This is a genomic window from Paraburkholderia caffeinilytica (assembly GCF_051027425.1).
GTDB lineage: Bacteria > Pseudomonadota > Gammaproteobacteria > Burkholderiales > Burkholderiaceae > Paraburkholderia > Paraburkholderia caffeinilytica_A.
Genome location: NZ_CP186553.1, coordinates 3,494,476 through 3,705,942, shown reverse-complemented (window position 1 = coordinate 3,705,942; position 211,467 = coordinate 3,494,476). Strand labels below are relative to the sequence as shown.

Annotated in this window: 174 protein-coding genes; 115 read left to right on the top strand and 59 right to left on the bottom strand. The window is 61.9% G+C overall.

Going from position 1 to position 211,467, the window contains the following annotated elements:
* The first annotated feature begins 1,957 nt into the window (after window positions 1–1,957).
* Window positions 1,958–3,163 (top strand): DNA-binding protein, encoded by a 1,206-nt coding sequence (locus ACOSV0_RS36900; protein WP_434113034.1) that lies wholly within the window; start codon window positions 1,958–1,960, stop codon window positions 3,161–3,163.
* A gap of 88 nt (window positions 3,164–3,251) precedes the next feature.
* Here ACOSV0_RS36900 and ACOSV0_RS36895 read toward each other — a convergent pair whose 3' ends face one another.
* From ACOSV0_RS36895 to ACOSV0_RS36885, 3 genes are all read right to left on the bottom strand, one after another.
* Window positions 3,252–4,319, bottom strand: coding sequence for a tyrosine-type recombinase/integrase (locus tag ACOSV0_RS36895; protein ID WP_434113032.1), 1,068 nt, complete (start codon window positions 4,317–4,319; stop codon window positions 3,252–3,254).
* Between the two features lie 63 nt (window positions 4,320–4,382).
* On the bottom strand, window positions 4,383–4,781 hold the full coding sequence (locus tag ACOSV0_RS36890) for a DUF2471 family protein (RefSeq protein ID WP_434113030.1): 399 nt from the start codon (window positions 4,779–4,781) through the stop codon (window positions 4,383–4,385).
* A gap of 105 nt (window positions 4,782–4,886) precedes the next feature.
* Window positions 4,887–5,513, bottom strand: coding sequence for a helix-turn-helix domain-containing protein (locus ACOSV0_RS36885; RefSeq protein WP_434113028.1), 627 nt, complete (start codon window positions 5,511–5,513; stop codon window positions 4,887–4,889).
* 169 nt (window positions 5,514–5,682) lie between these two features.
* Here ACOSV0_RS36885 and ACOSV0_RS36880 point away from each other — a divergent pair, with 169 nt between their 5' ends.
* Together ACOSV0_RS36880 and tdh are read left to right on the top strand one after the other, a co-directional pair.
* Window positions 5,683–6,882, top strand: coding sequence for a glycine C-acetyltransferase (locus tag ACOSV0_RS36880; protein WP_434113026.1), 1,200 nt, complete (start codon window positions 5,683–5,685; stop codon window positions 6,880–6,882).
* Window positions 6,883–6,895: 13 nt separating this feature from the next.
* Window positions 6,896–7,927 (top strand): L-threonine 3-dehydrogenase, encoded by a 1,032-nt coding sequence (gene tdh, locus ACOSV0_RS36875; protein ID WP_434113025.1) that lies wholly within the window; start codon window positions 6,896–6,898, stop codon window positions 7,925–7,927.
* A gap of 67 nt (window positions 7,928–7,994) precedes the next feature.
* On the opposite strand, the gene ACOSV0_RS36870 is transcribed toward tdh, so the two are convergent.
* Complete coding sequence (locus tag ACOSV0_RS36870; RefSeq protein ID WP_434113023.1) at window positions 7,995–8,645, bottom strand: YceI family protein; 651 nt, start codon at window positions 8,643–8,645, stop codon at window positions 7,995–7,997.
* Between the two features lie 109 nt (window positions 8,646–8,754).
* Here ACOSV0_RS36870 and ACOSV0_RS36865 point away from each other — a divergent pair, with 109 nt between their 5' ends.
* From ACOSV0_RS36865 to ACOSV0_RS36855, 3 genes are all read left to right on the top strand, one after another.
* Window positions 8,755–9,444, top strand: coding sequence for a TetR/AcrR family transcriptional regulator (locus ACOSV0_RS36865; RefSeq protein WP_434113021.1), 690 nt, complete (start codon window positions 8,755–8,757; stop codon window positions 9,442–9,444).
* Window positions 9,445–9,457: 13 nt separating this feature from the next.
* Entirely contained in the window at window positions 9,458–9,937 is a 480-nt protein-coding gene (locus tag ACOSV0_RS36860) for a DUF1348 family protein (RefSeq protein ID WP_434113019.1), read from the top strand.
* A gap of 222 nt (window positions 9,938–10,159) precedes the next feature.
* Window positions 10,160–10,678, top strand: coding sequence for a hypothetical protein (locus ACOSV0_RS36855; RefSeq protein ID WP_434113017.1), 519 nt, complete (start codon window positions 10,160–10,162; stop codon window positions 10,676–10,678).
* 189 nt (window positions 10,679–10,867) lie between these two features.
* On the opposite strand, the gene ACOSV0_RS36850 is transcribed toward ACOSV0_RS36855, so the two are convergent.
* Window positions 10,868–11,836 (bottom strand): LacI family DNA-binding transcriptional regulator, encoded by a 969-nt coding sequence (locus tag ACOSV0_RS36850; RefSeq protein WP_434116035.1) that lies wholly within the window; start codon window positions 11,834–11,836, stop codon window positions 10,868–10,870.
* 250 nt (window positions 11,837–12,086) lie between these two features.
* On the opposite strand from ACOSV0_RS36850, the gene ACOSV0_RS36845 reads away from it, so the two are divergent.
* From ACOSV0_RS36845 to ACOSV0_RS36830, 4 genes are all read left to right on the top strand, one after another.
* A complete protein-coding gene (locus ACOSV0_RS36845; protein ID WP_434113016.1) occupies window positions 12,087–13,634 on the top strand; it encodes a UxaA family hydrolase in 1,548 nt (515 codons plus the stop codon).
* A 99-nt stretch (window positions 13,635–13,733) separates the two neighbouring features.
* Entirely contained in the window at window positions 13,734–15,023 is a 1,290-nt protein-coding gene (locus tag ACOSV0_RS36840) for an MFS transporter (RefSeq protein ID WP_434116033.1), read from the top strand.
* Complete coding sequence (hpaI, locus tag ACOSV0_RS36835) at window positions 14,995–15,777, top strand: 4-hydroxy-2-oxoheptanedioate aldolase (protein WP_434113015.1); 783 nt, start codon at window positions 14,995–14,997, stop codon at window positions 15,775–15,777. Before ACOSV0_RS36840 ends, hpaI begins: the two co-directional genes overlap by 29 nt.
* Window positions 15,778–16,512: 735 nt before the next feature.
* Window positions 16,513–16,692: a hypothetical protein gene (locus ACOSV0_RS36830; RefSeq protein WP_434113013.1), complete on the top strand. Its 180-nt coding sequence runs from the start codon at window positions 16,513–16,515 to the stop codon at window positions 16,690–16,692.
* Window positions 16,693–16,760: 68 nt separating this feature from the next.
* On the opposite strand, the gene ACOSV0_RS36825 is transcribed toward ACOSV0_RS36830, so the two are convergent.
* Together ACOSV0_RS36825 and ACOSV0_RS36820 are read right to left on the bottom strand one after the other, a co-directional pair.
* The gene (locus ACOSV0_RS36825; RefSeq protein WP_434113011.1) at window positions 16,761–18,008 is read right to left on the bottom strand and encodes an ATP-binding protein; all 1,248 of its coding nucleotides are present in this window, start codon (window positions 18,006–18,008) and stop codon (window positions 16,761–16,763) included.
* Window positions 17,992–18,732, bottom strand: coding sequence for a response regulator (locus ACOSV0_RS36820; protein WP_434113009.1), 741 nt, complete (start codon window positions 18,730–18,732; stop codon window positions 17,992–17,994). Before ACOSV0_RS36820 ends, ACOSV0_RS36825 begins: the two co-directional genes overlap by 17 nt.
* A 365-nt stretch (window positions 18,733–19,097) precedes the next feature.
* Here ACOSV0_RS36820 and ACOSV0_RS36815 point away from each other — a divergent pair, with 365 nt between their 5' ends.
* From ACOSV0_RS36815 to ACOSV0_RS36765, 11 genes are all read left to right on the top strand, one after another.
* On the top strand, window positions 19,098–20,318 hold the full coding sequence (locus ACOSV0_RS36815) for an efflux RND transporter periplasmic adaptor subunit (protein WP_434113007.1): 1,221 nt from the start codon (window positions 19,098–19,100) through the stop codon (window positions 20,316–20,318).
* 12 nt (window positions 20,319–20,330) lie between these two features.
* Entirely contained in the window at window positions 20,331–23,525 is a 3,195-nt protein-coding gene (locus ACOSV0_RS36810) for an efflux RND transporter permease subunit (protein ID WP_434113005.1), read from the top strand.
* A complete protein-coding gene (locus ACOSV0_RS36805; RefSeq protein ID WP_434113003.1) occupies window positions 23,522–25,045 on the top strand; it encodes an efflux transporter outer membrane subunit in 1,524 nt (507 codons plus the stop codon). Before ACOSV0_RS36810 ends, ACOSV0_RS36805 begins: the two co-directional genes overlap by 4 nt.
* Before the next feature lie 285 nt (window positions 25,046–25,330).
* Complete coding sequence (locus ACOSV0_RS36800) at window positions 25,331–26,026, top strand: DNA alkylation repair protein (protein ID WP_434113001.1); 696 nt, start codon at window positions 25,331–25,333, stop codon at window positions 26,024–26,026.
* A gap of 328 nt (window positions 26,027–26,354) precedes the next feature.
* On the top strand, window positions 26,355–28,745 hold the full coding sequence (locus ACOSV0_RS36795) for a HAMP domain-containing protein (RefSeq protein ID WP_434113000.1): 2,391 nt from the start codon (window positions 26,355–26,357) through the stop codon (window positions 28,743–28,745).
* A gap of 55 nt (window positions 28,746–28,800) precedes the next feature.
* On the top strand, window positions 28,801–29,535 hold the full coding sequence (locus ACOSV0_RS36790) for a methyl-accepting chemotaxis protein (protein WP_434112998.1): 735 nt from the start codon (window positions 28,801–28,803) through the stop codon (window positions 29,533–29,535).
* Window positions 29,532–30,071, top strand: coding sequence for a hypothetical protein (locus tag ACOSV0_RS36785; protein WP_434112997.1), 540 nt, complete (start codon window positions 29,532–29,534; stop codon window positions 30,069–30,071). The genes ACOSV0_RS36790 and ACOSV0_RS36785 overlap by 4 nt, the downstream gene beginning before the upstream one ends.
* Before the next feature lie 44 nt (window positions 30,072–30,115).
* Window positions 30,116–31,087 (top strand): chemotaxis protein CheX, encoded by a 972-nt coding sequence (locus ACOSV0_RS36780; RefSeq protein WP_434112995.1) that lies wholly within the window; start codon window positions 30,116–30,118, stop codon window positions 31,085–31,087.
* A gap of 20 nt (window positions 31,088–31,107) precedes the next feature.
* Window positions 31,108–31,473 carry a response regulator gene (locus ACOSV0_RS36775; protein ID WP_028196001.1) on the top strand — a complete coding sequence of 122 codons (366 nt, stop codon included), beginning with the start codon at window positions 31,108–31,110 and terminating at the stop codon, window positions 31,471–31,473.
* A gap of 246 nt (window positions 31,474–31,719) precedes the next feature.
* Window positions 31,720–32,580, top strand: a complete 861-nt coding sequence (locus tag ACOSV0_RS36770; protein ID WP_434116031.1) for a class II glutamine amidotransferase — start codon at window positions 31,720–31,722, stop codon at window positions 32,578–32,580.
* 147 nt (window positions 32,581–32,727) lie between these two features.
* Window positions 32,728–33,894 (top strand): porin, encoded by a 1,167-nt coding sequence (locus tag ACOSV0_RS36765; protein WP_434112993.1) that lies wholly within the window; start codon window positions 32,728–32,730, stop codon window positions 33,892–33,894.
* 121 nt (window positions 33,895–34,015) lie between these two features.
* Here the strand turns inward: ACOSV0_RS36765 and ACOSV0_RS36760 are convergent, their stop codons facing one another.
* Window positions 34,016–34,981, bottom strand: a complete 966-nt coding sequence (locus ACOSV0_RS36760) for a LysR family transcriptional regulator (protein WP_434112991.1) — start codon at window positions 34,979–34,981, stop codon at window positions 34,016–34,018.
* A 237-nt stretch (window positions 34,982–35,218) separates the two neighbouring features.
* Between ACOSV0_RS36760 and ACOSV0_RS36755 the strand changes: the two genes are divergently transcribed.
* The 6 genes from ACOSV0_RS36755 to ACOSV0_RS36730 all read left to right on the top strand — a co-directional run bounded on the left by ACOSV0_RS36755 (window position 35,219) and on the right by ACOSV0_RS36730 (window position 42,652).
* Window positions 35,219–36,556, top strand: coding sequence for an MFS transporter (locus tag ACOSV0_RS36755; protein WP_434112989.1), 1,338 nt, complete (start codon window positions 35,219–35,221; stop codon window positions 36,554–36,556).
* 10 nt (window positions 36,557–36,566) lie between these two features.
* The gene (locus tag ACOSV0_RS36750; protein ID WP_434112987.1) at window positions 36,567–37,346 is read left to right on the top strand and encodes an SDR family NAD(P)-dependent oxidoreductase; all 780 of its coding nucleotides are present in this window, start codon (window positions 36,567–36,569) and stop codon (window positions 37,344–37,346) included.
* Between the two features lie 58 nt (window positions 37,347–37,404).
* On the top strand, window positions 37,405–39,132 hold the full coding sequence (gene ilvD, locus ACOSV0_RS36745; protein WP_434112985.1) for a dihydroxy-acid dehydratase: 1,728 nt from the start codon (window positions 37,405–37,407) through the stop codon (window positions 39,130–39,132).
* Complete coding sequence (locus ACOSV0_RS36740; protein WP_434112982.1) at window positions 39,129–40,058, top strand: NAD(P)-dependent oxidoreductase; 930 nt, start codon at window positions 39,129–39,131, stop codon at window positions 40,056–40,058. The genes ilvD and ACOSV0_RS36740 overlap by 4 nt, the downstream gene beginning before the upstream one ends.
* Before the next feature lie 13 nt (window positions 40,059–40,071).
* A complete protein-coding gene (locus ACOSV0_RS36735; protein WP_434112979.1) occupies window positions 40,072–41,385 on the top strand; it encodes an MFS transporter in 1,314 nt (437 codons plus the stop codon).
* Window positions 41,386–41,905: 520 nt separating this feature from the next.
* Window positions 41,906–42,652, top strand: coding sequence for a winged helix-turn-helix domain-containing protein (locus tag ACOSV0_RS36730; protein WP_434112977.1), 747 nt, complete (start codon window positions 41,906–41,908; stop codon window positions 42,650–42,652).
* A gap of 54 nt (window positions 42,653–42,706) precedes the next feature.
* Here ACOSV0_RS36730 and ACOSV0_RS36725 read toward each other — a convergent pair whose 3' ends face one another.
* Both ACOSV0_RS36725 and ACOSV0_RS36720 read right to left on the bottom strand, forming a co-directional pair.
* The gene (locus tag ACOSV0_RS36725; RefSeq protein WP_434112975.1) at window positions 42,707–43,465 is read right to left on the bottom strand and encodes an SDR family oxidoreductase; all 759 of its coding nucleotides are present in this window, start codon (window positions 43,463–43,465) and stop codon (window positions 42,707–42,709) included.
* Window positions 43,466–43,644: 179 nt separating this feature from the next.
* Window positions 43,645–44,607 carry a GlxA family transcriptional regulator gene (locus tag ACOSV0_RS36720; protein ID WP_434112973.1) on the bottom strand — a complete coding sequence of 321 codons (963 nt, stop codon included), beginning with the start codon at window positions 44,605–44,607 and terminating at the stop codon, window positions 43,645–43,647.
* Between the two features lie 240 nt (window positions 44,608–44,847).
* Here ACOSV0_RS36720 and ACOSV0_RS36715 point away from each other — a divergent pair, with 240 nt between their 5' ends.
* Both ACOSV0_RS36715 and ACOSV0_RS36710 read left to right on the top strand, forming a co-directional pair.
* Window positions 44,848–45,486 (top strand): HD domain-containing protein, encoded by a 639-nt coding sequence (locus tag ACOSV0_RS36715; protein WP_434112971.1) that lies wholly within the window; start codon window positions 44,848–44,850, stop codon window positions 45,484–45,486.
* Window positions 45,487–45,748: 262 nt separating this feature from the next.
* Window positions 45,749–46,042: a hypothetical protein gene (locus tag ACOSV0_RS36710; RefSeq protein WP_434112970.1), complete on the top strand. Its 294-nt coding sequence runs from the start codon at window positions 45,749–45,751 to the stop codon at window positions 46,040–46,042.
* A 53-nt stretch (window positions 46,043–46,095) separates the two neighbouring features.
* Here ACOSV0_RS36710 and ACOSV0_RS36705 read toward each other — a convergent pair whose 3' ends face one another.
* Complete coding sequence (locus tag ACOSV0_RS36705; protein WP_434112969.1) at window positions 46,096–47,682, bottom strand: Na+/H+ antiporter; 1,587 nt, start codon at window positions 47,680–47,682, stop codon at window positions 46,096–46,098.
* 484 nt (window positions 47,683–48,166) lie between these two features.
* On the opposite strand from ACOSV0_RS36705, the gene ACOSV0_RS36700 reads away from it, so the two are divergent.
* The 6 genes from ACOSV0_RS36700 (at window position 48,167) to ACOSV0_RS36675 (ending at window position 55,231) form a co-directional block, all read left to right on the top strand.
* Complete coding sequence (locus tag ACOSV0_RS36700; RefSeq protein WP_434112967.1) at window positions 48,167–48,682, top strand: hypothetical protein; 516 nt, start codon at window positions 48,167–48,169, stop codon at window positions 48,680–48,682.
* A 744-nt stretch (window positions 48,683–49,426) separates the two neighbouring features.
* Window positions 49,427–52,192: a type VI secretion system Vgr family protein gene (locus ACOSV0_RS36695; protein WP_434112965.1), complete on the top strand. Its 2,766-nt coding sequence runs from the start codon at window positions 49,427–49,429 to the stop codon at window positions 52,190–52,192.
* Window positions 52,193–52,232: 40 nt separating this feature from the next.
* On the top strand, window positions 52,233–53,636 hold the full coding sequence (locus tag ACOSV0_RS36690; RefSeq protein ID WP_434112963.1) for an N-acetylmuramidase family protein: 1,404 nt from the start codon (window positions 52,233–52,235) through the stop codon (window positions 53,634–53,636).
* Window positions 53,620–54,312: a hypothetical protein gene (locus ACOSV0_RS36685; RefSeq protein WP_434112961.1), complete on the top strand. Its 693-nt coding sequence runs from the start codon at window positions 53,620–53,622 to the stop codon at window positions 54,310–54,312. Before ACOSV0_RS36690 ends, ACOSV0_RS36685 begins: the two co-directional genes overlap by 17 nt.
* Before the next feature lie 14 nt (window positions 54,313–54,326).
* Window positions 54,327–54,578: a PAAR domain-containing protein gene (locus ACOSV0_RS36680; protein WP_434112959.1), complete on the top strand. Its 252-nt coding sequence runs from the start codon at window positions 54,327–54,329 to the stop codon at window positions 54,576–54,578.
* Complete coding sequence (locus tag ACOSV0_RS36675; RefSeq protein ID WP_434112958.1) at window positions 54,578–55,231, top strand: hypothetical protein; 654 nt, start codon at window positions 54,578–54,580, stop codon at window positions 55,229–55,231. The genes ACOSV0_RS36680 and ACOSV0_RS36675 overlap by 1 nt, the downstream gene beginning before the upstream one ends.
* A 239-nt stretch (window positions 55,232–55,470) precedes the next feature.
* On the opposite strand, the gene ACOSV0_RS36670 is transcribed toward ACOSV0_RS36675, so the two are convergent.
* The gene (locus tag ACOSV0_RS36670) at window positions 55,471–56,196 is read right to left on the bottom strand and encodes a GntR family transcriptional regulator (protein ID WP_434112956.1); all 726 of its coding nucleotides are present in this window, start codon (window positions 56,194–56,196) and stop codon (window positions 55,471–55,473) included.
* A 162-nt stretch (window positions 56,197–56,358) separates the two neighbouring features.
* Between ACOSV0_RS36670 and ACOSV0_RS36665 the strand changes: the two genes are divergently transcribed.
* The 4 genes from ACOSV0_RS36665 to ACOSV0_RS36650 all read left to right on the top strand — a co-directional run bounded on the left by ACOSV0_RS36665 (window position 56,359) and on the right by ACOSV0_RS36650 (window position 63,070).
* Complete coding sequence (locus ACOSV0_RS36665; protein WP_434112955.1) at window positions 56,359–57,579, top strand: pyridoxal-phosphate-dependent aminotransferase family protein; 1,221 nt, start codon at window positions 56,359–56,361, stop codon at window positions 57,577–57,579.
* 313 nt (window positions 57,580–57,892) lie between these two features.
* Window positions 57,893–59,179, top strand: a complete 1,287-nt coding sequence (locus ACOSV0_RS36660; protein WP_434112953.1) for an MFS transporter — start codon at window positions 57,893–57,895, stop codon at window positions 59,177–59,179.
* 96 nt (window positions 59,180–59,275) lie between these two features.
* Window positions 59,276–60,025 (top strand): 2-keto-4-pentenoate hydratase, encoded by a 750-nt coding sequence (locus ACOSV0_RS36655; protein ID WP_434112951.1) that lies wholly within the window; start codon window positions 59,276–59,278, stop codon window positions 60,023–60,025.
* Window positions 60,026–60,049: 24 nt separating this feature from the next.
* On the top strand, window positions 60,050–63,070 hold the full coding sequence (locus ACOSV0_RS36650) for an FAD-binding and (Fe-S)-binding domain-containing protein (RefSeq protein WP_434112949.1): 3,021 nt from the start codon (window positions 60,050–60,052) through the stop codon (window positions 63,068–63,070).
* 131 nt (window positions 63,071–63,201) lie between these two features.
* On the opposite strand, the gene ACOSV0_RS36645 is transcribed toward ACOSV0_RS36650, so the two are convergent.
* On the bottom strand, window positions 63,202–64,140 hold the full coding sequence (locus ACOSV0_RS36645) for a helix-turn-helix domain-containing protein (RefSeq protein ID WP_434112947.1): 939 nt from the start codon (window positions 64,138–64,140) through the stop codon (window positions 63,202–63,204).
* Between the two features lie 142 nt (window positions 64,141–64,282).
* Between ACOSV0_RS36645 and ACOSV0_RS36640 the strand changes: the two genes are divergently transcribed.
* Window positions 64,283–65,182 carry a DMT family transporter gene (locus ACOSV0_RS36640; RefSeq protein ID WP_434112945.1) on the top strand — a complete coding sequence of 300 codons (900 nt, stop codon included), beginning with the start codon at window positions 64,283–64,285 and terminating at the stop codon, window positions 65,180–65,182.
* A 577-nt stretch (window positions 65,183–65,759) separates the two neighbouring features.
* Here ACOSV0_RS36640 and ACOSV0_RS36635 read toward each other — a convergent pair.
* Window positions 65,760–67,190 carry an MFS transporter gene (locus ACOSV0_RS36635; protein ID WP_434112942.1) on the bottom strand — a complete coding sequence of 477 codons (1,431 nt, stop codon included), beginning with the start codon at window positions 67,188–67,190 and terminating at the stop codon, window positions 65,760–65,762.
* 128 nt (window positions 67,191–67,318) lie between these two features.
* Between ACOSV0_RS36635 and ACOSV0_RS36630 the strand changes: the two genes are divergently transcribed.
* The gene (locus tag ACOSV0_RS36630; protein WP_434116029.1) at window positions 67,319–68,188 is read left to right on the top strand and encodes a LysR family transcriptional regulator; all 870 of its coding nucleotides are present in this window, start codon (window positions 67,319–67,321) and stop codon (window positions 68,186–68,188) included.
* Window positions 68,189–68,231: 43 nt separating this feature from the next.
* Here ACOSV0_RS36630 and ACOSV0_RS36625 read toward each other — a convergent pair whose 3' ends face one another.
* Window positions 68,232–69,224 (bottom strand): LysR family transcriptional regulator, encoded by a 993-nt coding sequence (locus ACOSV0_RS36625; protein ID WP_434112940.1) that lies wholly within the window; start codon window positions 69,222–69,224, stop codon window positions 68,232–68,234.
* A complete protein-coding gene (locus tag ACOSV0_RS36620; protein ID WP_434112938.1) occupies window positions 69,221–70,648 on the bottom strand; it encodes an MFS transporter in 1,428 nt (475 codons plus the stop codon). The genes ACOSV0_RS36625 and ACOSV0_RS36620 overlap by 4 nt, the downstream gene beginning before the upstream one ends.
* Window positions 70,649–70,734: 86 nt before the next feature.
* Between ACOSV0_RS36620 and ACOSV0_RS36615 the strand changes: the two genes are divergently transcribed.
* The 3 genes from ACOSV0_RS36615 to ACOSV0_RS36605 all read left to right on the top strand — a co-directional run bounded on the left by ACOSV0_RS36615 (window position 70,735) and on the right by ACOSV0_RS36605 (window position 72,565).
* On the top strand, window positions 70,735–71,400 hold the full coding sequence (locus ACOSV0_RS36615) for a helix-turn-helix transcriptional regulator (RefSeq protein WP_434112936.1): 666 nt from the start codon (window positions 70,735–70,737) through the stop codon (window positions 71,398–71,400).
* 192 nt (window positions 71,401–71,592) lie between these two features.
* Complete coding sequence (locus ACOSV0_RS36610) at window positions 71,593–71,850, top strand: hypothetical protein (RefSeq protein ID WP_434112934.1); 258 nt, start codon at window positions 71,593–71,595, stop codon at window positions 71,848–71,850.
* A gap of 115 nt (window positions 71,851–71,965) precedes the next feature.
* The gene (locus ACOSV0_RS36605; protein ID WP_434112933.1) at window positions 71,966–72,565 is read left to right on the top strand and encodes a LysE family translocator; all 600 of its coding nucleotides are present in this window, start codon (window positions 71,966–71,968) and stop codon (window positions 72,563–72,565) included.
* 89 nt (window positions 72,566–72,654) lie between these two features.
* Here the strand turns inward: ACOSV0_RS36605 and ACOSV0_RS36600 are convergent, their stop codons facing one another.
* The 6 genes from ACOSV0_RS36600 to ACOSV0_RS36575 all read right to left on the bottom strand — a co-directional run bounded on the left by ACOSV0_RS36600 (window position 72,655) and on the right by ACOSV0_RS36575 (window position 80,320).
* On the bottom strand, window positions 72,655–73,878 hold the full coding sequence (locus ACOSV0_RS36600) for a winged helix-turn-helix domain-containing protein (RefSeq protein ID WP_434116028.1): 1,224 nt from the start codon (window positions 73,876–73,878) through the stop codon (window positions 72,655–72,657).
* Between the two features lie 348 nt (window positions 73,879–74,226).
* The gene (locus ACOSV0_RS36595) at window positions 74,227–74,505 is read right to left on the bottom strand and encodes a hypothetical protein (RefSeq protein WP_434112930.1); all 279 of its coding nucleotides are present in this window, start codon (window positions 74,503–74,505) and stop codon (window positions 74,227–74,229) included.
* A 366-nt stretch (window positions 74,506–74,871) separates the two neighbouring features.
* Window positions 74,872–76,584: an FAD-dependent oxidoreductase gene (locus ACOSV0_RS36590; protein ID WP_434112926.1), complete on the bottom strand. Its 1,713-nt coding sequence runs from the start codon at window positions 76,582–76,584 to the stop codon at window positions 74,872–74,874.
* Between the two features lie 93 nt (window positions 76,585–76,677).
* Window positions 76,678–77,670 (bottom strand): DedA family protein/thiosulfate sulfurtransferase GlpE, encoded by a 993-nt coding sequence (locus ACOSV0_RS36585; RefSeq protein WP_434112924.1) that lies wholly within the window; start codon window positions 77,668–77,670, stop codon window positions 76,678–76,680.
* 338 nt (window positions 77,671–78,008) lie between these two features.
* Window positions 78,009–78,260 (bottom strand): hypothetical protein, encoded by a 252-nt coding sequence (locus tag ACOSV0_RS36580; protein WP_007178686.1) that lies wholly within the window; start codon window positions 78,258–78,260, stop codon window positions 78,009–78,011.
* A 362-nt stretch (window positions 78,261–78,622) separates the two neighbouring features.
* The gene (locus tag ACOSV0_RS36575) at window positions 78,623–80,320 is read right to left on the bottom strand and encodes a methyl-accepting chemotaxis protein (RefSeq protein ID WP_434112922.1); all 1,698 of its coding nucleotides are present in this window, start codon (window positions 80,318–80,320) and stop codon (window positions 78,623–78,625) included.
* Between the two features lie 297 nt (window positions 80,321–80,617).
* Here ACOSV0_RS36575 and ACOSV0_RS36570 point away from each other — a divergent pair, with 297 nt between their 5' ends.
* Window positions 80,618–84,166 carry an ATP-binding protein gene (locus tag ACOSV0_RS36570; RefSeq protein WP_434112920.1) on the top strand — a complete coding sequence of 1,183 codons (3,549 nt, stop codon included), beginning with the start codon at window positions 80,618–80,620 and terminating at the stop codon, window positions 84,164–84,166.
* A 58-nt stretch (window positions 84,167–84,224) separates the two neighbouring features.
* Here the strand turns inward: ACOSV0_RS36570 and ACOSV0_RS36565 are convergent, their stop codons facing one another.
* Together ACOSV0_RS36565 and ACOSV0_RS36560 are read right to left on the bottom strand one after the other, a co-directional pair.
* On the bottom strand, window positions 84,225–84,626 hold the full coding sequence (locus ACOSV0_RS36565) for a RidA family protein (protein ID WP_434112918.1): 402 nt from the start codon (window positions 84,624–84,626) through the stop codon (window positions 84,225–84,227).
* Between the two features lie 212 nt (window positions 84,627–84,838).
* Complete coding sequence (locus ACOSV0_RS36560; protein ID WP_434112916.1) at window positions 84,839–86,239, bottom strand: GntP family permease; 1,401 nt, start codon at window positions 86,237–86,239, stop codon at window positions 84,839–84,841.
* A 313-nt stretch (window positions 86,240–86,552) separates the two neighbouring features.
* Between ACOSV0_RS36560 and ACOSV0_RS36555 the strand changes: the two genes are divergently transcribed.
* The 10 genes from ACOSV0_RS36555 (at window position 86,553) to ACOSV0_RS36510 (ending at window position 98,034) form a co-directional block, all read left to right on the top strand.
* Window positions 86,553–88,025, top strand: a complete 1,473-nt coding sequence (locus ACOSV0_RS36555) for a sigma-54 interaction domain-containing protein (protein WP_434112915.1) — start codon at window positions 86,553–86,555, stop codon at window positions 88,023–88,025.
* Window positions 88,026–88,112: 87 nt separating this feature from the next.
* Window positions 88,113–88,373 (top strand): hypothetical protein, encoded by a 261-nt coding sequence (locus ACOSV0_RS36550; protein ID WP_434112913.1) that lies wholly within the window; start codon window positions 88,113–88,115, stop codon window positions 88,371–88,373.
* Window positions 88,374–88,871: 498 nt separating this feature from the next.
* On the top strand, window positions 88,872–89,075 hold the full coding sequence (locus tag ACOSV0_RS36545; RefSeq protein ID WP_434112912.1) for a hypothetical protein: 204 nt from the start codon (window positions 88,872–88,874) through the stop codon (window positions 89,073–89,075).
* A 95-nt stretch (window positions 89,076–89,170) separates the two neighbouring features.
* Window positions 89,171–90,370 (top strand): serine hydrolase domain-containing protein, encoded by a 1,200-nt coding sequence (locus ACOSV0_RS36540; protein WP_434112911.1) that lies wholly within the window; start codon window positions 89,171–89,173, stop codon window positions 90,368–90,370.
* Between the two features lie 224 nt (window positions 90,371–90,594).
* Window positions 90,595–90,885 (top strand): H-NS family nucleoid-associated regulatory protein, encoded by a 291-nt coding sequence (locus tag ACOSV0_RS36535; protein ID WP_434112910.1) that lies wholly within the window; start codon window positions 90,595–90,597, stop codon window positions 90,883–90,885.
* A 633-nt stretch (window positions 90,886–91,518) separates the two neighbouring features.
* On the top strand, window positions 91,519–92,043 hold the full coding sequence (gene fae / locus ACOSV0_RS36530) for a formaldehyde-activating enzyme (RefSeq protein WP_027779978.1): 525 nt from the start codon (window positions 91,519–91,521) through the stop codon (window positions 92,041–92,043).
* Window positions 92,044–92,125: 82 nt separating this feature from the next.
* Window positions 92,126–93,163 (top strand): aldo/keto reductase, encoded by a 1,038-nt coding sequence (locus tag ACOSV0_RS36525; RefSeq protein ID WP_434112908.1) that lies wholly within the window; start codon window positions 92,126–92,128, stop codon window positions 93,161–93,163.
* A complete protein-coding gene (locus ACOSV0_RS36520) occupies window positions 93,160–94,599 on the top strand; it encodes an NAD-dependent succinate-semialdehyde dehydrogenase (protein ID WP_434112906.1) in 1,440 nt (479 codons plus the stop codon). The genes ACOSV0_RS36525 and ACOSV0_RS36520 overlap by 4 nt, the downstream gene beginning before the upstream one ends.
* A 152-nt stretch (window positions 94,600–94,751) precedes the next feature.
* On the top strand, window positions 94,752–96,137 hold the full coding sequence (locus ACOSV0_RS36515) for an MFS transporter (RefSeq protein ID WP_434112905.1): 1,386 nt from the start codon (window positions 94,752–94,754) through the stop codon (window positions 96,135–96,137).
* 295 nt (window positions 96,138–96,432) lie between these two features.
* Window positions 96,433–98,034 (top strand): peptide chain release factor 3, encoded by a 1,602-nt coding sequence (locus ACOSV0_RS36510; RefSeq protein WP_434112903.1) that lies wholly within the window; start codon window positions 96,433–96,435, stop codon window positions 98,032–98,034.
* Window positions 98,035–98,181: 147 nt separating this feature from the next.
* Here ACOSV0_RS36510 and ACOSV0_RS36505 read toward each other — a convergent pair whose 3' ends face one another.
* Both ACOSV0_RS36505 and ACOSV0_RS36500 read right to left on the bottom strand, forming a co-directional pair.
* Complete coding sequence (locus tag ACOSV0_RS36505) at window positions 98,182–99,051, bottom strand: LysR family transcriptional regulator (RefSeq protein WP_434112900.1); 870 nt, start codon at window positions 99,049–99,051, stop codon at window positions 98,182–98,184.
* A 3-nt stretch (window positions 99,052–99,054) separates the two neighbouring features.
* Entirely contained in the window at window positions 99,055–99,285 is a 231-nt protein-coding gene (locus ACOSV0_RS36500; RefSeq protein WP_434112898.1) for a hypothetical protein, read from the bottom strand.
* Between the two features lie 126 nt (window positions 99,286–99,411).
* Between ACOSV0_RS36500 and ACOSV0_RS36495 the strand changes: the two genes are divergently transcribed.
* Window positions 99,412–101,796 carry a GNAT family N-acetyltransferase gene (locus ACOSV0_RS36495; protein WP_434112896.1) on the top strand — a complete coding sequence of 795 codons (2,385 nt, stop codon included), beginning with the start codon at window positions 99,412–99,414 and terminating at the stop codon, window positions 101,794–101,796.
* Window positions 101,797–101,896: 100 nt separating this feature from the next.
* Here the strand turns inward: ACOSV0_RS36495 and ACOSV0_RS36490 are convergent, their stop codons facing one another.
* Both ACOSV0_RS36490 and ACOSV0_RS36485 read right to left on the bottom strand, forming a co-directional pair.
* Window positions 101,897–102,442: a hypothetical protein gene (locus ACOSV0_RS36490; RefSeq protein WP_169488020.1), complete on the bottom strand. Its 546-nt coding sequence runs from the start codon at window positions 102,440–102,442 to the stop codon at window positions 101,897–101,899.
* 76 nt (window positions 102,443–102,518) lie between these two features.
* Window positions 102,519–103,307, bottom strand: a complete 789-nt coding sequence (locus ACOSV0_RS36485; RefSeq protein WP_434112894.1) for an IclR family transcriptional regulator — start codon at window positions 103,305–103,307, stop codon at window positions 102,519–102,521.
* 263 nt (window positions 103,308–103,570) lie between these two features.
* Here ACOSV0_RS36485 and ACOSV0_RS36480 point away from each other — a divergent pair, with 263 nt between their 5' ends.
* The 9 genes from ACOSV0_RS36480 to ACOSV0_RS36440 all read left to right on the top strand — a co-directional run bounded on the left by ACOSV0_RS36480 (window position 103,571) and on the right by ACOSV0_RS36440 (window position 112,785).
* Window positions 103,571–104,620, top strand: a complete 1,050-nt coding sequence (locus tag ACOSV0_RS36480; RefSeq protein WP_434112893.1) for a sugar ABC transporter substrate-binding protein — start codon at window positions 103,571–103,573, stop codon at window positions 104,618–104,620.
* Window positions 104,617–106,137, top strand: a complete 1,521-nt coding sequence (locus tag ACOSV0_RS36475; RefSeq protein WP_434112892.1) for a sugar ABC transporter ATP-binding protein — start codon at window positions 104,617–104,619, stop codon at window positions 106,135–106,137. Before ACOSV0_RS36480 ends, ACOSV0_RS36475 begins: the two co-directional genes overlap by 4 nt.
* Window positions 106,127–107,185: an ABC transporter permease gene (locus ACOSV0_RS36470; RefSeq protein WP_434112890.1), complete on the top strand. Its 1,059-nt coding sequence runs from the start codon at window positions 106,127–106,129 to the stop codon at window positions 107,183–107,185. The genes ACOSV0_RS36475 and ACOSV0_RS36470 overlap by 11 nt, the downstream gene beginning before the upstream one ends.
* A gap of 25 nt (window positions 107,186–107,210) precedes the next feature.
* On the top strand, window positions 107,211–107,546 hold the full coding sequence (locus tag ACOSV0_RS36465) for a UxaA family hydrolase (RefSeq protein WP_434112888.1): 336 nt from the start codon (window positions 107,211–107,213) through the stop codon (window positions 107,544–107,546).
* Window positions 107,547–107,588: 42 nt separating this feature from the next.
* Complete coding sequence (locus ACOSV0_RS36460; protein ID WP_434112886.1) at window positions 107,589–108,902, top strand: UxaA family hydrolase; 1,314 nt, start codon at window positions 107,589–107,591, stop codon at window positions 108,900–108,902.
* Window positions 108,903–109,187: 285 nt separating this feature from the next.
* Window positions 109,188–110,228, top strand: coding sequence for an aldo/keto reductase (locus ACOSV0_RS36455; RefSeq protein ID WP_434112884.1), 1,041 nt, complete (start codon window positions 109,188–109,190; stop codon window positions 110,226–110,228).
* Between the two features lie 7 nt (window positions 110,229–110,235).
* Window positions 110,236–111,066, top strand: coding sequence for an amidohydrolase family protein (locus ACOSV0_RS36450; RefSeq protein WP_434112882.1), 831 nt, complete (start codon window positions 110,236–110,238; stop codon window positions 111,064–111,066).
* Window positions 111,067–111,120: 54 nt separating this feature from the next.
* Entirely contained in the window at window positions 111,121–111,864 is a 744-nt protein-coding gene (locus ACOSV0_RS36445; RefSeq protein ID WP_434112880.1) for an SDR family oxidoreductase, read from the top strand.
* 72 nt (window positions 111,865–111,936) lie between these two features.
* Complete coding sequence (locus ACOSV0_RS36440) at window positions 111,937–112,785, top strand: ureidoglycolate lyase (protein WP_434112879.1); 849 nt, start codon at window positions 111,937–111,939, stop codon at window positions 112,783–112,785.
* Between the two features lie 159 nt (window positions 112,786–112,944).
* Here ACOSV0_RS36440 and ACOSV0_RS36435 read toward each other — a convergent pair whose 3' ends face one another.
* Window positions 112,945–113,379 carry a PaaI family thioesterase gene (locus ACOSV0_RS36435; RefSeq protein WP_325043782.1) on the bottom strand — a complete coding sequence of 145 codons (435 nt, stop codon included), beginning with the start codon at window positions 113,377–113,379 and terminating at the stop codon, window positions 112,945–112,947.
* Between the two features lie 268 nt (window positions 113,380–113,647).
* Between ACOSV0_RS36435 and ACOSV0_RS36430 the strand changes: the two genes are divergently transcribed.
* Window positions 113,648–115,270: a methyl-accepting chemotaxis protein gene (locus ACOSV0_RS36430; RefSeq protein ID WP_434112876.1), complete on the top strand. Its 1,623-nt coding sequence runs from the start codon at window positions 113,648–113,650 to the stop codon at window positions 115,268–115,270.
* 112 nt (window positions 115,271–115,382) lie between these two features.
* On the opposite strand, the gene ACOSV0_RS36425 is transcribed toward ACOSV0_RS36430, so the two are convergent.
* Window positions 115,383–115,586, bottom strand: a complete 204-nt coding sequence (locus tag ACOSV0_RS36425) for a cold-shock protein (protein WP_007178724.1) — start codon at window positions 115,584–115,586, stop codon at window positions 115,383–115,385.
* Window positions 115,587–115,804: 218 nt separating this feature from the next.
* Between ACOSV0_RS36425 and ACOSV0_RS36420 the strand changes: the two genes are divergently transcribed.
* Window positions 115,805–116,080, top strand: coding sequence for a hypothetical protein (locus ACOSV0_RS36420; protein WP_434112873.1), 276 nt, complete (start codon window positions 115,805–115,807; stop codon window positions 116,078–116,080).
* Between the two features lie 53 nt (window positions 116,081–116,133).
* Here ACOSV0_RS36420 and ACOSV0_RS36415 read toward each other — a convergent pair whose 3' ends face one another.
* Window positions 116,134–117,243, bottom strand: coding sequence for an AGE family epimerase/isomerase (locus tag ACOSV0_RS36415; protein WP_434112872.1), 1,110 nt, complete (start codon window positions 117,241–117,243; stop codon window positions 116,134–116,136).
* A gap of 257 nt (window positions 117,244–117,500) precedes the next feature.
* Between ACOSV0_RS36415 and ACOSV0_RS36410 the strand changes: the two genes are divergently transcribed.
* From ACOSV0_RS36410 to ACOSV0_RS36395, 4 genes are all read left to right on the top strand, one after another.
* Window positions 117,501–118,187 carry an MgtC/SapB family protein gene (locus tag ACOSV0_RS36410; protein WP_434112871.1) on the top strand — a complete coding sequence of 229 codons (687 nt, stop codon included), beginning with the start codon at window positions 117,501–117,503 and terminating at the stop codon, window positions 118,185–118,187.
* 132 nt (window positions 118,188–118,319) lie between these two features.
* Window positions 118,320–119,699 carry a hypothetical protein gene (locus tag ACOSV0_RS36405; protein WP_434112869.1) on the top strand — a complete coding sequence of 460 codons (1,380 nt, stop codon included), beginning with the start codon at window positions 118,320–118,322 and terminating at the stop codon, window positions 119,697–119,699.
* A gap of 239 nt (window positions 119,700–119,938) precedes the next feature.
* Window positions 119,939–120,247: a hypothetical protein gene (locus tag ACOSV0_RS36400; protein WP_434112868.1), complete on the top strand. Its 309-nt coding sequence runs from the start codon at window positions 119,939–119,941 to the stop codon at window positions 120,245–120,247.
* Between the two features lie 191 nt (window positions 120,248–120,438).
* Window positions 120,439–120,597 (top strand): hypothetical protein, encoded by a 159-nt coding sequence (locus ACOSV0_RS36395; RefSeq protein ID WP_434112866.1) that lies wholly within the window; start codon window positions 120,439–120,441, stop codon window positions 120,595–120,597.
* On the opposite strand, the gene ACOSV0_RS36390 is transcribed toward ACOSV0_RS36395, so the two are convergent.
* Window positions 120,594–120,875, bottom strand: coding sequence for a hypothetical protein (locus ACOSV0_RS36390; protein WP_434112864.1), 282 nt, complete (start codon window positions 120,873–120,875; stop codon window positions 120,594–120,596). The two genes, ACOSV0_RS36395 and ACOSV0_RS36390, sit on opposite strands and share 4 nt — an antisense overlap.
* A 170-nt stretch (window positions 120,876–121,045) precedes the next feature.
* Between ACOSV0_RS36390 and ACOSV0_RS36385 the strand changes: the two genes are divergently transcribed.
* From ACOSV0_RS36385 to ACOSV0_RS36370, 4 genes are all read left to right on the top strand, one after another.
* Complete coding sequence (locus ACOSV0_RS36385) at window positions 121,046–121,348, top strand: hypothetical protein (protein WP_434112863.1); 303 nt, start codon at window positions 121,046–121,048, stop codon at window positions 121,346–121,348.
* A gap of 187 nt (window positions 121,349–121,535) precedes the next feature.
* Complete coding sequence (locus tag ACOSV0_RS36380; protein WP_434116026.1) at window positions 121,536–122,411, top strand: 3-hydroxyacyl-CoA dehydrogenase family protein; 876 nt, start codon at window positions 121,536–121,538, stop codon at window positions 122,409–122,411.
* Between the two features lie 148 nt (window positions 122,412–122,559).
* Window positions 122,560–123,171, top strand: coding sequence for a flavin reductase family protein (locus ACOSV0_RS36375; RefSeq protein WP_434112861.1), 612 nt, complete (start codon window positions 122,560–122,562; stop codon window positions 123,169–123,171).
* A 177-nt stretch (window positions 123,172–123,348) separates the two neighbouring features.
* Window positions 123,349–123,783, top strand: a complete 435-nt coding sequence (locus ACOSV0_RS36370; RefSeq protein WP_434112859.1) for a cupin domain-containing protein — start codon at window positions 123,349–123,351, stop codon at window positions 123,781–123,783.
* A 54-nt stretch (window positions 123,784–123,837) separates the two neighbouring features.
* Here ACOSV0_RS36370 and ACOSV0_RS36365 read toward each other — a convergent pair whose 3' ends face one another.
* Complete coding sequence (locus ACOSV0_RS36365) at window positions 123,838–125,286, bottom strand: polyhydroxyalkanoate depolymerase (RefSeq protein WP_434112856.1); 1,449 nt, start codon at window positions 125,284–125,286, stop codon at window positions 123,838–123,840.
* A gap of 219 nt (window positions 125,287–125,505) precedes the next feature.
* Between ACOSV0_RS36365 and ACOSV0_RS36360 the strand changes: the two genes are divergently transcribed.
* On the top strand, window positions 125,506–126,159 hold the full coding sequence (locus ACOSV0_RS36360; protein WP_434112855.1) for a glutathione S-transferase family protein: 654 nt from the start codon (window positions 125,506–125,508) through the stop codon (window positions 126,157–126,159).
* Between the two features lie 82 nt (window positions 126,160–126,241).
* On the opposite strand, the gene ACOSV0_RS36355 is transcribed toward ACOSV0_RS36360, so the two are convergent.
* From ACOSV0_RS36355 to ACOSV0_RS36345, 3 genes are all read right to left on the bottom strand, one after another.
* Complete coding sequence (locus ACOSV0_RS36355) at window positions 126,242–128,215, bottom strand: methyl-accepting chemotaxis protein (RefSeq protein ID WP_434112852.1); 1,974 nt, start codon at window positions 128,213–128,215, stop codon at window positions 126,242–126,244.
* Window positions 128,216–128,380: 165 nt separating this feature from the next.
* Window positions 128,381–130,675 (bottom strand): heavy metal translocating P-type ATPase, encoded by a 2,295-nt coding sequence (locus ACOSV0_RS36350; RefSeq protein WP_434112851.1) that lies wholly within the window; start codon window positions 130,673–130,675, stop codon window positions 128,381–128,383.
* 116 nt (window positions 130,676–130,791) lie between these two features.
* Window positions 130,792–131,457 (bottom strand): FMN-binding negative transcriptional regulator, encoded by a 666-nt coding sequence (locus tag ACOSV0_RS36345; RefSeq protein WP_434112849.1) that lies wholly within the window; start codon window positions 131,455–131,457, stop codon window positions 130,792–130,794.
* Between the two features lie 306 nt (window positions 131,458–131,763).
* Between ACOSV0_RS36345 and ACOSV0_RS36340 the strand changes: the two genes are divergently transcribed.
* Together ACOSV0_RS36340 and ACOSV0_RS36335 are read left to right on the top strand one after the other, a co-directional pair.
* On the top strand, window positions 131,764–133,185 hold the full coding sequence (locus ACOSV0_RS36340; RefSeq protein ID WP_434112847.1) for a DUF1254 domain-containing protein: 1,422 nt from the start codon (window positions 131,764–131,766) through the stop codon (window positions 133,183–133,185).
* Between the two features lie 257 nt (window positions 133,186–133,442).
* Window positions 133,443–137,252, top strand: coding sequence for a DUF748 domain-containing protein (locus tag ACOSV0_RS36335; RefSeq protein WP_434112845.1), 3,810 nt, complete (start codon window positions 133,443–133,445; stop codon window positions 137,250–137,252).
* Between the two features lie 51 nt (window positions 137,253–137,303).
* Here the strand turns inward: ACOSV0_RS36335 and ACOSV0_RS36330 are convergent, their stop codons facing one another.
* Entirely contained in the window at window positions 137,304–138,854 is a 1,551-nt protein-coding gene (locus ACOSV0_RS36330) for a PLP-dependent aminotransferase family protein (RefSeq protein WP_434112843.1), read from the bottom strand.
* 129 nt (window positions 138,855–138,983) lie between these two features.
* Between ACOSV0_RS36330 and ACOSV0_RS36325 the strand changes: the two genes are divergently transcribed.
* The 5 genes from ACOSV0_RS36325 (at window position 138,984) to ACOSV0_RS36305 (ending at window position 144,041) form a co-directional block, all read left to right on the top strand.
* Window positions 138,984–140,081, top strand: a complete 1,098-nt coding sequence (locus ACOSV0_RS36325) for an ABC transporter ATP-binding protein (RefSeq protein ID WP_434112842.1) — start codon at window positions 138,984–138,986, stop codon at window positions 140,079–140,081.
* Between the two features lie 123 nt (window positions 140,082–140,204).
* Window positions 140,205–141,254: an ABC transporter substrate-binding protein gene (locus tag ACOSV0_RS36320; protein ID WP_434112840.1), complete on the top strand. Its 1,050-nt coding sequence runs from the start codon at window positions 140,205–140,207 to the stop codon at window positions 141,252–141,254.
* A gap of 205 nt (window positions 141,255–141,459) precedes the next feature.
* Window positions 141,460–142,737, top strand: a complete 1,278-nt coding sequence (locus ACOSV0_RS36315; RefSeq protein ID WP_434112838.1) for an ABC transporter permease — start codon at window positions 141,460–141,462, stop codon at window positions 142,735–142,737.
* 24 nt (window positions 142,738–142,761) lie between these two features.
* Window positions 142,762–143,601, top strand: a complete 840-nt coding sequence (locus tag ACOSV0_RS36310; RefSeq protein WP_434112836.1) for an ABC transporter permease — start codon at window positions 142,762–142,764, stop codon at window positions 143,599–143,601.
* Between the two features lie 149 nt (window positions 143,602–143,750).
* Window positions 143,751–144,041: a LuxR C-terminal-related transcriptional regulator gene (locus ACOSV0_RS36305; protein ID WP_434112834.1), complete on the top strand. Its 291-nt coding sequence runs from the start codon at window positions 143,751–143,753 to the stop codon at window positions 144,039–144,041.
* Window positions 144,042–144,114: 73 nt separating this feature from the next.
* On the opposite strand, the gene ACOSV0_RS36300 is transcribed toward ACOSV0_RS36305, so the two are convergent.
* Window positions 144,115–144,243: a hypothetical protein gene (locus ACOSV0_RS36300; RefSeq protein WP_434112832.1), complete on the bottom strand. Its 129-nt coding sequence runs from the start codon at window positions 144,241–144,243 to the stop codon at window positions 144,115–144,117.
* Between the two features lie 430 nt (window positions 144,244–144,673).
* Here ACOSV0_RS36300 and ACOSV0_RS36295 point away from each other — a divergent pair, with 430 nt between their 5' ends.
* On the top strand, window positions 144,674–145,774 hold the full coding sequence (locus ACOSV0_RS36295) for a sensor histidine kinase (RefSeq protein ID WP_434112830.1): 1,101 nt from the start codon (window positions 144,674–144,676) through the stop codon (window positions 145,772–145,774).
* Window positions 145,771–146,802, top strand: coding sequence for a hypothetical protein (locus ACOSV0_RS36290; protein WP_434112828.1), 1,032 nt, complete (start codon window positions 145,771–145,773; stop codon window positions 146,800–146,802). Before ACOSV0_RS36295 ends, ACOSV0_RS36290 begins: the two co-directional genes overlap by 4 nt.
* Window positions 146,803–146,905: 103 nt before the next feature.
* Here ACOSV0_RS36290 and acnA read toward each other — a convergent pair whose 3' ends face one another.
* From acnA to ACOSV0_RS36260, 6 genes are all read right to left on the bottom strand, one after another.
* Window positions 146,906–149,623, bottom strand: a complete 2,718-nt coding sequence (gene acnA / locus ACOSV0_RS36285) for an aconitate hydratase AcnA (protein ID WP_434112826.1) — start codon at window positions 149,621–149,623, stop codon at window positions 146,906–146,908.
* A 45-nt stretch (window positions 149,624–149,668) separates the two neighbouring features.
* Entirely contained in the window at window positions 149,669–151,120 is a 1,452-nt protein-coding gene (locus tag ACOSV0_RS36280; protein ID WP_434112824.1) for a bifunctional 2-methylcitrate dehydratase/aconitate hydratase, read from the bottom strand.
* Window positions 151,121–151,145: 25 nt separating this feature from the next.
* A complete protein-coding gene (locus ACOSV0_RS36275; protein WP_434112822.1) occupies window positions 151,146–151,652 on the bottom strand; it encodes a hypothetical protein in 507 nt (168 codons plus the stop codon).
* A 105-nt stretch (window positions 151,653–151,757) separates the two neighbouring features.
* A complete protein-coding gene (prpC, locus tag ACOSV0_RS36270) occupies window positions 151,758–152,945 on the bottom strand; it encodes a bifunctional 2-methylcitrate synthase/citrate synthase (RefSeq protein WP_434112820.1) in 1,188 nt (395 codons plus the stop codon).
* Window positions 152,946–153,105: 160 nt separating this feature from the next.
* Window positions 153,106–154,122 carry an HpcH/HpaI aldolase/citrate lyase family protein gene (locus ACOSV0_RS36265; RefSeq protein WP_434112819.1) on the bottom strand — a complete coding sequence of 339 codons (1,017 nt, stop codon included), beginning with the start codon at window positions 154,120–154,122 and terminating at the stop codon, window positions 153,106–153,108.
* Between the two features lie 228 nt (window positions 154,123–154,350).
* Window positions 154,351–155,334 carry a malate dehydrogenase gene (locus ACOSV0_RS36260; RefSeq protein ID WP_074289036.1) on the bottom strand — a complete coding sequence of 328 codons (984 nt, stop codon included), beginning with the start codon at window positions 155,332–155,334 and terminating at the stop codon, window positions 154,351–154,353.
* A gap of 506 nt (window positions 155,335–155,840) precedes the next feature.
* Here ACOSV0_RS36260 and ACOSV0_RS36255 point away from each other — a divergent pair.
* The 7 genes from ACOSV0_RS36255 (at window position 155,841) to gltA (ending at window position 161,839) form a co-directional block, all read left to right on the top strand.
* Window positions 155,841–156,641 (top strand): GntR family transcriptional regulator, encoded by an 801-nt coding sequence (locus ACOSV0_RS36255; protein WP_434112818.1) that lies wholly within the window; start codon window positions 155,841–155,843, stop codon window positions 156,639–156,641.
* Between the two features lie 156 nt (window positions 156,642–156,797).
* Window positions 156,798–157,214, top strand: a complete 417-nt coding sequence (gene sdhC, locus ACOSV0_RS36250; protein WP_054034790.1) for a succinate dehydrogenase, cytochrome b556 subunit — start codon at window positions 156,798–156,800, stop codon at window positions 157,212–157,214.
* 4 nt (window positions 157,215–157,218) lie between these two features.
* Entirely contained in the window at window positions 157,219–157,587 is a 369-nt protein-coding gene (gene sdhD / locus ACOSV0_RS36245) for a succinate dehydrogenase, hydrophobic membrane anchor protein (protein ID WP_054034791.1), read from the top strand.
* Between the two features lie 4 nt (window positions 157,588–157,591).
* Window positions 157,592–159,367 carry a succinate dehydrogenase flavoprotein subunit gene (gene sdhA / locus ACOSV0_RS36240; protein ID WP_434112816.1) on the top strand — a complete coding sequence of 592 codons (1,776 nt, stop codon included), beginning with the start codon at window positions 157,592–157,594 and terminating at the stop codon, window positions 159,365–159,367.
* 24 nt (window positions 159,368–159,391) lie between these two features.
* Window positions 159,392–160,096 (top strand): succinate dehydrogenase iron-sulfur subunit, encoded by a 705-nt coding sequence (locus ACOSV0_RS36235; RefSeq protein ID WP_054034792.1) that lies wholly within the window; start codon window positions 159,392–159,394, stop codon window positions 160,094–160,096.
* An 84-nt stretch (window positions 160,097–160,180) separates the two neighbouring features.
* Window positions 160,181–160,453: a succinate dehydrogenase assembly factor 2 gene (locus ACOSV0_RS36230; protein ID WP_410837352.1), complete on the top strand. Its 273-nt coding sequence runs from the start codon at window positions 160,181–160,183 to the stop codon at window positions 160,451–160,453.
* An 84-nt stretch (window positions 160,454–160,537) separates the two neighbouring features.
* A complete protein-coding gene (gene gltA / locus ACOSV0_RS36225) occupies window positions 160,538–161,839 on the top strand; it encodes a citrate synthase (protein WP_434112813.1) in 1,302 nt (433 codons plus the stop codon).
* Window positions 161,840–162,002: 163 nt separating this feature from the next.
* On the opposite strand, the gene ACOSV0_RS36220 is transcribed toward gltA, so the two are convergent.
* From ACOSV0_RS36220 to ACOSV0_RS36205, 4 genes are all read right to left on the bottom strand, one after another.
* A complete protein-coding gene (locus tag ACOSV0_RS36220) occupies window positions 162,003–162,410 on the bottom strand; it encodes a type II secretion system protein (protein ID WP_434112811.1) in 408 nt (135 codons plus the stop codon).
* 56 nt (window positions 162,411–162,466) lie between these two features.
* Window positions 162,467–162,850 (bottom strand): type II secretion system protein, encoded by a 384-nt coding sequence (locus ACOSV0_RS36215; protein WP_434112809.1) that lies wholly within the window; start codon window positions 162,848–162,850, stop codon window positions 162,467–162,469.
* A gap of 7 nt (window positions 162,851–162,857) precedes the next feature.
* Window positions 162,858–163,340 carry a type II secretion system protein gene (locus tag ACOSV0_RS36210; RefSeq protein WP_434112807.1) on the bottom strand — a complete coding sequence of 161 codons (483 nt, stop codon included), beginning with the start codon at window positions 163,338–163,340 and terminating at the stop codon, window positions 162,858–162,860.
* Between the two features lie 135 nt (window positions 163,341–163,475).
* A complete protein-coding gene (locus ACOSV0_RS36205; RefSeq protein WP_434116195.1) occupies window positions 163,476–163,715 on the bottom strand; it encodes a hypothetical protein in 240 nt (79 codons plus the stop codon).
* A 37-nt stretch (window positions 163,716–163,752) separates the two neighbouring features.
* On the opposite strand from ACOSV0_RS36205, the gene ACOSV0_RS36200 reads away from it, so the two are divergent.
* Together ACOSV0_RS36200 and ACOSV0_RS36195 are read left to right on the top strand one after the other, a co-directional pair.
* Window positions 163,753–164,727, top strand: a complete 975-nt coding sequence (locus ACOSV0_RS36200; protein ID WP_434112804.1) for an RHS repeat-associated core domain-containing protein — start codon at window positions 163,753–163,755, stop codon at window positions 164,725–164,727.
* A gap of 8 nt (window positions 164,728–164,735) precedes the next feature.
* On the top strand, window positions 164,736–164,999 hold the full coding sequence (locus tag ACOSV0_RS36195) for a hypothetical protein (RefSeq protein ID WP_434112802.1): 264 nt from the start codon (window positions 164,736–164,738) through the stop codon (window positions 164,997–164,999).
* Between the two features lie 264 nt (window positions 165,000–165,263).
* Here ACOSV0_RS36195 and ACOSV0_RS36190 read toward each other — a convergent pair whose 3' ends face one another.
* Complete coding sequence (locus tag ACOSV0_RS36190) at window positions 165,264–166,247, bottom strand: helix-turn-helix domain-containing protein (RefSeq protein WP_434112800.1); 984 nt, start codon at window positions 166,245–166,247, stop codon at window positions 165,264–165,266.
* 147 nt (window positions 166,248–166,394) lie between these two features.
* On the opposite strand from ACOSV0_RS36190, the gene ACOSV0_RS36185 reads away from it, so the two are divergent.
* The 18 genes from ACOSV0_RS36185 (at window position 166,395) to ACOSV0_RS36100 (ending at window position 187,203) form a co-directional block, all read left to right on the top strand.
* Complete coding sequence (locus ACOSV0_RS36185; protein ID WP_434112798.1) at window positions 166,395–167,639, top strand: DUF1479 domain-containing protein; 1,245 nt, start codon at window positions 166,395–166,397, stop codon at window positions 167,637–167,639.
* A gap of 258 nt (window positions 167,640–167,897) precedes the next feature.
* Window positions 167,898–169,307 (top strand): 3-isopropylmalate dehydratase large subunit, encoded by a 1,410-nt coding sequence (leuC, locus tag ACOSV0_RS36180; protein WP_434112796.1) that lies wholly within the window; start codon window positions 167,898–167,900, stop codon window positions 169,305–169,307.
* A gap of 4 nt (window positions 169,308–169,311) precedes the next feature.
* Window positions 169,312–169,470: an entericidin A/B family lipoprotein gene (locus ACOSV0_RS36175; protein WP_028196115.1), complete on the top strand. Its 159-nt coding sequence runs from the start codon at window positions 169,312–169,314 to the stop codon at window positions 169,468–169,470.
* Between the two features lie 86 nt (window positions 169,471–169,556).
* Window positions 169,557–170,210, top strand: a complete 654-nt coding sequence (gene leuD / locus ACOSV0_RS36170; protein WP_434112792.1) for a 3-isopropylmalate dehydratase small subunit — start codon at window positions 169,557–169,559, stop codon at window positions 170,208–170,210.
* A gap of 55 nt (window positions 170,211–170,265) precedes the next feature.
* A complete protein-coding gene (leuB, locus tag ACOSV0_RS36165) occupies window positions 170,266–171,333 on the top strand; it encodes a 3-isopropylmalate dehydrogenase (protein WP_097394841.1) in 1,068 nt (355 codons plus the stop codon).
* A 360-nt stretch (window positions 171,334–171,693) separates the two neighbouring features.
* Window positions 171,694–172,815, top strand: a complete 1,122-nt coding sequence (asd, locus tag ACOSV0_RS36160) for an aspartate-semialdehyde dehydrogenase (protein WP_434112790.1) — start codon at window positions 171,694–171,696, stop codon at window positions 172,813–172,815.
* Between the two features lie 139 nt (window positions 172,816–172,954).
* Complete coding sequence (locus ACOSV0_RS36155; protein ID WP_434112788.1) at window positions 172,955–175,618, top strand: FimV/HubP family polar landmark protein; 2,664 nt, start codon at window positions 172,955–172,957, stop codon at window positions 175,616–175,618.
* Window positions 175,615–176,427, top strand: coding sequence for a tRNA pseudouridine(38-40) synthase TruA (gene truA / locus ACOSV0_RS36150; protein ID WP_434112786.1), 813 nt, complete (start codon window positions 175,615–175,617; stop codon window positions 176,425–176,427). The genes ACOSV0_RS36155 and truA overlap by 4 nt, the downstream gene beginning before the upstream one ends.
* Window positions 176,424–177,137 (top strand): phosphoribosylanthranilate isomerase, encoded by a 714-nt coding sequence (locus tag ACOSV0_RS36145; RefSeq protein ID WP_434112784.1) that lies wholly within the window; start codon window positions 176,424–176,426, stop codon window positions 177,135–177,137. The genes truA and ACOSV0_RS36145 overlap by 4 nt, the downstream gene beginning before the upstream one ends.
* A 60-nt stretch (window positions 177,138–177,197) precedes the next feature.
* On the top strand, window positions 177,198–178,391 hold the full coding sequence (gene trpB, locus ACOSV0_RS36140; RefSeq protein WP_434112782.1) for a tryptophan synthase subunit beta: 1,194 nt from the start codon (window positions 177,198–177,200) through the stop codon (window positions 178,389–178,391).
* A gap of 11 nt (window positions 178,392–178,402) precedes the next feature.
* Window positions 178,403–179,320, top strand: a complete 918-nt coding sequence (locus ACOSV0_RS36135; RefSeq protein ID WP_434112781.1) for a DNA-methyltransferase — start codon at window positions 178,403–178,405, stop codon at window positions 179,318–179,320.
* A 33-nt stretch (window positions 179,321–179,353) separates the two neighbouring features.
* A complete protein-coding gene (gene trpA, locus ACOSV0_RS36130) occupies window positions 179,354–180,166 on the top strand; it encodes a tryptophan synthase subunit alpha (protein WP_434112778.1) in 813 nt (270 codons plus the stop codon).
* Window positions 180,167–180,247: 81 nt separating this feature from the next.
* Window positions 180,248–181,120 (top strand): acetyl-CoA carboxylase, carboxyltransferase subunit beta, encoded by an 873-nt coding sequence (accD, locus tag ACOSV0_RS36125; RefSeq protein WP_063498420.1) that lies wholly within the window; start codon window positions 180,248–180,250, stop codon window positions 181,118–181,120.
* 155 nt (window positions 181,121–181,275) lie between these two features.
* Window positions 181,276–182,586, top strand: coding sequence for a bifunctional tetrahydrofolate synthase/dihydrofolate synthase (gene folC, locus ACOSV0_RS36120; protein WP_434112776.1), 1,311 nt, complete (start codon window positions 181,276–181,278; stop codon window positions 182,584–182,586).
* Between the two features lie 29 nt (window positions 182,587–182,615).
* The gene (locus tag ACOSV0_RS36115) at window positions 182,616–183,524 is read left to right on the top strand and encodes an SPOR domain-containing protein (protein ID WP_434112774.1); all 909 of its coding nucleotides are present in this window, start codon (window positions 182,616–182,618) and stop codon (window positions 183,522–183,524) included.
* A gap of 7 nt (window positions 183,525–183,531) precedes the next feature.
* Window positions 183,532–184,026 (top strand): CvpA family protein, encoded by a 495-nt coding sequence (locus ACOSV0_RS36110; RefSeq protein ID WP_434112772.1) that lies wholly within the window; start codon window positions 183,532–183,534, stop codon window positions 184,024–184,026.
* Window positions 184,027–184,159: 133 nt separating this feature from the next.
* On the top strand, window positions 184,160–185,707 hold the full coding sequence (purF, locus tag ACOSV0_RS36105; protein WP_175049736.1) for an amidophosphoribosyltransferase: 1,548 nt from the start codon (window positions 184,160–184,162) through the stop codon (window positions 185,705–185,707).
* 305 nt (window positions 185,708–186,012) lie between these two features.
* Complete coding sequence (locus ACOSV0_RS36100; RefSeq protein WP_434112770.1) at window positions 186,013–187,203, top strand: O-succinylhomoserine sulfhydrylase; 1,191 nt, start codon at window positions 186,013–186,015, stop codon at window positions 187,201–187,203.
* A 73-nt stretch (window positions 187,204–187,276) separates the two neighbouring features.
* Here the strand turns inward: ACOSV0_RS36100 and ACOSV0_RS36095 are convergent, their stop codons facing one another.
* Together ACOSV0_RS36095 and ACOSV0_RS36090 are read right to left on the bottom strand one after the other, a co-directional pair.
* On the bottom strand, window positions 187,277–188,056 hold the full coding sequence (locus tag ACOSV0_RS36095) for a helix-turn-helix domain-containing protein (protein ID WP_434112768.1): 780 nt from the start codon (window positions 188,054–188,056) through the stop codon (window positions 187,277–187,279).
* 33 nt (window positions 188,057–188,089) lie between these two features.
* Complete coding sequence (locus tag ACOSV0_RS36090; RefSeq protein WP_074770998.1) at window positions 188,090–188,431, bottom strand: FKBP-type peptidyl-prolyl cis-trans isomerase; 342 nt, start codon at window positions 188,429–188,431, stop codon at window positions 188,090–188,092.
* A gap of 189 nt (window positions 188,432–188,620) precedes the next feature.
* On the opposite strand from ACOSV0_RS36090, the gene ACOSV0_RS36085 reads away from it, so the two are divergent.
* The 3 genes from ACOSV0_RS36085 to ACOSV0_RS36075 all read left to right on the top strand — a co-directional run bounded on the left by ACOSV0_RS36085 (window position 188,621) and on the right by ACOSV0_RS36075 (window position 191,665).
* A complete protein-coding gene (locus ACOSV0_RS36085) occupies window positions 188,621–189,427 on the top strand; it encodes a sensor histidine kinase (RefSeq protein ID WP_434112766.1) in 807 nt (268 codons plus the stop codon).
* Window positions 189,428–189,518: 91 nt separating this feature from the next.
* Window positions 189,519–190,862, top strand: coding sequence for a hemolysin family protein (locus tag ACOSV0_RS36080; protein ID WP_434112765.1), 1,344 nt, complete (start codon window positions 189,519–189,521; stop codon window positions 190,860–190,862).
* An 80-nt stretch (window positions 190,863–190,942) separates the two neighbouring features.
* The gene (locus ACOSV0_RS36075; RefSeq protein ID WP_434112763.1) at window positions 190,943–191,665 is read left to right on the top strand and encodes a sulfite exporter TauE/SafE family protein; all 723 of its coding nucleotides are present in this window, start codon (window positions 190,943–190,945) and stop codon (window positions 191,663–191,665) included.
* A 16-nt stretch (window positions 191,666–191,681) separates the two neighbouring features.
* On the opposite strand, the gene treY is transcribed toward ACOSV0_RS36075, so the two are convergent.
* The 8 genes from treY to ACOSV0_RS36035 all read right to left on the bottom strand — a co-directional run bounded on the left by treY (window position 191,682) and on the right by ACOSV0_RS36035 (window position 211,261).
* Window positions 191,682–194,543, bottom strand: a complete 2,862-nt coding sequence (treY, locus tag ACOSV0_RS36070; protein WP_434112762.1) for a malto-oligosyltrehalose synthase — start codon at window positions 194,541–194,543, stop codon at window positions 191,682–191,684.
* Window positions 194,540–196,744: a 4-alpha-glucanotransferase gene (gene malQ / locus ACOSV0_RS36065; RefSeq protein WP_434112760.1), complete on the bottom strand. Its 2,205-nt coding sequence runs from the start codon at window positions 196,742–196,744 to the stop codon at window positions 194,540–194,542. Before malQ ends, treY begins: the two co-directional genes overlap by 4 nt.
* On the bottom strand, window positions 196,741–198,660 hold the full coding sequence (treZ, locus tag ACOSV0_RS36060; protein ID WP_434112758.1) for a malto-oligosyltrehalose trehalohydrolase: 1,920 nt from the start codon (window positions 198,658–198,660) through the stop codon (window positions 196,741–196,743). Before treZ ends, malQ begins: the two co-directional genes overlap by 4 nt.
* 30 nt (window positions 198,661–198,690) lie before the next feature.
* Window positions 198,691–200,910, bottom strand: a complete 2,220-nt coding sequence (glgX, locus tag ACOSV0_RS36055; protein ID WP_434112757.1) for a glycogen debranching protein GlgX — start codon at window positions 200,908–200,910, stop codon at window positions 198,691–198,693.
* 98 nt (window positions 200,911–201,008) lie between these two features.
* Window positions 201,009–203,219 (bottom strand): 1,4-alpha-glucan branching protein GlgB, encoded by a 2,211-nt coding sequence (gene glgB / locus ACOSV0_RS36050; RefSeq protein ID WP_434112756.1) that lies wholly within the window; start codon window positions 203,217–203,219, stop codon window positions 201,009–201,011.
* The gene (gene treS, locus ACOSV0_RS36045; protein WP_434112754.1) at window positions 203,212–206,676 is read right to left on the bottom strand and encodes a maltose alpha-D-glucosyltransferase; all 3,465 of its coding nucleotides are present in this window, start codon (window positions 206,674–206,676) and stop codon (window positions 203,212–203,214) included. Before treS ends, glgB begins: the two co-directional genes overlap by 8 nt.
* Window positions 206,673–210,134, bottom strand: coding sequence for a maltotransferase domain-containing protein (locus tag ACOSV0_RS36040; RefSeq protein ID WP_434112752.1), 3,462 nt, complete (start codon window positions 210,132–210,134; stop codon window positions 206,673–206,675). The genes treS and ACOSV0_RS36040 overlap by 4 nt, the downstream gene beginning before the upstream one ends.
* Window positions 210,135–210,598: 464 nt before the next feature.
* A complete protein-coding gene (locus ACOSV0_RS36035; RefSeq protein WP_434112751.1) occupies window positions 210,599–211,261 on the bottom strand; it encodes a DUF1345 domain-containing protein in 663 nt (220 codons plus the stop codon).
* Window positions 211,262–211,467: the final 206 nt, after the last annotated feature.

Sequence of the window (211,467 nt, the reverse complement as noted above, 5' to 3'; positions counted from 1 at the left end):
GCGTCTGGTCGAGGAGGGATTTGGCGTGAGCATACCGGCTGTGGTGATACACGTCTATAGCACGGGGCTCACCATTCCCGGTGAAGTGAGTTTACGAAGCATAACTCACCTCGAGCAACTCCCGAAAACCCTCACCTCACCCGTTTCACGCCAGGTTCAGGGCATCCTTACAGGTCGCGGCCTTCCGAAATATCGACCGATTTCTGACCTGCGCGAACGGGAGCAATCTGATCCCGAATCTCCTCACCTTAAAAAATTCTCATGAGTTTTTGCCGTGCGCGCGTTACGAGCAGCTCGCGCTCGCACTGGATCGGCAGCACGATGCGCTTCGCCTCAACTCGGCGGATAGGGTAGGGGAACCGGGAGAAAACGCGCGGCTGCTGCAATCGTCTTCATACGCCGTGCAGAAAGCGCATGCCGGACCGGGCGGGCGCCACGACAAACCTCGCTCGAATGGCACACCGTCATATGGTCTTTGTCGCGTGTATCTGCGCGGCATAGGCCACATGTTCCCCGGAGCAAAGCGTACTCACTCCGGCAGGCAGACACCTCGTTCACGCCAACACGAGATCCGAGTCGCGACAAACTCCCCCGAAAAAGCTCACCTTAATGTCAGCCGAGCGCTTGGAATGACGCGGCCTCCAGACCTGGGGGCATGAAAATACGCCGATAAATACTCCCGAAAAGCCTCACCAATGAGCTCGAAAGGGGCGTGGACAAGCCATAGAAAAACGCCCCCGGAAAACCTCACCTTTGCGCGCCGCACAAAAATTGTCCAATGGTTTCATTGGGTTAGAGAATCCCCGCGAGGCGGGTCATGAGTACGATCCCCCGTATATCCTCACCTTAAACAGCTTCCCAGTGAAATTCGACGTTTCTGGCCATAACCCGAAGGCCCCCGAAAAACCTCACCTTAGCAATTCAGCAGACTCAAAATCGGAACGACTCTGACAGCGTCCGTAGGGCCTTTCCGGCCCATCCCGGCGATTTTGGTCCTGTATTCCCTCACCTTAGCGATCACAAGCGCGCGAAAAGGCTCCCGCAAAATCTCACCTTTGGCCCAAAACAGGCAATTTGCCGAGCCGGCGCTCGCCTCGATTCACGTCTCCCGAATTCGCTCACCTTTCATCAAGGACAACCTCAGACTCCACCAGTGATTTCGGTTGAAATCCAACCCAGCTCCCGCAAACACTCACCTTAAGCACCCGAATGCCCATAATTGAGGCAAAAATGACACCTCGCCCCCGGAAAATCTCACCTTCGGTTCGCGTTTTCTCCTGTCTTGACTCACCAATGGGGTTAACGAGGCCAAAATAAGGTCAAAAATTGGGGTCCACGGTGGTCCCGAAAGCGCTCACCTTCAGGCCTTCAGTGCTCGGAACCTATTTTTGAGCGCTGCCGGGCGATCCCGGACGCTCAGGTCCCGCAAAATCTCACCTTTAGCCAAACCGCGTTTTTGGGGTGGCTCCTGAACCCGCTCACGTTCTGTCCCGGAGCCACTCACCGAGGCCCCCGAACCTCATCACTCAACGCTCCTGCAAGACCTCACCACCATTCCCGTAAAGCTTCACCTTACCGGGCCAGAACCCCCACCTGGTAAGGGATTGCCGTGGCGTTAACGTTTTTAACATGGGTTCAAAGGTGTTTACTTTTACTACTCTCTAGAATTTCCCCGCGTGTCCTTCGGACAAGACCTTTCCACCACCACGACATTCATCACATGCTCGTGAAACAGTGAGCGATCAGAAAGAAACCGATGAAATCTCTTTATTTACAATAGCTTATTGGCTAATCTTAGTTTTGTTTCACGGAAAAACATGCCCTGCTCCGATCTCATGACCTGTCGGTACCTCTAAAACGCACCAACCTGTGAAACAACACCCGCTCCAAACAAATACGTAGCAAATAATACGTAAATTGTTATGATTCATCCAATTCGAGCGACATCGAGGTATACATGAATCTGGATCAGGAACGGCAAGCCATCCGTAACGAGCTTGAATCCTTGAGGGCTAGCGGAGCACGCCGGCAAGAATTGTCACTGCATGCCTGCAAGCGACTTTTTTTCGATTTGGGGATTCGGCCGTCCATGGCAACTGTTCGCGACCTGACCCAAACGGGCAGCGCGAGCGACATCCCAAAGGACATCGACCACTTCTGGGAGCGGATCAGAACGGTATCGCGCGTAAAAATCGGTGCCGGCGCTATCCCAAAAGCATTGGAAGATCGTGCTGGAGAACTGTTGGGGGCCCTTTTTGAGGAAGCCGTTGTCCATGCTCGCTCGACACTCGACAGCGAACGCGAGGAAATTCAGGCCCTGGCCAGCACTGCCGACCAGCGCGTACGAGAAGCGGAAATTCGTCGCGACGCGTCGGAAGAAGCGATCAAGCGCAGTGAACTAAGAGCGGAAACCGCATGGGACCGCGTTCGCGCACTCGAGACTGAGCTATCCAGCGCCACAACACATGGGACGGCTCACCAGGAAGGCTTGCAGGCAACGGTTCGCCGACTCGACGGCGAAAACGAAACGCTGCGTCAACGCCTCGATACAGAACAGGCAACCAACGCAGCGCTCCGCGACCGGATCGATGCGCTCCATGTCGAATTACGCCAAAGCACCGAGCACTATGCGCAACAGATCAAGGACGCTATCGCCGAAGCCGAGCGGCGTGTAAAGCCGATGCTGGTCGAACTCGATTCGCTACGCAACATGGCGGCCACCTATCAGTCGGGGGTGCGTGACGCAAGCCGCAAGGAATTCGAGTTTATCCAGCAAATCGCCGCCGCCAAGGCGCGTGGCGACCGGCTCGACGCGCAACTGCGCGAGCAATCGGACGAAGTGGATGTTTTGACAAAAGAAGTCGCCGCATTGCGTGGCCAGCAGGGTATCGATCCCGCGATCGCGCGTCTGTTGTGTTCGCTGGTCGAAGCAGGCAGGCTTACGGCCGACGAGCTGACAGCGATCGGCACTGCGGCGGACGGCCATGTCACGTTGCCGCTGCGCTGCCCAAAATGTGAGGAAGGTGAGCCCGAGCTATCGCAAGTGGATCACCGCTTCGAGCTGCAGTGTCCGGAATGCGATCACTCGTCAGGCCCCGGTGAATCAAGGCTGGAGGCGGTTAGCCGGTTTTTATCGAGCGGCTCGATGGCGGCGTCGGCGTGATCGGCCGACGCTAACGCCATAGCGGATAAATCGCTAAAGGTGAGGAAATTCGGGACCTCGAGGGTGAGCTTTTTCAGGGCTCTCCGGATCACCCTTTCCTCGTTAAACGCCCGTCCTGTCTAGGCGCGGGCAATGGCGGGGCGGCTGGATCCGGTTCATTAACGATCGGTGAATCCTGCTGGTCCATCCATCTTTGCCAGGCCCGATACAAACGGTTGGCGGACACGGCCTGTACAAACCCCAGCCATTGCCCGACCAGTTCTGCCTCAACCCCGCTCTCGAACAGATCTGCCGCAAAGGTATTGCGCAGGGTTTGCGGACTGGCCCGTGAGGCGCGCGATGCGGCGATTCCGGCCGCATCGATCAACGCGTCGACTGCGCGCAGCATCGTCGCCTTGTGCATGGGGCGTCCGGAAGGCGAAGCGGGAAAGACCAGATTGCCGGCCAGTTCGGAAAGGCGCCGTTCGGCGAGCCAGGCGTCGAGAATGGCGGCCGCGAAGGGCGCGAGCCGGGTACGCCGCGTCAGCATCGGATTCGCGGATTCGATCGTGATCCAGGGCGAACCAATATTCACGCAACTAACCGTAAGCGTGGCTGCCTCGCCCGTCTTGAGTCCGCCGCCAAGAAACACCGCAATCAATGCACGGTCGCGCCGCTCTCTCCAACGCTGCGCCACGGATAAGACCGGCAAGGGCGAAAACAGATGTGCAATGAGCGCGGCGCGTTCGGCATGGCTGAGAAAACCGGTTGGCTCGTTATCGCGTGCATCCCGCCATGCTGCTTCGCCATCCTGAGCAATGAAGCGTGCCGGATTGGTCGACGCGGATTCGATTTCGCGCACATGGTCCAGCACCCGCTCAATAAGCCGCAAATACCGGACGCGTTGCGGCTTTCGAATCGCCAGCCCACCCACGAATTCAGCGATGGCGTGCGTATCCACCGTGACCAGGCTCTTTTGGCGAATGGCAAGCCAGTCGAGGAAAAGCCCCCATTGCGCTTGATAGACTTCAGCGGACGAGCGCCTGAAATGCTGCCTGGCAAGCCATGCGTCGAAAGCGATTTGAGGATCGCGGCGCCAGTCTTCACGCTCCTGATCGAAGAGATCGGTTGACGGTGCTGGGCGTGTGACGGGGTCGGTCAGATGAGGAGGTGACATACGCTATCTTTCCGTTAGTTGCGCATATTGTAGGTGGCAACCGATGAAAGTACAGCGTCTAAATCAGTCGCCCCACGCCCGTGCGTGCTTTAGCGGAATGCTTTCAGACGCAGGTTGCGCGGCGCGGCGTGCCGCTTCTTCATAGGCCGAGACGGCAAACGCAAACACCGCCGGCAACGCGGTAGATGTGCCGAAGTCCACCGCCTCGTCCGTTTCCGGATAAGGCAATTCGGATGGCCGTTGGAACAGGCCGAGCATGATCGCGTCGTGGCGGCTTGCAAACCCGAGATCCGCCAATGCTTCGGCTTCGATTGCATGTAGCAGGCGCCACGAGAGCGGCACCTGCTGGACGATGTAGCGCGCGGCGATGTTGCGCACGATGTGTTCAAGATCGCGCGCCGCGGTTTGATAGCGCAACGCGGCCAGAGCATGCTCGGCTTGTTGGGTCGTCAGGTCGTTCATTATCGGCTCCAGTCGATACCCTGTACTGTACAAATATACAGTGTCTCGCGCAACCTCATCCGAACGAACAATTCAGTCAAAAACCAGCAACGGTGCGCCCGCACCTCAGCCGTGAATCACCACCAGCAGCGCTTTAGCTTCACCCTTCCCTGCGTTGCGGATCGCGTGCGGCTCGTCGGCGACATAGCGCGCGGTGTCCGCAGCCTTGAGCCGCTTCGTCGCGCCGGCCGCCTCGATTTCGATCGAACCCTGCAATACAGTCAGATGTTCACGCGTGCCGGGTTCGTGCGCGTTCGACACCAACGCCCCGCCCGGCTGCAGCGTCAACTCGTACCACTCGAACTTGCCGGCCAACTCGATCGGTCCCCAGACCCGCAACTGATACTTGGCCTCGTGGCCGCTCAACGTCGGGATGTCGTGCGGACCGGAGACGGCAATCGCCTCCGGCGCCTTTTGCGGCGTGAACAGCGAATCGAGACTGACGCCGAGCGCGTTCGTCAGACGCCAGGCGACCGCGATCGTCGGATTGGCCTTGTCGCGCTCGATTTCCGAGAGCATCGATTTCGACACGCCTGCCGCGCGCGACAGATCGTCGAGCGTCATGCGCCGCTCGGCGCGCAGGCGCTGAATCTGCTCGCCGACGCGAGGCGGCGCCGCGATCGCCGGGACCGTGTTCGCGCCTGAAATGGGTGCCGCGTTGGCTGCTGCGCGGCGGATTCCCGAACTTGCCATTTACTGACCTATCGTTTAGAGTTGTTCGACATACCGGATTTTAGTTCGGAAAAACGAAAATATCCGATAAAACTGACAGCCGACTATAACAGGCCGTCTGGTCGTCGACCATGCTGCAAGTGCCGAATATGCCGCCTGCGGGCGCACTACCCTTTCAGGAGTCTGGTTCATGCGTGACCTTTACCTCGCCCATCTGCGCGGCACCCTCGAGCAGATTCGCGCTGACGGTTTTTACAAGAACGAGCGCGTGATCGCCAGCCCGCAGTCGGCTGATGTGCGCCTCGCGAACGGCACGGAAGTGCTGAATTTCTGCGCGAACAACTATCTCGGTCTGGCCAACGACGAACGGCTGATCGAAGCCGCGAAGCAGGGTCTCGATAACGACGGCTTCGGCATGGCGTCGGTGCGCTTCATTTGCGGTACGCAAACCGTGCACAAAGACCTCGAAAAAGCGCTGGCCGCATTTCTGCAAACCGACGACTGCATTCTCTACTCCAGCTGTTTCGATGCGAACGGCGGTCTGTTCGAAACCCTGCTCGACGACAACGACGCCATCATCAGCGACGAGTTGAACCATGCGAGCATCATCGACGGTGTGCGGCTTTCGAAGGCGAAGCGCTTTCGCTACAAGAATAACGATCTCGCCGATCTCGAAGCCAGGCTGAAAGAAGCCGATGCCGCCGGCGCGCGCTTCAAGCTGATCGCGACCGACGGCGTGTTTTCAATGGACGGCATCATCGCCAACCTCGCGGGCATTTGCGATCTGGCCGACCGTTACGGCGCACTGGTGATGGTCGACGATTCGCACGCGGTCGGTTTCGTCGGCGAACATGGGCGCGGCACACCGGAGCATTGCGGCGTGCTGTCGCGCGTCGACATCATTACCGGCACGCTTGGCAAAGCACTGGGCGGCGCCTCGGGCGGCTACGTTGCAGCGCGCCAGGAAGTGATCGATCTGCTGCGTCAACGTTCGCGTCCGTATCTATTCTCGAACACGCTGACGCCGAGCATCGCCGCCGCTTCGCTGAAGGTGCTCGAATTGCTCGCCAGCGACGAAGGTGCGCAACTGCGCGCACGCGTGCGTGAAAACGGCGCACATTTCCGTCGTGCAATGAGCGCGCTCGGCTTCACGCTCGTGCCCGGCGAACACCCGATCATTCCGGTCATGCTTGGCGACGCGCAACTCGCATCGAAGATGGCCGACGCGTTGTTGAAGGAAGGCGTGTACGTGATCGGCTTCTCGTTCCCCGTGGTGCCCAAAGGCCGCGCGCGCATCCGCACGCAAATGAGCGCCGCGCACACGCCGGAACAAATCGATCGAGCCGTCGACGCATTTGCGCGCGTCGGCCGTCAACTCGGCATCATCTGAAGCGGAGGCGCATATGAAAGCATTGGCAAAACTCGAACGCGCACCGGGCCTCACGCTGACGGATGTGAAGAAACCTGAAGTCGGTCACAACGACGTGATGATCCGCATCACGCGCACCGCGATTTGCGGCACCGATATCCACATCTGGAAATGGGACGACTGGGCGCAAAAAACGATTCCGGTACCGATGCATGTCGGTCACGAATACGTTGGTGAAATCGTCGAAATGGGTCAGGAAGTGCGCGGCTTTGCGATCGGCGATCGCGTGTCGGGTGAAGGGCACATCACTTGCGGTTTCTGTCGTAACTGTCGTGCAGGACGCCGGCACTTGTGCCGCAATACAGTGGGCGTCGGCGTGAATCGTGAAGGCGCATTCGCCGAATACCTCGTGATTCCCGCATTCAACGCATTCAAGATCCCGCCTGAAATCTCCGACGATCTCGCCGCGATCTTCGATCCGTTCGGCAACGCCACGCATACGGCGCTGTCGTTCAACCTGGTCGGCGAAGACGTGCTGATCACCGGCGCCGGACCGATCGGCATCATGGCGGTGGCGATTGCGAAACACGTCGGCGCACGCAATGTCGTGATTACCGACGTCAACGACTATCGCCTAGAACTCGCGCGCAAGATGGGCGCAACGCGTGCGGTGAACGTTTCGCGTGAATCGTTGCGCGACGTGATGGCCGATTTGCACATGACCGAAGGTTTCGACGTCGGACTGGAAATGTCAGGTGTACCGAGCGCTTTCACCAGCATGCTCGAAGCGATGAACCACGGCGGTAAGATTGCGCTGCTCGGCATTCCGCCTGCGCAGACCGCGATCGACTGGACTCAGGTGATATTCAAAGGTCTCGAAATCAAGGGCATTTATGGCCGCGAGATGTTCGAGACCTGGTACAAGATGGTCGCGATGTTGCAAAGCGGTTTGGACCTGTCGCCGATTCTCACGCACCACTTCAAGGTCGGCGATTATCAGGAAGCGTTTGCCACCATGCTCTCAGGCGAGAGCGGCAAGGTGATTCTCGACTGGACTGCTGCGTGAGCTAGAAAACTGCACATTCAGCTGCAGTTGCAACCGCAGCCGCTCACACAAAACGCCCGCACCGCGCTCACCCGCCTGCGGGCGTTTTAACGAACTCAGCCTGAATGCGTACATGAATGTCGTCGCCGACAGCCGGATACCACGTCGCCAAACCGAACTTCGCACGGCTGAAATGACCGTCCGCGGAAAAACCGAGCGTGTCTTTTTTCGTGAGCGGATCGGGTGCAAAACCGTTGAAGGTCACGTCGAGCGTCACGGGTTGTGTGACGCCGTGAATCGTCAGATCGCCGGTCAACGTGCCGCGCGATTCCCCGGTGCGCTCAAAGCGAGTACTGGCGAAGCGTATCTCCGGATAACGCGATACGTCGAGCATGCTTGCGCTTTTCACCATCTTGTCGAGTAGCGGCACATTCGTATCGATGCTCGCGGCGTCGATCGTGACGGTCGCGCTACTCTTGTCCAGCCCCCCTTCGTTCCAGTCGAGCTGCCCCTGCTTGCGGTCGAAGCGTATGGTAAAGCGCGAATACTTGAAGTGATCGATGTCGAAGGTAATGCTGCTATGGTCGGGATCGATCTCGTAGCGTCCGACCGGCACACGGGCTTCATTCTGGCTGACCGTATGCGTGAGCACTTGCAGAGGCGTACAGGCCATTGCCGTCAGCAGCGTGGCGCTGAGAAGCGTACGTACAAAGACTGCGCGGACAGTAGAGCGATTCATGAAGTTCGTTCCGGTTGCTCGATTGCCACCACGATATCAGCAAGCGCCCCCAACCTGCCAAAGCGCACAAAAACTTGACGAAGGAGAATGATCGTTCTACCCTTCGCCTATGGCTACTCAAAATCCGGCTGAACTGGTTGCGTCCGGCAGCGCGCGTGAAAGGCTGCTCGACGCCGCGGAAGCGTTGATCTACGCGGGCGGCATTCATGCAACCGGTGTCGACGCGATCGTCAAGCAGTCCGGCACCGCGCGTAAAAGCTTCTACACGCATTTCGGATCGAAAGACGCGCTGGTCGCCGCCGCGCTGGAGCGGCGCGACGAACGCTGGATGAACTGGTTTATCGCGGGCACGCTGCGGCACGGCAAGACTGCGCGCACCCACCTGCTCGGTATGTTCGACGTGCTGCGCGAATGGTTTGCATCGGCGGATTTCCATGGTTGCGCGTTTCTGAATGCCGCCGGCGAAATCGCCTCCGCGGATGATCCGATCCGGATCGTCGCGCGTGAACACAAGGAGCGCCTGCTCGCCTTCGTGCGAACTCAGTGCGATGAATACGCGGCCGAATCGGGCATGGATGCCCGTCGCGCTGTGCGCCTGTCGCGCCAATGGCTGATTCTGCTCGACGGCGCTATCGCCGTGGCGCTGGTGAGCGGCGAGGCTGATGCCGCGCTCGACGCGCGAGCCGCCGCGGAAGCCCTGCTCGATACCGGGTTCGCAGGCGAATCGAAGCAACTCGCAGGTCATTCGACAAGCAGATCTCCACGCAAACGAGCGCCTGCCCGGCGCACCGCAACCTGACTGAGGAGCCACCATGGCCGACCCAATCGAAACCCGCCCGCCTCTCCCGCCGTTCACACGCGAAACCGCCATCCAGAAAGTGCGCGCCGCGGAAGATGGCTGGAATACCCGTGACCCCGAACGCGTGTCGCTCGCGTACACGCCGGATAGCGTCTGGCGCAACCGTGCCGAGTTCACGCATGGACGCGCGGAGATCGTGGGACTGTTGCGCCGCAAATGGGCAAAGGAACTCGACTACCGCCTGATCAAGGAGTTGTGGGCGTTCACGGACAATCGCATCGCCGTGCGCTTTGCCTACGAATGGCACGACGACTCGAACAACTGGTTCCGTTCCTACGGCAACGAGAATTGGGAGTTCGACGAGCACGGGTTGATGGCGCGCCGTCATGCCAGCATCAACGATCTGCCGATTAGCGAGGCCGACCGTCTCTATCATTGGCCGCTCGGCCGACGTCCCGACGATCATCCCGGCCTATCCGACCTCGGCCTTTAGACTTTTTTTGACGTTGAAGGTGGACACCGGCCAGGTGTTCACCGCTCTGCCATCGGTTCTCCGTTATCGTTGCGTCTGCGACGTGGGGCACGTCCCGTGCCCGCGCGCCCGAGTGTGTCCTCCACATCGCCCGTGCGGGTTGAGGTACAGTGCGCGACGGACGACAAGCAAGAATACCTAGAACATAGATGACACCGGCGTTCGATCGGTGGCGGAGAATACATGCATTTTCGTCAGACAAGAAAGCAGGTGCGGCACGCGGTCGTGGCGCTCGTCGCGGGCCTGGCCGCAGCGTCCACGGCGCAGGCGGCCAATTGGTGCGACGGCGGCGTATGGGTCGATGCAATGCTTGGCTCGTATCACATCAATCCGGACCCGAACACGCATTTTGAACAGTTCAATCCGGGCCTTGGCGTCGAATGCTGGCTCAACAATCAATGGGCCTTGACTGCCGGCGGCTTTCGCAATTCGCTGCGGCGGCCTTCGTACTATGGTGGCGGCGTCTGGGCGCCGGAATTCGCGCACTGGGGCATCGTGCGGATCGCTGCGATGGGCGGGATCATCTCCGGCTATAACTATGGCAACTGGGGCCTGGGCCGTAACCACACGATCGGGCCAGTGGTCGCGCCGATCGTGATGGTCGACTACAAACGCGTCGGGGCCAACTTCATTGTGATTCCACCGATCCCCTCGGACAATCTTCCGTTCACGATCGGGTTTCAGGTGAAGGTGAAGTTCTAAGCAGGTGTAGCGGGACAATCATGTTCAGACCGGTTTCAGCGCGAGAGGCTTTGCGCCAGGACTGGCGAAGGTGAGGTTTTTCGGGAGCGCCATTGCCGAAGATTCGAAGCGCGCGATCGATCCAGGTTTCAGCTCCTGGAACTCCTCACCATCCTGGAAACGCTCACCTTGACGCGCGATTCGACGACACTAGGTGCTTTCACGCTCGATCAGACTGAACCCGACATCGATAATGTGATCGCTACCGGCACGGTTTTCAATACGGTCGACAAGCATGGTCGCCGCAAGCGTTCCGATTCTCGTGCCGTCGACTCTCATGGTCGACAACGACGGTGTGGTGTCCTTCGCAAAATTCTGATCACCGTAGCCGATCACGCGCAGTTGTTCCGGCACGGCGATATCCCGGTACTCAGCTTCCATCAACACGCCTAGCGCCAGAATATCCGCGCCGCAAAACACGGCGTCGATATCGGCATGCGTGTCGAGCAGGCCTTTCAACGCTCGCCGCCCGTCACCCAGATTCGCGGGTGACTCGACCGTCACCACGGGGATTGTTTTTCCCTTTCCGAACGCTTCGAGAAATGCTTTGGTACGGGCCTGTGCACGCCGGTCGCTGGGGGTAACGACAGCGGGCCGCCGCACGCCACGCGTCTTCAGGAAGTTCGCCGCTGCTTTGCCAACTTTCTCGTGAGAGAACCCGACCAGCATGTCGATTGGCTCGTGGGTCAGGTCCCAGGTCTCGACCACAGGAATGCCGCACGCGCGCAGCTTCTGCCTCGCGCTCTGCGAATGAGCGACGCCGGTCAGCACGATGCCGGCGGGCCGGCGGCCGATCACAGCATCAAGTAAGGCGTCTTCGCGCGATTCGTCGTATCCGCTTTGCCCAATCAGCAATTGATAGCCCGATGCCGCAAGCTCGGTTGTCAGGGCCCCGACGGTTTCCTGAAACACGCTCCCGGCCATTGCAGGGATCAAGGCGACGATGAGATGGCTGCGAGTCGACGCCAGCGATCCGGCGATGAGGTCGGGTGTATACCCGGTTTGCCGGACGGCCTCCTGGACGCGCTCCAACGTCTCGACCGACACCAGTTCCGGCGTGTTTAGCGCGCGTGAGACGGTCACTTTCGTCACGCCGACGAGCGCCGCGAGATCGCTCAGGGTCACGCGGCCGGAATTCTTGCGGGCGCGCCGGGTGGCATTTCGTTCGACAGGGGCAAGCAGGGAAGTAGGCGTTTTGCTCACGAAGTTGATCACTCAGACCCGAAAAAAGTTGCTGGCGATTATCGCAAAACCATACTACCATGTGCCGTATGTTACCGGTTACATGAACCGGTAACATCGACCAGAAGAAAGACGATCGGCGCGAACCGAGTGCACGCGCCCGGGACTTGAGAGACAGGAGAGCAGCATGTCGCAGGCTGATACGGCGTTGAGCGGGCCGCTGATCCGGCTCAACGCCGCTGACAATGTGCTGATCGCACGAGAATCGCTGTCGATTGGACAGCAACTATGCGTCGGCGAGGCGCCGATCCGTATCCGTGCGCAGGTCACCGCGGGGCACAAAGTCGCTGCCTGCCGCATCCCGCGTGGCGCGCCGATCCGTAAATACGACACGGTCATTGGCCGGGCGGCTCGTGACATCGAGGCGGGCGATCACGTTCACACTCACAACGTCGAACTGATCGATTTCGAGCGCGATCCGGGTTTCTGTCTCGACGTTCGTCTGGTCGAATACGTGGCAGAAGCTAACCGGGCAACCTTTAACGGCATCGTGCGGCCCGACGGGCGAGTCGCGACGCGCAACTTCATTGGGATCCTGGCGTCGGTCAACTGTTCGTCGACTGTGATCAAGAATATCGCCGCCTGGTTTACGCCCGAGCGGCTTGCGCCGTATCCCAATGTCGATGGCGTGGTCGCGTTCGCGCAGACCAGTGGCTGCGGGATGTCTTCACCCAGCGAGCACTTCGACGTCCTGCGCCGGACGCTCGCCGGCTACGCACGTCACCCCAATCTCGGGGGGGTGCTGATCGTCGGGCTGGGCTGCGAGCGCAATCAGGTGGGCGACCTGCTCGATTCACAGGGGCTCCACGCCGGTGCTTCGGTCCACGCGTTGGTGATGCAGGACGAAGGCGGCACCCGGGCAACGATCGAAGCGGGTATCGCCGCCATACAGCGGATACTGCCGTCGGCTAACGACATCGTGCGCCGTCCGGTGCCGGCGAGCCACCTCAAAATCGGTCTGGAATGCGGCGGCTCCGACGGCTTTTCGGGCATCACGGCCAATCCAGCCTTGGGCGCCGCCATGGACCTGCTGGTGCGTCATGGGGGCACCGCCATTCTGTCCGAAACCCCCGAAATTCACGGCGTCGAATACATGTTGACGCGCCGCGCAGTGACGCCGGAAGTCGGCCAGAAACTGCTCGACCGGCTCGCGTGGTGGGAGCGCTATACGCACGGCCACAACGGTCAGTTCAACGGTGTCGTCGGGCCGGGTAATCAGAAGGGTGGCCTCGCCAACATCTTCGAAAAATCGCTCGGATCGGCGATGAAAGGCGGCACGACGCCGCTGCAGGCGGTCTATGAATACGCCGAACCTATTGACCGGGCCGGCTTCGTCTTCATGGATTCGCCCGGCTACGATCCCGTTGCGGTGACCGGGCAGATTGCAAGCGGCGCAAACCTGATCTGCTTCACGACCGGCCGCGGTTCCATGTTCGGCTCGAAGCCCGCGCCCACTCTCAAGCTTGCGACCAACACGCCGATGTTCAAGCGGTTGCGCGACGACATGGACATCAATTGCGGACTTGTCCTGGATGGTGAGCGATCGGTCGAGGAGATGGGGCAGGATATCTTCGAGCACATCCTGCGGGCCGCGTCCGGTGAGCGCACCCGCAGTGAATTGCTCGGGCTGGGCGACCACGAATTTGTGCCCTGGCATATGGGCATCGTGAGCTGAAACGCCACCTCATTCCTACAAAAAAACCGGAGACAAAGATTGAACCAAGCCTCGCAGCAGGAGCCGCGCAGCAAAGTGCGCTGGCTGGTGGCCGGTCTGATGTGGTCGGCCATCGCCATCAACTATATCGACCGCACGGTGCTGTCCGCCGCGGCCCCGCATCTTCAGGCGGAGTTCCATCTTGGCGCAATGGAGATGGGCATCGTGATGTCGGCGTTCTTCTGGTCGTATGCGCTGCTGCAACTGCCTGCAGGCATGCTCGCCGATCGCTTCGGACAGAAGATCGTGCTGGGCCTGTCCGTGTTCTGGTGGTCGCTCGCGACGGCCGTTACCGGACTCGCCACCGGCTTCAAGTCGCTCGTGGCGCTGCGGGTCATGTTGGGCATTGGCGAAGCGGGCGCCTATCCCAGTAACGCGGGCATCGCCTCGCGATGGTTTCCGAAACAGGAACGCGCGACGGTGGCGGGCATCTTCGATAGCGGATCGAAGCTTGGGGGCGCGGTGGCGCTGCCGCTGATCGCCTGGCTGCTCGCAACGTTCGACTGGAAGGTCACCTTCGCGATCACCGGCGCGCTGGGTCTCATCTGGTGCGTCGTGTGGGTGGTGGCGTTCAAGGACTCGCCGGCCGATCACCGGCGCGTGAATGCGGCCGAGCTTGCCCATATCCGCGATGGCGAAGCGGTGTCGCGCTCCAAGGGCGCGAGCGAGGCCGCCGCTGTGCCCTGGCATAGGTTGTTCGCGCACCGGAACATCTGGGCGATGTGCATCGGCTTCTTCATGATCAACTACAACTCGTACTTCTTCATCACCTGGCTGCCGACGTATCTCGTCAAGGAACGCGGCATGAGCCTGATGGAGATGGGCTTCATGGCTTCGCTGCCGCTCGTTCTTTCGATGATCGTCGAGGTCTTCGCGGGCTGGGCATCCGATCGTGTGTACGCCTCTGGAAAACTCTCGCTCACCGCGACCCGCAAACTGTTTCTCGTCATCGGTCTGGTGATGGCGTCAAGCATCGGGCTCGCGGCGTTCGCCACTTCTCCGCTCGTGGCTGTCGCGTTGCTCTGTGTGGCGAAGTCGGGCACGACCGTCGCCGCATCCCAGGTCTGGGCGCTGCCGGGCGATGTTGCGCCGGCGAATATGGTGTCGCGGGTCGCGGGCATCCAGAACACCGTTTCCAACATGGGTGGCGTGGTCGGTCCGATCGTCACCGGCGCGATTGTCGGTGCAACCGGCTCTTTCGTTTTTGCGCTGCTGTTCTCGTCGGCGCTGATTGTGATCGCGATCCTCAATTACCTGTTCCTGCTCGGAAGAGTGGAGCCCATTCAATTCAATCAAGTCCCCACGGAGGCTAGAAATCGTGATGAACGCAACGTCGACGTCAGCGCTTAACCCATTCAAGGCAGCGCTTGCAAACGGTCAACGACAGATCGGCTTCTGGCTTTCGATGGCCGATGCCTACCTGGCCGAAGTCAGCGCGACCGCCGGTTTCGAATGGCTATTGATCGACGGCGAACATGCCCCGAACGACGTGCGCAGCATTCTTGCGCAATTGCAGGCGGTTGCGCCGTATTCCGCCGAAGCCGTGGTGCGACCCGTGAACGACGATCCGGCGCTGCTCAAGCGCTTGCTCGATATTGGCGCACGCAACCTCCTCGTTCCGATGATCGATACCGCGGATCAGGCTCGCGCGTGCGTGGCCGCCGTACGCTATCCACCGCATGGAATTCGCGGCGTGGGCAGTGCGGTGGGACGTGCGTCGCGCTGGAGTTCGCGCACCGATTATCTGGATATCGCGGACAGTGAGATCTGTCTGCTCGTGCAGGCTGAAACGGTCACAGCGCTCGACAATCTCGAGGCGATATGCGCGGTTGACGGCGTGGATGGCGTCTTCATCGGCCCTGCGGATCTGGCTGCTTCGATGGGCCATCGCGGCAAGCCTGGCCATCCGGAAGTGCAGAACGCGATCGAGACAGCGATGCGCACCATCATCGCTTCCGGCAAGGCAGCCGGCACGTTGACCTCGGACCCGGTGCTCGCGCGTCGCTATCTCGAGCTTGGATGCACATTCGTCGCGACCGGCGTGGACATCCTCATGTTTGCGAACGCGGCACGCAAGCTCGCCCGGGAGTTCATCGAGCAGTGAAGCATGGTGAGGAATTCCAGGAGACGGCGCTATCTCGGCCAAAGGTGAGGAATTCCAGGAGACGGCGCTATCTCGGCCAAAGGTGAGGAATTCCAGGAGATGGCGTTATCTCGGCCAATGGTGAGGAATTCCAGGAGATGGCGCTATCCCGGACAAAGGTGAGGAATTCCAGGAGATGGCGTTATCTCTGCCAATGGTGAGGAATTCCAGGAGACGACATCATCTCCGTCAGAGGTGAGTCATTCCAGGGGCCGAACAGCACCTTCGGAGCACGCAATGACACGTTAAGGTGAGGCGTTCCAGGAGAAGACCTGCAAAGGTGAGCGATTCCAGGAGGTGAGAAATTGCCTTGCTAAGCGCGCACCTCAAATAAGGTGAGGATTTCCAGGGAGTCCTCGTCGCGGTCAGTGACGGTGATACCACGAGCGCTCCAAACTTCACCCTGATACGGCCTGGCGCAAGATCGATATCGCCAATCTCCTTACATCCTCTTTCATATACAAACAAAGCGTATGCGCAACGTATTGCGCAACCTGACACCACAAAAGCCGCGTTACCTGCGCCGCACGGCGACGCACACCTCAGCGTTGGCGCGGCATGAACGACTCCACCCCACCATCTTGTAACGATCTCGTAAAACATGATCGCTCGCTGATTGATAAGTTGCGGATAACGCGCGTCGTCGCCACACGAGCAACGACTTTGCGTGACCGTAGATCAATCGAAGGAGAAAGTATGAAGAAGCTATTGGCGATCGCGGCGGCAGCCGCATTGAGTGCAACCTTGAGCGGTTGCTGGTGGGGGCCGCCTCCGGGTTGGGGTGGCGGTGGCCCGGGAGGCGGTGGTGGTGGTGGCGGTCCCGGCGGCGGACCGCACAGCGCGATCGTCGTTCCTGGCAACACAGCTCAGGGTTAAGCCGTAAATCAGGCCGATAACGCGGCTGGAAACGAAACGGGAAACCGGGCCGATAACCCGGCCGCTAGCTAAGCGGGAAACGTAAGCCTCACCACGAACCCGCCATCGGCGGCGTTGTCGGCATGAAAAGCGCCGCCGTTATATCGCACGAGGCGCCGCACGATCGCGAGTCCTAAGCCGCAGTGAGCGTCGCCGCTGCGTGCTTCATCGAGCCGGACGAACGGCTGCAGCGCGCGATCCAGTTGAGTGCTGGGAATACCGCTACCATGATCGCGCACCTCGAGCACGTACTGGCCGTCGCGGCGTGACGTCGAGATTTCCACGGGCGGCTCGCCGTAGGTGAGTGCGTTCTCGATCAGATTGGTCAGGATTCGGTCGAGGTCGACAAGCGGCAAGCCAAATCCATCGCCGGCCTGCAGATCGAGGCGCACGAGCGCTTCGTCCGCGAGACTGTCGCCGTAATGCCGGCGGCAGTGAGCGTCGACGCTCGTGCTTGGCGAGGTATCCGCCGTCTCGCGCGCGAAATCGAGAAACTGCGTGACGATGCGCGACAGCGATTCGGAGTCCCGCAAAAAGCCGCGGCGATTCGCTTCGTCGGGCAGCAAATCCGCGCGCACCTGCATGCGTGTGATCGGCGCACGCAGATCGTGCGCCACGCCGGCCAGCATCACCGCGCGCTCCTGCTCGGCCTGCGCCAGTTCCTGCACCATCTGATTGAAGTCGCCGATCAGTTCCCTCAGTTCGCGCGGGCCGCTCGCCTGCACAACCGGCGCGCGATGGCCGGTGCGGAACTCGCGCGCCGCGAGTGCAAGCCGGTGCAAGGGGCGCTGCAATTGCCATGCGCCGACCAACGCGATGATCACCGCCACCACCAGCATTGTCAGCGATGCACCCCAGAAGCGGCGCGCCGGCAGCGTCGAGTTTTGCAGGGCGAGCCAACCTGGATTGTCCGCGTAATGGACCCAGATCGTGCCGTCCTCGCCGCCGGCTACAACCTGGCTGCCTGCCGGCAACTTCTCGCGCAAGTCGTGTTCGAACGGACCCGAGGTGTTCTCACAAGGCGCGGGACAGCCATAGCGGATCGCGTCTTGCGCATTCACATAAGACACACCGAGCGTTGCCGCGACGCGCGAAGCGCTGAGCGCACCTTCCTGCCTGGCCTGTACCGCGAGAAGCACAGCGCGCTGCGCATGGCCGGCGTCGATCTGGCCGCGGTCACGGTCCACCAGCACGATGCCGATGATGTGCACCAGCACGATCAAGCTCACCGTCATCAACGAGAGCCGGCCGAACAGCGTATTAAAGGGATTTTTCATCGTCGTTGCCGCCGGGCACGAACATGTAGCCGATGCCGCGTATGGTCTGGATCCGGCGCGGGTTGGCCGGGTCGTCTTCGAGCAGACGGCGCAGGCGCCATACCGGCACGTCGATACCGCGTTCGGTCACTTCCGAGTACGGCCCATGCAACAGGTCGACGAGCTTCGAGCGCGACAGCGTCTCCATCGGATGCTCGGCGAGCACTTCGAGCAGCGCGTATTCGCCGCCGGTCAGCTTGAGCGGTTCGTCGTCGCGAAACAGCGTGCGGGTCGCGAAGTCGAGCCGGAAGCGGCCGAAGCGCAGCGCTTCACGCTTCTCGACCGCCGCGGCCGTGGCCACCGAGGGATGCGCGTGTCTGCGCAACACCGCATGAATTCGCGCGAGCAGTTCCTGCGGCATGAACGGCTTGCCGAGGTAGTCGTCGGCGCCGAGCTCCAGACCGATCACGCGGTCCACGCCATCTGCGCGCGCTGTCAGCATGATCACCGGAATCGTGTCGCCGTTCGCGCGCAGTTGCCTGAGCGCGCTGAGTCCGTCGACACCCGGCATCATCAGATCGAGCACGATGATCGAGGGGCGCTCGCGTTCCAGCCGGCGCGCCAGTTGGTTCGCGTCGTGCAACACGGATATCTCGATGCCGCGTTGTTGAAAGAAGGTTCTGAGCAGGTCACGAAGGTCGGCGTCGTCGTCGACCAGTAAAACCTGGATGGGCGTGTCTGACATGGCTGAGCCCTGATCGATGAGGACAATGGACGGACAGCGCGGCCGCGCGCTTGCCGCAGGTCGCAATATAGCGAATCGCGCAAAGGCAGCGGTTTCGGGTTCTTATGCGCGCTTACAGTTTATTACGGAGACTGCCTCCGGTTCTATCCGCCTGCATGAAGCAATCAAGGCCATTCGGCATTACACGGCCCGATTCAGCGCAACACCACGCGTCACGTTACAACTCGTAATCCTTCCCTAAGCCACCGTAAGACGCCGCTCCCTATGCTGGGCCATCCCTTGCCGCTGGCGCGGCGTTGCGCGGTTTCCCCGGAGACGCATGCCAGACGGTCCTTTGTCGAATTGAGTCGAAGGATGCCCAACGCATGCCGAATACCCCTATCGTGCCCGGACTTTCCCGGCGCGCACCGAGATTCACGCATCTTGCCGCTGCCGTCGCCGCCGCCACGTTTTTGCTGGCGGGTTGTGGCGAGCAGGCACCCCATGGACCACCGCAGTCGGTTCCTGAAGTAGGCGTCCAAACGATCACGCCGCACACCGTCGTGTCGAGTACCGAATTGTCCGGGCGGTTGTCGGCGATCCGTGTCGCCGAGGTCAGGCCGCAGGTCGAAGGCATCATCAGGACGCGTCTTTTCACCGAAGGTTCGCAGGTCGCAGCCGGCGCGGTGCTCTATCAGATCGACGCGTCCAGTTACCAGGCGGCCTACGACCAGGCTGTCGGCACGCTCGCCAAAGCCGAAGCGACAGCGAGCGCCGCGCAGACCAAGGCCAGCCGCTACACCGAACTGTCGAAGATCGAAGGCGTGAGCAAGCAGGACTACGACGACGCTATGGCCGCGTGGGTAGAAGCGAAGGCCGACGTGGTCGCCGACCGCGCCGCATTGAAGACCGCCGCAATCAACCTTGGCTACACGAAGGTCGTTGCGCCCATCGCCGGACGGATCGGCAAATCGAGCGTGACCGAAGGCGCGCTCGTCACCGCGGAGCAGACCACCGCGCTCGCGACGGTCCAGGCGACGTCCGAGATGTATCTCGACGTTACGCGTTCTTCCGCCGACTGGCTGCGGCTGCAGAAAGAATTCGCCAGCGGCCAGTTGCAGCAGGCGGGGCCGAACGGCGCGGTCGTTCATCTCGTGCTGGAAGACGGCAGCACGTACGCGCAAGCCGGCAAGTTGCTGTTCTCCGATATCACCGTCGACGCCACCACCGGCTCGGTGACCTTGCGTTGCGTGTTCCCGAATCCGAACGGCGTGCTGTTGCCGGGCATGTTCGTGCGCGCGCGGCTCGAAGAAGGAGTGAACCAGCAGGCGATCACGGTGCCGCAACTTGCGGTCTCGCGTGCATCCGACGGTTCGGCGAGTGTGCTTACGGTCGGCCCCGACAACAAAGTCACGCAGACACCCGTTACGGCCGACACCGCTTCAGGCGCCGACTGGCTCGTGACGAGCGGCCTCAAGGCGGGCGATCGCGTGATCGTTGCCGGATCGCAGAAAGCGCGCGCGGGCGGCGTGGTGAAGCCGGTTGAATCGCCCGTCACATCGGGTGCGCCCGCCACCGCGGACAACACGTCGGCCGCACACAGCTAAAGCGAGACATTCATGGCAGGTTTCTTTATCAACCGACCGATCCTCGCGTGGGTCATCGCTATCGTCATCATGATGATCGGCGGTGCCTCCATCGGGACGCTTCCGGTCGAACAGTATCCGAGTGTGGCGCCGGTTTCCGTGCAGATCACGGCAACCTATCCGGGCGCCTCGGCCGAAACCGTGGCGACCACCGTCACGCAGGTGATCGAGCAGAAACTGAGCGGCATCGACCATCTGCTCTATATGTCGTCCACCAGCAGCTCGGCCGGTGAGGCGCGTATCACGCTGACGTTCCAGCAGGGCACCAATGCCGACATCGCCCAGGTGCAGGTGCAGAACAAAGTGGAGCAGGCCAGTTCGTCGCTGCCGCAAACCGTTCAGGACCAGGGCGTGCAGGTCGCGAAAGCAGCCAATGCGTTTCTGATGATCGTGTCGCTGTCGTCGACTGACGGGAGCATGAATTCCATCGATCTGGGCAATATCATCGCGACGCAGATCGAGGACCCGCTCACGCAGATCGACGGTGTCGGCGACGTGACGCTGTTCGGCGCGCAGCACGCCATGCGCATCTGGCTTGATCCGGTGAAGCTGCAGGCGGTTGGTTTGACGACCAGCGACGTCACCACGGCGATCACGAATCAGAACGTGCAACTTTCGGTCGGCCAGATCGGCGGCTCGCCCTCCACGAAGACGCAGGCGCTCAACGCGACCATTTCGGCGTCGAGCCTGCTCACCACGCCCGCGCAGTTCGGCGCGATCCTGCTGCGCGTGAATAGCGACGGCTCGAAGGTCATGCTCAAGGACGTTGCACGCGTCGAGGTAGGCGGCGACGATTACAGCACGGACTCGCGTCTGAACGGCAAGCCGGCGGCCTCGCTCGCGGTCAAACTGGCGAGCGGCGCAAACGCGATGAGTGTAGCCAAAGCGGTCCGCGCCAAGCTCGATGAACTGAGCGGACAATTGCCGCACAACGTGGTGGTCGACTATCCGTACGACACCACGCCGTTCGTGCGCATCTCGATCGAAGAAGTGGTGAAGACGCTGATCGAAGCGGTGATGCTGGTCTTCGTCGTGATGTACGTGTTCCTGCAAAACCTGCGCGCGACACTGATCCCGACCATCGTCGTGCCGGTCGCCTTGCTCGGCACGTTTGCGGTGATGTCGGTGGTGGGCTTTTCGATCAATGTGCTCTCGATGTTCGGGCTCGTGCTCGCCATCGGGTTGCTGGTGGACGACGCGATCGTGGTGGTGGAGAACGTCGAGCGGCTGATCGCGGAAGAGGGGCTGTCGCCCGTCGAAGCCACGCGCAAGGCGATGAAGCAGATCACCGGCGCGCTGGTCGGCATTACGACTGTGCTGATTGCCGTGTTCATTCCGATGGCGTTTTTCTCGGGCTCCACGGGCGCGATCTACCGGCAGTTCTCGATCACGATCGTCGCGGCCATGCTGCTTTCCGTGTTCCTCGCATTGACGCTGACGCCGGCGTTGTGCGCGACCCTGCTCAGGCGCGCGGACGTCGAGCACCACACGAAGCGTGGCATTCTCGGCTGGTTCAATCGCGTGCTCACGCGTGGCACCGATCGCTACGATTCGACGGTCGCGCGCGTGATCCGCAAGCCGATGCGCTATATGGTGATCTACGTGCTGATTGCGGGCGTCGTGGCGCTGCTCTTCATGAAGCTGCCGTCGTCCTACCTGCCGGACGAGGATCAGGGGATCATCATCACGTCGATTTCCGCACCCGTCGGCACGCCCGCCGCGCAGACGCTGGAAGTCGTGAAAAAGGTCGAGGCGTACTACCTCGGTCAGCCGCAGGTGGACAAGATCATCGCGTTGACGGGCTTCAGCTTCAACGGCTCGGGGCAGAACAACGGCCTCGCCTTCGTCAAGCTCAAGGACTGGAGCACGCGTCGCGGCAGCGAGGGCTCGGCGGCGGCGATCATCCAGCGCGCCAACATGCACTTCGCCGCCATGCACGACGCGCAGATTTTCGCGCTCAATCCACCGGCCATTCAGGAACTCGGCACGCAGAGCGGCCTCGACTTCGAACTGGAAGACCGTGCGGGCCAGGGTCATGACAAGCTGATGGCCGCGCGCCAGCAATTGATGGCGCTCGCCGCGCAGGATAGCGCGCTGTCCGGCATGCGTCCCGGCGGCCTCGACGATACGCCGCAGTTCCATGTCGATATCGATCGCGAAAAGGCGAGTGCGCTCGGACTGTCAATCGCCGACGTGAACGACACCTTGCAGACCGCGTTCGGCTCGAGCTACGTGAACAACTACGTCGACACGGGACGCATTCAGAAGGTCTATGTGCAGGCCGATGCGCCTTACCGGATGATGCCGTCGGACATTGGACGGTGGTACGTGAAGTCCAGTACGACGAGCAGCACGAGCACGTCGAGCAGCAGTTCAACTACCAGCACGAGCACCAGCACTACGACCGGCTACGACGGCCAGATGGTTCCGTTCTCCGCGTTCGCCACCGGTAAATGGACCTTTGGGCCGCCGCAGATCGAGCGCTTCAACCGCACGCTGGCGATGGAAATTACCGCGCAAACCGGCGCGAACGCCAGCACGGGTCAGGCAATGGCTGCCGTCGACGCGCTCGTGAAGAAGCTGCCTGCCGGCTTCGGCATCGACTGGACCGGGCAATCGTACCAGGAGCGCATTGCCGGATCGCAGGCGATCTACCTGTACGCGATTTCGGTGGTGGTGGTGTTCCTCTGTCTGGCGGGGCTGTACGAAAGCTGGTCCATTCCGATCGCGGTGATTCTGGTCGTGCCGCTCGGCGTGCTCGGCGCGGTGCTGGGTGCGCATATCCGCGGGCTGTCCGACGACATCTACTTCAAGGTGGGCCTGCTCGCGACCATCGGACTGTCCACCAAGAACGCGATCCTGATCGTCGAGTTCGCCAAGGACTTGCAGGCGCAGGGCCGCAGCTTGATCGACGCCACGCTGGAAGCCGCGCGGCTGCGTCTGCGGCCGATTCTGATGACGTCGCTTGCCTTTGTGTTCGGCGTACTGCCGCTTGTCATCAGCACAGGCGCGGGCTCGGCGAGCCGGCATGCGATCGGCACTGGCGTGATGGGCGGCATGATCGCCGCGACGCTGCTAGCCATCTTTTTCGTGCCGGTGTTCTTTGTTGTCGTGCGCCGTCTGTTCGGTGAGCACGGCGATGTCAAGCAACAGGAAGGTGTTGAATGATGAGACTCAAATTGGGCGCATGCATGGTGGCGTTTGCCGTTGCCGTGCTGACGGGCTGCACGCTGGACCCGCACTACGAACGGCCCGCGGCCCCGGTTGCGGTGGCTTATCCAAAAGGCGATGCGTACGAAAGCACGAGCGAGGCTGCAGCGGCCGCCGCGGCTTCGGCAACGGCAACGGCTTCGACTTCGGGAGCGACAGCGGCAACGGCTTCGACTTCGGGAACGGCCTCGGGAACGACTTCGGCCACGGCCGGCACGACGACGACCTCACCGCCGCTCGGCGCCGATATGGCCTGGCGCAGCTTCTTTCGCGACGAGCGCCTGCAACGGCTGATCGAAATCGCGCTCGCCAACAACCGCGACCTGCGTGTAGCCGCATTGAACGTGGCCGAATACGAGGCGCAATACCGCGTTACGCGTGCCGCACTCGCACCGTCGATCAGCGCGAGCGGCAGTCTGACCCGCGAGCGTGTTACGGGCGTGACGAGCAGCTCCACCGGCGTGAGCGTCGGCACGACTTCATGGGAGATCGACTTCTTCGGACGCTTGCGCAGCCTCAAGCGCCAGGCGCTGGAAAACTATCTCGCGACGGACGCCTCGCGGCAGAGCACGCAGATCAGCCTGATCGCGACGGTGGCGACCGACTACCTGACCTTGCTGTCCGACGAACGTCTCCTGCAAATAACCGAAGACACGGTCAAGGCGGATCAGTCGACGTACGACGTGACAAAGCGCATTCAGGCGTTGGGTAATTCGTCGATGCTCGACGTGCAGCAGGCGTTAAACACGCTGGCGAGCGCGAAGGCAAGTCTCGCGTCTTACCGGCGCGCCGTGGCGCAGGACCGCAACAACCTGGTCGCCGTGCTGGGCGCACCAATTCCGGACGACCTTCCACCCGCCCGCGAATTCGACGACGAATCGACGCTGGCCGACATCGGTGCGGGCGTGCCGTCACTGCTGCTCACCCGCCGTCCCGACATCGTGCAGGCGGAACATGCGCTGAAGGCGGCGAACGCGAACATCGGCGCCGCGCGCGCTGCATTCTTCCCGAAGATCGAGCTGACGGCTTCAGCCGGCACATCGAGTTCGACATTGTCGAGTTTGTTCAAGGCGGGTACGGGTGCCTGGGCGTTTGCACCAACTGTGTCGATGCCGATCTTCGATTACGGCAGCAACAAGGCGTCGCTCGACGTCGCCAAAATCGAAAAGCAGATCGAGGTGGCCGATTACGAGAGCACGATCCAGACCGCCTTCAAGGAGGTCGCGAATGCGCTGACGGCGCGTGCGACTTACGTCGATCAGGTGGCGGCGGATCGCGACTATGTGGCGTCGTCGCAGCGGTATTACACGCTTGCTCAGGCGCGCTACAAGGCGGGCACGGACAGCTTCCTCACGTTCCTCGACGCGCAGCGCACGCTCTACACCGCGCAGCAGCAACTCACGACAGATAGTCTGTCGCGGCAGTCCAATCTCGTGACCTTGTACAAGGTGTTGGGTGGCGGTTGGGAGGGAAGCTGAAAACCGATAGGTGAGAAGATTCGGGAGCCGGTGTGGTGAAAATAGTGCTACCTGTCTGCGCACTTCAGGTTCAAAGGTGAGGATATTCGGGAGCGTTCGATAAGGTGTTCACACACGAGCGCTTTATCGCATGACGAACCGAATAACAAGCCGAATAACGAACCGAATAACAAACCCTTTGGGAGCACTTGCCTCGCACGATCAAATCGGCGATTGTTAACGTGATGGAAGACCCGGCCGGCATCCACCGGATGCGCGCGGTCTCAATCGAGCGAACATCACGCAATGACACCCACCGCTTTCCGCAACGAAATCAAGGCCGCGCTCGCTCCGCATGCCGAAGCAGAGCGCGCGGTCGCAATGCGCGCCTACATGCGGGACAACTTCGACTTCATCGGTGTGCCGACACCGTTGCGGCGGCAAGCGGTATTGCCGGTGTTCAAGCGCTTGCCGGTGGAAAATGCCGAGCACCTGTTTGCGTGTGCCAACGTCCTTTGGTCCATGAAGCAGCGCGAATATCACTACGTGGCCACAGACCTGTTAGCACGCAAATGGAAGGTGCTGGCGGTTGCGGACATCGCGCATCTGCTCGTGCTGGCCCAGCGCAACGCCTGGTGGGATTCGATCGATCCGCTGGCCGGCGTGGTAGGCGATGTATTGAAAGCCGCGCGAGCACAGACGCCGCAAGCGCAGGCTTCGATGGATGCGGCGCTTCAGCATGAATCGCTATGGGTTCGGCGCATCGCGATGATTCACCAGCTCGGCTGGCGCGATCAGACCGACGAAACGCGTTTGTTCGGTTATGCGTGTTCGCTTGCCGGGGAAAGCGACTTCTTCATTCGCAAAGCGATCGGCTGGGCATTGCGCGACTACGCATGGCACGCGCCTCAGGCGGTGAGCCGCTTTCTATCCGGATCACGAGACATTCTGTCGCCGCTCACCTTGCGTGAGGCGTCGAAGCATCTGCCGCCGCTCGGCTGACACGCCGAGCATTCATCGTCCGCGAATCAGTCCACGCCGTGCGCCCGCAATCGGGCAGCGTTCCGTCTGGACGCGCAGTGCGTTGGTATGGCGACAGCACACAAAATTAATGGGCATTAATTAACGGCGTTAAAACCAAAAACTTTAGCAATATATTTAACGTCTTTTCGCGCGATTCAAATTGTGTAGTCATCGCTTAGTAATATGACTCAGCAATACTCAGCAAAGCTGCAAGCACGACCAGGCTGCAGGCGATATCCAACACTTTGCAAAAAACGCGCTGCCCCGATCGAGGGCCGACGCAAAAGGCCACCCGCGGGGGTTTCACATGACTATCCGTCATCGCATTACGCTATTGGTTGTCTTGATGTTCGTCGCTTTGCTGGCGATCGGCGGCTACGCCGTCTATCAAACGCGCGGCAGCGCAGCCGAAGTTCGCAAAGTGACCGAGGGCGTTGTCCCTAGCGCGCTCGCTTCGGCCGACCTCGTCTCGCAGGTCAAGGACGTGCAACTCGCCACCATGACCCTCGTTTACGCGCCGGACGCCAATATGGTCGCCCAGGCCCAGGACGAACTGAAGAAGAAAAAGGCTTCGTTGCAGCAGGCCCTCGCGCTGCAGGCTAAAGACGCCGCGAGTCACGCGCAGCAAGGTCTCGTTTCCCAGGCCAACGACAGCCTCGAGAACTACTTCTCCGCCATCGCCGAGACGGCGAAAATGAAGGCCGACGGCAAGAACGAACTCGCGCAAGCGTATCTGTTCGCCAACGTGGCACAGTATCGCGACGAACTCGAAGGCATTGTCGAAACCCTCCGCGTCGAGAAGAACCGCCAGAAAGACGAGGCGATCACCACGCTGAACGCCACACTCGCCACCATCACGACGGCCATCGCCGTTGTTACCGGCATCGCGATCATTCTGCTGACTTCGATCGGCTCGCTGCTTTACCGTCAGATCACTCGCCCGCTCAGCCGCATGCAAGCCATGATGAGCGAAATCGCGTCGAGCCAGGATTTCACGCGCCGCGTGCCGGTGGGCCGGCTGGACGAAATCGGCCATTCGATCGTCGCCTTCAACGGCATGATCGAGAAGATTCAGGAAAGCTCGGCGCAACTCAAGCAGAAGACCGCCGACATTCAGGCGATGTTGCAGAACATGCAGCAAGGTATCTTGACGGTGGTCGACGGCGCCGTGATCCACTCGGAGTACTCGGCATATCTGGAAGACATCTTCGAAACGAAAGATATCGCCGGCCGCGGTCTGATGGATCTGGTGTTCTCGGATACCGATCTTGGCTCGGACGTGCTCTCGCAAGTCGATGCGGCGGCGCACGCGTGCCTCGGTGAAGACTGCATCAACTTCGCGTTCAACCAGCATTTGCTGGTCGGCGAAATTTCGAAGCGCATGGCCGATGGCCGCGTGAAGATTCTCGACCTCAGCTGGTCGGCGATCACCGACGAAAACGACGTCATTGTGCGGTTGATGCTGTGCGTGCGCGACGTTACCGAACTGCGCAAGCTCGCGGCGGAAGCCAGCGAACAGCGCCGCCGTCTCGACATGATCGGCGAGATTCTCGCGGTGAGCGAAGAGAAGTTCCATCACTTCATTGAAAGCTCCGCGGGCTTTGTCAGCGAGAACGAGCGCATCATCCGCAAGCATTCGGAAGCGGACCATGCGGCGATCGCCGAACTGTTCCGCAACATGCACACCATCAAGGGCAATGCGCGCACCTATAACCTGGCGCATCTGACCAATGTCGTCCATGAAACCGAGCAGAGCTACCACGAGTTGCGCCAACCGGATGCGGACCGTTCGTGGGATCAGGAACATCTGATGCAGGAACTGACGCGCGTGCGCGAGGCGATCGAGAGCTACGCGAAGATCAACGAACATAGTCTTGGCCGCAAGGGCAAGGCCGGAGCGAATAGCGCCGGCAATGCTAACCGCTACGTGATGGTCGAGAAGGACCAGATTCAGCAGACGCTGAGCCTGCTGGACAAGACGAACGCCGGCGAACTCCACGAATTGCAGTCGATGCGCGATGCGATGCGCCGAACCTTGCGCGCTTTCGGCAGCGAAAGCGTGCGCGACGCGCTGTCCGGCGTGCTGGATTCGCTGCCTTCGCTCGCGCAGGAACTGGGCAAGCCGGCGCCGACCGTGCGTATCGACGACAACGGCTATCGTCTGCGCGGCCAGGCAGGCGGCACGCTGAACAACGTGTTCATGCATCTGCTGCGCAATTCGATGGATCACGGCATCGAAACGGCCGAGGCGCGCAGCGCGCACGGCAAGACGCCGGCCGGCACGATCGATATCGAAGTGGGCGTGGACAAGCGGGCACTGCAGATCACGCTCAGCGACGACGGTCGCGGCCTCGCGCTCGAACGGATCCGCGGCATTGCCGTCGAGCGTGGCTGGATCGGCAGCGACGAACAACTGAGCGACGAAGCCATCGCCGAATTCATTTTCCGGCCGGGTTTCTCGACCGCGGCGACGGTCACGGAAGTGTCGGGCCGCGGCGTCGGCATGGACGCCGTGCGCGACTTCCTCAAGCGCGAAAACGGCCACATCGAACTGCGCTTTACCGACGATCGCAAGGGCGCCTCGTTCCGTCAGTTCCAGACGATCGTCTGCCTGCCGGATAGCGTCGCCGTCGACATGCTCGGTGTCGAAGCGCGTGGCGATGCCGGCGAACTGCAACTTGATGCGATGGCGGATTGAACGTTGGTCGAACGCTGATTGACGCGCTTCGCGACGGACTTCGGAAGGATAGGTTGTGATTCAACAGTATGTATTGGCGGCAATGGCAGGCAGCGCGGTGACCGCGCTGCTGGCGTTTGTCGTGCACAAGTTGCAAAACACGAGGCTGACGGCACGCCTGCGTGCCGAAGCGGACGCCCGGATCAAAGCGTTGTCGGCGGAATACGCGGACCACGGTGAAGCGATCCGCGAACACGAACAGGCCGCGCAGGAGATGGAAGCATTGGCCGCGCAGTTGCGCGACGAGTTGATGCAGCAGTCGGCCAGCATCGAAGAACTGCGTGCAACGCTGAAAGCAGCGACCGACGACAAGGACCAGTGGGCGCAGCAGGCGCAACAGATCGTCGGCGAGGCCGCGCGTCTGAAGAGCCTCGGCGCAACATTCGAGCGCTGGCACGAGCAGATGATTTCGCTGATGACGCAGAACCACGACATGCACGCGAAGAATCAGGAGCTGTCGTCGATTGTCCGGCATGTGGTGATCGTTTCGCTGAACGCGTCGATTGAAGCCGCGCGCGCGGGTCCGGCCGGACGCGGTTTCGCGGTGGTGGCCAGCGAAGTGCGGGCGCTCGCGGCACGTTCCGAGGAGTTGTCGAAGAGTTATCGCGACAGCTTGCATCGCAACGACCTGACCACGACCTCCACGTTCCAGGACATTCAGGCGGGCGGCAAGATGATCGCGGCGTCGCTCTCCAGCGTCGAGTCGCTCGCCAATCAGTTCCACGCGAAGCTGCACCAGGTGTCGATGTGATCACGAGCAACGCGAAGGACAGCTTCGACCGCATTTTTCGCAAGGCGGCGCAGGCGCGTTTGCCGCAGGACGCCGGCGATACGTGCGAGATCGTGTCGCTCGCGGAGGCCGGTACCGGTGCGACGAAGGACACTCAGGTGGTCGTACTGACCATCTCGTCGATCGTGTTCAGACTGCTGCTGATCCTGCACTTCGACGAAAACGACAGCACCCGCGACTACTACCTGAATGAGGGCGATGAGCGGCCGTTTCAGGAAGCTTTTCTGGAAATCTGCAATCTGTGCTGCGGCGCGATGAATCAGGAGTTGCTGCACTATTTTCCGGACCTCGGCATGTCGACGCCTTATGTATTGAGTGCGCGCTGTCTGGGGCATCTGTCCGAACTGAAGCCGGGTTTTCTGTCGTCGTATTCGATCACGCTTAACGGTTCCGTGCAGCTTGCCGCCACGGTATGCGTGTGCGCGCATGCACCGATCGACTTCGTGGCGGATATGGCCGCAATCGAAGAAACCAGCGGCGAGCTGGAGCTGTTTTGAGCTTTGACCATGACGCCGACATTTGCTGTGATCAGGAACGCGAAATGAACATGAACAAACCGGTCTGCAAGGTGTTGGTGCTGGACGACAACCCGCTGCATAAAGAAGCGTTGAAACGCTTCTGCGACGAGAACAATCTGGTCGGCGTGAAAGTCGGCAAGAGCCGCTTGCAGTCGGTGCTGCGCTCGAACATCGATCTGGGTGCGGTTCTGTTCGGTGAAGGTTACGGCGGCTCGGCCGAAGCGAGCGCCGAAATCGCGATCAGGATCAACGCGCTGCGCCCCGAGTTGCCGATCATCATGCGGCGGGATGACGATCCGGGCGTAGAAGGTTTGCCGGAGAGCTTGCGCCGCGTGGTCTGCGCCGCTTATGTCGCGCACGATATGGCGCCGTTGCGCAAGGTGATCGACGAATACCTCTTCAGCCTGGATTACCCGAATGCGCTAGTGCGCGGCATCGCCGACATGACGCAGGCGATTCTCGGCGACGTGTTCAAGGACATGGCCATCACGTGCGACACGCCGTATATCGTGCGCGACCGGATCATCTTCGGCGAGGTGTTCAGCCTGATCCCGCTGGAAAGCGCGTGGTGCCGCGGCTACATGATGATGCAGGCGGAGGAGACGCCGATTCTCGAATTGCTCGACCGCTATCGGATGAGCGACAACGCAGAAGACGGCGAAGCAAACTTCCGCGATCTGAACAGCGTGCTCGGCGAAGTGACGAATCTGATCTGGGGTTCGTTCAAGAACCGTTATGTCGGCGATGCGGACGCCTGGCGGCGCAGCCAGGTGCAGGTGCCGCTGCTGGTGAACCACAAGCATAAGTACATCTCGTTCGGCAGCGGCAATCCGCAGCTGTGTTTCGTGTACTCGCTGACGGACCCGCAGTCGGGCCGGTCGGTCAAGTTGCATCAACGTTTTGTGTTCAGCCTGAGCTGGTCGCCGGAGGACTTCAAGGAAGTCACGGACGACGTCGGCGCAATGGTCGAAGCGGGCGAACTGGATCTGTTCTGAATGTTGTCATAGGAAAAAACATGTCGAAAATTCTGGTGGTGGATGATTCGAGCACGGTGCGCGACGAAGTGGCCGGCTTTCTCAAGAAGAACGGTCTGGACGTCGACACGGCGGTGGACGGCAAGGACGGCCTCGCCAAACTGAAGGCCAGCCCCGGCATCAAGCTGGTAATCAGCGACGTCAACATGCCGAATATGGACGGTCTGACGATGGTCGAGAAGATTCGCGGCGAACTCGCGAACACGACCGTCAACGTCATCATGCTGACGACCGAGAGCAGCCCGGCGATGAAGGAGCGCGGCAAGGCGGCAGGCGTGAAAGGCTGGATCGTCAAGCCGTTCAAGGGCGACGCAGTGCTGGAAACGTTCCGCAAGCTGGCGAGCTAGACGCAGCACGCGCGGCGGGCCGGGCCGGTCAAAGGTGAGGGTTTTCGGGAGCCCGCGCGCCGGTGATTTGCAAAGCATGATTCGCTATAACGGCGGCGGTTGAAACACGCTAGTCTCCCAGTGAATGTGAACGACTGGGATGACACGGGATGGCCGCGAAAACCTCAAAAAACACCGGCGCCGCAACCGCGGATGCCGTCACGTTCACACATGTTCCGGCGCAATGGGCATAGGGCGGCCGCGGATATGTGCCAATTGCTCGCCCTCAGCTGCGCCGAACCCACCGACGTCAGTTTCTCGCTGACAGGCTTTGCCGCACGCGGCGGCCTCACCGACCATCACGTTGACGGCTGGGGCGTGGCGTTCTACGAAGATCGCGCGTGCCGCGTGTTCGTCGACGAAAAGCCGGCGTGTCAGTCGCCGGTAGCGGAGTTTCTGAAGAGCTATCCGATCAAGTCGCGCAATGTCGTCGCGCATATTCGCAAGGCGACTCAAGGCGGCGCGCGAGTGGAAAACTGCCACCCGTTCATGCGTACCTTGCGTGGCCGGCAATGGGTGTTCGCGCATAACGGTGACCTGCAACCGCTCGGTGAACCGGAGCAAGGTCCGTATGCACCGGTCGGCACGACCGATAGCGAGGCGGCGTTCTGCTTCATCATGAATCGCCTTTCCGCGCATTTCGCCACGCATGCGGATACGGATGCGGGCGCGGACGACATCGACGCCGTGTTCGACATTATCGAGCAGGCAACGTACACACTGAACCCGTATGGCATTTTCAACTTCGTGCTTTCGAACGGCACGGCGCAATTCGCGTATTGCTCGACGCGTCTGTCGTATGTGATACGTCACTGGCCATTTTCGAGCGCACGTCTCGTCGACGGCGATCTGACGGTGGATTTCGCCGAGCGTGGCACGCTGGCCGATCGCACCGCGGTGATCGCCACCACACCGCTTACCGATGAAGTATGGACCGCCTGCCAACCAGGCGATCTGCTGATGTTCCGCAGCGGCGCGCTGGTGCGGCGCGCACATGTACCCGTTCCCGCCGAGGTCCTCGCGACCTCGAAATACGCGCCTTCCGAATTGTCCGCCGTTCCGGCGTGATATCGCGCCAATACGCGGCCTTAGAAGCGATCGCGCGACTGTCGCTTTTATATCCATCGAAGAATTAGTTCGTTTGCCGACGCAAATTCCTCTCGTATCGTTTCGCCAGATTTAAACAAATAGAACATTGATACGGGAACTCAAAAAATGAAACGTCTTTCTCTCCTCGCATTGCCTGCTGGTCTTCTGTTTGCTGCCGGCGCTCAGGCGCAAAGCAGCGTCACGCTGTATGGCATCGTCGATGCCGGTATCGCTTATGTGCATAACGCACAAGGCACGAACGGCCAGAATCAGTCGTCGCTCGTGAAGTTCAGCAGCGGCAATCTATCCGGCAGCCGCTGGGGCCTCAAGGGCACCGAAGACCTGGGCGGCGGTCTCGCCGCCGTGTTCCAACTCGAGAACGGCTTCAACGTTGGTACGGGCGCGCTTGGCCAGGGCGGCCGCGAATTCGGCCGCAAGGCGGTGGTCGGGTTGTCGAGCGGTACGTGGGGTACGGTCACGGCGGGACGTCAATACGATCCGGTCGTGGACCTGGTTCAAGGCCTCACGGAAGACAACTACTTCGGCGGTGTATTCGGCACGCCTGGTGACCTGGACAACTACGACAACAGTCTGCGTGTGAGCAACTCGGTCAAGTATGTGAGCCCGCTGTTTGCCGGCTTCCAGGTCGAGGCGCTGTATGGCGTGGGCGGTGTGGCAGGTGCGACCGGCAGCGGCCAGACGTATAGCTTCGGCGCGGCTTATGCGAACGGGCCGTTGTCGCTCGGCGCAGGCTACTTCTACGCCAATGGCGGCAACACCACGACAGCGAATGTGCGGACGTGGACCAGCAGTTCCGATTCGCTGTTTAACACCGTCATCAACGCGGGCTTTGCGAGCGCGAAGTCGATTCAGATCGTGCGTGTCGGCGGACAGTATGTGATCGGCGCGGCAACGTTCGGTGCCGCTTACTCGAACACGCAGTACGCGAGCGACGCGTTCTCCGCGTTCCGCAACACTGCCAAGTTTAACAACGGCTCGGTGTTCTTCAACTATCAGATCACGCCGGCTTTGCGCACGGGCGTGGGCTATAACTACACGTCGTTGACGGGCCCGAGTTCGGCGCATTACAACCAGGTCAACCTCGGTGCGGACTACGCGCTGTCGAAGCGCACCGAACTATACGCACTGGCCGGCTACCAGAAGGCGAGCGGCAACACGCTGAACGCGAGCGGCAAAGTGGTGAGCGCCCAGGCGTCGATTGGCGATTACGGCGTGAATTCAGGGACCAACAGTCAGGAAGTGGCGATCGTGGGTATTCGCCACAAGTTCTGATTGCGTAGCTGAACGGACCGGCCGCCTTGACGGCGGCCGGTTCTCTGAATCTCTGCAGGAAGCGCAAAGGTGAGAATATTCGGGAGCCGCAGGCAATCGGCGACACGTGAGCCCACCGGCGTCATTCCGCCTCACCATCCATCAATTCCGACGACGACTCCCGCAAGCACTCGCTGAACAGATCCGCCGCCGGCGCGGACGTATCCGCGCGCCACACCAGCACCACTTCACCCAACGGTTCGAGCGGCGCGAGCGGCAGTACGCGCATGCGTCCACGGCTTACGTGATGCCGCGCGATCGAGAGCGGCAGGATCGACACGAAGTCTCCCCCAATCAGCAACGACAGATTCAATGTCAGCGAACTCGATTCGACCGCGCCGCGATCGAGCGGGATGCCTTGTCCGGCGAGCGTCTCGGCCAGTGTCGCGAAAGCGGGTGAACCCCGCAGCGGCGTAATCCAGCGCGCCGAGCGCAGATCGTTCCAGCTCACCGGCATATCCACCTTGCCGAGCGGATGGCTCGCGCCCACGACGAACACGAACGGCTCGCGATGCAACGTCTGCTGGCGCAGCATGCCCTGATTGCCGGCGAGCCGGTTACGGCCTAAGGCGAGATCGAGCTCGCCTTCGTCGAGCATCTTGATCAGCTTGTCGAGTGTCGCTTCCACGAACGAGAGCGTTGCCGACGGCGCGCGCCGCATGAACAGTTCGACCGCATGCGCGATCAGCGGCTGCGGAATCGTCACGACTGCGCCGAAGCGCACGTGACCCGCCGTACCGGTGGTCAGCGCGCTGACGTCGCGGCGCGCCAGTTCGATGTGTCGCAGGACTTCCCGGCCACGTGCGGCCATCACCTTGCCGATGCTGGTCAACTCGACCGCGTTGCCGACTCGTCGGGCGACCGGTACGCCGAGCGCTTCCTCGATTTCACCAATCTGTTTCGAAATGGCCGGCTGTGTGACGTGGAAGGCGGCCGCAACCCGCGTCACCTGACCGAGCTCCGCGAGACTCGCGAGTATGCGCAGATGCGGCAGCTTCAGGCCGCTGCGGAAGAAGCGGTCGATTGCGTCGTTTTCGGTGGTTGCCATCTGTGTTTACCGGGTAGATATAACTGAATGGTAATGACTTTTGCCAAAACAGTGATTTGCGGTTTGGCGATCAACCCGGCTAATCTCCAATATCGGCAGGACGGTAGAGCGTGAAGCGGGTGGGTCGAGCATAGCAGCCTGGCCTTGATCGCATGACTCCGGGTATAACCGGAGTCGCTTCATGCGCCGCAGCGCCGCGACCACAGCGCGCATTCAAGCGCGCGGAAGGAGACAAGCATGAGCACCCCTCTATACGGCGGCGTTGAGCGGCCCGCTGTGCCTAATAAACCCGCGGAACCCACGGAATCCGCGGAACGCATGGCGCTGTATCGCAAGCTCGCCTGGCGCATCGTGCCGTTTCTGTTTCTCGCGTTCATCGTCGCGTATATCGATCGTGTGAACGTGAGCTTCGCCAAGTTGCAGATGCTCACCGATCTCTCGTTGAGCGAGACCGTGTACGGCGCGGGCGCCGGTATCTTCTTTCTCGGCTATTTCATCTTCGAGGTGCCGAGCAACCTCATCCTGCATCGCGTCGGCGCACGTGTCTGGATCGCGCGGATCATGGTCACGTGGTCGATCGTCTCGTGTCTGACGATGTTCGCGAGCGGCGCGACCTCGTTCTACGTATTGCGCTTTCTGCTTGGCGTCGCCGAAGCGGGCTTTTTCCCCGGCATCGTGCTGTATCTGTCGACGTGGTTTCCGTCGACCCGGCGCTCGCAGATCATCGCGCTGTTCATGGCGGCGATTCCGGTGTCGGGTGCGATCGGCGGTCCGGTGTCGGGCTGGATCATGCAGCAACTGGCCGGCGTGCAGGGGCTCGCCGGCTGGAAGTGGCTGTTCCTGATCGAGGGGATCGCTTCGCTGGTGGTCGGCATCGCTGCATTTTTCGTCCTGCACGACCGTATCGAATCGGTGAGCTGGCTGAACAAGGAGGAAAAGGCGCTGCTTGCGCGCGACCTCGAAGCCGATGCGCAAACACGTGCCCATCAAACGGTGCGCGGCGCGTTCACCAATCCGAAAGTGTGGCTGCTTGGGCTGCTGTACTTCTGCATCGCCATGGGCAACTACGGACTCGTCTTCTGGCTGCCGACCATGATCCGCGCGAGCGGTGTGGTGAGCGTGGCGAATATCGGTTTGCTGTCGGCGGTGCCGTCGCTGATCAGCGCGGTCGCGATGATCCTGATCGCGCGTCACGCCGACAAGCACGACGAGCGGCGCAAGCACGTGGCCGTGTGCGCGGTGCTGGGTGCCGCCGGCATGCTGGCTTCGGTGCTGCTCGGCCAACACGTGTGGCTCTCGATGGCGGCGCTGGTGGTCGCGGCGATCGGCATCAATTCGATTGCACCGGTGTTCTGGGGCATTCCGACCGCGCTGATGGGGGGCGTGGGCGCGGCGGCGGCCATCGCGGTGATTAATTGCACCGGCAATCTGGCGGGCTTCGTGAGCCCGTACGTAATCGGTTTTCTGAAGGACACGACCGGCACCTTGCTGCCCGGCATGATCGTGCTTGCCTGCGCGCTGGTGCTGGCCGCCGTGATCGTGCTGGCGATGCCGGCCGCACGCAAAGCATCATGAGGAGAGAGGAATGACGCAGCAGGTCTGTATGGTCACCGGCGCGGCTACCGGCATTGGCGCGGCCACGGCGTTGCGCTTTGCCGGCGCCGGTTGGGCGGTGGCGATCGGTAACTTCGACGACAGCACGCGCGAAGCGGCGTTGGCCGTCGAAGCGCAATGCAAACAACTCGGCGCCGAGACGATGGTATTCGACGTCGATGTCGGTTCCGACGCCGCGTGCGTGAAAGCGGTCAACGCGGTGGCCTCGAAGTGGCAGCGCATCGACGCGCTGATCAACTGCGCCGGCACGACGCGCTTCATCCCGCACGGCGATCTGGCCGCTGTCGACGACATGGAGTTCGAGCGCGTGTATCGCGTGAACCTGATCGGCATGTTTCAGATGACGCGCGCCGCCGTGCCCGTGTTGCGCGATTCGTCGACCGCTTCGCATAGCACGGCGGTGATCAATATCTCGTCGCTGGCCGCGTTGAACGGCACGGGCTCTTCCATTGCCTATGCCGCTTCGAAGGGCGCGGTCAATACGCTGACCTTCTCGCTTGCCCGCAGTCTCGCGCCGCATATCCGCGTGAACGCGCTGGCGCCCGGCATGGTGGACGACGGCTTGCCGCGTCGCGTGCTGGGCGAGGAGGCGTACGCGAAGATCGTCGACAGCATGACGAATGTCGCGCCGCTCAAGCGTGTGTCGCAGCCCGGCGAGATCGCCGACCTTGCGTGGTTCATTGTTGCGCATGCGCCTTCGATGACCGGCCAGGTGATCGCCGCCGAGAACGGCATGCTGCTGAACGGCTGAACGGCTGAACGGCTGAACGGCTGAACGCACCGCACACGGACATGTACAGGAAAAAACCATGAGCAATCTTCACAAACACCGCTCGCGCACCGTCACCGAAGGCATCACGCGCACGCCGCATCGCGCATTCCTGCGGGCGACCGGCATGGACGACGCGGCGATCGACAAGCCCTTCGTTGCGATTGTCGATACGTTCGGCGAAAACACGCCATGCTCGATGTCGCTTGCCGCCGTTTCCGACAACGTGCGTCTCGGCGTCGCGGCGGGCGGCGGTGTGCCGATTCGCGGCTCGGCGATCTCGGTGTCGGACGGCACCTCGATGAATCATTCGGGCATGCGTTTCAGTCTCGTGTCGCGCGAGATCATCGCGGACAGCGTCGAAGTGTTCGTGCGCGCGCATTGCTATGACGCGTTCGTCGGCGTGGCCGGTTGCGACAAAACGCTGCCCGGCATTCTGATGGGCATGGTGCGGGTGAACGTGCCGGGCGTGTTTCTGTTCGGTGGCGCGATGTTGCCGGGCATCGCGCCGGACGGCACGCAAGCCACCATCCTCACCGCGATCGAAGCGGTGGGGGCGGCGCAACGCGGCGACATGTCGCTCGAAACCTTGCGCGGTATCGAGAAGCGTTGCACGCCGGGTGCGGGATCTTGCCCCGGACAATTCACCGCGAACACGATGGCGATGGTCGCCGAAACGCTCGGTCTCGCGCCGCTCGGCTCGGCAATGGTGCCCGCGGTATACAGCGAGCGCATTGCAATCGCACGCCGTGCGGGCGAAACGGTCATGAACACGCTGAAAAACGGTGGACCGTTGCCGCGTGATCTGGTCACGCGCAAGAGCCTGGAAAATGCGTGCGCCGCAGTGGCTGCCACCGGCGGCTCGACCAACGCGGCGCTGCACATTCCCGCGATCGCGCACGAGGCGGGCATCCGCTTTACGTTGGACGATGTATCGGAGGTGCTGGCCCGCACACCGTTGATCGGCGATCTGCAGCCGGGCGGCAAGTATCTCGCATTGGATCTGTATCACGTTGGCGGCGTGCCCGCGGTACTGAATGCGCTGCTCGCGGGCGGCTTCCTGCATGGCGATACGTTGACGCAAACCGGCGAAACGCTCGAAACCGCGTTGAAGGCGTTCGCGGGTCCGGATGGCCGCGTCGTCCGTCCGCATAACGAACCGTTGAGCGAGAACGCCGGGTTGGTGGTGTTGCGCGGCAATCTCGCACCGGACGGCGCGTGTCTGAAAACCGCGGGCCTGAAATCGCTGGTTTTCAGCGGCACTGCGCGCGTGTTCGAAACTGAAGAGGCGTGCATGTCGGTCGTGTCGAAGCGCACCTATCAGGAAGGCGACGTGCTCGTGATCCGCAACGAAGGACCGAAAGGCGGCCCCGGCATGCGCGAAATGCTCAGCGTGACGGCGGCGATCTACGGCCAGGGCATGGGAGAAAAAGTCGCGTTACTGACGGACGGACGCTTCTCCGGCGCGACGCGCGGTATGTGCATCGGCTACGTCGGACCGGAAGCGGCAGCGGGTGGCCCGATTCGTTTGCTCAGAGACGGTGACCGGATTCACATCGACGCACACAAAGGCACGCTCGACGTCGAATTGAGCGACGCGGAACTCGCGCGGCGCAGCAAGGAGCTTGTGCCGTTCACGAGAGGTCGCCTGGGTGGCGTACTGGAGAAATACGAAGCGCTGGTGCGGCCGGCGAATCTCGGCGCGGTGACGCACTCGGGCGCCGTGGAGTGGCCGTATGAGGCGTCGATCGGCGAGGATGAGGCATGAGCGCCGCCATCGTGCCGGATGCGCCGCGCGTCGGTTTTTGCGGCATCGGCAAGATGGGCGAGCCGATGGCCTGGCGCTTGCTCGCGGCTGGGCATGCGCTGCGGGTGTGGAATCGATCGTCGGCGAAACTGGCGGCGCTGGCAGCAGAGGGCGGTGTTGTCAGCGATTCGCCCAGGCAACTGGCCGAGACGAGCGATGTCGTGATGCTGTGTCTCGGCGATGGCCACGCCGTCGAAGAAGTCGTTTTCGGTGAACGGGGGCTTGCGCATGCGGCCACCGCTCCGCGCTTTCTGGTCGACCATTCGACGATTGCCCCCGCTGAAACCCAGCGCCTCGCCCGGCGTTGGCATGAACTGACCGGCGGCGCGTGGATCGATGCACCCGTGTCCGGCGGCACGGCAGGCGCCGTGACGGGCACGCTTGCGATCATGTGCGGCGGTCACGCGAACGACATCGCTGCAGTCGAACCGCTGCTGCGCGCCTATGCTGCGCGTGTCACCCGCATGGGCGCCACTGGCGCGGGACAGGCGACCAAGCTCGCGAATCAGGCGATTGTCGTGACGACCATCGCGGGTATCGCAGAGGCCTGCGTGCTGGCGCAGCGCGCAGGCATCGAGGCCGCAGCGATACCGGCCGCCTTGCGAGGCGGCTGGGCCGATTCGGTGCTGCTGCAAACCTTGATGCCGCGAATGCTGACGCCGCCGGCCAGTCCATCGGGCACGATCCGGACGATGCTGAAGGACCTCGACGCGGTGGCGGAATTGGCGCGCGAGGCTAACGCACCGCTGCGCGCCGTCGGCGAGGTGCGCAAACTTTTGCGCGAAGCTGTCGAACAGGGACTCGGCGATGAAGACATCTCGCAGATCGTCCAGGTCCTGCTCGATCAGCGCATGGCGCATCAGCCGGAAATCAACAACGAGCATTAAGCAGGAGACCACCATGTCCAGTCTTGAATCCGCCAGCCTCGCGCAAGAAGCTCCGGCGCGGCTCACGCGCTCGCAGTGGCGCATGATCATTCTCGCGAGTCTTGGCGGCGCGCTCGAGTTTTACGATTTCGTCGTCTACGGCATCTTCGCGCAGTTTATTGGCCGGGCGTTTTTTCCGATGCGCGATCCGATTGTCGGCTTGATGTTGTCGTTTGCCGTGTTCGCGGTCGGCTATCTCGCGCGTCCGGTTGGCGGCATCGTGCTCAGCTATTTCGGCGACAGGTACGGACGTAGGCGCGTGTTCATCGTGTCGGTGATCGTCGTCTCGATGTGTACGATCGGGATGGGTATCGTGCCGACTTACGCGACGTGGGGCATCAGCGCCACGCTGCTGATGATCCTGCTGCGTCTCATGCAAGGCTTCTGTCTTGGCGGGGAGTTGCCCGGCTCGATTACCTACGTGGTCGAATCGGTGCCGCGGCGCGCGGGGCTCGTGTGCGGCATCGTGTTCTTCTGCGTGAACTCCGGTGTGCTGCTAGCAGCGGCCGTCAATCTCTCGGTGCACAGCGTTCTGAGCGGCGACGATGTCGCGGCGTACGGCTGGCGCATTGCGTTTCTGTTCGGCGGTGCAATCGGCCTGTTGAGTTTCTGGCTGCGCCGCAAGCTCGAAGAAACGCCTGCTTTCGCAGAGATGAAGCATCTCGCCGCGAAGCATCCGCTGGCAGAACTGTTGCGCGAGCACTGGCGTCCCGTGTTGCTCGGCATCGGCACGACAGCGGTAGTCGCGGCATTCAACGGCTTGCTGTTCGCGCACATGCCGGCTTATCTCGACCGTGTGCTGCACTACGACCCGCGCCGCGTGGCGATCGGGCAGAACGTCGGTCTCGCGGTGGTGTCGGTGGGCATTCTGCTGTCCGGCTGGCTCGGCGACAAACTGCCGAGGCGCTTTGTGTTGCGCTTCGGCTCGCTGCTCCTGATGGTGCTGAGCTATCCGTTCTACCTGGCCGCAAGCCGCCATACGACCGATGTCGTGCTGCTGCTCGCACTGGCCGGTGTGGCCGCGTGCCTCGCCAACGGCACGTTCGCCTGCATCATCGCCGACATGTTTCCGACGCGTGTGCGTTTCAGTGGCGTCGCGTTGACGTTCAATGTCAGCTTCACCGTATTTAGCGGCACAGCGCCGTTGATCGCCACGTGGCTGATTTCGTCGACGGGTAATGTCGCCGCGCCTGCGTATTTCATGGCGGCGTGCGCGGCGCTTTCGCTGGTCGCGAGCTTTGGATTGAAAGCGGTGAGCGGCAAGATCGATTCACGCGCTGCAGGCTGATGCCGCTCAACGGATGGTGCCGTTGTTCGGCACCATTGTCTTTGCGCCGAGTTGGGCAATCCCGAAAGCACATCGCTTACCGGCGCTCGCACCGCCTCTTACCTGGGTATGCAGATTACTTGACCCGCTCCAAAGGTGAGGGTTTGCGGGAGTAGCCTGTTTCCGGACACTGGTGCCCCGCCCAGCATGCCTTTGCGGCCTGCCCCCACACTCTTGAGGTGAGCTTTTTCGGGAACAGCCCGACGGGCACTTCGCGCCGAACCCCAATCGCTCCGTGCCAAAGGTGAGACTTTTCGGGAGCTGATCCGCGCAACGCGCCGTGACGTCACGAGCCGTCCCATATCACGTTCTGTGTTGAAAGAGTTGGGAAGAAATTGCCAACCTTGGGGGCTGTTCCCCGTTTTGAGAACACCTGCATACAGGGAAGATGGCGACGCGGACGACAAGCGGTCAGCGGATTAGCTATTCCCGCAAGCCATCGCCTGTCTCTGAAAACCGATCGTCTCCTGGAATCAGTTGGATGAGTCAGCACATTCTCTTTGTGGGCGCCGACGCCGGCTTAACGGCCGTTGTGGGCGAATCTTTACGCGGGCAGGGCTGCGGTGTATCCGCACGTCCGCATTGCGCCGGACTGAAGCACGTGGTCGAGACGGAACGGCCGGCGTTGCTGGTGCTCGACATCTCAGCGCCACACGGCGACGGCCTTGCGATATTGCGCGACTTGCGCATGAGCGGCAATGACGTACCGGTGATTTTGCTGTCGGCGAGCAACAAGGCGATCGATCGTGTGATTGGTCTCGAGCTCGGCGCCGACGATTTCATGAGCAAGCCCGCCGATCCAGCCGAACTGCTCGCCCGCATTCGCGTGTTGCTGCGCCGGCGCGGTGCGCTTGCGCCAGGCGCGCCGGAAACGCGGCCGCCGTATCGCTTCGGGCGTTGCGAGCTGAACTTCTCAGCGCGCGAATTGCGCCGCGATAACGAGCACTTCGCGCTGCGCAGTTCCGAGTTCGCGTTGCTGAAAATCTTCGTCAATCACGCAATGACCGTGCTCACGCGTGTGCAACTCAACGAGCAATTACGCGGCAATAGCGTGCTGCATCAAGGGCGCAGCCTCGACGTTTCGATCTGGCGGCTGCGACGTCTGATCGAGATCGACCCTTCCGAGCCACGTTACGTTCAGACGGTGTGGGGACGCGGCTATGTGTTCGTGCCGCACGGCGAGATTGGGGCGGCCGAGCGCGGCGCAATGGTCGCGTCCGGCGTGTGAGTCTCGGCGGATCAGCCGAAAGGTGAGGTTTTACGGGAGCAGGGCGCCCGCGAGTCAGGCCTGTTTTGCGATCTCGCGAATATCGGCTACCGGCGTTTGCCCGAATGCATCGCTGAACGCGTAATCGAGCAACTGGGTCGCGCATTGTTCGGGCGTCGACAGCTGGCCGTTGCGTTTGAGGTCTTCGAATTTTTCGCGCATTGGGAACTGCTCGGTGCCGCTGCCGCGAATTTCCGCCTGCATATTCGTATCGATGACGCCAGGCGCCAGGCTGCAAATACGCAGCGCGCGATTCGCGTCGAGGGCAACGGCGCGTGCGTGATGATCGAGCGCGGCCTTGGTCGCGCAGTAGATGCTCCAGCCGGGATACGCGTTGCGCGCCGCGCCGCTCGAGATATGCACGATGCGCCGGTCGGTCGCGTCGACGCTGGCTGCGGCGAGTGCGCTTGCCAGCATCAGCGGCGTGGCCACGTTCAGACTGACGGCGGTCGCGATGTCCGTGGCGTTCTGGCCTTCGATCGGTCCGATTGGCTGAACCATGCCCGCGTTGTTGATCAGCAGTACGCTTTGCGCGCCGCTGACGAAGCGGCGCAGTGCATCGGTTGCGACCCATTGGGCGACGCGCGAGGGATCGGCAAGTTCGAGCTCGATTTCTTCGAGCAGCGCCGGGAAGCGCGCTTTAAGCGTGGCGTGACGCGAGCGGGACAAACCCAGTACCGCGACGCCGCGCGCCAGCAGTTGTTCAGCAAGAGATGCGCCGAGGCCGCGAGTGTGGCCGGTCACGATCGCGCGGATCGGAGAAGAAGTGGACATGTCGTTCCTTGTGATCGTTGCGTGAGAAGACCGTCATTTTCTCACGCTATATTCGATGCTTGCAGCGGTGCGGTGCTTCAGGCTGCGTTTCGGCGGTGTTCTGGCTGCGCTCATGCTGCGTGCTTATCCTGTTGCCGCTGTCTTCCTATCCTCTTCTTCGTGTCGCCTTCATGCGGCCGTCAGGTAGAGCGAAAGCGCTCGCGATATTGCATCGGCGTGACGCCGATCCGTTTCGTGAAGACAATGCGCATCCGGTCGGCCGTGCCGAAACCGCAGTCGTAGGCAATCGTCTTAAGCGCCGCGCCGCTGCTCTCCAGCAACTTGCGCGCCGCATCCACGCGTGCACGTTCGACGAATTCGTGCGGCGTCACCCTGGTTTCCTGCACGAACACGCGAGCGAAATTCCGGGCGCTCATTCCCGCGACATCCGCCAGCTGTTTGACTGTGAAGCTTTCGCGAATCCGCTCCATCACGTGTGCCTGCACTTTGGCGACCGGCGAAGTTTCGTCGGCCGATGCGGTCAGGTAGGGGCTGAACTGCGATTGGCCGCCTTGCCGCTGTGCAAAGACCACTAATCGCTTGGCCACCGCAAGCGCCGTTTGCGGCCCATGATCTTCGGCGACCAGCGCAAGCGACAGATCGATACCCGCCGTCACGCCCGCGGACGTAACCAGGTTGCCGTCGCGCAGATAGATCCGGTCGAAATCGACACGTGCTTGCGGAAATTGCTCGGCGAGTTGCGCCGCGTGCTGCCAGTGCGTGGTGACATTGCGCGCATCGAGCAGCCCGGCATGGCCGAGCGCGAACGCGCCGGTGCAGATCGAGCCATAACGTTCGCATTGCGTGGCGACTTGCGACAACCATTCCAGCAAACGTGGGTCGGGCGCGGCATCGTTGGGCAGTGCGGGGCCGCCCGCCATCAGCGCAAGGTCGAACGGGCGGCGCGCTTTTTCGAAAGTGGTGTCGGCGGTCAGCGTCATGCCGTTGGACGCACGCAGCGACCCCGGTTCCGCGCTGAGCAGCGTGACCTCATAGCGATCCTGCGGCGTGATGAACCGATTGGCTTCGGAGAACACATCGACCGGACCGGCGACGTCGAGCGCCTGCACACCAGGAAAAATCGCGATCGCGACGGTAGGCATCGAATGATTTCCTTTGACGATGGATGGAATCCGCAGGCCGCGGCAGTCAACGTAGTGCGTTTGGCAGTGTTCGACGGTGCACGGCGATTGCCCGGGACAGTGCGCTGACCAATACTGAACCTCATCGGATGCGTGGCCTGAAAGCTCGGAAAACGCATCGCGGACCAGCATACCAAACGCGCTATCGACTCACAAAGACCGCGCGTCCGGTTCATTCAAGTCTTTCACGGAGCACTTAACATGACCACGATTGCAGGCATCCAGATTCCCGACAGCATGATGGCGCGCGAAGCGACGCAACTCGTGCGCGATACCGAAACCGAACTGTTGTATCACCATTCGCGCCGGGTGTTCCTGTTCGGTTCTCTGGCCGGCGCACGCAAGCAACTCAAATACGATGCGGAACTGCTGTACATCGGCGCGATGTTTCACGACATGGGACTCGTTGCGCCGTATAGCAGCGAGCATGATCGATTCGAAGTGGATGGCGCGAACGCGGCGCGGGATTTTCTGCGGCGCCACGGCATCGGCGAAGACGATATCGAGCAGGTGTGGAATTCGATCGCGCTGCATACGACGCCTGGCATTCCGCAGTATATGAAGCCGGTGGTCGCTCTGGTCACGGCGGGCGTCGAAATGGACGTGCTCGGCCTCGCTTACGATGAGTTCAGCGAACAGCAACGGCATGAGGTCACGCATGCGCATCCGCGCGGCGCGCATTTCAAGGAAGGCATCATCGATGCATTCGCACACGGCACGATTCATAAACCGGAGACGACGTTCGGCAATGTAAAAGCGGACGTGCTGGCGCTGAAAGACCCGCATTACCATCGTGAGAATTTTTGCACGATGATTCTGGGCTCGGCGTGGCGGGATTAGTCGGCGCGTCGCGGCGAAAGTGACAGCCGCATAGAAGAAAAATCACCGGCAAAAATCTTATCCAAGGTGTCATTTCCAGTAATTGCTAGCGACTAAACCCCTGAAACACCTGGACGATCGTGCATGGCGGCCCGCCCCAGGTGTTGCATCCTCGGACCTGGTATATGCAATGGATCGACCGCTGCAAGCCAGTCTGAGTACCTGAACGTCGCTTATGTAGCTCTTCCTGAAACCGGGCTACTCACGTAAGACTGGAGATGACATGAAATCGATCCGAGCCGTACTGATGTGCGGACTGCTGCCGCTCGCGCTTGCGGCGGGTTCCGTACAAGCACAGGGAATAGGGCGTGCGGGCACCTATCTGATGCCGCCCGAGTACAGCATGATGATGGACAAGCTGACACCTGAACAGCGTACGCAGGCCATCGCCATCCAGCAAAAAATGATGCAGATGGACATGGAGTATCAGGACACGATGGCGCAGATGGAGATGAAGCACGCGCACGAAATGATGCAAATGCAAAATCAACTGCTTGATATTTTCAAAGGCCACTGAATCTCGCCGTGGTTCGACCGGTCGCGTCTCGACTAGCATCAGACGCGACCGGGTCATCCCCTCCCATGTAACGCGGCGATTTCCTGCAAATCGAGATCCCGCTCCAGCTCGGTCAGCAGTTCATCATGAATCAAGCCTGACCGGTGCATTCGCAACAACTCGCTGCGACCGGCCGCTATGGCGGCGAGCACAACGTCGTAATGCGCGGTGCGAACATCGGTGGGATATTCCGTCAGGTCCTGGTAGGTTTCGGTCATCCGCGCCCGATAGCTGTATTGCTCCAGCAGGCGCGGATGGATCACCTGGCCCTGTGCGTCGTGCACGAGCGGTTGGATCGCGGCGAACTGCGCCGCTTCGACCCTCGCCCACGCCTGAGGCTCAGTCAGATGCCGCTCGTTATGCTCCTTCACGCTATCTAGTTTGACCCAGCGAATCAACGCGCCAATCGTGGTTCCCTGGCCGAGCACGGTCACGAGAATTACCGCGAACGACGCGACCAGAATCAGATCGCGCCCCGGCATCGCCTCGGGTAACGAGAGCGCGATCGCCAGCGTCACCACGCCACGCATGCCGGCCCAGCTCGTCACCGTCGACGAGCGCCAGTCGAGCGCAACGTTTGTGCGCCGCATGACCTTGCACACCAGTCCCTTCAACCATTCGACGGCGAACACCCACACGAAGCGCGACAGCACGACGACTGCGATCACTGCGCCGACGGCGGGTGCAAACGCGTTCAGCGTGTCGCCGACGCCGCCCAGCCGCACGATCACGCCGCGCAGCGACAGGCCGATCAGAATGAACACCAGCGCTTCCATCAGGAAGATCAGGACCTGCCAGAAAGCCGTGCCACGCATGCGCACCGCGGCTGAGAAGACTTCATGCTGATGCCAGCCGAGCACCATCCCGCAACTGACAGTCGCGATGACGCCCGAGACGTCCAGCACATCACCTGCGATGTAGCTGATCCACGGGGAGAGTGCGGATGCGGTGATGATGAGATAGGTGTTGTCGAGGCTGCGCAGCAGTTTGACGACCACGAAACCAATCGCGATGCCCACTGCCACACCGCCCAGGCCGAGCATCGCAAACTGCCCGAGCGCGTGTTGAGCGCTGAACGTGCCGGTCAGCGCGGCGGCGACGGCGAAGCGAACCAGGACGATGCCGGCGGCGTCGTTAAGCAGGCTTTCGCCTTCGAGGAGCACCATCAACCGACGCGGCAGCGCGACGCGTTCGAGCACGGCTTTTGCTGCGATGGCGTCAGGCGGCGAGACGATCGCGCCCAGCGCGAAGCACGCGCTCCACGGTAAGGCCGGCACGACGCAATGGACGACCACGCCGACCGCAAAGGTGGTAAAGGCCACGGCGCCGATCGCGAGCAGCAGTATGCCGCCGATGTTGCGCTTGAATTCGTCCCACACGGAGAAGTACGCGCCGTCCATCAGGAGTGGCGGCAGGAAGACGATCAGGACCAGTTCGGGATCGAGATTGACGGGCGGCAGTCCAGGCACGAAGGCCATCGCTGCTCCGCCTACCAGGAGCGCTGCGGCCGGTGGGAGTTGCAGCCGCTTGGCGAGCAGTTGGAGACCTATCATCGCGGCGAGCGATAGCAGGACAAGTTTGAAGGCCATGACGGAGGACATGCTGGAGCCTCGATGGGTGGCAAAGAGTGGAGGGTTTCCTTTTATCACACGAAGGTGTTTCTGCCTGCGGCTGAGCGGGTGGGGGATACCCGCTTCCTGTTATCGCTGACTGCAAGCGGTGATGCCTGATAGGTGCCTGTGTGATCTCCTACAGGTTGTTGTGAATGCCGCTGAAAGCATCTCTTGTGCGAATCCAAGGTATTCGTAATTTTAAGAGTTGTCGGATAGCCGGTGTGGAAAGCTCCTTATAGGGTGCTTGGGCTGCAAACAAGTACAACCAATAAGGATGACTATGAAAAACAAGGGAGTTACTGGGAGTTCAGCGAGCGTGGCGGCTCGTCTGCTGGGTGCATTCATGCTGCTTCCGGTCACCGGGTGCAAGGGGTAGAAAGCCGTCCGACCTAGTTACACGTTACTTTGGATATCGAAGCCGGCACTTGCATAAGGAATCAGACTTGCATCTGCGCGGTAAGCTTAAAAAATCATGGATATGATTGACTTTATACACAAGCAGCGCGAATTCATGCCGCTTTGGGAGCGTGCGACCGAGGGTGTCCGGATGCTTCGCGACAGGCCGTCAACGGAGCTGCTTTATTTCGACACTATCGATCTTCAGACTCAAAAGTTCTTCGAACTTGTTCAAGAACTGCTCTCCCTTAAGGGTACGACTGATTTCGCCACTCTGGTCTTGAAGCCTGACCCATTCGACTATTTTAATTTCCATTTTGGCAAATATCCGGGCTTCCTACATCGGGCAGAAAATACAGATGACGAATTCTTTGAATTTCTGTTGGAGGACCCAGGCGGCAGTCTTGCCGATTCCTTGGGAACCAATTCTGAACACTATGTTGTGATGCCTGTGCCGGGTGAGTGGATCGCCTTTGGTGATCGGTCGTGGGGCACCGGGGTGCTGTACGGGCCGCCGGATATCATGGAATGCGCAAGAAGTTTCTACCCATTCTTCATCGTACCTCCGAAAGGCTTCCGGATTGAACCGTAGTCAATGACTTCAGGTTTTCTGACTAGATATAGCTGAAGCAGGTTTCCGTCTACTCGACGAACGCGCTATTCCCGTTCGCGAACCCGTTGGGACCAGTGTCATGGGCTGCAATCGGCGTAGTTGAATCACGCCGATTGTATTGCGGACGACGATGCAGCACGCACGAATTTATTTACATCAATAGCTTGGCGCAGTTGTGGGGCTGTTATCCACAGGCTTGCCAACAAATTCTGTGGAGAACTTTAGAGGATCGGGCCGGAGCGCATAGGCGAGGCAGTGAGTGATTTATGAGGAGCGTCAGGGACGCCAGAGATGGTTTGAGGTATTCCACGACGATGATCCTGCGCCACACCTCTCGCACTATCATCTGGGACGATGGCACTTCGTTATGCCACGCGTCTCTCTTTTTGGGAGCTGCGACGGCCGTCTCTTTTTTCAGTACTCCCGCCTGTTTTTAATTTTCTCGTTTTAGGACACGTCCTATTGAGCGAATGCTGTATCTCTCAGCATCCTTGTCGAACCGTGATCTGTCACGATTTGCAACAGGGAGACTCAACAATGAAAAACCAGAATACGGACGATATGTACCGTCCCGGCGACATCGCAGATCACTGCGTCAAAGTGATCCAGACCACGGTAGACGCTGCCCGTCTGGGTATCCAGACCACTCCTGAGGGACTTCCGGTCGGGTGCTCGAAGTGCGGTACCACGCCGATACGCGACTAGCCACGGAGTTTCATACTCATGTTCAAAGCAGTCCAGTCTCGCACGTTGGCCATATCCAGTTCGGCTCTACCGGTTTGGGGAGGCCAACCGATTCTTACCGCCCAGCGCCTGTCTGGTTTCGACAAACTCGGCAAGCTGTTCAAATACACGGTCGACGTGATGACCGTGGATGAACCGACACTTGGTCTGGGGCAAGCGAAAGAACTTGTTTCCGCAGGTAAATTAGTCGGCACGGTATTGGATATATCGATCGAGTTCGAAGGTAAAGGCACTTTCGTACCCGGAGCGCGAGGCGCGGCTGGTGACGTCAATGTAGGTGCAGACAGGCGTGCGATTATTGGGTTGATAACGAAGGTGCGCTGTACGGGCGCGGATGACCGGCGTGCGTACTACCGCTTTACAGTACGTCCGTGGTTGTGGCTTGCCACACTGAACTGCGAGAACCGGATTTTCCAGAACCAGAACGTCGCGGAAATTACGGATTCGGTCCTGAAGGAAAAACGCTACGGCTATCCGTTTGAGTTGCGACTGGCGGGACCAGCCTTCGACGGCGTGTACCCGAAGCGTGACTATGTCCGGCAGATGTGGGAGAGCGACTTTGAATTCCTTCGCAGGCTGTGGTGCGAATGGGGGCTGTACTTTTTCATGGAAGGTTCGACCCTGGTGCTGTGCGATTCGCCTGGGGCGCATAAACGTCACGGTGAAGCATACGAAACCATCCGCTATTACGCGCCGGACGGCAAACAGATTGACGAGGAGCATATTTTCAGGCTTGACGTCTCGCGCGAACTGACGGCAGGTGCAGTGAGCCTGATCGATTACGACTATACCCGGTCGCGTGCGAACCTAGGTGTGGTGGAGCGCGATGAGGGTGACGCGTCGTTGGCGAACGCCGAGCACTATGGCTGGGGTGACTATTCGCAGCCGCTGGCCGGAGCGTCGGGGCTTTCCGGCGAGCCCAACATCTATGCGCAGGAGGCTCGGGATCTAGCGCGGGTGCGCGTCGATGCGCTGCGCTGCCGCAGGCTGCGGGCCCGAGGCACGGGGAATCTGCGGGGGCTGACGACGGGTCGGACCTTCCACCTTGAGGGTTACCCATTGGAAAAGGCCAATACCGAGTACCTGGTGGCTTCGACCACGATTGACATCCGTAATGTCGATGAGACGAGCCGGCTATCTGGTAGCAAAGTGCAATACCAGTGCGTGACGAAATTTGTGCTGCAGCCGGCCAATACGTTTTTCAAGAACCGCCCAAAGACAAAGAAGCCGCGCTGTGGAGCGGAGACCGCGGTTGTCGTAGGACCACAGGACAGACCCATATGGGTCGACGGCTACGCACGCGTCAAGGTTCAGTTCGTATGGGATCGGAGAGGTAAGCGGGACCTGAGTTCCAGCTGCTGGGTGCGGGTTTCTTCACCCTGGCAGGGTAACGGATTCGGATTTGTGGCATTGCCGAGAGTTGGGCAGGAGGTCACCGTCAGTTACCACGAAGGCGACCCGGACAAGCCTTATATCTCCGGCCGGATGGTGAACCAGCTCAACCAGCCGCCATGGGATCTGCCTAAGAACGAGGCCCTCACGGGGCTCCTCAGCCGTGATCTGGACGGCGGCAAGTCCAATAGCTTGGTGGCTGACGATACACCGGGGAAACTTCAGGTACAGGTGACAAGCGATCATGCGCAGTCGCGGCTGGTGCTGGGATACAACACGCGCATCGTGAGTGGTGCTGGTCGCCAGGAAGCGCGCGGTGAGGGGGCTGAACTCGCCACGGATGCATGGGCGGTATTCCGCGCAAACCGGGGCATGCTGGTCACGACCGAGACGCGCGCAGGTGCAGCACAGCCCGTGAAGGACATGGGCGAGACGGTGCAGCGGCTCACGCAGGCGGGCGACCAGCACGAAGCGCTGGCGCGGCTCGCCCAGCAGCACAAGGCGCAAGGGGCGGAGGCAAGCCAGCAGGACGCAACGCAAACTATCAGGATGCAGAACGATGCAGTCAGGGGCGGTGCGAAAACTACCGACAACCCGTCGCCGGAAATGACACGGCCGGATGTAGTGCTCGCGAGCGCGGCGGGCATCGCAACGACTGCGACCAACAGCACGCACATGGCGAGTGTGGACGATCACGCAATCACGGCGGGCCGCGACTACAGCGTGTCGGCGGGGCGTTCGTGTCACGTGTCGGTGCGCGGCGCGATATCGCTGTTTGCGTACCGGCAGGGGATGACGTTCATGGCGGCGAAGGGCCGTGTGGACATCCAGGCGCAGAGCGATCAGATGGCGCTGGCCGCACTGAAAGACCTCACCATCAGCAGCACGGACGGCCGGGTGGTGATTACTGCGGCAAGGGAAGTTTGGATCGGCGCTGGCGGTTCATATATCCAGATCAACGGCAGCGGGATCGTCAACGGCTCGCCGGGACCGATTCTGGAAAAGACGCCGTCGTGGGACGTGCCTGCTGCGTCGTCCCAACGAGTTCCTTTGCCCGTGATGCCGGTTACGCCATTGGCACAGAACCCGGAAGAGTTGTACGCACAGACATTTGACGTCAGCACAGTCGTCGCTAACCAGGGGGATGGGTTGGCGCTTTTTAACCAGCCATATCGGATCTGTCTCCCGGATGGCACGCTCAAGCAGCAGGGCATGTTGAGCGATGGTGCGACGTTGATTGTCAACACGTTGGAGCCAGTGAAGGCGAGGTGCGAAATCGGAGCCGGAGTTTGGGGGGTGATCGAAGACGCTTACGACCAACATCAGCTTGATGACGATTCCGAGCAAGTTTGATATCGACCATCCCTCTAAAGTGACTCGTCAAGGTTAATAGATGCCACGTCCGCTTCACACAACCCGTCAGGCGCGTTCCAAAGCTCCGCCAGCTCCTTATGTGGAAGTAACAGTCGTATTCAGGGATGTCCTGCAAAAGCCTATTGAAGGGCTATCGGTGCAGGTCAAGGCTGGCACGGGTGCGCCGCCAGCACCCGAGTGGAAGCTTGGAGAGGATAGCGACGATCCCGCAAACACGGCGCGCTCTTCGGCACCCGGGGCAGCGTCGACTCCCAGTGCGCTGTCGCAAATGGTCGACAACAAGGCAGAAGCCACGACGGACGCGAATGGATACGCCGTAACTATCCGGAACGCCGTACGTAACCAGCCGATTGATATTCTGGTAAAGAACCAGCGCGGAGAATACAAGTGGAAGGCGACTGTGACGCCGAGCAAGGACATCAGTGCATTTACGATTGTCAGTCCCGAATATCACCTTGAAGCGACGACGAAACTGACGCCGAAGGAAGAGCTGGAACAGAACGTCGATCTACCCGTCGTGCGCGACGGCGAGATTATGACCATAGAGCGTCTCGTGAACGAGTTCGGACCTTATATCGGTTGGTCACAGAAGGTCACCGAGCAGGGCAAGGTCAAAAAAGATACACCGACGCGCAAGAAGGAAGTGACGGAAGATGAACAAACCCATAAGAAGAAGACAAAAATCACTATCGAACACCAATACAAGGTGGTTGATGATGGGAAACCACGTACGGTTGTCTTGAATGTGCTTGGTTCCCGTCTGAATTACCCGTCGCCCAGTACATTTTCTGAGGAACAGTACAAGGCCATGGCAATGCAACTGAATGTTGAGGTTGCTGCTATCAAGGCAATTGTTATGCAAGAATGTTCTGGAATTCCATTTGAAATAAATGGGCTGCCAAAAATTAGGTATGAGCGCCATCGTTTTTATAAGTTGCTGCAATTAAGGTATGAAAGCCAGGCGGCAGCGGCAGTGCAGGCGGCCCATAAGAAGGGAGTGAAGAAGAAAATTGAGCCATTTAAAAATCCCTACCCGCAGTTTCCTGATCTGTGTTTCTTGACATCTGGGGGTTATGGTCCAGAGGGCTTGCACCAATATGAAAAGCTTGCGCAGGCGGCAGAGCTTGATTTTGATTTGGCTATACAAGCTTGTTCTTGGGGAGGGTTCCAGATCCTCGCCCACGAGTATGCAGCTTGCGGATGTGTGACGTCATTCGAATTTGCAAACAAATTCATGTCCGGATCGAACGGACAGATGAATATCTTTGCTCTCTTTATGAAGAACGTGAAGCCTCACGGTATCGAGGCTCTCCGATCCCACGATTGGAAGGGAGTAGCTTCAGCATATAACGGCGGTAACTGGGAAGATAATAATCCTGACTACGCTAAAAATCTGAGAAATTTTTATGAAAAATTTAAATAAGGTTGTCGCGTTGGTCTTGTGTTTGTTTTTCGCGCAATTTGCATGGGGTTCGGAGGGAATTATTTTTGATAATCAGGCGCTTGTCGTAGTAAATGCTAATGGTGTGCTAACGGGGTACTATGATGCTGAGGATGATAAGAGGTCGTGCTCTTTTCTGTTTGTGCAAGTCGGAAATGAAGTTAAACAGCATGCACAATCTCCCTATTCGGAAGTAAGAATACTTACCTTTGTTTCAAGGGTAAGTGATTTTACGTTTGCCGGTCGTGATAGGTCATTCGATATCGACGGGGTTTTGTATAAAAGGGATGCGACGTGGCTCATTCGCACTGACGTAGGGCAGGCGGGGTGCGAGAACGCACTGGGTGCGTTTGTGTCTTATCCGCGCGATAAGGTCGGGGGGGAGATATTTGCCGTGCAGAAGAGAATCCCTGCAACAGGTATTCGTCTTGCCAATCGCAAGTCTTTTTTCTACGACCTTCGGGCCGGCGAATTTGTTGCGAGAAAAGGGTATCTGAGCAAGCGGGACGGAGTCATCGTGCTTCAGACTCGCGATCAGTTCTCCTATGTACGCTTCGCAGACCCGCGGGTGAATGTCGCGAATCCAGGCCGAGTCACAACCGGCTGGGTCCGCACTGCTGATCTTGTAAACCCGTTCCCGCCACCCAACACGCACTAGCCAAGGAGCAATCCATGATCGACCTCATCCGTCTGGGTGACACCACGGACCATGGCGGCGAAGTCATCACCGCTTCCGAAGCCATGCGTTACGGCGGGCGGCGCGTGGCCCGCAAGGGCGACCTCGTAAGGTGCCAAAAGCATCCCGATGTGCAACCCAACGTGATCCTCGAAGGCGATAGCAAGATCACGGATCACGGTGTGCCTGTCGCGCGGAAGAGCCATCAGGCTGCCTGCGGTTGTCACTTGATTTCGAGTCTTCTTTAATGTGGGGAATGATGCAGCCCGATCCCGTTTCGCGTTCCTGCTTCACGTGTCCTGAAGTCTATGTGCTAGTCAACGAGAAAGCTGTGGCAGAGCCAAGACTTTTTCACTGGCTGATCACAGACGAGTTCGGCGACGAGAATGCGGTCCGCTGCTTCCTGTCGTACGCCGATGCGGCACTTGCTGCCGGTATCGCGCGTGCAACCCAAGGTCTGGTGGTTGCTCCTGCGAAGGCGGCGCAATTTGGTATCGAAGCCTTCCGCGTGGGTGACGAATACTTCGCTTCGCTGCATATGGGCTGGGGTGCACACCAGGGCCGGTTGCTCGTCAGCGAGGATGGAGTGTTTGTGACCTTTGGCATGCCGCTGCGCCAGCCTGTCAGCAGCCCTGCACCGAGCTTCGAGGTCGATGATCGGGCACTTGCAATGGTAGGTGGGCTATACGAGAGTGCAGGGATGTTCGCGTGGCGTGAGATGTTCACGAAGATGGAGTGGAATGGAGCAGGGATTCGACATGCTCTGAGCGGGATTGAAATCGAGCAATGGGGCGTGGTGAAGCAGGACCAGTATGCATTCTTCAATTCCGAGTCCGGTGAGTGGCATTTCCTGCCGCTTGACGGTCCCGAGTACGAAACGCCGGAACTGCCCGCTAACTAAAAATTGCGCCATGTGATTTTCACGTCGCGTCGGGCAGCATCAGCCCGCATGTCTAACATGGAGGTCAGCTCTTCTGTTTGGGGACGCCAGCTCTTCTGCGCTGCAACGCTTGGGGAAACGCGGGGGACAGAATTTTTCCCGCGACGTCACCGTTCTTTGTGCCTACAAAGTAGAAAAACAGAAGCAACCCAACACCGCAAGCACACATCCCATCCCACCACCCAAAGCAAACCCCCCGCTCAAACCTTCAACACCGCCCCCGCCACCTCCTCCCTCGATTGCACCTGCAAAACCGCATCGCGCTTATCCAGCAGATGCTGTCGAAGAATCGCGCTCAGCTTCTTTCCATCGCGCGCCTCGAGCGCCTTCAACATTTCATCGTGATCATGAATCGCGCTATCCCACTTGGGGATCTGAAAATTCGACCGGAACCGCAACGCCTGCAGGCGTCGATTAACAGCGACATAAGTCTGCCGCAGCGCTGAATTCCTCGCGGCCTCATTGATCTTGTCGTGAATCGACTGATTGCGACTGTAGTACCCGGCCAGGTCATTCTGCGTCCGGCAAGCAAGCATCGCGTAGTGCAGCGCCTTGATCTCCGCAAGCTCGGCAGCCGTCATCCGCTCCGCCGCCAGTTCGCCAGAGAAAGCTTCAAGACCGCTCATCAATTCGAAGGTCTCGCGCAACTCCGCTTCGGACATCTTCGACACCGACGCGCCACGGTTCGGCGAAATCTCGATCAGCCCTTCGGCGGCCAATACCTTCAGCGCTTCCCGCAACGGCGTGCGCGAAATCCCGAGCGTCTCGCATAACTCGCGCTCGTTCAGTTTCTTGCCCGGCTCGAGCACCCCCTCGACGATAAAGCGGCGAATGTGCTCTACCACCGTGTCGTGCAAGCGCTGACGCTCAACCTTCGGCATCAGCGGAGTAGCGGCCACACCCGCATCGAAATCCGAATTTTGCATACAAAAGCCCTCAACATCACGTTAGTTCGGATTTTATCGGAAGCTCACAGATTAGTTAAGGGCGCGGGTAAACACCGGTCTCGACGAACAATTTTCGTCTTGGGGACGTCACAGTTCCTCTGATATAGTTTTTTGAATGCAAAATTCAATCGGAGGAGCCCAATGCTCAAGCTAGACTTTCACCCCGCTGGCCGTCACTTCCTGCAGATCCCGGGTCCGAGCCCGGTGCCCGATCGCATTCTCCGTGCGATGAGCTACCCGACCATCGACCACCGCGGCCCGGAGTTCGGCGAACTCGGTCTGAAGGTGCTCGAAGGCATCAAGAAAATCTTCAAGACGCAGCAACCGGTGGTGATCTATCCGGCCTCCGGCACCGGCGCATGGGAAGCGGCGCTGTCGAACACGCTGAGCCCCGGCGACAACGTGCTGATGTTCGAAACCGGCCACTTCGCGACGCTGTGGAAAAAGATGGCGGAAAGCCTTGGGCTGAAGCCGGAGTTTCTCGGCCTGCCTGGCATCGAGGGCTGGCGGTGCGGGGTTCAACCGCACATGATCGAGGAGCGCCTGCGCGCCGACACGCAGCACGCGATCAAGGCGGTATGCGTTGTGCACAACGAAACCTCCACGGGCGTGACTTCGGATATCGCCGCCGTGCGCCGCGCGATCGACGCCGCCGGCCACCCGGCGCTGCTGCTGGTCGACACGATCTCGGGCCTCGCCTGCGCTGACTATCGTCACGACGAATGGGGCGTCGACGTCACCGTGTCGGGCTCGCAAAAAGGGTTGATGCTGCCGCCGGGTATCAGCTTCAACGCAATCTCGCCGAAGGCGTTCGCCGCCAGCAAGCAGGCCAAACTGCCGCGCAGCTTCTGGGACTGGACCGACATCGTCGAGATGAACAAGACCGGCTACTGGCCGTACACGCCGAACACGAACCTGCTGTACGGGCTCAATGAGGCGCTTGAGATGATTCTCGGCGAAGGGCTCGACAACGTGTTCGCCCGTCACGAGCGTCTTGCCGAAGCCACCCGCCGTGCAGTTCGCGCGTGGGGTCTGGAAATCCAGTGCGCGGATCCCGCTGTGTATAGCCCGGTGCTGACCGGCGTGATGATGCCCGAGGGTATCGACGCCGACGCGGTGCGCAAGCTCATCTACGAACGCTTCGACATGTCGCTCGGCACCGGCCTCGGCAAGATGAAAGGCCGCATGTTCCGCATCGGCCACCTCGGCGACTGCAACGACCTGATGTTGCTGGCGACGCTCGCCGGTTGCGAAATGGGGCTGCGTCTTGCGGGCGTGCCGCTCAAGGAAAGTGGCTTGCCTGCCGCTATGGAGTGGTTGAGTCAACCGACGCAAGCCTCAGGGATGAAAGCGGCGGCCTGAGCGCTTCGGTGTGTGGCGCGTTAGCGCGTACCGGCAACCGCAACCGCCGACGCTATGACGTACACCGGTACCCCACACATCTGTACGTCAGCGCATCCACGCAACGACGCGCACCGAAGCGCAACGACGTGCAATGACGCGCAACAGCGCATCTCGCAGCAAGGGAAGGCGGGGAGCACTTCCCTCACGAAGCCGAGCATAGAACGCGGCTCATGAACAACATGCGATGGACCCACAGCGCATGCCGCTGACGGGCGACGACGCAGCACGCCATTCCAGGCGCGCCGTCGATAGACTGCAATGGAGAGAGACGATGAAGCGGTTTCGTGTGAGCAGTGCGACCAGTATCGTTCTAGTGATGCTATGCATCATGTACTTCATCACTTACCTCGACCGCGTCAATGTCAGTACCGCGGCCGCCGGATTCGGCAAGGAATTCGGACTCTCGCATACGGAAGTAGGGCTGGTGTTTTCCGCCTTCGCCTATCCGTATCTGATTTTTCAGATCATCGGCGGCTGGGTCAGCGATCGCTTCGGCGCGAAACGCACGCTGATCTTCTGCGGCGCGATCTGGGGCGCGGCGACGTTGCTGACCGGTCTCGCCGGTGGGCTGGTTTCGTTGCTGGCGGCGCGCGTGTTGCTCGGTTTCGGCGAAGGCGCCACGTTTCCCGCCGCCACATCCGCGATGGCGCGCTGGGTCGCGAAAGAAAAGCGCGGCTTCGCGCAGGGCATTACGCACGCGGCATCGCGTATCGGTAATGCGGTGGCGCCTGGTTTGATCGTGCTCGTGATGGCGACCTGGGGCTGGCGCGAATCGTTCTATATCTGCGGCGTGTTCAGCTTGCTGTGGGTAGCGGTGTGGGCGTTCACGTTCACCGAACATCCGAAAGATCACCCGCGCATCACAACCGAAGAACTCGAAGTCTTGCCCACGCCGAAGCCGAAAGTAGCCGGTGTGCCGTGGGGAAAACTGTTTCGCCGCATGTGGCCGGTCACGATCGTGTACTTCTGCTACGGCTGGACGTTGTGGCTGTTCCTCAGCTGGATTCCGCAGTACTTCCTGCACAGCTATCACCTGCAATTGCAGAAGTCGGCGATCTTCGCATCAGTCGTGTTCTTTGCCGGTGTGATCGGCGACACGCTCGGCGGAATCGTCACCGACTGGATCTTCACGCGTACCCGCAGCCTGAAGCGTGCGCGCAGCTGGATGGTGTCGGTATGCATGCTGTTCTGCCTGCTCTCGCTCATCCCGCTCATGTTCACGCATAGCCTGTATCTGTCGATGGCATGTCTCGCGTCAGGCTTCTTCTTCGCCGAAATGACGATCGGCCCGATGTGGGCGATCCCGATGGATATCGCGCCGGAATACTCGGGCACGGCCAGCGGCATGATGAATACCGGCTCGGCATTGGCGGCGATCATCTCGCCGGTGGTCGGCGGATTTCTGATCGACTACTTCGGCAGCTGGGAGTTGCCGTTCGTCGGCAGCATGCTGTTGATGGCGATCGGCGTGGTGCTCGCGTTCCGCATGCAGCCGGAGAGCAAGTTCGCGCTCAACGCAGCCGATGAAGCGCACGCCACGACCGGCGTGGGCGCGTAAACGGATTACATCGTCGCGGAATACAACGTCCGGAATGCGCTGTTTCCGGACACACCGTTTCGGAATGCACGGTTTCCTCTCTTCGCCTTTAAAGCAATGACAACATCACTGAGTCAGCGTCTCGCCGACGCGCGCCGCAATCATCTGACGCTCGAGGCGTTGCCGCCTGAGCAAACGCCCGCCGACAGCACCGCCGCCTACGCGATCCAGCACGAGATCCTGCGTATCCTGGAGGCGCCGCTCGGCGGCTGGAAGATCGGTGCGAAGTCTGAGAGCGGCCCGATCCAGGGCGCACCGTTGCCGGCAAACGATCTGCATGCCGACGGCGCACGCTTGCCGCGTCAAGCCTTCGCGCCGCTCGGCCTCGAACTGGAGATCGCATTCCGTTTCGGCCGTCGCTTCGAACCGTCGACCACGCCCTATAGCGAAGCCGACGTGCACGCTGGCATCGGCTCGATGGGTGCGACCATCGAAATCGTGGCGAGCCGTTATGCAGAGTGGCCCACGGTCGACAAGCTTGCACAACTCGCGGATTTGCAGAATCACGGTGCGCTGATCGTCGGCGAATTTACGCCGTATCGCGAGGATTTTCCGTTCGTGGCGCCATCCTTGCAATTCAGTTTCGAGGGGCAGGACGTGGTCAAGGCAACGCCCGCTAATCCGGCCGGCGATCCGCGGCGTCTGCTGACATGGCTCGTCAATCACGCCACGTCGCGTGGCATTGCGGTCACGCCGGAGATGGTCGTCACCACCGGCTCGTACACCGGAATGTTTTTTCCGCAGAGCGTGGGCACGGCGAGTGGGCGCATCGAAGGTCTCGCACCGATCAGTCTGACGCTGTACTAGCCCGTTTTCTTATAGGCCGGCGATATGTCGAACTCCACTTCCGCTTTACTCGTCAAGCCGATCCATCTGGTGCCTTCGGCCGCGCGTCTTACGACACCGCTCGCGCAGCACCTGCGCAAGTCATTGCGTGGCGACGTGCTGTTCGATGCGGCGAGCCGCGGCCGCTATGCAACCGATGCGTCGATCTATCAGATCACGCCGATCGGCGTGGTGGTGCCGCGCGATCAGGACGATCTGCGCATCGCATTGGAAATTGCCCGCAGCGAAAAGGTGCCGTTGCTCGCGCGCGGCGCGGGCACGAGCCAATGCGGCCAGACCGTCGGCGAGGCACTGGTGATCGACACCAGCAAGTGGCTGAACAACATCGTCGCGTTCGATGCCGACGCGCGTACGGTAACGGTCGAGCCGGGCGTCGTGCTGGACCATCTGAATGCATGGTTGAAGCCGCATGGCCTGTGGTTTCCGGTCGATGTCTCGACGGCGGCGCAGTGTACGATCGGCGGAATGGCCGGCAACAACTCGTGTGGCTCGCGCTCGATCGAATACGGCAACATGGTGCACAACGTCGACGCGATCGACGCCATTCTTGCCGACGGCAGCGAAGCAAGATTCGCCTCATTGCGCGAGGCGCCGCAAGGCGCGCGCTTGCAGCAGATCGTCGAAGGCGTGAAGCAGATTGCCCAACGTGAACGCGATGAAATCGTGGCGCGCGTGCCGAAAGTCTTGCGTCGTGTCGCGGGCTACAACATCGACATGTTCGATTGCCAGAACCCGCGCGCCTACACCGACGACGGTATCGCGAATCTCGCGCATCTGCTGGTCGGTTCGGAAGGCACGCTGGCGTTCAGCCGCCAACTGACATTGAAGCTCGCACCGCTGCCCACGCATAAAACGCTTGGCGTGGTCAACTTCCCGACTTTCTGGCAGTCGATGGATCTCACGCAGCACATCGTCAAGCTGAAGCCGGTCGCCGTGGAACTGGTCGACCGCACCATGATCGATCTGGCGATGAGCAATCCGGCGTTCCGGCCGGTGATCGAGAAGGCGCTCGTCGGCGAGCCGCAAGCGATCCTGCTGGTGGAATTCGCGGGCGATGACCGTGACGAGCAACTCGCTTCGCTCAAACAGCTCACAGAGTTGATGGCCGATCTGGGTTTGCCCGATTCGGTCGTCGAGATGCCGGCCGCGAACGAACAGAAGGCGCTGTGGGAGGTCCGCAAAGCCGGGCTGAACATCATGATGAGCATGAAGGGCGACGGCAAGCCGGTGTCCTTCATCGAAGATTGCGCGGTGCCGCTCGAACATCTGGCGGAATACACGAGCCGTTTGACCGAAGTGTTTCATCGCCATGGCACTGAAGGCACCTGGTATGCGCATGCGAGTGTCGGCACGCTGCACGTGCGGCCGATTCTGGATATGCGGCGCGACGGCGCGATGAAAATGCGCGCCATCGCCGAAGAAGCGGCGGCCTTGGTGCGCGAATACAAGGGCGCGTATTCCGGCGAACACGGCGACGGTTTGTGCCGGGGCGAATGGGTCGCGTGGCAATACGGGCCGCGTCTGAATCAGGCGTTCGCGGAGATCAAGACGTTGTTCGATCCGGACAACCGCTTCAATCCCGACAAGATCGTGCGTCCGCCGAAAATGGACGACGCGCGCAATTTTCGTTTTGCGCCGGGCTACGAAGCGCGTCGGATCGAGACCGCGCTCGACTGGTCCGCGTGGAATGTCGAACGCGATCCGCTGACGGGGCAGGAGACGCAACCGGGCAGCGGCAACGATCTGTCGGGCGGTCTCGCGAAGGCCGTCGAAATGTGCAACAACAACGGCCATTGCCGCAAGTTCGACGCGGGCACCATGTGCCCGAGCTATCGCGTGACGAAGGATGAGCAACACGTGACGCGAGGACGCGCGAACACGTTGCGCCTGGCCGTCTCCGGGCAACTCGGCGAAGCAGGACTCGCGAGCGACGACGTCAAGGACACACTCGACCTGTGCGTCTCGTGCAAGGGTTGCAAGCGCGATTGCCCGACGGGCGTCGACATGGCGAAGTTCAAGATCGAGGCGCGGGCGGCGCGCGTCAAACGGCACGGACTGCGTCTGCGGGACAGGTTGGTGGCGTTCATGCCGCGCTATGCGGCAACGGCGAGCCGTGTGCCGGGTTTGATTGCATTGGCGGACAACGTGCCGCTGTTGTCGGCGTGGTTCAAGCGGTCGATGGGTTTCGCACCCGAACGCGCGTTGCCGCGCTTCAAGAAATCGTTTCTGTCTAACGCGGTGACCGCCAGGCCAGCCCAAGGTGGCGCGCTGAAAGAAGTGCTGTTATTCGTCGATACGTTCAACAACAACCTGGAGCCTGAAAACGCGCGCGCCGCGCAACGGGTGCTGGAGGCTGCCGGTTACACGGTGCACTTCAATACGCGTCAGGGCGAGCGCCCGGTGTGTTGTGGCCGCACCTTCCTCGCGGCCGGATTGGTCGATGAAGCGAAGCAGGAAGCGCGGCGCATGCTCGATCTGTTCAAGCCGTTTGTGGAGCGTGGCGTGCCGATCGTCGGGTTGGAGCCGTCGTGTTTGCTGTCGTTGCGCGACGAGTTTTTGCACTACGGTTTCGGCGAGGAAGCGCAGCGGCTTTCAAAGCAGGCATTTCTATTCGAAGAATTCCTGGTGCGCGAGGAAAAGGCCGGGCGTTTGCAGCTTGCGTTGAAGCCGTTGGCAAAGGAGCAGGCGCTCGTTCATGGCCACTGCCATCAAAAAGCCTTCGACGCGTTCACGCCGGTGCAAACCGTGTTGAACTGGATTCCTGAACTGAAGGTGTCGACGGTGGAATCGTCGTGCTGTGGGATGGCGGGCAGCTTTGGTTACGAAGCTGAGCATTACGCTACATCGCAGGCCATGGCGGAACTGTCGCTGCTGCCGGCAGTACGCAAGATCGACGGCAACACGGTGATGGTCGCGGATGGCACGAGTTGCCGGCATCAGATCTATGACGGCGCGGGTGTCGACGCAATCCATGTGGCGCGTGTGCTGGCGATGGCGTTGCAGTGAGAGCGGTCGGGTTGAGCCCGGGCAGGTCAGCTTGAGGTAGGGCCGCCCGGCTTAAGGCTAGCGATGAAGTCCAGAGTTGGACCTGACCAGGTCAGCCCGATTCAGTGCGCTCAACCCGCCACTATTTGCCACTACGCAGCGCTGACCACTTGCCGATACGCCGTAGGCGTCACCCCGACGCTTTCACGGAAGCGATGGCTGAAATGGCTGGCGTTCGCGTAGCCGCATTGTTCGGCGACTTGCGCGAGCGGCAGTGTCGTGGTGCGCAGCAGCGTGCGTGCGCGTTCGAGCCGTTGTTGCGCGATCCAAGCAGCGGGCGGTAGTCCGAACGACGTGCGGAACATGCGCGCCAGATGAAATTCCGACAACGCCGCTACACCGGCAAGCTCGCCGAGCGTGAGCGTTTGCGCCAGATGGCTCTCGATATAGTCGCGCAAGCGCCGCCGCGTTGCGACCGACAATCCGCCCTTGAGCGACGCATCCGTGCGGCGCACGCCTTGTGCGCGCAGCAGCAGACTCAACACCTCGTGCGCGGTTTCGTTGGTGCGCAGCACGCCATCGGGGTCTTGCCAGTCTTCATTCGCGAGCGACTGACACAGGCTCGCGATGCGGGCGTCTTCGAAATAGGTGCGATCGGCCAGCGTCAATTCGCGCGGTTCGCGATCGAGTTCCTGCACGGCGCGTTGCGTGAAATGTTCGGGCAGGAAGTAAAGATGCATGAAATGCATGTGGCCGCGCACCCACCAGCGCGACTCATGCTCGCCGGGCAGCGCACAGAGCCGCGACGGTGCGCCGTAGCGCCCGGGCATCTTCTGACGCTCGGTGCGATAGCCGCCATCCAGATAGCACGACAGCGTGTGATGGCCGGGCCGATCATAGACGGTCTCGGCCTCCTCGGTGTCGCGGGTCCAGACGGCGATGGCGAGCCGGTCGCCGAGCCACGCGAACCGTTCGAGACTCGCGTTGGCGCTCTGCAACGTGTGACAGACCGACTGAAGGCCGAACGGCGTTTCGGTGGATTCGATCACGGGGGCGGGCGGTCTGGCGTTCACGGAACGAGCGGGATGCATCCGATGGCAGGGTGAGCCCCAGTATACGGCGAGTGATCGCCGACGGCGCGCCGGTCCGAAAAAGTGCGCAATCCTGGACAAGTGCGGCCGCCGCCGCGGCAGCATAGTTGAGTTTCCGCTTTTTGCTGCTACAGGCTTCGTCATGAATCTTTCGCTCTATGCCGCCACCGTCCTGATCTGGGGCACCACGTGGATCGCGATCAAATGGCAATTGGGTGCGGTGCCGCCGCCCGTATCGATTGCGTGGCGCTTCTGGATTGCGGCGCTGATCCTGTTCGCGCTGCTGCGCATCATGCGCCGGCCGATCTGGCCGCCGCGCGCCGCATGGCGCTTCCTGGCCGCACAGGGCTTCGCGCTCTTTTGTCTTAACTTTCTATGCTTCTACTACGCTGAACAGGTGGTGCCGAGCGGTCTCGTGGCGGTGGTATTTTCCACCGCGCCGCTGTTGAATTCGATCAACGGCCGGCTCTTCATGGGGCGTCCGTTGCAACCGTCGGCGATTGCCGGTGCGGCGTTGGGGCTCGTCGGCATCGTGTGCCTGTTCGTCCAGCAGATGGCGGGACACCTGGGCGATCACGCGGTGTGGCTGGGACTCGCGATCGCGTTCCTGGGCACCTTATGTTTTTCCGCTGGCAATCTGCTATCGAGCCGAATGCAATCGATGGGTTTGCACCCGTTCGCCACCAATAGCTGGGCGATGCTGATCGGCGCCGGCATCTTGACGGCGGGCAGCGCGCTGGCCGGCTTTTCGTTTTCCATCGAGCCTGACGCACGTTATCTTGGCGCGCTCGCTTACCTGGCCGTATTCGGCTCGGTAATCGGTTTTACCGCGTACCTGATGCTGGTCGGGCGCATCGGACCGGAGCGGGCCGCGTATTGCACCGTGCTGTTTCCGATTGTGGCGCTGGCGGTGTCGACGGTATTCGAAGGCTACCGATGGTCCGCATTGGCCGTGGTCGGGCTCCTGCTGGTGGTGGCCGGTAATCTGGTGGCGTTCGACGTCACGCGGCGTATCTTTGTGCGGCGGATGAAAACTTCCTGAGGACGCGGCAGTGCATTAGTCAGCTACCGCCTACTCCGGCCGCTTTTCTAGGCTATAGAACAGATCAGGAAACAGCGATACCCGACACGACTACGCCAGCACCGTTGACACTAAAGGTGAGCCTTTCCGGGAGAAAAGAAGTGAACCGAATACCCCACTGGTGAGCTTTTCCGGGACTGAGAAAAGCGCAAAGCCAGCAACTACGGGGGGCACCGAACACCTGCCGCGCAAAGAAGCAGCCCTATGGTTCAGGAACAACGCGTCGGCGCGCGCAGCGCCGCCGGAAGAATGACGGCCTTGTCACCAGGGCTGAATGTGCGGGAACACAGATTCCAGATGGACCGCTACCGTGACTGTGCGGGGGACCCGCTTAAGAGTTAGCGGTGTGAGCTGCTTTCTTTTGCCTACTTTTCTTTGCAGCAGGCAAAGAAAAGTAGGTGCCTGCCCCGCACAGGGGCGACACTAATAAACCAATAACAAAACAAGGAAAGGCCAACACCGTAGGCACCCAGCCAAGCGCCGCGCAGGCAAAACAAATCAAAAAACCACCGTAAGCAAACAACCAACAAGCCCCCGGCTAAGCAACACCCTGCCCCCCACCCCACACCGGCGCAAAAGCCGCAACCACAGCCAGCACAGCCGCGCCGGCATACATCACCAACCCCATCCCAGCAACAAACCACAACGCCGTCGACACATGCGGCGCCAGAATCGTCGCCGCCCCCGCCATCGCGACACCAACGAGACCACCCGCCTGCCGCAGCGCATTCAACAATCCTGAGGCCACGCCAGCCAACTCACCGGGCACCTGTTCCAGCACGGTCGAAATCATCGGCGGCACCGACAACGCCGTACCACCGCCGAACATCACCATCGCCGCATACGTGACGACCCACGGCGCGCGCCACTCCAGACTCATTGCCATAGCCGGTACCGCAATGGCGGCCAGCACGAGTCCCGTTGTCATGAACTGCGTCGCCGTGAACCGCCCGTGCAACTTCCCAGCCAGCACGTTGCCGAGCGACAGACTACCGGCGAGCGGCAACAGCGTAAGACCGATCTGCCGCGCGTCGAAACCGAACTCGCCGTGCAGATACAGGCTCAACTCAAACAACAATCCGAAGTAACCGACGTAGACGAGCGTGCCCATCGCATTCATCGTCACGAACATGCGGTTGCTGAACCACTCGACCGGCACCATCGGATGATGCGCGCGCCGTTCGACGGCGACGAGCGTGAGCGTCGCCAGGACGGCGAGCAGTGCTGCGCCCCACACCTCGCGGGCAGCGATCCCGCGCGACGGCAATTCGATTGCCGCATAGCAGAGCGCTCCGAGCGCGACAATGCTCGCCAGTTGCCCGCTCCAGTCGAAACGGCGGCCGACGCTGCGCGTGGAATGACGCACGACGACCCACGCGCCGGCGAACGCAAGCAGCCCGGTCGGCACGTTGATCAGAAACGCGCTGCGCCAGCCGAACCCCTGCACGAGGAGGCCGCCCAGCACCGGCCCGATTGCCGCCGCGACCGAGGCAATCCCGGCCCATGCCGCGATGGCGCGGCCGCGCTCGACAGGGTCGTCGAACGTGCTGCGCACGATGGCAAGCGACGCCGGCAGGAACAGCGCCGCGCCGCTGCCTTGCACGAAACGCGCGACCACCAGCGCGCCGACATTCGGCGCCAGCCCGCAAGCCGCGGAGGCGGCGACGAACAACGCGAGTCCCCACAGGTACACCGCCTTCGCGCCGAACCGGTCGGACGCAACGCCGCCCGCGAGGATCAGTGCGGCGAAGCTCAGCGTGTATGCATCGACGATCCACGCGAGACCGCCCACGGACGCGCCCAGGCTGGTGTGCATCGCCGGCAGCGCGACGTTGACGATGGTGGTGTCGAGCACGGCCATGAACATGCCGCTCGCCACCAGCGCCAACGTCAGGCGCGGACGTTTAGCTTGCCGCGCCGTGTCGGCAAGCGCGGCAGGCAGCGGTTGTTCAGCGGTGCATTCGGTCATCGCACGTTCCTTGGACTAACTTTGCAATTGGGTCGATCGACGAAGTCTAGTCACATGTGCAAATGCAATAAAGCAGTGAATGTGCATGTGTATCATGCAAAAGTGCATCACGGACAACGCAGCCAATGATCAACTGGGACAACGCACGATTTTTTCTCGCCGTGGCGCGCACGGGGACGCTGCGCGGCGCGGCGGCGCAACTCAATGTCGATCAGGCGACGGTCGGCCGGCGGATCTCCGCGCTCGAAGAAACGCTTTCTACGACGCTGTTTCTGCGCACCCCCGCCTTGTTCGTGCTGACGCCAGCCGGCGAAGCGTTGCTCGGGGCGGCCGAGACGATGGAGCAGGCAGCCCTGTCGATCGAACGGCGGATTGCCGGGCTCGACGATCAACTGGCCGGCACGATTCGCGTCGCCACTACCGATTCGCTCGGCAAGCGTTTCGTGATGCCGGCCATTGCCAAAGTACGGCGCGCGCATCCGGGCATCGAGATCGTCTGCGTGACGTCCGCGCAGATCACCAATCTGACGCGGCGCGAAGCCGACGTGGCGATCCGCACGCTGCGGCCCGATGCGCCGGACCTGATCGCGCGCAGGCTCGGGCAACTGGAGGTCGGTATTTACGCGTCGCGCGAATACATTGCAGCACGCGGCGAGCCGCGCGAAGGCGAGGCGTTCGAGGGTCACGATCTGGTGATGTATCAACAGCCGGCCTCGCCATCAATGTGGGCGCCGTTATGTGGCGAACCGACTTCGCGCGGGCGCCTCGTGTTCCAGACGCAATCCACGGCGATGCTGTTCGAGGCGGCTCTTGCCGGCTTCGGTCTCGCCGAGTTACCGTGTTTTCGCGCCGATTACGAACCGGAACTGGTGCGTGTCATGCCGCATCTTGGAGAGCCATTCGATGTCTGGGTGGTCGCGCATGCCGATCTGTACAAGACCGCGCGGATTCAGGTGCTGATTGCGGCGGTGGCAGAGGAGTTCGCTCAGGCGCGTTGAGAGGTGCTAATGCATCTCCGTGCGTGTTGGCACGTCGATGCACTTAGTGCGCTGTCGTATCGCCTTCGTGAATCCGCTGCGCGTCGAGCACCGGCCACGGCGGTGGATCGGCCAGCGGCGACACAGCCTTAACCATTCCTGGTGCGTTGTCGAATACTTCGGCGAGCCAGTCGACAAAGGCACGCACGCGCGGCGAAATCTGCCGGCTTTTCACATACGTCACGGAGAGGGCGATCGGTGTCGGCTTGCACTTCGGCAGGATTTCGACCAACTGTCCCGATGCAAGATACGGTGCAGCGGCGGCGCGCCCAGGCTGAATCATCCCCAGCCCTTCGAGCCCGCACGCGAGGTACGTGTGTTCGTCGTTCACCTGAATGAAGCCGTCCACTTTTACCTTGCTCGCCCGCGCCGCCACGTTGAAGTCGAAGTCCACGCGCCGGCCGGTTTGCGTTGACAGCCAGTTCACCGCGACGTGATCCGAGAGATCGTCCAGGTGACGCGGCTCACCGAATCGCGCGAGATACGTGGGGCTCGCGCAGGTGACGCGTTCGAGCAACCCGAGGCGGCGTACGAGCAGCCGGGAGTCGGGTAGCTCGCCCAACTCGATGCTGCAATCCACGCTCTCGCCGGCCAGATCGAGCGTGCGATGACTCACGCCGAACGCGAGCTCGACATGCGGATGCAGCGCGCGAAACGAGGCCAGGGCGGGCACCACGATCGACGCGGCGATCATGCCCGGCATCGCCACACGCAAGCGGCCGCGCAGATTCTCCGGGCTGTTGAACAGGCCCGACTCGACTTCGTCGATTGCGGCGAGAATCTGCGCGCAGCGCTCGTAGTAGGCGGCGCCTTCCGCGGTTAGCGTGACCTTGCGTGTCGTGCGCACCAGCAATTGCACGCCGAGCAGGGATTCGAGCGACTGCACGGTGGTCGTCGCGGTGGCGCGAGGAATCTCGAGCGACTCGGCGGCGCGCGTGAAACTGCTGGCATCGACGATCTTCACGAAGATCCGCATAGCCTGCACTCGATCTATCACGATGCTTCTCCGGTAAGGCGCGCCGGGTGGCGGATCAGCCACGCAGCGAGCAGGGGCGCGAGCGCGAACGTCGCGAACAGCCAGAGCGCGGTGTGTTGCGCGCCCGGCAGCGGCGCGAGCGCCGTAAGACCGGCGCCGTTTGCGACGAGCCCCGCGAGCGCCGAGCCGAACGCCATCGCGAACAATTGAATGGTGGTGATCGACAGCGAGGCGAGGTTTTCTTCGCCCGGCTGCGCGGCGGTGAAGACGCGCGTGAGCAGATGCGGCCAGCCGATCCCGACACCCAGTCCAACGCTTGCGAGCGCCGTGCACAATGCGACCGCGCCAGGCCAGCCGTCGAACAAACCGGCTATCGGCATCAGCCATGCGAGTACTGCGAGTCCGAGTGCCGCGACCACCGGCCCGGCCCGGCTCAAGCGCTGCGCGGCGGTGGCGGAACGGCCGGCGCTGAACATCGAGCCGGCCGACCAGCCGGCCGCCATCAAGGCGGTCAGATAACCGGCGGCCAGCGGCGAACGTCCGTGAATTGTCTGCAGGAAATACGGCACGAAGATTTCGCTGGTCACGCCGATACCGAGCAGGCTCATGCAGGCGTAGAGGCTGCCGATCCGCGTGCGAATCGAGAACGATCCGCTTGGTAACAGGCGCGTGTGAGTGTTGCTGCGTTCGAGTCTTGCGAGCAGCCATACGAAGCCGAGACCGGCGATGACACCGAGCGCGTTCCAGCGCATGTCTTCGGTTAATGCGGCGAGCGAGATCACCAGTACCGAGGCGCCGAGCAGGCTGACCTTGAGCAAGGGGATCGGCTGAGCCGCTTCGCCGTGGGCGCGCTTGCCGTCGACCTCGCGATTTATGATCACGGCGAGCAGCAGCACGACCGGCAGCAGCACCCAGAACGCCAGCCGCCAATCGCCGAGCTGCGCGAAGATGCCGCCGACCGCGGGCCCGCATAACGTCGCCACGCCCCACATGCCCGACACCAGCCCCATCGCACGAGGCCACAGGCGTTCTTCGAACACCACGCGAATCAGCGCGTAACTAAGGGCGAGCAGAATGCCACCGCCGAGCCCTTGCAGGGTGCGGCCGGCGAGCATCCATAGCATCGACGGCGCGCTCGCGCACACCACGGTGCCCAGTGCGAACACCGCCAGCGCGCCGAAGTAGGCGGAACGCGCGCCGAGCATCGCGAGCAGGCGCACCGACAACACCGAGCCGAGAATCGACGCGACGACGAACAGCGTGGTGTTCCACGCGTACAGTTCGAGCCCGCCAATGTCATGCACCACCGATGGCAGGATCGTCGTTGCCACATACACGTTGGTGGCATGCAGTGCGACGCCGCCCGCGAGGCCCAACGCCCGCCAGCCGTTGCTGCCGCTGAGCAGATCGCTCCAGGCCGGGACATCCGATTGCAGATTTTTCATGTCGTGGACAGCCGTGCGAGGCTGGCTTATTATGCAAGTATTGGCTTGGATAATAATGTGCTCCGATGAGATATGCAAATGAAAGCTTGGAAAATTCACCGGTGCTCGCGCAGGCCGCGTCGGCTGCTGCGCCGGTGGATCGCATCCTGAATCTGTTGAAGACTCAGGGGCTTTTGTCGACGGCGTCGATTGCGGGCGAACTCGGCATTACGGTCGAAGCCGCGCGGCAGCAGATCCAGAAGCTGCTGACAGGCGGCTTGATCGAAGGGCGCCAGGCGTCGCAGGCCGGGCCGGGGCGGCCGAGTCAAAGCTGGGGTTTGACGGAAGCAGGTAACGCACGCTTTCCGGACACGCATCCGCAATTGACCGTGCAATTGCTCGGCTCGATCCGCCATCTATTCGGCGAAGAGGGGCTCGACAAATTGATCGACCAGCGTGCGATGGAAACGCGCGCGAACTATCTCGCGGTGCTCAAGCCGATCAAGGGGCTCAAGGCGCGGCTGGCCAGACTCGTGGAGCTGCGTAGCGCGGAAGGTTATATGGCCGAGTTGCAGAAAGACGGGCGCGACTGGCTGCTGCTTGAGAACCACTGTCCGATCTGCGCGGCGGCGCGCACCTGCCAGGGCTTTTGCCGCACGGAGTTGCAGTTGTTCGCGGAGATCGTCGGCGAGGACGGCTCGATTGAGCGGGAGGAGCACGTGCTCGCCGGGGCGCGGCGGTGTGCTTATCGTGTGAGGCTTAAGAGCAAATAGTGGCGCATTGCCGCGTATGTTTATGTGCTTCGACGTGCGCGCGGCAATTCTGATGTATCGATGGACGCTTTAAGGTAGATCATGTGGATCGCGCTGAGTCCGATCACGAATAGACGCCAGCGCACGATCGGTATATAACAACGTGAAAGGATGGCCTCGTTCACTGATGCATCAATTGAGAGACGTTTCATCATGACGCAAGACGTAACGCCTAAGCCGCCCACGGGCGACCGGCCCGACCTGGAACACCTCGATGCCGCGCTCAGTCACGTGGATCAGCAGGTTTCGTCCGGCAGCATTGCTTCGGGTGCCGCAAAGGGCATTCTGTATAGCCTGATCGAAACCCTCGGCGCGTTCGTCGGCGATCCCGATCTGCCTGAGCACGCGCGTTCGGGTTACGAGGGTTTGCTGGAAGCCGCTCGCGAATTGCGCGCGAAGCTCGACCGCTAAAGGCGGTGGCGCGCCGCCTGCGGGCGGTGTGGCTCGCATCGCAATCGCCGCCGTATTTCGGCGGCGCGGTGCTCTGTGATAAAAAGGCGCATTGTTTCCACCCATGCGCCTTTTTATGCTTTCCTCGTCTGCGCTCGCGTTGCTGGCTGTCGGCATCATCGTGGTGCTGATCACGCCAGGTCCGACCAACACGCTGCTTGCGGCCGCGGGTTTGCGTCAGGGCGTGCGGCTTTCCCTGCCGCTGATCGCCGCCGAACTGGCCGGCTATCTCGTGTCGATTTCAGTGTGGGGACATTTTCTCGCGCAGGCCGCGCACGCGTTGCCGTGGTTGCCTTCGCTATTGCGCGTGGCGGCTGGCGTGTACATCGCATATCTCGCCGTCGATATGTGGCGCGCGGCGGTGGCCTTGCCCGACTCGACGCAGCGGGTGAGCGGCATGCGTACGCTATTCGTCGCGACGCTGCTCAATCCGAAAGGCTTGTTGTTCGCCGGTACGATCTTTCCTGCCATCGCGTTCACACATATGCCCGCATACGCGATGGCGATGCTGATATTCGCCTGCCTGCTGGTGCCGATCGCGCTTGCGTGGATCGCGTTCGGCGCGGCGCTCGGCAGCGGCAAACTCACCTGGCTGAATCCGGTGAAGATGCAGCGCGGCGCGTCGATTGTGCTGGGCGTGTTTTCCCTGTCGCTCGCATGGGCGGCGCTGCATTAAGAACGCATGTCGTGCCGAGTAGCGCTTACGCTTCCAGATTGTTGTCCACGCTCAGCGCCTCAAGCCATGCATGTCGTGCCGAGTAGCGCTCACGCTTCCAGACTGTTGTCCACACTCAATGCCTCAAGCCATTCCGGCGGAGCGGACGTGATGTCCAACTGCGGTGTGCCATGCCAGTCCGCGCAGCGCTGCAATGCGCGGCGCAGATCGCCCGCAAGCCTCGCGCTGAGCCGCACGCCGGGCTCGATATGCAGTGATTTCAGTTCGAATACACCGTTGGTCCGATGCGCTTTCGCATCCACGCGGCCGACCAGGCGCCCCCGGCTCAAAAGCGGCAGCACGAAGTAGCCGTATTTGCGCTTCGCCGCGGGTGTATAGCATTCGATCGCGTAGTCGAAGTCGAAGAGCGCGGCGGCGCGCTTGCGGTCCCACACTACCGGGTCGAACGGCGACAGCACCGTGGTGACGGTTGAGGCGAGCTTGCCGGTTGCCGCGTCGTCGATCATCGGCGCGAATTCATGATGGACGAAGGTGTCCTGCTTCCAGCCTTCCACTTGCACCGGGATCAACTCACCCCGATCGGCGAGCGCACGCAGTTCGTCGCGATAGGGACGGCGCGGCAGCCGGTAGTAGTCGGCAACCCAATCCGCGCGTACGATGCCGAGCGCGCGGCAGGTACGGCGCAATGCTTCCTCGGTGACGGTTTCCCGCGGCGGCAGGTCGCGCGCGTCGTCCCAGTCCGGTAACACGCGTTCGGTCAGATCGTAGACGCGATGAAAATTGCGCCGCTCGGCCACCATCAATTGCCCGATTGCGAACAGCACTTCCAGATGGCGCTTCTCCGGCTTCCAGTCCCACCAGCCGTTGCTCTTGCCCGCTTCACGGGCGAAATCCGCTGAACGAACAGGGCCCGTCGCACGGATATGCGCGAGCAGTTTGTCGATGTCCTTGCGATACTTCTTGTGCCATTCAGCCGCGTATTTCCAGCCCATATCGCTCGGGTCGAGCATGCGGTGGCGCAGCAGGCCGTAGTCTTCGATCGGGACGAAACAGGCTTCATGCGACCAGTATTCGAACAGCTTGCCTTCGGCGAGATGCTCGTCGAGCCATTGCTGCGGATAGGCGCCGAGCCGGCTGAACAGCACGAGATAGGGACTGCGCGCGACGACGTGGATCGTGTCGATCTGCAATTGCGCCATGCGGCGGATCGCGTCGAGCACGTCGGCTTTGACGGCCTTGCGGCGCGGCGGAGTCAGCAAACCTTGCGCGGCCAGATGCAGGGTGCGCGCGGCGGATAACGGCAGGGTCTTCACGCGGGCGTCGGTCACGGGCTTTGATCAATGAGTGACTGCGATGGGAGCGGACGCGAGGTCCGGCCTAGGTCAGCAGTCGCTACTGTAGCGTGAATACGGCAGACGAATCGGCGTGGAAGGCAACCGGAGCGTGGCGCTGTGGGAGGTACGGCGGTGGGCACAATGACAGCGGCTCGGCGGCTCGGCGGCTCGGCGGCTCAGCGGCTCAGCGGCTCAGCAACCCCGCAACCCCGCAACCCCGCAACCCCGCAACCCCGCAACCCCGCAACCCCGCAACCCCGCAACCCCGCAACCCCGCAACCCCGCAACCCCGCAACCCCGCAACCCCGCAACATGGCCGAACGCAAATTACCAGTCGCGCCTGTGGTGCTTATCCCAGCCGCGGTGGCGGCCATGGTCATGGCGCTCGCGATACCCGCGGTAGTAATCGCCGCGATATCCGTAGCCATACGCGGGTTGCACAGGCGCATAAACCACTGGCGGCGGCATATAAACCACGGGCGGCGGGGCATATATGGGGCCGGGTGTGTTGACGAACACGCCGACATCGACCCGGGCCGAGGCGGTGGTCGATGCGCAGGCGGCGGCAAGGCCGAAGGCGGCGAAAACGATCGCGCGTTGGATCATGCTTGTCTCCTGTGTCGACCAGAGTTAGCGCTTTAGCGCTTACTCTGGTCCCATGCAAAGCTGTCGACCCAGAGTTCGCGCTTCAGCTCTTACTCCGGTCCCGTGCAAGATTGCGCTCGAAAGAGCCAGCTATTCGCTGTCGAATAGCTAACGGTTATATTACGAGACAGAAAGCAAGACAGGTGCAACCAGTTGAAGGCGTGTGTAACAGCCGGTTACCTGGGGGACGGGGCAGGATGGAACTGTGCGTCGGATTGTGACGCGGAAGCCGGAAGCTAATGGCCGGACGAAGACCGCCGCCCGCCGCCCGGTCGTGACGCGAGCGGAGCAAGGCGGGCGCGTGAAGGATATGTTCGAGCGAGGTGCTCAGGCGCCCAAAGCCACCGCTTCGCCAGTCGATACCGCCAGCAACTGGTGGATCTGCGCGACCACCGCCGCGCCTTCTCCGACCGCTGCAGCGACGCGTTTCGTCGACCCGGCGCGCGCGTCGCCGATCGCATACACACCCTCGACAGTCGTCGCGAGATCGCAGACAGAGGCTCCGTCCACGCTGGTACCGGTCAGCACGAAGCCTTTGTCGTCCAGTTGCACGCCGCAGGTGCGCAGCCAGTCGGTATTCGGATCAGCGCCGGTGAACAGGAACAGATGCCGCGTATCGAAGCTCTGGGTGCCGTCCGGCAGCGGCCTCTTCAACGAGACCGACGCCAGCCCGATTTCGTCCGCCTCGAGCCGGCCGACCTCCGAGTGCGGGTGCACGAACACATTCGGCAGCGAACGGATCCGGTCGATCAGATAGCGCGACATGGTGGCTTCAAAGCCGCTGCGGCGGATCAGTACGTGAACCTTGGCCGCGTGCGTCGCCAGATAGACGATCGCCTGGCCCGCCGAATTGCCGCCGCCCACCAGCACGATCTCCTGACGCTTGCACAGCTTGGCCTCGACCGGCGACGCCCAGTAATAAACGCCGCGCCCATCGAAGCGGTCGAGCCCTTCGAGCGCCGGGCGCCGATAGACCGCGCCGCTCGCGATCACGATAGTGCGGGCAGTGATCTTGCCGCCGCACTTGAGCTCCAGCCGATACGGCGACTCCGCGCAATGCAGCGCCTTCACATGGACCGGAATCGCGACGTGCGCGCCGAATTTCTGCGCCTGCACGAACGCGCGGCCCGCCAGCGCCTGACCGGAGATGCCGGTCGGAAAGCCGAGATAGTTTTCGATCCGTGAACTGGCGCCCGCCTGGCCGCCTGGCGCACGGCTGTCGAGCACGATCACCGAGAGACCCTCGGACGCCGCGTACACGGCCGTGGCGAGGCCTGCCGGCCCCGCGCCGACGATCGCGACGTCGTAGACGTGCGAATCGTCGAGATCGGGCAGCAAGCCGAGGCAGGTGGCGAGTTCCGGCATGCTCGGGTGACGCAGCACCGAGCCGTCCGGGCAGATCACCAGCGGCATGTCTTCTTTCTGCGCGGCGAATTGCTCGATCAGACGCAGCGCGTCTTCATCGCGTTCGTCGATCACCGAGTGGGGATGGCCGTTGCGTGACAGAAAGCCTTGCAACATCACGAGTCTGGCGTCGCTGCTGTTGCCGATCAGGATCGGACCGCCCGCGCCCTTTTCGATCAGCGACACGCGCCGCAGGATCAGCGCGCGCATGATGCGCTCGCCCAGTTCGGCTTCGGCGACAATCAAGGCGCGCAGCTTGACCGGCGGAATCAGCAAAGCGTCGACCGAATTCACGGCCATGCCGTTGACCAGTGCCGGACGTCCGGACAACTGGCCGACTTCGGCGAGAAAATGCCCGGCGCCATGCTCGGCAATCACGACTTCGCGTCCGATGCCATCGCGCTGATAAACCTTTACGCGCCCATTCAAGATCACGAACATGCCCGGGCCGGTGTGGCCGGTCTCGAACAGCAGCTCACCGGCTTCCCAATGGCCCACTTCGCCGAACCGGCGCAGACGGTCGATCTCTGCACACGTGAGTTCGGGGAACATCTGATGCATGCGCGTCGCGAGCGACGAAAACGGCGCGTCGGCGACGACGGCTTGTTGCCCTTCTGCTTCTTGAGTCGACAGCATTGAACCGCTCCTTCTGTGTTCATCCTGATTGATCGACACGGGGGGCGAAGCGGCGCGGGCGCGCGAGGGCGCCGATAGGAATGCGCTGCTGCGCTACACGGCCTTCGGCGCGATATCGTCGACCGCCACGTCGGGCGGCGGCATGCCGGGCAGGGCGTCCACCGTCTTGCCCGAGTCGCGCCAGGCTTCCATGCCGCCGCGCAACGGCAGCACGTCGGCGAAGCCGGCTTCGTTCATCTGCTTGGCCATCCATGCCGCGGATATTTCGTTCGGGCATGAACAGTAGATCACCACCTTCTGATCGTGCGGGTACGTCGCGACGATCTCGTCGAGTTGCCGTTCGTCGGCGAATTGTGAACCCGGAATCACGAACGGGTCGAGCGCGCGCTTTTCCTGCGAGCGGATATCGAACAGTACCGGGGTTTTGCCGGCCGCCACCAGTGCCGCCAGCTCCTCGACTTCCATCCGCTGGGTCGCGAGCTTGGAAATCAGCTGGCGCCGGCGAATCCAGCGATAGGCCGCATACAGCAGCAGCAACGCGACGACCACCAGCGCGGCCGTGCGCCCGAGGCGTCCGGCCATGGCGAACAGCATGTCGATCTGGCGGGCGAACAGCGCGCCGATGATCAGGCCCGTACCCGACCACAAGGCGGCGCCGACGCCGTCGTAAGTCAGGAACGTGCGGTAGCGCGTGCCCATTGCGCCGGCCATTGGAATCGACACGATCGACAGGCCCGGCACGAACTTCGCCACCGCCAGCACGCGCACGCCCCAGCGGCCGAAAAAGCGTTCGGTCTTTTTTACACAGGTATCGCGCGATAGCGAAAGACGGCAGATCGTTTTCAGCGTATTGCCGCCGTACAGACGGCCGGCGAGATACCAGGCGCTGTCGCCGATCAGTGTGGCGAAGATCGACAACACAAGGACCGGCATCAGTTGCGTGCCCACTGACCCGGGATGCATGGCCGCCATCGCCCCGAACAGCACGAGCGACGGCATCGCCGGCACCGGCAGCCCGAGCGAGGCGGCCAGCACGTTGGCGAAAACCAGCGCCGGTCCATATTGCTCGACGAGATCATGTAGCATCGGCTTACATCCGCGGCCCTTTCGAGTGCGGCGCAGGTAGGGAAAGCAACGGGGTATGTAAGGATTATGGACGCATTTTCAAGACGTGCAAATGTCCGGAAAAGCGGACCATTATTCGCGTGTTAAAAGCGCGGCGGTGGCTTGCCTGGCGGGTTAAAGGCGCGGAATAGAGGCGCAAATGGAACAAAGCGAACCGGATTGAAGCTGTCACGGCAAGCAGGCGATAAAGAACCGCCTACGGATGCTCGTAGGCGGTTTTGCGGTACGCAAACCAAAGCTGGCGATACAGAAACGGCGCACGGCATTCGCGCTTAAGCGCAATACCGTGCGGGGCAGCTTTATTGACGATGATTGTGCTGTTCGCCCGGCAATTCCGCGCCATGCGCGCGAATCGCCGCGATCAGTTCGGCCGGCGTGATTTCGTAGCGCACTTCGCGGTGAATGCCTGGCTTGCGCTCATCGACCTCGATCAGAAGAATGCCTTTGCCGTCTTCTGTCGATTCGAGGCGCAGCGAGCGGAGTTCGCGCGCCGTTGCGTCGTCGTATTCGGTGAGCAGGGCCATTGACCCGGAGGACCCGGTAGTGCGCATCGAGGTTGTCCTTGTTCCGTTGTTGATCGAACCATTGTACGGGCGTACCGCCAGGCTGGCGCGCCGCCTGTCGTGCCGCGTCACAACCAGTTTAACGCGACTCCCCGCAACGACGGATGCATTTTTCGTGCCCCGTGGCGGTGCAATCCTTCTCCCCGGCTGTCATGGTGCTGACGCGCGCATCGGTTAAGGCCGGGCGCGACGAGAAAAACAACTGGAAAAAAATAGCCCGTCCTTGAAGGGACGGGCTGCTAAACGCCGTTGTTACTTGGGTCAGCCTGCCCTTGCAACTCATTGGGCGCTGACGTTTCCATCCTGCTGCGTCAATTCCGGGCTGTCGAGGTGGGAGTAACGCCGATCTATCAGATCAATGTCAATTCTTCCTGCTCGTCCTCATGCGCGATTCCTTGCGCGGCGTCGCGCCTGAGGCCGGGCGCCGGCGTGTGTGCCGCATGCAGCGCTGCCCCGCGCGTGGGTATCTGCGGCGGCGGCACGTGCGTTGCATCGGCGACGGTGAAAAGGCGCACCACTTCGTCCAGCACGTCGGCCTGTTCCGCGAGACGTTGCGCCGTGGCTGCCGCCTGCTCGACCAGCGCGGCGTTCTGCTGCGTGGCGCCGTCGAGATGCGAGACCGCCTGGTTGACCTGGCGAATCCCTTCCGCCTGCTCGCTGCTCGCATTGGCCACGTCGACGATGATCGACGACACGCGGCTCACCGCTTCGTCGATCACGCGCATCTGTGAGGTGGTGCGTGCAACCAGTTCGGTGCCGAGCGCTACTTCGGTCGCACTCGCCTCGACTACCGACTTGATTTCCTTCGACGACGCCGCGCACCGTTGCGCCAGCATCCGCACTTCACCCGCGACGACCGCGAACGAGCGGCCCGCTTCGCCCGCGCGCGCCGCTTCGACGGCGGCATTCAGCGCGAGGATGTTGGTCTGGAAAGCGATGCCGTCGATGACGCCGGTGATGTCCGCGATGCGCTTCGACGCCGCCGTGATGCCGGCCATGGTCTGCTCGACCTGACCCGCGATCTTGCCGCCGACGGCCGCCGCCGCTTGCGCGTCTTTCGCCAGATCGAGCGCACGTACGCTGGCATCGGCATTGGCCTGCACGGTGGTCGTCAATTCTTCCATGGTGGCGGCGGTTTCTTCGAGCGACGCCGCTTGCAGTTCGGTGCGGCGCGCGAGGTCGACATTGCCGCTGGAGATTTCGCGCGCGTTGTCGAGCATGCCGGTGATCTGCGCGCGCACGTCGTAGACAATTGCCGCGAGATTCGCTTTCAGTTGATTCAGCGCTTGCAGCACATCGCCGAGATCGTCGTGTCGCGCGATCGTCAGATCGGCGGTCAGATCGCCCGCGGCGAGGCGGGTCGCAAAGCCGGACATGTCGCGAATCGGTTCGGCGAGTTGCCGCGTCAGCACCCGCCAGGAGACGAGGCTGAAGGCGGTGGTGACGCCGAACGCAATCCAGAACGGCAGGGGTGGTGTGCCCTTCCATGCGGCGAGGCCGGTTAGCAGCAAAGCCAACGGCGTGATCGCATAGCCGATTGCCGCACGCGTCGCGACCGGCATACGCATCAGCGCTTGCAAACGGCCGAGCATGCCGGTGCGCACCACGACGCCGCGATGCAGCTTGAACGCCCGCGATTCCCCGGTACGGATCCGCTCATACAACGCAGCGGCTGCGCGCACCGCGTCGCGCTCCGGTTTCACGCGCACGCTCAGATAGCCGACCACCGCGCCTTTGTCGACGACCGGCGTCACGTTCGCACGCACCCAGTAATGGTCACCGTTCTTGCGGCGATTCTTGACGAGCGCGGTCCACGGGCGACCGTCGCGGATGGTGGTCCACATGTCGGCGAAGGCTTCACGCGGCATGTCCGGATGACGGATCAGGTTGTGCGGCTGGCCGATCAGCTCGTCGCGCGTGTAGCCCGAGACAGCGATGAAGGCCGGGTTGCAATACTGAATGCGGCCAGTCAGATCGGTCGCGGAAACAAGCATTTGCGACGAAGGGAATTCGTACTCGTGCCCGCTGACGGGCTGGTTATTGCGCATGGCTTTCCTTGCAAGTGCGGACGCGCGTCCGTGCGTTCCTTACAGCTATGCAAGGCATAACGGCATTAACCCCGCACTCTTTAGGGTTTCCCAGTAAACCACTCAGGTTTATGACGCGCCGGGCCGTTAATGCAGGGTTATTTGATGTGTGCCGGGTAGCCATGAAAACGGGTGCCGGATGCGTTTCGCTACACCTTCAAAAGCGTTACACTGCGCCGGTACAGGCCTGCAGACGTATCTCGTCGCCTCGACACCGCAGCGGTCTGCCTGCATGAATCACGCTATTCAAGCGAGCTGATGCAGAAGATCCTCGACCGTACTCAGGAGTCACTGGCGCTCGCATTCGCTTCGCTCGTGCAAAGCGCGAAACGTCAACAGCGGGTGTACCTGGCGACGATCGCTTCCCTGATGCTGATCGTAGTCGTCTTCGCGCTGCTGCTCGGCGTTCTTGCCGCGGCCAAGCAACTCGACTACCGGCGTACCTTCGCCTCGCAGAACGCCACCGATATCTCATTGCTCCTGCACCGCGAAGAGTCGTTTCTGCGGCGTGCGGAGTTGACGCTCGACTACTATCACGACACCGGCAACGTGCTGCACGTGCCCAGCGGTGTCGAAGAATCGATCCGGCTCACCGGCGCCGCGCGCGGCACGGTCGACAAAGTCGACGCGCAGTTCGACCTGCTGGTGGGCGCCGCAACGCGCACCGCGTGGGGGCCGGAATTCGGCGTCAAACTATGGCGTATCTATGAAGCGGCCCAGTCCACCCTGGTGACGCAGCAGTCATTCGAGCTGCGGCAGCGCGCCGTGCTGCTCGGTCTGAACGAAGACTATGCGGCGATTTTGCCGTCACTGGACCAGCCGGTCGCACACGCGGCGGCTGACGCAAACGCGGCGACCACACCGAACGCATCGCCGTTGCAACCGGCGACCGTAAGCACCTTGCGCGAGACCCTTGAACACGAACTGCTGACGCAGACCGGCAAGCGCGTGCCGGGCAAGGGTGAGCGTATCTGGCTCGGCCCGTATCGCGACCCGCTGCAAGGCATTCCGGTGATCTCGGCGGTGAGCGCCTACTATGCCGGCGATACGCCGACCGCGCTGATCGTGGCGAGCATCCCTCTCGACGCGCTTTCCGCGCATCTCGCACGGCCCACAGGCGAGGGAACGATGTTGCTCATGACGCCGGACCGGCGCGTGATCGTGTCGTCGCCGTCCGTCGACGCGCAAACCGGGAAAATGCTGCAAGACCTCGTCGCTCATACGCCGCCTGACGCATACCGCTACACGCGCGACGGCATGATTCTGAGCGAGCCGCTGATGCCGGAGTTCGGCTCGCTGGTCGGTTATATGTCGTGGCGCGCGTTGATCGCCGCGCTCGGCTGGCAGTTGGCGGCGCTCGTCGGCCTCACGCTGCTGATCCTGCTGGCGATCGCGCTGATAGCCCGTTTCTGGGGGCTGCGCCTGTTGCACAACACCTTCGTGGAGACTTCGCGCGCGCTGGAAAGCGAAACCATCAATCACATCCTGGTCAGCGCGACGCCGATCGGTTTGTGCATCGTCCGGCAAAGCGATTATTCGATCCTGACCGCCAACGCGCTGGCCGACGAGTTGCTGCATATCGAACAGGGCAGCCGTCATCTGCCGCCGCACATTGTCGGAGAGTTCCGCGCTCAGGCGCCGGATAAGCCTTCCGTCACGGCTTTTGCGAAGATCGCCGCTTTTGTCGCGCCGGCACAGCCTGCGCGGGCGGAAATACAGCAGCCGTCGCAAGCAGCACCACAGCCGGACGAAAGCGATGCGGCGCACTTGCAGTTTCTGCAGTTCACCTACGCACCCGCGCGTTACGCCGACGAGGACGTATTGTTCTGCGCGATTCTCGACGTGACCGCGCAGCATGCGCTCGAACAGCACCTGCGTCTCGCCCAGCAGACTTCAGAGACCATGATGCGGGCGCGTTCGAATTTCTTCGCGTCGATGAGCCACGAAATCCGCACGCCGTTGAACGCACTGCTCGGCAACCTCGAACTGTTCGCGCGCACCCCGGGGCTCGAAGCTCACGCGCCACGGCTCGTCACGCTGGGCGTTGCGGCCGATGCGCTGCGCCGGATCGTCAACGACATTCTCGATTTTTCGAAGATCGATGCCGGCGAAATGAAGCTCGTGACCGAATCGTTCCGGCCGATCGACGACTTCGAAAATATCGCGCTCTCCTACGCGCCGATGACGGCGGACCGCGCGATCCGCTTTTATTCACATCTCTCGCCGACGCTCGATCAGGTTCTGTGTGGCGACCGCACGCGTATTGCGCAGATCGTCAACAACCTGTTGAGCAATGCGTTCAAATTCACTTCGTGCGGCAAGATCACGCTGAATGGGGAGGTGCAGGACGATCTGCAAGGTCGGCCGATTCTGACCTTCCGGGTTTGCGACTCCGGGATCGGCATCGACCAGACGCTGGTCGCGCGCATTTTCAAACCGTTCGAACAGGGCGAGGCAAGCACCTCGAGCCGCTATGGCGGCACCGGGCTCGGCCTGTCGATCTGTGCGCGGCTGTGTGAACTGATGGGTGGGCATATTTCGGTCGAAAGCGTGCTTGGCGTGGGAAGCGCGTTTAGTGTCTCGATACCGCTTGCACCGCCGCCCGAAGCATTGCGTGTGCCGACTGCCGAACCGGTGCGTCGTGGCGCTACGCTGGTGCTGTGTCAGGAGCGCGAGTCGGGGCAGATGCTCGAGCGCTGGTTTCATCGCGCGGGTTGGACGGTGCATACGGAGACGTCGGCGCGCAGCGCAGAGGCATGGTTGCGAGCGAACCGGCCGGATGTGATGGTGGTGACCGGCGAATACAGCCTTGATGCCATTGCGGCGTTGCGCGCGGTGCAGCCTGTCGGCGCGGTGTGGATCACGCGTACCGGACCGCATCGTCCGGTTGTGCGTGGCGACGGTGTGCTCGAGGCCAGTGAATTTAGCCGCACGGCGATTCTGTCGGCGCTCGACATGTCGACAGAGGGCGCGGACGGTGCCGGCAGTGTTGCCGCGTTGCCCGGCGACTCCGCCGTGATGCCGCAGCCGGCGTTCGATCCGGCGCTGCACGGGTTGACGGTTCTGGTTGCAGAAGACAATCCGTTGATTCAGACCTTGATCGTCGAGCAACTCGACGCGCTCGGCTGTCTGCCGACGGTCGCCGGCGACGGGCGGCAAGCGCTGGCGGCATACGAACAGGGACACTTCGAGGTTGTGCTGACCGATATCCACATGCCCGTCATGGATGGATATGCGTTGCTGGCGGCGTTGCGCAAAGCGCATGCGGACGTGCCGGTGCTGGCCTTTAGCGCGGTCACCGACAATCAGCAGCAGGACGGCTGGTGCGAACGCGGTTTTACCGGCTATGTCGCGAAGCCGGCGTCGCTGGGCGAGCTGGAGGCGGCGTTGCTCGCGGTGACGTCGGCGGGGCCGCAGCCGGCAGCGTCATCCGCGCCAGGTGAACAGCCGCCGGCGGCTGCGGCAACCTCGGCTGTTGCCGGCGCAGTCGCTGATTCGCCCGCTACGCTCAGCGCGGACGACAAAATGCGCTATACGGCCATGCTCAAGGAGCACTTGCAAAACGATCTGCCGCGGCTTGTGGCGATTGTCGAGCAGGAAGACCGGGAGGCATTAGGCGGCTGGGCGCATAGCGCCGGCGGCGGGTTTCTCGTCGTGCAGGAGCGGCAATTCGCGCAGCAATGCCGTGAGTTGCAGCGGCTATGCGAGAGCAGCGAGAGTTGGACGACCGAGATGGACGAACGCGCGATCTCGCTGCACGAGGCGGTATGCGATCACTTCGGGCTGGATGAAGCGTCGATGCATTGACGCGCGTGGCGGTTACCGGCGCCGCCGTCGCTGTTGCTGTTGCTTCAGCCGCACGGGATCAAGAGGGCCGTTTCGCGATGAAGTCGATTTCGACCAGCGCATCGCGAGCGAGCGCGGTCACGCCGATGCAGGTTCTCGCCGGCAGCCTGTCGGCGGGAAAGTAGGCGCGGTAGGTCTCGTTCATCACTGCGTAGTCGCGCTTGAACTCCGTCAGAAAGATGCGTACGGCGACCACGTGTTGCAGTCCCAGGCCGACGCCTTCCAATACGAGCACGAGGTTGTCCATCACGCGTTGCGTCTGTGCGACGACGCCCTCCGGCAGCGGTGCGCTGTCGTCGGTGGGCGAGGTCGGCATCTGGCCGGTGAGGAACACCCAGCCGTCGGTTTCGGTGGCATGGGAGAACGGGCCGACCGGCGTAGGCGCGGACGGGATCATCCAGAAGGCGGGGTTTGAGTTCATGGGGCAGCGTGCAATGAAGGGACAAAGGCGGTTCGTTTCGCCTTAACGATCGGCTCGACGAATTGCTCGAAATGCGGCAGCCAGATGGGTATGGCGGCGTCCACTGCGAACATGCCATTGAAACACTGCGGGGGTCAAGCGAACCGGATGTTCCGGACGCGCCGCCGTTTTAGCGCGCCCGGTTTGGCATCGGCTTCGCCTGTAAGGCGGAATTAAACCAGCCCGGTCATGTAATACACCGAGATCACGAAGAAAACGGCCAGTGTCTTGATCACCGTCACCGCGAAGATATCGCGGTACGACTGGCGGTGCGTCAATCCCGTCACCGCCAGCAGCGTGATCACCGCGCCGTTGTGCGGCAGCGTGTCCATCCCGCCGCTCGCCATCGCGACGACCCGGTGCAGCACTTCCATCGGAATATGCGCGGCTTCGGCACCCTTGATGAACGTGTCGGACATGGCCGCGAGCGCGATGCTCATACCACCCGATGCCGAACCCGTGATACCCGCCAGCGAGCTCACCGAAACCGCGGCATTGACGAGCGGATTCGGAATGCTCTTCAGCGCATCGCTGACCACCAGGAAGCCCGGCAACGCTGCGATCACGCCACCGAAGCCATACTCCGAAGCCGTATTCAACGAAGCCAGCAGTGCGCCCGCCACCGCGGCCTTGGTGCCGATTGCAAAGCGTTCGCGCACGCGGCCGAATGCTGTCAGCACAACCATCACGATACCGAGCAGCAGCGCGCCTTCAACAGCCCAGATCGCGACGACGCTTTTGATCGTCGTTGTAACGGGCGCGTGAATGCCCGGCAGGATGTCCGGTGCGACGGTGTACGTCGCGCCATACCAGTTCGGAATCCAGCGGGTCAGCAGGAAGTTCGCCACGCCGACCAGCACCAGCGGGGCGACCGCAAGCAGCGGATGCGGCAGTTGCTTCGACTCGACGCGCTCCGGCTCGTTGACGAGATCGGTGCCATAGCCTTCGCCGGTCGCCATGGCGGCGCGGCGGCGCCATTCCAGATACGTGAGGCCGACCACGATGATGAACAGCGAGCCGATTACGCCGAGCGTGGGCGCGGCCCAGGACGTCGTCTTGAAGAAGGTGGTCGGGATGATGTTCTGGATCTGCGGCGTGCCCGGCAACGAATCCATGGTGAACGAGAACGCGCCGAGCGCGATCGCGCCAGGCATCAGGCGTTTCGGAATATTGCTCTGACGGTACAGCTCGGCCGCGAACGGATACACCGCGAACACCACCACGAACAGCGATACGCCGCCATAGGTGAGCAGCGCGCACACCGCGACGATCACCGCATTGGCGCGCGAGCGGCCAATGTAGCGAATGGCCGCGGCCACGATCGACTCCGAAAAGCCGGAGAGTTCGATGACCTTGCCGAACACCGCGCCCAGCAGAAACACGGGGAAGTAGAGCTTCACGAAGCCGACCATCTTCTCCATGAAGATGCCGGAGAAAACAGGCGCAACGGCGCCCGGATCGGTCAGCAGCACCGCGCCGAGGGCGGCGATCGGCGCAAACAGAATGACGCTGTAGCCGCGATACGCGGCAAACATCAGAAACGCCAGGGCGGCGAGGACGATAACAAAGGACATTGAGTCTCCGAAGCTTGGTTGTTCTACGTGTACGCCGTCCCAATGAATGCAACGGCCCGGCGCCCGCAAATGCAGATTCCATGCCACGCGCGCCGCAGTGGCATGGCCATTGATTTCACAGGCAGAAGTGCGAAACGTGATGCGGCCGATTGTACCCAAACGTCTCCAAAACGGGACGTAAATCCTCTGAATACAGGTCGAATTGAGGTTAAACCCTTATATAGAAAGCTTCTTGCCGATCTCGTCGATGAGATAAGCTTGTCTACGAAATGAGACATGCATAAATAAAACGATAGCCGGAGACAGCGACATCATGATGAACGACTGGGCAGGCCTTCCTGCCACTTACAGCGATGTGCTTCGCCGGGCGATGGATTCGCTTTTCCGCACGTTCGAAAACTTCAGCGAAGGCACGTTCATCGTCGACGCCGAAGCGCGCGTCGTCTGGATCAACAAGCGCTACGCGGCGCGCTTCGGCTTTTCGGACCCGGAGCAGGCGATTGGCCGGGATTGCGAGGCGGTGATCCCCAACAGCCTGATGCGCGAGGTCGTGAACACCGGCAAACCGATTCTGCTCGACATCCTCGAAACGGACCGCGAGCCGCTTGTCGTGACGCGGCTGCCGCTGAAAGACGATGCGGGTGAAACGGTCGGCGCGGTAGGTTTCGCGTTGTTCGACGAGCTGAAGGCGCTCACGCCGCTTTTTTCCCACTACTCGCGCGTGCAGGAGGAGCTGATCGCGACGCGTCAGTCGCTCGCGCAGGCAAGGCGGGCGAAGTACACGTTCGGCAGTTTTGTCGGCACGAGCGCGGCGAGTCTCGAAGTGAAGCGCCAGGCGCGCCGTGCGGCGCAACTCGAGTCGCCGGTGCTGTTGCTCGGCGAAACCGGCACGGGCAAGGAACTGCTGGCGCATGCCATTCACGGCGGATCGGCGCGAGCGAATCAGCCGCTCGTGACCGTCAACGTCGCGGCGATTCCGGACACCTTGCTCGAAGTCGAATTCTTCGGCGCAGCACCCGGCGCCTATACCGGCGCGGACCGGAAAGGCCGTGTCGGCAAATTCGAACTCGCGAACGGCGGCACCCTGTTTCTCGACGAAATCGGCGACATGCCGCTGCCTTTGCAGGGCAAGCTGTTACGCGTGCTGCAGGACAAGGAGTTCGAGCCGCTTGGCTCGAACCGGATCGTGCGCGCCGACGTGCGGATCATCGCCGCGACCTCGGCCGATTTGCCGGCGCTGGTCGCGGCGGGACGTTTCCGCGCGGACCTGTTCTATCGGCTGAACGTGTTGACGATCCAGGCGCCGGCGTTGCGCGAGCGTTCGTCCGATATTGAGGCGCTTGCTTACGCCATGCTCGAGGACCTGTCGGCGCAGGCGCGCGGTGTCAATCACTTCGAATTGCAGGACGACGCATTGCGGCTGCTGTGTTCGTATGGATGGCCCGGCAATGTGCGCGAGCTGCGCAACACGCTGGAGCGGGCGGTGATGCTCTCGGACAGCGAGCGGATCGATGCTCGTGCGCTGGCGCCGTTCATCGGTCCGGCACAGGGCGGCGGCCATCGTTCACATGTATCCAGTACCGTTTCTGAAGCGCGCGCTCCAGAAACGGCTGCAGAGGCGCCTGAAGCGATGTCGTGGAGCGACGCCATGGCTGCGTTCGAAAAGCGCTACCTGAGCGACGCCTTGCGCGCCAACGGCGGCCGCGTGATCGAGACGGCGATGCAGATCGGCATGGGCCGCGCGACGCTCTACAAGAAGATCGCGGCATACGGTATCGAAGTCTGACGAAGTCCGGCGACATCCAGTGACGCAGTGTAATTGCCGCGTGGCACAATCGCGTGATCGAAAAACAAGATGTGATCGGGGTTTCAAATGAAACGCAATTTCTCCTCTTTCGCGCGCCGTGCCTGTGCCTCGCTGGCGCTTCCTGCAATCGCAGTGTTGAGCGGTTGCAGCAGCAGCGCACCGCTGTTTCTGTCGGATGGCCGCCCGACCACGCTGGTTCAATGCCGGGAAGGCTCCGACTCCTGCTCGCAGCAGGCAAGCGCGGCTTGCGGCGGCGCCTTCGACGTCGTGCGCCAGTCCAGCGACAACGGCACGTTCAGTCTGATATACGCCTGCCGGGCGAAATGACGTTACGCCGGCCAACGGCTGGCGTAACGGATTGACTATTTTTCTTCCTCTATTTCGCTGCCCGGCTATGACGGTGGCGTTTCTCCCTCGACGCGGGTTCCGTTTGAACGTGCCAAACCCGGCCCTGATGTCGCGCAATGCGCATATGACCGTCATAAATATCTGTCTGTAATGTGCATTGTTGAAACGGCTACGATGCGCATTGGATATTTATCCGGCTGCTCCCTGACTATTGCTTATACCCGTTTGCGCCGATAACAAAACGCGCCGGTTTCTCCACTAGGCTGAGTCGGTGCGGCACCTAACGGAACGCGAAGAATCTTCGCAGTATCCTTAAATGGCCGGCTCAAAGATAAAACATATACGCAGGTTTTTCCGGGTTGCGACGATCTGGATTAGCGGCTTAAGAAAGATGTCCCGCTTGCGTGGCTGGATGATGTAATTACGGCACGCTTTATGCTGTTTTAACGGACTCAATGAGTAATTCCGGGGAAAACAATGAATCATCATCAACTCGAAAAAGATATCGAGCATCTTGAACATGTAATCTCGCATATCTCCGCTGAAGACCGCATCCCACTGTCCTATTGGCGTAATCGCATTGCTTCCGTGTCTGGAGCGGGACTGGTGCCGGCCCAGGCCAGCCGCGTCAAACGGCTCAATGCAGCCCTCTCGGCATTGGAGAGCCGGCAGAAAGCGTAACCGTCCGCGGGGGCGGATGGTGACGTGTACCGTCTGTTCGGGTAACGTTTTCTGCAAGAATAAGGGAACGTAACGCCTAAGGACCCAGGAGGATCATGCATCCAGCAGGACTATCGGCGACCCGCCTGACGGCGCTTACGAATGCCATGCAAGGCTATGTGGAACGCGGCGAGGTGGCGGGCGTCGTTTCGCTGGTCTGGCGGCGCGGCGAAATCGGCTATTTCGAGCCGCTCGGCTTGCGCGACGAAGCCGCGCAATTGCCCATGGAGCGCGAGACGCTGTTTCGCATCGCGTCGATGACCAAACCGGTTACGAGTGCGGCGATCCTGATGCTGATTGAAGAGGACCGGCTCGCGCTCGACACGCCGATCTCCTCGTGGCTGCCGGAGCTGGCCGCTCCGGTCGTGTTGCGCGACCCCACCGGCCCGCTCGACGAAACCGATCCGGTCAGAGTGCCGCTTACCGTACTCGATCTGCTCACCCATCGCGCCGGCTTTGCTTATCACTTCACCGCTGCCGGTCCTCTGGCCGAGGCTTACGCGGCGGCCTTCAACGGTATCGAAGCACGTGGCGACGCCAGCGCATGGCTGCGGCGGATAGCGGGCTTGCCGTTGATGTTTCAGCCCGGTTCGCGCTGGCACTACGGCATCGCGACCGATGTCCTCGGTGTGTTGATCGAACGCATAAGCGGCATGCGGCTCGGCGACTTCTTCCGGACGCGGATCTTCGAACCGCTCGGCATGCGCGACACGGCGTTCTGGGTGCCCGCCGCGCAACTCACGCGCTTGGCGACGGCTTATGGCATCGAGCCGGGCACCGGGCGGCGTGTGGTCGAAGATCATCCGTCGGCGAGCCGCTGGGCGAATCCCGAGCGGTTCCAGAGCGGCGGTGGCGGTCTTGTTTCGACGGCACAGGACTATCTGCAGTTCACTCAACTGCTGCTAGGGCGTGGGCGTGTCGGTTCGACACGCCTGCTGTCGCATCGCTCGGTCGATCTGATGCGCTCGAATTTTCTGACCCGCGACCAGCGCCGCGTGCCTGCGTTCGGTCATGTGCTGTGGGCGGGCCAGGGCTTTGGCCTCGGCTTGTCCGTCGTCGACGATCCGGCGCAGCAGTTGCCGCTCGGTTATCGCTCGATGGGATCGTTCGGCTGGCCGGGTGCGTATGGCACAAGCTGGTTCGCCGATCCGGTGGAAGACCTGATCGGTCTTATGCTGATTCAGCGGCGTGCTGTCGAACCGTTCCCAATGTCGCTCGATTTCGAACGGCGCGTGTACGATGCAATTGACGATTGAGTGCGCTGGCCGCGGCAGTTGAGCGGGTCGCCTTGAACGGCGGTTGGTCCCGGAGCGCTTTGCGCGGGCCGCCTTGGGTAGGCCGCCTTGTGCGGGTAGTCCTGCGCGGGCCGCCCTACGCGGGTCGCCCTATCCGGCACTTTTTTCGTCTGATAGTGTGCCCAAAGGCGACTTCCTCCGGGGCGCCCGCACTGCAGTTCGTCAAATCGATCGGAGTACCTGTCATGGCCTCGTACAAACAGTTGACTGCCCAGCTCGAGAAGCTCCACAAGGAAGTCGCGGCGGCGCGCGAAAAAGAAATCGCACAGGCGATTGCCGAGATCAAGCAGAAGGTCGCCGAATACGATCTCACGGCGGAAGAGCTGGGTTTCACAAGCAAACGTACCGCGGGACGCAAAACGGCTTCGGTAGCCAAGTACCGCAACCCGAAAACCGGCGAGACCTGGAGTGGCCGTGGCCGCTCGCCTGGCTGGCTCGCGGGCAAGAATCGTGAGCGCTTTCTGATCGAAATCTGAAGCCGTTTCATGCATGGCGCTTGCGCTCGCATCGCGCCGGGTTTTTCCGAAGTGAAGTTGCGCCGGGTTTTTCTCGCACCACTGAGCGGGTCCCGAAAACACTCACCTTTCGCGTGAGCCTGCAAAGCGAGCCGTGGATTTCTCCAGCCGCTTCGAGCTAGGATTCGTTGTTTCGGTGAGCCTGGTTTTGTCGGATGACGCACCTTGCTGCGCGATCGCCGCTGCCGTCTCTCATGGCTGCACAAGCTTCCTCGAAATCCGCACCAGCCTTTGCTGGCGGGCGTTCCCAGGCTATCCGAAGAATCGCATGATTCGCCGAACGGTTCTCCCGCTGCTTTTCCACAGACCTTTGCCTGACCGCTGGACTTCGCGCCGCTGGTGCGTGAGCGGCTGTCGGCGTGTTCACCTTTCGCCGCGATTCGGGCTTCGCAATCGCGAGTCCCGAAAACTCTCACCTTTGCGCTTGTCCGTGTCCGCGTGCGCGATGCGATGCGCCACCTGATCGTTACCGAAGGCGCCCCGGGGCAAACCCGGAGATGAGTTCACCTCATACCCCGGATCAAAACTCATCGATACATGGTCGCGAAGAGCGGACAGCACAATCGGTCATCCACTCACCCCGACGGAAAGACCATGAGCGTATCGACGGACAAACAACTCTTTATCGGCGAAGGATTCGAAGGCCCAGGCGTCAACCTCGCGCACATCAACGTACTCGTCGGCCCGCGCAACGGGCCGGCGGGGCAGGCCTTCGCCACCGCATTGGCGACGCCTTCCGCGGGACATGCGCCGTTCGTCGTGATCGCACGGCCGGGCGTGCCGACCAAGCCGCTGACGCTGTACGTGAACAAGGCGCAGATCGGCAGCGACTTCCATGGCAACGCGACGTGGGGCGCCTCGCAAGCCGGCATCGCGAAGGCGGTGGCCGAGTCGCTGGAGAACGGCACGCTGCCGCCGGAAGCGGAAAACGATTGGGTGGTGGTGTCGGCGAACTGGGTCAATCCGGGCACCGACGATCTCGACGCTGTCTTCGAGAACAACTACCGCGCGTGCAGGAACGCGATCCTCGCGGCGATGAAGGGCCTGCCGCATCGCGACGAAGTGTTTGCCGCGGCGCGCGACGTATCGAATCCGTTCTACACCCCGAAACAACGCTAATCACACGCGACGCGGTTCGCGCGCCATGGGGCCGGCGCAACCGCTCGCATAACCGGCTGCGGCCAGGAAGGAGACACGCACGATGGAATACATTCGCCTCGGCCAATCGGGTCTGAAGGTCTCACGTCTGTGCCTCGGCACGATGAACATGGGCACGCCGCAATGGAAGCCGTGGATTTTCGATGAAGCGCAAAGCGAGCCGATTGTGCGCCACGCGCTGGAAGCCGGCGTCAATTTCATCGACCTTGCCGATTTCTATTCGACCGGCGTGAACGAAGAAGTGGTGGGCCGTATTCTGAAACGCATCGCGCGCCGCGAGGAAATTGTCGTGACGACCAAGGTCGGTTACGACATGGGCACGTATCAGAACGCCGGCGGCCATTCGCGCAAACACATCATGGATGGCATCGACGCATCGCTCGCCCGCCTGGGTATGGATTACGTCGACATCTACATGCTGCATTTCTTCGACGTGAACACGCCGGTCGAAGAAACGATGGGTGCGCTCAACGACATCGTGTGCGCGGGCAAGGCGCGCTACATCGGCGTATCGACAATGTACACGTGGCAGTTTGCCAGGATCATGCAGGTCTGCGAGCGCAATGGCTGGCACAAGCCGATCAACATGCAGTTGCAACTCAACCTTGCCTATCGGGAGGAAGAGCGCGAGATGATTCCGTATTGCCAGGATCAGGGCGTCGGCGTTTCGGTGTTCAGTCCTTTGGCGCGGGGTCTATTGACCTGCGACCCGAATTCGACGCGCAACCAGACCGATTTCTTCACCGCACAAATGTACGGCGATACGGCGTCGCGCGAGATTGCGGCTTCGGTGGCGCGTGTGGCGGCGCGGCGTGGCGTGTCGGCCGCGCAGATTGCGCAGGCCTGGGTGCTGAATCACGGCGGTGTGGCGAGCATGCTGGTTGGCGCGGATACGCCGGCGCAGTTCGATAGCGCGTTGGCGGCACTGGGCACGAAGCTCAGTGCGGACGAGCTCTTCGAACTCGAACGCAACTACACACCGTGCGATCTGATCAACGACTACACCGCGGGCAAACGCATCTCACGCGAAGGGCGGCTTGCGCAAGGTGTGTTCGTCGAAAATCTGGAGAAGGCAGCATGAACGAGTTTCTCCGAACCGGACACTACATTGGCGGCGAGTGGTACGAAAGCGCGAGCACATATCCCGTTCTGAATCCCGCGACCGGCGAGGTGATCGCGCAAGTTGCGAACGGCGGCGCGGCGGAGACGACGCAAGCCGTTGCGGCAGCCGAGCGCGCGTTTCCCGCGTGGCGCAAGTTGACGGCGAAGGAGCGTGGTGCGCGCGTCAAACGCTGGGGCGAATTGATGCTCGAGAACCGCGACGCGCTCGCCGAACTGCTGACGCTCGAGCAAGGCAAACCGCTTGCCGAAGCGCGCGGTGAAGTCGGCTACGCGGCGAGCTTCTTCGAATGGTTCGCCGAGGAAGCCAAACGCAGTTACGGCGACGTGATTCCGAGTCCGAATCCGAACGCGAAGATCATCGTGACGCGCGAACCGGTCGGCGTGGTCGCGGCGATCACACCTTGGAACTTCCCGCTCGCGATGATCACCCGCAAGGCCGGCCCGGCGCTCGCGGCGGGTTGCACGATGGTGCTCAAGCCGTCGGAGGAGACGCCGTTGTCGGCGTTCGCATTGGCGGTGCTGGCAGAAAAGGCCGGCATTCCGCCCGGCGTGTTCAACATCGTGTCCGGCGACGCAGTGGCGATTGGCGAAGTGCTGACCGGATCGGAAGTGGTGCGCAAGCTCTCATTCACCGGATCGACGCGCGTCGGCAAGCTGCTCGCGAAGCAGTCGGCGGATACGCTGAAAAAGCTGTCGCTCGAACTCGGCGGCAACGCGCCGTTCATTGTGTTCGACGACGCGGATATCGACGCCGCCGTGCAAGGCGCGATGGCCTCGAAGTTCCGCAACACGGGCCAAACCTGTGTGTGCGTGAATCGTTTCTACGTGCAGGACGGCGTCTACGATGCGTTCACGCTGGCACTGACCCAAGCCGTGCGGCAGATGCGGATCGGCAATGCATTGCAGGGCGAAGTCGAGCAAGGGCCGCTGATTAATCAGGCGGCGCTGAAGAAGGTGGAAACGCATGTCGCCGACGCACTGAAAAAAGGTGCGAAGATTCTCACCGGCGGCAAACCGCACGCGCTCGGTGGTACGTTCTATGAACCGACCGTGCTGGTCGATGCGTCGAAGTCGATGATGATCGCCTCGGAGGAAACCTTCGGCCCGGTGGCTGCGTGCTTCCGCTTCAAGTCCGAAGACGAAGCGATTGCCGCCGCCAACGACACACCGTTCGGCCTCTCCGCGTATTTCTATACGCGCGATCTGGCGCGTGCATGGCGCGTCGCGGAAGCGTTGGAAAGCGGCATGGTCGGCATCAATGAGGGGATTCTCTCGACCGAAGTCGCGCCGTTCGGCGGCGTCAAACAATCGGGCCTTGGCCGCGAAGGCTCGAAGTATGGACTCGATGAATACACCGAACTGAAGTACATGATGATGGGCGGCCTCGGACGCTAGCGCATTCTCATGGAACGTCCATGCGCGCGCCTTGGGTGTCACGTGCAGAGAGAAGCGATGTGACACACAAGGCGCACGAAGCAGCGCTGCGTATCTGGAGCGGGTCGCGCACCCGGTTACGCAAGCGCCGCCCACACAACGAAGGAGACAGCGTGAGCAATCAGGATATCCAGGCCGCCACTCTCGGCCTCGCCCCCACTTTGCCGTCTGCCGCGGCGGCGGCCGTGCGCGGCCCCATTTCTCTCGACGACGTGCCGTTGAACGCGTTCCACGTCAAGATCGCCGGGCTCACGTTCGGCGCGCATTTCACGGAAGGGTTCGCGCTCGGCACGATCGGCTATGCACTCGCCTCGCTGAACCGCCAGATGCCGCTCGACGCCTTCTGGATGGGCATGATCGGCAGTTCCGCGTTGATGGGGATATTTATCGGCAGCCTCGTCTTTGGCTGGCTGTCGGATCGCATGGGACGGCAGAAGATCTTCCTGCTGAGCTTTCTCATCATCACAGCGGCCGCGTTTGCGCAGTTTTATGTATCGTCGCCATTCGAATTGTGTTTGCTGCGTGTGTTGATCGGCTTTGGCATGGGCGGGGATTTTGCCGTGGGGCATGCGATTCTCGCCGAGTTCTCGCCGCGCAAACATCGCGGCACCTTGCTCGGTTCGTTTAGCGTGGTGTGGACGATCGGGTACGTGGTGGCGAACGTGCTCGGCATGCAGTACGCGGACGCTTCGTCGGATGCCTGGCGTTGGCTGCTGGCTTCGGCCGGCGTTCCGGCGTTGATCGTGCTGATCTTGCGCATGGGCACGCCCGAATCGCCGCGCTGGCTGCACGGCAAAGGGCGTATTGCCGAGGCCAAAGCGATCGTGCTCAAGCACTTCGGTCCCAACGTGACGCTCGAAGGGGGCGAGGCGGACCATGCGCGCGCTCATGGCGGGTTCATGCGGCTGTTCAAGCCGGATCTGATCCGCAGGACGATTTTTAATTGCGCGTTTTTCGTCTGCCTGGTGATTCCGTACTTCGCCATCTATACGTTCCTGCCGACGATTCTCAAGGCCATTCATCTGAACGACGGCTCGGGGACCGATTTCCTGCTGAACGGCTTCCTCGTGCTTGGCGCGCTGATCGGCATCTGGCTTACGATCAAGTTATCGCGCCGCGCGTTTCTGATCGGCTCGTTCGCGGTGACGTGCGTGTCGCTGATTGCGCTGAGCGTGCTGCCTGAATCGGCGACACTCGGAATGATCGTCGCGTTCGCGATCTTCACGCTGACAATGTCGGCCTTTTCGAACCTTGTGGGCGTGTTTCCACCGGAATGCTTCCCGACCGAGGTACGCGCGTGTGGCGTTGGGTTGGCGATTGCGTGTAGCCGACTGGGGTCGGCGGTGGGGACGTTTCTATTGCCGCTCGGCATCGTTCATCTTGGTTTTCACGTGACAATGATGGTGCTGGCTGGTGTTTTGTTGACTGGCATGGTGGTGTCGATTGCATGGGCACCGGAAACCAAGCATTTGACGTTGAATGAGGCCAGCGGCGCCTGATTAGATCGAGCGACGCGGAAAACCCGCCGTATCGGCAACGATGCGGCGGGTTTTTCATTTCCCGCCTCCCGTCCTCATGACGTGTATCATTCGTTCCCTGCGCTGTTCTGCGCTGGCGATTCCCGTATTGTCGAACGCTCGTTCGTGACCTGGTTCCGACGCGGTCGAGTTGCCATTGTGACGAGGGTCTCCGACCCAACTCCCGCAGCTCGACGCCGCCGCGCCTGACGTGGCAGCCCAGAGGCCACAAGCCGCTGAAGACCGCCCGAACCCCTATCTGTGACCGCCCGACCCGATGTCAGTCTCCGAACTTAAACGCCGCCGCACGTTCGCGGTCATTTCCCACCCGGACGCGGGTAAGACCACGCTCACTGAAAAGCTGCTGCTGTTCTCGGGCGCGATCCAGATCGCCGGTACCGTTAAGGGCCGCAAGAGCAACCGCTACGCGACCTCCGACTGGATGGAGATCGAAAAGCAGCGGGGCATTTCGGTGGCCAGCTCGGTCATGCAGTTCGAGTACGGCGACGCCGTGATCAATCTGCTCGACACCCCGGGCCACGAAGACTTCTCCGAAGACACCTATCGCGTGCTGACCGCGGTCGATGCCGCCGTGATGGTGATCGACGGCGCCAACGGTGTCGAAGCACAAACGCTGAAGCTGCTCGAAGTCTGCCGAAGCCGCAAGACGCCGATCGTCACCTTCATCAACAAGCTCGACCGCGAAGTGCGCGAGCCGCTGGAACTGCTCGACGAAATCGAACAGCATCTGGGCGTTGCCGCTGTGCCGTTCACCTGGCCGATCGGTATGGGCAAGGAATTCCAAGGTGTCTACGACATTCAGCGCGATCAGGTGCGTCTGTTCCGCGCCGGCCAGGACAAGGCGGGTGGCGAGGTCGAAACGCTGCAAGCGCTGAGCGACGAAGAAGGCGAGCGCCGTTTCGGCCATAGCTGGATCAAGGCAAAGGAAGAAATCGACCTGATCACCGGAGCGTCGCCTGACTTCGATCGCGAGCAGTTCCTCGCCGGTCAGCAATCGCCGGTGCTGTTCGGCTCGGCGATCAATAACTTCGGCGTGAAGGAGATTCTCGACGCGCTGGTCGATCTCGCACCGCCGCCGTCGATGCGGATGACCGTGCAACGTCCGGTGATGCCGGACGAGCCGAAGTTCACCGGCGTCGTCTTCAAGGTGCAGGCGAACATGGACCTGGCGCACCGCGACCGCGTGGCGTTCATTCGCGTGTGCTCGGGGCATTTCGAGCGCGGCATGGCCGTGAAGGTGACGCGCACGAACAAGACGTTCCGCGCGAATAACGTGGTGACGTTCCTGTCGCAGCGCCGCGAGACGGTGAGCGAGGCGTATCCGGGCGACATCATCGGTATCCCGAATCACGGCACGCTGAGCCTCGGCGATACGCTGACCGAAGGCGAGCTGTTGCAGTTCGTCGGCTTGCCGTTCTTCGCGCCGGAAATTTTTCAGACGGTCGAAGTGGTCGATCCGATGCGCGCCAAGCAACTCGGCGAAGCGCTCAAGCAACTCGGCGAGGAAGGCGCGATTCAGGTGTTCCGTCCTGAAGTCGGTGGCCTGATGATTCTTGGCGCCGTCGGTCAATTGCAGTTCGAGGTGGTGTCGCATCGTCTGTCGACGGAATACAAGGTCGACGTGCGGATGGCGCCGGCGCGTTATCGCATGTCGCGCTGGGTAACCTGTGACGACGCGGCTGAATTACGCCGGTTCACCGATTCATACGCGGCGCGGATTGCGCTAGATGCATCGGATGCGCCGACTTATCTGGCGTCGCACGTATCGGAAATCGAAGTTGCGCAGAAGGCGTGGCCGAAGATTGTCTTTAACGAATTGCGCGAGCATTCGGGCGCGCCGTTCAAGAAGGCGATGTAAGCAGGTTCCACGCGTCAGCACGCCAAAGACTGACCGATCATGTAGAAAGGTCCCGTTGCGATATGTGACGGGGCCTTTTTTACGTGTGCGCAGTCCATCCGCATCCTTGCGATTGACATTCGACAAATTGGCAAGCGCAACGCTTCCTCACCCCATCTTCAAAACTTCTTCCCGCATCCAGCTAGCAAACGCCTGCACATGCTCGAGCGCGGCGTGGCGTTGCGCCACGTCCAGCCAGTAGCCGAAGGGGCCGGCTACTTCGACGTCGGAAAACCGCGCAAGACTCCCGTCGGCGAGTTCCTCGACAATCATGTTCTGGTCGACCACCGCCAACCCCGCGCCCTTGCGTGCCGCGCGGATCGCTTGCTCCAAAGTCGAGAACTCAATGCCGTTGTCCGCGTAGCGTGCGGGCAGTTCCGCCTTTGCCAGCCAGTTCGGCCAAAGGTCCAGGCGGGCGTCGTTATGCAGCACGTGCAGCGCGGGCAAATGCTCGAGCAGCATGCCAAGTGATTCGCTGAGCAGATGAGGTGCGCCGACCAGTACGTGGCGCTCGGTCATCAACAATTCGGAATGGGCACCCGCGAGCGCGTCTCGCCCGAAGCGGATGATGCAATGGCAGTCTTCCGTGGGCGACGTGCGAACCGATAGTTCGACATCGGGCAATTCGTCTCCCAGCGAACCGAGCCGCGGCGAGAACCACTGCGTCGCAAAGGTAGGCGGAACGGCGACGACGAGCCGCCGCCGCCCTTTTGCCGCGGTGATCTGACGGAAGCCACGCTCGATCGTGTCGAAGGCCTCGGAGAGGCAGGGCAGGAATTGCAGCCCGGCCGGCGTCAAACGGATACCCTTGTGATCGCGCTCGAACAGCTTCGCGCCGAGCGATTCCTCGAGCAGCTTGATCTGCCGGCTCACCGCGCCCTGGGTGACGCATAGCGCCGTGGCGGCGCGATTGAAGCTCATATGGCGGGCGGTTTCTTCGAAGAAGCGCAACGCGATCAGCGATGGCAAGCGCCGCATAAATCACCTTCTGTGTCTTTGATCATCCGCGCGGGCCGGCTGCTGTCGAACCGGCGCCGCCGCGGAATCCATGTTGGTGCCGCGCGTTGTCTCCCACGCGCTCTGCAAGCCGTTAATCAGCCCGCAAATTTCCTTGCCGATGTACCGTTCGGCATCCCGAGGATTGTCGCATTTCGGCTTGATATTTTGCTTGGACACGCTGAAAAAATTCTGGCGCGCGTTGGTGCGGATCAAGATGAATTTCGCGCACGTTACGCCGCCCAATCATTCATAAACGGCGCGCAGGCGCGCAACTTCGCCTATCCTGACGAAGACGCGCGCCGCACTGACGATGCGCTTTCCTCACTTTGCGGAGCGCCCATGACCGTTCGCAATCTCGATGCCTTGTTTCGGCCCAAATCCGTCGCTGTGATCGGCGCTTCCGAGCGCCCCGGCAGCACGGGGGCGATGGTGTGGGCGCGCGTGCTCGAAGGCGGCTTCGAGGGTCCTGTCTGGCCGGTCAATCCTAAATACGACACGCTCGGCGGCCATGCGGTGATCGGCGATGCGGGCGATCTGCCGCAAGCGCCGACCGTTGCGCTGATCTGTACGCCGCCCGATACCTGGCCTGGCATCATCCATAAACTGGGTGGCTTGGGCACGCGTGCGGCGATTATCGTCGGCGAGGCGCGTAGCGATGACGATCGTCTGCAGCTCCGGCATGCGCTCTCGGCAGCGCGGCCGCATCTGCTGCGCATCGTCGGGCCGGGCAGTCTCGGGGTGGTGTCGCCGGCGCTGCATGCGCATTTTGGCGCGCCGTCGTGCACGGTGAAGGCAGGCGGCGTGGCGTGGGTGTCGCAGTCGAATGCGCTGACCAATGCGGTGCTCGGTTGGGCGCATGCGCGCGGCCTTGGCTTTTCGCACGCGGTGGCGCTGGGTGGCGAAGCCGACGTGGATGCCGGCGATGTGCTCGACTATCTGGCGAGCGATCCCGGCACCCGCGCGATCCTTCTGGAACTGGATACGGTGCGTGCGGCGCGCAAGTTCATGTCGGCGGCTCGCGCGGCGGCGCGCAACAAGCCGGTGCTGGCGTTACGCTCAGGCCGCGCCGATCCGGCCGACGCGCTGTACACCGCCGCGTTTCGTCGCGCGGGCATGGTGCGCGTCGATGCGCTCGACGACCTGCTCGATGAAATCGAAACGCTCGGTGTGGGCCGCGTGGCGGCGGGCGCAACGGCGACGCTGATCACCAGTGACAATGGCCTCGCCACACTCGCCTGCGACGCCTTCGCCGCTGCCGGCGACACGCTCGCGCCGTGGCCTGCCGAAGCGGATGCGGCGCTAAACGAAGCGTTGCCGCACGCGGTGGCCGGCAATCCGCTAAGACTCGGCGACGATGCCCGTCCCGAGCATTTCGGCACCGCGCTCAAGCTGCTCGCCGAGCATCGCAGCACGGGTACGGCCTTCGTGGTTCACGCGTCGACGCATGGCGCGCCGGTCGGCGAGGTTGCGCAGGCGCTGATCGCGAATCAACGCTTCGCGTATCGTGGACTGCTCGCGTGCTTCTTCGGCGGCGTGGATGCGGCGACGCGCGACGCGCTGCATGCGCAAGGCATTCCGGTTCATACGACGCCGCAGCGGCTGGCGCGCGCGTTTGCGCGTCTGGTCGATTATCGAATGGGCCGCGAGTTGCTGATGCAAACGCCGGAGGGCTTGCCGGCGCAGATTCCGGAAGCGATCGACGCCGCTCAGGCGCAAGTCTGTGCCGCACTCTCCGCAGGTGAGCACCAACTAACCGGCGAAGCAGCGGCGCGGTTTCTTGAGCGATTTGGGCTGCGTGTCGAACCGCAAACGGGTGACCTGAAAGTGGGCGCGGCGCCTCAAAAACCCGTCGTCGACATTGCCGTCGACCTTCACGACGACGACAACTTCGGCCCGGTCTTCCGCTTCACCGCGCCGTCTGCGGATGGCGTGTCCGACCCGCTGCGCGTCTACGGCCTGCCGCCGCTCAATCCGATGCTGGCGCGCGACATCGTCACGCGCTCGCGCTATGCGCGGCTGATTGCGCCGGAACCGGCATTGGCTGCCTTGACGGCGCTGTCGCAAGCTGTCTGCGACGTCAAGGAACTCGTTGGCCTCACATTGACGCTGCGCGTGTTCAGCGATCATGTCGTGGTGGTCGAGCCGACCCTGAGCATTGCACCCAAGCGCAGCCGGCTCGCCATCGTGCCCTATCCGCGCCGCTTCGAAGAGACGCTCGACTGGCAGGGCCTGCGTGTGACGATTCGGCCGATCCGTCCGGAAGACGAAGCCGCGCATCACGATTTCGTCGAAGCGATGACGCCGGAAGATTTACGGCTGAGATTTTTCGGCGCGGTCGGCAATTTCGATCACTCGCAACTCGCGCGCATGACGCAAATCGACTACGACCGCGAAATGGCGCTGATTGCAACGGTGACGAGCGAAGACGGCTTTACGCGCACCCTCGGTGTGGTGCGCGCAGTGGCCGATCCGGACAACGAGACGGCGGAGTTTGCCGCTGCGGTGCGTTCCGACCAGAAAGGCCGGCGTCTTGGGCAATTGCTGATGGAACGCATCATCAAGTACGCGCGGGCGTGCGGCACGCATTGGCTGGTCGGCGAGGCGTTGCGGGAGAACACGCCGATGATCGCGCTGGCCAAGTCGTGCGGCTTCACCATCACGCCCACGGAAGATCCGGGCGTGGTGGGTTTCAGAATGGCGCTGGATGAACCGGCGCAAGGTTAAGTTGGCGGGGACGGGGCTTGCCGAAGCTAACAGATACAAGCCCGCCCGCTGTGACGCCCGTCCGCGGCGATTCGCGGACCTGGGCGTTAAGGACTGACCCTCAAGCCGGCAGCTTCGCCGCCGCTTCATCGACCTGCGTGCGGGTCACAGCCAACTCTTCCAGCAACGCTTCAGCGTAGACAGCGCCGGTCTCGCGCTCCAGACGCGCGATGGTCGCCGCGCAACGGTTCGCGTCCTTCAGTGTCGCGATGAACGACTTCACCGATTCACCCGCCTTGAAGGCATCGAACAGCGGAACGCGAATGTCGTCCGGCAGCGGACGCGCCGTCCATTGATACGGCTTGCCGTTGAACGTGAACTGCGGCGGCAGCACGCGCTCTTTTTTCGCGGCCGGAATCAGACCGAAGGTGCGTGCGGCGTCGCCGATCTGCTCGGCCGAAAACAGTTCGTCCGGGCTGATGTCGAATTGCTGGATGAAGGTTTCGATGCTTTGCATCGCCGCGGCGCGGTCGTCGCGGCGCTTCTGTGCATGAGCGACGATGTCGCGCAGTTCGTCAGCTTCTTCAGGGGTGATCGTGAAGCTCGACTGCTTCTGCTGGAGTTCGGAAAAACGCAGGAATTCGGAATCGGTCAGAAGTTTCGCCATTGCTTTTCGATGAGCGCGCATGAGAGGACCCATGCGGCGTGATTTTTGAGAGGGTCGCCATTCTAAACCATGTGCGCTAGACCGCTCTTTCTCGAAACATCGACAAAGCCTGCACCGTCTCCCGCAAGAGCGCCGTCGCCGTCTCCAATGTCGGCGCGACGTATTCGTCGATGCGCCGCAAGTACGGGCAGGTAAGCGCCGCAATCGCCTGGCCGGACGGCCCCTGGATCGGGAAGGTGACATCGGTCACGCCGAACGTCTGCTGACTGTCTTTCTGCGAAAAGCCCGCCGCGCGAATCCGCTCGCAGGATTGTTCCAGCGCATCGCGATCGATCGTGACTTCGCCCTTCACCTTGGTGTGTTCGGCGAGCATCTGTTCGCGCTGCTCGTTGCTTTGGAACGCGAGCATCACGCGGCCCGAACCCGTATCGATCAGCCCGACCCGCGACCCGAGCCGGACCGACATCCCCCACGTGCCCGGTCCATCCACCTGCGCGATCACCAGCAGATTGCCACGGTCGTACACCGCCAGATGGCATGACTGCTCGGCGGCATCGGCAAAGCGGTGCATCAGCGGCAGCGCTTCGGAGATCAGGCGGTTCATCGGCGGATGGCGATGCGCGAGCGCATACAGCTTGAGACTCAGCGAATACCGGTCGCCTGCCGCCGAGCGCACCACGTATTGCCGCGCGACCAGCCGCTCCAGCATCCGGTACATCTCGCTCGCATTGCGTCCCAGCAGTTTGGTGATTTCGGCGCGCGTCAGCCCCTCTTTCTGCTCGGCGAGCAGTTCGAGGATGTCGAGGCCCTTGTCCAGCGCGGGGGCGCGGTAACGGTCGGCGTCGTCTTTGTCTTCTGCATCCATCGTGAGCGAGGTTCCGTGTGCTTTTCTCATTATGTGGCGAGTGAGTGTACGTGGATGACGATTCTCGTGCGAGGCGGCGCCGGTCCAGGGGAAACACTGACGCATGGTGCAGTGCACATCGCTTGACTTCGAAAAGTCCGTATATGAATAATACGTTCATTGGTGAATGAACGCACACCAATACTTCATAAGAAAGCGCAGGACGAAGTGCTCGCCATGCATGGCCGGTTCACGCAGTTCAACAACGCATAAGGAGACAACCCATGACGTTCGCAAAAGGGCCGCACGCGGCTCGCCGTATGTTCCGGAGTTCGCTGTTGGCCCTCGCGGCGGCAGCGTGTGCCGCCGGCCTCGCTGTCAGCGGTGCCGCGCAAGCCGCCGACGCCGGCAAGATCGGTCTCGATCTGCCGCTGCTCACATCGCCGTTCTGGCAGTCGTACAACAACTATCTGCCCAAATACGCGAAGGACATGGGTCTGGATATCCTCGCGCCGGTCAATTCGAACGGCGACCCCGTTCAGCAGATTACCGACATGAACAACCTGCTGAACCTCAGTGCGAAAGGCATCGTGGTCGGCCCGCTGGATTCGGCGGCGATCAGCCGCGCGCTCGATGCGGCCGCGGCGAAGAACGTGCCGGTGGTGGCCGTCGACGTTGCGCCGACGCAAGGCAAGGTGGCGATGGTGGTGCGCGCAGACAACCGCGCGTATGGCGAGAAGGCGTGCAAGTACATCGGCGAGCATGTGAAGTCGGGCAAGGTTGTGCAGATCATGGGCGACCTGGCCTCCGTGAATGGGCGTGACCGCTCCGAAGCGTTCCGCTCGTGCATGAAGGGCTATCCGGGGTTGACGGTGCTGGAGATTCCGGCGGGCTGGAAGGGCGATGTCGCGGCCACCGGGCTCGATAGTCTGCTTACTGCCAATCCCGACGTGAAGGGCATCTACATGCAGGCGGGCGGCGTGTATCTGTCGCCGACGCTGCAAACCCTGCGCCGCAAACAGATGCTGTTCCCTGCCGGCAATGCGAAGCATGTCGTGATCGTCAGTAACGACGGCATTCCGCAAGAGTTCGACGCGATCCGTCGCGGCGATATCGACGCAACCGTCTCGCAGCCCGCCGACTCATACGCGAAATACGGCCTGTTCTATATCAAGGCGGCACTCGCCGGACAAACCTTCAAACCCGGTCCGACCGATCACGGCAGCAACATCATTCAGCTCGCGCCGGGCGTTCTTGAAGACCAACTGCCCGCACCGCTTGTAACGAAGGCGAATGTCGACGACAAAGCGTTGTGGGGAAACACGGTTAAATGAGCGAGCCGACGCCCTCCGTGCCGGTCGTCGAAGCGCTTGAGGTCACCAAGCGCTTCGGCTCCACGGCCGCGCTGAAAGACGTGAGCATCCGCGTGATGCCCGGCGAGTCGCATGCGCTCGTCGGGCGCAACGGCGCGGGAAAATCGACGCTGGTGTCGATCCTCACCGGCCTGCGCAAGCCCGATACCGGCGAGGTGCGTTTCAGCGGCGCGGCCGCGCCGTCGATCGCGGATCGCGACGCGTGGCGCGAGCGCGTCGCTTGCGTTTATCAGCATTCCACGATCATCCGCGATCTCTCCGTCGCGGAGAATCTGTTCATCAACCGGCAGCCGTCACGCGGCGGCGTGATCGATTGGCGCGCCATGCGCCGCGACGCGCGTGCGTTGCTCGATCACTGGAAGATCGACGTACGCGAAGATGCGCGCGCCGGCGATCTGAGCGTGGAGGCGCGGCAACTCGTGGAGATTGCACGGGCGCTGTCGTACGGCGCGCGTTTCATCATCCTCGACGAACCGACCGCGCAGCTCGACGGTGACGAGATCAAGCGTCTGTTCCGCCGCATCAGCGAGTTGCAGCGCGAAGGCGTGACGTTCCTGTTTATTTCTCATCACCTGCAGGAAGTCTACGAAATCTGCCAGGCGGTGACGGTGTTGCGCGACGCGCGGCATATCGTCAGCGCGCCGGTTTCCGCGTTGCCGCGCGAGCAACTGATCGAGGCGATGACCGGCGAGCGCGGCGGCCTCGCCGTCGCCGATGCGGCGGCGCGCGCTGCGTTGCCGGCGGATACCGTCATCGCGCTGGAAGTCGAGGATCTGGCGGGTTCCGATTACGAAGGCGTGTCGTTCACGGTGAAGCGCGGCGAAGTAGTTGGACTGACCGGCGCGACGAGTAGCGGCCGCACGAGCGTGGCTGAAGCGATTGCCGGTTTGCGCGCGGCGAAGCGCGGCGCGATCAGCGTGGATGGCGTGAAGCTGCCCCCGGGCGACGTGCCGGCTGCGCTGGCGCACGGCATCGGCTGCGTGCCGAAAGATCGCCATCACGAAGGGCTGGTGCTGACGCAATCCGTTGCCGAAAACGCCTCGATGACAATCACGCGTCTGCTCGGCAAATTCGGCATTGCGCCACCGGCGAAGAAAAATGCCTTCGGCCAGAAGATGATCGACGCGCTCGGCATCGTCGCGCAAGGTCCCGAGCACATTGTTTCGGGACTGTCGGGCGGCAATCAGCAGAAGGTCGTGATGGCGCGCGCACTCGCCACCGATCCCAATGTGCTCGTACTGATCGACCCTACGGCAGGCGTCGACGTGAAATCGAAAGAAGCGTTGCTGTCAGTCGTGGATCGCGTGCGCGAAGACGGTAAAGCCGTGCTGGTCGTGTCCGGCGAACTCGACGATCTGCGCACCTGTGACCGCGTGCTGGTCATGTTCCGTGGCCGTGTCGCGGCCGAATTTCCCGCAGGTTGGCAGGACCACGACCTGATTGCATCCGTTGAAGGAGTCAGTCTCCATGAAGAATAGTGTGCCCAGCCCTGCATTCAGCACCGCGCAAGGTCAGGCGCAGCAGCCGCAGTCCGCTGCGCCGGCGGCGCGCGGCAAACGCGCTCGCGGTGAGCTCGCGCGGCTGCGTGATCTGGCTCTGCTGCCCGCACTCGCATTGCTGCTGGTGATCGGCGCGTTTGTCAGCCCGAGCTTTCTGACGAAGGCGAATCTGATCAGCGTGCTGGGCGCCTCCGCGGCATTGGCGTTGGTCGTGCTCGCCGAATCGCTGATCGTGTTGACCGGCAAGTTCGACCTGTCGCTCGAATCGACCGTGGGCATTGCGCCCGCCGTTGGCGCGATGCTGGTGATGCCGGCGGCATCCGCGGGCTTCGGCTTGCAATGGCCGGCGGCCGTAGGCCTGCTTGCGATCGTCGTGGTCGGCGCGGTGATCGGCTTCGTCAATGGTTTCCTGGTGGTGCGTCTGCGGCTGAACGCGTTCATCGTCACGCTGGCGATGCTGATCGTGTTGCGCGGCATGCTGGTCGGTGCGACTAAAGGCGGCACGCTGTTCGATATGCCGCCGTCGTTCTTCGCGCTCGCCACCACCATCGTGCTCGGCTTGCCGTTGTCCGTGTGGCTCGCGGCGGTTGCATTCGCGATCGCTGCGTTCGTGCTGCGCTATCACCGCCTGGGCCGCGCGTTATACGCGATCGGCGGTAATCCGGAAGCCGCGCGCGCGGCGGGGATTCGTGTCGAGCGCATTACGTGGGGCGTATTCGTGCTCGGCAGCATACTGGCCTCGGTGGGCGGGCTGATCGTGACTGGCTACGTCGGCGCGATCAACGCGAACCAGGGCAACGGCATGATTTTCACGGTGTTCGCGGCGGCGGTGATCGGCGGCATTTCGCTCGACGGCGGCAAGGGCACGATGCTCGGCGCGCTCTCCGGCGTGCTGCTGCTCGGCGTCGTGCAGAACCTGCTGACGCTTGCGCAGGTGCCGTCGTTCTGGATTCAGGCGATCTATGGCGCGATCATCCTCGGCTCGCTGATGGTGGCACGGCTCGCCAGCGGCGAAGGCCAGAACTAATGCGTACCCATCACGGAGAACTCATTTGACCAGCCGTCAATTGCAAACGGTGCAAACCGATCCACGCCTGATCCTGCTCAGTCCCGCCGACAACTGCCTGATCGCGGCGGCGCGTCTCGATGCCGGCACGCAAGTCGAGATCGAAGGCGAACGCGTAACGCTCGCGAAAACCATCGACCTCGGCCACAAGATAGCGCGCCATGATCTCGCGAAAGACGACAAGGTGCTGCGTTACGGTGCGGTGATCGGGCACGTGACCGAAGCGGTGGCGCGTGGTGCGCATCTGCATACGCATAACCTCGAAAGCGACTACCTGCCCACTTATACGCACGACGCGGGCCACGAGTTCGTCCATCACTGAGTTGAGCACAATGACGTGGCCTCGCGCCGCGCTGGAATGATCATGACCGACACTTCCGTAGCATCCGCCGTCATGCAGCAGCCCATGCTGCAAGGCTATCTGCGCAGCGATGGCCGCAAGGGCATTCGCAATGTGGTTGCAGTGGCGTATCTGGTCGAGTGCGCGCATCACGTCGCGCGCGAGATCGTCACGCAGTTTCGCGAACCCCTTGATGCGTTCGACGATCCTTTGGCCGAGCGTGAGCCTCCGGTGCATCTGATCGGCTTTCCCGGCTGCTATCCGAATGGCTACGCCGAAAAGATGCTCGAGCGGCTGACCACGCATCCGAACGTGGGCGCGGTGCTGTTCGTGTCGCTCGGGTGCGAGAGCATGAACAAGCATTATCTCGTCGACGTGGTGCGTGCGAGCGGCCGTCCCGTCGAAGTGCTGACGATTCAGGAAAAAGGCGGCACGCGCAGCACGATTCAATACGGCGTCGACTGGATTCGCGACGCACGCAAGCAGCTTGCCGCGCAGCAGAAAGTACCGATGGCGCTGAGTGAACTGGTGATCGGTACGATTTGCGGCGGCTCGGACGGAACCAGCGGCATCACCGCGAATCCGGCCGTGGGCCGCGCGTTCGATCATCTGATCGACGCGGGCGCGACCTGCATCTTCGAAGAAACCGGCGAGCTGGTGGGCTGCGAATTTCACATGAAAACGCGCGCCGCAAGGCCGGAACTCGGAGACGCAATTGTCGCGTGCGTAGCGAAGGCGGCGCGCTACTACTCGATTCTTGGGCATGGCAGTTTTGCCGTCGGCAATGCGGACGGCGGCCTCACCACGCAGGAAGAGAAATCGTTAGGTGCGTATGCAAAAAGCGGCGCGTCGCCGATTGTCGGCATTATCAAACCCGGCGATGTTCCGCCGACCGGCGGCCTTTATCTGCTCGATGTCGTGCCAGATGGCGAACCGCGCTTCGGCTTTCCGAACATCAGCGACAACGCGGAAATCGGCGAACTGATCGCGTGCGGCGCGCATGTGATTCTGTTCACGACCGGACGCGGATCCGTGGTCGGCTCGGCGATTTCGCCGGTCATCAAGGTGTGCGCGAATCCCGCGACATATCGCAATCTCGCCGGCGATATGGACGTTGATGCAGGGCGCATTCTCGAAGGCCGTGGCACGCTCGACGAAGTCGGCCGCGAAGTGTTCGAGCAAACGGTCGCGGTGTCGCTCGGGGCGGCGTCGAAATCTGAAACGCTCGGTCATCAGGAGTTCATCCTGACGTACAAGACTTTTGAACCGGTGGGCCCGGCGTGTTTGCCGTCGGGTATTGCATCGCCGCATCGGGTAGTGGCGATCGAGTCGCATTGATGGCGCTATGCGCAATTCCCGGTGGCAGGCAATCCGTTAGCGCTGCGGGCAAATCTTGCCCCAGCGTGGTAAAAATACAAATGGGATCGGAGTAAGGGCTATGCATGGGATCGGAGTAATCGCGCTAAAGCGCGAACTCTGATCGACAGCTAAAGCGCCAACTCTGGTCGACAGCTTTGCATGGGATCGGAGTAAGTGCTAAAGCACTAACTCCGATCGACAGCTATGCATGGGACCAGAGTAAGCGCTAAAGCGCTAACTCTGGTCGACAAGGAGACGTGGTCCATGGCGGCAAAGATCGGTTCGAAGATCGAACAGCGGCGCAGCATCGGCCGCCGCGCATTGAAGGTATCCGGATTGGGGCTCGGTACGGCACCGCTGGGCGGCCTGTATCGCGATCTGTCCGACGAAGAGGCGCACGCGACCATCGCCGCTGCGTGGGACGCCGGCGTGCGTTTTTTCGACACCGCGCCGCACTACGGTCACACGAAAGCTGAACACCGTCTGGGCGACGCGTTGCGCGGCTACCCGCGCAGTGAATACGTGCTGTCCACCAAAGTCGGACGCCGCTTCGTACCGCGCACCACACCCTACGACGGCAGCGAAGGCTGGCAAGACCCGCTGCCGTTCCAGGCGATCTACGACTACACGCACGACGGCATTCTGCGTTCGTTCGAAGACAGCCAGCAACGTCTCGGCATCGTCGATATCGACATTCTGCTGGTGCACGATATCGGCGTTGTAACGCATGGTGACAAGAACGCCCATTACTGGCGGCAACTTACCGAAGGTGGCGGCTTTCGTGCGCTCGACGATCTGCGCTCGTCGGGCGCGGTCAAGGCGGTCGGGCTCGGCGTTAATGAAGGTGCGGCAATACTCGACGTGATGGCAGAATTCGATATCGATTGCGCGTTGCTTGCCGGCCGTTATACGCTCCTCGAACAGACCACTCTCGACGACCTTTTGCCGGCATGCGAAACGCGTGGCGTCAGTATCCTGTTAGGGGGCGCGTTCAATTCGGGCATTCTGGCGCGCGGCGTCGAAGGCGATCTGAAGTTTAATTATGGCGACGCGCCCGCGGAAATCATCGAGCGCGTCGCGCGGCTGGAAGCGGTGTGCCGGGTACATGGCGTGCCGCTTGCCGCCGCAGCCTTGCAGTTTCCGTATGCGCATCCGGCGGTCGCAACCGTGTTGACCGGCGCGCGCAGTGCCAATGAATTGCGCGAGAACGCCGCGTCGTTCGAGCAGCCGATCCCCGCGGATCTGTGGTCCGCGTTGCGTGACAAAGGTTTGCTCGACAGCCGCGCGCCCGCGCCGGAGGATTGATTTGACGATGCATATCGACGCCCACCAGCACTACTGGGACCCCGCTCGCGGCGACTACGAGTGGCTTACGCCGGAACTGAAAATCCTGTACCGGCCATTCGGTCCCGCCGATCTCAAACCCTTGCGTGAAGCAGCGGGCATCGAGCGGACGGTGGTGGTGCAGGCGGCGCCGACCATCGACGAAACACGTTATTTGCTGGACATCGCGCGCAAAGAGCCGTCGATTGCGGGCGTGGTGGGCTGGGTGCCGTTGCTGTTGCCGAATGCGCCCGCCGTTATCGACGCTTTCGCGCATGAGCCCAAATTCAAGGGCGTACGGCCGATGTTGCAGGATCTGCCCGACGACACATGGATTGCGAATCCGGACCTCGCACCCGCGATCGAGGCGCTGATTGCGCACGACCTCGCGTTCGACGCGTTGATTTACGCGCGGCACGTCGAGCCTTTCGAAACGTTCGCGACGCGTTTCCCCGCGCTGCGCATCGTCGTCGATCATGGCGCGAAGCCGCAGATCCGCTACGGTCGCGCGGGTTGGCAATCATGGGCCGACGCAATCACGCGGCTCGCAAAGTTACCGCAAGTGCATTGCAAGCTGTCGGGACTCATCACAGAAGCGTCGCCTGGCTGGAACGAGGAAACGCTGCAACCGTATGTCGAGCATCTGCTGGAGTCATTCGGCCCGGCACGTTTGATGTGGGGCAGCGACTGGCCGGTTCTCGATCTGAACGGCGACTATCTGCTCTGGCACTCGGTGGCGAACACCTTGCTCGCATCTTTGACCGACAACGAGCGTGAAGCGGTTTTCGGCGGCAACGCCACGGCGTTTTATCGACTTTGATGTGACGAACACGCGTTACGAAGACAAGAGAAGCCCATTCAACTGGAGTCGTAGATGACACAAAGACTGGCCGGCAAGACGGCCCTGATCACCGCGGCAGGACAAGGCATTGGCCTTGCCACGGCGGAACTGTTCGCGCGCGAAGGCGCGCGCGTGATCGCCACCGATATCCGCATCGACGGACTCGCCGGCAAGCCGGTCGAAGCGCGCAAGCTCGACGTGCGCGATAACGCGGCGATCAAGGCGCTGGCCGCCGAACTCGGCCCGATCGACGTGCTGTTCAACTGCGCCGGCTTCGTGCACGCCGGCAATATTCTCGAATGCAGCGAAGAAGATTGGGACTTCGCCTTCGATCTCAACGCGAAGGCCATGTACCGCATGATCCGCGCGTTTTTGCCCGCCATGCTGGAGAAGGGGGGCGGGTCGATCATCAACATGTCGTCGGCGGCGTCGAGCGTGAAGGGCGTGCCGAACCGCTTTGCCTATAGTGCGTCGAAAGCTGCGGTGATCGGGTTGACCAAGTCCGTTGCCGCGGACTTCATCACGCGTGGTGTACGCTGTAACGCGATCTGCCCGGGCACGGTGCATTCGCCTTCGCTCGAACAGCGGATCGTCGAGCAGGCCAAGGCGCAAGGCGCGACGCTCGAGGCCGTGCAGGCGGCCTTTGTCGCGCGTCAGCCGATGGGCCGCATCGGCAAGCCGGAAGAGATCGCCGCGTTGGCGCTGTATCTCGCGTCTGACGAGTCGTCGTTTACCACCGGTCACGCGCATGTGATCGACGGTGGCTGGTCGAACTGACGCGCACTGAACAACGCTGAAACACGCACCGAATATCACTGAACATCACTGAACGTAAAGGGACGTGCAACGATGAAACTGCTTCGTTATGGGCCGAAAGGCCAGGAAAAACCAGGTTTGCTCGACGCGCAAGGCAAGATTCGCGATCTGTCGAAGGTGGTGGGCGATATCGACGGCGCCGCGCTGAGCGACGAAAGTCTCGCCAAACTGCGCGCGCTCGATCCGGCTTCGCTGCCGTTGGTCGAAGGCAATCCGCGTGTGGGACCGTGCGTCGGCAAGATCGGCAAGTTCATTTGCATCGGGCTCAACTATGCGGACCATGCGGCTGAATCGAATCTGCCGGTGCCGGCGGAACCGGTGATTTTCAACAAGTGGACGAGCGCCATCAGCGGCCCGAACGACGACGTCGAAATTCCGCGCGGCTCGAAGAAGACCGACTGGGAAGTCGAACTCGGCGTGGTGATCGGCAAGCCCGCGAAATATATCGACGAAGCCAACGCGCTCGACTACGTCGCCGGTTACTGCGTGATCAACGACGTGTCGGAACGCGAATGGCAGATCGAACGCGGCGGCACATGGGACAAGGGCAAGGGCTTCGACACGTTCGGCCCGATCGGCCCGTGGGTCGTCACGCGCGATGAAGTCACCGATCCGCAGAACCTGAGCCTGTGGCTCGAAGTGGACGGCCACCGCTATCAGAACGGCAGCACGAAGACCATGGTGTTCGGCGTCGCGAAGCTGGTGTCGTATGTGTCGCAGTGCATGAGCCTGCAACCGGGCGATGTGATTTCGACCGGCACGCCGCCGGGCGTCGGCATGGGTGTGAAGCCGAATCCGGTGTTCCTGAAACCGGGTCAGACGATACGTCTCGGTATCGAAGGTCTCGGCGAGCAGAAGCAGACAACTTACGCGGCGGAGTGATTCGCTCGCCGCCGAGTTGAAGTGTGCTGTCGATAAAAAGGCCGTTCCTGCATTGAGCAGGAACGGCCTTTTTTATGGATCCGCACGCGGGTGTCCCGTCGCGTTCATGCGTGTTGAGTTGAAACGGCCTCGCAAACCGTGCAGCCGATTGATCGACGTTCACCCCGCCGGTTCGTGCTCGCCGTTCTCGCTGATGCGATTGATCGTGCCTTGTGCAACAGCGACGAGCTTTTCGCGGCCGCCGTCCATCACATACACGTTGCATTGGCAGGTCGCCTGAAGCCGGCCCGCGTAGACGACTTTTGCCCGCGCGATCAGCGTGCCGTTCACCACCGGCCGCAGATAGTTGATCTTGTACTCGCCGGTCACGACCCTCGGACCCAGCGACAGCGCGCCGGCGAACGTCAGCGCATTGTCGGCAAGGTAACTGATGACGCCACCGTGCACGAAGCCATGTTGTTGCCGCAGCTCGTCGCGGATCGGCAGACATAGCGTCAGTTCGTCAGTGCCTGTGTGCATCAGCTCGGCGCCTAGCAGCATGCTGAACGGCTGGGCATGCAGTGCGCCGCGCGCCCGGTCGAGGAGGTCGGTCATCGTGAATCCTTCGGGTGTGGCCCGCAGTGGCATCTGCACGGGCGTGCGTTGTGCAGTCCCTACCCACTCTAGGAAGCGCCAACGCACGGCGTCAAGGTGAATCGGAAATATCTGCGCGCCATTGTTGTGCGGAATGGCTCGAATAGGGGAGTTGGCCGATGAAAAGGGGACATAAGACGATTTTTGGCGACATTGATCTCAAGCAAAGTTCGGCCTTGCCGTTAACCCTGACGTAGGTCCCGTCATTCTTTGCTTTCAGGTGTTCACGATGTTCAGCAAGATCAAGGTCGCATCCGGCCTGTTGTGTGTTCTGGCCGCATTCTGCGTTTTCCAGCTTGTCACGGTGGGCTTGGGGTTCTGGTCCCTCACGCGCACGCACGACGATGTTGGCGATCTGTCGAGCATCGCCCTGAAGCAGGTGGACGCGGTCAATGAAACGACCCAGCGTCTGATGGATGCGCGCATCAACCTGTCACGCGCCGGTACGCGCATGGTGCGCGGCGGTGCTGAGCCGACCGACATCGTGCAGCACGCTCGCGAACAGCTGACCGCCGCCGATCAATCGTTCGGCGCGTTCATGAGCGTGCCGAAGACCAGCGACGAAAATAGCGCGCGCGCCGCCGCGCTCGCCGAGCGCTACAAAAAGCTGCACGACGCGCTCTCGGAGTTGGTGCAGTTTCTCGACTCGAACAATATCCAGGCCTTTCTCGACCAGCCGACCCAGTCGTTCCAGGACGCCTATCTCGCCGAGTCGCGCAACTTCGTGCAATTCGGCGACGCCGCGAGCCGTGCGTCGCTCGATTCGATCGATGCCCGCATGGCCATGTTCCGTGGCGTCAGCATTGCGATCCTGCTGGTCCTGGTGGTGGGCACCTTCGGGGTGTACGCCGCGCTGCGCCGGGGCGTGGTAGCGCCGCTGGAAGAAGCCGGCCGTCACTTCGACCGCATTGCGCAGGGGCGCCTCGACCAGCCGATCGCCGCGCGCGGCACGAATGAAATCGGACGCCTGTTCTCGGGGCTCGCGAAAATGCAGGCCAGCGTGGCGCGCACCGTGCAAACCGTGCGCGAATCCGCCGATTCGATTCACCTCGGCGCCAATGAAATCGCCACCGGCAACGCCGATTTGTCGGCTCGCACCGAAAACCAGGCGGCGTCGCTCGAAGAAACCGCGTCGAGCATGGAAGAATTGACCGCCACGGTGCGCCAGAACGCCGATCACGCCCGTGAAGCCAATGCGCTCGCCGAATCGGCTCTCGAGGCGACGTCGCGCGGCAGCGAGGTGGTCAACGAGGTGGTCGACAAGATGCACGGCATCGCGCAAAGCTCGGACAAGATCGCCGAGATCATTTCGGTGATCGACGGTATCGCGTTCCAGACCAATATCCTTGCGCTGAACGCGGCCGTCGAAGCGGCGCGCGCGGGCGAGCAGGGCCGCGGCTTTGCCGTGGTGGCGGGCGAGGTGCGTGGCCTGGCCCAGCGCAGCGCGCAGTCGGCGAAGGAAATCAAGACGCTGATCAGCGAGTCGGTTGCGGAGATTCAGGGCGGTTCATCGCTGGTTGAGCATGCCGGCGAAGCGATGAGAAACGTCTCCACGTCGATCTCGCGGGTCACGCAGATGATGGCGGAAATCAGCGCGTCGTCGCTCGAGCAGAGCACGGGTATCGAGCAGGTCAACCAGGCGGTGGTGCAGATGGACGAGATGACGCAGCAGAACGCGGCGCTCGTCGAGGAAGCAGCCGCAGCGGCAGCTTCACTGCATCAGCAGACGCAACAATTGAAGGAAGCCGTTTCCGTATTCGAAATTTCTGAAACTGTGTTGCGGATGCAACAAATGGACGAGATGCGCGGGCAAACGGCGGAGTTTGCGCTGCCGGGAATGCGGGCAATTTGAAACGCACGGACGCCCCAAAAGAGGGCATCTACAAAAGAAAATGGCCCGCCGAAGCGGGCCATTTTGCATCAGACGCAAGCGCCTAAGCGTGCCTCAAAGTACCTGAAGGTACTTAGGCCGGCTGGATGTTCGCAGCTTGCTTGCCCTTCGGGCCTTGCTTGACTTCGAACGTCACTTTCTGGTTTTCCTGCAGGGACTTGAAGCCGCTGCCTTGAACTTCCGAAAAGTGTGCAAACAGGTCTTCGCCGCCGTCGTCCGGGGTGATGAAGCCAAAGCCCTTTGCATCGTTAAACCACTTCACAGTACCTGTTGCCATTTTTAATCCAGTAAATGTTGTGTGTTGCATTCGCGACCGCTATTTCTCAACACGAGATCGAGCGCGAAGTACGAGTTGTATCACGTCTTTATGATGGACGCCAATCAACAAGTATTCGGGTATTCCCCTGATTGGGCCCTTTTGGGGCTCGGAAGCATTTTGCAGGGACGTCCGAGCCGGTAGGGTAAACTGGTTGTATTACTCTTCCAGGAAAAACATTGACACATTATTTGCAAGAAGAACTCACCTCGTTCTGGAGTCGTTTGACCCCCTATCTCGCGATATTGGAGTCGAAATCCCCTCAAGAAGGCGCCCCGGATCCGGTCGGCCGTATCACGGTCGATACCGAAGATCACCAGGCTTTCGCCCTTCACACTACCGATAAAAAGCCGCACGGCGACGCATCGGATACCCCCACCGGACAAAGCGCGACCTACACGCGATTCAAGACTGCCGACGCCGATTGGGGACCCTGGCAACGCGAAGTGTATTGATTGACCGCCCAGTCGGCTTTTAACGCCGAGTCTGGCAAGACGGCGGCCGGCGCTTAGCCCGGCAACGCGTCATAGGCGGTCGCGAGATGATAGGGCGTGGTCGACGGCATGTCGGCGCGCGCCACTTCACCGGCCGCCGTTTTGCATTCGAACCAGCCTTGCGGACGCAGAAAGCGTTGCTGGAAAAGCGCGATTTGCCGCGGCAGCGCGGCAAGCGCAGTCGGGTCGCTATGGCTCGCCAGTGCGCGCAGATATTCCGTCTGAGCCCAGATCCGCTGGGTGGCGTCCTTGATTCCGCCGGTTTCGTCGAGCGAGGCGCACACGCCGCCCGTTTGCGGATCCACGCCATATTGCTGCGCGAAGCTGAACGCGCGCGTCAGCGATTCGTCGAGACCCGTGGCTTCGAACAACGCACCCGCCTGCTTGACCAGCCAGAACCACTCGAACTGGTGCCCCGGTTCCAGACGGTTGTCGTCCGCGCCAATCGGCAACTCGGCGATGCAGCCGGTCGGCGCGTGCACGAAGTGATGCGCGACAGCGCCGGCAAGGCGGCGCAGCGCGGCGTCGAAGGCGTTGTCGCGCGTGGCTTGACGGGCGGCCAGCCAGGCTTCCGTCAGGTGCATCAGGGGATTCTGGATCGGCGTGCCGGTCACGCTGGCGAAGTCCGCCGTGAGCGCGGCGTTGAACAGATCGCCGCCGGCCGCGAAGTGCGACTGAATCAGTGCCGACGTGCGATGCACGACGTCCAGCGCGTCGCGGTTGCCGGAACGGCCGGCATATTCCGCACAGGCGAATATCACGAACGCATGCGTGTACAGATCTTTGGTGGTGTCGAGCGGTGCGCCTTGCGCATCCACGCTATAGAACCATCCGCCGTGGCGGGTGTCCTGAAAGGTGTGCAGCAGCGAATCGAACAGTACCTGGGCATGCGCTGCATCGCCTGCTTGCGAGAACACGAACAATTGTCGCGCGCATGCCATGGCCCGGTAGCGCTCCGCAGGCATCGGCGCGGGGCCCTCGGCGCTGACCGCTTCGTACGGCAGCTTCAATGCGGTGTTGAAACCGGGCCCGCGCCACAGCGGCAGCACCACGCGAGTGAAATGGTTACGCAGTGTGGCGGCGAGCGTGATCGTCGAAGCGGGAGAAGGGGTCATGCTCGGCATAGTTCGGTTGGTCAAACGGGTCATTCGAAGCGCTGCGGAATCTGGCGCTCGTCGCGGCGCGGTTGTTGTCGATCGTGGTGTGCAGGCGATCGCGGATGCTGATGGGCCCGCAACGGGACGGTTCGGAAACAGCATGACGACCGTCCTGGCAACCCGCGCGGCGGCGTGCGGCCAAGCTTAAAGCAAACGGCTGCCGTTGGCACTCCATCACAGGTGCGGAACACCCTTCAAATAATTTCAGATAAGGAGGAAAAACAATGTTGGGGAACCTCGAACTCATTTCCCGTCTGATGCTGGCCGCGGCGCTCGGCAGCGTCATCGGCTTCGAGCGCGAACGGCTTTCGTGGGCTGCGGGGTTACGCACGCACATGCTGGTCTGCGTCGGGTCGGCGCTCATCATGATTGTCTCGGCCTATGGTTTTGCCGAAGTGTTGACAGGCGACCACGTTGTGCTCGATCCGTCGCGGATGGCCGCGCAGGTGGTCTCCGGCATCGGCTTTCTCGGCGCGGGCTCGATTCTGCTGCGTGGTGAAATCGTGCGCGGGCTGACGACGGCGGCCAGCCTCTGGTCGGTCGCGGCGATCGGGCTGGCGGTCGGCGGTGGGCTGTACACGGCGTCGATCGCCGCGACCATCATCATTCTGATCATCCTCGCCGGGATCAAGCCGCTCGAGCGCCGTTTCATCACCGTGAAGCAACGGCGTCAACTGACGATGATCGTCGAGCGCGGCGCCATGACGTTTCATTCGCTGCACGACGAACTCGGCGCCGCGAGCCCGCGCGTCAAGCAATTCGTGATGCAGCAAAGCGACGACGCGCCGGAGTGCGATGAAGTGGTGATCACGTTGCATCGCGTGTCGAATACCGAATATGAGGCGATCTGCGCACGCCTGCGTCAGTTGCACGGCGTCAGGCAGTTCCGGCAGGACGAGGCGTCGTCTTAAAAACGGAAAAACGTCGCCGAATGGCTTCGGCAGGGGCGGGCGGCCATGCGACAATGCGGTCTCGAAAAATTCCAATGGCATTGACGAGCGGTGCTCGGCGCCCGCTTTCCGGCGACGACCGCTTTTTTCTCTATGGCAGATTCCGCAGCATCCACGCAGTCCCGGTCTCAGCGCAGCGCTTCGAAGAAGCGGCGCCAGGCCACCGTCTCGACCGAAACTGAAAACAAGCTGGCGCGCGCCGCGCGCTCGGCACAACGTCTCGCGCAATTGAGCGATGCCTCACGCGACGACAGCACGCTCGACCTGTTCCCCGACGACCCCACTCGCGCCACGCTGGAAGCGATGAATATCGACATCCGGCAAGGCACGCTGCATGGCTTTGAATTACCCGATGTCGTGCTGGCAGCAGTTGGCGCGATCGACCCTGACGGCGTGTCTCCGGACGCGAAGGCGGCGCGGCGCATGCCTCGCGCCGCGAAATCCGACGAACCGGCGCCGATGAATGCGCAATTGAGCGGGTTGGAAACGGAGGCCGTGGAGGCGAAGGTACCGCGTGTTGACGAGCTGGCGTTCGACGATGCGAAGGCGGCAGCAGAGGCACCGACTGACGAGAAGCCGGCGGCATCGGCACGTGACGCGGCCACGCCCCTCACGTCCGCGATGGCCGCGGCTACCGTGGCGCGCAGCGTGACCGCGCTGCGCCAGGCGGCTGAGCCGGCCGTAACGACGACCGATACAGCGGCTGAATCGACTTCGGGTGGCGCCAGGCCGCCTGTGCCGCCGCAGCGCTTTGCGGCGACCTTTGCCAAGGCGGCGACGGCCTCGCGGGAAGCGGCCGGCGCTGAGGCTACGAATGCGGGAGCGGGGGGCGCTTTGGCCTCGTCATTGTCTTCGTCGGAATCCGCGTCTGAGTCCGAATCCGGTGCGGTGGACGCTACGCCCGAGCCGGCCGTCAAGGTGCCGGGCAATGCATCTGCATCCGCGCCGGGATTCGCATCCGGGCAGGCCAAGGTCGCGTTCGCTGCGCCCTCGTTCCGGGAAGCCCAACGCGCCGAAGCTGCCGCGGCAGCGCTGCGTGCCGCGCCCGAACTCGACCGTGCACGCGCGACGGCCTTTGCCGACACCGTCGACGCCCTCTATGGCGTAATCGCCGACCAACGCCTCGCCGCGACCGACCATTCACGGCGCATGAAATGGATGCTGTCGATCGTGGTGGGCGCGTTGCTGGTGACGGTCGCGATCGGCATCACGCAGACAGTGCTTCTGATGCGCCTGACGCGTGAAACCACCGCCCAGCAGCACCGTATCGAACAGTTGATGCAGAACCAGCAGGCCGCGATGACCAGCTTGCTCGACACTCACATGGCGATGGCCAACGCAGCCGCTGCTGCTTCTGGCGTAGCTGCAACCGCGGCGGCGCAGCCAGCCGCGGCCACACCCGCACCCGCTCATAGCAAGCGCGGCGCGCGAGCACAGCACGCGTACAAGCCGAAAGTAGCCAACTCGCATTGATCTTCAGCGACCACCGCGCCGGCGTCAGCCGGCCGTGGCGGCTCGCTTCGTTCGCGCAAACGGCTCGCGCATACTTCCGCTTCGTCCTCACCGCGCTTTCGTTCCCGCTTCCCAGGATAGGTGCCGTAAGGCATCGTCCGCCTGCGGATCCGTCGCAAGCCAAATCTTACGTTTTACACTCTTGTTGCTGTTGCGAAGCCGGACCGGATACGCCAGCGCATCTTCTGACGGGAGCCACTATGCCGACTAGCGAGCACAAATATTCGATCGAGGAACTGCTAGCCGCGCTTCTGCGCGATCAGCGCATACACGAGGGGTACTGGGCGTTGAATGTGGAGTTTACGGCGACGGGAGCCTCGGTTAAGCCGCAAGACAATCCCAACCGGACGCTGCCGGGGCTGATCGTGTCAGTCAACAGCGCGACGCTGGTGCGCGCGGAGAGCACCGCGGCAGGCGCCGTTGATGCTGCTGTGGTCAACCCAGCCAAAAGTACGACAAGCGCGAAACCCACGCGCAGCAGGAAGCCGCAGTCCACCACGCTTCAGTAGACGTGCACTCTGACCCCGGAATATGAAAAACGGGGACGTTGTCATGGTGCGACGCACCATGGTCAAAAACCCTGTGGCAATACACCACACCCGAGAAATTGCTGCGTTGCACTAGCTTTTGCCTAGGGAAAACCCTATAATTATTCTTAAGGGAAAACCCTAGCTAATGCAGTAACCAACCGGGAGTCGCCATGAGCTTCATTTTTGCATTGTTCCAAAAGGTCAGCGACCTCTTTGCGTCGCCCCATCTGCCGCTGGATTCGGATTACTCGTACGAAGCGCGTAGCCGTGAAGCAGACCGCATGCGCCGTGCGCAAGCTACGTTGTTCGGCATCAAGCTGAGCGACTAAAAAGCAAAGTTGTATGACCTGAGCGCGGACCACCGCGCATAGGCGCCCATCTCAAGCGCGCCTCGCATCATTAAAGCCACTGCCCGCGAAACGCGTGCCGTGGCTTTTGTTTTTGATGGTTGCCGCGCATTTTCAAATTTTTTCAAATCAGCCTTTCGGGATATTTCCTGGCCGAAATGAATGTAACGGCGCCTGACAAGGTGCCGCGCTGCCATCCGGTTGATCCACCGCGCATGCGCTTTAGACGGGCGGCGAACACCAAAAACGCGACTCTTCATCCGTCCCTTTCTATGAAATGTGCGCTTACAAGTGCTCACTTCTCCATGCGGTTTGCCCCGCTAAAGTTCGTCTCAAGCGTACGGCGTCTGGTCCGAATCCGAAATCGCGGTTCGATGCCGACTGAACACGGGCGCTGGCTTGATACAAAAACTTTGTATGGGAGGTCACTATGAAAACCTTTAGCAAAACATCACGTTCGATTATTGCAACCTTGCTGGCAGGCGGCGCGTTGCTCGCAGCCGGCAGTGCTTTCGCCCAGGAACGGGTGATCGTCGAGAATGGTCCGGGACCGGTGGTTTACGGCCAGCCGCACATGATGCCGGTGGGCGTGTCGATCAATATCGGCTGGCATGGCGATCGTTACTGGGACGGTCATCGTTACTGGGCTCATGACGACTGGATGCACCGTCATCCGCACGACTACGATCCGCATCACCACGACGATCGTCGCCCGCCGCCCCCGCGTTATTAATGCGCGCATGACGGCGTCGCCTGACGCGGCGTGAAGTCTGCAAAGCCGGTCCTTCCTCGCGGAAGACCGGCTTTGTCACGTTCGGGCTTGAAAAAGTGCACGCTGCGCTATGCTTGAACGCTTTCATCGACGGCAGCAGGAGAGCAGCGTGGACAAGGCAGTCATAGGCGTAGTGGGCACGGGGTTGATGGGCGTCGGCATCGCGACGCAAAGCGCACTGCACGGGCACCGGACGATCGTTCACGACGTCGACCCGGCGCGTCTCGCGAGCGTTGCGCCGAAGGCGGAAGCGGTGCTCGACGAACTGATCGACGCCGGACGCATCGACCAGGCTGCCAAACAGGCGGCGCTCGCGCGCATCGAGACGCATGCGGCGCTCGACGTCATGGCGTCGGCGCAATTCGTGATCGAGGCGATTCCCGAGATACTCGAACTGAAGCATCGCCTGTATGCGTCGCTGGCCGGCTTGATGGCGGACGATGCCATCCTCGCGAGCAACACCAGCGGTTTTCCGCCTGATCAACTGGTTGCGCCGTTGCGCGCGAAGGAGCGTTTCCTGATCGCGCATTTCTGGAATCCGCCGCACATGATCCCGCTCGTCGAAGTCGTGCCGGGTACCGCGACTGCGCCGGAAATCACTGAGCAGACCGCTGCGTTGATGAGCGCGATCGGCATGGAGCCGGTCGTGCTGGCGAAGGCGATTCCGGGTTTTGTCGGCAACCGGTTGCAGTTCGCGGTGCTGCGCGAGGCGTTGAACATCGTGCGCTCCGGCGCTGCGACGCCGGATGTGGTCGATCGTGTCATGAAGGCGTCGCTCGGACGCCGCTGGGGGATTGTCGGTCCATTCGAAGGCGCGGACATGGGCGGTCTCGACACCTTCCTCGACATCTCGACGCATTTGATGCCTGAGCTCGCCAAAGACGAAGACGTGCTCGATCTGCTGCGTGCACAGGTGGACGCGGGGCGCGTCGGTGTGCGCAGCGGCGCTGGGTTCTATGACTGGGACGATGTCCATTTGGCGCAGGTTAAAGCCGGCCGCAAGCGGGTGATTGGCCGCGGTTAAACCGTCGTTGCAGGGCGGCCGGGCATTTTCCTTGAGTGTCGCCGCCGCTGGATTTTGCCGATCAGACTTGCTCGTGCTGTCCGCAGCAGCCCCCGCCACTCTGCGGTATAAATACCCTCCCGCTCCCCCGCAAACCCCAACACAATCCATGTCCCACTACTTCTACGACCCCGCTGCCGGTCATGGCCTCCCGCATGACCCGTTCAAGGCCATCGTCGCCCCGCGCCTGATCGGCTGGATTTCCTCCCGCGATACCGAAGGCACGCTGAACCTCGCGCCCTACAGCTTCTTCGGCGCGTTCGCGAGTTTTCCGCCGATCATCGGTTTCTGCAGCGAAGGCCGCAAAGACAGCGTCGCCAATATCGAAGCCACCGGCGAGTTCGTCTGGAACCTCGCCACCAGGCCGCTCGCTGAGCAAATGAATCGTTCTTCCGCGCCGGTCGCGCCAAACGTCGACGAATTCGAGCTCGCCGGCCTCACGCCCGCGCCGGGCCGCAATGTCGCGGTACCGCACGTCGCCGAATCGCCGGCCTCGCTCGAATGCAAGCTGCTGCAAGTGGTTCGGTTGCATACCCTCGACGGCCAGCCGATGGACAACTACCTGTCGCTCGGGCAAGTCGTCGGCGTTCACATCAACGAGGCCTATCTGAAAGATGGCTTGTTCGATACGCACGCCGCGCAGCCGATCATGCGCGCCGGCTATCGTGCCGACTACGCGGAAATCGGCGAAATGTTCCAGATGTTCCGGCCGACCGCATAACAACCTCATCAGCCGAAGTGTTTGAAGCAGGACGCGCTGCACGATGCGCGGCGCGTCCTCTGCATGACCGCCTTCACGCGACGCAAAGCCGCTCCGCAAACTGGCCCGCTTGATGCTTGCAATCGACGCTCCAACGCGTCGTTTTCAACTGCCGGCTCACTCAAGAGGAGCGCGATCATGTCCACCGAATTCGCCACGCAGTTCAGCCATGTCCGTCCGCAAGACACGTCCTACGTGGATCAGGGCCTACGCGACTTTTTTCTCTACCGGGATTTAGGCATCGCGCAGGCAACCGGCGGCAAGGTGCTCGCGCAACTCGTCAAGGCAAATCACGCACCAGAGCAAGGCACCGGTTGGCACCGTCATGAGGCCGATTTCCACATTGTGATCATGCTGAAGGGTTGGGCGCGTTTCATGTACGGCGACAAGGAGACGCTCGTCGCCGCCGGCGATTGCGTGCATCAGGCGCCGGGCATCGTCCACTATCTGTTCGATTATTCTGAAGATATGGAGTACATCGAAATCGTGTCGCCCGCGGACTTCAAGTCGATTGAAGTCGACGGTCCGTGCGAAGTGCCGGCGGTACAGCCGTGGAAAAGCGTCACGGCTTGATCGCGAGTCGAGTAGAGCCGCCGCGGCGGCAACGCCTTCATCCGAAGCAGCGTTTCACTGCGTTGCGGGTGGCCGTCGTCGCGTTGGCCGTGAGGCCTGTTGTGGCTTGACGGCGGAGCCGGCGCTCGCGCTCGCACCGTTCGGCGAGGCAGTCGAGCCCACCTCGACATCGACCACCGCCACCGCAGCCGGCGCTGCCGCCATCACGTCAGAAGCCGCAACTACCGACACCGGCTGAATCGTACGCGCCCGTGAACTCACCAACACCGCGCGCGGTTCGTTGTCGTAAATCACGGCCCGCACACGCGGATAAATCTGCCGCTCCCATCGATGCCCGTTGAACACGCCATAGTGCCCCACACCGGTCTGCACGTGATGCGTCTTCAGATACGGCCGCAATTTGTCGCACATGTCCTGTGCGGCTAGCGTCTGCCCAACCGCGCAGATATCGTCCTTTTCGCCTTCGACGGTGAGCAACGCAGTACGCCGAATCTTCGAAGGCTCCACAAGCCGCCCCTCCACCTCGAGTTCATGCAGCGGCAGCGCATGCCGCTGAAAAACCGTATCGACGGTCTCCAGATAGAAATCGGCCGTCAGGTCCATCGTCGCGAAGTATTCTTCGTAGAAGGTGCGGATCGTGTCGGCCTTTGCCGGATCGCCTTTGGCGCGCTCGTAATGCATGGTCTCGAACGAGTCGAGATGGCGGCCGAGATTCATCGACATGAATGCGGTGAGCTGCACAAAGCCCGGATACACACGCCGGTGCGCGCCCGCAAAACCGAACGGCACCGCGCTGATCAGGTTCTGTTCGAACCACTCGAGCGGCTTGCTTTTGGCCAGTTCGTTGACGCGCGTCGGGTTGATGCGGGTGTCGAGCGGGCCCGCCATCAGCGTCATGCTGGCGGGCTGCGCGGGGTTGTCGTCGGCGGCCATGAGCGCGACCGCGGCCAACGCGGCGACAGTCGGCTGACATACCGCCAGCAGATGCGAACCCGGTCCGATCGCCTCGGTGAAGTCGATCACGTGCCGTACGTATTCGCTGAAGCCGAAACGGCCCTGATTCAGCGGTACGTCGCGCGGATTGTGCCAATCGGTAATGTAGACGTCGTGCTCGGCGAGCATCGTACGAACGGTGCCGCGCAGCAGCGTCGCGAAGTGGCCGGACATCGGCGCGATCACCAGCACGCGCGGCTGCGGATGCGAAAGCGTGGCGTCCTTACGGAAATGCAACAGCGAACAGAATGGCGTGTGCGCTACCACTTCCTCGACGATCTTCACCGCGTTGCCTTCCGTCACCACGCTATCGATGCCGAACGGCGGCCTGACAGGCGTGAGTCCGGCGAGTGTCAAAAGCTCGCAGGCCGCGCGTATCGAGCGGCCATGCGATGTGTCGCCAAACGCGGGCCAGGCGTCGAGCGAATGGTTCACCAGCGCAGCGCCGTGCCGCATCGGCAGCATCATGTCGGCGAAAGCCTGGTATGTGGGATATGCGAACAGGTTCATAACCTTCGCACGAGTGCAGGAAAGGAAGGAACCCGAATAGAGGCAAGTCATGTGCCAATCATGCAGTCGTACTGGCGCAGCCGTCCCGCTGCGTTGGCATAGCATTTGCGCGAGTCATGGGAGCGGGCCGAAATTGCCGCGCTTTGGTGCGCCCACGCACGACAACGTGCACGCGCATCGTCAGGCGTCGGACGAACGCCTCACCCGGAGGAGAATCGTATGGCAAATACCACGCTCACCATCAGCAGCAAGAATTATTCGTCGTGGTCGCTGCGCGGCTGGCTGCTGACCAGGTTCAGCGGCCTGCCTTTCGACGAGATCGTGATGCCGATTGACGATCCCGCCGCGCGCGCCGAATTGCTGTTGCTCTCGCCGTCGATTCTGGTGCCGTGTCTCTTTCACGACGGCATCAAGATCTGGGACACCCTGGCGATTGCCGAATATCTGAACGAATTGAAACCGGAAGCGGTACTGCTGCCGAAAGACACCCGCGCGCGAGCGCACTGCCGCTCGATTTGCGGCGAGATGCATTCGGGTTTTGGTTCGCTTCGCTCGGCGCTGCCGATGAACCTGAAAGCGCATTTTCCGGGCTTCAAGGTGTGGGCGCGGGCGCAGTCGGATATCGACCGCATCGTGACGATCTGGAGCGATTGCCTGAAGCAGTACGGCGGCCCGTTCCTGTTCGGCGAGCGCAGTGCGGCGGATGCGATGTACGCGCCGGTGGTGACGCGTTTCGTCACCTACGACGTGAAGCTCGATCCGGAGATTGTCGAATATGGGCAGCGCATCATGGCGCTGCCCGAAATGCAGCAGTGGATTGCGGACGCGCAACAGGAAGTGGAGGAAATCGACGAACTGGACGTGGAGTTTTGATGAAGGCGTGGCGTGGCCGTTAGCGTGGCCATTGACGATGGCGGCGCGGCAAGAGGCGCCGCGCCGTTATAAAGGCAACACCTCAATCCCGCCCGGCTTCCAGCTTGAACACACTGACCACCTGCGCGAGCCGCGCAGCCTGAGCGCGCAACTCGGCCGCCGCGAGTTCCGCTTCGCCGACGAGCGTCGCATTCTGCTGGGTCGCCTCGCCAATCTGCGTGACAGCAAGATTGACCTGCTCGATGCCGCCCGATTGCTCGCGCGACGCAACGCTGATTTCCGCCATGATCGCGCGTACCTGACCGACCTGTTGAACGATGCCCTGCATCGTCGAGCTCGCTTCCTCCGCGATCCGGAAACCGCTTTGAACGGTCGCCGTGGAGGCGGCGATCAACCCGTCGATCTCCTTCACCGAAGCCGCGCTGCGCTGCGCCAGCGCGCGCACTTCCGACGCCACCACCGCAAAGCCCCGGCCGTGTTCGCCCGCGCGCGCCGCTTCCACGGCGGCGTTCAACGCGAGGATATTGGTCTGGAACGCGATGCCTTCGATCACGCTGGTGATCTCGGCGATCTTCTGCGACGAGCGGCTGATCTCACCCATCGTCGAGACCACACGTTCGACGGCACGGCCGCCTTCGACTGCCGCATCGGCGGCGTTCGTGACGAGCGTGTTGGCCTGCGCGGCATGGTCGGCGTTCTGTTGCACGGTCGAGGTGATCTGTTCCATGCTGGCCGCCGTTTCTTCCAGGCTGCTAGCCTGCGTTGCAATACGTGCAGCGATATTGCCGCTGCCGGAGGCGATCTTTTCGGTGCCTTCCGACATATCCGTCGACGCATTGCGCACTTGCGAGACGATACGCGCGAGACCTTCGCCGATGCCGTCGATCGACTGCATCAGCCGGCCGATTTCGTCGGCACGCGCATTCGCACCCGTGGCTACGCGCACGCTCAGATCGCCCGAGGCGAAGCGCTCGGACGCCTTCGCGGCTTCATCGAGCGGACGGCTCACGAGACGGCGCACGGCGATCAGGAACACGATTGCGAACGCGCCGACCAGCGCGAAACCGATCAGCAGGAACTGATCACGCGTGGCGATGACGTCTGCCATCACCTCGTCGCGCGGCGCAACGCCGCCTACCAGCCATTGCCATTCCGGCACGGTGACGAACGACACGAATTTGTCGTGCGCGTTGTGCTCTCCGAGCGTCGCATCGGCCGAACTGAATTCGAGCTGGCCTTCTTTCATGTCGAGCATCTGCTGATACGGTGCATTCGCGTTGTCCGCGCTTTGCCCGGCGGCAGCCGGATGCACGATGAACTTGCCGCGATCCGCGCCTTTCGAGGCGTTGATCACGAAGTAGTAGCCGCTATCGCCGATTTTCAGCTTGCTGATACCGTCTTCGACCGACTGGATTTCCTTGTCCACGTTCACGCCAACGAACAGCGCGCCGATCACGCGGCCGCTGGCATCGGTAATCGGCCGATACTGGGTAATCAAACGTTTGCCAAAGAGCGCGGCAAGTCCCGTATAGGATTTGTTCGCCATGATCAGTGCATACGCCGGCCCCTTGCGGTCGAGCAGCGTGCCGATCGCGCGCGAACCGTCCTGTTTCTTCAGCGAGGTCGTTACGCGGACGAAATCGTCGCCGCTGCGGGCGAACACGGTGGCTACCGCGCCGCTGCGTTCGAGAAACTGGTCGGGAATCGAGAAGTCCATATTCAGGACTTTGTCGCCGGCCTTGAAGGTCGGGGTGGCGACGCCGTTGATGTCGACTTTCTGGGTGTCGTCGAGCGTATAGCTGGTGGGCAGGAAGCTCGCGAACAGCGACATCGAACGATCGACTTCTGACGACAGCGCCTTGTCGAACAGCTTGATCATCGCGGCGATCGAACGGTCTTTATCGGCGATACGTTCGAGTACCTGATCGCTGGCCTGCTTGCCTGCGGTGCGCGTGAGCGCCCACGTAAAGGCCGCGAAAATCAACGCGACCAGCGCGCACGACAGCACCGCGAGCCGGGCGCCAACACTGGCGCGGCGCAAAGAGAGAAATTCCATGGGCGTTCGGAGTAAAGGAAGACATGTGACGTGTAAACCATGCGAACGCATGGTTTACACCTATGTCAGGATTACGGCCGATTTGCCCGTTTCTTTAGTATTTTCGAAAGCTTTACGTAATACACGGGTGTATATAACCCGTCACCGCGTCAATGCGTGAACGGATCACCGCGCCGACGCGCTGCGCCAGGTGCGCAGCAGAAGCGCGTTGGTGACAACGCTCACGCTAGAAAACGCCATCGCCGCGCCGGCCAGCATCGGGTTCAGCAAGCCGAAGGCGGCAAGCGGAATGCCGATCAGGTTGTAGACGAAGGCCCAGAACAGGTTCTGCTGGATCTTGCGCCAGGTTCTGCGCGAAATGTCGATGGCGTCGGCTACCAGCGCGGGGTCGCCGCGCATCAGCGTGATGCCGGCCGCCTGCATCGCGACGTCGGTGCCGGTTGCCATTGCAATGCCGATGTCGGCGGCAGCGAGCGCGGGGGCGTCGTTGATGCCGTCGCCCACCATCGCAACGATGCCGGCACTGCGGATCTTCAGGTCGCGGATCACGTGGGCCTTGTCCTCAGGCAGAACTTCGGCGTGGAATTCGGCGATGCCGAGTGCCTGGGCGACGCTCGCCGCACTACCGTGGTTGTCGCCAGTGACGAGCACGCTTTTGATGCCCAACTGGGTGAGCCGGTCGACGGCGGCGCGAGCGGTCGGCTTGACGGTGTCGCCGAAGGCAATCAGTGCGAGCGCGGCGGGCGCAAGCGGCGCGCGCTGCATCAGCCAGGAGACGGTGTTGCCGGCGGTCTCGAGTTGCTTTGCGCGCTCGACGAGTTGCGGCGGCAACTGGATGCCGAGTTCGCTGAGCCAGCGCGTGCTGCCGAGCGCCAGGGTGCGGCCGTCGATGTCGGCTTCCACGCCGCGGCCGGGCACCGCGCGGGCGGCACTGGCCGTGAGTGTCGGAACTTGCGACTCCGCCGCTTCATACGCCTTCACCACTGCCCGCGCCAGCGGATGATCGCTTTGCCGCTGCACGGCCGCGGCGAGCGCCAGCGCCTCGTTGCGCCCAATCCCGCCGATGGCCTCGAACGCCGTCACCGACGGTTGCCCGAGCGTCAGCGTGCCGGTTTTATCGAACGCGACGATAGTCACGCGATGCGCGGTTTCCAACGCCTCGGCGTCCTTGATCAGCACGCCATGCCGCGCGGCGACGCCGGTGCCGGCCATGATGGCCGCGGGCGTCGCCAGTCCGAGCGCGCACGGGCAGGCGATCACCAGCACGGCAACGGCGTTCAGAATCGCGGTTTCGCCGCCCGCGCCGGCAATCAGCCAACCCGCCAGCGTGAGCGCCGCAATCGCCAGAATCGCCGGCACGAAGATCTCGCTGACGCGGTCGACCAGTCGTTGGATCGGCGCCTTCTCGGCCTGCGCGCTTTCCACGAGGCGGATGATGCGTGCGAGCGTCGTTTCCGCTCCGATCGCGGTGGTCGTCACAGCAATCGCGCCCTCGCCGTTGATCGAGCCGGCGGTGACCCGATCGGCTGCCTGTTTCGGTACCGGCAGGCTTTCGCCGGTAATCAGCGATTCGTCGATATGGGTGCGGCCTTCGAGCACCGCGCCGTCGACCGGCACGCGTTCGCCGGGGCGCACGATCACCACCGAGCCCACCCGCACTTGCGCGAGCGGCACTTCGCGTTCGTCCGCGCCGACGCGGATTCGCGCGCGATCGGGGCGCAGCGCGTTGAGCGCGCGGATCGCATCCGTGGTCTGGCGCTTGGCGCGCGCTTCGAGCCATTTGCCGAAGCGCACCAGCGTAATCACCACCGCCGACGCTTCGAAATACAGATGCGTCATGTCGCCTGGATGAGTGGCCAGTTCGTAGACGCTGATTCCATAAGCCGCCGACGTACCGAGCGCCACCAGCAAGTCCATGTTCCCGGCGCCGGCCCGCACCGCACGATAGGCGGCTCGATAGAAGCGCGCGCCGAACACGAACTGCACGATCGACGCGAGGGTGAATTGCAGCCAGGAGGGCAGCATCGTGTGCAAGCCGAACCATTCGCCGGCCATCGGCAGGACGAGCGGCAGCGTCAGCACGGCGGAGACGAGCACGGCCGCCAGTTCGCGGCGCGTCTGGTTGTGTTTGCTTTCTGCGGCGGAGGTCAGGGTGGCCGTGTCGGCGGCGGACGCCGGTGCGTCTGGCGGTGCGATAAGCGTCGCCTCGTAGCCCGCTTTCTTGACCGCTGCGATCAACGCGCCGGTGTCGGCGCCTGCGTCCGAGGCCGCGTCGCCCAGATTGACGGTTGCCGTTTCGGTCGCCAGGTTCACCGATACGCCCGCGACGCCCGGCACCTTCGCGAGCGCCTTCTCGACGCGCATCGCGCACGAGGCGCAAGTCATCCCGCCGATGTCGAGTTCGGTGGTTCTGGAGGGCGTAGCGTCCGCGGGACGCAGTGGCGTGGCAAGTTCGGTCATGGCAGGTCAGGCTCGTAGCAGCATTGGGCCGCATCATGAACCGAGTATCGACCTTCCCATGATGGGAAGGTCAAGGATGTTTTTCAAGCGCACTGCATGGCTGATGAGCCGAAAGCTCAGAATGCCGGCGGCGCGTCCAGCATCGCCTGGCCGACGGCCTTCTGCTCCTCGCTGGTGCGCGCCAGCAGGGCTTCGGCCGCGCCGCGCCGGTCGGCGGCTTCCTTGTTCTGGCTGAGCTTCCATTTGCCGACCAGTCGCGTGACCTCGATCTCGAGGCCGACGATCGCCCCCAGCATCTGCGAGATATAGTCAGCCGGCGCGTCGCCCATCTTCCACGGCACCGGCTCGCCGGCTTCCATCTTGCGGGTGAGCCGTGCGACCAAACCGCGCACGAAAGACTCGTCGTCGCGCACGACGATCCGGCCATGCGCGTGCACCACCATATAGTTGTAAGTCGGCACCTGACGATGCGTTTCGTGCTTGCTCGGATACCAGGTCGGCGAGATGTAGGCGGCCGGGCCCTGGAAAATAACGAGGGTTTCCGGATTCGCGGCGACTTCCTGCCAGACCGGGTTGGCCCGGGCGACGTGGGCACGGAGGATGGCGCGGGCCGGGGCGGGCTGCGCATTGCCCGCTGCGGGGACTACTTCCAGGTCGAATGGCACATGATTCGCGTCGAGCCCGTTCGGCCCATGGGTAATCAGCGCGCCGAACGGCTGCTCTGAGATCAGGCGATGGAGAACCTCTGGACGGTTCTCTTCAAAATGAGCGGGCATATACATAAAGCGCTCCGGATACAAAAGGGCGGCAAAAGGGCGGCAAGTGATCGGAAAGGGCGGGCAGCCGCACAAGAACCGGCGCGGGAGTGATAGAAATTGTCACTCGACCTGTAAATGATGTCTGTGTGCGCATCACGAGGCGCTATTCCTGCCTTTGCGCTTGCCTGGCGAACAAGGATACGATACAACCCGATGTTGTCGGCATCGCGAGCCACGGATTGGTTGCGCTCGGCTTTGGGTGGCCACGCAAGCAGGTTCCGCTGCGCACCGACGTTTCCCTTAGGACCGCACGTTCCGCCACCTGAACGAATGATAAAAAATCGCCAAGAACTGTTTTCGCTTCACTGGACCTGCGCATCGCTCGCAGGCCTCGCATTTCTGGCTGGTTGTGCGTCGGCGCCGTCCACGACGCAAAAAACCACCGGCTGGATCAAGGACGAAGTCGCCGATTCGTATGTTTTCGGCTATCCGTTGGTGCTGATGGGCGTCGCGCGCGATGCAGCAGTCGGCACCGATCCGGGCCAGGCGCCGGTCAATACGCTGCGCCACGCGCAGGCCTTGCCGCCGATCGGCGCCGCCTATCCGCTGCAGCCAAGTCTCGACACGCTCGACTCGACCGGCTGGCTGGATGTCGGCAGTGAGCCCGTGATCGTGTCGCTGCCCGACTCGCGCGGACGCTATGTCGACGCCCGCGTGCTCGACATGTGGACCAACGTGGTGTGGTCGACCAGTTCACAGTTCGCCACCCGCGCCGCTGGCATCAAGGCGCAAACGATTGCCTTCGTCGGACCGGGCTGGCAGGGCGATCTACCCAAGGGCGTAACGCGCGTCGACGTGCCGACCCGCAACGCATGGGTCAGCGTGCGCATCCAGTCGAACGGCACCCGCGACCTGACGGCGGTGCGCAAGCTGCAGCGCGCCATCCGCATCGCGCCGCTGAGCGTCTATGCCGGCGACACGCGCTCGGTGTCGATTACGCCGCCGCGCAGCAATGCCGCCGACTCCGCCGCTGCGGCCGCTTCCGGCACGCCGGCCGCGCAAGTCGCCGCACTCGACGCGAACGGTTTCTTCAGCCGGCTCGCGCAGGCCTTGCCGGACAACCCGCCGACGCCGGCCGATCCGCATGCGCTGAAAATCCTCTCGGATTTCGGCGTGACGCCTGGTAATCCGGTGACGCTGCCGAGCGCGCCCGAGGCAGTTGCCGCGGGCCTCGCGGACGGTCACGAGCGCGTTGTCACGCCGCCGTCCAATCTGCTGAGCGGCAACGGCTGGAGCTGGTTCGGCGATGGCGTGGGCAACTACGGTCCTGACTACGCGATGCGCGCTTACGCCGCGGCGACCCAACCGGGCATCGGCACGAAGGACGACGAAGTGCGCGCGGTCGTCACGCAGGATAGCGACGGTCATGCGCTCAACGGCGCAAACCGCTACGTGATTCATTTCGCACCGGACCAGTTGCCGCCGGTGCGCGGCTTCTGGTCGATCACCGCTTACACGAAGGAAGGCGCGCTAGGGGAAAGCGCGCCGGCGCGTCTGGCGGTCGGCGATCGCAACGGCGCGCGCCGCAATCGCGACGGCTCGCTCGACGTAACGGTGTCGTCGACGCGCGGCAAGAGCGGCAACTGGTTGCCGGCGCCGCGTGCCGATCTGCAACTGATGCTGCGTCTGTACGCGCCGAAGCCGCAAGCGACCGACGGCAGCTGGCAACCGCCGGCGGTCGTGCGTCAATGAATGAAGTTAGCCAATCAAGTGCGATTGCGAAGTCGCGTTAGTGAAATGCGTCACTGCTGTGACAGCAACGCATGAGTGACGCATAAATCAGCCCATGTCCGCCGCTTCGTGCCGGCGGACATGCGGCGTTGTAACGCGCAACAATGTGTAAGCCACGACTTACATTTCTATGCCGCGTAAGATTCACCACTTATACTGCCGCTTGCGGGATTTTCGTTTTCGCGGCGGGCTTGCCGCCGCATTACCCAAGACCGAGCATGGCAAGCCTTAATAAAGCATCACTCGCATCTTCCATGCAGACCGTGCGCGACGTCGCGCAGTCACGCCGTACCCGGCGTGTCATCGCCGGTCTGCTGATCTTCCTCGTATTGTTCGGTCTGCTGGGCTTTTTCGCGGCGCCGCCGTTGATTCGCCACATTGCCGAGCAGCAACTCAGCAAACAACTCGACCGGCCCGCCACGATCGGCCGCATTGCGCTCAATCCGTACACGCTCAAGCTCGAAGCCGATCGCGTGCATATCGGCGAGCGTGGCGGCGCGGGCGACTTCGTCGATATCTCGCGGCTCATCGTGCAGCCGTCGTGGAGCTCGCTGTTTCGCGCGGCGCCGATCATCGACGAAGTGCAACTCGATTCACCGCGTTTCCATATCGTTCGCTATGATGCGCAGCGCTTCAATTTCACCGACCTGATCGAGAAGTTCTCGAAGCAGCCGGCCACGCCGAATAGCAAGCCGACGCTCTTTTCGGTGTCGAACATTCGCCTCGAAAACGGCCAGATCACCTTCGACGACAAGCTGCTCGGTGTCACGCACGTGATCGATCAATGGAAGCTCGGCGTTCCGTTTATCGCTACGCTGCCTTCGAAAACCGATATCTTCGTCGAGCCGTTGCTGCGTGCGCGCATTGACGGCAGTCCGCTCGCTATCGACGGTAAGAGCAAGCCGTTTGCAGCGTCGCGCGAATCGGAAGTATCGCTGCGCTTCGACGGGCTCGATGTGCCGCGTCTCATGTCCTACGTGCCGACCAAGCTGCCCGTGATTGTGCAGAGCGGCAAGCTGTCCACCGATCTCAAGCTCAACTTCGTAGTCTCCAACGACGCACCTTCGCTGCGCGTGGCCGGCACCGTCGATTTGAACGACGTGGACGTGCGCGATCAGAGCAAGGCGCCGTTCTTCGCGGCGCAGGCCGTGCATGTGGCTGCCGCGACGCTCGAGCCGTTGAAGAGCCTGTATCACTTCGACGATATCCGTATCGACGCGCCTAGCGCCAATCTTGCGCGCGACAAGGAAGGTGTGTTGAGTGTCGAGCGGATGTTTGCGCCTGCGGCACCTGCTGCCGGCGCTTCTGCTCCAGTACCTGCGTCCGCATCTGGTGCGGCGCCGGCATCCGCGGCCACGACCGCCAGTCATGCTGCGAGCGCACCCGTCGCGGCATCTGGTGCAACTGCCACGGACAAAACCGCACAGCCGCTGGACCTGTCGATCAAGCGTTTCGTGCTCAACGACGGCACCGTGAATGTTCACGACGAAGCGGCCTCGCGGCCGGTCGATCTCGGCCTGCAAAAACTGGCCGTCACGCTGACCGATTTCTCGACGCTCGCTACCGCGCCCGCGCACTACACGCTCAATACCGGTTTCAAGGACGCCGCGGGTTCGCTCGGCGTGGCCGGTGCGTTCGGCCTTGTCGCGAAGACCGCCAGCGCCAAGCTCGATCTGAAGTCGCTGCCATTGCCGGTGCTGCAGCCCTACCTCGACTCGGCAACCGCGGCGCAGGTCATTGACGGCGCGCTGTCCGCTAACGCGAACGTCGGTGCGAACTGGTCGAAGTCGCCGGCCGCTGTCATGGTCACCGACACGCAGCTCGACCTGCAATCGCTCAAACTCGCGACGCGCGGCAGCAAGACGCCCGTCGTCTCGCTCGCGCAGGGCCAGGTGACGATCAAGCAGGTGGACGTCGCGGGACGCACCGCGGACATCACCGGCGTCGACACGACCGGTCTCGCGGTCAACGCGCAGCGTCTGAAAGACGGTAGCATCGACCTGGCCGCGCTCGCCGGTCCGCATCAGGCCGAACAGCAGCGCACGGCGATCCACGCGGCGAAGAAGGCAGAGGCGGAAGGGCCTGCGTGGCACTACAAGATCGGTGAGCTCAGCCTGAAAGACGCCACCGCCAATTTCACCGACAACACCACGCCGCGTCCGGTGAAGTTGAGCGTGACACCGCTGCAACTCAAAGTGCAGCAGATCAGCGACGACCTGAGTAAGCCGCTGCCGGTCGATCTGCAAGCGACACTTAATCAGAAGGGCACCCTCGGCGTAAAAGGCGACGTCACGGCGACACCGCTCAAGGTGGCCGTCAAGGTGAATGCGAACCGGCTGGACGCGGCGGCGTTCGAACCGTACTTCGGCAGCAAACTGAATGCGCTGATCGCGAGCGCGTTACTCAACGCGAACGGCGATCTTGCGCTGAGTCAGGCGAAGGCGCTGAAAGCGACGTACCGTGGCGACGTGGCGCTAGTCGACGTACGGATGCTCGACAAAGCGACGTCTGACCCGTTCGCGGGTTGGGGTTCGCTCGCACTGACCAACCTGAAAGCTGACTACGACGAACACGGTACGGTGGTCGACGCGGGCCGCGTCACGTTCACGAAGTTCTATGGCCGTGTGCTGCTCGATGCGCAAGGCAAGCTGAATCTCAATGACGTGGTCGCGCATGAAAGCGGCGCCGCGCAATCGCTGACGCGCGACAAGAGCGGCGGCCACGAGCCGATACCGTTGACGCCGCAGGCTGCGTCGGCGCCCGAAGTGGCTTCCGCGCCGATACCCGCGTCGTCGGCCACACCGGCGACTGTGACGGCCGCCACGCCGCCGCAGAGCCCCGTCAAACTGCACTTCGGCCAACTGGTGTTGCAACAGGGCCGCGTGACGTACACCGATAACTTCATCAAGCCGAATTTCACGGCGAATCTGGTCGCCATTCAAGGCACGGTCGGCGCGTTCGGCACGCAATCGACCACGCCTGCGCCGGTGGATATCGCCGCGAAGCTGGCGGCCAATGGTCCGCTATCGATTCGCGGCACGGTCAATCCGCTGATCGCGAAGCCGGCGCTCGATCTGACCGCCAGCGCGCACGATATCGAGCTCACCAACCTCACGCCGTATTCGGCGAAATACGCCGGGTATCCGATCACCAAGGGCAAGCTGAACGTCGATCTGCACTACAAGCTCGATAACGATCAGTTGAACGCGAACAATCACATTTTCATCGATCAGCTCACGTTCGGCGATCACGTCGAAAACGACACGGCGACCAAGTTGCCGGTGCGTCTCGCGATCTCGCTGCTGAAAAACTCGCGCGGTGAAATCGACGTGAATCTGCCGGTGTCGGGTTCGTTGTCAAATCCTGAATTCAGTATCGGCGGGCTGATCTGGCATGCGGTGCTCAATCTGCTGCAGAAGGCCGTCACCGCGCCGTTCTCGCTGATCGCCAATGCATTTGGCGGCGGTGGCGAGGAATTGGGCTATGTCGAGTTCGATCCGGGTTCGGCGAAACTCTCGGATGCCGCCGACAAGAAACTCGACACGATTGTGAAGGCGCTGGCCGACAAGACGTCGGTTCGCATCGATCTGATCGGCCGCGTCGATCCGGCGGTCGACGGTCCTGGCCTGCGCGAGCAATACGTCGATCGCCTGGTCAAGCAGCAGAAGATCAAGGACGTGGTGGGCAATGGCGAGAGCGTCGATCTGTCGACGGTGACCGTGGATCCGAAGGAATACGATAAGTACTTGACCAAGGCCTACAAGGCGGGTGATTTCAAGAAGCCGCGTAATTTTGTCGGCTTGACGAAGAGCCTGCCGGACGACGAGATGAAGAGCGCGCTGGCCGCGAATGCCCCGATCGACGACGCCAGCTTGCGTCAACTTGCGCAGCAACGGGCGCAAGCCGTGCAGCAGTATTTCGAAGGCAAGATCGACAGCAGCCGCGTGTTTATCGTCGCGCCGAAGCTGAATGCGGATGGCATCCAGGACAAGGGTGCGACGACGCGAGTGGACTTCGGCTTGAAATGATGCGTTGTGGACGCACGCCGCCACGCGTGTTTCAGCGTGCGCGGCGTGCGCTTAAGCGGCGCGCGTCGGTTTTTTCTTCAACGCAGTCTGCTCGATCACACGCGCGAGCGTGTCGAATGCCGGACCGATCTTCTCGTTCGCCACGCAGGCGTATCCCAACAACAGTCCCCGTCGTGCGGGCGTTTCGCTGCTGTAGTAGGCAGCGAGCGGCCGTACGATTACACCGGCATCGTAAGCCGCGGCCGTGACCGCGCGATCGTCGGCATGGTCGGGCAAGCCGAGCACCAGATGCAGGCCGGCCTCGTCGCCCATTACCGGGAGTTCATCGCCGAAACGCGCGGTGATCGCGTCGATCAGAATCTGCCGGCGCTCGCCGTAGAGCGCTCGCATACGGCGAACATGCGACGTGAGATGGCCGTCCATGATGAAATCGGTCATCACGGCCTGCTGCATTAACTGCCCCTCGCGATACAACTCGGCCACACCCGTGCGGAACGTATCGACCAGATGCTCCGGCGCGATCATGTAGCCGATCCGCAAACCCGGGAACAGCATCTTGCCCAGACTACCTACGTAGATCACCTGGCCGGCGTCGTCGAGACCTTGCAGCGATGCCAGCGGACGGCTGCCGTAGCGGAACTCGCTGTCGTAGTCGTCCTCAATGATCCAGACGTTATGCTGGCGCGCGTATTCGAGCAGCGTGCGGCGGCGCGCGAGACTCATCACCATGCCGAGGGGATATTGATGCGATGGCGTGACGAGTGCGAGGCGCGGTGGTTGTTGCAAATCCTGTTCGCGTGGGTTGAGACCTTCGTCATCAACCGGAACGGGTACCAGCGTAATCCCTGAGGATTGCAGCACGCTGCGCGCCCCCCAATAGCACGGCTCTTCCACCCACGCGCGATCGCCGACGTCGGTCAATAAACGCACGGCCAGATCGATCGACTGATGAATGCCCGTCGTGATGATGATCTGATCGGGCGTGCAATTCACCGAGCGCGCGACCCGCAGGTAATCGGACAATGCGCGCCTTAACGGCCGATAGCCGCCGCCGGGCGCATAGGTCAGCAGATCGGGATTGGCTTCCTTCCACAATCTTGCCTGCAAGCGGCTCCATGTGCGCGCGGGAAATTCAGCGACGTCGGGTACGCCCGGCATGAACGCGCCCCATTGCTTCGCTGACACGCCGGCCTGATCGATCAACCTCCGTCCGCGCGCGGAGAGGTCGCCGAGATCGCGCTTTGGCGGTGTCACGGCCTCCGCGGCCGGATTGCCGCCTGCATCGACGCTCGCCATCAACGGCTTCTTGCGCGTATTCACCGCAGCGCTGTCCGGCCGCGTGTCGGCGACATAGGTGCCGCTGCCGGTGGTCGAGATCACATAGCCTTCGGCGGTCAACTGATCGTAGACGTGCAGCACCGTATTGCGCGCGATGCCGAGGTCTTCGGCGAGCGTGCGCGAGCTCGGCAGCTTGGTGCCGGGTGGCAACTGGCCGGTCAGGATGGCCTGCTGCATCAGCCGTAGCGTCTGTCTGTAGACCGGTTCGGCGGCGGCGCGGTCGAGCCGTGCGGCAAGCCAATCCGACAGGATCACGGTGTCCAAGTGGTTCTATCCGGAATAATGAAATGGTTCCATATTGTAGAACCGTAAGGGACTATAGTGAGCCACGTAATTAATGCTACCCCGCTGTTTTGCAGGGGAAGTCAGCCGGACCGCAGAGGAGATGAAGCGATGAAAACCGATGACGTGATCGTCAGCTTTCGAGGTGTGCGCAAGACGTACGACGGCGAAACGCTGGTCGTCAAGCAACTCGATCTGGATATTTACCAGGGCGAATTTCTGACGCTCCTCGGACCTTCGGGATCAGGGAAAACCACATGTCTGATGATGCTGGCGGGCTTTGAATTTCCCACCGGCGGCGAGATCTGGCTCGATGGCACGCTGCTCAATACCGTGCCGCCGCATAAGCGCAACATCGGCATGGTGTTTCAGAACTACGCGCTGTTTCCGCATCTGACGGTCGAGCAGAACGTGGCGTATCCGCTTACCGTGCGCAAACTCTCTGCCGAGGAACGCGCGCATCGCACCCATAACGCACTGAAGATGGTGCGCATGGAGAGCTTCGCGAAGCGGTATCCGGCGCAACTTTCCGGTGGTCAGCAGCAACGTATCGCGTTGGCGCGGGCACTCGTGTTCGAGCCGAAGCTCGTGCTGATGGACGAGCCGCTCGGCGCGCTCGACAAACAGTTGCGCGAACACATGCAGTACGAACTTAAATCATTGCACGAGAAGCTCGGCGTGACCTTTGTGTACGTTACGCATGATCAGGGTGAAGCGCTCACCATGTCCGATCGCGTTGCCGTGTTCGATAAGGGCATCGTGCAGCAACTCGATACCGTGGACCGTCTGTACGAATCGCCGTGCAACGAGTTCGTCGCGAACTTCATCGGCGATAGCAACAAGCTGCGCGGGACGATCGCGAACGTCGACGGCGACTACTGCGAATTTCATCTGACTGACGGCACGCGGCTCACAGGACGTAATATCGGCGGCGCACGGGCGGGTACGCCGGCGATCGCTTGCATTCGGCCCGAGCGCATGAAGCTTGCCAATGGCGCGTCACGGCCTGGCGCCAATGCGCTGAGCGGCGAAGCGCGCGGGCTGATTTATTTCGGCGACCACGTGCGCATGCGCTGTGGCCTGCCGGAACAGGACGAGTGCTTCGTCAAGGTGCCGCTCGGCACCGATGCACTCGGTACCTTTGCGCCTGGTGCACCGGTCGCGCTGGAGTTTGCGCCCGAGCATCTGCGGGTATTTGCAGGGGCGTGAGGTTGCGTGAGGCGTGAGCAGGTCAATGCAGGAAAACAGGCAGTCCACGTAAGCAGCACATAACAAGTCGCACTGTATCTAGCTGAAAGTTGAAAGCACACCACCAAAGGAGAGCAACACACCATGAGCAAGATCGGGAAATCGCGCTGCGCCATCGCTGTCGGTGCTGTGGCGCTCGCGCTGGGCGCAGCGCAGGTTAATGCAGCTGAACTGACGGTTGTTAATTTTGGCGGCGCGAATGGCGACGCGCAGAAAGTCGCGTTCAACCAGCCGTTCGAATCGCAGACCAGCAACAAGGTGACCGCCGTCGAATACAACGGTGAGCAAGCCAAAATTAAAGCGATGGTCGAAGCGAAGCACGTGAATTGGGACGTGGTGGAAGTCGAATCGGGCGACATCGGCCGCGGCTGTGACGAAGGGTTATTCGAGAAACTCGACTGGTCGAAAATCGCCAAGAAGTCGGATCTGATTCCGGAAGCACCGCAAACCTGCGGCGTCGGCTTTTTCGTGTGGTCGACGGCACTCGCTTATAACGCAGACAAACTCAAAACCGCGCCGACCGGCTGGGCCGATTTCTGGGACGTGAAGAAATTCCCGGGCAAGCGCGCGATGCGCAAGGGCGCGCGTTACAACCTCGAATTCGCACTGATGGCCGACGGCGTGCCGCCGAAGGACGTCTACAAGGTGCTCGCCACCAAGGAAGGCCAGGACCGCGCGTTCAAGAAGCTCGACGAACTGAAGCCGAATATCCAGTGGTGGGAAGCGGGTGCGCAGCCGCCGCAATTCCTCGTGGCGGGCGACGTGGTGATGTCTACCGCGTACAACGGCCGTATCGATGCCGCGCAGCGGGAAGGCAAGAACCTCAAGGTCGTGTGGAACGGCAGTATCTACGATCTCGACTACTGGGCGATTCCGAAGGGCACGCCGAACAAGGCGCTGGCCGAGAAGTACATCGCCTATTCGCTGTCGTCGAAGCCTCAGCAGGACTACGCGCATAACATCGCGTACGGTCCGGTGAGCGTAGCAGCCATCAAGTCACTCGATGCGAAGACGCTCGCGAATCTGCCGAATTCGCCGGCCAATGGTAAGAACGCGGTGCTGCAGAATCTGTCGTTCTGGACAGATCATGGCGATGAACTGGAGCAACGTTTTTCGTCGTGGGCTTCGAAGTAATTAGGCGGGTGTGAGAGGGTGCGGCTTTTCCTGTTGGTGAAGCCGCATCGTATCGATGCTATGAAATGCAAGCGCATGTGTGTTCGCGATGTGGGCGGATGCATGGGATCGGAGTAAGCGCTAAAGCGCCAACTCCGAATCGACAGCTTTGCATGGGATCGGAGTAAGCGCTAAAGCGCTAACTCCGAATCGACAGGGGACGGGTGTGACTACGATGACGATCGCCGCTGATTCGACGCCTGAGTCGAGCGCTCGGCTCAAGCGGGAACTGAAGGCCGCGGAAGCGAAGAAGCGCGCGATGGCGCTATTGCTGATTGCGCCACTCGCGATTTTCCTACTGCTGATTTTTGTCGTGCCGATTGGTGCGCTGCTGACGCGCGCCGCGCAAAATCCGGAAGTGGTCAATGCGTTGCCACATACGCTGAATGCGTTGAGCGCCTGGGATCGCAAGACGCCGCCTCCGGATGCTGCTTATGCTGCATTGGCCGTGGACCTCGCCGCGGTCGCCGATAGCGACGGTATGGGTGCGTTGGCACGCCGCCTGAACGTTGAAATTCCCGGCTACCGCTCACTGGTAGCGAAGTCGGCGCGTGCGATGCCGTTCGTCGACGACGACAGCAAGCCACTGAACCTCACGCCTGCCCAGATCCACGCGAAGTTCGTCGAACTCGACGAGCGCTGGAATGACATCACGTATTGGCAGGCGATTGCCAAGAATTCTGGTGCGTATTCGCCGTTTTACCTGTTGGCTTCGTTGGACCATAAGCAGGACGCGTTCGGCCACATTATTCCGACCGACCCCGACCAGCAGATCTATCTCGCCGTATTCAGCCGCACGTTTGTGATCGGCGCAGCCGTGACATTTTTTGCGCTGCTGCTCGGCTATCCACTCGCTTACTGGATTTCCACGCTCTCCGACCGTCGCGCGAATCTGGTGATGATTCTCGTACTGATTCCGTTCTGGACATCGATTCTCGTGCGCGTCGCGGCGTGGATCGTGATTTTGCAGAGCGAAGGGCTGGTGAACAAAGCATTGATTGCGAGCGGGCTCCTGCATGATCCGTTGTCGCTGCTGTTCAATCGCACCGGCGTGTACATTTCGATGACACACATTCTGCTGCCGTTCATGATCCTGCCGCTGTACAGCGTGATGAAGTCGATCCCGCCGACGTATCAACGTGCCGCGATTTCGCTCGGCAGCCATCCGTTTGCCGCGTTCTGGCGCGTGTATGTGCCACAGACTTATCCGGGCATCGGCGCGGGCGCATTGCTCGTGTTCATTCTGGCGATTGGTTACTACATCACACCGGCATTGCTTGGCGGACCTGGCGATCAGATGGTCAGTTATTACGTCGCGTACTTTACCAACGTGACGATCAACTGGGGCATGGCGTGTGCGCTAGGCGGTCTTCTGCTTGCCGCGACGCTCGTGTTGTATGTCATCTACGGGCGCTTCACGCGTTCGTCACTGAGCCTTGGCTGATTGCCTGACCGGAGCTTACTCGCGATGAAACTTGCCAAGCCTTTGTTTGCACCGCACACGTCGGTGGTCGAGCGCGTGTGGTATTTCGCGCTGCGTGCGCTTGCCGTGCTAACGCTGTTGTATCTGATTTTGCCGGTGCTGGCGATCGTGCCGCTGTCGTTTTCGTCGAGCACGTTTCTGGTCTATCCGATTCCGGGCTGGTCGCTGCGCTGGTATCAAAACCTGGTTGCATCCGATGAATGGCGCATGGCGGCGAAGAACAGCTTTATCGTGGCGCCGTCGGCGACTGTGGTTGCCACCGTACTCGGCACTTTGGCCGCGATCGGCCTGACCAAAGCGAACTTCCGCGGCAAGGCGCTGCTGATGGCGATTCTGATTTCGCCGATGATCGTGCCGGTGGTGGTGGTCGGCGTCGGCATGTATCTGTTCTTTGCGCCGCTCGGATTGGCGAATACCTATATCGGGCTGATTCTCGCGCATGCTTCGCTTGGTGTGCCGTTCGTGGTGACGACAGTGGTGGCGACGTTGCAAGGCTTCAACTACAACCTGGTGCGTGCGAGTTTGTCGCTGGGCGCGAACCCGGTGAAGACGTTTTTCCGCATCACCTTGCCGGTAATTGCGCCGGGTGTGATTTCAGGTGCGCTGTTCGCGTTCGCGACGTCGTTTGACGAAGTGGTCGTGACACTGTTCCTCGCCGGCGCGGATCAGACGACGCTGCCACGACAAATGTTCACCGGCATCCGCGAAAACATCAGCCCGACGATTGCCGCTCTGGCGACGATTCTGATCGTGTTTTCCACTTGCCTGCTGTTAGCACTCGAATGGCTGCGGGGACGGAATGCGGCTCGGGCAGTGAAGAGTTAAATCTGAACGGTAGGGCATCTGTTGTGAAAAACGAATGTCGGCGCCGCAAGTTTCCGACGACATTCTAGGAATGTTCCCATTCCCTGCGTGTATGCGTCTCTTCATACTCCGAACGTTCTCAAAGAAGATGCGTTCGACGCAGAAAATCAATGAAATTCCAACTGACGGTACTCGCGTTTGCGCTGGCTTTGTCGGGCTGCGCAGACCACACCGCGCGTGAACGGCTGGGTATCGAAGATGCTACCGTACTGGCAAAGGGCATCGGCGCCTCGCAGGACGACGCAGCAGGTGCGGTCAATCGGCAATGGATAGACACCTACGCACCGATTGTGAGCGACAAGACCGTGAGCACCTACAAGAGCCGCATCCAGGAAAAACTGGGGCTTTCTTCGTTGGCTGCATTGATCGAATTTGCTTCATTGCATCGGCTGATCGACTGAGTTTGCGGGCTATGAATAAAATGAGCCTGCCTGGTTCTTCCTCGGGCGTGCGTCGTCGCGCGCAGCGTTACGCTCACAGTTTCTCCCACAACGCGGGACTCGCTTCGATCCGCTTCGCGACGGCATTGGGTTGTCTCTGCGCATTTGTACTGCTGTGCACGCTGTCGATACGCGCCAACGCGGCACCGTTAATCGAAGGCATGCCGCGCGCCACGCTGCACGTCGACGATTCACGTCTGGCCACAGCACTGTCTGCACGCGACGCAATGGGGCAAACCGCGCATCCCGCCACCAACGTTCGTTCGAGCGGCGAAGCTGTTGCCAGCGCCCCTTTTGTGCTCGTCCCAAGTGGCGGCGGCCATTCCGCGGGTCAAGCGGTAGCGGGTGCACATGATGCCGCGATCGAGCGGCAAACGTGGCTATTGGCGCTTGCAGCTCCGGCAGTCGTTGCGCTTGCTGGCGCATGCCTGTCCCACGCTGCACTGAGGCGCGCCGCTGAGAAGCAGCAATACGTAGAGGGAGAGTGGAAACGCCGTTGCGATGCAGCCGAAGCGCGTGAGCAAGCCGCACGCGTCGCGGCATCAGCCCAGGCGAGTGCCGCTGCGAAGCAGGATCGACCTTGGCCGCCTGGCATGATGCGGCTCTATGCGGAAGCTCCATTGACCGCCGTAGCAGGGCTGCTTGAATCGCTTGAGACGGCGAGCACCCCGTCCGCCCAACGTGCGCAGATGCAGGTGATCCAGTCCGCGGTACGCACGTGGTCCCAAACGCTTCGCGACTTACTGGACGCTTCACCACTGGAGGCGCGCGCCTTTGTGCTCGACGAGAGCGTGACGAATCTGCGCGAGCTCGTCGACGGCGTCATTGCGCTGGTGTCTCCGAGTGCCGCTCAGCGAGGCTTGCGCTTGAATTCCAGCATTGACCAAACGGTCGCCGAGTGGATTCTTGCTGATAGCGCCAGGCTCGGTCAGATTTTCTTCCATCTGCTAAGCCGCACGGTTCAACTCAGCACGCGTGGAGAGATTGCGCTGGTTGTGCGGGCAGAGCCGCTGAATTCTGGCTCACAGCGTATTTTTATCAGCGTGGCGAATGTCGGTGCGGAAGAAGCGCCTACCACTCAACTGCAACTTTTCGGACCGAGTGCCGATGATCCGCTTGGAGATAAGTGGTTTGGTGACGCCGATGCTTGCTTGCCGCTCTGTCAGATACTCACGCAGCGCATGCAAGGGGAGCTTTCCGTTGCCAGCGGCTCGGGTTTCGGCAGCCGTGCGAGCTTCAGTGCACCAGTCACCGTCGACCAATGGCGGTCAGCCGCAGGACCGGCTAATCATGCGCAGGCACCTTTGTTCGCCGAGGTCGCACAGTCACAGGAAGCTGCCGAGAGTGCCTTGCGCGAACCCTTTGAACGTCGCTATCTCGATGCACTGTCCGAGGAAGGTATCAATATCCACACGTTTCTGGGCGGCTGGCGTCATTCGATGGACGACGACCTGAAGCGCCTGAGCGACGTGAGTCACAACCGCGACCGTGACGGGCAGAGCACCTTGTTGCACAGATTGAGCGGAGCCGTGGGCCTCGTTGGCGCGCATAGTCTGATGGACGCGTTGCAGCGCGCGAGCGCCACGTCACAGGAACTCGAAACCGGTGCGATTGACGTGCTCGCGGGGCGGGCCCGGACCCTGATCACGCAATTGGACGCAGAGATCGCCCCATACGGGAGCACCACAAGATGACCCACCCGCTGGCCCTGATCGAAGGTGATCTGGCGTTTCCGAAGCCGCGACCGTTCGACGGCTTGCCGCCGCCTTTCGGCTCGCGACGAGGCGCGGCACGAAACATGGAGCAGCGCGAACCGCCGTTCGCAGCACAAACCGCAGCGCAACAGGCGATTCAGGACGCGGTACAACGCAAGTCCCAACCGGAGCGGACGGGTCTGCTTCCTCCGGGCGTGAAGCACGTTCTGTTCTGGAAGGCGCCGCCGCAACGCCCGAATCCCTATCGCTTCGATGCCGAGTTGGCTGAAGCGAAGCGCTACCTCGAGATGGGCAATCGCCAGCAGCGCTCGTCACGCTCTGATCACGTGCTCGCTGCGTCGATTTTCGCTGGCTGTAGCATCGCGCTCACGTGGTTGTTGGTCACATGCTCGATGAAGGACGCGGAGAAGGCGAAATCAGTGTTCGTGTCGCAGCCGATTCTGTCGGCTGTGACTCCGCGCAGCGATCATCCGAAGTCGGCCGCAACAACGGTGGTTGCGGATACACAGACAGCGGCCAGGGTCGAAAAGAGGCCGCCGCAATCCGCTTCTGGAACTGCGAGGATGGTACCGGCGAAGGCCGCTCCGACCTCTCAAGCGGCGCCTAAGCACATCACCCAAATCGTGCCAAGGCAGGCCACGCAAATGGCACCCCACACGGACGGCAGGCTTAAGCGGCCAGCAAACGCCGTGAAACGAACCAGAATGGCGCGCTTGAACGGCGCCCAGGTCAACGAACGCGTCGCCTTGAGCCGCGCCGTTGGTCCGGCAACGCGGCCTTCCGCATCGAACCAGCCGGAATGGACCGCACGTCCGTCGGCCGACGGCGACACCTTCGATAAGGCGGCATTGCTCAAATGGGCTGCGCAACAGCGACGCGGCACTGTCACCATGCGCGCCACGGTCCCGGCATCGGGTGACACCGACTGGAACGCCCGTATAACCCAGCGCCGGATCACTGACAACCCCGAAGCCTTCCGCGCAGGCTCAGGCACGCCGCAGAAATAAAAAAAGCCCGGCCAACGGCCGGGCTTCTAAAGTCGGCTGCGTCCTCCACAGGACGCAGCCCCTGCAAAACAGCTCGCAGTTACTGCATGCGTAAGCGAATACCTTAAGCAGCCAGCAGCGAACGCAGCACGAACGGCAGAATCCCGCCGTGCTTGTAGTAGTCGACTTCGATCGGCGTATCGATGCGCAGCAGAACCTGCACGCGCTTCTCCTTACCGTCCTTGCCGCGAATCACCAGCGTCACTTCCTGTTGCGGCTTGAAGTCGTTGCCCAGGCCTTCGACGTCGAACGTTTCTTCGCCGGTAATACCGAGCGATTGCACGCTGTCCGAGCCCTTGAACTGCAGCGGCAGAACGCCCATGCCGACCAGGTTCGAACGGTGAATCCGCTCGAAGCTGCGTGCGACCACAGCCTTCACGCCCAGCAGTTGCGTACCCTTCGCAGCCCAGTCACGCGACGAGCCCGTGCCGTACTCTTCGCCCGCGAACACAACAGTCGGCGTGCCGGCGTCGATGTACTTCATCGCTGCGTCATAGATCGACTCCTGTTCGCCGCTCGGCTGATGAATCGTCAGGCCGCCTTCCACGCGCGTGCCGTCTGCCTTCGCCGGGATCATCAGGTTCTTGATCCGGACGTTGGCGAACGTGCCGCGCATCATCACGTCGTGGTTACCGCGGCGCGAGCCGTAGCTGTTGAAGTCGGCCTTCTGCACGCCGTTCGCCTTCAGCCACTTGCCTGCCGGCGAGTCTTCCTTGATCGAGCCAGCCGGGCTGATGTGGTCGGTCGTGACCGAGTCACCGAAAATGCCCAGTGCGCGCGCGTTCTTGACGGCAGGGATGCTGTCAGCCGGCGTCATCGAGAAGTCATTGCCGAAGAACGGCGGCTCAGCGATGTAGGTCGACTTCGGCCAGTCGTAGACTTGACCTTCTTCGCCTTCGATCTTGCTCCACAGGTCGCCCTTCTTGGTGAGCTGCGAGTAGTTCTTGCGGAACGCATCTGCGTCCAGTGCGAACTTGAGCAGCGCGTCGACTTCTTCGCTGGTCGGCCAGATGTCGCCCAGGTAGATGTCCTTGCCGCCCTTGCCCTTGCCGACCGGTTCGGTCATCAGGTCGCGCGTGATGTTGCCGGCGATCGCGTAAGCGACGACCAGCGGCGGCGAGGCCAGGAAGTTGGCGCGGATGTTCGGGTGAATACGCGCTTCGAAGTTACGGTTGCCCGACAGAACCGCTGCCGCGACGATGTCGTTCTTCGTGATCGCTTCGTTCAGTTCCGGCGTCAGGTCGCCCGCGTTACCGATACAGGTCGTGCAACCGTAAGCGGCCAGCGTGAAGCCGAGCTTGTCGAGGTACTTCAGCAGGTCGGTCTTCGTCAGGTATTCCGTGACGATGCGCGATCCCGGAGCCAGCGAGGTCTTGATGTGCGGAGCGACCGTCAGACCGGCTTCAACCGCCTTCTTCGCCAGCAGACCGGCGGCCAGCAGCACGCTCGGGTTCGACGTGTTCGTGCACGACGTGATGGCGGCGATCAGGATGTCGCCGTTCTTCACGTCGACGCCGTTGCTCGTCGTGTATTGCGCGTCCAGATCGGCTTCCTTCTTCGCAAAGCCGTTTTCTGCCACCGGCTTCGAGAACAGGCTGCTGAAGGTCGACTTCACATGACCGATTTCGATACGGTCTTGCGGGCGCTTCGGACCTGCCAGCGACGGCGTCACCGTGCCGAGATCCAGCGTGACGACCTTGGTGTAGTCGATCTGGCCAGCCTTCGGAATACCGAACAGACCCTGCGCCTTGAAGTAGTTTTCGAAGGCGGAGATTTCTGCGTCGGTGCGGCCCGTGCCCTTGAAGTAGTCGATGGTTTTTTCGTCGACCGGGAAGAAGCCCATGGTTGCGCCGTATTCCGGCGCCATGTTGCCGATCGTTGCGCGATCCGGCAGCGACAGCGACTTCGTGCCTTCGCCGAAGAACTCGACGAACTTGCCGACAACCTTTTCCTTACGCAGCAGTTCGGTGACGGTCAGGACCAGGTCGGTCGCCGTCAGGCCTTCGCGCAGCTTGCCCTTCAGTTCGACGCCCACCACGTCCGGCGTCAGGAAGTACACCGGCTGGCCGAGCATGCCGGCTTCAGCTTCGATACCGCCCACGCCCCAGCCCACCACACCGATACCGTTGATCATGGTGGTGTGGCTGTCCGTGCCGACCAGCGAATCCGGGTAGTACACGGTGTCCGCGCCTTCGGCCTTCTTGTGCACGCCGCGTGCGAGGTATTCCAGGTTCACCTGGTGAACGATACCCACGCCCGGCGGCACGACCTTGAACGTGTCGAATGCCTGCATGCCCCACTTCATGAACTGGTAGCGCTCGTTGTTGCGCTGGAATTCCAGTTTCATGTTCAGATCGAGCGCGTTCTTCTCACGGAAGTGATCGATCTGCACCGAGTGGTCGACCACCAGATCGACCGGGACCAGCGGTTCGATCGACTTCGGGTTCTTGCCGACACGCTGCGCGACACCGCGCATTGCAGCGATGTCGGCGAGCAGCGGCACGCCGGTAAAGTCTTGCAGCACGACGCGCGACACGACGAACGGGATTTCGTCGACGCGTGCAGCGTTCGGCTTCCAGTTCGCGAGTTGCTCGATGTGTTCTTCGGCGATCTTCTTGCCGTCGTAGTTACGCAGCACCGATTCCAGCACGATACGGATCGAAACCGGCAGGCGGTCGATCTTGATGTTCAGTGCCTTGCCGAGTTGCGGCAGGGAGTAGAACTTGCCTTTGCCGGAACCGCTGTCGAATTCCTTGAGCGTTTTGTGGAGGTTGTGGGCCATGGTGTTTTCCTTGGTTTGATCGCGGAACTACAGTACTTAACTTGACTAGATGACGTACAGATCGACGTATTCATTGACCGGCATGGCTTCGAGCCTTGCCTGATCCAGCGACACGTCGAGGATCGCCAGTTGTTGCTTGACCGGAAAGCGGCGCGCGAGGTTGGTCTTGAACTTCTCGACCAGCAACGGAATCCCGTCTTCGCGACGACGCTTATGACCGATCGGGTATTCGACTACAACTTCGTCGAATGTCGACCCATCGTTGAATTCGACCGTCAGTGCATTGGCGATCGAACGCTTCTCCGGATCGTGGTAATCCTTCGTGAACTGCGCGTCTTCGACACATTCCATCCTGGCGCGCAGCACATCGATACGCGCGTCCTGCGCGATCGAATCTTCATAATCCGCGGCCGTCAGGCGGCCATGGATCAACGGCACGGCGATCATGTACTGAATGCAATGATCGCGGTCGGCCGGATTGTTCAGGGGGCCTTTCTTGTCGATGATACGGATTGCGGCTTCGTGTGTGCGAACTGTGATCTTCTTGATGTCTTCCACTCGCTTGCCTGCGGCGTTGAGTTGCGCATGCAGCGTCATGGCGGCTTCCACCGCCGTCTGCGCGTGGAATTCTGCCGGAAACGAAATTTTGAAGAGCACGTTTTCCATCACGTACGAGCCGTACGGGCGCTGGAACCTGAACGCGTTGCCCTTGAACAGGACATCGTAGAAGCCCCACGTCTTCGCGGTCAGCACCGACGGATAGCCCATCTCGCCGGTCTTCGCGATCAGCGCGAGCCGTACGGCGCGCGACGTCGCATCGCCCGCGGCCCATGATTTGCGCGAGCCGGTATTCGGTGCATGGCGGTAAGTGCGCAACGCATGTCCATCGACAAACGTCTGCGAGACCGCGTTGATCAACTCGTCGCGCGTCAAACCGATCAGTTGGCCGACCACCGCGGTGGAAGCCAGCTTCACCAGCAGCACATGATCGAGCCCAACCTTGTTGAACGAGTTTTCGAGCGCGATACAGCCTTGAATTTCGTGCGCCTTGATCATGCCGATCAAAACGTCTTTCATCGTCAGCGGCTGTTTGCCCGCCGCGACGGCACTGCGCGAGAGCCAGTCGGCCGTGGCCAGAATCCCGCCGAGGTTATCCGACGGATGACCCCATTCAGCAGCCAGCCAGGTGTCGTTGAAGTCCAGCCAGCGGATCATTGCGCCGATATTGAAGGCGGCCTGAACCGGGTCCAGCTGGAACGACGTGCCCGGCACCTTCGCGCCGTTGGGGACGATCGTGCCGGGCACGATCGGTCCCATCAGCTTGGTGCAGGCCGGGTAGGTCAGTGCCTCGAGTCCGCAGCCGAGCGTATCGATCAGGCAGTTACGCGCGGTATCCAGCGCGAGCGTGCTGTCGATCGGGAATTCCAGTACGTAATCGACGATATCGACCAGGACGGAGTCCGGGTCGGGTCGCACGTTGGAAATCGGAGCGGACATCGGGGCGCTTTCCTGATGTAACGGATCAGTTGGTCTTGTTGATCGCGTTCGATTGCGTCGGAGCCGGTGCGCCTTGCACCATCTCTGCCGTCTTGCACTCGTCGGCCAGACGCGAGCTGTCCTTATCCGAGAACAACATCGCCTTCGTCGGGATCACGACGAGATCCATACCCGTTGCTGCGTCGTGGAAGCGGTCTGCGCCCGTGGTGGTCGCTTCGCGCGGCAGGTTGTAGTTTTTGTTCGCCCAGTGAACCGTAACGATCTGGTCACGCTTCATGTCGCCCTTCAGGTCGAAGGCCAGACCTTCGTTGCACGACCACTTTACCGAACCGTCCGGAACCGGATCGACCTTCGCTTCCTTGGCCGGATTGGCCTTGCGCTTGATCAGGCGTTTCGGTTGCGGGCGCTTCGCCACAGCCTTGGCAGCCGGCTTCGTGGCGGTGGTCGCCGTTTGTGCGGCGGCGTCAGTCGCGACGGTCAGCATCGTCGTGGACAGGGCGCCAATCACGGCGGCGATCATCAGCTTTTTCATGGTGGAGAACCTTTCTATCTAATTTCAGTTGAACAGTACGCGGGCTACCGGTCCTGGCAACCGCGAGGGTTTAACTGCACGCGCTTTGAAAGCGCACAGCGACCGCTATTTTCTCCTATTTAGCGGCACGTACTTCAAATTCTCAGGACCGGTGTAATTCGCGCTCGGGCGAATGATCTTGTTGTCGATCCGCTGCTCGATAATGTGCGCACTCCAGCCTGCCGTGCGGGAGATCACGAACAGCGGCGTGAACATCGCCGTCGGCACACCCATCATGTGGTACGAAACCGCGCTGAACCAGTCGAGATTTGGAAACATCTTTTTCGCATCTGCCATCACTGTTTCAAGTCGCTCGGCAATATTGAACAGTTTGGTGTTGCCCGCATCCTTCGACAGCTTCTTCGCGATTTCCTTGATGACCTTGTTGCGCGGGTCGGAGATCGTGTACACCGGGTGGCCGAAACCGATCACCACTTCCTTGTTCTCGACGCGCTTCCTGATATCGGCTTCGGCCTCGTCGGGCGTCTGGTAGCGCGACTGGATTTCGAACGCGACTTCGTTCGCGCCGCCGTGCTTCGGGCCGCGCAGCGCGCCGATTGCACCGGTAATCGCCGAGTAGATATCCGAGCCCGTGCCCGCGATCACACGGCCGGTGAAGGTCGACGCGTTGAATTCATGCTCGGCATACAGGTTCAGCGACACATGCATCGCATCGACCCATGCCTTCGACGGCTCCACGCCGTGCAGCAGATGCAGGAAGTGGCCGCCGATCGAATCGTCGTCGGTTTCGACCTCGATGCGCTTGCCGTTGTGCGAGTAGTGGTACCAGTACAGCAGCATTGAACCGAGCGAGGCCATCAGTTTGTCGGCAATGTCGCGTGCGCCCGGCAGGTTGTGGTCGTCTTTCTCCGGCAGCACGGTGCCCAGCACCGAGACGCCGGTGCGCATCACATCCATCGGATGAGCGGCGGCCGGAATCCATTCGAGCGCGGCCTTGACGTTTGCGGGCAGGCCGCGCAACGCCTTGAGCTTGGTCTTGTAAGCAGTTAGTTCAGCTTGCGTCGGCAACTTTTCGTGGACCAGCAGATACGCGATCTCTTCGAATTCGCAGGCACCGGCGATGTCGAGAATGTCGTAGCCGCGGTAGTGCAGATCGTTGCCGGTCTTGCCGACCGTGCACAGCGCGGTGTTGCCAGCCGTCACGCCGGACAGGGCGACAGATTTCTTCGGTTTGAAGCCGCTTTTAGGCTCGTTCTCGCCTTGTGCACCGGCGGTTTGCGTCGTCTCGCTCATCTCCCGCAATCTCCTTTGTGCCTGCTCACTGCTTCTGGTTGAACCGTGCATCCGGCGCCTGCTTCCTGCCACACCAGGCGATGCCGGGACTCGCTGACACGGGTCAACATGAGAGCGCCGTTCAGCGCTGCTATGCGGGCCACTGCGTTGCCTATCGTGCTCATGACGCGGCTTGCCCGTTAGTGCCCACTTTCGTGAAGAGCGGTGCGGCGTCTTGCGGGATGGTCCGGCCAGTGGATTGCGCGCGACGCAGCACCGACCAGTAGTAGCGATAGCTCGCCCGATCGTGCAGCGTGTCGTGATAGCGCGTCGGTCCCCACTGAGCGGACTGCGCGGCCAGCAGAATTTCGGTCGCGGTGGCGATTTCCTCGTCGCGCGGAGCAAATGCAGCGACGATCGCTTCGACCTGCGCCGGGTGAATACTCCACATGCGTGTGTAGCCGAACTCGTTGCGCGCGCGGGCTGCGTCGCTCGCGACCACGCTCATGTCGCGCACTTCCGTGCTGACGTTATGCGAAGGCACCTTGCCGTGCGCGTGACAGGCCGCCGAGATCTCGAGCTTCGCGCGCCGCACCAGCGGATGATCGAACTGGCCCGGCGAGCGCATGGCGGTATCGGGGATCGCGCCGTCGTGCGCGGAGACGAAGTCCATCAGGCCGAAGCTCAGCGCCTCGACGCCCGGCAGCGCGGCCAGATCGAACACGCGCGTCAACGCGCCATGCGTTTCCACCAGCAGTTGCACGGGCACCGGCTGTGCAATGCCGAGTTCACGCCGCGTCGCCTCGATGAACGCGACCATTTCGGCGGCATCGGGAACGTTGCGGATCTTCGGCAGGGTGATGTAAGCGGGCGGGCGCTTTGCGGCGCGCAGAATGAGACGGACGTCGTCACGCCAGTGCGGGTGGTCGAAGTCGTGAATCCGCACGCCGACGCGGCCGAAACGGTCATGCTCGCTGCCCAGCAGCGACGCGACCAGCTCCGCATGTTCGGCTTCGCGGCCGACCTGCGCGCCGTCTTCACAATCGAGCGTGATGTCGAACACCGGGCCGAGTTGCTGCTGCAATGCCAGTGATTTCAGCATCAGCTTCTCGCTGCCGGCGTAGTGATCGCAGGCAGGCAGCACAGCGGGCGGCACTTCACCGTCAAACAGCACTTCGGCGGGTGTGAGGGCGCGCATCTTCGGCGTCAGGATTCTGGGTGGTCGGGTGGGTAAATCGGATTCGGACGCGTTCTGCCAGGCGATCAGCCAGCCATGCGGCAAAGCGCGTTCGAATCAGAGGCGAATACTGGCACGACAAATTGCGCAGTGAACCGCAATTTCGTGGGACGTACCTGCATTCGCACGTAAAAAACCGGAACCCGCGGCGATAAAGCCTGGGAGTTCCGGTTTGTCTGCATCAGGCGCTTAGCCGAGCAGGTGTTGAACGCCTTCGCGCTCTTCGAGCAGCTCGTTCAGCGTGCCGTCCATCTTTTCGCGCGAGAACGCGTCGATTGCCAGACCTTCAACGCGCTTGTACTCGCCGTTTTCGCAGGTAACCGGCACACCGTAGATGATGTCTTCCGGAATGCCATACGAACCGTCCGACGGAATGCCCATCGTGACCCACTTGCCGTTCGTGCCCAGCACCCAGTCACGCACGTGGTCGATTGCAGCGTTAGCCGCCGACGCTGCGGACGACAGGCCGCGCGCTTCGATAATCGCCGCGCCGCGCTTGCCGACGGTCGGGATGAACGTGTTGCGGTTCCATTCTTCGTCGTTGATCAGCTTGGTCAGGTCTTGACCTTCAGCCGTTGCAACGCGGAAGTCCGGGTACATGGTCGGCGAGTGGTTGCCCCACACAGCCAGCTTTTCGATCGAAGCGACCGGCTTGCCCGACTTGGCAGCCAGTTGCGACAGTGCGCGGTTGTGGTCCAGACGCAGCATGGCGGTGAAGTTCTTCTTCGGCAGATCCGGCGCCGACTTCATGGCGATGTAGGCGTTCGTGTTAGCCGGGTTGCCGACCACCAGCACCTTCACGTCGCGGCTCGCGACTTCGTTCAGCGCCTTGCCCTGAACCGTGAAGATTTCGGCGTTTGCCGACAGCAGGTCCTTACGCTCCATGCCTTTCGAACGCGGGCGGGCGCCGACCAGCAGGGCCACGTCTGCATCCTTGAATGCAACCTTCGGGTCGTCAGTGATCACGACACCCGACAGCAGCGGGAATGCGCAATCATCCAGTTCCATCACGACGCCTTTGACGGCGCCTTGCGCTTGCGGCAGGTCGAGCAGTTGCAGGATAACCGGCTGATCCTTGCCGAGCAGGTCGCCATTGGCGATGCGGAACAGCAGGGAGTAAGCGATTTGACCTGCGGCGCCGGTGACGGCAACGCGCTTTGCGGGCTTAGCCATTGAGAAATCTCCAGGACGATGCGTTAGACGCTAGGGAAAACGCCATTCTATATGCGCGTTCAGCGAAGCGTTGTGAAACACGGCGGAATTCACTGTTCGCGTACGGCCTCGTAATGTGCCGAGGCTGTGCGGCGCGCTGCGGCAAGACCGCCATGCCGGAACCTGTGCTGCTGAGAAGCGGGAAGCGGGGCAGGTTGGCGCCGGTAGCCGCTGCACGGTGCGGGCTCCTGCAAACAGCGCGTTTCGGCAAGCGTCTGACCAACGAATGGCGGCGAATCGAAACCTGGACTGCGTGGGAACAGCATGGTGCAGCGTGGCTGCCGGTGCGTTACGGCGCTGCATTGCATCGTGCAAAACAGTCGCCGGAAAACCCGCAAACCCTTGCTCGACACGGAGTGTAGGAGTCGTCAGACACAAAGTCAACATTATCTTATGTCTTATATAAGACATATCTGTTGCGGGGAAAACCCTAGACGCGGCCCGGCCCTTTATGATGAAATGCGCGGATGACTTCGAACCAGGCGAACACCGCGAATCCGAACGGCCAGGGGGCCACGGGCGAGGGTGTATCCGCTGCCACGCCCGCTACGTCGCCCACTTTCAGCCCCTTGTATCAGCAGATCAAGGGCTTGATTACGCAGAGCCTCGAAAGCGGCGAATGGAAACCTGGCGAGATCATTCCTAGTGAAGTCGAATTGGCGGCCAGATTCAAGGTCAGTCAGGGAACAGTGCGCAAAGCGATCGACGAGCTTGCTGCCGACAACCTGCTGGTGCGCCGCCAGGGCAAGGGTACTTTTGTTGCAACGCACAATGAAGACCGCGCCCAGTTTCGCTTCCTCAGATTACTGGCCGATGACGGCGCGGAACATCCGCACGTCAGCCGCCTGCTTGAATGCCGGCGTTTGCGCGCTTCGGCGGACATCGCCCGGCAACTCGACCTCAAACCCGCCGATCCGGTGGTGTTGATCAAGCGTCTGCTGCAGTTCGACGGCGAAGTCACCGTACTCGATGAAATCTGGTTGCCCGGCGCGGTGTTTCGCGGGCTCACGCTCGAGCGGCTGTCGGAGTATAAAGGTCCCCTCTACGCGATGTTCGAGACGGAATTCGGCACACGCATGATCCGCGCAACGGAGAAGATTCGCGCGGTCGCGGCTGATCCAGGGGTCGCCGATCTGCTGCATGTGCCGGCGGGTTTTCCGCTGCTTTCGGTCGAACGCGTCTCCTATACATATGGAGACCGGCCGGTTGAAGTGCGCCGTGGTTGGTATGTCACAACCGGGTATTACTATCAGAACGATCTGAGCTGAGTCAGGATGAGAAAGGCGCGGCGCCCCACGCGCGCGCCTGTTTGAAGGTGCCTTTATCGCGCACGCTGTAACGGACCGGGAGTGGTTTTCGCTGCAGCGCGATATAAAAAGGCGCTAAAATTGCGGATTAGTGTGACTACATAGTAGGGGTCTAGCATGGCTGAAGCCGTAAAAAAACCGAGGCCGGAATTCCGGAACATCGGTATCGGGCAGATTTTGACGGCATACCGTCTCCCGCTAGCGGGGCGAGTGTCGATCTTGCACCGCTTGAGCGGTGGTCTGCTTTTTGTTTTTCTTCCGTTCCTGCTGTACCTCTTTGATCAGAGCCTGACTTCCGAACTCAGCTTCGAAGTCTTCAAGGGCTTCCTCTCCAACATCATCGTCAAACTCATCACGCTCGTTCTCGCGTGGGCCTTCCTGTTCCACTTCTGCGCCGGTGTCCGTCACCTGTTCATGGACACGAGCCACGGCCTCACGACTAAAGAGAAGGGCAAGCAAACCTCCATCGTGGTGCTGGTCGTTTCGTCGCTTCTGACGATTGCTTTTGCGCTCAAACTCTTCGGAGCATTCTAAAAAAATGGCAGCTAATAACCGAATCGGTCCGAAGCGTCTCGTCGTCGGCGCACATTACGGCCTGCGCGACTGGCTCGCCCAGCGCATTACCGCCTGCATCATGGCCGTGTACACGGTGATCCTGCTCGCGTGGTTCTTCGGCGCGCGCGATTTCTCGTATGACGGCTGGGCCTCGATCTTTGCAACGCAATGGATGAAGCTCGCCACGTTTGTCACGCTGCTGTCGCTGTTCTATCACGCGTGGGTTGGTATCCGCGACATCTGGATGGACTATGTGAAGCCCGTTGGCACGCGCCTGTTTCTTCAGGCGCTGACGATCGTCTGGCTGCTCGCATGTGCGGGCTACGCTGCGCAGATTCTCTGGAGAGTGTAAAAGAATGGCTGCAATCAAGAATTCTCTGCCGCGTCGCAAGTTTGACGTGGTTATCGTCGGCGCAGGCGGCTCGGGGATGCGCGCTTCGCTGCAACTCGCGCGCGCCGGTCTGTCGGTTTGCGTGCTGTCCAAGGTGTTCCCGACGCGTTCGCACACGGTCGCGGCCCAAGGCGGCATCGGCGCCTCGCTCGGCAACATGAGCGAAGACAATTGGCACTATCACTTCTACGACACGATCAAGGGTTCCGACTGGCTCGGCGACCAGGACGCGATCGAGTTCATGTGCCGTGAAGCACCGAACGCCGTGTACGAGCTCGAACACTTCGGCATGCCGTTCGACCGTAACGCTGACGGCACGATTTACCAACGCCCGTTCGGCGGCCACACCGCCAACTACGGCGAAAAGCCGGTGCAACGCGCTTGCGCGGCCGCTGACCGTACCGGTCACGCGCTGCTGCACACGCTGTACCAGCAAAACGTGGCTGCCAAGACGCAGTTCTTCGTCGAATGGATGGCGCTGGATCTGATCCGCGACGCCGACGGCGACGTGCTCGGCGTGACCGCGCTGGAAATGGAAACCGGCGACGTTTATATCCTCGAAGGCAAGACCACGCTGTTTGCTACGGGCGGCGCGGGCCGGATCTTCGCAGCATCCACGAACGCGTTCATCAACACCGGCGACGGCCTGGGCATGGCTGCGCGTTCGGGTATCGCACTGCAAGACATGGAATTCTGGCAATTCCACCCCACCGGCGTGGCCGGCGCGGGCGTGCTGATTACCGAAGGCGTGCGTGGCGAAGGCGGTATTCTGCGTAACTCGAACGGCGAGCGTTTCATGGAACGCTACGCACCGACGCTGAAGGATCTGGCGCCGCGCGACTTCGTTTCGCGTTCGATGGACCAGGAAATCAAGGAAGGCCGCGGCGTGGGTCCGAACAAGGATCACGTGCTGCTCGACCTGTCGCACATCGGCGCTGAGACGATCATGAAGCGTCTGCCGTCGATCCGCGAAATCGCCATGAAGTTCGCGAACGTCGATTGCATTAAAGAGCCGATTCCGGTTGTGCCGACCATCCACTATCAAATGGGTGGCATCCCGACGAACATCAACGGCCAGGTCGTTGGCACGTCGCGGGATCATAAGGAAGTCGTCAACGGTTTCTACGCAGTGGGCGAATGCTCGTGCGTGTCGGTGCACGGTGCAAACCGTCTCGGCACGAACTCGCTGCTCGACCTGGTGGTGTTCGGCCGCGCGGCCGGCAACCACATCGTCAAGCACGTGAAGGACATCAAGGAACACAAGCCGCTGCCGGCCGACGCAGGCGACTTCTCGCTGGCGCGTCTGAACAAGCTGGACAAGTCCACGTCGGGCGAATACTCGCAAACCGTTGCGGCCGATATCCGCTCCACGATGCAGGCGCACGCCGGCGTGTTCCGTACGTCGAAGCTGCTGGCCGAAGGCGTCGAGCGGATTCGCGAAGTGGCTGACCGTGTCGACAACATCTACCTGAAAGACAAGTCGAAGGTGTTCAACACGGCACGTATCGAAGCGCTGGAAGTGGAGAACCTGATCGAAGTGGCACGCGCCACGATGATTTCCGCCGAAGCCCGCAAGGAAAGCCGCGGCGCGCACGCGCAAAACGACTTCGAACATCGCGACGACGAAAACTGGCTGCGCCATACGCTGTGGTTCAGCGAAGGCGATCGCCTCGACTACAAGCCGGTTCAGATGCAACCGCTGACCGTCGAATCGGTACCGCCGAAAGCGCGAACCTTCTAAGGCACAAGTCAAAGGAATTCAGAAATGGCCAAGCGTACATTTGAAATTTACCGCTACGATCCGGATAAAGATGCAGCGCCGCGCATGCAAACGTACGAGATCGAAATCGACTCGCACGAACGCATGCTGCTCGACGCGCTGTTGAAGCTGAAGGCGATGGACGAAACCTTGTCGTTCCGCCGTTCGTGCCGCGAAGGCGTGTGCGGTTCGGACGCGATGAACATCAACGGCAAGAATGGTCTGGCCTGCTTGCAGAACATGAACGACTTGCCGCAGAAGATCGTGCTGCGTCCGCTGCCGGGTCTGCCCGTCGTGCGCGACCTGATCTGCGACTTCACGCAGTTCTTCAACCAGTATCATTCGATCAAGCCTTACCTGATCAACGATACGCCGCCGCCGGAAAAGGAACGTCTGCAGTCGCCGGAAGAACGCGACGAGCTCGACGGCCTGTACGAATGTATTCTGTGTGCCAGCTGCTCGACCTCGTGCCCGAGCTTCTGGTGGAATCCGGACAAGTTCGTCGGCCCGGCTGGCCTGTTGCAAGCCTACCGTTTCATCGCGGATAGCCGCGACGAAGCGACGGGTGAACGCCTCGACAACCTGGAAGATCCGTACCGTCTGTTCCGTTGCCATACGATCATGAATTGCGTCGACGTCTGCCCGAAGGGCTTGAACCCGACCAAGGCGATTGGCAAGATCAAGGAATTGATGGTTCGCCGCGCAGTTTGATATGAAGAGCCCCACGCTCCCTATCGTTCGCTGCCCCCCGAGGGGGCGGTCAGTACGCTTGGGGGCGGCCCGGCGCGTACTGACATGAACGAAACATCGCATCAGTCCGACCCTCTCCGCCGCGCGCGCCTTCGCTGGCGTGCGCGGCGGGGCCTGCTGGAAAACGATCTGATCTTTGAGCGTTTTTTCAGCCGATATGAGCATGACCTCAGCGATGCCGATGTAGGCGCTCTCACGCGCCTGCTCGAGCTGAGCGATAACGACCTGATGGACTTGCTGCTGGTCCGCAAGGAACCGGAAGGCGATCTTGCCGACCCGGATGTAATCCGGGTGCTGGAGCTGTTGCGCAACGCTTGAGCGCCGCTTGTTCGCCGCGTGTCCGTTGTTCCAGGCGTGCAAATTATCGAAACCCTGTTTCCATACTTCGATTGAGGATGTGCTATGACCCCGTCAGATGTTAAAGCCACGCTATCGTTCAGCGACAATTCGCCGAGCGTTGAAATGCCGATTTACAAGGGCACTCTCGGCCCGGACGTGATCGACATCCGCAAACTGTACGGCCAGACCGGCAAGTTCACGTACGATCCGGGCTTTATGTCGACGGCGGCGTGCAATTCGGCGATCACCTACATCGACGGCGACAAGGGCGAGCTGCTGTACCGCGGCTACCCGATCGACAACCTCGCGGAAAACGCCGACTTCCTCGAAACCTGCTACCTGCTGCTGAAGGGCGAACTGCCGAACGCGCAGCAGAATGCGGAGTTTGTGAACACCGTCACGAAGCACACGATGGTGCACGAGCAGATGCACTTCTTCTTCCGCGGTTTCCGCCGTGACGCGCACCCGATGGCGATTCTGGTCGCCGCAGTCGGCGCGCTGTCGGCGTTCTATCACGACTCGCTCGACATCAACAATCCGCGTCACCGTGAAGTGTCGGCTATTCGCATGATCGCGAAGCTGCCTACGCTCGTCGCGATGGCGTACAAGTACAGCATCGGCCAGCCGTTTGCGTACCCGAAGAACGACCTGTCGTACAGCGCGAACTTCATGCACATGATGTTCTCGAACCCGTGCGAAGAGTACAAGGTCAACGACGTGCTGGTGCGCGCGCTGGACCGTATCCTGATCCTGCACGCTGACCACGAACAGAATGCGTCGACGTCGACGGTTCGTCTGGCGGGTTCGTCGGGCGCTAACCCGTTCGCGTGTATCGCCGCTGGTATCGCTTGTCTGTGGGGCCCGGCGCACGGTGGTGCGAACGAAGCCGCACTGAACATGCTGGAAGAAATCGGCTCGGTCGACAACATTCCTGAGTTCATCAAGCAGGTGAAGGACAAGAACTCGGGCGTGAAGCTGATGGGCTTCGGTCACCGCGTCTACAAGAACTACGACCCGCGTGCGAAGCTGATGCGCGAAACCTGCCACGAAGTGCTGGAAGAGCTGGGCCTGCACGACGACCCGCTGTTCAAGCTGGCCATGGCGCTGGAAAAGATCGCACTGGAAGACGAATACTTCGTGTCGCGCAAGCTGTACCCGAACGTCGACTTCTACTCGGGCATCGTTCAGCGCGCGCTGGGCATCCCGACGTCGATGTTCACGTGTATCTTCGCGATGGCGCGTACGGTGGGCTGGATTGCACAGTGGAACGAAATGATCGCCGATCCGGAACAGAAGATTGGCCGTCCGCGTCAGTTGTTCATCGGCGATACGCAACGTGAAGCGAAGCCGATTGCACAACGCTGATTGGGTTGAGTCTGCGTAGTTTGTGGTGGTTCGCTCGCCGCGGATCAACGCAGAATTAACGTAGGATCAGGCTGATGAAAACGCCCCAACGGGTTTACCGTTGGGGCGTTTTGTTTGGCTGCGGTAGCTAGCTCTTCATTGGGAAGCGCGAGGCCATACTGCTTTACGGTGCGAAACTGAACTCCCATTGCTGGTAACTTTGTGCCACTGCAAATGCTGTTTGATCTGCTTTGAATCCGGCCAGCTTGATCGGTTTGCGCGACGATGCGCTACGTACCCCCATCACGCCGCCATCTGGCGCAGGAATCGGGACAAAGCCCTTCCCTGTGATGGGATCTGGATAGAGCCTGCGCAGATAGCGGCGAATCACAGGATAGCGTGGGTCATGCAGCAGATCGTCGAGTTTCTCCGGATAGGGCTTGGTGCCGATTGGCGTACTTTGCCAGTACTGCCGGATTGCCTCCCGATACAGATTGCCGGTGTATAGCAGTTCCGCTTCACGGGAACGCTGATTCGATCTTGACGCATCCTCCAGCAGCTTGCCAAGACCTAGCGTGATGAACAGCACCATCAGTAGCGCCCAGAAATACGCGATACCCCGTTGGCGTGCGAAACTTGGGAAGCCGGTCACCACGAGTTGTACTCTGTGCCGTCGAGCGCTTTGCCCCGCGCACCACTTTTCACGTCGACGACAGTTTTGTCGTCTTCATCGGTACCTTGCACCGGCACCCAACTGTCGGAGCGGTTGGTCATCGGATCCACCGGCAACGCACGCAGATAGTGTCGTTCGGTCAGTGCAAGGAGATTTTCCGGGTATTCGCCCATGTCGCCGTAATACTCGTCCAGCACCCGACGCAAGGCCGATAGATTTGCTTTCAGCGCGGCTTCTTTTGCGCGGTCGGTCTGATGAACGTAGCGCGGCGCGACGATCGAGAGCAGCGTTGCCACGATTGCCAGCACCACCAGCAATTCAATCAGCGTGAATCCACGATTCTGCTTTTGCGGGGTCATCTACTTTTCACCATTCTCGATAGGGGATACCGTTCGTACCCCTCCGATCACTCAACGAAGATACGTCGTACACATCGGTGCCATCTTGGGAGGCGCCCGCTTCGCTGGAGTAGCTACGCTTACCCCAGCTATCTTGAGCGGATCCAGACAGCGCCGGATTCATCGGGTCGCGTGGCACGCGGCGCAGGAAGTAAATCTTCTTACCTTTCGGGTCGCGCTGATCCACGACGCCGGTCACCAGTTCGTCCAGTGATACTGGATAACCCGTTGAATCGAGCGAACGTGCAATCCGGCCTTCGTCGCCCGCTTGTTTGTAGGCATCGATCGCGGTCCGGATTTCTCGTAACGCCTGCTTTAGTTCACGTTCCTTCTCACGCCGCTCGTGCAATTTGACGAATGGTGTCGCAACCGATGCAATGATCGCCACTAACGCGACCGTGACGATCATTTCAATTAGCGTAAATCCGGAATCCGGAGGCTTCTGCTTCATCTCACTGGGAAACGACGATCTGTTTGGGGAGGGTCACCGTGCTAATCATTTGCGCGTGGTTTTCTTTCTCTACCTTCAGGTTCTGCAATGACAGATTGACTGGTCCATTCGACGGGTGATCCGCGCGAAGCGTGATCATTGCGAGGGAGCCATCGGCTGGTTCACTGTCGACGTGATTACCGGTACCTTGTCGCCGATCAGTACGCTGGCTTTCTCCCGATTCAATACGCGAATACGCGGGTTGGCCAGGATCGTGAGAATAGAGCGGATGTCGACATCCTTCAACTCCAGCGTAACTGGCGTCTGCAACGACTGGTTCAGGGCAGGCAGCACCATTGCAGCTCGTGTGTATTGCGCGTCGATCTGCTGCAACATCTGGCGTGCCGGCGCATGGCTGGAATTCTCCGACAGGATGACGACGGCGCGCCGCACCGGTGTTGACGCGACGCTGGGCTATGACCCGGAAGGGCGACTGGTGCGGCTGTCCTACAGCAATGTGGCGACAAACCTGCTGTACGACGGTCAGAGTCTGGTGGCGGACTACGATGCTGCGGGGGCGATGAAGCATCGCTATGTGTTTGGCCCCGGTGTGGATGCACCGCTGGTGCAGTACGATGGTGCGGACACGAACGCGAAGATGTATCTGTACGCGGACCAGCAGGGCAGCATTGTTGCGTCGGCGAATAGCGCGGGCGCGACGCTTGACAGTGTGAAGTACGGACCGTTCGGGGAGACTACGGGGTCGACGCCTCGCTCGAACTTCCTGTACACGGGACAGTATTATGTGGCGGGGCTGCAGCTGTACTATTACAAGGCGCGGATGTACGCGCCGCACCTGGGGCGGTTTCTGCAGACGGATCCGGTGGGGACGGCTGATGATCTGAATCTGTATGCGTACGTCGGGAATAATCCGATCAACTTCAGTGATCCGTTGGGGCTGGCGGCAGAGAGTTGCCCCAAGGAAAAGGCGGCCGAAGAGCAGCGTGCGTTGAGGGCTGCGCAGGAGAAGGTGCGCGCAGCGGTCGGCCAGTCGACGCCTGCCACGATGCAGCAGGCAGGCAAGATTAGTGTGCCGACAACCGCTTTGAATGGGGCGCTGGCGGGGGCGACCAGTCCGGTTGGCCGCAGCGGAAGTCCAATGACAGTGCCACGAGGAACAAACATTCCGACGACTATTGACGGTATCGGCTATTCAGGACACGCGATCGACCAAATGCAGGGGCGAGGCGTTCCACCATCGGCTGTGCAAAACACAATTCAGAGCGGAGTTGTCTATCCGACAGGAGCTGGGACAACCGGGATCTACGATTCAGTGAATAATGTTCGGGTTATCACGAACTCGGCAACGGGGCTTGTAATTACCGTCATCCCTGGAGCGCCAAAATGAGTCAAACAATGGACCCTCTTGAAACCAAGGTGCGGGCAGTATTGCTTTATGACTGGGATCCAATCGGAATAAAAGACATCCCCGAGGCCCACGACGAATACGACATGTACGCACCGGCTATATGCAAGATGCTTCGCGCGGGTCAGTCGAGCGTCGAGCTCTGTACTCATCTACGCTGGATCGAGTTGGAACGGATAGGGCTTGATGGCGATGAGCAGCATACTAGTCGGGTTGCGGCCAAATTGGCGAGTCTGCGGGCAGAACTTGAATAGTTTGCTGCTAGAGAATCGAGCGGGTCGAACCACGTTCACGCTGGATATTCGACTATGGAGTCTTCAACTCCAAGGTCACATGCATAGACGAAGGGCTGCTGACGCGGCCCTTCGTCTTTTAAGCTGGGGCTGTACTACTACAAGGCGCGGATGTACATGCCAATGTTGCGCGGTTCTAGCAGGCGGGTCCGGTTATAGATACGACAACCACCATCACCTGTACCGGGTGACCTCGCGGCAAGGATGCTGCCGAGGGCGCCCATCTTATGGTTCGGTTCTTCTCTTGCGCAACCGGTCCAACGACGGCGAACGTGCTTCAAGTGCAGGCATGGCTTCGGTCTGCGGCGCATGTCCATAGGTTTCGAAGAAGCGCCGATAAGCACTCGGCGTCATGCCGCGTGCCGACATGAACTGTCGATTGAAATTGGCAAGGTTGGTAAAGCCAGCCTTCGTAGCGATGACAGCAATCGGCCACGCTGTGTCGGTGAGTTGCCGGGCCGCATAGCTAATGCGTAACCGGCTTAGATGACGTCCAACGCTCTCACCCACATGCCTCACGAAGTAACGATGCAGCGAACGTTCCGACAGGTTGGCCGCCGCGCAAAGCGCAGCGATTCGCAGCGGCTCGCTAAAGCGCCGGTCCAGCAGATCGAGCACGCGATTTAGCCGTTCCGCTTCGGATCCCGGCTCGCGTGAAGCACGGACACCGCCATCGGGCGCGCGCATCGCGTTGATATGAGCGGACGGTGACGCAAGCGGCTCGGCGTGGTCTCCGGCTAACTGAACGAGTATTTCCAGCACGGCGGCGAGCCGAACACGTGGCGCCGCATCCAGAAGCAAATCGACTTTGGCGCGCATTGCAGCGCTTGCGTCTGCACTGAACCGCAGCCCCGGCGCGCCGCGCCTCAACAACGTCCGCAACGAAGCAAACTCCGGGCAACAATCCGCCATCCGCCGCGCCCAATCACCACTGAACCACACCACGATCGCCACCTGCGGTTCGCGTGCATCGATCGGTTCCGTCGACGCCCACGTGTGCGGCATGTCCGGCGGCACCAGCACGAGATCGTCGCCGCTGTAATCGGCGATATGGTCGCCGACGAAGCGCCGGCCACGGCTATTCATCGTCAGCGTGAGTTCATATTCAGGGTGGTGGTGCCATTCGAACGGAATCTGCGCGAGCTGCCGGTGGTAGACGCGGATCGAGCAGCCGTCCGGGATGGTGACGCGTTCGTATTGTGGTTTCACGGTACGCAACCTGGCCGCTGGAAGGAAAAGCGGCGAATGGCAGAATTGTATCGATAATTGGCCGAAAAGGATGCGTGATGGGCACGAAAGCTACCTAATCTGGATGCACTGAAGTCCCACACAAAACCGATGCAAAGGAGACAAGCCATGCCGCTCGTGATCGACAATCTTCCCGAGGCGATCCGTACTACGAAACGCTTGCTGCGCACCGCATTGCCGAACTATGCGCAAGTGTTCCGCGAAGTCGAAGGCGCGATCCGGCAGCAGGTCGACGTCATCCATCGCGACCGTGAGGAAGGGCGCGAAGCCATTCCCGTGTTCGACTACACGAGCATCGTTTCCGGCGACGTCGACCCAGCTACGATCGCCCGGATCAAGACGCGCGGCGCATGCGTGGTGCGTGGGGTGTTCAGCCGTCAGCAAGCCGGCAGGTGGAACGATGAAATCGCGCAATACGTCGAGCGCAATCACCTGGACGATAAGCTCGCGCACCGCGCGGAGGACAAGTACTTCGGCAATCTCTCGTCGAGTAAGCCGCAGATCTATGGCGTGTACTGGTCGAAACCGCAAACGGAAGCACGGCAGTCCGAACAGCTAACCAACACGCGCGTGTTCCTCAATCGTTTGTGGACGTCGGAGAGCGAAGGCAAGCAGCACTTCGATCCCGAGCGCGTGCCGGTGTACGCGGACCGGATCCGCCGTCGGCCGCCTGGTTCGGAGTCGCTGGGTTTGTCGCCGCACGTCGACGGAGGGTCGGTCGAGCGCTGGCTCGATCCGAATTTCCAGCAGGTGTATCGGCACGTGCTGTCGGGCAACTGGCGCGCGTACGATCCGTTCGACGCCGCCTTTCGCCCCGATGTGCAGGAGATCCCGTCGCCAGCCGTATGCTCGATGTTCCGCACTTTCCAGGGGTGGACTGCGCTGACGCCGCAAGGACCCGGCGACGGAACGCTGCAACTGATCCCAATCGCCAACGCAATGGCCTACGTCATCCTTCGTGCGCTGCAGGACGACGTTCCCGACGACGAACTCTGCGGCGCGCAACCGGCGCGTGCGTTGTCGATCAAACCTGAATGGCACGGCCTGCTGCTCGAAGCGGTCACGCCGATCCCACACATGCAAGCGGGCGACGCGGTGTTCTGGCACAGCGACGTCGTGCATTCCGTGGAAGACGCGCATAAAGGCAGCGGCTATAGCAACGTGATGTACATCTCATCGGCGCCGTGGTGCGCGAAAAACGAGGCTTATCTGAAGCGCCAGCTGCCGAGTTTCCTGCGTGGCGAGAGTCCGCCGGATTTTCCCGCCGATCACTTCGAAACGGACTTCATCGGCCGTGCGCAGGAAAGCGATTTGACGCCGCAGGGGCGGGCCCAACTGGGGTTCGACCTTTGAGCGCTGAGCCTCGGATGTGCATGGCTGCGCGGGTTCGCGCATGAAGCGCCACGCCGCGCCAACCCATGAACACGCGGGGCGTGACATCGCGCACGCCACGCAATCCCTTGCCGGGTAACGTCCATACAGGTATCGCCACTACCACCCAACTCACTGTTTTTTATCGGTTTTCTCCCTGATTGAGGGGCCCAAAGCGGGGTTCTGCGTGGCATAATCGACCGACACAGTCAGCCCGCAGTCATTACTACCCCGCATACCATGGCACAGACTCTCTACGATAAATTGTGGAACACACACGTGGTCCACACGGAAGAAGACGGTACGACGATTCTCTATATCGACCGTCACCTGCTGCACGAAGTCACCAGCCCTCAGGCGTTCGAAGGCCTGAAGCTGGCTGAGCGTCCGGTGTGGCGCATCAGCGCGAATCTGGCGGTGTCGGACCACAACGTCCCCACCACGGATCGCAGCCACGGCATTGCCGATCCGGTCTCCAAGCTGCAAGTCGATACGCTCGACACGAACTGCGACGCCTACGGCATCACGCAGTTCAAGATGAACGACCTGCGTCAGGGCATCGTGCACATCATCGGGCCGGAGCAGGGCGCTACGCTGCCGGGCATGACCATCGTCTGCGGCGACTCGCACACGTCCACGCACGGCGCGTTCGGCGCGCTGGCGCACGGCATCGGCACGTCGGAAGTCGAGCACGTGCTGGCCACGCAAACGCTCTTGCAGAAGAAGAGCAAGAACATGCTGGTGAAGGTTGAAGGCCCGTTGCCGCGCGGCTGTACCGCGAAAGACATCGTGCTTGCGATCATCGGCAAGATCGGCACGGCGGGCGGCACGGGCTATGCGATCGAATTCGGCGGTTCGACGATTCGCGCGTTGTCCATGGAAGGCCGCATGACGGTCTGCAATATGGCGATCGAAGCGGGCGCGCGCGCCGGCATGGTCGCTGTGGACGACACCACCATCGAATACCTGAAGGGCCGTCCGTTCTCGCCGACAGGCGTCGAGTGGGATCACGCGGTCGAGTACTGGAAGCAGTTCAAGTCGGACGACGGTGCGCAATTCGATCGCGTGGTCGAACTGAACGCAGCGGAAATCGTGCCGCAAGTCACGTGGGGCACGTCGCCGGAAATGGTCACCGCCGTGGACGGCCGCGTGCCGGATCCGGAACGCGAAAAGGACCCGGTCAAGCGTGACGCAATGGAGCGGGCATTGAAATACATGGCGCTCGAACCGAATGCGCCGATCGAATCCATCAAGCCGGATAAAATCTTCATTGGGTCGTGCACCAACGCGCGCATTGAAGACATTCGCGCTGCGGCATACGTCGTGAAGAAGCTCGGTCGCCGCGTCGCATCGAACATCCGTCTGGCCATGGTGGTGCCGGGTTCGGGTCTGGTGAAGGCGCAAGCGGAACGCGAAGGCCTCGACAAGGTCTTTACGGATGCCGGTTTCGAATGGCGTGAGCCCGGTTGCTCGATGTGCCTCGCAATGAACGCCGACCGGCTGGATCCGGGCGAACGTTGCGCGTCCACGTCGAATCGTAATTTCGAAGGTCGTCAGGGCGCCGGTGGCCGTACCCACCTCGTGAGCCCCGCGATGGCTGCCGCTGCGGCTATCGAAGGGCATTTTGTCGATATTCGCAAGCTTGGATAAACGCATGATGAAGAACATGAATCGCACCACTCTATTGCGTCGCTTCGCACTCGGTACCCTGGCTGGGCTATTGCTAGGTCTGGCCGGCTGCAACACGGTGCACGGATTCGGCGAGGACATGTCGCACCTCGGCAATTCGATCAGCAACCACGCTGATAAATAAGCGGTTTTTGATTTTTGCCGGCAATGTAGCGGGTGGCTTTCCGGCCACCACGCGCATCGCCCGGTCTTGAAACAGGCGCAAGCGTCATGGATAAATTCATCGTACACACCGGCGTCGTGGCGCCGCTCGATCGCGAAAACGTCGACACGGACGCGATCATTCCGAAGCAATTCCTGAAGTCGATCAAACGCACGGGCTTTGGTCCGAACGCGTTCGACGAATGGCGTTATCTCGACCACGGCGAGCCGGGTCAAGACAACTCGAAGCGTCCGCTGAATCCGGATTTCGTGCTGAATCAGTCGCGTTATCAGGGCGCGTCGGTGCTGCTGGCGCGCAAGAACTTCGGTTGTGGCAGCTCGCGTGAGCACGCGCCGTGGGCGCTGCAGCAATACGGTTTCCGCGCGATCATTGCGCCGAGCTTCGCCGATATTTTCTACAACAACTGCTTCAAGAACGGCCTGCTGCCGATCGTGCTGACCGAACAGCAAGTCGACCACCTGTTCAACGAAACCTACGCGTTCAACGGCTTCCAGTTGACCATCGACCTGGACGCGCAAGTCGTACGCACGTCGGACGGCGCCGCCGCATATCCGTTCGAAGTCGCGGGCTTCCGCAAGTACTGCCTGCTGAACGGCTTCGACGATATCGGCCTCACGCTGCGTCACGCGGACAAGATTCGCCAGTTCGAAGCTGAGCGGATCGCGAAGCAGCCGTGGCTGGCTCACCGGATCGTCGGCTAAGCCCGCTCGCTGATTCCAGCTCAACAGTCTCGAAGAAAATCATCAAGGAATTCGCATGAAGATCGCAGTCTTGCCGGGCGACGGCATCGGTCCCGAAATCGTCAAGGAGGCCGTCAAGGTCCTGAACGTGCTCGGCGAAAAGTTCGAACTCGAAGAAGCGCCGGTTGGCGGCGCGGGCTACGAAGCGAAGGGCCATCCGCTGCCCGATTCGACGCTGGCGCTGGCGAAAGAAGCCGATGCGATCCTGTTCGGCGCCGTCGGCGACTGGAAGTACGACTCGCTCGAACGCGCGCTGCGCCCGGAACAGGCCATTCTCGGCCTGCGCAAGCACCTGCAACTGTTCGCGAATTTCCGTCCGGCGATCTGCTATCCGCAACTCACGGGCGCTTCGTCGTTGAAGGAAGAGATCGTTTCAGGTCTCGACATCCTGATCGTGCGCGAACTGAACGGCGACATCTACTTCGGCGCGCCGCGCGGTGTGCGTTCGTCGCCGGATGGGCTGTTCGAAGGTGCGAAGGAAGGCTTCGACACGATGCGTTATTCGGAACCCGAAGTGCGCCGCATTGCGCACGTCGCGTTTCAGGCGGCGCAAAAACGCCAGAAGAAGCTGACGAGCGTGGACAAGGCCAATGTGCTCGAAACCTCGCAGTTCTGGCGCGACGTGATGATCGACGTGTCGAAGGAATACGCGGACGTCGAGTTGTCGCATATGTACGTGGACAACGCGGCGATGCAGTTGGTGAAGGCGCCTAAGGCGTTCGACGTGGTTGTGACCGGCAACATGTTCGGCGACATTCTGTCGGATGAAGCCGCGATGCTGACGGGCTCGATCGGCATGCTGCCGTCGGCCTCGCTCGACAAGAACAACAAGGGCTTGTACGAGCCGTCGCACGGTTCCGCGCCGGATATCGCCGGTAAGGGCGTGGCGAATCCGCTGGCCACGATTCTGTCTGCCGCAATGATGCTGCGTTATTCGCTCAACAAGGCGGAGCAGGCGGATCGTATCGAAAGCGCGGTGAAGAAGGTGCTGGAACAGGGCTTCCGCACGGGCGACATTCTGACGCCGGGTTGCAAGCAGGTCGGCACCGTGGCGATGGGCGACGCAGTGGTTGCCGCGCTGTAACGGCCTTTGGAGCAGTGGGTAGTCAGGTCGCTAAACAGTCTCAAAGCGGCCTTTAAAACGCGAATTGGCCTCGAAACAGGCCGATTCGCGCGTAATACGGACGATAGCGGCGTTGGATGACGTCGCCAGATTCCGGTTTTCGTGTATATTGTAGCGATGGCGCAGATCTCCCAAATCTCCTCGGTTTCCAAATTGCACGGCAAAACAGCCCGTGTGGTTGAGTTCGCCATTACCACCATCAAAACGATTACCCCGAAAACGATCACGAAACGCTGATCGTCCGTCGTGCCCGCTCATCTTCCCCGCGCGGTCACTGCGGGCAAAGATGCGGGGAAGTTTCCATTCGAAGGGTATGAAGTCATGAACGTAGGTCTCGTAGGTTGGCGCGGTATGGTCGGCAGCGTCCTGATGCAACGTATGCAGCAGGAAGGCGATTTCGACTTGATCGAACCGGTGTTTTTCAGCACCAGCAACACGGGCGGCAACGCGCCGTCGTTCGCCAAAAACGAGACCAAGCTCAAAGACGCGACAAGCATCGACGACCTGAAGAAGTGCGACGCGATCATCTCCTGCCAGGGCGGCGATTACACGAATGAAGTGTTCCCGAAGCTGCGCGCAGCGGGCTGGAACGGCTACTGGATCGACGCGGCTTCGTCGCTGCGCATGAAAGATGACGCGGTCATCATTCTCGATCCGGTCAACCTCGACGTGATCAAGAACGCGCTGGTCAAGGGCCAGAAGAATTTCATCGGCGGGAACTGCACGGTCAGCCTGATGCTGATGGCGCTGGGCGGCCTGTTCCGCGAAAACCTCGTCGACTGGATGACGGCCATGACGTATCAGGCCGCTTCGGGCGCGGGCGCGCAAAACATGCGCGAACTGCTGTCGCAAATGGGCACGTTGCACGGCGCAGTGAAGGACGAACTCGCCAATCCGGCTTCGGCGATTCTCGACATCGACCGCCGCGTGCTGAGCGCCATGAACAGTGACAGCATGCCGACCGACAACTTCGGCGTGCCGCTCGCCGGCTCGCTGATTCCGTGGATCGACAAGGATCTCGGCAACGGCATGTCGAAGGAAGAGTGGAAGGGCGGCGCGGAAACCAACAAGATCCTCGGCAAGCCGGCCATGGGCACGCCGGGTTCGATCCCGGTAGATGGTCTGTGCGTGCGGATCGGCGCAATGCGCTGCCACTCGCAGGCGCTGACCATCAAGCTGAACAAGGACGTGCCGCTGGACGAAGTGAACAGCATCCTCGCGTCGGCCAACGACTGGGTCAAGGTTGTGCCGAACGAACGCGAAGCTTCGATGCGCGATCTGTCCCCGGCCGTGGTGACGGGCACGCTGACCGTGCCGGTCGGCCGTGTGCGCAAACTGGCGATGGGCGGCGAATATCTGTCGGCCTTCACGGTCGGCGATCAGTTGCTGTGGGGCGCGGCAGAACCGCTGCGTCGCATGCTTCGCATTGTGCTCGACAAGTAAAGTAAACTACGCGCTTACGACGCGTAGAAAACTCAAAAAGCGTCGCGCTTGCGCGGCGCTTTTTTCATTGTGTGCTCCGATTATCTTGTCTCTTTCCAACCGCAAAAAAGGGCTGCGTGCTGATGCGCCAGGAGTCCCGATGAACCTTCGATTCACTTCCCTTCGGGCTATGTTTATACATCAAGGTTTGGGCCGGTTGACGGCCGCAGCGGCTTTGGCGTTCGCGCTGGCGGGCGCCGGTGTGGGTAGCGCAGTGGCGGCGCCGGGCGATGCCGCGAGCGCGCCGGAGGGCGCCTCCGTTTCTTACGCCGCCGGGAGTCAATATACGGTGCGGCCCGGGCAGTCGTTGAACGACGTGGCGATTGCCGTCACGCAATCGCACGACCGGGGAACGCTCGCACGTGCTTCGCGCGCACTGTTCGATGCGAATCCGAATGCCTTCATGAGTCATGATCCGAGCCGGATGCGCATAGGCGCGCTGTTGACGATCCCGGCGCTGGATGCGTCCGGTGCGCTGGCGGCGTCTGCACCGGTTGCGGGGTCTGCATCTGCCGCATCGTCGGGCGCTACGGCTGCGGCTGCTTCGGCGCCGAATGCGACGGCGGCCGGGGCTGCGGTCGGTGCCGCGAGCGGCGTGGCGCAGGTCAATGCCGCTGCGGCGAGCGTGGCAAGCGCAGCGGCTCGCGCTGTCGCGCCGGCTACGCCTGCGGTGTCAGGGACGGCCAGTTCGCCGGCTGAGGCAAGCCCGGCAACGCCGGGTAGCACAACGGCGGCCGGCGCGGTCCCGGCGGCGCCCGTAGCGGGCTCACAGGCGGCGGGCGCGCTGCCAGCCAGCGGTACACATGTCTGGTCGGGTGCGATCCAGCCCTCGGCCAGCGAACCTGCGGAAGGCGCGTCGGCGTCTGTTACGGCAAGCGCTTCAGTGGCGGCCGCTGCACAGTCGGCATCGCAGCCGCGTGCGCAGGTGTCCAGCTTGCAGCAATTGCTTGCGCTGAAAAACCGCGTGCTGATGGAGTTGCAGAAACATGGTATCGGCGGTGCGCCGGCCGCGACGGTCACGCCTTCGACGCGCGGTGCGCAGCCGGCTGCCGGCGTTTCGTCTGCGGCGGCCGTTTCCGGTCATGGCGGCGCGGCGATTTCCACATCGAACGATGCTGGCATCTCACAGACGAATTTGAACGTGGCGGCGGCGATCGGTGCGGCATTGGTCGTGCTGCTGGCGGCTTTGCGTCTGCGTCGGCGTAAGCGCGTCGGGGTTGCGGCGACTGGAGGCTCGCTGGCAGCGGACGCAGCGGCGGCTTCCGCGCGAGCCGCTGGGACGCCACCGGATGCCGTATCGACGTCCGAACAGATTCCGGCGGGCGAAGCATCGGATGCTAGCGAGGACGCGGCAGTAGCGCTGGCGGCGGCTGAACGCGAGACTGAGGAGCGAGAAGCGGCAGCTCGGGAAACGGTAGCTCGGGAAGCCGCAGCGCGAGAAGTGGCGGAACGCGTGGCAGCAGAGCGCGAAGCGGAAATTCGCGCGGCGGCCGCGCGGGAAACGGCGGCGCGTGAGGCAGCAGAACGAGAAAATGCAGAGCGCGCGGCGACCGAACGTCTGGCGGCGGAACGTGCAGAAGCGGAGCGCGTTGCGGTAGAAAACGCAGAAGCCGAACGCGCAGCTGCGCTGCATGCCGCTGCGGAGCGCGCAGCAGCCGAAAGCGCGAAGGCGGACCAAGCCGCGGCTGAGCGCGCCGCAGAAGAACACGCAGCAGCACAACGCGCTGCAGCAGAACACGAAGCCGCCGCTCACCAACCGCACGCAGGCTTGCCCACACAAGACCACGATGCGTTCCAACACGCATCGCAGGAAATCCACCCGACGCCCGCGCCGCTCGAAGCAGCGCAACCGAGCCCGGACACCGAATCGATCGGCCAAAGCGTTCCCACGTCCGAACCGCTTCCCACAGCCCATCACGAAAATCTCGACGAAGCGACCACGGCCGCGAGCCTTGCCGCCGCCGCGGAACTCGGTGCTGAAGCTTTGCCGCTGACGCCGCTTGAACCGGTCAGCGAAACTTTCCAGCAAGAGGTGCCGCCGCACCGTCTGCAATGGGAGGACGAACCGGCATCGAGCGCGCCGGCCGTGCCGTTGGCAGAGTCGACGAATGAGCCTGCTGCCGAGCCGCAGCATCATCTCGACACCCCGCCACCAGTCATCGATTTCGCGCAACAGCAGGTCGAGCCGTCTCCGACTTCGCCGTTCGGGCAAGCGCACGCCGACACGCCGGCGCATCCGGTGCCCGAGACACCCGCGCCGTTCATCCCGACCGGGTTTCCGCGCGACGCAGTCGATGCATTCAGTAGTCTCGACATGTCATTGCCGCCGCGCGTCGAATCGACCGACGCAGCGGTGAGCACGCCCGCGCCGCAGGCAGCACAGCCGGTTGCGTCCCCGGAAACCACGGCGCAGCAAGCCGTGACGCCGCACGATCCGGACGACGCCCCGCACATCGCCGATGAAATTGCTGCCGGCACCGCGGGCCATGCAGCCGTTGCCGGCCTGGGCGCCGCGGGCTTCGGCGCGCTGAAGCTGGATTTCGACCTCGAGTTGCCGCCGAGCCCGGCTCAGCCGTTGCCGGCCTTCACGCAGGCCGATCTCGTTCGCATCGCCCGCAACAAACTCGATCTGGCCGCCGAATATATCGACCTCGGCGATCTGTCGGGCGCGCGCACGCTCATTAACGAAGTGATCGAAGCGAACGATCCGGGCACGCGCGCCGATGCCCGCGCGCTGCTCTCGACGCTCGCGCCGTTGTCGTGAAGCGTATTGCACTAGGCGTTCAGTACGACGGCTCGGCATTCTGCGGCTGGCAGTCGCAGCCGCATGGCAAGACCGTGCAGGACGAGCTCGAACGGGCGTTGCGCGAGTTCGCGCAAACGCCCGTGCAAACTGTTGTGGCGGGCCGCACGGACACGGGCGTACACGGCCTCGGCCAGGTCGTGCATTTCGACACTGAACTCGACCGCACGGACTTTTCATGGATCCGCGGCACTAACGCCTTTCTGCCGAAGACGATCGCCGTGCAGTGGGCCAAGCCGATGCCCGACGAATTCCACGCGCGGTTTTCTGCGTTCGAGCGGACCTACTACTACGTCCTGTACGTCCATCCGTTCCGTTCGCCGATGCAGGATACGCGGGCCGGCTGGGTTCATACGCCGCTCGACGTCGATGCTATGCGGACGGCAACGGCCCACCTGATCGGCGAACACGATTTTTCGGCGTTCCGTTCGTCGCAATGCCAGGCGAAAACGCCGGTCAAACATCTGTATCAGATCGACATTCGGCAACAGGGCAACTTCGTTCATTTCCGTTTTCGGGCGAACGCGTTCCTGCACCATATGGTGCGCAACCTGATGGGCTGTCTCGTCGATATCGGCCGGGGACGCCATCCGGCCGAATGGATGGCTGAGGTGCTCGCCAGCCGCGATCGCGACTGTGCCGCGCCGACTTTCATGCCTGACGGCCTGTATCTGGCGCAGGTGGGCTATCCTGAGCAATTCGCCGTGCCCGCGCCGCAGATTGGCAGCGTGCCGTGGAGCACCGTATGGACCGAGCAAGCGCAAACATGAAATCAACCGAAAATCTGGCCGCCGAAGCTAACGCCGGCGCACAACAGCAAGCCGCACCGCATCGCACGCGCATCAAGTTGTGCGGACTGTCGAAACCGGAAGACGTGTCGCTGGCGATCGACCTCGGCGCCGATGCGATCGGCCTCGTGTTCTATCCGCCGAGCCCGCGTTCGGTGAGCGTCGCGCAGGCGGTCGAGCTGGTGCATGATGTGCCGCCGTTCGTGTCGGTAGTCGGCTTGTTCGTGAACGCAACGCCGGACTGGATTCGCGAAGTCGCCAGCAATGTCGGACTTACGCTGCTGCAGTTCCACGGCGACGAGACCGCGGAGCAGTGCGAATCCCTCGCCAGCTTTGCGGGTTTGCCTTGGTTGCGCGCCTTGCGAGTCGGAGCGGATACTCAACCGGCAGATTTGGTAAAATCAGCGCTTAACTATTCAGCAGCCAGCGGCCTTCTGTTCGACACCCATGTCGAAGGCTATGGCGGCGGCGGGAAGGTTTTCGATTGGTCACTTATTCCAGCAGAGCTCGCGCGTCGGGCCGTTTTGAGTGGTGGGTTGAACGCGCAAAACGTCAGTGATGCGATCCATCGCGTGCGCCCGTACGCGGTCGATGTCTCGAGCGGCATCGAAGTGCCGGGCGCCAGGGGCGTGAAAGATCACGCCCGGATGGCGGCGTTCGTACGCGCAGTGCGCGCGGCAGACGCCGAATGATTCAGGCGGCGGGGTTTCATCTTATGAAAACCGTGCGCCACACTGAGAAGAGTGATCACCATGTATAACTTGCCTGACGAAAGAGGCCATTTCGGCCAGTATGGCGGCGTGTTCGTCGCCGAAACGCTGGTTCACGCACTCAACGAGCTGCGTGCCGCGTACGAGAAATATCAGAAAGACCCCGAATTCGTCGCCGAATATGAGCGCGAATTGAAGTACTTTGTGGGTCGTCCGTCCCCGATTTATCACGCACAGCGCTGGAGCGAAATGCTCGGCGGCGCGCAGGTCTTCCTCAAGCGTGAAGACCTGAATCACACTGGCGCGCACAAGATCAATAACGTGATCGGCCAGGCGCTGCTCGCGAAACGCATGGGTAAGCCGCGCGTGATCGCGGAAACCGGCGCGGGCCAGCACGGCGTGGCGACCGCGACCATCGCGGCGCGCTTCGGCATGGAATGCGTGGTCTACATGGGCGAGGAAGACGTGCGCCGCCAGGCTGCCAACGTCTACCGGATGAAGCTGCTCGGTGCGACCGTCGTGCCCGTGTCGTCCGGCTCGCGCACGCTGAAGGACGCGCTCAATGAAGCGATGCGCGACTGGGTCACCAACGTTGAAAACACGTTCTACATCATCGGCACGGTGGCGGGACCGCATCCGTATCCGATGATGGTGCGCGATTTCCAGCGCGTGATCGGCGACGAGTGCAAGGTGCAGATGCCCGAACTGGTGGGGCGCCAGCCGGATGCCGTGATTGCGTGCGTTGGCGGCGGTTCGAATGCGATGGGCATCTTTTACCCGTACATTGACGACACTTCGGTGCAACTGATCGGCGTGGAACCGGCGGGCGACGGGATCGAAACCGGCCGGCATGCGGCCTCGCTGCTCGGCGGCACGCCGGGCGTGCTGCACGGCAATCGCACGTATCTTCTGCAAGACGAAAACGGTCAGATCCTGGAAACCCATTCGATCTCGGCCGGTCTGGACTACCCGGGCGTGGGTCCTGAGCATGCGTGGCTAAAAGACAGCAAGCGCGCGCAATATGTCAGCATCACCGACGAAGAAGCGCTCAAAGCATTCCACGATTGCTGTCGCATCGAAGGCATTATTCCGGCACTGGAATCCAGCCATGCGCTGGCCTATGCCGCGAAACTCGCGCCGACGTTGCCGAAGGACAAGGTCCTTCTGGTCAATCTGTCGGGTCGCGGCGACAAGGACATGCATACGGTCGCTGAGCGATCGGGCATTCAGTTCTGAGCGCCGCGACGATGCGCGACGAGTTCGACGAGCCGCAACCGGCGCTTGAAACCACCCCGGCCGCCGAAGTCGTGGCGGTCGAGGCACCCGCACTGCTTTTGCCGCAGGTGCCCGCCGGTATCTGGCTGTTGAACCGTGATTTTCTGACCGATGTGGCGAACATTCCCGACGGGTCGATCGACCTGATCCTGTGCGATCCGCCTTATGGGCTCGGCAAGGATTATGGCAACGACTCCGACATGCGTTCCGGCGAGGATTTCCTTACCTGGACGCGTGGCTGGCTTGAGCTGGCTATTCCGAAACTCAAGCCGTCGGGTTCGCTGTATATCTTCTGCACGTGGCAGTACGCACCGGAAATCTTCAGTTTCCTGAAGACAAAACTCACGATGATCAATGAAATCATCTGGGACCGGCGCGTGCCGAGCATGGGCGGAACCGTGCGCCGTTTCACCTCGGTGCATGACAACATCGGCTTTTTCGCGGTGTCGAAAGATTATTTTTTCGATCTCGATCCCGTCCGCATCCCGTACGATGCCGTCACGAAGAAGGCGCGTTCGCGTAAATTGTTCGAAGGCAGCAAGTGGCTGGAGCTTGGCTATAATCCGAAGGATGTCTGGTCGGTATCGCGGCTGCATCGGCAACACGCCGAACGCGTCGATCATCCGACCCAGAAGCCCCTGGAAATTGTCGAGCGGATGGTGCTGGCAAGTTGTCCGAAGGGCGGGCGCGTGCTCGACCCGTTCATGGGCAGCGGCACCACCGCAGTCGCTTGCGCCCGGCAGCAGCGCGAATTCGTCGGCTATGAGATCAATGAAAGTTACTGCGCGATAGCGCGCGAACGCGTTAGCGCGGCCGCGTCGGCGCCCACTGCTGCTCGCAAAACCCGCAAGAATGCGGCCAAACCCGAGCAGCAAACCGAGGCGCAATAAGCGCGCAGTAGCTTAAAAATCCGAGAATATTCCATGTCCCGTATCAAGAACACGTTTGCTGCGTTGTCCGCCCAGGGTAAGAAAGGCCTGATTCCGTTCATGACGGCCGGCGACCCGGATCCGGCGCGCACGGTCGAATTCATGCACGCGCTCGCCGCCGGCGGCGCCGATGTGATCGAACTCGGCGTACCGTTTTCCGACCCGATGGCCGACGGCCCGGTGATCCAGCAATCGTCCGAACGCGCGTTGGCGCATGGCGTGTCGTTGCGCCACGTGCTGGCCGATGTGAAGCGCTTCCGCGAAACCGACGACAAGACGCCGGTGGTGCTGATGGGCTACGCCAATCCGATCGAGCGCATGGGCACCGAAGCGTTTGCCAAGGCGGCGAAAGAAGCCGGTGTGGACGGTGTACTGGTTGTCGACTATCCGCCCGAAGAATGCGCTAACTTCGCTGAACAGATGCGATCTTCTGGCATCGATCCGATTTTTTTGCTCGCGCCCACTTCCACGGATGAGCGCATCGCAGAAGTCGGCAAGATCGCCAGCGGCTACGTCTATTATGTGTCGTTGAAAGGTGTGACCGGCGCAGCAAATCTGGACGTTTCCAGCATCGCGAGTAAAATCCCGGCCATCAAGTCGCGCGTACCCCTGCCGGTGGGCGTCGGTTTCGGCATCCGTGACGCGCAAACGGCGCGTTCGGTGGCGGAAGTTTCCGATGCCGTCGTGATCGGCAGCCGTATCGTGCAATTGCTCGAACAAGCGGCCCCCGAAGCCGCCGCTGAGACGCTCACGCGTTTTATCGCCGAAGTGCGCGAGGCGATCGATAGCGTCGCGACTGCCCGATAACAGTTATTTTTTGTCTCCTGTAGTGTGAGCGGCGGGTTCGTCCCGCCGTTTGCGCAACCGGTTGACCCAGAAGGATTCAATATGAGCTGGCTCGATAAGCTGCTGCCGCCGAAAATCAAACAAACCGACCCGAAGAACCGTAAAGGGATTCCGGAAGGCCTGTGGATCAAGTGCCCGTCTTGCGAAGCCGTGCTGTATCGCAATGACGTCGAGGCCAATCTGCATGTTTGCCCGAAGTGCGACCATCACATGCGCATCGGCGCGCGTGAGCGGCTCGACGGCCTGCTCGACCCGGAAGGCCGCTACGAAATCGGCCAGGAAATCGTTCCGGTCGACGCGCTCAAGTTCAAGGACAGCCGCAAGTACCCGGACCGTCTGAAAGAGGCGATGGACGACACCGACGAAACTGACGCGATGGTCGTGATGGGCGGCGCCATCCACACGCTGCCGGTGGTGGTTGCGTGCTTCGAGTTCTCGTTCATGGGCGGCTCGATGGGTTCGGTAGTCGGCGAACGTTTCGTGCGCGGCGCGCAGAACGCGCTCGAACAGAAAGTGCCGTTTATCTGCTTCACCGCTTCGGGCGGCGCACGGATGCAGGAAAGCCTGCTTTCGCTGATGCAAATGGCGAAAACCACCGCCATGCTGACCCGGCTCGCCGAAGCCAAGCTGCCGTTCATTTCCGTGCTGACCGATCCGACCATGGGTGGCGTGTCGGCGAGCTTCGCGTTCCTGGGCGACGTGGTGATCGCCGAACCGAAGGCGCTGATCGGTTTTGCCGGCCCGCGCGTGATCGAACAAACCGTGCGCGAAAAGCTGCCGGAAGGTTTCCAGCGCGCCGAATTCCTGCTGACCAAGGGCGCGGTCGACATGATCGTCGACCGTCGCAAGCTGCGTGAAGAGATCGCGCAATTGATGGCGCTCCTGAGCCATCAGCCGGCAGACGCAGTCGCGTAAGCCGCAACGCGGTCCGATTCAGCGCCGTGCCTGTTCAGGCATGGCCGCCGTCAAGAAAAAAGCAGTAAAAAACCAGCGCGCCGCGAGAGTCATCAAGCGGCGCGCTGTCATTTCCGGGATAATCACGATCTCGCAACGCAGCACAGATTCACTCGATGACCACATTCCCCACCCTCGACGCGTGGCTCACGCACCTTGAATCCGCGCATCCGGTCGGCATCGACATGGGATTGGGGCGCATCACGCAGGTACGTGACGCGATGCAGTTGTCGTTCGCGTGCCCGATCATCACGGTCGGCGGCACCAACGGCAAGGGTTCGACCTGCGCGATCCTCGAATCGATTTTGCTGCGCGCGGGCTTTACGGTTGGCTGCCATACGTCGCCGCATCTGCTGTCGTTCAACGAGCGGGCGCGCGTGAACGGCGAAATGGCGAGCGACGCGGACCTGCTGCCGCATTTCGAAGCCGTCGAAGCCGCGCGCCTGAGCCTTGCCGAACCGGTTACGCTGACCTATTTCGAATTCACGACGCTGGCGATCATGAGCCTGTTCGCCTCGCGAGGACTGGACGCTGTGATCTTCGAGGTCGGCCTGGGCGGCCGCCTCGACGCCGTCAATGTTCTCGACACGGACTGCGCGATCATCACCAGCATCGATATCGATCACACCGATTATCTCGGCGATACGCGCGAGAAAATTGCCTTCGAAAAAGCCGGCATTTTCCGTCCGGGTAAGCCGGCGATCTGCGCCGATCCGGTGCCGCCGCAAACATTGATCGATCATGCCGAAAAGATCGGCGCCGAACTGTGGCTGTTCGGCCGCGATTTCCGTTACGAAGGGCAGGCAGGCAGCGAGCGCCAGCAATGGAGCTACGTGGGTCCAACAATGCGCCGTTCTTCGCTCGCTTATCCGGCATTGCGCGGCGCGAATCAGTTGATCAACACGTCGGCGGCACTGGCCGGTCTTGAAGCGCTGCGCGACCGGTTGCCGGTCTCGGCGCAAGACATCCGGCTCGGCCTCGCTAACGTCGAACTGCCCGGGCGCTTTCAGGTGCTGCCCGGCAAGCCAGCCATTGTGCTCGACGTCGGTCACAATCCGCATGCCGCGGCGGTGTTGACGCAAAACCTTGGCAATATGGGCTTTTTCCCGTACACCTACGCCGTGTTCGGTGCGATGCGCGACAAGGATATTGCCGGCGTTTTGTCCCACCTGAAGGGTGAAATCGACCACTGGTGCGTGACCGGTCTGCCGACCCCGCGTGCGGCTTCGGCGGAGGAACTCGAAGCGGCCTTGCGCGAGCAGGGCGTGAGTGATGACAACGACAGCAGCGTGACGCGCTACGCAACACCGGCAGAGGCTTTCCAAGACGCGCTAAAACGAGCGTCAGAGAATGATAGAATCGTGGTTTTCGGCAGTTTCTATACGGTAGCAGGCGTAATGGCCTATCGTAAATCGCAGCAACACTGAACGGGCGACAGGCTCGAACCAAGCGATTCATGGGAATTTTCTCGTTCGGCAAGAAAGACGACGCGCCCACCCGGCGCGGCGCAAACACCAGTTCCACCCGGGCCGCCCGTGGCGAACGCGTGGAGCGGCGAACCCGCCGCACGGAGCGCACCGTGGATGCCGATGCGATGCTGCTCGACCCTACGCTGCCTGAAAAGCAGCGTGCGCGGCGCAGACTCGTCGGCGCGGTCGCGCTGGTCGTCGCGGCGGTGGTGATCCTGCCCATGGTGCTGGATTCGCATCCAAAGCCGGTCACGGACGACATCTCCATCGACATTCCAAGCCGCCCCGCGCCGAAGGTCGCCAAGACCGACGAAGACACGCAGGCCGGTGTGGCACCGGATAATCCAGCGCCTGACACGGCAGCCGCGTCCAGCCTGGCGCCGACAACGGCCGCCACGCAAGGCCAGTCCGGCGCCGCCAAACAGCAGAGCGCGGCTACGACGAGCGCGGCGCCCGCAGCCAGGCCGGCAGTGAAGCCGCAAGCGCCCGCCGCCGTTGCCGCCAATACGGCGCCTGCAGCGCAAACGCCAGCTAAACCAGCCAAACCGACCGCCACGCAAAGCACGGCGAACACGCCGGCCCCGAGCGAAGACAGCGCGAACACCGCAGCAGCGGGCGCGGACGCCAATTCCGGCACGCCGGCATCGCCGCCGGGCAGCCGTTTTGCCGTCCAGCTCGGCGCATTTGCGAACGATGCCAACGCGCGTAATTGGGCAACCAAGTTGAAAGCGGCCGGCGTGCCCGCATATACCGAACACCGGAAGCAGGCTGACGGCTCGACGCTCACGCTATTGCGCGCCGGCCCGTTCGCCGACCGTGCAGCGGCTAGCGCCGCGATTGCGAAGGTTCGTGAGACCGGCTTGACGTCGGGCGCGAACAGCGGCGCTGCACAGTAAGCGAGCGATGTTCACTGCCTTCGACTACGCTGTAATGGCGGTGATCGGTTTGTCGGCCTTGCGCGGCACATGGCGCGGGTTTTTGTCCGAGGTGTTCGGGCTGATCGGCTGGATCGCGGCGTTTTTCATTGCGTGCCGCTTTGTCGGGTATGTCGTGCCGTTTATCCCTGCCACGTGGCCGGGGGGCGCGCTGACCCAGTGGCTTCTGGCGTTCGCGCTGGTGGTGATCGGCGTGGTGCTGGTGGCGAGCGTACTGAACGCGTTGCTGAGCCGCATTGTGCAGGCAACCGGCTTGAGCGGCGTGGACCGCTCGCTCGGTTTGATGTTCGGCCTCGTGCGCGGGGTCATTCTGGTGCTGATTCTGGTCGCCCTTGCTGGCTTGACCGAACTGCCCCAACAGGAATTCTGGCGCAACGCCTTGCTTCGGCCCTATGCGGTCGAGGGCGTGCACGTAATGAAACCGCTGCTTCCCGAGACGCTCGCCGCCTACGTCCGCGTGTGACGATCAGGTGAACGGTTAGAGAAGCGCAGCAGGACTCCGGCGCAATCCGGTGCCTCTACGTAGTCGCGTACCCTCGCGCAGCATCGCAGGCACCGGCCGCCGTTACGAATTTCGTACCTTTGAAGGACATGCCATGTGCGGCATCGTAGGCGTAGTTTCCCATTCTCCGGTCAATCAGCTGATCTATGACAGCCTGCTGCTTCTGCAGCACCGCGGTCAGGACGCCGCCGGCATCGCGACAGCGAACGGCAGCAACTTCCACATGCACAAGGCCAACGGCATGGTGCGCGACGTGTTCCGCACGCGCAACATGCGTAGCCTGCCAGGCACCACCGGTATCGGCCAGGTCCGTTACCCGACGGCCGGGTCTGCATCGAGCGAAGAAGAAGCCCAGCCGTTCTACGTGAACGCGCCGTTCGGCATTATCCTCGCGCACAACGGCAATCTGACCAATTGGCAGCAATTGAAAGATGAGATGTTCCGCATCGATCGCCGCCACATCAATACCAACTCCGACACCGAAGTGATGCTCAACGTGCTCGCGCACGAATTGCAGCTGTCCAGTTCGAGCCTGCAACTCGATCCGGCGGCGCTGTTCAAGGCGGTCTCGGGCGTGCATCGCCGGGTGCGGGGTTCGTACGCGATCGTGTCGCTGATTGCCGGCTACGGCTTGCTCGGCTTCCGTGACCCGTTCGGCATTCGCCCGCTGTGCCTCGGCAAGCAGGAAACGCCGGAAGGCGTCGAGTGGATCCTGGCGTCGGAATCGGTTGCGATCGAAGGTATCGGTTTCGAATTTGTGCGTGACATCGCGCCGGGCGAAGCGATTTTCATCGACCTCGAGGGCAATTTGCACTCGCAGCAATGCGCGACGAATCCGAGCCTGAACCCGTGCATTTTCGAACTCGTGTACCTCGCGCGTCCGGACTCGGTGCTCGACGGCGTGCCGGTCTACAACGTGCGTCTGCGCATGGGCGATTACCTTGCCGAGAAGATCAAGCGCGAATTGCCCGACGTTCCAATCGACGTCGTGATGCCGATTCCCGATTCGTCCCGCCCGGCCGCGATGCAGGTCGCGAAGAAACTGGGTGTGGAGTATCGCGAGGGCTTCTTCAAGAACCGTTACGTGGGCCGCACCTTTATCATGCCGGGCCAGGCGATGCGCAAGAAGTCCGTGCGCCAGAAGCTGAACGCCATGGGCATCGAGTTCAAGGGCAAGAACGTGCTGATCGTCGACGATTCGATCGTGCGCGGCACCACTTCGCACGAAATCGTGCAGATGGCACGCGATGCGGGCGCGAACAAGGTGATCTTCGCGTCGGCGGCGCCGCCGGTGAAGTACCCGAACGTCTACGGTATCGACATGCCTACGCGCGGTGAACTGGTCGCACATGGCCGCACGGACGATGAAGTCGCGCGCATGATCGGCGCGGACTATCTCGTTTATCAGGACGTTGACGCCCTGAAGCAGGCCGTGCGCGATATCAACCCGGCGCTGAAGGAATTCGAAGCCTCGTGCTTCGACGGCAACTACGTCACCGGCGATGTCACCACGGAATACCTCGACCGCATCGAAACCGCGCGTCTCGCACCGTCCTCGCAATCGGACCGCGACGCCGCGAGCGAAGCGGCCGAGGGCGGCCCGTCGCGTTCGCAACTGCATCTGCAATTGTCGGTGGGTTGAGCAAGGCCCGCGTGCGGTGGGCCATGTCAGTGGCCCGCTGCACGCTACGCCGCGAGCGTGTTAGCATGATGGCTTGCGTCGATTTGATCTCAGCTTGCGGACGCGGGGCAACCCAAAACAGCTAAAGCGAATGGTGGAAAAGCCGCAGTCATCCGCCTCCGCTCCAGCTTTCCCCGCACATGAAGCCCGCTTATGCCGACGCAAAAGCGGGCTTTTTTGTTGCTGCCGTTTGACGTTGTCGGGCTCGTTTAACGTGAGCCGCAAACGCCGAACCCAGTCATGGAACATTGGAAACCAGAACCAACATGGACGACTCCCTGAACTTCGATACGCTGGCAATCCGCTCGGGCACAGCGCGCAGCGACTTCAACGAACATTCGGAAGCGATTTTCCTGACCTCGAGCTTCGTCTTCGCGAGTGCCGCGGACGCCGCCGAAAAATTCAAGAATTCCGAAGACAACTACACCTACTCGCGCTTCACGAACCCGACCGTCTCGATGTTCCAGGACCGTCTGGCCGCGCTCGAAGGCGGTGAAGCGTGCATGGCCACGGCTTCGGGAATGGCCGCGATCATGTCGGTGGTGATGTCGACATTGCAGGCCGGCGACCATCTGGTTAGCTCGCAGGCGCTGTTCGGCTCGACGCTCGGCATGTTCTCGCAGATCTTCAGCAAGTTCGGCATCACGACCACGTTTGTCGATCCGACCGATCTGGACGCGTGGAAAAACGCCGTGCGTCCGGAGACGAAGATGTTCTTCCTCGAAACGCCCTCGAATCCGCTGACTGAAGTCGCCGATATCGAAGCGATCAGCAAGATCGCGAAGGCGGCCAATGCGATCTTCGTGGTCGACAACTGTTTCTGCAGCCCGGCGTTGCAGCAACCGTTGAAGCTCGGCGCGGACGTGGTGATGCATTCGGCCACCAAGTTCCTCGATGGCCAGGGGCGCGTGCTCGGCGGCGCGCTGGTCGGCTCGAAGCAGTTCATCATGGAAAAGGTGTTCCCGTTCGTGCGTAGCGCCGGGCCGACCTTGTCCGCGTTCAACGCGTGGGTGCTGTTGAAGGGCATGGAAACGCTGTCGCTGCGCGTCGAAAAGCAGTCGGAGAATGCGCTCGAAATCGCGCGCTGGCTGGAAACGCATCCGGCCGTGAACCGCGTGTTCTACCCAGGCCTCGAATCGCATCCGCAGCACGCGCTGGCGATGCGTCAGCAGAAGGCGGGCGGCGCGATCCTGTCGTTCGAATTGAAGGGCGATACGCCTGAGCAGATGCGCGCGAATGCCTGGCGCGTGATCGATAGCACGAAGATCTGCTCGATCACCGGCAACCTCGGCGATACGCGCACGACCATCACGCATCCGGCCACGACCACGCACGGTCGCGTGACGCCTGAGGCGCGTGCAGCGGCAGGTATCAGCGAAGGCTTGATCCGGCTTGCAGTGGGTCTGGAAAACGCCGGCGATATCCGCGGCGATCTGGAGCGCGGGTTGGCGGGTTAATTACGCCTGGCAGGTGCCGCAGGAAGCAGGAAACGCGGGCTGCCTCTTCAGGCGGCTCGCGGATTGCACAAACTCAATGGCGCAACGCGCGCCATTGCCCGGGCGCCAGCCCGAAGCGCCGCGTGAATGCGTGCGTGTAGGCGCTTTGATCGCCGAAGCCGATTTCCAGTGCGATATCGCTGAGCGAAAGGCGTGGATCGGATAGCAGGCCAAGAGACGTATCGAGCCGCAGACGCTGTAAGTAGCGATGCGGCGTTTCGCCGAAGGCGTCGATAAAAAGCTGATGAAAGCGCCGCATGCCGAAGCCGCAGTGCACGGCAAGGTCGGCGATACGCAGCGGCTCCGACAGGTGCGCGCGCAGCCAGCGGTCGATGCGCGCGAAGTCGAGGCCGGCGCCAGACGCCTGCGCGTCGGCCATGGTGCCGGTATCGGCCACTAACGCAGCGCCTAATCGTGCGGCTGCATCCCATTGAAAACGCCGTGTGTCCAGATCGTCGCCTTGCGCGCCGCCGGTGGCGTGCGCCGCAATCCGATGCACGAGTTGTGTGAGCGAGGCATCCACAGTCACGGCCCGCGCGCGGTCGAACAGGCGTTCCGGCACGGCCAGCGAGGCGGCCGGCAGATCCAGCACCAATTGCCGGTTTTCGCCGATGCCCGCGTAATCGTGCCGCGCCCCGGCCGGGATGAGCCAGGCGGAGCCGGCGTCGATCTGATGCGCGACGCCGTCTACCGCCATCACCATCGCGCCGTCGAGTCCGAGCACGACCTGATGAAAGTCGTGAACGTCCGACGCTTCGATCGCGCCATAACGGCGCAACGAAACGCCAGGAGCGGTAACGGCAGCGTGACTCATCGGCAATGCGCCTGATTACAAAACAGTGAGAACTTAGACGTCGAGCAGTTCGACTTCGAATACGAGCGTCGCATTCGGCGGAATCACGCCGCCTGCGCCACGCACGCCGTAGCCGAGTTGCGGCGGAATCGTCAGCTTGCGCGTGCCGCCGACCTTCATGCCTTGCACACCTTCGTCCCAACCCTTGATGACCATGCCGCCGCCCAGCACGAACGCGAACGGGTCGTTGCGGTCCTTGCTCGAGTCGAACTTCTGGCCGTCGGTCAGCCAACCGGTGTAGTGCACGCTGACGGTCTTGCCGGCAACCGCTTCGGCGCCGCTGCCTTCAACGATGTCTTCGTATTTCAGGCCGGATTCGGTAGTAACTGTCGACATGTGTCGCTCCTCAGGTCAAAAACGTAAAAACCGACATTGTAGGCGTGTTGGCGCCGCATCGCCCAGGATTGCCGCGTGGCATGCGGTTTGCGCCCACGTTAGCCGACCGGCCAGGCTGATTGCGCTGGGCGGCTTGCCTATAATGGGACTTCTTTTAACATTTCATGCACCGCCTGAGAGGGTTCGATCGTGACAACGTCATCCACCGGGGCCGCCGGCGCAAGGCCGGCTCTTTCCGGCATCGCCGTATCCGAACGCACCGCACACCTGCGCGCGGAGACCGCGCTGTTCATGCGGGACCACGCGCTGTCGCTGGTGTCGCACGACCTGCGTGGTCCGTTGAACGCCATCCATAGCTGGGCGTATGTGCTCGAGCGCAAGCTCGATGCGAACGATCCCAATTCGCAGCGGGCCGTCACGGGGATTCGCAACGGCGTAGACCAGCAGGTGAAGTTGCTGGAAACGATCGTCGACGCCGTGCGTGCAGAAACCAAATCGCTGGCGCTCGCCTGCGCGCCGTTTCCGCTGCATCCGCTACTCGATGAAACCGTCGAAGAAGTCCGCTCCGGACTGGCTCGCGCGCGTGGCGTCGAGGTCACGCTCGAGTCGCAACTCGCTACCGGGCAGCTCAACGGCGACCGTGAGCGTCTGGCCGCCGCGCTGTGGGTGATGCTCACGTTTGCGGTCGAAGCGAGCACGGAGGGCGCCGCAGTCACGCTGGCAGCACGCGCGGACGCCACCCGGTGGTACGCCACCGTCACCTTCAGGCAGAGCGCCGCTGCACTCGACGACCCTTCGGTGCCTCACTTGCTCGAAGCCTTTGCCCGCAAACAGGCGCTCGAACCGCGCGAAGCCAAGCGGATTGCGTGGGTGTTCGCGCTGTGCAAGCGCGTTGCCGAAGCGCACGGCGGCAGTTTCGAGCAAAGCGACGCGGCTGACAGCGAAACGGCTACGCTCGCGTTGCACGTGCCGCTGAGCGCTACGGCAGCAACGTGAGCGCCGGTTGTCGCGCGTTCCTATGCGCGATTAACTTTCGTCAAGCTTTCACCCTCTATACTGACAACTTTTGTTGCCGGAGCCCTTCGCTTTGATCCAGGTTGTCGCCCTCATTGGTGCGTTGTTTCTCGTTGCCCTCAACGGTTTTTTTGTCGCCGCCGAATTCGGTCTGGTGAAGCTGCGGCAGACCCGCGTGCAGAGCCTTGCCGCCAAACACGGCATGCGCGGGCGTTTGCTCGCGAAGGTGCACGGGCGGCTCGACGCCTATCTGTCCGCCTGTCAGCTTGGCATTACGCTGGCGTCGCTCGGGCTTGGCTGGATCGGTGAGCCGGCGTTCGCGGAACTGCTCACGCCGGTCTTCAGCCTGCTTGGCGTGGAATCGGAGAAGCTGATTCACGGCATCTCGCTGTTCTTCGCGTTCTCGTGCATTTCGTTCCTGCACATCGTGGTGGGTGAGCTGGCGCCGAAATCGCTGGCGATTCGTGAGTCGGAGAAGGTTTCGCTGTGGGCCGCCACGCCGCTGTACGGCTTCTACTGGGCGATGTATCCGGCAATCTGGGTGCTCAACACGAGCGCCAACGCGGTGTTGAAGCTCGCGGGCCTCAACGGGGACCACGGCCACGATTCGCATTACTCGACCGACGAACTCAAGTTGATTCTGCGTGGCCGCCGCGCCAACGTCGCGACTGAGCTCGGTTCGGCGGACGGCGCATACAGCCAGGACGAATGGAACACGATTGCGCACTCGCTGGATTTTTCGCGCATGACCGTGTCGGATCTGATGCGGCCGTCTTATGAAATGGTCGGTATGCGGCGCGATTTGCCGTTGCGCGAAAACATGCAGGTCGTGGCGCAGCACCGCTTCAGCCGCTATCCGTTGTTCGAAGACGGGTCCGGCGAGCGCGTGGCCGGCATGATCCATTTGAAGGATCTGCTGCTGGCGCGGCACGCGGGCAGTACGCTCGACGACCTCTCCAAATATGCGCGGCCCGTGCAATATGTGAAGCCGGACATGCCGGCACTCGAACTGTTTCGCCGCTTCCGCAAGGGCGCGCCGCACTTCGCGCTGGTTGGTCACAAGAACGCGAAGCCGATCGGCTTTCTGACGCTGGACAATCTGCTCGGCGCGCTGGTTGGGCAGATTCACGACGAATTCCGCCAGGGCGACGCCGACTGGACGCGTATGGACGACGGCACGCTGATGGGCAAGGGCAGTTTGCCGGTGGTGTCGCTGGAACGCGCGTTGGGAATCGACATCGACGAGGGCAAGGCCGAGTCGGTCGGCGGTCTCGTGATCCAGGCGCTCAACGATCTGCCTGCCGAAGGGCAGCGCGTTGAATTTGATCGCTTCGACGTGGTGGTCAAGAAGATGAAGGGGCCGCGGATCGTGCTCGTGCGCGTGTATCCGAAGCTCTTCGACGATGAAGGCGGTTGAACGGCTTCTGTGCTGAGTCCGTCGCAAGTCCACTGAAACATGGCTCGCGTAAAATCGTCGCCCATACCACTGGGGGCGAGATGGGATATTTGCTGGTGCTGTGCGTCGGTTTGCTGGCCGGCACGTTGAGCGGCGTAATCGGCACGGGTTCGTCGATGATGCTGATGCCCGTTCTCGTGATGCTGTTCGGTCCGCAGCAGGCGGTGCCGATCATGGCGATCGCCGCGATCATGGGCAACTTCGGCAAGATCATTGCGTGGTGGCGCGAGATCGACTGGCGGGCTTGCGGCGCTTATTGTGTGACCGCCGTTCCGGGCGCCGCGCTGGGCGTGCGGACGCTTCTTGCGTTGCCGCCCCATGCGGTCGAACTTGCGTTGGGGCTGTTTTTTGTCGCGATGGTGCCCACGCGGCGCTGGCTGGCGCGGCGGGCGATCAAATTTTCCCTTTGGCAGCTTTCGCTGATCGGCGGCGTGGTGGGTTTTCTCACCGGCATCGTCGTCTCTACCGGGCCGATTACGGTCCCCGTGTTTATGTCGTATGGCCTCGTTAAAGGCGCGTTTCTCGCGACCGAAGCCGCTGGTTCACTGGCTGTCTACGGCACCAAAGTCGCGGTTTTCAATCATTTCGGCGCATTGCCATTGCATGTGGTGATCGACGGCTTGATCACCGGCTCGGCACTCATGATCGGGTCGTTTTCCGCGCGGCTGATTGTGGTCCGGATGAGCCCTGCGGCTTTCAAACTTGTCGTCGACGGGTTGATGTTGTCTTCAGGCGTTTCGTTGCTGTGGGCGGCAGGGCGATAGGCGGCTGTTGCGAGAATCAACTGCGTGGCACGCCGTCCTCTACCAACACGGCGATCGGCAGCGCGCCTAACGCATCGCGGAGATATAACAAGCCACTTTCATCGACCTTGGGCGCCGCCGGACTCAACCAGTCGAATAGCGCGCGATCGGTCAGATCGGCAGGCATTGCGATTGCCGTATCGCCCCATCTGGCCGGATCGATCATCGGTAAATCGCCGTTTTCACCGAGCAGTCCGGCAGCGAGCCGGCTGGCTATCACAACAGCCCATGCATTCCCGTGCCGCCGTGCAAACGCGATTACATTCGACGCATGCGCGCCGCGCACCTCAAGCGGCTGATACGCACTCTGACTCAGCAACTCCGGTAAATGCGCGCGCAACGCCAGCACGCGCTGCACCACCGCGAGCTTCACGCGTCCATCGCGCCAGTTCGGCAAAAACTCCGACGGCGGCGTTTGGGCGAGCCACGACTCACGTTTGGCAAAATCGACAGGCCGGCGATTGTCCGGGTCGACCAGACTGAAGTCCCACAACTCCGTGCCCTGATAAAGATCGGGAATCCCAGGCGACGCCAGCCGTAACACCGTCTGCTGCAAACTATTGAGGGCGCCCGCACGCCCAATCCGTGCCACGAATGCGGACAACTCGTGCAGGAAGCCCTCGCGCCGCTGCGGCGCGAGGATATCGAACAGGAAATCGCGGCAGGCGGCTTCATACGCTTCGTCGGGTGCAAGCCAGTTGGTTTGCAGCTTCGCTTCCCGCAGCGCCTTCAACTGCCATTGCGCGACGCGCCCGGCCAGCTCCTTGACACCCGCTTCGTCGTCCGGCTTTAAATCCGGCGGCCAGCAGCCCACCAGGGTTTGATACAGCATTGCTTCGGCGGCGGGGCCCGGCGCCCAGTCGTAGCTTGTGTCTTTGCTCACACTGCTGATCGGCCTGCCATCGAGCGCACGCCGATGCGGCGCGTTCAATGTCGACCACGCGCGCAATCTCGCGCTCCATTCATCCGCGATTTCGCTCAACACGGCGAGCCGCGCGCGCACGTCTTCGCCACGCTTGTGGTCATGCGTCGCCGTGGCCAGCATCGCGTGAGGAAAGCGCCGCGACCGTTCCAGGTTCGCCGCATGAAACTGCTCGACCGGCAAAGCAAACTCACTCGGGTCCGAGCCGACCTCGTTGCGCGACAGCAGACGTCCATAGCGATAGCACGCGGTATCTTCAATCGCCTTCGCGGCGACCGGCGCTGTCAATTGCGAGAACAGCGTCTGCGCGGTGCGTCGCGAGGAACCTGTATGGCTCGGTGGCGCACCGTTCGAACCCTGTTGCTGCGGTGGCAGATTGCCGCGGGTATTCGGTACTTCTTCGGCACTCCCGCCAAGCCACGCGTTCACTCGATCGAGCACCACGTAATCGGCGCGCGAAAGCGTCTCTCTGGCGCCTGCGAGCGCCTGTTCGAAATACACGTTATCGGCGGCTCCGCGCAGCCCGTTCTGCGGATAGATCCGATACACAGGAAAATGCACAACCAGTTCACTCAGCACACGCCGCAGCGTGGTGAAGGTGAAATCGCGCGTTGTCAGCGAATCGCGGGCAATGCGATGCAACGCGCGCGCCGCGCGGTCCAGTTCCGCCGAGAGATTCTCCGCGAGGATCTTGCGCCGCGCGGCCAAGGCTTCGTCGGCGAAACGCGGACTGCGGCCGGTGAGTTCGGCCCACGTCTGCGCGAGCGGCTCGGCGCCGGCCGGATCGTGCAGCAGCGCGCCCACGTCGTTCATGAAATCGTAGCCGGTCGTGCCGTCCACGGGCCAGTCGTCGCGCAGCGGCTCGTCGCGGCCGAGAATTTTTTCGACGACGACATACGGCGCGGTGTCGCGCAATTCGGTAAGACGCTGCCGCAGACGTTGACAGTATTCACGCGGCTCAGCCAGGCCGTCCACGTGGTCGATCCGCAAACCGTCCACCACGCCTTCCTGATACAGACGAAAAACCAGCGCATGCACGGCCTCGAACACTTCGGGCCGTTCCACCCGCGTGCCGGCCAGCGTCGAGATGTCGAAGAAACGCCGCCAGTTCACTTCGTCAGAAGCCGTGCGCCACCACGCGAGACGGAAGTGCTGCCGCTCGATCAGCCGATGCAAACGGTCGCGCGTCACCGGATCTTCGGGTGAATAGGCTTCCAGCACCAGGTCGATCGCCGAGGCGCCGTTTTGTGCGACGAACTCGCGCAGTATGTCGCGGCCTTCGGCGGCGCGCGGGTGATCGGTGGGCTGCGTCGTCAGGCCCTGGAAGCGTTCGGCCAGTGCGCTGAGATCGGCGCGCTCGGCGCTTTGCAGAATCGACGCATAGTCGATTGGGCACACCGGAAACATATGCGGCCCATAGCCGATGTAAAAGCGCCCACTGTCGGCCGCAAAATGCAGCGCAATCCGGCCTGCCGCAAGTTCGTCGCCATACGGCGCGCCGAGTGTCGGCGCCAGCACCTTGCCGCGCAAGGCCGGATCGGGCGAATGCCAGTCGACGTCGAAATGACGCGCGTACGTACTGTGCCGGCCCCATTCGAGGATGTCGAGCCACCACGCGTTGCTCGAGCCGCCGACGCCCATATGGTTCGGCACCACGTCGACGATCAGCCCCATGTTGTGCGCGTGCAGTTTATCGACGAGGCGTTTCAGGCCCGCCTCGCCGCCGCATTCGGCGTTGACCTGGGTGTAGTCGACGGTGTCGTAGCCGTGCATCGAGCCCGGCTCGGCGGTAGTGATGGGCGAGGCGTACACGTGGCTGATGCCGAGCGCGGCGAAGTAGTCGACATGCTTTGCGGCATCGTCGAAGGTAAAGCCTCGATGGAACTGGAGGCGAAGCGTGGAGCGCGGGACGGTCATGGCGTATCAGGCTCCGAAGAAGTGTTAGCAGGAGAAGCGGGAACGGCTGCGCCACGGCGCACGCGGTCGACGGCCAGCAGGCGGTCGCTGAAAGTGTCGTCCCTGAACAGTTCGTCGATCGGCAAGGTGACACGGCGGCGCCAGTTCGGATGCTCGTCGATCGAGCCGGGCAGATTCGGCTGCTCGACCAGTGCGAGCAGATCTTCGAGCGGGAAGGTGACGAGCGGCCCGGGCGTCGCGGCGACGAAGGCGAGCGCTTCATCCACCGGCGCCTCGTCGGGCGGCGGCGCGGCCACCTCCGATGCGGCGACGCCGGCTTGCTGGAACGCTTGCCATAACAGCGCGCGATCGGCGGCGCGCTCTTCTTGCGCTACTTCTTCCGCGTCGCGGCCATCGGCGCGCGCCAACGTCTGACCGATCCGGTTGCGCCACGTGATGTCGCTGCCGCGCCACCATCCTGCCACGGTCGGCAGATCGTGGGTCGTGGTGGTGCCGACAGCGTTGCGGTCCCACGCCTGCGGTGGCTTGAAACCCCTGCCGCCTTCCGCGCCTTCGAACCACAGCACGCGAATGCCGGCGATGCCGTGCTCGTCGAGCCGCTCGCGAAAACCGGACGGCACGGTGCCGAGATCTTCGCCGATCACAACCGCGCGATGCCGCCACGATTCGAGCGCGATCAGCCGCAGCAGATCTTCGAGCGGATAGCGCAGATAGGCGCCGTTACGCGCGCTCTCGCCCTCGGGCACGAGCCACAGGCGCCGCAAGCCGAGAATGTGATCGATGCGGATGCCGCCCGCATGCGCGAACGCGGCGCGCAGCATGTCGATGAATGCGGAGAAGCCCTGCGTGCGCATTGCGCGTGGCGAGAACGTGGTCAACCCCCACGCCTGTCCGGCCTGGTTGAACAGATCGGGCGGCGCGCCCACTGACACGCCTTGCAGCATGTCGTCGCGGTACGACCATGCATGGCTGCCGGCGCTATCGCATCCAACGGCTAAGTCTGCGATCAGGCCGACGGCCATCCCCGCATCGCTCGCGGCATGCTGTGCGTGTGACAAACCTTTGGCGGCGAGCCATTGCAGAAACAGATGAAAATCGACTTCGTGCCGATGCGCTTCGGCAAAGGCTTCGACTTCCGGGCTGCGCGGATCGCGCAACGCCTCGGGCCAGTTGCGCCAATGGCCGTTGCCGCCCTCTTGTGCCAACTGCACGGCCTGCAGCGCTTCGAAACGCGCGTGATCTTCGAGCGCGCGGCCGGCACGTTCGCAGAAGCCATGAAATTCGAGCGCGCGCGGCGTGTCGTGCGCGCGTTCCTGCGTGCAGAAGTTTTCGTACAGCGCACGCAAAACCTTCAGCTTCAGCACGACCGCGTTCGGCCAGTCGATGAGTGACAGGTTTTCGAGTGTCGACCATGCGTCAACAGCCTGCGCGGCCTCGAGCGCGGCACGCGCGGCGTCGGCACCGAACACCGCGGCGGGATCGATGTGCGTGACATTCAGCCACAAGCGCGACGAGGGCGAATACGGACTGAAGCGATTCGGCTCGGCACTGAACATCGCATGTGTCGGACTCACGGCGAGCGCATGCGCGCCGCGCTTCGCGCTCTCAATCGCCATTTGCGCGAGAGCCGTATAGTCGCCGATGCCGCCATCGCCCGTGCGGCGCAAGCCGTATAACTGCGCGGCAATGCCCCACAGCGGCGGCGTTTGTGCCGTGGCGCCGTCGTGCAGCGTACGCCATGCATCCGCGACGGTATAGCAGCGCGACGGCGCCACGGCCAAGGTCATGCGTTGCTCGTTGATGACCAGCGTGTGATAGCCGGGTTCGTCGATCGGCGTGAGCAGCGCTTCTTCGCCTTTGGGCGCCGTGAAGCGGCCGTCGATGATCGAGCCGCTCTCGAGTTCGATCCGATAGTGACTGCCGGACTTGATCGCTGCGGCAGGCAACGCGATCCCGCGTTCGATTTCCGCGGTCATCAGCGGCGGGAGTTTGCGGCCGGACAGTTCGGCTTCGAGCGCCGCGGCGCTGTGGCGGATTTGCGTGGCATTGCCGCATGGCAGGCCCATTCGGTCGAGCAGCACGGCGAGCGTGTTCTCCGGCACATGCTGCGTCGTATGGTGCGCATCCCGCCACTCGACTTCGAAGCCGGCGCGCGTGGCAAGGGTCACGATCGTATCGTTGGAACGGCGGGTAGCACTCACGCGTGGCGCTCCTGTTGGCCCGCGATGCGAGCATCGTGGCCGATGGCATAGTCGCTGACGTCGCCAGTCAGCCACGCGACGAACGCGTATGACGGCAACACCCTGGCGTCGACCTGCTCGCGCACGCGCGGCGGCGTTTCGAAAATCACTTTGCCGGCAGGCAGATCGGGGAACGCCACGTTCTCCTTCGAGAGATTCAACGCAATCGACAAGGTTTCGCCGTCGCCGAGTTTCCAGCGGGCGACCAGCGCATTGGCGTCCTTGCCGTTTGCGGCGGTGAGCACGGTCGAGCCGCACGCTTTGGCATGTTTCAGGCGCGGCGTGATCAGCTTCGCGCGCACGGCGAGCGCGGATTTATAGAAGTGCATCCAGTCGAGACGGTCTTTTGCGTTGTCGTCCGCGGCGGGGCCTTGAACGGGCTCGGGCGGCGACGATGCCGCAAAGGTCTTCACATCGTTCGGATCGGGAATCTGCGCGCGGCGCTTTTCGTCGCTGAACGCGGAAAAGCGGGCGAATTCGCGGCGCCGCCCCTCGCGCACCGCGTCGGCGAGATCGCCGGTGTAAGCGGTGAAAAACAGAAACGGCTGGGTTGAGCCATATTCCTCCTCCATGAACAGCAGGGGGATTTGCGGTGACAACAGCAGCACACCGGTAGCGGCGCGCAACGCATCGTCCGACGTCAGCTTGCGCAGGCGCTCGCCGAAAGCACGGTTGCCGATCTGATCGTGATTCTGCAAGAACATCACGAACGAGGTAGGCGGCAGATGCCGGCTCGCTTCGCCGCGCGGCGCCCCGTCATGAATCGGCGACGGCTCACCCTGATACGCAAAGCCTTCCGATAGCACGCGTGCAAGGCGGCGGATCGGCTGGTCTTCGTACGCGTGGTAATAGCCTTCCGTCTCACCCGTCAGCAGAACATGCAGCGTGTTGTGCGCGTCGTCGTTCCACTGCGCGTCGAAATGCGTGTCCAGCAGGCTCGCGCTGTTGTGCTCGTTTTCCAGCACCAGATGCACATGCCGCCCGTGCTGCACTTTCGCGCGGATATGGTCGGACAATTCGCGCAGCCATGCATGATTGTCGATGGCGTGAACCGCGTCGAAACGCAAGCCGTCAATGCGATATTCGTTGATCCAGTAGACGGCGTTGTCGATGAAAAAGTCGCTCACTTCGCTGCGGTTGAAATCGATCGCAGGGCCCCAGGGCGTGTGCGTGCCTTCGCGGAAAAACGAGCGGGCGTATTCGTGCAGGTAGTTGCCGTCCGGGCCGAAATGATTGTAGACCACGTCGAGAAACACCATCAGCCCGAGACCGTGCGCGGTGTCGATCAGCGCTTTCAGTTCCTCGGGGCGGCCGTAGGTGGAATCGGGTGCATACGGCAGCACGCCGTCATAACCCCAATTACGCTGGCCGGGAAAGTCGTTCAGCGGCATCAATTCGATGGCCGTCACGCCGAGCGCGGCAAGCGCGGGCAAACGTTTCTGCACGCCCGCATAGCCGCCCATTGCGCCGACGTGCAACTCGTACAACACCGTTTCTTCCCACGGCCGGCCGTGCCAGTTCGTATGTTCCCAGCGGTATGCACGCGGGTCGATCACTTCGCTCGGGCCGTGCACGTCTTGCGGCTGGAAGCGTGACGCAGGATCGGGCACCGCGTGCTTTTCATCGAGCCGGAAGCGATACAGCGTGCCCGCGCCGCTGTCGACGGTTGTTTCGAACCAGCCGTTGCCGGCGGCCGTCATATCGTGCGCGCCCTGGGCCGGTCCATTTTCGATTTCCACCTGTACCGTCTTGCACGAAGGCGCCCAGAAACGGAAGCGGGTGCGCGGCTTCGCGCCCGTAGCGCCCAGCAACTGCGCGCTGAACGGCAGGCAATGCGCGTGATGATGCGCGTGAGGATCAATCGGACTTTCGGACATGATTCATCACCATTCGGTTTTGCTTCGCGCCTACGTGGTCGGCGACGTATCGCTGCCCGGCGGATGCGCTCCCGGATCGGGCGGCAGCGCGGTCAACAGCCGCGGTCCGTGCTGCGCGCCGGCCTTCCAGCCCGCCTGCCAATCCGCTTCGCCGACGGGCTGCGCCGCCAGCATCGCGAGGCTATGCGCGGCCACTTCGACCTCTGAAGCCGCCAGCCGGTGCGGCGCGCTTTCCGGCTCTGCAGTATCCAGCAGCACATGCCATTCCAGGTGCGGTGCGGGTGGCGAAAAACGCAGCGTTTCATCCGACGCGTTGAGCATCATCAACAATACTTCTGTTTCGCCGTTCAAGCCCGGACCCGCGCGCCGCAGCGTGAACGCGCGGCCTTCGGGGTCCTGCCAGGCTTCGATGGTGAGCGGATCGCCGTGTTCATCGAACCAGCCGACATCGAACAACCCCGGCAGCACCTCGCGGTCGCCGAACAGAAAGCGCGTTTCACGCAGCAGCGGATGCTGTTTGCGCAGCGCAATCACGCGCGCGACGAACGCGGTCATCTGGCGGCCGTCGAGCGATTCTGCGTGCTCCCAGTCGAGCCATGATAATTCGTTGTCCTGGCAGTACGCATTGTTGTTACCGTTCTGCGTGCGCAGCGATTCGTCGCCTGCCAGCAACATGGGCGTGCCGAGCGCCATCAGCAGCGTGGCGATCAGCGAACGGGCCACCCGCTTGCGGGTTTCGAGGATGACCGGATCGTCGGTCGGGCCCTCTATGCCCCAATTGCGGCTGCAGTTTTCATTGTGGCCGTCGTTGTTGTCTTCGCTATTGGCCTCGTTGTGCTTGTGCTCGTATGCGGTGACATCGGCGAGTGTAAAACCGTCATGCGACGTGACAAAGTTGACCGATGCCCACGGTTTCCTGAAACGCCGGTTGAACAGATCCGCGGAACCGGTCAGGCGCGCGGCAAGATCGGGGCGCAGGCCCGCGTCGCCGCGCCAGAAGCGGCGCACCGAGTCGCGGAAACGGTCGTTCCATTCGCCGAAGCCCGGCGGATGATTGCCGAGCTGATAACCGCCTGGGCCGATGTCCCATGGTTCGGAAATCAGTTTGCGCTGCGACAGGATCGGGTCCTGGCGCAAGGCGTCGAAGAATCCGGAGCCGGGATCGAAACCATGCTGCTCGCGAGCGAGCGTCACGCCGAGATCGAAACGGAAGCCGTCGATATTGAACTTGGTCGACCAGTAACGCAGTGAATCCATCACCATCTGCAATACGCGCGGATGCGCCAGGTTCACAGTATTGCCGCAGCCGGTGTCGTTGATATGGTGGCGTTCGTCGCCGGGAATCAGGCGGTAGTAGCTCGCGTTGTCGAGGCCACGCCACGAGACGGTCGGTCCCATCTCGTTGCTTTCGCAGGTGTGGTTGTAAACCACGTCGAGAATCACTTCGATGCCGGCCGCATGCAACTGCCGCACGGCAATGCGCATTTCATCGAGCCGGTGTGAACTCAGATACGACGGCTCCGGGGCAAAAAATGCCGCGGTGTTGTAACCCCAGTAGTTGCGCAGGCCGCGCTCCACCAGAAAACGGTCGTTCAGAAACGCATGCACGGGCAGCAATTCGACCGCGGTCACGCCGAGCTTCAGCAAATGGTCGATGAACTCCGGCGAGGCCAGCGCGGCGAACGTGCCGCGTTCGTGCTGGCGCAAATCGGGGCGCAACATCGACGCGCCGCGCACATGCGCTTCATAGATGATAGTTTCGCCCCACGGCACATTCGGGCGCTGGTCGTGCGACCAGTCGAAGGCTTCGTCGATCACCACGCACTTCGGCATGGCGGGCGCCGAGTCGCGCCGGTCGATGGACAGGTCGGCACGATTCGAATGCACGCGATAGCTGAACAGCGCATCTGACCAGCGGAACTGCCCGACCAGTTTGCGGGCATACGGATCGAGCAACAACTTGTGCGGATTGAAGCGATGCCCATGCTGCGGCTGATACGGCCCATGCGCGCGAAAACCGTACGCGGTGCCGGGGTGCGCGTTGGGCAAGTAGCCGTGCCAGACTTCATCGGTGCATTCGGGCAGCGTGAAGCGCCTGATCTCTTTGCGACCGGTGGGATCGAACAGGCAGAGTTCGATTTTCTGCGCATTCGCCGAGAACACCGCAAAGTTGACGCCCAGGCCATCCCAACTGGCACCGAGCGGATAGGGCGAGCCGGGCAGAAGCCGGTCGGGCATTGCGTGCGACATGATTCCCTTTCCTTGTTCTGTTTTATGAACGCTATCGTGGGACTTCATGCAACGAGCGCACGGCTTGGCCGCCGCGCGCTCGCCTTACAACACATCCATCAATCGGCGCGCAAAACGATCGTCGCCAAAGGCGGCAGCGTTAGCGCGGCGGAATGCGGCCAACCGTGGCTCGAGATGTTGTCGGTATGAATCAGCCCGCCGTTGCCCATATTCGAGCCGCCGTACACGCCGGCATCCGTATTCAGCACTTCTGCCCAGCGGCCGCTGCGCGGCATGCCGATCCGATAGCCGACTCGCGGCACGGGCGTCATATTGCACACGACGACGAGTTCGCGGCCCTCGCCGTCGGTGCGGCGCCAGGCGTACACGCTGTTGCCGTTGTCGTCGCCGACTAACCATTGGAAGCCGCCCGGCTCGCTGTCGAGCCGATAGAGCGCAGGTTCCTCGTTGTACAGATGGTTCAGATCGCGCAGGAGCTTCTGCACGCCGTGATGATTGGGATCGTCGAGCAGATGCCAATGCGGCGAGGTGTCGTGATCGAATTCCGCCATCTGGCCGAATTCGCCGCCCATGAACAGCAGTTTTTTGCCCGGATGTGTCCACATGAAACCGAAGTACGCGCGCAGGTTGGCGAACTTCTGCCACCGGTCGCCGGGCATCTTGCCGAGCAGCGAACCTTTGCCATGCACCACCTCGTCGTGCGAAAGCGGCAGCACGAAGCGCTCGGAATACGCGTATACCATCCCGAATGTCATCATGTGATGATGGTATTGGCGGTAGACCGGATCCTCTTCCATGTAGTGCAGCGTGTCGTGCATCCAGCCCATGTTCCACTTGAACTGGAAGCCGAGGCCGCCGTCTTCGAGGCGTGCGGTCACGCCGGGCCATGCGGTCGATTCCTCGGCGATCGTGATTGCGCCAGGCACGCCCGGCACGTAGCCGACTTCATGATTCAACCGTTTCAGAAACGCGATCGATTCGAGATTCTCCCGGCCGCCGTAGATGTTCGGCACCCACTCGCCGGCGGCGCGCGAATAGTCGCGATACAGCATCGAGGCGACCGCATCCACGCGCAGGCCGTCGACGTGATAACGCTTCAACCACGCGAGGCCCGATGCCACCAGGAACGCGCTCACCTCGTTGCGGCCGAGGTTGTAGATCATCGTGTTCCAGTCCTGGTGATAGCCTTCGCGCGGATCGGCGTGCTCGTAGAGCGGCGTGCCGTCGAAGTCGATCAGGCCATGCGCGTCGTTCGGAAAGTGCGCGGGCACCCAGTCGAGAATCACGCCGATGCCGGCTTCGTGCGCCTTGTCGACGAATAGGGCGAACTGCTCGGGTTTGCCGAAGCGCGCCGACGGCGCGAATTGCCCGAGCGGCTGATAGCCCCACGAACCGCCGAACGGATGCTCGGCAATCGGCATGAATTCCACGTGCGTAAAGCCCATGCTTTTCACGTAGGGAATCAGCCGCTCGGCGAGTTCTTCCCACGTGAGGCCGCGCTGACCTTCTTCGGCGACACGCAGCCACGATTCGGCATGCACTTCGTAGATCGAGATCGGCGAGCGCGCAGTTTGTCTGGCGGCGCGCGATTGAATCCAATCCTGATCGGTCCACACGAACTGCTCGATTTCGTCGACGTGCGCGACCACCGACGCGGTGCCCGGCGGCTTTTCCGTTTGCATTGCGCACGGATCGGCCTTGAGCGGCAGCGGATGGCCGTCGCGGGCCAGCAACTCGTATTTGTAGCGTGTGCCCGGGCCGACGCGCGGTACGAACAATTCCCACACGCCCGCCTGATGACGCAGCCGCATCGGATGACGGCGGCCGTCCCACGAATTGAAATCGCCGACTACCGAAACGCGCCGTGCGTTCGGCGCCCATACGGCAAAGCGTACGCCCGGTACGCCGTTCACCTCCATCGGGCGCGAGCCGAGGCATTCGAGTACCGCATATGGGTCGCCGCCGGCGAGACGCCCCAACGGTTCGTCGCCGAGAACGGGGCCGAACGAGTACGTGTCCTCGATTTCCTGCACCGTACCGTGCCAGTCGATGCGCAAGCGATAGGGCGCCGCTGACGTGACGCGGCCGGCAAACAGCCCGGGCCTGAGTTGTTCGAGTTCGCCGAGCGTCGAGCCATCCGCGCGGGAAATGACGGTGACATGCGAGGCGTTCGGCAACAGCGCACGCACCACCGGACCCGCGTTCGTTCGATGCAGACCGAGCTGCGAAAAAGGATCGGGGTGACGCGCTTCAACGAGCGCGTCGATATCGAGCGGTTGGAGGCCTGCGGCCGGGTCTTGCTCACTCATAATCGCCCTCGGCCGGATTAGGCGGTGCGGCGGCGCCTGGCGCCTGGGTTGATGAATCGTGGCTCGGCGGCGTGCCGGTGTCGCCCAGCAAACGGCTGGTGAGCGCGGCGAGGCCACGCACCGGCAAACTGAGCCACGTCGGGCGGTTAGCCGCTTCGTAACGGATTTCGTAGGCGGCTTTCTCGATCAGGAACAGATCCAGCAGGGCCTGCTCGGCCTCGGGGGCAACCAGTGGCATTGGTGAGGCAGCAACGGCGGCGCGGTACTCGGTCAGGAACGTTTCGGTGGCGTGCGCGCGGAAACGGTCGAACAACACGCGCTTGCGATCGGCGGTTTGCTGCGGCGCGCTTTCCATCGTGGATTGCGCCGCCGCGCTCGCATACGACAACGACCGCATCAAACCGGCCACGTCGCGCAACGGGCTCGATTTCTGACGGCGTTCCTCGAGCGTGCGCGCGGGCTCGCCTTCGAAATCGATCAGATACGCGTCGCCTTGCGCGACCAGCACCTGGCCCAGATGGAAGTCGCCGTGAATGCGCGTACGCAGTGCGGCCGCTTCTTCCGATACCAGTTTGCTGACGGTATCGACCAGTGCGGCGCGGCGGTCGATCAGGCTTTGCGCCAATGCCTTGGTGTCCGGATCGCTCATCTGCTCGATACGTGGCGCGAGCAGATCGAGCGCGCTGGCGAGCATGGACTGCGTACCGTCGACCCACGCCTTCACCTGGTCGGCATTCGCGGGCTCGGGCGCGAACGCAGGGTCGTCGGAGGGCGATGCGAGCGCCACGTGCAATTCGCCCAGCCGCCTGCCGATGATGCCGGCCAACTCGCTGTAGCCTTCCACGAGAATCGCCTCGTTGTCGCGATCGGGCGATGGCGCTTCCGAATCGACGGCAATGGCGAGCTCGTCCACCGAGCGGCGCAGATAGTCGAGCGACCAGTTCCATGCGTCGCCCTGATTGTCGATATAGCCTTGCAGGATAGCGAGCGTATGCGGCACGCCTTCGGGATCGACGCGCACCACTTCGCCGTATAGCGGTGCGGTGTTCGCGTAGCCGAGCTGGGTCAGATAGCGGCTGATTTCCGCTTCCGGATGAATGCCGTTCACCAGACGCCGCACCAGTTTCAGCACTGCGGCATCGGCGATGATCAACGAGCTGTTGCTTTGCTCGGCTGCGAGCCAGCGGATCTCGGGCCGCTCACCGAGATCGTCGAGTTCGACGAAACGGTCGCTTGGAATGAACTTGATCTCGCTCTTCTGCACAGTCGGTACGACCGCGCGTTCGCGCAGCTTGCGCAGCACACCGTGGGCGAAGATCGGCAGTGAGAATGCGTCCGTCAGATGGCCGACGTTGCGGCCGCGGCGCACGCGCGCGAGCGCCAGTTGCATGAACAGCGGCGTAGTGGTCTCGCCGCCCCACGTGATCGCGATCGGCACGACGTAGCGTTCCGTGTGATCGCCCACGTCGGCTTCGATTTCGGTGAAGGCGAAGCCGCCGTTGGGAATCGTGGTCAACGCGGCGAGGCGTACCGCATGCATCTTCTGATCCTTCGATGCAAACCAGCGGCGCCGGCTCAGCCATGACGGCAGCACTTCGGATTCGAGCAGGCGCACGTTCTCCGGTGTCGGGCCGACCTGGCCTTCGCGGATCACGATCGTGACGAACTCCGGCAGCGGTTCGGAATGCGCTTGCGCCCACGTCGGACGCTGCCCGCTATCGCACAGCATGAACCACAGGAAACCGTACGGCGGGAAGGTCAGCAGATAAGTGAGCTGGCCGATTGCCGGGAATACGGAGTCGGCAGTCATTTCGATCGGCACCGCGCCGTTGAACTCGGACAGATCGAGTTCGACCGCCTGCGGTGCGCGCGACAGATTCGCCACGCACAGGATCGGCGGCTCGTCCGGCATTTCGCGCAGGTACGCGAGGATCTTGCGGTTTTCCGGCTTCAGGAAACGGATGGTGCCGCGTCCGAAGGTTTGTTTCGCACGACGCGTGGAGAGCATGCGCCGGGTCCAGTTCAGCAGCGAATGCGGATCGCGGCTTTGCGCTTCGACGTTGACGGCGTCGAAGCCATACAACGAACCCATCACCGGCGGCAGCACCAGTTGTTCGGGATCGGCGCGCGAGAACCCGCCGTTGCGATCCGACGACCATTGCATCGGTGTGCGCACGCCGTCGCGATCGCCGAGGTGGATGTTGTCGCCCATGCCGAGTTCGTCGCCGTAATAGATCACGGGCGTGCCGGGCATCGACAGCAGCAGCGAATTGATCAGTTCGATGCGGCGGCGGTCGCGTTCCATCAGTGGCGCGAGGCGGCGGCGAATGCCGAGATTCAGCCGGGCGCGGCGATCGCTCGCGTAGGTGTTCCACAGATAATCGCGCTCGGAATCCGTGACCATTTCGAGCGTCAGTTCATCGTGATTGCGCAGGAAAATCGCCCACTGGTTCGTTTCGGCGAGGTCCGGCGTTTGCCGCATGATGTCGGTGATCGGGAAGCGATCTTCGCTCGCGATCGACATATAGATGCGCGGCATCAGCGGGAAGTGGAACGCCATGTGGCATTCGTCTTCGTCGCCGAAATATTCCTTCACGTCTTCCGGCCACTGGTTCGCTTCGGCGAGCAGCATGCGGTTGGGATACTCGGCGTCGATGGTCGCGCGGATCTTCTTCAGCACCGCGTGCGTTTCCGGCAGATTCTCGTTGTTGGTGCCTTCACGTTCGACCAGATACGGCACCGCGTCGAGCCGCAGCCCGTCGATGCCCATGTCGAGCCAGAAGCGCATCACCTGCAGCACTTCCTTCAGTACGGCCGGATTGTCGAAGTTCAGATCGGGCTGATGCGAATAGAAGCGGTGCCAGTAGTAAGCGCCCGCGACCGGATCATGGGTCCAGTTCGACGGCTCCGAATCGATAAAGATGATCCGCGTTTCCGTGTACTTCTGATCGGTATCGGACCACACATAGTAGTTGCGATGATTCGAGCCGGGCTTGGCGCGGCGGGCGCGCTGAAACCACGGATGCTGGTCCGACGTATGGTTGATCACCAGCTCCGTAATCACGCGGATGCCGCGTGCGTGCGCTTCCTGAATGAAGCGTCTCACGTCGGCAAGCTGGCCGTAATCGGGATGCACGTTGCGATAATCGGCGATGTCGTAGCCGTCGTCGCGACGCGGCGAGGGATAGAACGGCAGCAGCCAGATCGCATTCACACCGAGCTCGGCGATGTAATCGAGCTTCGCGATCAGACCGGGAAAATCGCCTACGCCGTCGTTATTCGCGTCGAAGAACGACTTGATGTGCACCTGATAAATGATCGCGTCTTTGTACCAGAGCGGATCGTCGCTCAAGGCTGCTGGTTTGCCGCGCCGATGCGAGCGTGCTTTGACCGCGCTGCCGGTGGCCGCGCCCGTAGGGGCCTGCGACGTGCTTTGGGCTGGATCGTCACGCTTCATGTCGCACCTTCCGTAGGGGTTGGGTCGCCAGCGTCGTCTGCGTGATAGCCGCTGTCGGCATCATCCGGGTGGTCGGCGGGCAAGCCGCCGAGCGGCGCGATGCGCCAGATCGAAAACGGTTGGCCCGAACCGAGCCGAATGTGCTGCCAGCGGCCGTGCCATTCGAAGCGCGCACCGGTCATCTGATCGGTTACTTCCAGCGCGCCATGGTCGTGCAGATTCCAGTGGTTGAAAGTGTCCCACGACAATTCGATATCCGCGCCCTGTTCGTTGAACGGATCGAGATTGATCGCCACCAGGATCACGTTGTCGCGTGCTTCGGTCGCTTTTTCGAAGAACAGGATGTGGTCGTTGTGCGCAGTGAGGAAGGTGAGGCCGAGATGTGTTTGCAGCGCCGGGTTGGCGCGGCGAATCCGGTTCAACGCAGTGATCTCGCCGACGATGTTGCCGGGCCGGTTCCAGTCCCACGCGCGCAGTTGATACTTTTCGGAGTCGAGATATTCCTCGCTGTTCGGCAGCGCGGCGGCCTCGCACAATTCGAATCCGCTATACACGCCCCACAAACCGGCGAACGTGGAGGCCAACGCGGCCCGGATCAGAAAGCCCGAGCGCCCTGACGACTGCAAATGCCGCGGATTGATGTCCGGCGTATTGACGAAGAAATTCGGCCGGTAAAAATCACGCGCGCTGGTTTGCGTGAGTTCGCTCATGTACTCGATGAAATCGCGCTTCGACTCGCGCCACGTGAAATACGTGTACGACTGCGAGAAGCCGATCTTGCCGAGCCGGTTCATCATGCGCGGCCGCGTGAAGGCTTCGGCGAGGAAGATCGTGTCGGGATAGCGCGCACGCACGTCGCCGATCACCCATTCCCAGAACGGCAGCGGCTTGGTGTGTGGATTGTCCACACGGAAAATGTGCACACCCGCTTCGATCCAGAACAGGAATACGTCGCGCAACGCGAGCCACAAATCGGGTTTGGCGTCGTGCGCATAGAAGTCGGGATTGACGATGTCCTGATACTTCTTCGGCGGGTTTTCGGCGTAACGCAGCGTGCCGTCGGGCCGCCAGGCGAACCACGTCGGATGCTCCTTCAGCCACGGGTGATCCGGCGAGCACTGGATCGCGAAGTCGAGTGCGATTTCGAGGCCGTGCGCGTGCGCGGCGGCCAGCATCTGCTTGAAGTCGTCGAGTGTGCCGAGTTCGGGATGCACGGCGGTGTGGCCGCCTTCGACCCCGCCGATTGCATACGGACTGCCTACGTCCCCAGGTTCGGCGTTCAGCGTGTTGTTGCGGCCTTTGCGGTTCGCTATGCCGATTGGGTGAATCGGCGGGAAGTACAGCACATCGAAACCCATCTCGCGGATGCGCGGCAGTTTCGTGACGACGTCGGCGAAAGTGCCGTGACGCGATTCGTCGTCGCTCATCGAACGCGGGAAGATTTCGTACCAGCTTGCGAAGCTCGCAGCGGTCCGGTCGGCGTCGATCTTGTAGACGATCGGATCGCGGCTCAGGAACGGGCGGTGGCGCGCGGCGACCATCGCCTTCGCGGTGGCGGGCTCCAGCAGCAGCGCGAGTTTGGCCTCGGGGTTGGCCTTGGTGAAGAGCTTGACGATATGGTTGAGCGGTGCGGTCACCGCGCCTTCTGTGGTTTCGACTTCGGCGAGCACGAGGGCGAACAGATGCGCGGCTTCGTCGAGTTCGAGTTCGACGGTTTGTCCCGCTTTCAGCTTCTTCTGGATATGCTCGACTAGCGAAGCAAAGTCGTCGCGCCATGCGATGACCGTGAATTCGTGACGGCCGAGGCGCTCCAGCGGAATGCGCGCTTTCCAGATATCGAGGCCGGCCGGCTGTGCGGGGCTCATCGGTGCTTCGTGCCAGGCGGTTTCGTCGGCGGCGCGCCAGATTACGGCGGCGGCGATCTTGTCGTGACCTTCGGCGAAGATCGCGGCGGTGATTTCGGCGCGTTCGCCTACCGTGCGCTTGGCGGGGAAGCGCCCGTTATCGACCGAGGGCGTCACGCTCTCGATCGCCACGCGCGGCGCGCTGATCGCGTCGAGCACGGTCTTGTGGCCGCTGCGCTTGCTGTTCGCCTTGTCGAGCGGCGGCGCGAGACAGATCGGTTTATCGGCGACCGCACGGAACAGGCGCACTGCGCCGGGGGCGAGTGTGAACGGCGCCAATGCGGCGGGCTCGATATTTCCCGGAGCGCCTGGAGCGCCCGGAGCGTCGAGCGAAACGAAGCGGGTGAAGTTGCCCGGTATGCCTGTGAGGAAGCGGGCTGGGTCGATGCGGAGCGGTGCACCGAGTTCGGGATTGATGGCGATCAGGACCGCTTCATCGGCGTTGCGCAGGTCGGGTGTGGCGGCGCGCAGCAGGACCGCTGCGGGCGCGCCAGGACCGCTGAGCGGGCGCAATTCGCCGTTGGCGTGCAGCGTCTTGGTGGTGCGTACCACCTCGTTCGCGTGGCTGATCCGTTCCGAGAGATCGAATCGTTTCGCCTGGCAGGCGAGGGCGAACTGCGCGGCGTCGCCGCGGGTCTGCGACATCGGCTCGGCGATGCCGTATTCGAAGCCCATCGGCATCATCCAGCCGGTGCCGGTCGAGGCCGACGCGAACAGTGCGCGCTGGTAAGCACGCTCGACTATAGCGGCGTCGTGCGCGTCGCCGAGATCGGCGGCGAGGCGGGTGCCGTAAGGCGCCTCGGGAAAAGCGATGGGGGCGGCGATGCGGGCGAGCACGGCGTGTTCTTCCGCCATCCAGCTGGCGCGGAAGTCCCACCAGCGTATCGACGAGAACACGCTGTCGAAGCCCGCGCCTTCGAGGCCGGGCAGATCGCTACGCGCGAGACCGGGCGTAGCGGCGAGAAAACGCACTTCAGGATGCTTCGCGCGGACCGCGTCGCCGAGTTGCCGCCAGACCGCGGCCGGCACGCGATGCGGTGAATCGAAGCGGAAGCCGCCGACCCCCGCGTCGGCCAGCGCGAGCAGTTGCTGTGTCCACCAGCCGGCTAGCGCGGCGCTGCTGTTGGCGTCGTTGAAATTGGCATACGCGACGTTGTCCTCGCGATGCACATGGCGCGGATCGAGCCGCGCCTCGTCAGATTCGAATGAGTGGAACCAGCCGGCATGTTCGGCGTACAGCGCGCCATCGGCGGCCATCCGGTCGATCACCAGATCGACCAGCAAGGTCATGCCGTTCTTGCGGGCGGCGAGCGCGAGCGTACGGATCGCCTCCGTGGCCGGTTGCCGGGTCTCGAACACGGGATGCAGCCGGCCGTGGTTGCCGACCACCTGTCCGTGACCCGCCCGCCCCGGCTCGAAGATGCCGCCGATCAGCGCATGATCGAAACCCAGTCCGGCTGCGTGAGCGAACTGTGCGGGCCATGCATCGAGCGGCCCGACGAGAAGTGAATGAAAAAAGTAGATCCGTGGCGCGTACCCGTTTGGAGATTCCATCGGTCTTTTCCAGATTCGTCCTGCTGCGGTGTGGATGCAATTGACATGCGATCACAGCGCTCATTGGGCTTCCAGAGCCGGATACCGCGCGATGCGTGAAGCGAGGGCGCGTACTGGTCAATGTAGTGCAAAGATCGTCACGCCGCTGGCCAGTAGCGGGTGCTTTGACGCCAGGCATCGATTGCACGAGGTCGGCCAGAACTACTCGCAAGACGCAGCAAACGTTGTGCCAGTGTGCTCTGGATCGAAGCGAAGGGGTGGGGAAGCGCGCCCGAGGGGTGGCGCGACGGCCTGCCGGAAGCGGCGCGGGGCGCTGTGGCGGACGGTGCGCGTGTAAAACGTGCGGTCGTCGTCCGGGTTTTACACGACGTGCCGCGAGGCGGGCGCCGGGGCCGCAAAAGGCGAAGCGGCGGCCGGCGGGGCAAACGTTGTGAGAGAAAAAATTTTCAGTGAAAAACGGCGGATCAGGAGCCGACCAGGCCCGCTGCGATGTTCACGCACAAGCCGAGCACGGCGACGTTGAAATAGAACGACAGAATCGATTGCGCCAGCGCCGCGCGGCGAATCGTGCGGGAGCGCAGCACCACGTCCGAGGTTTGCGAGGCCACGGCAATGGTGAACGAGAAGTACATGAAGTCCCAGTAGTTCGGTTCGAGCTTGCGGTCGGGAAACAGCAGGGCGGTCTCCGTTGTATCGGGATCGTAGTAAAGCCGCGCGTAGTGCATGGTGAAAATGGTCGGGATCAGGAACCATGCACCGAACATCGTCAGGCCGGTCAGCAGGTAGTGCCAGGCAGTCGAGCTGCCGGCCGTGCCCTTCGCCGAGGCCAGTTCGAGCACGATCGCGGCAATGCTGGCGACCGTCGCGACACAGATCACCAGCAGCACGACGCCCGCATTTTCATCGTCGCGCCGTGCGAATTCCCGGACGCGGCCTTCGTCGGCGGCGGCCATATGCACCCAGATCAGCACGAGATAGCTCCACACGGCTGCGTCCCAACCGGCCAGCACGCGCACCATGGGACGCGTATGTTCAGGTACGGCCAGCGCGGCCACGAGGCCGATGGCGAGGCCGATCAGCATGCGGGGTCGATTGCGGAGAACCTGCGGATAATATTTTGTGAGCATGAGGTCAAGAGTTGAGGCCTGTCTGTGTCGCGGATTCTACTCGCGCTTCGGGCACCGTTTGTCGAATGGGTGAATCACAGGCTATAGTCTTTCGCAACGGCCTTGCGCGCCGCTTTCAGTTGAAAGGCGATTGGCAGGTGGCACGTTTTAGCCACACGCGCCGCGCAGTGAAGTTGTTTCACAAGGCTGTCATCGGCACAACATAA

Bases quoted from the DNA above. Each gene is read 5' to 3' on its own strand.
- ACOSV0_RS36900 (WP_434113034.1), top strand. From the start codon at position 1,958: ATGAATCTGGATCAGGAACGGCAAGCCATCCGTAACGAGCTTGAATCC.
- ACOSV0_RS36895 (WP_434113032.1), bottom strand. From the start codon at position 4,319: ATGTCACCTCCTCATCTGACCGACCCCGTCACACGCCCAGCACCGTCA.
- ACOSV0_RS36890 (WP_434113030.1), bottom strand. From the start codon at position 4,781: ATGAACGACCTGACGACCCAACAAGCCGAGCATGCTCTGGCCGCGTTG.
- ACOSV0_RS36885 (WP_434113028.1), bottom strand. From the start codon at position 5,513: ATGGCAAGTTCGGGAATCCGCCGCGCAGCAGCCAACGCGGCACCCATT.
- ACOSV0_RS36880 (WP_434113026.1), top strand. From the start codon at position 5,683: ATGCGTGACCTTTACCTCGCCCATCTGCGCGGCACCCTCGAGCAGATT.
- tdh (WP_434113025.1), top strand. From the start codon at position 6,896: ATGAAAGCATTGGCAAAACTCGAACGCGCACCGGGCCTCACGCTGACG.
- ACOSV0_RS36870 (WP_434113023.1), bottom strand. From the start codon at position 8,645: ATGAATCGCTCTACTGTCCGCGCAGTCTTTGTACGTACGCTTCTCAGC.
- ACOSV0_RS36865 (WP_434113021.1), top strand. From the start codon at position 8,755: ATGGCTACTCAAAATCCGGCTGAACTGGTTGCGTCCGGCAGCGCGCGT.
- ACOSV0_RS36860 (WP_434113019.1), top strand. From the start codon at position 9,458: ATGGCCGACCCAATCGAAACCCGCCCGCCTCTCCCGCCGTTCACACGC.
- ACOSV0_RS36855 (WP_434113017.1), top strand. From the start codon at position 10,160: ATGCATTTTCGTCAGACAAGAAAGCAGGTGCGGCACGCGGTCGTGGCG.
- ACOSV0_RS36845 (WP_434113016.1), top strand. From the start codon at position 12,087: ATGTCGCAGGCTGATACGGCGTTGAGCGGGCCGCTGATCCGGCTCAAC.
- ACOSV0_RS36840 (WP_434116033.1), top strand. From the start codon at position 13,734: ATGTGGTCGGCCATCGCCATCAACTATATCGACCGCACGGTGCTGTCC.
- hpaI (WP_434113015.1), top strand. From the start codon at position 14,995: ATGAACGCAACGTCGACGTCAGCGCTTAACCCATTCAAGGCAGCGCTT.
- ACOSV0_RS36830 (WP_434113013.1), top strand. From the start codon at position 16,513: ATGAAGAAGCTATTGGCGATCGCGGCGGCAGCCGCATTGAGTGCAACC.
- ACOSV0_RS36825 (WP_434113011.1), bottom strand. From the start codon at position 18,008: ATGAAAAATCCCTTTAATACGCTGTTCGGCCGGCTCTCGTTGATGACG.
- ACOSV0_RS36820 (WP_434113009.1), bottom strand. From the start codon at position 18,732: ATGTCAGACACGCCCATCCAGGTTTTACTGGTCGACGACGACGCCGAC.
- ACOSV0_RS36815 (WP_434113007.1), top strand. From the start codon at position 19,098: ATGCCGAATACCCCTATCGTGCCCGGACTTTCCCGGCGCGCACCGAGA.
- ACOSV0_RS36810 (WP_434113005.1), top strand. From the start codon at position 20,331: ATGGCAGGTTTCTTTATCAACCGACCGATCCTCGCGTGGGTCATCGCT.
- ACOSV0_RS36805 (WP_434113003.1), top strand. From the start codon at position 23,522: ATGATGAGACTCAAATTGGGCGCATGCATGGTGGCGTTTGCCGTTGCC.
- ACOSV0_RS36800 (WP_434113001.1), top strand. From the start codon at position 25,331: ATGACACCCACCGCTTTCCGCAACGAAATCAAGGCCGCGCTCGCTCCG.
- ACOSV0_RS36795 (WP_434113000.1), top strand. From the start codon at position 26,355: ATGACTATCCGTCATCGCATTACGCTATTGGTTGTCTTGATGTTCGTC.
- ACOSV0_RS36780 (WP_434112995.1), top strand. From the start codon at position 30,116: ATGAACATGAACAAACCGGTCTGCAAGGTGTTGGTGCTGGACGACAAC.
- ACOSV0_RS36775 (WP_028196001.1), top strand. From the start codon at position 31,108: ATGTCGAAAATTCTGGTGGTGGATGATTCGAGCACGGTGCGCGACGAA.
- ACOSV0_RS36770 (WP_434116031.1), top strand. From the start codon at position 31,720: ATGTGCCAATTGCTCGCCCTCAGCTGCGCCGAACCCACCGACGTCAGT.
- ACOSV0_RS36765 (WP_434112993.1), top strand. From the start codon at position 32,728: ATGAAACGTCTTTCTCTCCTCGCATTGCCTGCTGGTCTTCTGTTTGCT.
- ACOSV0_RS36760 (WP_434112991.1), bottom strand. From the start codon at position 34,981: ATGGCAACCACCGAAAACGACGCAATCGACCGCTTCTTCCGCAGCGGC.
- ACOSV0_RS36755 (WP_434112989.1), top strand. From the start codon at position 35,219: ATGAGCACCCCTCTATACGGCGGCGTTGAGCGGCCCGCTGTGCCTAAT.
- ACOSV0_RS36750 (WP_434112987.1), top strand. From the start codon at position 36,567: ATGACGCAGCAGGTCTGTATGGTCACCGGCGCGGCTACCGGCATTGGC.
- ilvD (WP_434112985.1), top strand. From the start codon at position 37,405: ATGAGCAATCTTCACAAACACCGCTCGCGCACCGTCACCGAAGGCATC.
- ACOSV0_RS36740 (WP_434112982.1), top strand. From the start codon at position 39,129: ATGAGCGCCGCCATCGTGCCGGATGCGCCGCGCGTCGGTTTTTGCGGC.
- ACOSV0_RS36735 (WP_434112979.1), top strand. From the start codon at position 40,072: ATGTCCAGTCTTGAATCCGCCAGCCTCGCGCAAGAAGCTCCGGCGCGG.
- ACOSV0_RS36730 (WP_434112977.1), top strand. From the start codon at position 41,906: ATGAGTCAGCACATTCTCTTTGTGGGCGCCGACGCCGGCTTAACGGCC.
- ACOSV0_RS36725 (WP_434112975.1), bottom strand. From the start codon at position 43,465: ATGTCCACTTCTTCTCCGATCCGCGCGATCGTGACCGGCCACACTCGC.
- ACOSV0_RS36720 (WP_434112973.1), bottom strand. From the start codon at position 44,607: ATGCCTACCGTCGCGATCGCGATTTTTCCTGGTGTGCAGGCGCTCGAC.
- ACOSV0_RS36715 (WP_434112971.1), top strand. From the start codon at position 44,848: ATGACCACGATTGCAGGCATCCAGATTCCCGACAGCATGATGGCGCGC.
- ACOSV0_RS36710 (WP_434112970.1), top strand. From the start codon at position 45,749: ATGAAATCGATCCGAGCCGTACTGATGTGCGGACTGCTGCCGCTCGCG.
- ACOSV0_RS36705 (WP_434112969.1), bottom strand. From the start codon at position 47,682: ATGTCCTCCGTCATGGCCTTCAAACTTGTCCTGCTATCGCTCGCCGCG.
- ACOSV0_RS36700 (WP_434112967.1), top strand. From the start codon at position 48,167: ATGGATATGATTGACTTTATACACAAGCAGCGCGAATTCATGCCGCTT.
- ACOSV0_RS36695 (WP_434112965.1), top strand. From the start codon at position 49,427: ATGTTCAAAGCAGTCCAGTCTCGCACGTTGGCCATATCCAGTTCGGCT.
- ACOSV0_RS36690 (WP_434112963.1), top strand. From the start codon at position 52,233: ATGCCACGTCCGCTTCACACAACCCGTCAGGCGCGTTCCAAAGCTCCG.
- ACOSV0_RS36685 (WP_434112961.1), top strand. From the start codon at position 53,620: ATGAAAAATTTAAATAAGGTTGTCGCGTTGGTCTTGTGTTTGTTTTTC.
- ACOSV0_RS36680 (WP_434112959.1), top strand. From the start codon at position 54,327: ATGATCGACCTCATCCGTCTGGGTGACACCACGGACCATGGCGGCGAA.
- ACOSV0_RS36675 (WP_434112958.1), top strand. From the start codon at position 54,578: ATGTGGGGAATGATGCAGCCCGATCCCGTTTCGCGTTCCTGCTTCACG.
- ACOSV0_RS36670 (WP_434112956.1), bottom strand. From the start codon at position 56,196: ATGCAAAATTCGGATTTCGATGCGGGTGTGGCCGCTACTCCGCTGATG.
- ACOSV0_RS36665 (WP_434112955.1), top strand. From the start codon at position 56,359: ATGCTCAAGCTAGACTTTCACCCCGCTGGCCGTCACTTCCTGCAGATC.
- ACOSV0_RS36660 (WP_434112953.1), top strand. From the start codon at position 57,893: ATGAAGCGGTTTCGTGTGAGCAGTGCGACCAGTATCGTTCTAGTGATG.
- ACOSV0_RS36655 (WP_434112951.1), top strand. From the start codon at position 59,276: ATGACAACATCACTGAGTCAGCGTCTCGCCGACGCGCGCCGCAATCAT.
- ACOSV0_RS36650 (WP_434112949.1), top strand. From the start codon at position 60,050: ATGTCGAACTCCACTTCCGCTTTACTCGTCAAGCCGATCCATCTGGTG.
- ACOSV0_RS36645 (WP_434112947.1), bottom strand. From the start codon at position 64,140: ATGCATCCCGCTCGTTCCGTGAACGCCAGACCGCCCGCCCCCGTGATC.
- ACOSV0_RS36640 (WP_434112945.1), top strand. From the start codon at position 64,283: ATGAATCTTTCGCTCTATGCCGCCACCGTCCTGATCTGGGGCACCACG.
- ACOSV0_RS36635 (WP_434112942.1), bottom strand. From the start codon at position 67,190: ATGACCGAATGCACCGCTGAACAACCGCTGCCTGCCGCGCTTGCCGAC.
- ACOSV0_RS36620 (WP_434112938.1), bottom strand. From the start codon at position 70,648: ATGAAAAATCTGCAATCGGATGTCCCGGCCTGGAGCGATCTGCTCAGC.
- ACOSV0_RS36610 (WP_434112934.1), top strand. From the start codon at position 71,593: ATGACGCAAGACGTAACGCCTAAGCCGCCCACGGGCGACCGGCCCGAC.
- ACOSV0_RS36605 (WP_434112933.1), top strand. From the start codon at position 71,966: ATGCTTTCCTCGTCTGCGCTCGCGTTGCTGGCTGTCGGCATCATCGTG.
- ACOSV0_RS36595 (WP_434112930.1), bottom strand. From the start codon at position 74,505: ATGATCCAACGCGCGATCGTTTTCGCCGCCTTCGGCCTTGCCGCCGCC.
- ACOSV0_RS36590 (WP_434112926.1), bottom strand. From the start codon at position 76,584: ATGCTGTCGACTCAAGAAGCAGAAGGGCAACAAGCCGTCGTCGCCGAC.
- ACOSV0_RS36585 (WP_434112924.1), bottom strand. From the start codon at position 77,670: ATGCTACATGATCTCGTCGAGCAATATGGACCGGCGCTGGTTTTCGCC.
- ACOSV0_RS36580 (WP_007178686.1), bottom strand. From the start codon at position 78,260: ATGCGCACTACCGGGTCCTCCGGGTCAATGGCCCTGCTCACCGAATAC.
- ACOSV0_RS36575 (WP_434112922.1), bottom strand. From the start codon at position 80,320: ATGCGCAATAACCAGCCCGTCAGCGGGCACGAGTACGAATTCCCTTCG.
- ACOSV0_RS36570 (WP_434112920.1), top strand. From the start codon at position 80,618: ATGCAGAAGATCCTCGACCGTACTCAGGAGTCACTGGCGCTCGCATTC.
- ACOSV0_RS36565 (WP_434112918.1), bottom strand. From the start codon at position 84,626: ATGAACTCAAACCCCGCCTTCTGGATGATCCCGTCCGCGCCTACGCCG.
- ACOSV0_RS36560 (WP_434112916.1), bottom strand. From the start codon at position 86,239: ATGTCCTTTGTTATCGTCCTCGCCGCCCTGGCGTTTCTGATGTTTGCC.
- ACOSV0_RS36555 (WP_434112915.1), top strand. From the start codon at position 86,553: ATGATGAACGACTGGGCAGGCCTTCCTGCCACTTACAGCGATGTGCTT.
- ACOSV0_RS36550 (WP_434112913.1), top strand. From the start codon at position 88,113: ATGAAACGCAATTTCTCCTCTTTCGCGCGCCGTGCCTGTGCCTCGCTG.
- ACOSV0_RS36545 (WP_434112912.1), top strand. From the start codon at position 88,872: ATGAATCATCATCAACTCGAAAAAGATATCGAGCATCTTGAACATGTA.
- ACOSV0_RS36540 (WP_434112911.1), top strand. From the start codon at position 89,171: ATGCATCCAGCAGGACTATCGGCGACCCGCCTGACGGCGCTTACGAAT.
- ACOSV0_RS36535 (WP_434112910.1), top strand. From the start codon at position 90,595: ATGGCCTCGTACAAACAGTTGACTGCCCAGCTCGAGAAGCTCCACAAG.
- fae (WP_027779978.1), top strand. From the start codon at position 91,519: ATGAGCGTATCGACGGACAAACAACTCTTTATCGGCGAAGGATTCGAA.
- ACOSV0_RS36525 (WP_434112908.1), top strand. From the start codon at position 92,126: ATGGAATACATTCGCCTCGGCCAATCGGGTCTGAAGGTCTCACGTCTG.
- ACOSV0_RS36520 (WP_434112906.1), top strand. From the start codon at position 93,160: ATGAACGAGTTTCTCCGAACCGGACACTACATTGGCGGCGAGTGGTAC.
- ACOSV0_RS36510 (WP_434112903.1), top strand. From the start codon at position 96,433: ATGTCAGTCTCCGAACTTAAACGCCGCCGCACGTTCGCGGTCATTTCC.
- ACOSV0_RS36505 (WP_434112900.1), bottom strand. From the start codon at position 99,051: ATGCGGCGCTTGCCATCGCTGATCGCGTTGCGCTTCTTCGAAGAAACC.
- ACOSV0_RS36495 (WP_434112896.1), top strand. From the start codon at position 99,412: ATGACCGTTCGCAATCTCGATGCCTTGTTTCGGCCCAAATCCGTCGCT.
- ACOSV0_RS36490 (WP_169488020.1), bottom strand. From the start codon at position 102,442: ATGGCGAAACTTCTGACCGATTCCGAATTCCTGCGTTTTTCCGAACTC.
- ACOSV0_RS36485 (WP_434112894.1), bottom strand. From the start codon at position 103,307: ATGGATGCAGAAGACAAAGACGACGCCGACCGTTACCGCGCCCCCGCG.
- ACOSV0_RS36480 (WP_434112893.1), top strand. From the start codon at position 103,571: ATGACGTTCGCAAAAGGGCCGCACGCGGCTCGCCGTATGTTCCGGAGT.
- ACOSV0_RS36475 (WP_434112892.1), top strand. From the start codon at position 104,617: ATGAGCGAGCCGACGCCCTCCGTGCCGGTCGTCGAAGCGCTTGAGGTC.
- ACOSV0_RS36470 (WP_434112890.1), top strand. From the start codon at position 106,127: ATGAAGAATAGTGTGCCCAGCCCTGCATTCAGCACCGCGCAAGGTCAG.
- ACOSV0_RS36460 (WP_434112886.1), top strand. From the start codon at position 107,589: ATGACCGACACTTCCGTAGCATCCGCCGTCATGCAGCAGCCCATGCTG.
- ACOSV0_RS36455 (WP_434112884.1), top strand. From the start codon at position 109,188: ATGGCGGCAAAGATCGGTTCGAAGATCGAACAGCGGCGCAGCATCGGC.
- ACOSV0_RS36450 (WP_434112882.1), top strand. From the start codon at position 110,236: ATGCATATCGACGCCCACCAGCACTACTGGGACCCCGCTCGCGGCGAC.
- ACOSV0_RS36445 (WP_434112880.1), top strand. From the start codon at position 111,121: ATGACACAAAGACTGGCCGGCAAGACGGCCCTGATCACCGCGGCAGGA.
- ACOSV0_RS36440 (WP_434112879.1), top strand. From the start codon at position 111,937: ATGAAACTGCTTCGTTATGGGCCGAAAGGCCAGGAAAAACCAGGTTTG.
- ACOSV0_RS36435 (WP_325043782.1), bottom strand. From the start codon at position 113,379: ATGACCGACCTCCTCGACCGGGCGCGCGGCGCACTGCATGCCCAGCCG.
- ACOSV0_RS36430 (WP_434112876.1), top strand. From the start codon at position 113,648: ATGTTCAGCAAGATCAAGGTCGCATCCGGCCTGTTGTGTGTTCTGGCC.
- ACOSV0_RS36425 (WP_007178724.1), bottom strand. From the start codon at position 115,586: ATGGCAACAGGTACTGTGAAGTGGTTTAACGATGCAAAGGGCTTTGGC.
- ACOSV0_RS36415 (WP_434112872.1), bottom strand. From the start codon at position 117,243: ATGCCGAGCATGACCCCTTCTCCCGCTTCGACGATCACGCTCGCCGCC.
- ACOSV0_RS36410 (WP_434112871.1), top strand. From the start codon at position 117,501: ATGTTGGGGAACCTCGAACTCATTTCCCGTCTGATGCTGGCCGCGGCG.
- ACOSV0_RS36405 (WP_434112869.1), top strand. From the start codon at position 118,320: ATGGCAGATTCCGCAGCATCCACGCAGTCCCGGTCTCAGCGCAGCGCT.
- ACOSV0_RS36400 (WP_434112868.1), top strand. From the start codon at position 119,939: ATGCCGACTAGCGAGCACAAATATTCGATCGAGGAACTGCTAGCCGCG.
- ACOSV0_RS36395 (WP_434112866.1), top strand. From the start codon at position 120,439: ATGAGCTTCATTTTTGCATTGTTCCAAAAGGTCAGCGACCTCTTTGCG.
- ACOSV0_RS36390 (WP_434112864.1), bottom strand. From the start codon at position 120,875: ATGAAGAGTCGCGTTTTTGGTGTTCGCCGCCCGTCTAAAGCGCATGCG.
- ACOSV0_RS36385 (WP_434112863.1), top strand. From the start codon at position 121,046: ATGAAAACCTTTAGCAAAACATCACGTTCGATTATTGCAACCTTGCTG.
- ACOSV0_RS36380 (WP_434116026.1), top strand. From the start codon at position 121,536: ATGGGCGTCGGCATCGCGACGCAAAGCGCACTGCACGGGCACCGGACG.
- ACOSV0_RS36375 (WP_434112861.1), top strand. From the start codon at position 122,560: ATGTCCCACTACTTCTACGACCCCGCTGCCGGTCATGGCCTCCCGCAT.
- ACOSV0_RS36370 (WP_434112859.1), top strand. From the start codon at position 123,349: ATGTCCACCGAATTCGCCACGCAGTTCAGCCATGTCCGTCCGCAAGAC.
- ACOSV0_RS36365 (WP_434112856.1), bottom strand. From the start codon at position 125,286: ATGAACCTGTTCGCATATCCCACATACCAGGCTTTCGCCGACATGATG.
- ACOSV0_RS36360 (WP_434112855.1), top strand. From the start codon at position 125,506: ATGGCAAATACCACGCTCACCATCAGCAGCAAGAATTATTCGTCGTGG.
- ACOSV0_RS36355 (WP_434112852.1), bottom strand. From the start codon at position 128,215: ATGGAATTTCTCTCTTTGCGCCGCGCCAGTGTTGGCGCCCGGCTCGCG.
- ACOSV0_RS36350 (WP_434112851.1), bottom strand. From the start codon at position 130,675: ATGACCGAACTTGCCACGCCACTGCGTCCCGCGGACGCTACGCCCTCC.
- ACOSV0_RS36345 (WP_434112849.1), bottom strand. From the start codon at position 131,457: ATGTATATGCCCGCTCATTTTGAAGAGAACCGTCCAGAGGTTCTCCAT.
- ACOSV0_RS36340 (WP_434112847.1), top strand. From the start codon at position 131,764: ATGATAAAAAATCGCCAAGAACTGTTTTCGCTTCACTGGACCTGCGCA.
- ACOSV0_RS36335 (WP_434112845.1), top strand. From the start codon at position 133,443: ATGGCAAGCCTTAATAAAGCATCACTCGCATCTTCCATGCAGACCGTG.
- ACOSV0_RS36325 (WP_434112842.1), top strand. From the start codon at position 138,984: ATGAAAACCGATGACGTGATCGTCAGCTTTCGAGGTGTGCGCAAGACG.
- ACOSV0_RS36320 (WP_434112840.1), top strand. From the start codon at position 140,205: ATGAGCAAGATCGGGAAATCGCGCTGCGCCATCGCTGTCGGTGCTGTG.
- ACOSV0_RS36310 (WP_434112836.1), top strand. From the start codon at position 142,762: ATGAAACTTGCCAAGCCTTTGTTTGCACCGCACACGTCGGTGGTCGAG.
- ACOSV0_RS36305 (WP_434112834.1), top strand. From the start codon at position 143,751: ATGAAATTCCAACTGACGGTACTCGCGTTTGCGCTGGCTTTGTCGGGC.
- ACOSV0_RS36300 (WP_434112832.1), bottom strand. From the start codon at position 144,243: ATGCCTTCGATTAACGGTGCCGCGTTGGCGCGTATCGACAGCGTGCAC.
- ACOSV0_RS36295 (WP_434112830.1), top strand. From the start codon at position 144,674: ATGATGCGGCTCTATGCGGAAGCTCCATTGACCGCCGTAGCAGGGCTG.
- ACOSV0_RS36290 (WP_434112828.1), top strand. From the start codon at position 145,771: ATGACCCACCCGCTGGCCCTGATCGAAGGTGATCTGGCGTTTCCGAAG.
- acnA (WP_434112826.1), bottom strand. From the start codon at position 149,623: ATGGCCCACAACCTCCACAAAACGCTCAAGGAATTCGACAGCGGTTCC.
- ACOSV0_RS36280 (WP_434112824.1), bottom strand. From the start codon at position 151,120: ATGTCCGCTCCGATTTCCAACGTGCGACCCGACCCGGACTCCGTCCTG.
- ACOSV0_RS36275 (WP_434112822.1), bottom strand. From the start codon at position 151,652: ATGAAAAAGCTGATGATCGCCGCCGTGATTGGCGCCCTGTCCACGACG.
- prpC (WP_434112820.1), bottom strand. From the start codon at position 152,945: ATGAGCGAGACGACGCAAACCGCCGGTGCACAAGGCGAGAACGAGCCT.
- ACOSV0_RS36265 (WP_434112819.1), bottom strand. From the start codon at position 154,122: ATGCGCGCCCTCACACCCGCCGAAGTGCTGTTTGACGGTGAAGTGCCG.
- ACOSV0_RS36260 (WP_074289036.1), bottom strand. From the start codon at position 155,334: ATGGCTAAGCCCGCAAAGCGCGTTGCCGTCACCGGCGCCGCAGGTCAA.
- ACOSV0_RS36255 (WP_434112818.1), top strand. From the start codon at position 155,841: ATGACTTCGAACCAGGCGAACACCGCGAATCCGAACGGCCAGGGGGCC.
- sdhC (WP_054034790.1), top strand. From the start codon at position 156,798: ATGGCTGAAGCCGTAAAAAAACCGAGGCCGGAATTCCGGAACATCGGT.
- sdhD (WP_054034791.1), top strand. From the start codon at position 157,219: ATGGCAGCTAATAACCGAATCGGTCCGAAGCGTCTCGTCGTCGGCGCA.
- sdhA (WP_434112816.1), top strand. From the start codon at position 157,592: ATGGCTGCAATCAAGAATTCTCTGCCGCGTCGCAAGTTTGACGTGGTT.
- ACOSV0_RS36235 (WP_054034792.1), top strand. From the start codon at position 159,392: ATGGCCAAGCGTACATTTGAAATTTACCGCTACGATCCGGATAAAGAT.
- ACOSV0_RS36230 (WP_410837352.1), top strand. From the start codon at position 160,181: ATGAACGAAACATCGCATCAGTCCGACCCTCTCCGCCGCGCGCGCCTT.
- gltA (WP_434112813.1), top strand. From the start codon at position 160,538: ATGACCCCGTCAGATGTTAAAGCCACGCTATCGTTCAGCGACAATTCG.
- ACOSV0_RS36220 (WP_434112811.1), bottom strand. From the start codon at position 162,410: ATGGTGCTGTTCATCACGCTAGGTCTTGGCAAGCTGCTGGAGGATGCG.
- ACOSV0_RS36215 (WP_434112809.1), bottom strand. From the start codon at position 162,850: ATGACCCCGCAAAAGCAGAATCGTGGATTCACGCTGATTGAATTGCTG.
- ACOSV0_RS36210 (WP_434112807.1), bottom strand. From the start codon at position 163,340: ATGAAGCAGAAGCCTCCGGATTCCGGATTTACGCTAATTGAAATGATC.
- ACOSV0_RS36205 (WP_434116195.1), bottom strand. From the start codon at position 163,715: ATGTTGCAGCAGATCGACGCGCAATACACACGAGCTGCAATGGTGCTG.
- ACOSV0_RS36200 (WP_434112804.1), top strand. From the start codon at position 163,753: ATGACGACGGCGCGCCGCACCGGTGTTGACGCGACGCTGGGCTATGAC.
- ACOSV0_RS36195 (WP_434112802.1), top strand. From the start codon at position 164,736: ATGGACCCTCTTGAAACCAAGGTGCGGGCAGTATTGCTTTATGACTGG.
- ACOSV0_RS36185 (WP_434112798.1), top strand. From the start codon at position 166,395: ATGCCGCTCGTGATCGACAATCTTCCCGAGGCGATCCGTACTACGAAA.
- leuC (WP_434112796.1), top strand. From the start codon at position 167,898: ATGGCACAGACTCTCTACGATAAATTGTGGAACACACACGTGGTCCAC.
- ACOSV0_RS36175 (WP_028196115.1), top strand. From the start codon at position 169,312: ATGATGAAGAACATGAATCGCACCACTCTATTGCGTCGCTTCGCACTC.
- leuD (WP_434112792.1), top strand. From the start codon at position 169,557: ATGGATAAATTCATCGTACACACCGGCGTCGTGGCGCCGCTCGATCGC.
- leuB (WP_097394841.1), top strand. From the start codon at position 170,266: ATGAAGATCGCAGTCTTGCCGGGCGACGGCATCGGTCCCGAAATCGTC.
- asd (WP_434112790.1), top strand. From the start codon at position 171,694: ATGAACGTAGGTCTCGTAGGTTGGCGCGGTATGGTCGGCAGCGTCCTG.
- ACOSV0_RS36155 (WP_434112788.1), top strand. From the start codon at position 172,955: ATGAACCTTCGATTCACTTCCCTTCGGGCTATGTTTATACATCAAGGT.
- ACOSV0_RS36145 (WP_434112784.1), top strand. From the start codon at position 176,424: ATGAAATCAACCGAAAATCTGGCCGCCGAAGCTAACGCCGGCGCACAA.
- trpB (WP_434112782.1), top strand. From the start codon at position 177,198: ATGTATAACTTGCCTGACGAAAGAGGCCATTTCGGCCAGTATGGCGGC.
- ACOSV0_RS36135 (WP_434112781.1), top strand. From the start codon at position 178,403: ATGCGCGACGAGTTCGACGAGCCGCAACCGGCGCTTGAAACCACCCCG.
- trpA (WP_434112778.1), top strand. From the start codon at position 179,354: ATGTCCCGTATCAAGAACACGTTTGCTGCGTTGTCCGCCCAGGGTAAG.
- accD (WP_063498420.1), top strand. From the start codon at position 180,248: ATGAGCTGGCTCGATAAGCTGCTGCCGCCGAAAATCAAACAAACCGAC.
- folC (WP_434112776.1), top strand. From the start codon at position 181,276: ATGACCACATTCCCCACCCTCGACGCGTGGCTCACGCACCTTGAATCC.
- ACOSV0_RS36115 (WP_434112774.1), top strand. From the start codon at position 182,616: ATGGGAATTTTCTCGTTCGGCAAGAAAGACGACGCGCCCACCCGGCGC.
- ACOSV0_RS36110 (WP_434112772.1), top strand. From the start codon at position 183,532: ATGTTCACTGCCTTCGACTACGCTGTAATGGCGGTGATCGGTTTGTCG.
- purF (WP_175049736.1), top strand. From the start codon at position 184,160: ATGTGCGGCATCGTAGGCGTAGTTTCCCATTCTCCGGTCAATCAGCTG.
- ACOSV0_RS36100 (WP_434112770.1), top strand. From the start codon at position 186,013: ATGGACGACTCCCTGAACTTCGATACGCTGGCAATCCGCTCGGGCACA.
- ACOSV0_RS36095 (WP_434112768.1), bottom strand. From the start codon at position 188,056: ATGAGTCACGCTGCCGTTACCGCTCCTGGCGTTTCGTTGCGCCGTTAT.
- ACOSV0_RS36090 (WP_074770998.1), bottom strand. From the start codon at position 188,431: ATGTCGACAGTTACTACCGAATCCGGCCTGAAATACGAAGACATCGTT.
- ACOSV0_RS36075 (WP_434112763.1), top strand. From the start codon at position 190,943: ATGGGATATTTGCTGGTGCTGTGCGTCGGTTTGCTGGCCGGCACGTTG.
- treY (WP_434112762.1), bottom strand. From the start codon at position 194,543: ATGACCGTCCCGCGCTCCACGCTTCGCCTCCAGTTCCATCGAGGCTTT.
- treZ (WP_434112758.1), bottom strand. From the start codon at position 198,660: ATGTCCGAAAGTCCGATTGATCCTCACGCGCATCATCACGCGCATTGC.
- glgX (WP_434112757.1), bottom strand. From the start codon at position 200,910: ATGTCGCACGCAATGCCCGACCGGCTTCTGCCCGGCTCGCCCTATCCG.
- glgB (WP_434112756.1), bottom strand. From the start codon at position 203,219: ATGAGTGAGCAAGACCCGGCCGCAGGCCTCCAACCGCTCGATATCGAC.
- treS (WP_434112754.1), bottom strand. From the start codon at position 206,676: ATGAAGCGTGACGATCCAGCCCAAAGCACGTCGCAGGCCCCTACGGGC.
- ACOSV0_RS36040 (WP_434112752.1), bottom strand. From the start codon at position 210,134: ATGGAATCTCCAAACGGGTACGCGCCACGGATCTACTTTTTTCATTCA.
- ACOSV0_RS36035 (WP_434112751.1), bottom strand. From the start codon at position 211,261: ATGCTCACAAAATATTATCCGCAGGTTCTCCGCAATCGACCCCGCATG.